209 protein-coding genes and 1 tRNA gene (2 of these 210 only partly in view) are annotated in these 230,686 nt (G+C 41.9%); 113 read left to right on the top strand and 97 right to left on the bottom strand.

The genetic code is table 11. The features are described from left to right. Positions 1-2,150 carry the 5' portion of a TonB-dependent receptor gene (locus tag GUA46_RS03285; RefSeq protein WP_176619275.1) on the bottom strand. The gene continues 103 nt to the left of window position 1, outside the view, so 2,150 of the gene's 2,253 nt are visible here — the first part of the coding sequence; the start codon lies at positions 2,148-2,150; its stop codon lies beyond the left edge, outside the window. A gap of 394 nt (positions 2,151-2,544) precedes the next feature. Between GUA46_RS03285 and GUA46_RS03280 the strand changes: the two genes are divergently transcribed. Continuing rightward, positions 2,545-4,941: a hybrid sensor histidine kinase/response regulator gene (locus tag GUA46_RS03280; RefSeq protein ID WP_176619274.1), complete on the top strand. Its 2,397-nt coding sequence runs from the start codon at positions 2,545-2,547 to the stop codon at positions 4,939-4,941. Here the strand turns inward: GUA46_RS03280 and GUA46_RS03275 are convergent. The 7 genes from GUA46_RS03275 to GUA46_RS03245 all read right to left on the bottom strand — a co-directional run bounded on the left by GUA46_RS03275 (position 4,916) and on the right by GUA46_RS03245 (position 10,970). Continuing rightward, positions 4,916-6,262, bottom strand: coding sequence for a sigma-54-dependent transcriptional regulator (locus tag GUA46_RS03275; RefSeq protein ID WP_108245874.1), 1,347 nt, complete (start codon positions 6,260-6,262; stop codon positions 4,916-4,918). The genes GUA46_RS03280 and GUA46_RS03275 overlap by 26 nt on opposite strands. A 134-nt stretch (positions 6,263-6,396) precedes the next feature. Beyond that, positions 6,397-6,699, bottom strand: a complete 303-nt coding sequence (locus tag GUA46_RS03270) for a hypothetical protein (RefSeq protein ID WP_014032362.1) — start codon at positions 6,697-6,699, stop codon at positions 6,397-6,399. 648 nt (positions 6,700-7,347) lie between these two features. Continuing rightward, positions 7,348-8,886: a DUF4301 family protein gene (locus tag GUA46_RS03265; protein WP_176619273.1), complete on the bottom strand. Its 1,539-nt coding sequence runs from the start codon at positions 8,884-8,886 to the stop codon at positions 7,348-7,350. Further along, complete coding sequence (locus GUA46_RS03260; protein ID WP_176619272.1) at positions 8,867-9,448, bottom strand: AAA family ATPase; 582 nt, start codon at positions 9,446-9,448, stop codon at positions 8,867-8,869. Before GUA46_RS03260 ends, GUA46_RS03265 begins: the two co-directional genes overlap by 20 nt. Continuing rightward, positions 9,409-10,044 carry a nicotinamide riboside transporter PnuC gene (pnuC, locus tag GUA46_RS03255; protein ID WP_108245871.1) on the bottom strand — a complete coding sequence of 212 codons (636 nt, stop codon included), beginning with the start codon at positions 10,042-10,044 and terminating at the stop codon, positions 9,409-9,411. Before pnuC ends, GUA46_RS03260 begins: the two co-directional genes overlap by 40 nt. Then, a complete protein-coding gene (locus GUA46_RS03250) occupies positions 10,028-10,288 on the bottom strand; it encodes a thiamine-binding protein (RefSeq protein ID WP_108245870.1) in 261 nt (86 codons plus the stop codon). Before GUA46_RS03250 ends, pnuC begins: the two co-directional genes overlap by 17 nt. 40 nt (positions 10,289-10,328) lie before the next feature. Continuing rightward, a complete protein-coding gene (locus tag GUA46_RS03245; RefSeq protein ID WP_108245869.1) occupies positions 10,329-10,970 on the bottom strand; it encodes a 4'-phosphopantetheinyl transferase family protein in 642 nt (213 codons plus the stop codon). Between the two features lie 74 nt (positions 10,971-11,044). Between GUA46_RS03245 and ahcY the strand changes: the two genes are divergently transcribed. Next, positions 11,045-12,361, top strand: coding sequence for an adenosylhomocysteinase (gene ahcY, locus GUA46_RS03240; RefSeq protein ID WP_176619271.1), 1,317 nt, complete (start codon positions 11,045-11,047; stop codon positions 12,359-12,361). 68 nt (positions 12,362-12,429) lie between these two features. On the opposite strand, the gene GUA46_RS03235 is transcribed toward ahcY, so the two are convergent. Beyond that, the gene (locus GUA46_RS03235) at positions 12,430-13,008 is read right to left on the bottom strand and encodes a DUF3332 domain-containing protein (RefSeq protein ID WP_108245867.1); all 579 of its coding nucleotides are present in this window, start codon (positions 13,006-13,008) and stop codon (positions 12,430-12,432) included. A gap of 158 nt (positions 13,009-13,166) precedes the next feature. On the opposite strand from GUA46_RS03235, the gene GUA46_RS03230 reads away from it, so the two are divergent. Continuing rightward, positions 13,167-14,279: a D-TA family PLP-dependent enzyme gene (locus tag GUA46_RS03230; protein ID WP_176619270.1), complete on the top strand. Its 1,113-nt coding sequence runs from the start codon at positions 13,167-13,169 to the stop codon at positions 14,277-14,279. Here GUA46_RS03230 and GUA46_RS03225 read toward each other — a convergent pair. From GUA46_RS03225 to GUA46_RS03200, 6 genes are all read right to left on the bottom strand, one after another. After that, entirely contained in the window at positions 14,268-15,290 is a 1,023-nt protein-coding gene (locus GUA46_RS03225; protein WP_176619269.1) for a phytase, read from the bottom strand. The genes GUA46_RS03230 and GUA46_RS03225 overlap by 12 nt on opposite strands. Positions 15,291-15,384: 94 nt before the next feature. Beyond that, positions 15,385-18,288, bottom strand: coding sequence for a TonB-dependent receptor (locus tag GUA46_RS03220; RefSeq protein WP_176619268.1), 2,904 nt, complete (start codon positions 18,286-18,288; stop codon positions 15,385-15,387). A gap of 171 nt (positions 18,289-18,459) precedes the next feature. Beyond that, complete coding sequence (locus tag GUA46_RS03215; protein ID WP_176619267.1) at positions 18,460-20,049, bottom strand: tetratricopeptide repeat protein; 1,590 nt, start codon at positions 20,047-20,049, stop codon at positions 18,460-18,462. Positions 20,050-20,200: 151 nt separating this feature from the next. Then, positions 20,201-20,461, bottom strand: coding sequence for a 50S ribosomal protein L27 (gene rpmA / locus GUA46_RS03210; protein ID WP_108245862.1), 261 nt, complete (start codon positions 20,459-20,461; stop codon positions 20,201-20,203). Between the two features lie 24 nt (positions 20,462-20,485). Further along, positions 20,486-21,025 (bottom strand): 50S ribosomal protein L21, encoded by a 540-nt coding sequence (gene rplU, locus GUA46_RS03205; RefSeq protein ID WP_176619266.1) that lies wholly within the window; start codon positions 21,023-21,025, stop codon positions 20,486-20,488. Positions 21,026-21,120: 95 nt separating this feature from the next. After that, positions 21,121-21,576 (bottom strand): DUF4199 domain-containing protein, encoded by a 456-nt coding sequence (locus GUA46_RS03200; protein ID WP_108245953.1) that lies wholly within the window; start codon positions 21,574-21,576, stop codon positions 21,121-21,123. Positions 21,577-21,760: 184 nt separating this feature from the next. Between GUA46_RS03200 and GUA46_RS03195 the strand changes: the two genes are divergently transcribed. From GUA46_RS03195 to GUA46_RS03175, 5 genes are all read left to right on the top strand, one after another. Then, a complete protein-coding gene (locus GUA46_RS03195) occupies positions 21,761-23,083 on the top strand; it encodes a M16 family metallopeptidase (protein WP_176619265.1) in 1,323 nt (440 codons plus the stop codon). Between the two features lies 1 nt (position 23,084). Then, positions 23,085-25,157, top strand: coding sequence for a M16 family metallopeptidase (locus tag GUA46_RS03190; protein WP_176619264.1), 2,073 nt, complete (start codon positions 23,085-23,087; stop codon positions 25,155-25,157). A 148-nt stretch (positions 25,158-25,305) separates the two neighbouring features. Continuing rightward, the gene (locus GUA46_RS03185; protein ID WP_176619263.1) at positions 25,306-25,746 is read left to right on the top strand and encodes a hypothetical protein; all 441 of its coding nucleotides are present in this window, start codon (positions 25,306-25,308) and stop codon (positions 25,744-25,746) included. 121 nt (positions 25,747-25,867) lie between these two features. Then, complete coding sequence (locus GUA46_RS03180) at positions 25,868-26,020, top strand: hypothetical protein (protein WP_176619262.1); 153 nt, start codon at positions 25,868-25,870, stop codon at positions 26,018-26,020. Further along, positions 26,002-26,682 (top strand): DUF1963 domain-containing protein, encoded by a 681-nt coding sequence (locus tag GUA46_RS03175; protein WP_176619261.1) that lies wholly within the window; start codon positions 26,002-26,004, stop codon positions 26,680-26,682. Before GUA46_RS03180 ends, GUA46_RS03175 begins: the two co-directional genes overlap by 19 nt. Positions 26,683-26,703: 21 nt before the next feature. Here the strand turns inward: GUA46_RS03175 and gldD are convergent, their stop codons facing one another. The 4 genes from gldD to mutY are packed head-to-tail and all read right to left on the bottom strand — an operon-like array spanning position 26,704 to position 30,117. Then, positions 26,704-27,261, bottom strand: a complete 558-nt coding sequence (gene gldD / locus GUA46_RS03170; protein ID WP_176619260.1) for a gliding motility lipoprotein GldD — start codon at positions 27,259-27,261, stop codon at positions 26,704-26,706. Continuing rightward, a complete protein-coding gene (locus GUA46_RS03165; RefSeq protein ID WP_176619259.1) occupies positions 27,251-28,561 on the bottom strand; it encodes a gliding motility-associated protein GldE in 1,311 nt (436 codons plus the stop codon). Before GUA46_RS03165 ends, gldD begins: the two co-directional genes overlap by 11 nt. 26 nt (positions 28,562-28,587) lie before the next feature. Further along, positions 28,588-29,055: a single-stranded DNA-binding protein gene (locus GUA46_RS03160; RefSeq protein ID WP_176619258.1), complete on the bottom strand. Its 468-nt coding sequence runs from the start codon at positions 29,053-29,055 to the stop codon at positions 28,588-28,590. A gap of 24 nt (positions 29,056-29,079) precedes the next feature. Next, positions 29,080-30,117 carry an A/G-specific adenine glycosylase gene (gene mutY, locus GUA46_RS03155; RefSeq protein WP_176619257.1) on the bottom strand — a complete coding sequence of 346 codons (1,038 nt, stop codon included), beginning with the start codon at positions 30,115-30,117 and terminating at the stop codon, positions 29,080-29,082. A 124-nt stretch (positions 30,118-30,241) separates the two neighbouring features. On the opposite strand from mutY, the gene GUA46_RS03150 reads away from it, so the two are divergent. The 3 genes from GUA46_RS03150 (at position 30,242) to GUA46_RS03140 (ending at position 32,883) form a co-directional block, all read left to right on the top strand. Then, complete coding sequence (locus GUA46_RS03150) at positions 30,242-30,532, top strand: HU family DNA-binding protein (RefSeq protein WP_014032385.1); 291 nt, start codon at positions 30,242-30,244, stop codon at positions 30,530-30,532. A gap of 271 nt (positions 30,533-30,803) precedes the next feature. Further along, positions 30,804-32,354, top strand: a complete 1,551-nt coding sequence (locus tag GUA46_RS03145; RefSeq protein ID WP_176619256.1) for an Rne/Rng family ribonuclease — start codon at positions 30,804-30,806, stop codon at positions 32,352-32,354. Between the two features lie 55 nt (positions 32,355-32,409). Further along, complete coding sequence (locus GUA46_RS03140; protein WP_176619255.1) at positions 32,410-32,883, top strand: regulatory protein RecX; 474 nt, start codon at positions 32,410-32,412, stop codon at positions 32,881-32,883. A gap of 1 nt (position 32,884) precedes the next feature. Here the strand turns inward: GUA46_RS03140 and GUA46_RS03135 are convergent, their stop codons facing one another. Together GUA46_RS03135 and GUA46_RS03130 are read right to left on the bottom strand one after the other, a co-directional pair. After that, positions 32,885-33,754 (bottom strand): cupin-like domain-containing protein, encoded by an 870-nt coding sequence (locus GUA46_RS03135; RefSeq protein ID WP_176619254.1) that lies wholly within the window; start codon positions 33,752-33,754, stop codon positions 32,885-32,887. Between the two features lie 137 nt (positions 33,755-33,891). Next, on the bottom strand, positions 33,892-35,724 hold the full coding sequence (locus GUA46_RS03130; protein ID WP_176619253.1) for a TonB-dependent receptor plug domain-containing protein: 1,833 nt from the start codon (positions 35,722-35,724) through the stop codon (positions 33,892-33,894). Positions 35,725-35,819: 95 nt separating this feature from the next. On the opposite strand from GUA46_RS03130, the gene GUA46_RS03125 reads away from it, so the two are divergent. Next, complete coding sequence (locus GUA46_RS03125) at positions 35,820-37,316, top strand: aminotransferase-like domain-containing protein (protein WP_176619252.1); 1,497 nt, start codon at positions 35,820-35,822, stop codon at positions 37,314-37,316. A gap of 61 nt (positions 37,317-37,377) precedes the next feature. Beyond that, on the top strand, positions 37,378-38,853 hold the full coding sequence (locus tag GUA46_RS03120; protein ID WP_313790850.1) for an ArnT family glycosyltransferase: 1,476 nt from the start codon (positions 37,378-37,380) through the stop codon (positions 38,851-38,853). Between the two features lie 18 nt (positions 38,854-38,871). Here the strand turns inward: GUA46_RS03120 and GUA46_RS03115 are convergent, their stop codons facing one another. Next, on the bottom strand, positions 38,872-39,258 hold the full coding sequence (locus tag GUA46_RS03115) for a putative signal transducing protein (RefSeq protein ID WP_108245952.1): 387 nt from the start codon (positions 39,256-39,258) through the stop codon (positions 38,872-38,874). A gap of 113 nt (positions 39,259-39,371) precedes the next feature. On the opposite strand from GUA46_RS03115, the gene GUA46_RS03110 reads away from it, so the two are divergent. Next, positions 39,372-41,168 carry a M61 family metallopeptidase gene (locus GUA46_RS03110; protein WP_176619251.1) on the top strand — a complete coding sequence of 599 codons (1,797 nt, stop codon included), beginning with the start codon at positions 39,372-39,374 and terminating at the stop codon, positions 41,166-41,168. Next, a complete protein-coding gene (locus GUA46_RS03105; protein WP_176619250.1) occupies positions 41,169-41,702 on the top strand; it encodes a GNAT family N-acetyltransferase in 534 nt (177 codons plus the stop codon). A 52-nt stretch (positions 41,703-41,754) separates the two neighbouring features. Here GUA46_RS03105 and GUA46_RS03100 read toward each other — a convergent pair whose 3' ends face one another. From GUA46_RS03100 to GUA46_RS03075, 6 genes are all read right to left on the bottom strand, one after another. Then, positions 41,755-42,033 carry a F0F1 ATP synthase subunit delta/epsilon gene (locus GUA46_RS03100; RefSeq protein ID WP_108245845.1) on the bottom strand — a complete coding sequence of 93 codons (279 nt, stop codon included), beginning with the start codon at positions 42,031-42,033 and terminating at the stop codon, positions 41,755-41,757. An 89-nt stretch (positions 42,034-42,122) separates the two neighbouring features. After that, on the bottom strand, positions 42,123-43,631 hold the full coding sequence (gene atpD, locus GUA46_RS03095) for a F0F1 ATP synthase subunit beta (protein ID WP_176619249.1): 1,509 nt from the start codon (positions 43,629-43,631) through the stop codon (positions 42,123-42,125). Positions 43,632-43,793: 162 nt separating this feature from the next. Continuing rightward, positions 43,794-46,553, bottom strand: coding sequence for a TonB-dependent receptor (locus GUA46_RS03090; protein WP_176619248.1), 2,760 nt, complete (start codon positions 46,551-46,553; stop codon positions 43,794-43,796). 209 nt (positions 46,554-46,762) lie between these two features. Further along, positions 46,763-48,610, bottom strand: coding sequence for a glutamine--fructose-6-phosphate transaminase (isomerizing) (gene glmS, locus GUA46_RS03085; protein WP_108245842.1), 1,848 nt, complete (start codon positions 48,608-48,610; stop codon positions 46,763-46,765). 127 nt (positions 48,611-48,737) lie between these two features. Further along, entirely contained in the window at positions 48,738-50,546 is a 1,809-nt protein-coding gene (locus tag GUA46_RS03080; protein ID WP_176619247.1) for a DUF4270 domain-containing protein, read from the bottom strand. Between the two features lie 5 nt (positions 50,547-50,551). Further along, positions 50,552-51,361, bottom strand: a complete 810-nt coding sequence (locus GUA46_RS03075; protein WP_176619246.1) for a glycogen/starch synthase — start codon at positions 51,359-51,361, stop codon at positions 50,552-50,554. A 102-nt stretch (positions 51,362-51,463) separates the two neighbouring features. Between GUA46_RS03075 and panC the strand changes: the two genes are divergently transcribed. From panC to radA, 5 genes are all read left to right on the top strand, one after another. After that, positions 51,464-52,312, top strand: a complete 849-nt coding sequence (gene panC, locus GUA46_RS03070) for a pantoate--beta-alanine ligase (RefSeq protein WP_176619245.1) — start codon at positions 51,464-51,466, stop codon at positions 52,310-52,312. A 12-nt stretch (positions 52,313-52,324) separates the two neighbouring features. After that, on the top strand, positions 52,325-52,675 hold the full coding sequence (gene panD / locus GUA46_RS03065) for an aspartate 1-decarboxylase (protein WP_176619244.1): 351 nt from the start codon (positions 52,325-52,327) through the stop codon (positions 52,673-52,675). Between the two features lie 3 nt (positions 52,676-52,678). Next, the gene (locus GUA46_RS03060; protein WP_176619243.1) at positions 52,679-53,644 is read left to right on the top strand and encodes a lysylphosphatidylglycerol synthase transmembrane domain-containing protein; all 966 of its coding nucleotides are present in this window, start codon (positions 52,679-52,681) and stop codon (positions 53,642-53,644) included. A 25-nt stretch (positions 53,645-53,669) separates the two neighbouring features. After that, positions 53,670-54,812, top strand: a complete 1,143-nt coding sequence (locus GUA46_RS03055) for an alpha/beta hydrolase (protein ID WP_176619242.1) — start codon at positions 53,670-53,672, stop codon at positions 54,810-54,812. Positions 54,813-54,947: 135 nt separating this feature from the next. Beyond that, positions 54,948-56,306 carry a DNA repair protein RadA gene (gene radA, locus GUA46_RS03050; protein ID WP_176619241.1) on the top strand — a complete coding sequence of 453 codons (1,359 nt, stop codon included), beginning with the start codon at positions 54,948-54,950 and terminating at the stop codon, positions 56,304-56,306. 2 nt (positions 56,307-56,308) lie between these two features. On the opposite strand, the gene GUA46_RS03045 is transcribed toward radA, so the two are convergent. Next, on the bottom strand, positions 56,309-57,655 hold the full coding sequence (locus tag GUA46_RS03045) for a hypothetical protein (protein WP_176619240.1): 1,347 nt from the start codon (positions 57,653-57,655) through the stop codon (positions 56,309-56,311). Positions 57,656-57,901: 246 nt separating this feature from the next. Here GUA46_RS03045 and GUA46_RS03040 point away from each other — a divergent pair, with 246 nt between their 5' ends. Next, the gene (locus tag GUA46_RS03040) at positions 57,902-60,058 is read left to right on the top strand and encodes a pyrroloquinoline quinone-dependent dehydrogenase (RefSeq protein ID WP_176619239.1); all 2,157 of its coding nucleotides are present in this window, start codon (positions 57,902-57,904) and stop codon (positions 60,056-60,058) included. Here GUA46_RS03040 and GUA46_RS03035 read toward each other — a convergent pair whose 3' ends face one another. Further along, positions 60,059-61,099: an NADP(H)-dependent aldo-keto reductase gene (locus tag GUA46_RS03035; RefSeq protein ID WP_176619238.1), complete on the bottom strand. Its 1,041-nt coding sequence runs from the start codon at positions 61,097-61,099 to the stop codon at positions 60,059-60,061. Positions 61,100-61,162: 63 nt separating this feature from the next. Further along, a complete protein-coding gene (locus GUA46_RS03030) occupies positions 61,163-61,924 on the bottom strand; it encodes an exodeoxyribonuclease III (protein WP_176619237.1) in 762 nt (253 codons plus the stop codon). A gap of 134 nt (positions 61,925-62,058) precedes the next feature. Between GUA46_RS03030 and GUA46_RS03025 the strand changes: the two genes are divergently transcribed. From GUA46_RS03025 to GUA46_RS02995, 7 genes are all read left to right on the top strand, one after another. Continuing rightward, the gene (locus tag GUA46_RS03025) at positions 62,059-62,619 is read left to right on the top strand and encodes a cysteine hydrolase family protein (RefSeq protein ID WP_176619236.1); all 561 of its coding nucleotides are present in this window, start codon (positions 62,059-62,061) and stop codon (positions 62,617-62,619) included. Between the two features lie 37 nt (positions 62,620-62,656). After that, positions 62,657-63,763: a Gfo/Idh/MocA family protein gene (locus tag GUA46_RS03020; RefSeq protein WP_176619235.1), complete on the top strand. Its 1,107-nt coding sequence runs from the start codon at positions 62,657-62,659 to the stop codon at positions 63,761-63,763. 66 nt (positions 63,764-63,829) lie between these two features. Then, the gene (locus tag GUA46_RS03015; protein WP_229418420.1) at positions 63,830-65,854 is read left to right on the top strand and encodes a TonB-dependent receptor family protein; all 2,025 of its coding nucleotides are present in this window, start codon (positions 63,830-63,832) and stop codon (positions 65,852-65,854) included. Between the two features lie 50 nt (positions 65,855-65,904). Continuing rightward, on the top strand, positions 65,905-66,252 hold the full coding sequence (locus GUA46_RS03010; protein WP_108245828.1) for an iron chaperone: 348 nt from the start codon (positions 65,905-65,907) through the stop codon (positions 66,250-66,252). Positions 66,253-66,258: 6 nt separating this feature from the next. Then, a complete protein-coding gene (locus tag GUA46_RS03005) occupies positions 66,259-66,741 on the top strand; it encodes a GyrI-like domain-containing protein (protein ID WP_108245827.1) in 483 nt (160 codons plus the stop codon). 114 nt (positions 66,742-66,855) lie between these two features. Continuing rightward, positions 66,856-67,371 (top strand): DUF3124 domain-containing protein, encoded by a 516-nt coding sequence (locus tag GUA46_RS03000; RefSeq protein ID WP_176619543.1) that lies wholly within the window; start codon positions 66,856-66,858, stop codon positions 67,369-67,371. 100 nt (positions 67,372-67,471) lie between these two features. Then, positions 67,472-69,139 carry a formate--tetrahydrofolate ligase gene (locus tag GUA46_RS02995; RefSeq protein ID WP_108245826.1) on the top strand — a complete coding sequence of 556 codons (1,668 nt, stop codon included), beginning with the start codon at positions 67,472-67,474 and terminating at the stop codon, positions 69,137-69,139. Between the two features lie 101 nt (positions 69,140-69,240). On the opposite strand, the gene GUA46_RS02990 is transcribed toward GUA46_RS02995, so the two are convergent. Together GUA46_RS02990 and GUA46_RS02985 are read right to left on the bottom strand one after the other, a co-directional pair. Continuing rightward, positions 69,241-70,782 (bottom strand): glycine--tRNA ligase, encoded by a 1,542-nt coding sequence (locus GUA46_RS02990; protein WP_176619233.1) that lies wholly within the window; start codon positions 70,780-70,782, stop codon positions 69,241-69,243. Positions 70,783-70,818: 36 nt separating this feature from the next. Continuing rightward, positions 70,819-71,715 (bottom strand): coiled-coil domain-containing protein, encoded by an 897-nt coding sequence (locus tag GUA46_RS02985; RefSeq protein ID WP_176619232.1) that lies wholly within the window; start codon positions 71,713-71,715, stop codon positions 70,819-70,821. Positions 71,716-71,763: 48 nt separating this feature from the next. Between GUA46_RS02985 and GUA46_RS02980 the strand changes: the two genes are divergently transcribed. Together GUA46_RS02980 and GUA46_RS02975 are read left to right on the top strand one after the other, a co-directional pair. Next, positions 71,764-72,459 (top strand): ComF family protein, encoded by a 696-nt coding sequence (locus GUA46_RS02980; RefSeq protein WP_229418419.1) that lies wholly within the window; start codon positions 71,764-71,766, stop codon positions 72,457-72,459. A 65-nt stretch (positions 72,460-72,524) separates the two neighbouring features. Further along, a complete protein-coding gene (locus GUA46_RS02975) occupies positions 72,525-74,144 on the top strand; it encodes an Ig-like domain-containing protein (RefSeq protein ID WP_176619230.1) in 1,620 nt (539 codons plus the stop codon). On the opposite strand, the gene GUA46_RS02970 is transcribed toward GUA46_RS02975, so the two are convergent. From GUA46_RS02970 to katG, 3 genes are all read right to left on the bottom strand, one after another. After that, positions 74,128-74,904, bottom strand: a complete 777-nt coding sequence (locus GUA46_RS02970; RefSeq protein WP_176619229.1) for an amidohydrolase — start codon at positions 74,902-74,904, stop codon at positions 74,128-74,130. The two genes, GUA46_RS02975 and GUA46_RS02970, sit on opposite strands and share 17 nt — an antisense overlap. Position 74,905: 1 nt before the next feature. Beyond that, positions 74,906-75,382: an ankyrin repeat domain-containing protein gene (locus tag GUA46_RS02965; RefSeq protein WP_176619228.1), complete on the bottom strand. Its 477-nt coding sequence runs from the start codon at positions 75,380-75,382 to the stop codon at positions 74,906-74,908. Between the two features lie 95 nt (positions 75,383-75,477). Continuing rightward, complete coding sequence (katG, locus tag GUA46_RS02960) at positions 75,478-77,703, bottom strand: catalase/peroxidase HPI (RefSeq protein WP_218109499.1); 2,226 nt, start codon at positions 77,701-77,703, stop codon at positions 75,478-75,480. Positions 77,704-77,978: 275 nt separating this feature from the next. On the opposite strand from katG, the gene GUA46_RS02955 reads away from it, so the two are divergent. After that, positions 77,979-78,587 (top strand): DinB family protein, encoded by a 609-nt coding sequence (locus GUA46_RS02955; RefSeq protein WP_176619227.1) that lies wholly within the window; start codon positions 77,979-77,981, stop codon positions 78,585-78,587. 98 nt (positions 78,588-78,685) lie between these two features. Further along, on the top strand, positions 78,686-79,216 hold the full coding sequence (locus GUA46_RS02950; protein WP_176619226.1) for a lipid-binding SYLF domain-containing protein: 531 nt from the start codon (positions 78,686-78,688) through the stop codon (positions 79,214-79,216). Positions 79,217-79,219: 3 nt separating this feature from the next. Here the strand turns inward: GUA46_RS02950 and GUA46_RS02945 are convergent, their stop codons facing one another. The 3 genes from GUA46_RS02945 to GUA46_RS16805 are packed head-to-tail and all read right to left on the bottom strand — an operon-like array spanning position 79,220 to position 83,334. Next, positions 79,220-80,584 (bottom strand): DUF5689 domain-containing protein, encoded by a 1,365-nt coding sequence (locus GUA46_RS02945; RefSeq protein ID WP_176619225.1) that lies wholly within the window; start codon positions 80,582-80,584, stop codon positions 79,220-79,222. Between the two features lie 9 nt (positions 80,585-80,593). After that, on the bottom strand, positions 80,594-81,754 hold the full coding sequence (locus tag GUA46_RS16810; RefSeq protein WP_229418418.1) for a TonB-dependent receptor: 1,161 nt from the start codon (positions 81,752-81,754) through the stop codon (positions 80,594-80,596). A gap of 59 nt (positions 81,755-81,813) precedes the next feature. After that, entirely contained in the window at positions 81,814-83,334 is a 1,521-nt protein-coding gene (locus GUA46_RS16805; protein ID WP_229418417.1) for a TonB-dependent receptor, read from the bottom strand. A gap of 101 nt (positions 83,335-83,435) precedes the next feature. On the opposite strand from GUA46_RS16805, the gene GUA46_RS02935 reads away from it, so the two are divergent. Both GUA46_RS02935 and GUA46_RS02930 read left to right on the top strand, forming a co-directional pair. After that, entirely contained in the window at positions 83,436-84,473 is a 1,038-nt protein-coding gene (locus tag GUA46_RS02935; RefSeq protein WP_176619224.1) for an endonuclease/exonuclease/phosphatase family protein, read from the top strand. 97 nt (positions 84,474-84,570) lie between these two features. Continuing rightward, a complete protein-coding gene (locus GUA46_RS02930; RefSeq protein WP_176619223.1) occupies positions 84,571-84,972 on the top strand; it encodes a JAB domain-containing protein in 402 nt (133 codons plus the stop codon). Between the two features lie 54 nt (positions 84,973-85,026). On the opposite strand, the gene GUA46_RS02925 is transcribed toward GUA46_RS02930, so the two are convergent. From GUA46_RS02925 to uvrC, 8 genes are all read right to left on the bottom strand, one after another. Continuing rightward, positions 85,027-85,464 carry a hypothetical protein gene (locus GUA46_RS02925; protein WP_176619222.1) on the bottom strand — a complete coding sequence of 146 codons (438 nt, stop codon included), beginning with the start codon at positions 85,462-85,464 and terminating at the stop codon, positions 85,027-85,029. A gap of 94 nt (positions 85,465-85,558) precedes the next feature. Then, a complete protein-coding gene (locus tag GUA46_RS02920; RefSeq protein WP_176619221.1) occupies positions 85,559-88,240 on the bottom strand; it encodes a TonB-dependent receptor in 2,682 nt (893 codons plus the stop codon). Positions 88,241-88,412: 172 nt separating this feature from the next. Continuing rightward, complete coding sequence (pgi, locus tag GUA46_RS02915) at positions 88,413-90,050, bottom strand: glucose-6-phosphate isomerase (RefSeq protein WP_176619220.1); 1,638 nt, start codon at positions 90,048-90,050, stop codon at positions 88,413-88,415. Beyond that, on the bottom strand, positions 90,050-91,339 hold the full coding sequence (locus GUA46_RS02910; RefSeq protein WP_176619219.1) for a M23 family metallopeptidase: 1,290 nt from the start codon (positions 91,337-91,339) through the stop codon (positions 90,050-90,052). Before GUA46_RS02910 ends, pgi begins: the two co-directional genes overlap by 1 nt. An 8-nt stretch (positions 91,340-91,347) precedes the next feature. Continuing rightward, positions 91,348-92,322 carry a tryptophan 2,3-dioxygenase family protein gene (locus GUA46_RS02905; protein ID WP_108245809.1) on the bottom strand — a complete coding sequence of 325 codons (975 nt, stop codon included), beginning with the start codon at positions 92,320-92,322 and terminating at the stop codon, positions 91,348-91,350. Positions 92,323-92,335: 13 nt separating this feature from the next. Continuing rightward, complete coding sequence (locus GUA46_RS02900) at positions 92,336-93,118, bottom strand: DUF3108 domain-containing protein (RefSeq protein ID WP_108245808.1); 783 nt, start codon at positions 93,116-93,118, stop codon at positions 92,336-92,338. 335 nt (positions 93,119-93,453) lie between these two features. Beyond that, positions 93,454-95,727, bottom strand: a complete 2,274-nt coding sequence (locus GUA46_RS02895) for a patatin-like phospholipase family protein (protein WP_108245807.1) — start codon at positions 95,725-95,727, stop codon at positions 93,454-93,456. 3 nt (positions 95,728-95,730) lie between these two features. Then, positions 95,731-97,524 (bottom strand): excinuclease ABC subunit UvrC, encoded by a 1,794-nt coding sequence (gene uvrC, locus GUA46_RS02890; RefSeq protein WP_176619218.1) that lies wholly within the window; start codon positions 97,522-97,524, stop codon positions 95,731-95,733. A gap of 482 nt (positions 97,525-98,006) precedes the next feature. Here uvrC and GUA46_RS02885 point away from each other — a divergent pair, with 482 nt between their 5' ends. After that, complete coding sequence (locus GUA46_RS02885; RefSeq protein ID WP_176619217.1) at positions 98,007-98,570, top strand: 5-formyltetrahydrofolate cyclo-ligase; 564 nt, start codon at positions 98,007-98,009, stop codon at positions 98,568-98,570. On the opposite strand, the gene GUA46_RS02880 is transcribed toward GUA46_RS02885, so the two are convergent. From GUA46_RS02880 to ileS, 4 genes are read right to left on the bottom strand one after another with little or no spacing between them, the layout of a single operon-like run. Continuing rightward, positions 98,558-99,208: a lipoprotein signal peptidase gene (locus tag GUA46_RS02880; RefSeq protein WP_176619216.1), complete on the bottom strand. Its 651-nt coding sequence runs from the start codon at positions 99,206-99,208 to the stop codon at positions 98,558-98,560. The two genes, GUA46_RS02885 and GUA46_RS02880, sit on opposite strands and share 13 nt — an antisense overlap. A gap of 33 nt (positions 99,209-99,241) precedes the next feature. Continuing rightward, positions 99,242-99,862: a DUF4097 family beta strand repeat-containing protein gene (locus GUA46_RS02875; protein WP_176619215.1), complete on the bottom strand. Its 621-nt coding sequence runs from the start codon at positions 99,860-99,862 to the stop codon at positions 99,242-99,244. A 30-nt stretch (positions 99,863-99,892) separates the two neighbouring features. Beyond that, positions 99,893-100,276 (bottom strand): TraR/DksA family transcriptional regulator, encoded by a 384-nt coding sequence (locus GUA46_RS02870; protein ID WP_108245802.1) that lies wholly within the window; start codon positions 100,274-100,276, stop codon positions 99,893-99,895. Between the two features lie 4 nt (positions 100,277-100,280). Continuing rightward, positions 100,281-103,682 carry an isoleucine--tRNA ligase gene (ileS, locus tag GUA46_RS02865; protein WP_176619214.1) on the bottom strand — a complete coding sequence of 1,134 codons (3,402 nt, stop codon included), beginning with the start codon at positions 103,680-103,682 and terminating at the stop codon, positions 100,281-100,283. Between the two features lie 180 nt (positions 103,683-103,862). On the opposite strand from ileS, the gene GUA46_RS02860 reads away from it, so the two are divergent. Next, positions 103,863-104,144 (top strand): ATP synthase subunit B family protein, encoded by a 282-nt coding sequence (locus GUA46_RS02860; protein ID WP_176619213.1) that lies wholly within the window; start codon positions 103,863-103,865, stop codon positions 104,142-104,144. A gap of 52 nt (positions 104,145-104,196) precedes the next feature. Here the strand turns inward: GUA46_RS02860 and GUA46_RS02855 are convergent, their stop codons facing one another. The 4 genes from GUA46_RS02855 to GUA46_RS02840 form a co-directional block, all read right to left on the bottom strand. Next, entirely contained in the window at positions 104,197-106,617 is a 2,421-nt protein-coding gene (locus GUA46_RS02855; RefSeq protein ID WP_176619212.1) for a TonB-dependent receptor, read from the bottom strand. A 1-nt stretch (position 106,618) separates the two neighbouring features. Beyond that, positions 106,619-107,338 carry a DNA repair protein RecO gene (gene recO, locus GUA46_RS02850; protein ID WP_176619211.1) on the bottom strand — a complete coding sequence of 240 codons (720 nt, stop codon included), beginning with the start codon at positions 107,336-107,338 and terminating at the stop codon, positions 106,619-106,621. Between the two features lie 89 nt (positions 107,339-107,427). Then, on the bottom strand, positions 107,428-108,768 hold the full coding sequence (gene gdhA / locus GUA46_RS02845) for an NADP-specific glutamate dehydrogenase (protein WP_176619541.1): 1,341 nt from the start codon (positions 108,766-108,768) through the stop codon (positions 107,428-107,430). 139 nt (positions 108,769-108,907) lie between these two features. Then, positions 108,908-110,062, bottom strand: a complete 1,155-nt coding sequence (locus GUA46_RS02840) for a cystathionine gamma-synthase (RefSeq protein ID WP_176619210.1) — start codon at positions 110,060-110,062, stop codon at positions 108,908-108,910. 74 nt (positions 110,063-110,136) lie between these two features. Between GUA46_RS02840 and GUA46_RS02835 the strand changes: the two genes are divergently transcribed. Continuing rightward, complete coding sequence (locus GUA46_RS02835; protein ID WP_176619209.1) at positions 110,137-110,877, top strand: DUF3298 and DUF4163 domain-containing protein; 741 nt, start codon at positions 110,137-110,139, stop codon at positions 110,875-110,877. An 8-nt stretch (positions 110,878-110,885) separates the two neighbouring features. Here the strand turns inward: GUA46_RS02835 and GUA46_RS02830 are convergent, their stop codons facing one another. Beyond that, on the bottom strand, positions 110,886-111,437 hold the full coding sequence (locus GUA46_RS02830; protein ID WP_176619208.1) for a conjugal transfer protein TraO: 552 nt from the start codon (positions 111,435-111,437) through the stop codon (positions 110,886-110,888). A gap of 105 nt (positions 111,438-111,542) precedes the next feature. Further along, complete coding sequence (locus GUA46_RS02825; RefSeq protein WP_108245794.1) at positions 111,543-112,007, bottom strand: DinB family protein; 465 nt, start codon at positions 112,005-112,007, stop codon at positions 111,543-111,545. A gap of 179 nt (positions 112,008-112,186) precedes the next feature. On the opposite strand from GUA46_RS02825, the gene GUA46_RS02820 reads away from it, so the two are divergent. The 3 genes from GUA46_RS02820 to GUA46_RS02810 all read left to right on the top strand — a co-directional run bounded on the left by GUA46_RS02820 (position 112,187) and on the right by GUA46_RS02810 (position 114,620). Further along, positions 112,187-112,537, top strand: coding sequence for an arsenate reductase family protein (locus GUA46_RS02820; RefSeq protein WP_176619207.1), 351 nt, complete (start codon positions 112,187-112,189; stop codon positions 112,535-112,537). Continuing rightward, a complete protein-coding gene (locus tag GUA46_RS02815) occupies positions 112,537-113,427 on the top strand; it encodes a DMT family transporter (RefSeq protein ID WP_176619206.1) in 891 nt (296 codons plus the stop codon). Before GUA46_RS02820 ends, GUA46_RS02815 begins: the two co-directional genes overlap by 1 nt. 515 nt (positions 113,428-113,942) lie before the next feature. After that, positions 113,943-114,620: an SMI1/KNR4 family protein gene (locus tag GUA46_RS02810; protein WP_176619205.1), complete on the top strand. Its 678-nt coding sequence runs from the start codon at positions 113,943-113,945 to the stop codon at positions 114,618-114,620. A 9-nt stretch (positions 114,621-114,629) separates the two neighbouring features. Here the strand turns inward: GUA46_RS02810 and GUA46_RS02805 are convergent, their stop codons facing one another. Beyond that, the gene (locus GUA46_RS02805) at positions 114,630-115,112 is read right to left on the bottom strand and encodes an acyl-CoA thioesterase (protein ID WP_108245789.1); all 483 of its coding nucleotides are present in this window, start codon (positions 115,110-115,112) and stop codon (positions 114,630-114,632) included. Positions 115,113-115,230: 118 nt separating this feature from the next. On the opposite strand from GUA46_RS02805, the gene GUA46_RS02800 reads away from it, so the two are divergent. The 9 genes from GUA46_RS02800 to GUA46_RS02760 all read left to right on the top strand — a co-directional run bounded on the left by GUA46_RS02800 (position 115,231) and on the right by GUA46_RS02760 (position 121,881). After that, positions 115,231-116,208: an NAD(P)H-dependent flavin oxidoreductase gene (locus GUA46_RS02800; RefSeq protein ID WP_176619204.1), complete on the top strand. Its 978-nt coding sequence runs from the start codon at positions 115,231-115,233 to the stop codon at positions 116,206-116,208. A gap of 4 nt (positions 116,209-116,212) precedes the next feature. Further along, the gene (locus GUA46_RS02795) at positions 116,213-117,172 is read left to right on the top strand and encodes a YheT family hydrolase (RefSeq protein ID WP_176619203.1); all 960 of its coding nucleotides are present in this window, start codon (positions 116,213-116,215) and stop codon (positions 117,170-117,172) included. Positions 117,173-117,289: 117 nt separating this feature from the next. Further along, entirely contained in the window at positions 117,290-117,769 is a 480-nt protein-coding gene (locus GUA46_RS02790; protein WP_108245786.1) for a c-type cytochrome, read from the top strand. An 83-nt stretch (positions 117,770-117,852) separates the two neighbouring features. Continuing rightward, entirely contained in the window at positions 117,853-118,560 is a 708-nt protein-coding gene (locus GUA46_RS02785) for a membrane or secreted protein (RefSeq protein ID WP_176619202.1), read from the top strand. A 91-nt stretch (positions 118,561-118,651) separates the two neighbouring features. Further along, on the top strand, positions 118,652-119,068 hold the full coding sequence (locus tag GUA46_RS02780; RefSeq protein ID WP_176619201.1) for an META domain-containing protein: 417 nt from the start codon (positions 118,652-118,654) through the stop codon (positions 119,066-119,068). After that, entirely contained in the window at positions 119,068-119,883 is an 816-nt protein-coding gene (locus tag GUA46_RS02775; RefSeq protein ID WP_176619200.1) for an META domain-containing protein, read from the top strand. Before GUA46_RS02780 ends, GUA46_RS02775 begins: the two co-directional genes overlap by 1 nt. A gap of 2 nt (positions 119,884-119,885) precedes the next feature. After that, a complete protein-coding gene (locus GUA46_RS02770) occupies positions 119,886-120,365 on the top strand; it encodes a hypothetical protein (protein ID WP_108245782.1) in 480 nt (159 codons plus the stop codon). A 40-nt stretch (positions 120,366-120,405) separates the two neighbouring features. Next, the gene (locus GUA46_RS02765; RefSeq protein ID WP_218109497.1) at positions 120,406-121,275 is read left to right on the top strand and encodes a YciI family protein; all 870 of its coding nucleotides are present in this window, start codon (positions 120,406-120,408) and stop codon (positions 121,273-121,275) included. A 9-nt stretch (positions 121,276-121,284) separates the two neighbouring features. Continuing rightward, positions 121,285-121,881 (top strand): DinB family protein, encoded by a 597-nt coding sequence (locus GUA46_RS02760; protein ID WP_218109496.1) that lies wholly within the window; start codon positions 121,285-121,287, stop codon positions 121,879-121,881. A 3-nt stretch (positions 121,882-121,884) separates the two neighbouring features. On the opposite strand, the gene GUA46_RS02755 is transcribed toward GUA46_RS02760, so the two are convergent. Both GUA46_RS02755 and GUA46_RS02750 read right to left on the bottom strand, forming a co-directional pair. After that, on the bottom strand, positions 121,885-123,411 hold the full coding sequence (locus GUA46_RS02755) for a SulP family inorganic anion transporter (protein ID WP_176619199.1): 1,527 nt from the start codon (positions 123,409-123,411) through the stop codon (positions 121,885-121,887). A gap of 268 nt (positions 123,412-123,679) precedes the next feature. After that, on the bottom strand, positions 123,680-124,600 hold the full coding sequence (locus GUA46_RS02750; RefSeq protein WP_176619198.1) for a nicotinic acid mononucleotide adenyltransferase: 921 nt from the start codon (positions 124,598-124,600) through the stop codon (positions 123,680-123,682). A gap of 124 nt (positions 124,601-124,724) precedes the next feature. Between GUA46_RS02750 and GUA46_RS02745 the strand changes: the two genes are divergently transcribed. After that, complete coding sequence (locus tag GUA46_RS02745) at positions 124,725-125,726, top strand: NAD(P)H-dependent glycerol-3-phosphate dehydrogenase (protein WP_108245779.1); 1,002 nt, start codon at positions 124,725-124,727, stop codon at positions 125,724-125,726. Here GUA46_RS02745 and GUA46_RS02740 read toward each other — a convergent pair. From GUA46_RS02740 to GUA46_RS02720, 5 genes are all read right to left on the bottom strand, one after another. Then, a complete protein-coding gene (locus GUA46_RS02740; protein WP_176619197.1) occupies positions 125,723-126,376 on the bottom strand; it encodes a hypothetical protein in 654 nt (217 codons plus the stop codon). The genes GUA46_RS02745 and GUA46_RS02740 overlap by 4 nt on opposite strands. Before the next feature lie 16 nt (positions 126,377-126,392). Further along, on the bottom strand, positions 126,393-127,658 hold the full coding sequence (locus GUA46_RS02735; RefSeq protein ID WP_176619196.1) for a hypothetical protein: 1,266 nt from the start codon (positions 127,656-127,658) through the stop codon (positions 126,393-126,395). A gap of 246 nt (positions 127,659-127,904) precedes the next feature. Next, positions 127,905-129,572 carry a glycerol-3-phosphate dehydrogenase/oxidase gene (locus tag GUA46_RS02730; protein WP_176619195.1) on the bottom strand — a complete coding sequence of 556 codons (1,668 nt, stop codon included), beginning with the start codon at positions 129,570-129,572 and terminating at the stop codon, positions 127,905-127,907. Positions 129,573-129,576: 4 nt separating this feature from the next. Then, positions 129,577-129,885: an antibiotic biosynthesis monooxygenase family protein gene (locus tag GUA46_RS02725; protein ID WP_176619194.1), complete on the bottom strand. Its 309-nt coding sequence runs from the start codon at positions 129,883-129,885 to the stop codon at positions 129,577-129,579. After that, complete coding sequence (locus tag GUA46_RS02720; protein WP_108245770.1) at positions 129,886-130,242, bottom strand: hypothetical protein; 357 nt, start codon at positions 130,240-130,242, stop codon at positions 129,886-129,888. It abuts the gene before it with no gap. A 60-nt stretch (positions 130,243-130,302) separates the two neighbouring features. On the opposite strand from GUA46_RS02720, the gene GUA46_RS02715 reads away from it, so the two are divergent. The 6 genes from GUA46_RS02715 (at position 130,303) to GUA46_RS02690 (ending at position 135,099) form a co-directional block, all read left to right on the top strand. Continuing rightward, complete coding sequence (locus tag GUA46_RS02715; RefSeq protein WP_176619193.1) at positions 130,303-130,833, top strand: CvpA family protein; 531 nt, start codon at positions 130,303-130,305, stop codon at positions 130,831-130,833. A gap of 185 nt (positions 130,834-131,018) precedes the next feature. Then, positions 131,019-131,531 (top strand): CAP domain-containing protein, encoded by a 513-nt coding sequence (locus GUA46_RS02710; protein ID WP_176619192.1) that lies wholly within the window; start codon positions 131,019-131,021, stop codon positions 131,529-131,531. A gap of 106 nt (positions 131,532-131,637) precedes the next feature. Next, the gene (locus GUA46_RS02705) at positions 131,638-132,180 is read left to right on the top strand and encodes a 3-hydroxyanthranilate 3,4-dioxygenase (RefSeq protein WP_176619191.1); all 543 of its coding nucleotides are present in this window, start codon (positions 131,638-131,640) and stop codon (positions 132,178-132,180) included. Then, positions 132,177-132,551, top strand: coding sequence for a DUF1304 domain-containing protein (locus tag GUA46_RS02700; RefSeq protein ID WP_108245767.1), 375 nt, complete (start codon positions 132,177-132,179; stop codon positions 132,549-132,551). The genes GUA46_RS02705 and GUA46_RS02700 overlap by 4 nt, the downstream gene beginning before the upstream one ends. Positions 132,552-132,621: 70 nt before the next feature. Continuing rightward, positions 132,622-134,175, top strand: a complete 1,554-nt coding sequence (gene amaB, locus GUA46_RS02695; RefSeq protein ID WP_176619190.1) for an L-piperidine-6-carboxylate dehydrogenase — start codon at positions 132,622-132,624, stop codon at positions 134,173-134,175. Positions 134,176-134,535: 360 nt separating this feature from the next. After that, positions 134,536-135,099: a hypothetical protein gene (locus tag GUA46_RS02690; protein ID WP_229418416.1), complete on the top strand. Its 564-nt coding sequence runs from the start codon at positions 134,536-134,538 to the stop codon at positions 135,097-135,099. A 21-nt stretch (positions 135,100-135,120) separates the two neighbouring features. Here the strand turns inward: GUA46_RS02690 and GUA46_RS02685 are convergent, their stop codons facing one another. Further along, a complete protein-coding gene (locus GUA46_RS02685; RefSeq protein WP_108245764.1) occupies positions 135,121-136,116 on the bottom strand; it encodes an acyl-ACP desaturase in 996 nt (331 codons plus the stop codon). A 41-nt stretch (positions 136,117-136,157) separates the two neighbouring features. Further along, complete coding sequence (locus tag GUA46_RS02680; RefSeq protein WP_176619189.1) at positions 136,158-136,889, bottom strand: metallophosphoesterase family protein; 732 nt, start codon at positions 136,887-136,889, stop codon at positions 136,158-136,160. Positions 136,890-137,041: 152 nt separating this feature from the next. On the opposite strand from GUA46_RS02680, the gene GUA46_RS02675 reads away from it, so the two are divergent. Further along, the gene (locus GUA46_RS02675) at positions 137,042-137,986 is read left to right on the top strand and encodes a carbohydrate kinase family protein (protein ID WP_176619188.1); all 945 of its coding nucleotides are present in this window, start codon (positions 137,042-137,044) and stop codon (positions 137,984-137,986) included. After that, the gene (locus GUA46_RS02670) at positions 137,987-139,906 is read left to right on the top strand and encodes an amylosucrase (protein WP_176619187.1); all 1,920 of its coding nucleotides are present in this window, start codon (positions 137,987-137,989) and stop codon (positions 139,904-139,906) included. Here the strand turns inward: GUA46_RS02670 and GUA46_RS02665 are convergent. The 3 genes from GUA46_RS02665 to GUA46_RS02655 are packed head-to-tail and all read right to left on the bottom strand — an operon-like array spanning position 139,903 to position 142,676. After that, entirely contained in the window at positions 139,903-141,039 is a 1,137-nt protein-coding gene (locus GUA46_RS02665; RefSeq protein WP_176619186.1) for an ATP-binding protein, read from the bottom strand. The two genes, GUA46_RS02670 and GUA46_RS02665, sit on opposite strands and share 4 nt — an antisense overlap. Beyond that, entirely contained in the window at positions 141,036-141,791 is a 756-nt protein-coding gene (locus GUA46_RS02660; protein ID WP_176619185.1) for an SDR family NAD(P)-dependent oxidoreductase, read from the bottom strand. Before GUA46_RS02660 ends, GUA46_RS02665 begins: the two co-directional genes overlap by 4 nt. A 12-nt stretch (positions 141,792-141,803) precedes the next feature. Continuing rightward, a complete protein-coding gene (locus GUA46_RS02655) occupies positions 141,804-142,676 on the bottom strand; it encodes an aldo/keto reductase (protein ID WP_176619184.1) in 873 nt (290 codons plus the stop codon). 159 nt (positions 142,677-142,835) lie between these two features. Between GUA46_RS02655 and GUA46_RS02650 the strand changes: the two genes are divergently transcribed. The 20 genes from GUA46_RS02650 to GUA46_RS02555 all read left to right on the top strand — a co-directional run bounded on the left by GUA46_RS02650 (position 142,836) and on the right by GUA46_RS02555 (position 165,087). After that, complete coding sequence (locus GUA46_RS02650; protein ID WP_108245756.1) at positions 142,836-143,837, top strand: AAA family ATPase; 1,002 nt, start codon at positions 142,836-142,838, stop codon at positions 143,835-143,837. 69 nt (positions 143,838-143,906) lie between these two features. Continuing rightward, positions 143,907-144,773: a DUF58 domain-containing protein gene (locus tag GUA46_RS02645; protein WP_166249533.1), complete on the top strand. Its 867-nt coding sequence runs from the start codon at positions 143,907-143,909 to the stop codon at positions 144,771-144,773. Beyond that, positions 144,773-146,434 (top strand): BatD family protein, encoded by a 1,662-nt coding sequence (locus tag GUA46_RS02640; protein WP_176619183.1) that lies wholly within the window; start codon positions 144,773-144,775, stop codon positions 146,432-146,434. Before GUA46_RS02645 ends, GUA46_RS02640 begins: the two co-directional genes overlap by 1 nt. After that, positions 146,435-147,433, top strand: coding sequence for a vWA domain-containing protein (locus GUA46_RS02635; RefSeq protein ID WP_108245753.1), 999 nt, complete (start codon positions 146,435-146,437; stop codon positions 147,431-147,433). A 3-nt stretch (positions 147,434-147,436) separates the two neighbouring features. After that, positions 147,437-148,489, top strand: a complete 1,053-nt coding sequence (locus tag GUA46_RS02630; RefSeq protein ID WP_176619182.1) for a VWA domain-containing protein — start codon at positions 147,437-147,439, stop codon at positions 148,487-148,489. Beyond that, a complete protein-coding gene (locus GUA46_RS02625; protein WP_108245751.1) occupies positions 148,476-149,369 on the top strand; it encodes a tetratricopeptide repeat protein in 894 nt (297 codons plus the stop codon). Before GUA46_RS02630 ends, GUA46_RS02625 begins: the two co-directional genes overlap by 14 nt. Further along, a complete protein-coding gene (locus GUA46_RS02620; RefSeq protein WP_176619181.1) occupies positions 149,369-151,156 on the top strand; it encodes a BatD family protein in 1,788 nt (595 codons plus the stop codon). The genes GUA46_RS02625 and GUA46_RS02620 overlap by 1 nt, the downstream gene beginning before the upstream one ends. A 2-nt stretch (positions 151,157-151,158) precedes the next feature. Continuing rightward, positions 151,159-151,917: an SH3 domain-containing protein gene (locus tag GUA46_RS02615; protein ID WP_176619180.1), complete on the top strand. Its 759-nt coding sequence runs from the start codon at positions 151,159-151,161 to the stop codon at positions 151,915-151,917. Between the two features lie 58 nt (positions 151,918-151,975). Further along, positions 151,976-152,284: a hypothetical protein gene (locus GUA46_RS02610; protein ID WP_159075796.1), complete on the top strand. Its 309-nt coding sequence runs from the start codon at positions 151,976-151,978 to the stop codon at positions 152,282-152,284. A gap of 89 nt (positions 152,285-152,373) precedes the next feature. Next, positions 152,374-153,957, top strand: coding sequence for a SulP family inorganic anion transporter (locus GUA46_RS02605; RefSeq protein ID WP_108245747.1), 1,584 nt, complete (start codon positions 152,374-152,376; stop codon positions 153,955-153,957). A gap of 10 nt (positions 153,958-153,967) precedes the next feature. Then, entirely contained in the window at positions 153,968-154,594 is a 627-nt protein-coding gene (locus GUA46_RS02600; RefSeq protein ID WP_108245746.1) for a carbonic anhydrase family protein, read from the top strand. Between the two features lie 114 nt (positions 154,595-154,708). After that, on the top strand, positions 154,709-155,401 hold the full coding sequence (locus GUA46_RS02595; protein ID WP_108245945.1) for a hypothetical protein: 693 nt from the start codon (positions 154,709-154,711) through the stop codon (positions 155,399-155,401). Then, the gene (gene pheS / locus GUA46_RS02590) at positions 155,394-156,413 is read left to right on the top strand and encodes a phenylalanine--tRNA ligase subunit alpha (RefSeq protein WP_108245745.1); all 1,020 of its coding nucleotides are present in this window, start codon (positions 155,394-155,396) and stop codon (positions 156,411-156,413) included. Before GUA46_RS02595 ends, pheS begins: the two co-directional genes overlap by 8 nt. A 9-nt stretch (positions 156,414-156,422) precedes the next feature. Further along, on the top strand, positions 156,423-156,821 hold the full coding sequence (locus GUA46_RS02585; protein WP_176619179.1) for a hypothetical protein: 399 nt from the start codon (positions 156,423-156,425) through the stop codon (positions 156,819-156,821). 103 nt (positions 156,822-156,924) lie between these two features. Continuing rightward, positions 156,925-157,404, top strand: a complete 480-nt coding sequence (locus tag GUA46_RS02580; protein ID WP_108245743.1) for a GbsR/MarR family transcriptional regulator — start codon at positions 156,925-156,927, stop codon at positions 157,402-157,404. A 40-nt stretch (positions 157,405-157,444) separates the two neighbouring features. After that, positions 157,445-158,524: an efflux RND transporter periplasmic adaptor subunit gene (locus GUA46_RS02575; RefSeq protein WP_229418415.1), complete on the top strand. Its 1,080-nt coding sequence runs from the start codon at positions 157,445-157,447 to the stop codon at positions 158,522-158,524. Positions 158,525-158,554: 30 nt separating this feature from the next. After that, positions 158,555-161,701 carry an efflux RND transporter permease subunit gene (locus GUA46_RS02570; RefSeq protein WP_176619177.1) on the top strand — a complete coding sequence of 1,049 codons (3,147 nt, stop codon included), beginning with the start codon at positions 158,555-158,557 and terminating at the stop codon, positions 161,699-161,701. Positions 161,702-161,732: 31 nt separating this feature from the next. Beyond that, on the top strand, positions 161,733-163,133 hold the full coding sequence (locus GUA46_RS02565; protein ID WP_176619176.1) for an efflux transporter outer membrane subunit: 1,401 nt from the start codon (positions 161,733-161,735) through the stop codon (positions 163,131-163,133). Positions 163,134-163,146: 13 nt separating this feature from the next. Further along, positions 163,147-163,749, top strand: coding sequence for a TetR/AcrR family transcriptional regulator (locus GUA46_RS02560; protein ID WP_159075795.1), 603 nt, complete (start codon positions 163,147-163,149; stop codon positions 163,747-163,749). A 138-nt stretch (positions 163,750-163,887) separates the two neighbouring features. Continuing rightward, positions 163,888-165,087, top strand: a complete 1,200-nt coding sequence (locus GUA46_RS02555) for a pyridoxal phosphate-dependent aminotransferase (protein WP_176619175.1) — start codon at positions 163,888-163,890, stop codon at positions 165,085-165,087. 13 nt (positions 165,088-165,100) lie between these two features. Here the strand turns inward: GUA46_RS02555 and GUA46_RS02550 are convergent, their stop codons facing one another. Then, positions 165,101-165,319: a hypothetical protein gene (locus GUA46_RS02550; protein WP_176619174.1), complete on the bottom strand. Its 219-nt coding sequence runs from the start codon at positions 165,317-165,319 to the stop codon at positions 165,101-165,103. A 19-nt stretch (positions 165,320-165,338) separates the two neighbouring features. Here GUA46_RS02550 and GUA46_RS02545 point away from each other — a divergent pair, with 19 nt between their 5' ends. Both GUA46_RS02545 and GUA46_RS02540 read left to right on the top strand, forming a co-directional pair. After that, the gene (locus GUA46_RS02545) at positions 165,339-166,226 is read left to right on the top strand and encodes an AEC family transporter (protein ID WP_176619173.1); all 888 of its coding nucleotides are present in this window, start codon (positions 165,339-165,341) and stop codon (positions 166,224-166,226) included. Positions 166,227-166,281: 55 nt separating this feature from the next. After that, positions 166,282-167,577, top strand: a complete 1,296-nt coding sequence (locus GUA46_RS02540; RefSeq protein WP_176619172.1) for a Zn-dependent hydrolase — start codon at positions 166,282-166,284, stop codon at positions 167,575-167,577. A gap of 34 nt (positions 167,578-167,611) precedes the next feature. Here GUA46_RS02540 and GUA46_RS02535 read toward each other — a convergent pair whose 3' ends face one another. Continuing rightward, positions 167,612-168,286 carry a lysoplasmalogenase gene (locus tag GUA46_RS02535; protein ID WP_176619171.1) on the bottom strand — a complete coding sequence of 225 codons (675 nt, stop codon included), beginning with the start codon at positions 168,284-168,286 and terminating at the stop codon, positions 167,612-167,614. Then, positions 168,280-168,753: a CYTH domain-containing protein gene (locus tag GUA46_RS02530; protein WP_176619170.1), complete on the bottom strand. Its 474-nt coding sequence runs from the start codon at positions 168,751-168,753 to the stop codon at positions 168,280-168,282. Before GUA46_RS02530 ends, GUA46_RS02535 begins: the two co-directional genes overlap by 7 nt. Before the next feature lie 27 nt (positions 168,754-168,780). Between GUA46_RS02530 and dinB the strand changes: the two genes are divergently transcribed. After that, complete coding sequence (gene dinB, locus GUA46_RS02525) at positions 168,781-169,881, top strand: DNA polymerase IV (RefSeq protein WP_176619169.1); 1,101 nt, start codon at positions 168,781-168,783, stop codon at positions 169,879-169,881. 33 nt (positions 169,882-169,914) lie between these two features. On the opposite strand, the gene GUA46_RS02520 is transcribed toward dinB, so the two are convergent. Then, complete coding sequence (locus GUA46_RS02520) at positions 169,915-172,695, bottom strand: M16 family metallopeptidase (RefSeq protein ID WP_176619168.1); 2,781 nt, start codon at positions 172,693-172,695, stop codon at positions 169,915-169,917. A 222-nt stretch (positions 172,696-172,917) separates the two neighbouring features. Here GUA46_RS02520 and GUA46_RS02515 point away from each other — a divergent pair, with 222 nt between their 5' ends. After that, positions 172,918-173,496 carry a TetR/AcrR family transcriptional regulator gene (locus tag GUA46_RS02515; protein ID WP_108245732.1) on the top strand — a complete coding sequence of 193 codons (579 nt, stop codon included), beginning with the start codon at positions 172,918-172,920 and terminating at the stop codon, positions 173,494-173,496. 49 nt (positions 173,497-173,545) lie between these two features. Here GUA46_RS02515 and GUA46_RS02510 read toward each other — a convergent pair whose 3' ends face one another. The 8 genes from GUA46_RS02510 to GUA46_RS02475 form a co-directional block, all read right to left on the bottom strand. Then, positions 173,546-174,094, bottom strand: a complete 549-nt coding sequence (locus GUA46_RS02510; RefSeq protein WP_108245731.1) for a carboxymuconolactone decarboxylase family protein — start codon at positions 174,092-174,094, stop codon at positions 173,546-173,548. A gap of 34 nt (positions 174,095-174,128) precedes the next feature. Further along, positions 174,129-174,287, bottom strand: coding sequence for a hypothetical protein (locus GUA46_RS02505; RefSeq protein WP_159075794.1), 159 nt, complete (start codon positions 174,285-174,287; stop codon positions 174,129-174,131). Positions 174,288-174,380: 93 nt separating this feature from the next. Then, positions 174,381-175,229, bottom strand: coding sequence for a helix-turn-helix domain-containing protein (locus GUA46_RS02500; protein ID WP_176619167.1), 849 nt, complete (start codon positions 175,227-175,229; stop codon positions 174,381-174,383). A 131-nt stretch (positions 175,230-175,360) separates the two neighbouring features. Beyond that, complete coding sequence (pyk, locus tag GUA46_RS02495) at positions 175,361-176,803, bottom strand: pyruvate kinase (protein WP_176619166.1); 1,443 nt, start codon at positions 176,801-176,803, stop codon at positions 175,361-175,363. Positions 176,804-176,805: 2 nt separating this feature from the next. After that, positions 176,806-177,276, bottom strand: a complete 471-nt coding sequence (locus tag GUA46_RS02490; protein WP_176619165.1) for an IPExxxVDY family protein — start codon at positions 177,274-177,276, stop codon at positions 176,806-176,808. Between the two features lie 105 nt (positions 177,277-177,381). Continuing rightward, positions 177,382-178,119 carry a ribonuclease III gene (rnc, locus tag GUA46_RS02485; RefSeq protein WP_108245727.1) on the bottom strand — a complete coding sequence of 246 codons (738 nt, stop codon included), beginning with the start codon at positions 178,117-178,119 and terminating at the stop codon, positions 177,382-177,384. A gap of 9 nt (positions 178,120-178,128) precedes the next feature. After that, positions 178,129-179,379 carry a beta-ketoacyl-ACP synthase II gene (gene fabF / locus GUA46_RS02480; RefSeq protein ID WP_176619164.1) on the bottom strand — a complete coding sequence of 417 codons (1,251 nt, stop codon included), beginning with the start codon at positions 179,377-179,379 and terminating at the stop codon, positions 178,129-178,131. A 102-nt stretch (positions 179,380-179,481) separates the two neighbouring features. Beyond that, positions 179,482-179,715, bottom strand: coding sequence for an acyl carrier protein (locus tag GUA46_RS02475; RefSeq protein ID WP_009778413.1), 234 nt, complete (start codon positions 179,713-179,715; stop codon positions 179,482-179,484). Between the two features lie 162 nt (positions 179,716-179,877). On the opposite strand from GUA46_RS02475, the gene purN reads away from it, so the two are divergent. The 4 genes from purN (at position 179,878) to GUA46_RS02455 (ending at position 184,022) form a co-directional block, all read left to right on the top strand. Beyond that, complete coding sequence (gene purN / locus GUA46_RS02470; RefSeq protein WP_176619163.1) at positions 179,878-180,441, top strand: phosphoribosylglycinamide formyltransferase; 564 nt, start codon at positions 179,878-179,880, stop codon at positions 180,439-180,441. Continuing rightward, on the top strand, positions 180,441-181,076 hold the full coding sequence (locus GUA46_RS02465; protein ID WP_176619162.1) for a ribonuclease H1 domain-containing protein: 636 nt from the start codon (positions 180,441-180,443) through the stop codon (positions 181,074-181,076). Before purN ends, GUA46_RS02465 begins: the two co-directional genes overlap by 1 nt. Before the next feature lie 76 nt (positions 181,077-181,152). Beyond that, complete coding sequence (locus GUA46_RS02460; RefSeq protein WP_176619161.1) at positions 181,153-182,079, top strand: PfkB family carbohydrate kinase; 927 nt, start codon at positions 181,153-181,155, stop codon at positions 182,077-182,079. Between the two features lie 44 nt (positions 182,080-182,123). Then, positions 182,124-184,022, top strand: coding sequence for an amidophosphoribosyltransferase (locus GUA46_RS02455; RefSeq protein ID WP_176619160.1), 1,899 nt, complete (start codon positions 182,124-182,126; stop codon positions 184,020-184,022). A gap of 664 nt (positions 184,023-184,686) precedes the next feature. On the opposite strand, the gene GUA46_RS02450 is transcribed toward GUA46_RS02455, so the two are convergent. Further along, positions 184,687-185,295 (bottom strand): superoxide dismutase, encoded by a 609-nt coding sequence (locus tag GUA46_RS02450; protein WP_176619159.1) that lies wholly within the window; start codon positions 185,293-185,295, stop codon positions 184,687-184,689. A 120-nt stretch (positions 185,296-185,415) separates the two neighbouring features. Between GUA46_RS02450 and GUA46_RS02445 the strand changes: the two genes are divergently transcribed. The 4 genes from GUA46_RS02445 to GUA46_RS02430 all read left to right on the top strand — a co-directional run bounded on the left by GUA46_RS02445 (position 185,416) and on the right by GUA46_RS02430 (position 194,029). Beyond that, positions 185,416-188,541, top strand: a complete 3,126-nt coding sequence (locus tag GUA46_RS02445; protein ID WP_176619158.1) for a UvrD-helicase domain-containing protein — start codon at positions 185,416-185,418, stop codon at positions 188,539-188,541. 14 nt (positions 188,542-188,555) lie between these two features. After that, positions 188,556-189,749, top strand: a complete 1,194-nt coding sequence (gene kbl, locus GUA46_RS02440; RefSeq protein WP_176619157.1) for a glycine C-acetyltransferase — start codon at positions 188,556-188,558, stop codon at positions 189,747-189,749. A 123-nt stretch (positions 189,750-189,872) separates the two neighbouring features. After that, on the top strand, positions 189,873-191,231 hold the full coding sequence (locus GUA46_RS02435; RefSeq protein ID WP_176619156.1) for an OmpA family protein: 1,359 nt from the start codon (positions 189,873-189,875) through the stop codon (positions 191,229-191,231). Between the two features lie 62 nt (positions 191,232-191,293). After that, complete coding sequence (locus GUA46_RS02430; RefSeq protein WP_176619155.1) at positions 191,294-194,029, top strand: PD-(D/E)XK nuclease family protein; 2,736 nt, start codon at positions 191,294-191,296, stop codon at positions 194,027-194,029. Here GUA46_RS02430 and GUA46_RS02425 read toward each other — a convergent pair whose 3' ends face one another. Beyond that, complete coding sequence (locus GUA46_RS02425; protein ID WP_108245717.1) at positions 194,030-194,740, bottom strand: SDR family oxidoreductase; 711 nt, start codon at positions 194,738-194,740, stop codon at positions 194,030-194,032. Positions 194,741-194,900: 160 nt separating this feature from the next. Here GUA46_RS02425 and GUA46_RS02420 point away from each other — a divergent pair, with 160 nt between their 5' ends. After that, positions 194,901-195,839, top strand: a complete 939-nt coding sequence (locus GUA46_RS02420) for a TolB family protein (RefSeq protein WP_176619154.1) — start codon at positions 194,901-194,903, stop codon at positions 195,837-195,839. A gap of 95 nt (positions 195,840-195,934) precedes the next feature. Continuing rightward, positions 195,935-196,729, top strand: a complete 795-nt coding sequence (locus GUA46_RS02415) for an RluA family pseudouridine synthase (RefSeq protein WP_176619153.1) — start codon at positions 195,935-195,937, stop codon at positions 196,727-196,729. 172 nt (positions 196,730-196,901) lie between these two features. Here the strand turns inward: GUA46_RS02415 and GUA46_RS02410 are convergent. Both GUA46_RS02410 and GUA46_RS02405 read right to left on the bottom strand, forming a co-directional pair. Further along, positions 196,902-196,975: transfer RNA gene (locus GUA46_RS02410), tRNA-Ala, on the bottom strand. 57 nt (positions 196,976-197,032) lie between these two features. Beyond that, positions 197,033-197,830: a universal stress protein gene (locus GUA46_RS02405; protein WP_176619152.1), complete on the bottom strand. Its 798-nt coding sequence runs from the start codon at positions 197,828-197,830 to the stop codon at positions 197,033-197,035. Between the two features lie 53 nt (positions 197,831-197,883). Between GUA46_RS02405 and GUA46_RS02400 the strand changes: the two genes are divergently transcribed. The 4 genes from GUA46_RS02400 (at position 197,884) to GUA46_RS02385 (ending at position 201,493) form a co-directional block, all read left to right on the top strand. Continuing rightward, positions 197,884-198,384, top strand: coding sequence for a GNAT family N-acetyltransferase (locus tag GUA46_RS02400; protein WP_176619151.1), 501 nt, complete (start codon positions 197,884-197,886; stop codon positions 198,382-198,384). A 12-nt stretch (positions 198,385-198,396) separates the two neighbouring features. Continuing rightward, the gene (locus tag GUA46_RS02395) at positions 198,397-199,731 is read left to right on the top strand and encodes an MATE family efflux transporter (protein ID WP_176619150.1); all 1,335 of its coding nucleotides are present in this window, start codon (positions 198,397-198,399) and stop codon (positions 199,729-199,731) included. Positions 199,732-199,856: 125 nt separating this feature from the next. Next, positions 199,857-200,624: an enoyl-CoA hydratase/isomerase family protein gene (locus GUA46_RS02390; RefSeq protein ID WP_176619149.1), complete on the top strand. Its 768-nt coding sequence runs from the start codon at positions 199,857-199,859 to the stop codon at positions 200,622-200,624. Positions 200,625-200,725: 101 nt separating this feature from the next. Then, positions 200,726-201,493 (top strand): UDP-2,3-diacylglucosamine diphosphatase, encoded by a 768-nt coding sequence (locus GUA46_RS02385; protein WP_176619148.1) that lies wholly within the window; start codon positions 200,726-200,728, stop codon positions 201,491-201,493. Here the strand turns inward: GUA46_RS02385 and GUA46_RS02380 are convergent. The 3 genes from GUA46_RS02380 to GUA46_RS02370 form a co-directional block, all read right to left on the bottom strand. Further along, the gene (locus GUA46_RS02380; RefSeq protein WP_176619147.1) at positions 201,490-202,749 is read right to left on the bottom strand and encodes an MFS transporter; all 1,260 of its coding nucleotides are present in this window, start codon (positions 202,747-202,749) and stop codon (positions 201,490-201,492) included. The genes GUA46_RS02385 and GUA46_RS02380 overlap by 4 nt on opposite strands. Before the next feature lie 6 nt (positions 202,750-202,755). Next, a complete protein-coding gene (gene recJ / locus GUA46_RS02375) occupies positions 202,756-204,444 on the bottom strand; it encodes a single-stranded-DNA-specific exonuclease RecJ (RefSeq protein WP_176619146.1) in 1,689 nt (562 codons plus the stop codon). Between the two features lie 160 nt (positions 204,445-204,604). Then, the gene (locus GUA46_RS02370; RefSeq protein WP_176619145.1) at positions 204,605-205,027 is read right to left on the bottom strand and encodes an OsmC family protein; all 423 of its coding nucleotides are present in this window, start codon (positions 205,025-205,027) and stop codon (positions 204,605-204,607) included. A 56-nt stretch (positions 205,028-205,083) separates the two neighbouring features. Between GUA46_RS02370 and GUA46_RS02365 the strand changes: the two genes are divergently transcribed. Continuing rightward, a complete protein-coding gene (locus tag GUA46_RS02365) occupies positions 205,084-205,686 on the top strand; it encodes a carboxymuconolactone decarboxylase family protein (RefSeq protein ID WP_176619144.1) in 603 nt (200 codons plus the stop codon). 6 nt (positions 205,687-205,692) lie between these two features. Here GUA46_RS02365 and GUA46_RS02360 read toward each other — a convergent pair whose 3' ends face one another. The 3 genes from GUA46_RS02360 to GUA46_RS02350 are packed head-to-tail and all read right to left on the bottom strand — an operon-like array spanning position 205,693 to position 207,720. After that, positions 205,693-206,268, bottom strand: coding sequence for a uracil-DNA glycosylase family protein (locus GUA46_RS02360; RefSeq protein ID WP_176619143.1), 576 nt, complete (start codon positions 206,266-206,268; stop codon positions 205,693-205,695). 39 nt (positions 206,269-206,307) lie between these two features. Continuing rightward, the gene (gene rsmI, locus GUA46_RS02355; protein ID WP_176619142.1) at positions 206,308-206,979 is read right to left on the bottom strand and encodes a 16S rRNA (cytidine(1402)-2'-O)-methyltransferase; all 672 of its coding nucleotides are present in this window, start codon (positions 206,977-206,979) and stop codon (positions 206,308-206,310) included. A gap of 48 nt (positions 206,980-207,027) precedes the next feature. Then, positions 207,028-207,720 carry a hypothetical protein gene (locus GUA46_RS02350; RefSeq protein ID WP_176619141.1) on the bottom strand — a complete coding sequence of 231 codons (693 nt, stop codon included), beginning with the start codon at positions 207,718-207,720 and terminating at the stop codon, positions 207,028-207,030. Positions 207,721-207,875: 155 nt separating this feature from the next. Here GUA46_RS02350 and GUA46_RS02345 point away from each other — a divergent pair, with 155 nt between their 5' ends. The 8 genes from GUA46_RS02345 (at position 207,876) to GUA46_RS02310 (ending at position 217,688) form a co-directional block, all read left to right on the top strand. Further along, positions 207,876-208,520: a thymidine kinase gene (locus GUA46_RS02345; RefSeq protein WP_176619140.1), complete on the top strand. Its 645-nt coding sequence runs from the start codon at positions 207,876-207,878 to the stop codon at positions 208,518-208,520. Next, positions 208,513-209,622, top strand: a complete 1,110-nt coding sequence (gene alr / locus GUA46_RS02340) for an alanine racemase (RefSeq protein ID WP_176619139.1) — start codon at positions 208,513-208,515, stop codon at positions 209,620-209,622. Before GUA46_RS02345 ends, alr begins: the two co-directional genes overlap by 8 nt. 52 nt (positions 209,623-209,674) lie before the next feature. Then, positions 209,675-210,085 (top strand): large-conductance mechanosensitive channel protein MscL, encoded by a 411-nt coding sequence (gene mscL / locus GUA46_RS02335; RefSeq protein ID WP_176619138.1) that lies wholly within the window; start codon positions 209,675-209,677, stop codon positions 210,083-210,085. 184 nt (positions 210,086-210,269) lie between these two features. Continuing rightward, positions 210,270-211,283, top strand: coding sequence for an aspartate-semialdehyde dehydrogenase (locus GUA46_RS02330; protein WP_176619137.1), 1,014 nt, complete (start codon positions 210,270-210,272; stop codon positions 211,281-211,283). A gap of 76 nt (positions 211,284-211,359) precedes the next feature. After that, positions 211,360-213,516: a prolyl oligopeptidase family serine peptidase gene (locus GUA46_RS02325; protein ID WP_176619136.1), complete on the top strand. Its 2,157-nt coding sequence runs from the start codon at positions 211,360-211,362 to the stop codon at positions 213,514-213,516. 39 nt (positions 213,517-213,555) lie between these two features. After that, complete coding sequence (locus GUA46_RS02320; protein WP_176619135.1) at positions 213,556-214,551, top strand: ABC transporter ATP-binding protein; 996 nt, start codon at positions 213,556-213,558, stop codon at positions 214,549-214,551. After that, positions 214,529-214,936 (top strand): alternative ribosome rescue aminoacyl-tRNA hydrolase ArfB, encoded by a 408-nt coding sequence (arfB, locus tag GUA46_RS02315; protein WP_176619134.1) that lies wholly within the window; start codon positions 214,529-214,531, stop codon positions 214,934-214,936. The genes GUA46_RS02320 and arfB overlap by 23 nt, the downstream gene beginning before the upstream one ends. A 136-nt stretch (positions 214,937-215,072) precedes the next feature. Next, positions 215,073-217,688 (top strand): M14 family metallopeptidase, encoded by a 2,616-nt coding sequence (locus tag GUA46_RS02310; RefSeq protein ID WP_176619133.1) that lies wholly within the window; start codon positions 215,073-215,075, stop codon positions 217,686-217,688. Positions 217,689-217,768: 80 nt separating this feature from the next. Here the strand turns inward: GUA46_RS02310 and GUA46_RS02305 are convergent, their stop codons facing one another. Together GUA46_RS02305 and GUA46_RS02300 are read right to left on the bottom strand one after the other, a co-directional pair. After that, complete coding sequence (locus GUA46_RS02305) at positions 217,769-219,433, bottom strand: SulP family inorganic anion transporter (RefSeq protein ID WP_176619132.1); 1,665 nt, start codon at positions 219,431-219,433, stop codon at positions 217,769-217,771. Positions 219,434-219,712: 279 nt separating this feature from the next. Continuing rightward, entirely contained in the window at positions 219,713-220,468 is a 756-nt protein-coding gene (locus GUA46_RS02300) for a sulfite exporter TauE/SafE family protein (protein WP_108245694.1), read from the bottom strand. Positions 220,469-220,538: 70 nt separating this feature from the next. Between GUA46_RS02300 and GUA46_RS02295 the strand changes: the two genes are divergently transcribed. After that, entirely contained in the window at positions 220,539-222,347 is a 1,809-nt protein-coding gene (locus GUA46_RS02295; RefSeq protein WP_176619131.1) for a sodium:solute symporter family protein, read from the top strand. Positions 222,348-222,351: 4 nt separating this feature from the next. Here GUA46_RS02295 and GUA46_RS02290 read toward each other — a convergent pair whose 3' ends face one another. Further along, entirely contained in the window at positions 222,352-222,942 is a 591-nt protein-coding gene (locus GUA46_RS02290) for a riboflavin synthase (protein WP_176619130.1), read from the bottom strand. Between the two features lie 59 nt (positions 222,943-223,001). On the opposite strand from GUA46_RS02290, the gene pdxA reads away from it, so the two are divergent. The 7 genes from pdxA (at position 223,002) to GUA46_RS02255 (ending at position 229,194) form a co-directional block, all read left to right on the top strand. After that, on the top strand, positions 223,002-224,054 hold the full coding sequence (gene pdxA, locus GUA46_RS02285) for a 4-hydroxythreonine-4-phosphate dehydrogenase PdxA (protein WP_176619129.1): 1,053 nt from the start codon (positions 223,002-223,004) through the stop codon (positions 224,052-224,054). Between the two features lie 110 nt (positions 224,055-224,164). Further along, positions 224,165-224,698, top strand: coding sequence for a YceD family protein (locus GUA46_RS02280; RefSeq protein ID WP_176619128.1), 534 nt, complete (start codon positions 224,165-224,167; stop codon positions 224,696-224,698). A gap of 7 nt (positions 224,699-224,705) precedes the next feature. After that, positions 224,706-224,906, top strand: coding sequence for a 50S ribosomal protein L32 (gene rpmF, locus GUA46_RS02275; protein WP_108245690.1), 201 nt, complete (start codon positions 224,706-224,708; stop codon positions 224,904-224,906). Positions 224,907-225,080: 174 nt separating this feature from the next. Then, complete coding sequence (locus GUA46_RS02270; protein WP_108245689.1) at positions 225,081-226,076, top strand: beta-ketoacyl-ACP synthase III; 996 nt, start codon at positions 225,081-225,083, stop codon at positions 226,074-226,076. 25 nt (positions 226,077-226,101) lie between these two features. Next, a complete protein-coding gene (gene accB / locus GUA46_RS02265; RefSeq protein ID WP_176619127.1) occupies positions 226,102-226,596 on the top strand; it encodes an acetyl-CoA carboxylase biotin carboxyl carrier protein in 495 nt (164 codons plus the stop codon). Positions 226,597-226,683: 87 nt separating this feature from the next. Continuing rightward, positions 226,684-228,042, top strand: a complete 1,359-nt coding sequence (gene accC / locus GUA46_RS02260) for an acetyl-CoA carboxylase biotin carboxylase subunit (RefSeq protein WP_176619126.1) — start codon at positions 226,684-226,686, stop codon at positions 228,040-228,042. Between the two features lie 33 nt (positions 228,043-228,075). Continuing rightward, complete coding sequence (locus GUA46_RS02255) at positions 228,076-229,194, top strand: NAD(P)/FAD-dependent oxidoreductase (protein ID WP_176619125.1); 1,119 nt, start codon at positions 228,076-228,078, stop codon at positions 229,192-229,194. On the opposite strand, the gene GUA46_RS02250 is transcribed toward GUA46_RS02255, so the two are convergent. After that, positions 229,191-229,853, bottom strand: a complete 663-nt coding sequence (locus GUA46_RS02250; protein ID WP_176619124.1) for an ABC transporter ATP-binding protein — start codon at positions 229,851-229,853, stop codon at positions 229,191-229,193. The two genes, GUA46_RS02255 and GUA46_RS02250, sit on opposite strands and share 4 nt — an antisense overlap. A gap of 11 nt (positions 229,854-229,864) precedes the next feature. Continuing rightward, positions 229,865-230,686: the end of an ABC transporter permease gene (locus tag GUA46_RS02245; RefSeq protein ID WP_176619123.1), read on the bottom strand. It continues 1,590 nt past the right edge of the window; only the last 822 of its 2,412 coding nucleotides appear in the window; its start codon lies off the right edge, out of view; the stop codon is at positions 229,865-229,867.

Raw genomic sequence — 230,686 nt, 5'->3', positions numbered from 1 at the left:
TCAAACGTGTAGAAATATCCGTTGGAGACAATATCGGCATCAAAAATATTGTTCACCAAACCGGAAAGTTCAATACTCTTTATAAAAGAGTTCATGTTGATCGTGTACTGAATATTGAAATCCGTTTGGGTATAGCTATCCAAAGCCGAGCCTTCGGAATCTATATTGCCCATGTATTGTTTGCCTACAAACTTTGAAAGCAATGAAACCTGAAAGTTGGTGTTGGGCTGATAGGTGATAATGTTGCCCGCAATCAATTTTGGGGAGAAGGCAATATTTGTATTTCCCAAATCTTGAAGCTCTCCATCCCGCTCAAAGAAATAATCTAGGTTCCTGTTATCGCTCAAAGCAATGTTCGGTCTCCATTTAAAGGAATTGGAGAGCGTTACGTTGGCATCGATTTCCAATCCTAAACGATAACTATCACCAACGTTGGACCTCAACGGGGCCCCTACATCATTCAAACCTCCAGTCAAAACCAACTGATCTTTGTAACGCATATAGTACACATTGGTGTTCAACTGAAAACTTGGTGAAACGTATCTCCAGCCCAGCTCAAAATCGTTGAGTTTTTCAGGTTTTGGGCTTCCGCTTTCGTAATCGTTACGGTTGGGCTCCCTATTGGCTCGCGCATACGAAAAGTAAAAGTTATTGTTTCGGTTCAAATCGAAAGTGACTCCAGCTTTCGGGTTAAAAAAATTGAATGTATCGTCCACTAGACCAGTATCCTCGCCATTGGCCTGATAACCAACACCACGATATTGCACATCTCCGAACAAGGACCACTGGTCCGTAAGCTGATAATTAACCTTTGTGTAAAAGTTTATATCTGTTTTGGTGGAATTATCGTCATAATACCTATCACGAATTTCACTATTGCGTGCATATTCTGCCCATATGATTTCGCCAAAGTGGTCTCCTTTGTATTCATTGTACCCCCCGCCCATAATTAGTTCTAGGCTTTCACTTTTGTAGGTAGCGGAAAATACGGTTCCATAAAAATCATTGTCCAACCAACGGCGGCGAATCAAATCGGTAGTTTCTACCAATTCTCCATTTACTGTGAAAGGTTCCAGACCATAAGTAGCAAAATCGTCTTCTTCCCTGTATTGCTCAAAAAAGCCCCGGCCTCTTGTATAGTGAACGGCCAAATGCGTGTTCCATGCGGAGTTCCAAGTCTCGTACCAGTGCAATTGAAAATGGTCTTGCTTATAATTGTCGACCTCATTTTCATAGTATTGAGTATTTCCGTTATCATCGGTATATTCCCCGGCCGAGTTGTAGGTACGGTTATCTTCCAACTGGTCTGCGGTTATACCGTTCCACGCCTGATAGGTAATTTCGTGTCCACCAAAAAGCAACGCCTTGATCAAGGTATTATCATCTTTATAAGTTCCTTGCAGAAAATAACTTTCCAATTCAGAGGATGCCCGATCTACGTAACCATCTGAAGTTACCCGTGATAAACGTCCAGAAAATTCAAAATGGTCGTTCATTAAACCCGTGCTAAACTTTACGTTGCTGCGCAGTGTATTAAAACTTCCTACTGATGATGAGATTTTGGCATATGCTTCCTCCGAAAAAGCATCGGTAAGCATGTTTAAGCTAGCCCCAAAGGCACCTGCACCATTCGTAGATGTTCCCACGCCACGCTGCAATTGCAAACTTTGGGTAGAGGAAGCAAAATCGGGCATGTTCACCCAAAAAGTACCATGCGATTCTGCATCGTTATACGGAATACCGTTAATTGTAACGTTGACTCTTGTTGCATCGCTACCACGAACCCGCATACTGGTGTAACCGATACCCGCCCCAGCATCCGATGTGGTCACAACGGCTGGCATAAAATTCATGAGAATCGGGATGTCCTGACCGAGATTTCGAGGAGCCAGTTCCACCTTGTCCAAATCAGAAAAAGTAATGGGGAAATCCTTGGTAATCCTTATGGACTGAACAAGGACTTCATCGAGGACAACCTTTGTGCCCTCAAGGCTGTCAATAGGTTCCTCTTGCGCACTTAAGGAAAGTGCCAGGCCAAATAAGGCCATACCTGCAAATAGCGTTTTGGTGCGATGTCCTTTGCTTTTTTCTGACGGTCGCAATAAGCCGCCTGAAAGGGCTTCTTTTTGAATAATTGAATAGAGTTTCATTCGTAAAAATGTTACGAATAAAAGGGGTCATTATTCTTTGTTAAAAATTGATTTTGTTTCTAAAGAAACATAGAAATTCCAAGATGCGGCTAGCGCATTCCCTTGGCAGCATTACCCGCCCAGGTTCATTGGGTATAATCTCAGCCTTACAATAGTTCTAAGTTTTGAGTTAAAAGTTTTACGTTGCCGGATTGCAACTCATCACTTTTCATTTAGCACTTACAACTAAACCAAAGCACCCCTTTGAGATGCCGCAAATGTAAGCTGCCCGTATTGATTTTCATAAAAAACATCTTAAAAATTTAACTTTTGCTAACAACCATGCACCCCAAGTGCAAGCGTATATAAGAGTATGCATCCAAAATCAAAAAAAAGGTTTACCCTAAAAATTGTAATGAGCTATGTTACGCTGGGTCTTCTTGCATCTCTGGCTGCATTTTTCATCTATAATGAATTCAAAAGCTACGCCTCATCCAAAAACCAGGACGACAGCAATGAAAAGCTCTTGAAGACCAATATATTGCTCACACAACTCTACGATGCCGAAAACCTCTCCAAATTGGCCCTCCAGACCAAAAAAACAGAGGATTTAAGATCCTATGCGCAAAAAGTGGACTCTATTACGGCCTTCATCGATTCTCTAAAGCCGTTGGTAAAATCAGATTACAGTTCCCTAAGTTCTGAATTGGACAGTGTTCAAGAATTATTGAGCCAAAAAGTGTTCAACAATGCTGAATTGCGAAAACTTAAGGTACGGAACGAAAACAATACTTCGTTGGATTCGGTTTTAAAGGCTTTCCATGATATGGAAGTGGGTATGGGAAGAATTACCCCCGAAACCTTTGCTCCGAACTTTGACAAATTATCCCCAGAAGCAAAAGAGTCCATACGAAAATCTGTGGCTATTCTTAATAAAAATATACCGAACTCAGATGGGGGTGCGGACGCCAACAATATCGATTCCATTTTAGAGGTTTCCAAATCCATCATAAACAAAGCCATTACAGAAACTGCCACTGCCGAGAGGACTGTACTTCAAAAGGAACTCGAAATATATCGCACTGACCTTGAGCTTTCCCAAAAAATGAGGGGGATTTTATCGGATTTTGAACGAGAAATGGCCCAGAACACATATCTAGATGCTCTTCAGCAAGAAGAAGCACTGAAAAAAAGCACACGTTTGGCCGGTGGAGCGGTGATCTTAGGGTTGATTATCGTAGTTGTATTCACTTTTATGATTTCCAAAGATTATTGGAAAGTCCAAGAATATCGGGAACGTCTCGAAAGGGCCAAAAAATATTCGGAATCGCTTTTAAAAAGTAGGGAGCAGCTTATATCGACCGTAAGCCACGATCTGCGCACCCCTTTGAATACCATTAGCGGTTATTCCGATTTGATAGGGCAAAGCGGACTAAATTCCGAACAATCGAATTACTTAAAAAAGATTCAATCTTCTTCCGATTATGTAGAAAAACTGGTGAACGACCTTTTGGATTTTTCAAAATTAGAGGCTGGCAAAATTCAATTGGACAAAGTTCCTTTTTTGCTGTCACAGTTAATAGCGGACACGGCAACAGATTTTGAGGAGATGCAATCCAAAAAAGGAGTGTCGTTACAATTGAAAGTCTCCGAGGATTTAAAAACACCCATCATAAACGATCCATTTAGAATACGACAAATATTATCCAACCTGATTGGCAATGCCTTTAAATTTACCGATGAAGGATATGTAAAGGTTACCGCAACTGTGGTTGAAAAAAGTAAATCCAAATGGGCAAAAATCGAGGTTGAGGATACAGGAATTGGAATACCTGTAGAAAAGCAAGAAGCCATTTTCCAAGAGTTTATCCAAGCAGGGGAATCCACAGAGAAAAAACAAATTGGGTATGGCCTTGGCCTGACCATTTCCAAAAAACTTACCGAATTATTGGATGGCACTTTAAGCTTGAGCAGCGAAGTGAACAAGGGGAGTACCTTTACAGTTGAGATTCCTGTTGAGTTTACCAATATCGAAATCAAAGAGGACAATTTCGAAACTCCAATTGTAAAACCTGATGATTTATCCATTTTGGTAATCGATGATGACGAAAATATGTTGAGTCTTATATCAGAAGTCTGCAAACTCAACCAGGTAAAAACCGCAACTTATACAAACTTTGATGATTTTCACATTTCCGAAATCCATCGGTTCGATGCGGTTATTACGGATATTCAAATGCCTTCTATCGATGGCTTTTCCGTATTGGAAAAGGTGAATAATACAGGTTATTCAAGACCTGTGATAGCCATGACCGGTCAACAGATTGGAAATAAATCCGAATATTTGGATGCAGGTTTTGCCGATGTTCTGCAAAAACCTTTCTCAGCAACAGACCTATTAAAAGCTTTATCGTTCGTCAATAATATGAGTTCCAAAAGCGAAATCCCGGACACAGCTTCTCCCTTGTTTACCATTCGAAATATTTCCGCATTTCTGGATAGTTTTGAGTCGGTCAAAGAAGTTTTGCAGGTCTTTTTGGACAATTCCCTCAAAAACATGGAGCTCATGTTTTCCGCTATTGGCAATCAGGATTATACCGACATTAAGGCCATATCCCACAAAATGTTGCCTATGTTCAGACAATTGGAAGTACATGATGCCATCCAATTATTAGAGGTTTTGGAACATCTTTCCGATGATGCAACAGGAGAAAAGGTATTTGAAATTTTAACAGAACTTCAAACAGTCCTGAACAATCTTGACGTTGAAATCCAAGCGTATCTGGCTAAACATCCAATTGATATTGATTGATTTTGTTGTAAAGTGTCTTTCGGGTAACCTGCAACAGTTTTGCTGCCTTGCTCTTGTTAAAGTTGGTTTGCTTTAATGCGCTCAAAATCCTTTCTCGTTCAAAATCGGATTTAGAGAAATTGACTTCATGCTCTTTATTGGCGCCATCGACCACCTCATCTGCCAATGCATTGGGGAACATGGTTTCCGTTGGAGAGAAAAGAACTGCCCTTTTGATCACATTTTTCATTTCCCTTAAATTCCCGGGCCAATCGTACTTCTGCAGAATATTTTTGGTTTCCTCGGAAAATTCAAGCACATTTTTGTCCAATTCGGTATTGGCCCTGGCCAAAAAATAATCTGCAAACAGGAGAATATCTTCCCGCCTATCCCTTAAAGATGGTACTTCTATGGAAAATTCATTGAGTCGGTGGTACAAATCTTCCCTAAAATCGCCTTCTTCGACAGCTTCAAGAAGATTTTCGTTTGTGGCGGCTATAATTCGAATATCCACTTGGATTTCTTGGGTGCTACCCACACGTTTTATCTTACGTTCTTGAATGGCCCTGAGCAATTGTACCTGGTGTTCATATGAAAGATTCCCTACCTCGTCCAAAAAGAGTGTTCCGCCATTGGCAGCTTCAAAATGACCTTTTTTATCATCTATAGCTCCTGTAAAACTACCTTTAAGGTGACCAAAAAACTCGCTTGTGGCTATTTCTTTTGGTATGGCCCCACAATCCACGGCCACAAAAGGTTTATTGCTCCTCTTACTTGCCAAGTGAATGGAGTTGGCTGTCACCTCTTTTCCCGTACCGCTTTCGCCAGTAAGCAAAACAGACATATTTGTGGGGGCGACCAACTCTACATACTGTTGAAGTTTTTTGGATTTTTCTCCCTGTCCTTTTAAAAAGCCAACGGGCTTCTTCTCCTCTATTGGTACCTTTTTAGAAGGTTCAACAGCCTTTTGTGTTTCGACGACCTGTGTTTTCAATGCTTCTTTGATCACTCCAAGTATCGCCTCTGGTGTAAAAGGTTTTGAAATATAGTCGAAAGCACCTTCTTTGATGGCGTTTACCGCGGTTTTCACTTCTGCATAACCCGTCATCAGAATAACCTGCGTTTTTGGAGAATCGCGTTTGACCTGTGCAAGCAGAGTAACTCCGTTTCCTTTGGGCAATCTTACATCGGACAATATTAAATCGAAAGTTGATGATGCAAGATGTTCCTCTGCTTCTTTGATGGAGAAACCTATGGATACCTCAAAACCGTTCTTGGTCAAAAACTTTTGAAGCATTTGACAGAAAGCGGTATCGTCTTCAATGATTAGGATTTTGGGCATAATTCAGTTACCTAATATACGGCCCATATCTTTTTAAAGATGATTGCTTTCTTATAAAATTATCACAAAAAAAAAGGGCTGCATACTGCAGCCCTTCATCAACCAAACTAACTATTGTGGGGTGATATATCTAATTACATGTCAATCCAGTTCCCTTCAGCATCGGCATATACAGTTCCTGATGTACCGTCTTCAAGGGTAAGTTCCAATTTATATTGGTCCTTATCGTTTTTGTATGCTTTATCGATTTTAGCGGTAGGGTAGTTAGACTCTACTGCGCTAGATACAGCAGAAGGAAGGTCAGACACGCTGATTTCTTCAAAATCTCCTACTACAATCTCGATTGCACTGTTATTTTCTAGTTCTGGAGTTTCAACATTTGCAAATGCTGTGATTCCTACAAATGATAGTACTGTTGCTAAAGCTAAATTTTTCATGGTATTTAATTTTATTGTTAAACTTGCTTATCTAACTGAAAACATAGTGCCAACACCAGAAAATTTTTAAAAATCAAGTTAATTTTTTGATTTTTAATACTTTACGTTTTTGTGCCAATTTTAATAGTTGTGTAAAACTGTGTAATACCGTAAACAAAGTGTGTAAAAATTATACAAGAAAGGCTGCCTGGGCAGCCTTTCGTATTTGCCAATAAATGGTTACAAGGAAAAAAGACCATGGTACAGATTGGCAGAAATGGATAATACATGGCTAGTGTTTATATAGCATCATCCTGTTTTTTGATATGTTTATGCTTGTTTCTGTTCCTTAAGTAGGATATCAATATATATAGAGCCAAGCCCAACGATACCACGTTTAAAAACAATATTATTTTGTAAAACATATATGCCGTTGTCTATCTTTTTGAACATTAATGAAAAGAAAGCCGTACATAAAGCACGGCTATCTTACCAAATCAACCAACCTAGTTAAGACAACCCCGCAAGGATTATCAAAAAATTTAATCATGTCACCGGAAACGATTCCGATTATATTTTTAGACACATTTTTTAAAACCAAGTCACATTTGAACACAAAAAACCCGCTACTTTTTCAGCAACGGGCTTAGTCAATTGTTTTTTTAATAGTTATGCCTGGTGGGTGGGTTTTAAAAGATCATTAACCGTTTTAACCGGATTAAAGGTCACCAGTGGCACCTCTACAAAAATGTTGTTCCAGAAAGCCATTGCCCCATTCCATAATCCAGGGAGCTCCAGTGCCTTCAATTCTTTTCCCTCTTTGGTTTTACCGGTAATAAAACCTTGTTTGGTATCCACAAAGTCCAAAAGGTCAAACTTTTGTCCTTTATAGTCCCGTACCCCACATACGAGATCCACCGGGTTAAAGTGTGTAGAGTTTTGTAGTATCGCCGCTTGGGCATTATCCTCCATATCTATTTGGGCGGACTCTATTATCTGAAGGGATATATTTCCTTGTGTATCTTTTATCCAAAACGGACCGCCACCGGGCTCACCTTCATTTTTGACCATACCACATATACGTATGGGACGGTTGATTCTGTCCTTCAACATCGTTTTTTGCTCCTCTACTCCAAAATCATCATAGTTCTTGGGCATACGAACATTAAGGTCTTTTTCCAAAAACGCTTTGATCTCGTCTGTTTTTTCAATGGAAACTTCATCCTTGTCCAAAAGTCTGGCATAGGCGAACGCTTTGTCCTGAACTTTTTTAAGGACACCTGCCAACATTTTTTTACTGTTGGATACGGTCTCCAAGTTTTTATCGATGACCACATTATCTATATTCTTGATGAAGATAATATCTGCATCCTGATCGTTCAGGTTCTCTATGAGGGCACCATGTCCTCCCGGACGGAATAAGATGGAACCATCGTTATTTTTAAAAGGGTTGTTCTCCATATCTACCGCAATGGTATCAGTAGATGGTTTTTGATTGGAATAGGTAATATTGAAAGAAGTATCTGTTTTCTTGGAGATTTTTGGCCCCACAGTCGCTTCCTCTTTCGCAAACATCTCATCATGCTGTTCCGATACGGTAAAATGAAGATTGGCGGTACCCTTTGTTTTTGCATAGAGGGCGGCTTCTTTCAAATGCTCCTCGAAGGGGGTTGCCGTACCCGTTTTATATTTATGGAAAGGCAAAAGACCTTTGGGATAAAAGCCATAGTTAAGACCACTGTCCATCAACATTTCCTTTACAAAAAGATAGGCTTCCTCATCTTTGTTGGAGGCTTTGCCCTTGATTCTGGACATGATCAAATCATAAAAGGGAAAGTCGGAAAGATTCTTGGTAAATTTTTTAGCATCTTGGTCTCCTGTGCGTTCTATGTATTCGGACAGCTCTTCTTTTGATGGGTCATAGCTGTCCAAGAAATTGAACATGGCCTTGAACATACGGGATGCCGCGCCAGAGGCTGGAACAAACTTTAATAGTTCAAGTTCCTTTCTATTATCCTCAAAATATTGAAGCAGGTCCAGCTGCTCCTTTTCCGAGAACCGAAGTATTCCATTGCCCACTACCGCGGCTTGCGATAGTTGCACAAATGGGATGCCTTCTTTGAATGTTTGTATTTGATTATTTACTTTTTCTTTGGAAATTCCTTTGGAGTCCAGTTGTTCCAAGTCTTTAGGACTTAATTTTATCATGTTTTTGGAGAAGTTTATCTATGTGTTCTACTGCTGTGGAAAGCCTTGACGCTTTATCTCCCCTCAAATTAATGAATTTCCTGTTATTATCCTCCAAAGCTTCTTTAAAATGCATAAACATTCGTTCTCTCTCATCCGGCTTATCCCTGAGGTCATCTGCTACCCAAGGTGTGTCTATATAGGTCAGAAAGTAGAGGTCGTAACTGTTTTTTAGGGCGTATTCTTCCAAAAGAGGGTCACATGTTCTGTTGTAGTATGCTTCGGAATACACCTTTGTCTCCAAAAGGTCGGTATCACATATAAGTACTTTATTTGCTTTTTTCGCCAATTGGTTCTCTAGGCGCATTTGTCCGTAAGCAATGGGCAACAAATCGTGTGGTTCGCATGTTTTTTGTTCTCTGTCCCATTTATCTTGTAGGTATTCGCGAGCATATTCGGGCACCCATTCGGTATTGTAGTATTCCGCCAGTTGTTTGGACAACGTGGTCTTGCCTGTGGATTCAGGTCCAAAAAGGACCACTTTTATGAGGTTTGTGGGCTCTTGGCCAAGTTTTTCTTCCATGCTAGATATCCCTGTACAGCTAGAACAGTAAAAATGAGGTACTGTAAAGAGAACATACCCCATCCCCTGTAGGCGTACAAAGGTACGGTAATTAAATCACCCAATATCCAAAGGGTCCAGTTTTCCAGCTTTTTGTTGGCCATGTACCACATTGCCGTAAAGAAAACACCCGAGGTAAAGATATCCACGTAGTTTGTGGGCCCTATATCCGCTCCAAAAGCTTTGTAAACCCCGTATGTGACCAACATGGTCAACAGAAAAAAACCAATCCCGATAAATTTCTCCTTAGAATTGGTTCGTGTAATATGTACCACAGGGTTTCTGTCATCCCTTCGTCTTGCCCAGTTCCACCATCCATAAATACTCATTATGGAATAGTAGAAGTTCATCATCATGTCCCCGAAAAGATTATCGACAAAAAAGATATAGGTCGTAATAACTGTAGCGACCAAGCCGGTAGGATATACCAGAATATCTTCCTTTTTGGCATAGACAACACTGGCAATACCAAAGAAAAATGCGGTGGCCTCCAAAATGATGAGGGACAGCTCACGACCTTCGTAAGGACCAAGAAAAAAATCAAAAATGGGGTTCATACTCGCTTCGGTCGGATTTTACCATTTTCATGGTCAGCACCACATGGTCCAAATTCTCAAAACTTTTCTTTATTTCTGAATTGAGCAATTCCATTACTTCATCATAACCCCCAAAAACCTGTGTGCTCAGTGGGTTCTCCAAAACAGTAAGTCCAGAGTCGCGCAACTTTTTGATAAAAGCGATTACCGGGGCTTCAAAATCATCCTGAAGCGGAGATAGCGTAAGTTCAACGGATATTCTCATGGAGCAAATAATTTCAGGGTAAAACTACAAAAAGGAATTGTTATCCCCCCATCATTTTAAGGGCATAAACGCACGTAAACCCTTCAAACTCCAAAAACTCGATTTCGTAATGGGTCCTTTTGCCATGGTACAGTATTTCGGCAACGGTTCGAGTATCCTCAAAAGAAAAATCGATGACATTGATATGACGTAAAAAACTGAGCCCCTGTTGTGCATAAATTTTATAGAGTGATTCTTTTGCGCCCCAAACTATGGTCAATTTTCGTATGAGTGCTTCGGAATTGGCCAACGTTTTATACTCTTGGATAGGTGTGAATTTGTGAGCTATCTTCAATATTTTATCGCGTTGCATCTCAATATCTATACCCACTTCATCCGTTTCACTGATGATTATTCCTGTAAAGTTGTGCGAATGGGTAATGGATATAAACTTACCATCTTTTAGATGGGGCTTCCCAAAATCGTCATAATACAAATCATGGTCCACATAACCTGCCTCGGCCATAAGGTGACGAATACTCAAAAAAGCCCGTCGGTGCGCCATGGATTTCATGCCGTCCATCCTAGTTTGACAATGCTCTGTAAGCTCCACATTCTTAGAAAGTTCACCTTCTGGTTCGGTCACTTTCCAGATGTAGACCTTAGTGGTCGGAGAAACTGTTATTGTTTTGTAAAGAGGCATTAACTTAAGTTAAGTGAATTTGTATCTTTGTCGCACTACAAAAGCGAAGCTACAAAAGTAAATTTATATAAAGTATGAGCACAAAGACAATTCCGTATGTTCCTTATAAAGTGAAAGATATCTCTCTTGCCGATTGGGGAAGGAAAGAAATTGAGCTTGCCGAAGCAGAAATGCCAGGTCTTATGGCCCTACGTGAAGAGTATGGGAAACAACAACCTTTAAAAGGTGCTAGAATAGCCGGTTGTTTGCATATGACCATCCAGACTGCTGTTTTGATTGAAACATTGGTCGCACTGGGTGCTGACGTTACCTGGAGTTCTTGCAACATTTTCTCTACTCAGGATCATGCCGCCGCTGCAATTGCCGCTGCTGGAATTCCTGTGTATGCCTGGAAAGGTATGAACGAAAAGGAGTTTGACTGGTGTATAGAACAAACCTTGTTTTTTGGTGAGGACAGAAAGCCGTTGAACATGATCTTGGACGATGGTGGCGACCTTACCAATATGGTGTTGGACCAATATCCAGAACTTGCAGGAGGTATTAAGGGGTTGTCAGAAGAAACTACCACAGGAGTGCACCGCTTGTACGAAAGAATGAAAAAGGGAACACTTCCGATGCCCGCCATCAACGTGAACGATTCTGTTACCAAATCAAAATTTGATAATAAATATGGTTGTCGTGAAAGTGCCGTGGATGCCATTCGTAGAGCTACCGACACTATGTTGGCCGGTAAACGCGTAGTGGTTGCAGGTTATGGCGATGTTGGAAAAGGTACCGCAGCTTCATTCCGTGGAGCCGGTTCCATTGTTACCGTTACCGAAATCGACCCGATTTGTGCCCTACAAGCCTGTATGGATGGTTTTGAAGTGAAAAAACTGGAAACCGTGGTATCCAATGCAGACATTGTGATTACCACAACAGGTAACAAAGATATCATCCGAGAGGAGCATTTCCGTGCCCTTAAGGACAAAGCCATTGTATGTAACATTGGCCATTTTGACAATGAAATAGATATGGCATGGTTGAACGGTACCTATGGAAATACCAAGAATGAAATAAAACCTCAAGTGGACAAATATACCATAGATGGTAAAGATGTGATCATCTTGGCGGAAGGTAGATTGGTAAACCTTGGTTGTGCCACCGGACACCCAAGTTTTGTAATGAGCAACTCGTTCACCAACCAGACCTTGGCGCAAATCGAGCTTTGGAACCATAATGACAAATATGCCAACGAGGTGTACATGCTTCCGAAGCATTTGGACGAAAAAGTGGCCAAACTGCACTTGTCTCGTTTGGGTGCCGAGTTAACAGAGCTTAACGAAGAACAAGCTGAATATATTGGTGTAACCGTAGAAGGTCCTTTTAAACCTGAATACTACCGTTACTAAACACCAAAGGATTAAAAAGCAAAAAACCCATGGCAAGCACCATGGGTTTTTTATTGGGGAAAATTTTATTAATCAGCCAATAGGGTCTCTCCATAGTAGCAGGTCTTGTTTTCTTCCAACAAGGCCAGACCTTCTTCCCTCGTGCTATTTGGGTCAATCTTTATTTCTTCACCATTGGGCATGTAAACAATGTAGAATCCTTCTTCAAAAGAGGAAAGTTTAATAATCTCACCGTTAGGACGAACGGCATTCCAAGATTTTTCATCCGGTTTGTACACCAAATCGATTTTCTTTCCTTTTTTTGGGCCTTCCACCACGGTTACCTGAATTCTGTTCTTGGTTGCGATCATTTCAAAAGTGTTGCCATCGTGCTCCACCATTTGGGTTTCCGACTCTCCATCTTTCATGGCTATCGGGTTGGATCCGGACCAAAATTCGATTACGTTGAAGATAAGGGTATCTCCCAAGAAAAAAAGTGGATATACCGGCACAATGTTCAATCCCCAAAAAATGAGGTTGTCCAAAAACCTACTATCCGTTAATCCCTGGTTCCAATCTTTCAAATTATTGAAAGCGCTAAAAGAACCTAAGCAGCTGGTAAACAAAATAGAGCAGGCTAAAAGTGAAGAAATAATAACTTTTTTCATGATATAAGATTTATAGTTAATGCTATTGAAGGTACAAAAGATTTTGATTTTAGGTTTTCTAGAATCTCATTTCGACACATTTAATTGGTCCGCCGGCAAAAAAATTCCTAGGCATCAAATCTTGATTCTTACCTTTATTGGTTCAAAAGAGGAATGTTATGAATGACCATTGGTACGAAATTGAAAATATTGAAACTGTTGATTCCCCATCCATCTCATTGTACTTGGAACATCTCAAGTTCAATATAGAAGAGATGGTTTCGATGGTCCATGGACAAACAGATAGATTGATGCCGCACATAAAGACCAACAAAATGCCCCGGGTAATGGAGCTTTTGTTGGGCTCGGGAATCTCAAAATTCAAGTCTTCCACTATTTCCGAAGCAGAGATTGCCGCAGAGGCTGGAGCCAAAGCCGTTTGTATTGCCCATCAATTGGTGGGACCAAAGTTGGATCGTTTTTTACGTTTGATGGAACACTATCCAAATACAGAGTTTTCAACTTTAGTGGACAATTTGGACAGTGCGGAACTTTTAAACCAAAAAGCCAAAGAAAAAGAGCTCACGGCCAATATTTATATTGATATCAACAATGGAATGGACCGGTCCGGAATCCAAATTGGCCCAGGGCTGGACGAGCTCATCAACTATTTGAAAATATGCAAATCACTCAATTTTAAAGGGCTGCACGCTTACGATGGGCACCTAAGGGATTCCGATTTTGAGGTGCGAAACCAAAAGATAGAGCAAGGGGTTATGGATGTGGTGGTTTATTTTGATGCGCTAAGGGTAGATTACCCCCATGCTCAATTGATATGTGGCGGAACCCCATCGTTCACATCTCATTTGCTGCAAGAAAATAGAATTACCAGCCCCGGCACTTGTGTGCTTTGGGATTGGGGATATGGTGAAAAATTGACGGAACAAAATTTCAAGCATGCCGCAATCTTGGTCACACGGGTAATTTCCAAACCAACCGAAGGGATTATAACCGTAGATCTGGGCCATAAATCCGTTGCGGCGGAAAACCCGATTGACAAACGCGTAAAATTCCTGAATCTTGATGGTTACGAACTGCTTTCACAGAGTGAGGAACACGGGGTGATCAAGGTAAAGGATTGGGACAAATACAAAGTTGGTGATGTCCTGTACGGGATTCCGTATCATATTTGTCCCAGTATCAACCTTCATGATGAAGTTTCTGTTATCGAGAACGGTAAAAAAGTGGATACCTGGGAAATTACCGCCCGAAAACGAAAACTAAGGTTTTAAGTCCAGCGCCTTTTTCAGGTCGTAGAAATAAAAGTTTTTTTCATCGTTCATGGCGGCGAAAAGACCATTTGGGAACGTATCGTTCAATGGCACAGTGACCACATCGCAACCATCGGTTTCCAAGGTAGATAGATTTACGGCTTTTACAAAACTATTGTCCTTTCGGGAGAATATGTTGAACTGTCCGCGCTGTTGATCGGAAACTATGATGTACCCTTCTCCGTTCGCATATCTGGCAATGGCAATACCTTCTATATCCTCCAAGAATAGTTCACCACCGAAACATGCCAACTCCTCGTCGCCCATGCTTGGTTCAGCATAATATTTTTTTACGCATTCTCCTTCATCGGAATAGTAAACGTAACCCATTTCGTTATCCACAGCTATGGCCTCGATTTCCTTTCCTCCTGTAAAACTCCCGAATTTACGCACCAAATTGGACGAAACCCCTGTGCTGTCCGATTCCAGTTTATATTGATACAAATACGAACCGCTTGGTCCTATCTTTCTGCCGACGATTGCATATAGGGATGAATCCTTTGGGGATTTGTACAGACTAATTCCCATGGCCAAACGTTGCTCCACATCCGTTTCATCCTCGAATACTGGAAAACCACCGCCATCGAGCGGTTTCATGTCTGGCACGGAGAACAATCTGATCTGTTGCTTTTCCCTTTCGGTAAAAGCGATTACATCAACGGTAACGGAATCGTTTAGCTGAAAGCCATATTCCAAATCCACATTATTGGGTCTTTGGATGTTTTTGATGGATTTCTCCTCAATGATCTTACCATCAAGGTCAAAGGCATAAACACCGCCGTTGGTCTCTTTATCGGTTCCGAACACAATACTTTTGGATGCATCGTCCGGATTGATCCAAATAGCGGGGTCATCGGTATCGTTCGGCGTTTTTTCTGTGATTATATCTGGGGCAATAGCTGGCAGTTTGCTTCCTTGATTGCAAGAGGTCAATGCAACAGCAGCTATAATTGGTATAAATATTTTTCTCATATTGATAATTAAGATAGGAAATGCCAGTCCCAAGCGCCTACCCTTACTTGGTAGGCACTTGTTGTGACACCGTATATAAATATACTACCTGAAATTATTTTCTAAACAAGTCGTACTTCAAACCAAAGGTGAATCTTACGCTGTAAAATTCTGCTTGTTGTGTTCTTTCCTTTACGCTTTGGAAATAGCGCAGCGGCTGGTTTGTAATATTGTTCACATCGGTATAGATTCTCAAATTGTTGGTGATGGCGTAACTGGCATTAAAATCCAAGAAAAACTGGGTATCATAATACCTATCCTCAAAAGCATTGCCTCCTATTTCATCAATATAAGAATCCGAGAAGTTAGCGGATAGCCTGGCGCTGAACCTTTTATCGGCATAACCCAAGGAACCATTGAACATATTCGGGGAGGTGTTTGGCAAATCCAAATCGGTACGCTCGTCACCATCCTCGTTACGGATACCATCAGCGTTTGATGATAGGTAAGTGTAGTTCAGATAAATGCTAAAGTTCCTGGCAAAACCGGGCAAGAAGTCCAATTGCCTTTGAAAAGATACCTCAGCACCAAAAATGGAAGCAGAATCGCCGTTCAAAGGCTGAAACACATCATAACCCGTAGTTCCGGAACCAAATGCATCATCTTCTGCTTCGGTGATATAGGTGTAGATAAAATCATTTATCCTTTTGTAGAACAATCCCCCGGATAGGATACCAACGCTTTCAAAATAGTGCTCAGCATTCAAGTCAAAGTTCATGGAGGTTGTTGGGTCCAATTCTGGATTACCTACGATAACCTCCTCGTCCTCGTTTACGATTTCCGATCTTGGAATAAGGTCCACGTAATTTGGGCGCGCCAAAGTATTTGTCCATGCAAACCTTAAAACAGTGCTGTTGTCCAAGTCATATTTAAAGTGAATGCCCGGCAATAAGTTGGTATACGAATTCTCGTCCGAAACGCCTTCGACCTCTATACTTTCTTCAATTCCTGCATCTTCGTCTTCCTCTATATAAACCACTCTGTTTCCTTCGGAGTCAAGTTTAGTATTCTCCACCCTAACACCTGCCAATACACTCAATTTGTCGGAAAGTTTTTGGTTGAACATCAAATAGGCCGCCAAAACGTTCTCCTTTACCTCGAAATTCCCAGGAAGGAATTCATCGGGCAATGCTTCACCGTTGGTACTGTTCAAGTCGAGTGATCCCAACCATTCTTCGCTTGCAAAAGTTCCCGCTTGGAACTTCTCTCCTGCCAAGTAATCCGGGTCAGTGTAATTTTTTACAGGAACTGCGCCCAACGTTGGGTACAAATCCTCCAAATCATATTCAAAGAAATCATTGTTTCTCAATTTGGTCTTAAAACGTCCTCGTGCTCCAAATTTGATGAATCCATCACCTTGGCCAAAAATATTGGCTGGCAGTTCAAAATTTGCAAAGAAGTTGACATCCTCTTCTTCGGTGTATTGATTTTCATTGGTAATCTCATCAAACTCAAAGTTATCCAAGTTATTAAAGTCGCTTGGATCCGCAGCCGTCATAATCGGATACTTGGAGTTACTGTTATCGTTGTTGACGATATATTCGGCAGCATAAGCGGCGTAACGCTCGTTCAAACGTTCTTCTGATGCTTTGGCATAAGCTCCCATCCAATCAAATTTTAGATTCCCAAAAAGATGATCACCTCCCAAGGTATAATTCTGCATACGTTGGTCCTCCAACCTACGGTTTTTGTTTCTACCACCCGCTATTCCACCTTTGGATTCGCGCACGGCCTCAATCGGAAAACGTGTAGGAACTCCATTGGTTATGGTAAAATCCCCCATTTCTATATCCTCACCGTCCAATATCTCTTGGGCAAATGCAAATCGGTTTTCGCGGTCATCCCTCCAGTTGTACATCGTTTTTAGGTAAATGTTGTTGGCGGCATTGATCTGATAATCAAAATTGGCAGAAAAACTTCTTCTTACCCTTTGCACCAAATAGGTGCGTTGCTCGGTAACATTGGTATACGGATTTACATCCATTTCTTCAAGAATAGGCTCGCCCTCTTCATCTTCGACTCCCGTATTGTATTCAAACTCGTTGTCCCACTCCGCTTCGATATTATCGGAACCAAAGTCGTTATCGTTGATGGTAGCTGAAAACATGTACCCGAATTTTCCATCGTTGGTGCGGTCACCCACCAAAATGGAGCCGTTCCAAATACGCTTGTCGGTAATAAAGTTTACACCGGAACCTGCTGTGGCAGAAAGCCTGAAACCTTGTGGCGCCGTTCTGGTCACCAAGTTTACAGAACCACCCAGTGCATCACCGTCCATATCGGGGGTAACCGCCTTGTTCACTTCAATGGTCTGGATCATATCCGAAGGGATAAGGTCCATCTGAATATTTCTGTTATCGGATTCTGCAGAAGGAATCCTGCTTCCGTTCAAGGTAACGGAGTTTAACTGTGGAGAAAGACCACGAACAATTATATTACGTGCCTCACCTTGATCTACTTGCATGGTGATGCCCGGAATACGCTTAACGGCATCACCAATGTTAGCATCGGGGAATTTTCCAATCTGGTCGGTAGAGACCACGTTGGTGATGTTCATATTGTTTCTCTGCGTATTCAATGCTTTGGATTGTCCACTAAGTCCGTAAGCACTCACCTGAACTTCATCCAATTCCATATTCGAGGATTGAAGCGTAATACTCACAGGGGTGGTTTGTCCCGCACTCACAGTTACTTCCTGCTCAACATCGGAGTAGCCCATATAGGTTATCCTTAAGGTATAGCTCCCTTCGGGGATGCCCACCAAAGTAAATTTTCCATCAAAATTGGAAATGGCTCCTTTTACCAAGGATTCGATATACACATTGGCACCGGGAACATAGATACCGTTCTCATCGGTAATCGTACCCTGAATATTTCCTGATTGTGCTTGGCCCATTGCCGTTCCGAGCACCAGAAATAGCGTTACAAAAAGTAGTTTTTTAAGGTTCATCAATTTCATTTTGGTTTACGTTAGAATGTTATCCAAAACTATGTATATCAACTCTTTATGATTTAAATTAAAGGGAAACAAAAAGGAAACAAAAGTGAAAATCGATAGAAACAAGAGGGCAACAATTACAGTTTTTTTACATTGGGATAACCTTTTCTAAAAAAGAGAGGTATTAAGAGGTTAAAGTTCAATCATAAAGTTGACCAACTCTTCTTTTTGGTCAATGGGTAACTTTTTTCTCAATCGGTAACGGGCCACTCTAACGCTATCCGGAGTAACACGTAAAATGGATGCAATTTCTTTTGAAGAAAGATTTAGACGTAATAACATTCCCAATCGTAATTCTGCCGGAGATAATGAATCCTCCGAAAGCATCGAAAGTTTCTTGATAAACTCTGGGTGGATCTCCTTAAAAAAAGTCATAAACTCATCCCATTCCTGTTCCTGTTTTAGATTAAAATCTATCTCGTTGACCAGTTCCTTAATTTTGTCCGAAGTATTCATATGTTTTCGTGAGACCATATTCCGAAGTGTGTTCGACATATCGAGCAAAATCTTGTTCTTTTGGGAGAGGTGCAGGCTATATCGCGATAATGAGGCTGCTTTTAACTGCACTTCGCGCTGTAAGTTTTGTTCCTCAATGGCTTTTTTGTCCAACTCTGCCTTGAGCATACGGTGTTTATACTCCTGAATCTTCAACGTAGCCTTCCGCTTTCTGCCCATATAGTAAAAGAGAATTATAAAAATAACGGCTATGGCGAATAGTGCAACCCAAAGCAAATTCTGATTGGCAACACTTACCTTGTTCTGCTCCTTCAATAGTTGAATCTCTGCTTCTTTTTTATTGGTCTCATAAATGGTTTGGAGCACGTTCAATTGGTCATAGTTTTGTGACCTTAGCATTTCACTATTATATTCTTCAGCAAGAAGCAGATGCTCGTGCGCCTTTTCAAAATTGCCCATGAGGGCGTAGTTTTTGGAAAGGTCTTTATGCGCGCTCTCCAATTCATGGAGATCGTTCAACCCCTTGGCCAAGTCCAAAGCCATTGTGGTATAGGCTAAGCCTATTTGATAATCGCCCCGTTTTCGGAATGAATCACCAAGATTATTGAGCACATTGATTTCCTCGGTTGTGTTTTTGCCTTCAAAATAACGATAGGCCTTATTAAAGAATTGGTAAGCGCGGTCGAACTGTCCCAAATCCTCATATATGCTGCCCATATTTTCGTTGGTAATAGCAACTCCATTATAATCATCCAATTTTTGAAAAAGCTCTAAACTTTGGGTTTGGTCTTGGAGGGCTTCGTCGTATTCGGATTGTTTTTCGTGGCTTGCTCCCAACAGCCCTAGTGAAACGGCCAAACCCTTATCATCTTTGAGTTGTTCTGATGCTTGTTTGGTTTCCTCAAAGTACTTTTCGGCCAATTCAAAATTGTTCAACGAAAGATATACTTTACCAATATTATTGTTGAGTGTGATGTACAGAGAATCCTCCAAATTGGACCCTAACTGTTCCAATGCAGAATTGTATTGCGCTATGGCTTCGGTATACAGACCAAGTGTATGATAGTACTCACCCAATTGAAGATAGGCTTGTGCAATTTTGGCCAGGTTCTCAGGATTCTTTTTTGCAATCTCCAATTGATTTTGAAGTGCATTGTAAGTATCCGTAGTTTTTCTATTCGTTATAGGTACATTGGCCTGTTGTCCCGAACCGCCCATCGGAATCAATAAACTGAACAAAAAAACAAAAACAAAAACATTTTTCATGGTGGGTTATTGAGCAAAAAGCAAAAGTTCAAGTACGCTTTTGATTCTCACTCCAACATCACCATTGGGTTAACAAACCATTAAAAATAAAGACAAAAAAAAAGGCCCTGCAAATGCAGGGCCTTTCCGTATTAACTTTTATAAATCGCTGTTATGCTTCAAAAGGTTCGATGGAAACATAAGATTTACCACCAACTTTCTTTTCAAACTTAACCACACCATCTACCTTGGCATGCAAAGTATGGTCTTTTCCAGCGTATACGTTTTCGCCAGGATTGTGCTTGGTACCACGTTGTCTTACAATAATGTTACCAGCAACTGCTGCCTGACCACCAAAAATCTTAACACCTAAGCGTTTCGATTCTGATTCTCTACCGTTTTTTGAACTACCTACACCTTTCTTGTGAGCCATGATATATAAATTTTAGTTCTTTTCTTATTTGCTTAACGCTTCAATCAACTCGGCTTTCTTCATGGAAGAGTAACCGGTAATTTCCTTGGCTTTTGCCATATCTCTCAATTCAGCAACAGTTTTGGAGCTCAAGTCCTCGGTTGCTTTTGGAGCCTCTTTCTTAGGTGCTTCTGCTTTTTTCTCAGCTTTTTTAGGTTCTGCTGCTGGCTTGGATTCTTCCTTTGCCTTTGCAGGAGCTGCTTTCTTGGCACCTTTTGTCAAAATTCCTTCAACAACGATCTCTGTCAAATATTGTCTGTGACCGTTCTTTTTCTGGTAACCTTTACGTCTTTTCTTTTTAAAGACGATTACCTTGTCTCCTTTTAGGTGCTTTACAACTTTGGCCTGAACAGCCGCACCATCTATGACCGGGGCGCCAATGGTTACGTTATCACCATCTTCCAAAAGAAGAACTTTATCAAAGGTAACTTTGTCACCTTCTTCTCCTTGCAAACGGTGAACGTACACTTTTTGGTCTTTAGCAACTTTAAATTGCTGCCCTGCCATCTCTACAATTGCGTACATAATGCGTTAATTAGATTAAATTTATTGCGCTTTATCAAAATTAGCGGGTGCAAATATACTGCTAAATCCTTAATCCACAAGTATTCCTCACGGATTTAGCCCATTATTTTTTTTGAATTGTTGCTTGTCTTAAAAAGTTGCATAAACGAAAGGGTTAAAACCAAGGTAGTGGCGAACCCCATTATGGCCACGGTGAAAAACACGATTCCCTGGAAATTCCTATAATCATTGGACCAGGCAACCGAAAGTTTGTCCAGAAAAGCACTATCCAATTCCGTCGCATAGAGTGCAAAGAAAATAGTAAACAACAATGTTGCGATAAAGCCAGTGGTTATACCGGCCGTAAACCCATTTCCATAGCTGAAAGACTTACCCTGTTTTATCTTGGTATATTTAATGGTCTCATAAATTCCAAAACCCGTGATTACACCATTGAACAGGCTATAAAACACATTTGTATGCTTGCCCATTAAGGCCAAAATCAAAAAATACGCAATCAGCACAGCACTCGTGACTATGCCAAAACGAATCGGGAGAGTTAAATTTTTCATATTGTATTTTTTTGAATTCATTGTATAATTTACTGAATGTTTGTGAATTATCCCACTCTTTGAAACCAAAGACGAGGTTAAAATTTATCTGCTGCCCGAAAATATTTTATATTTAGCGTAACATCGATTGATAAATCGATACCAACCTCTTAGCAACATCAATTTTTAAATACTGACTATTAAAATGAAAAAACATTTGTTTACTGCATCTGCCATGCTCTTTGCAGCAACTAGCCTTTTTGCACAAGAGGTGGTTTTTGAAGAGTATGACCTGGACAACGGGCTCCATGTGATTTTGCATCAAGACAACGGTGCTCCAGTGGTGACCACATCGGTTATGTACCATGTGGGATCTAAAGACGAAGACCCGGACAAAACGGGTTTTGCACACTTTTTTGAACACCTGCTCTTCGAGGGCACCAAAAACATTGAACGAGGTGAGTGGGACCAAATAACGGCCGCCAACGGAGGAAGGAACAATGCCAACACCTTTTTGGATCGCACGTATTATTATGAGGTTTTCCCTTCCAATAGTTTGGAAGTTGGACTTTGGTTGGAGTCTGAACGTTTGATGCACCCGATTATCGGGCAAGTTGGCGTAGACACCCAAAAAGAAGTGGTGCAAGAAGAAAGAAGACTCAGGACGGACAATGCCCCCTACGGTGCATTTTTTGAGCAAATCTTGAAAAACCTCTACACAAAGCACCCTTATAGATGGGGAGTAATCGGTTCTCTAGATCATTTGGCCAGCGCCACTTTGGAAGACTTTAAAAAATTCAACCAAACCTATTATGTCCCTAACAATGGGGTTTTGGTAGTAGCGGGTGATTTTGAAACCGCAAAAACCAAAAAAATGATCAAAGATTATTTTGGCCCCATTCCAAGGGGAGCCGAAATAAAGAGACCCAATATCAAGGAAGACCCTATCACCGAGACAAAGTTTGCCAAATATTACGACCCGAACATTCAAATCCCGGCCATTCTATTGGCTTACAGAACGCCCGGACAAGGACAACGGGATGCCTATGTGATCAACATGATTTCTGCCTATTTAAGTGATGGCGAAAGTTCCAAACTTTATAAGAAATTGGTTGACGAGAAAAAAATGGCACTTCAAATACTTTCTGTTCCCATTGATGCCGAAGATTACAGCTCGTACATTGTTGGTGGTCTTCCTGTTGGAGACAATTCCATTCAAGATATCAAAAAAGAAATCGATGAAGAGATTTTGAAGCTTCAAATGGAATTGATTTCCGAAAAAGATTATCAAAAACTTCAAAACAAGTTCGAAAATCAATTTGTGAATGCCAACAGCAGCGTTGAAGGCATTGCAAATTCCTTGGCAGAAAACTATATGCTAAAGGATGACACGAACCTCATCAATACCGAAATAGATATCTACCGCTCCATTACCCGTGAGGAAATCATGGAAGTGGCCAAAAAATATTTGAAGGTGAACCAGCGTATTGAGCTGGAATACCTTCCAGAACAAAAAGACGCTAATTAAGATGAAAAAGTATTTAGTTTTAGCTGCGCTGTCATTGTTCATGACAGCCACATACGCACAAATAGATAGAAGCACGCCCCCTGAACCAGGGCCTGCACCAAAAATAAACTTAAAGGAACCTGCCCGTTTTGAGCTAAAGAATGGCCTAAAGGTACTCGTAGTGGAAAATCACAAGTTGCCACGGGTCCGAATTCAATTATCCATAGACAACCCACCTATTTTGGAAGGGGACAAAGCTGGGGTTTCAGCCCTAACGGGAAGCATGTTGGGCAAAGGGTCCAAAAACATACCGAAAGACGAGTTTTATGAAGAAGTGGATTTTTTAGGAGCCAATATTTACATCGGTGAGCAAAGCGCCTTTGCAAGTTCCTTATCCAAATATTTTCCAAGGGTTCTTGAGTTAATGGCTGATGCCGCAATCAACCCAGACTTTCTCCAAGAAGAGTTTGAAAAGGAAAAGGAGAAAGTGATTACCGGAATCAAATCGGAAGAAAAGGATGTTTCTGCGATAGCCGATAGAGTTCAAGCAGCGTTGGCTTATGGAAAAAATCATCCCTATGGCGAATTTATGACCGAGGAAACGGTAAACAATGTTTCACTAATGGATGTGGAGCAGTTTTACCGCTCCTATTTTGTTCCTGCCAACGCCTACCTAGTGGTTATTGGCGATGTAGAGTTTGATACCGTAAAAGAACTTGTCACAGAAGCATTTACCCCATGGACCAAAGCCGTACCGCCATCCCTCAGCTATTCGGACCCACAAGACGTCCAGTACACACAAATCAACTTTGTTGATGTTCCGAACGCTGTTCAATCCGAAGTTGCCGTGGAAAACATCACAAATTTAAAAATGAAGGACGAGGACTATTTGGATGCTCTTTTGGCCAACAGAATATTGGGCGGTGGATCACAAGCCCGTTTGTTTAAAAATTTAAGAGAGGACAAGGGGTATACCTATGGATCATACTCTGGGATAAGGGCCAACAAATTCAGCCCAATGCGATTCAATGCCTATGCCCAGGTTAGAAACGCAGTTACGGATAGTTCTGTGGTCGAGATTTTGAAAGAAATCGATAAAATGACCTCCGAACCGGTATCCGATGAGGAATTGGCCAATGCCAAGGCCAAATATGCCGGTAGTTTTGTAATGGCTTTGGAAAAACCTGAAACAGTTGCTGAATACGCATTGAACATTGAAACAGAAGACCTTCCCAAAGATTTTTACGAAACGTATTTGGAGCGTTTGGATGCCATCTCCAAAGAAGATGTGCTTAATGCTTCCAAAAAATACTTTTCGACCTCCAATGCCCGTGTAGTGGTCACCGGAAAAGGAACAGATGTACTGGAAAATTTGGAGAAAGTGAATTTTAATGGTAAAGCCGTTCCTGTTCTTTATTACGATAAGTACGCCAACAAAACAGACAAACCGGAGTATGGCACTGCAATTCCCGAAGGGATCGACGCCAACGCAGTATTGGAAAGTTACATCGATGCCATTGGAGGAAAAGCCAAATTGGATGCCGTGGAATCGTATTCTATGATGGCAGAAGCCGAAATGCAAGGCATGAAATTGGAGCTTGAAATGAAGAAAACAACACAAGACCAATTCATGCAAAACATAAAAGTGCAGGGCAATTCCATGCAAAAGCAAGTTTTGGATGGCGACTCCGGATATATGGTAATGCAGGGTCAACGCAAAGACCTTTCCGCTGAAGAAGTGGCAAAAATCAAAGAAGAATCAGCTGCATTCCCTGAGCTAAATTATTTGGCCGCAGGCGATGTTACCCTTGAAGGGGTAGAGCAAGTTGATGACAAAAAAGCCTACAAACTCAAAATTAGCGATGGAAAAACCGCTTTTTATGACATGGAAACAGGTCTAAAAGTACAGGAAATCGTTACCCAAGAAGTGCAAGGACAACAAATGACAAGTACCATCGGTTACGGGGACTACCAAGAAGTTTCTGGGATCAAGTTCCCATTTAAGTTGATGCAGAGCATGGGACCTCAGAACATGGAGTTCATAGTTAAGGAAATCAAAGTCAATGAGGGTGTAGATGCCTCGGATTTTAAGTAAAAAGCCTAAATCAATAATTTAAGGGCGCTCATTTTGGGCGCCTTTTTTATTTGTGCCCACTCCCAATAATTATCGGTTAACACTTATTAAACATTTATTATATGACGATATTCGACATATCGTTATTTTTGTAACTAAACAATACACCATGAGAAAAGTATTACCGTTGCTGATATGCACCATTTTGCTTTTGAGTTTTTCCTGCAAGCAAGAGAAAAAAGCCACTGAAGAACAAACCCAAATGAAAGAGGTTATGGCCATCCACGACGAGGTGATGCCGAAAATGAGTACGATAGGCAAATTGGTCGGAGAACTTAAGCCAAAAGTAGATTCCACCGAAATGGGCCAAAAATATGAAGTGGCCATGAAGGACCTTCAAGATGCCAACACTGCAATGATGGATTGGATGAAGGATTTTGGCGATCGCTTTAACCATGAGGAAATCTTGAACGGCAAGGAACTATCCGAAGAAAAGCAACAATGGCTCGATGAGGAAGAAGAAAAGGTAAAAGTTGTGAAAGAAAAAATCAACGGTAGTATTGAAAGGGCTCAAAAATTACTTAACGACCACAACTCTTCTAATAATTAAAAAGGGGCATTGGTCAATTCAAATTGGGCATTGATCAACTGAAATACTTCATCCGTCAATTCTACCGGCCTTCTACAAAGTTTAAGGGTTACTTTTATTTTATAAAGTAAACACATAAACTATGAACAACTACAAAAAAGCCTTGGAGATTATTCATGATTTTCTAAAAGAACGCAATCTTGAAAACGATTTCGAAGAACTAAAGGATAATGTCCATTATTTCCTAGACCACAACGAAACAAAAATTGAGGATGAATGGTCTGTACCGTTTTAGGCACATCTAAAGTCGGAGGGTTGCCCCACCTACCTGATTCAATTAAGTTTTTACCTAACGAATTGTTTCTCGCCCAACTCAATTGTTCAGAACTTAAAGATTATGACATCTTTAATCTATTACCAGATAGCGGTATTATTTATTTTTTTATAGAAGAGGGCGATTATCCCAGATATGCATACTATGACGGCCAAACCAGCCAACTTAAGGTGTGCCAATACCCTGAACAAGATGACAGCTTATATGGGAAAAAGGAGCTTATGAAACGTTCATGCACTATTGATTTCGTGAACACAGAACTTATAACAATAGTGAAAGACGGGTTGGAATGGAGTTTAGGAGATTCATTCAACGAGTTGAACTCCCTATTGAAAGAGAATCTGAATTGCCCGGTAATATTTTACGAATATGGAGACTATGGTCTTTTACCCACTGATTTTATTTTTGGGAGGCCTATTTTTTGGCAAGGTGAAGATGAAGAATTTCAGGTGTTTGAGGAAGGTGAAGATGAAGAGGAGTCTTATTCCTATAGATTTTCTGACCCCCATATTTTCAGTATGGAATACGGGGAAGGAAACATAAACTTTTTTACAAAAAGTAGTGCTTTGGACGTTTCACGGGACCTAAATGAGCAAATAATTGAAATATATTCAGGTACCTAAACCAAAAAATATTTTCTATAATTAATTTTTCCAACGAAGACTTTCCATGATCCTTCGAATATCGTTCTGAAGGTACATCGCCGCGGGAAGGATGGAATCGTAATTAGGTTTGGCGTAGAAATACAAGGAACCTGTCACAAAGTGATTAATGCTGTCCGTTACATAAAACTGGGATTGCGATGCTGCGTTTCCGCTTACTTCGTAGAACATGCCATAAACTCCATCCTCTTCGTTTAAAAAAGGTTGCTCAACTATGTTGTCCGCCTTCACCACGTGCTCATAGGATAGTTTTTGCGCATCTACAAGCAACGTGTCCAAATTTCCTTTGACAGGTTTATAAGTCAGATAAATGGACCCGTTCATCATGGGGTAGTCAAGCACCATAGAGCAATCTTTGCTTTCTTTTATTTCCGAAAGGGTATTCTTATCAAAAGTATATACACAATCCGGTCCAGCCTGGGCATATTCAGCCTTTGGATATTCCAAGCGCAGCATAGCCTTGGGTTTTGGCAAGACTTCTTCTTTACAGCCCATAAAAAGCATGGTTACAACTACGAAAAATAAAATCTTATGCTTCATGTGGCAAGGTTACTTTTATGCGTTTCAATCTTTTTTTGTCCATGCTTTCCACCACAAAAGTGTAATTGTTGAACAAAACCTTCTCTGCTAATTTTGGAAAGCTTCCTGAAATTTCCAATACAAATCCGGCTATGGTCTCGGATTCTCCCTTTTTGCTCTCGAACTCGTCTTCCTGTTCAATTTTTACCACACGGTAAAAATCCTTTAAAGCTGTTTTGCCATCAAACACATAGTTGTAGTCGTCCAATTTGGAAAACACGAGGTCCTCATCATCAAATTCATCGCTGATATCCCCAACGATTTCTTCAATAATGTCTTCCAATGTTACAATTCCGGATGTTCCTCCGTATTCATCCACCACAACGGCCAAGTGGTTCTTCTTGTCCTGAAACTCCAACAATAAATCATCCAGCTTTTTGTTTTCGGGAACAAAATACGGTTCGCGTATAAGCGACATCCAGTTAAAGGTTTTTCTATCAATATAAGGCAACAAATCCTTTACATACAGAACGCCCAGAACATTATCCATATTCTCCGAAAAAACCGGTATTCTGGAATAACCATTTTTCTTTATTTCTAGAAGAACCTCTGGAAATTTCATCTTTTCATTTACCGCGAAGATGTCTATCCGTGGTCGCATAACTTGTTTGGTATCGGTATTACCAAAGGTTACGATTCCTTCCAGAATCTTTTGTTCCTCTTTGGTTGTATCACCTTCAGATGCCAGTTCCAAAGCTTGGGAAAGATGGTTAATGCTCAAGTTGGATTTTTTCTTTCCTAATTTATCCTCCATAAACAAGGTAACAGAGCGCATTGGCGCACTCAATGGCGTAAAAATATAGCTGAGTACCTTTAAGGGCACGGCTATAAATTGCGAAAACTGTACTCGGTTACGATTGGCGTATATTTTGGGAAGAATTTCCCCAAACATCAATATTAGGAAGGTAGCAGTTACCACTTCCAACAAAAAACGCAGGGTTCCGTCAATCTCGGCAAAAATGGTATTACCAATGGAACTGAACAACAGCACAATTCCGATATTAATGGCGTTGTTGGTAACTAGAATAGTGGCCAGCAGCTTTTTTGGCTTCTCCAATAACTCCACGATCATTTTTCCACGGGATGAGTTGCTTTCTTGCATTTCGTTCAAGTCGGTCTGCGATAGACCAAAAAGGGCTACTTCAGCAGCCGAAATCAAAGCAGAGCAGACCAAAAGAAGTATAAGTACAACTATCTTTAAAGTGAATATTCCACTGTTAGTGGACAAGTAAAATGCCAAACTATGGGGCTCGGGATCCAATTTAGTATTGCTTTAGTCTTTTTATTTTAGAATGGCAGGTCATCCTCTTCTTCCGTATTATCGATTGGTGCGGCTGAACCTTGATTATTACTGGGCTCTTGGTAATTGGAAGAGGACGAACCTGAATCGGATGATTGCGCATTGGCCATACTTTCCTTTTTGGTGGTTAAAAAAGTAAAGTCCTGCACATGTACCTCGGTAGTATATCTTGTATTGCCATCCTCACCTTGCCATTGCCTGTTTTTTAAGCGGCCCTCTACATAAACCTTATCACCTTTGCTCAGGTATTTTTCACAAATTTCCGCTCCTTTGTTTCGCACTACAATGTTGTGCCAATCCGTATTCGTGACCCTTTCTCCGGTTTGCCTATTGGTATAGGTTTCGTTGGTGGCCAAAGGGAACCTGCCAATACAGTTTCCGCCCTCAAAATAGTGCATTTTTACTTCGTCTCCCAAATGCCCGATCAGCATTACTTTGTTCAATGTTCCGCTCATATCTCTCTTAATTAATCAAAAGTACTAAATTTTCAATGTCTTGATAAAATCTGCTATCAAAACTGGTACGGGAAAACCTCCAATTTCCTCCCAAGGTGTTCCTTCCTTTAATATATCAGAAGTTTTTAAGATCCAAAATTGAGTGTACAAATGTTGGTGTGACAGTTTGTGCACGACGGGTTCATTATTATATAATGATATGGATTCTGTCTGTGGGACCGTATCTTTTTTGTGGATCAAGGGCCTCAATTCTTCGGCCTGAAGCATTTTCTCCGATTCGATCAATGGAAACTGATATAGGTTCTGCCAAATACCTTTTCCCTTACGTTGCTCCAAAATGGTGTTGCCGTCATCATCCAATAAGACCAGATAATTAAAGTAACGGTTCCGAACCTTTGTTTTGGTCAACTTTACAGGAAGTTGGTCAACTTTATTTTCTTTAAGCGCCACACAACTTTCTTGGATCGGACACAATAAACAATAAGGTTTTTTTGGCGCACATTGGATTGCACCAAACTCCATAATCCCTTGGTTGTAATCCCGAATGTTTTCAGGATCCATTACTTCGCGGGCAAGCTCTTTAAAAAATTTGATGCCTTCAGTACTATTAATAGGTATATCAATTCCAAAATATCGGGACAAAACACGGTACACATTACCGTCCACTACGGGTTCTGGGACATCAAAACAGAAGGATGCTATCGCACTTGCCGTATAATCACCGACACCTTTTAACGATTTTAGCCCTTTGTACGTCTCGGGAAACTTCCCATCAAAATCCTCCGCCACTATCTTTGCCGTGGCGTGCAAATTACGGGCGCGTGAATAGTACCCTAACCCTTGCCACAGCTTAAGCACCTGTTCCTCAGGCGCAATGGCGAGTTCATGTACGGTGGGAAAAGCTTCCACAAACTTTAAATAGTACGGCATTCCCTGAGCAACACGGGTCTGTTGGAGAATAATTTCCGACAGCCAAACTTTGTAAGGGTCACGTGTTTCTCTCCATGGAAGATTACGCTGATGTTCACGGTACCAATTCAGTATTTTTGGGGCAAAAGTCATGTAAGAAAGTAATAAAGCTCAAATGTATCAGTTTATATACTTAAAATTAAAGGGTTAAAGGGAAAGATTAATTATAATGTTTATATTTGCAAGCCGAAAAAAATTAGAAAATTAATAATACAAAATGACGAAAGCAGATATTGTAACTAGGATCTCGGAGAAACTAGGTATTGAAAAAGGAGATGTGCAAGCGACAGTGGAATCCTTTATGGAAGAAGTAAAATCATCCTTGGAGAATGGTGATAATGTTTATTTAAGAGGTTTTGGTAGTTTTATCATCAAGACCAGAGCGGAAAAAACAGGTAGAAACATCTCTAAGAACACTACCATCAAAATTCCAGCACACAATATTCCTGCATTCAAGCCAGCCAAAGTTTTTGTGGAAGGCGTAAAGACCAATGTACAAGTAAAATAATATAATTAACAACACTAAAGCAAGAGCATATGCCGAGTGGAAAGAAAAGAAAAAGACATAAGGTAGCGACGCACAAGCGTAAGAAGCGCAGAAGAGCTAACCGACACAAGAAAAAGTAGTTGTTTCAACTACTTTTTCGTTTTACCCTATTACGTTCTTTGACATAGAGATTCAAGAAACGAATTTCAATCGGTCCGAAAAATGACCGATTCCATATATTGTTTAATCATTTATCCCAAAATTCATGTGGGATAAATAAAAATCGATTCAGGTGAATAGAGAATTAATCGTAAGATCTACACCAGAAGCAGTCGATTTTGCCTTACTAAAGGATGGAAAATTAGTAGAATTACACAAAGAAGAAGACAACAATAACTTTTCCGTAGGGGACATCTTCCTAGCCAAGATAAGAAAACCCGTTACAGGCCTAAATGCAGCATTTGTCAATGTAGGTTATGAAAAAGATGCGTTCCTGCACTATCACGACCTGGGCCCGCAACTGTCTTCCATGTTGAAATTCATAAAAAAAGCTAGAACAGGGAAACTCAAAGATTATTCCCTTAGAAATTTTCCATTTGAAAAAGACATTGACAAGAATGGCAGCATCAACGATGTGTTGAAAGCCAATCAGTCATTACTGGTACAAATAGTAAAAGAACCCATATCAACTAAGGGACCAAGAATCAGCTCAGAGCTATCCATAGCAGGGCGTTATTTGGTTATGGTTCCTTTTTCCGATAGAGTTTCGGTATCCCAAAAAATAGCGAGCAAAGAGGAAAAGGACAGACTTATCAGACTTGTAAAAAGTATTAAGCCCAAAGGATTTGGAGTAATCATACGTACCGTAGCAGAAGGCAAAAAAGTTGCTGAACTGGATAAAGATCTTCAGAACTTGTTTTCCAAATGGACAAACATGTGCAAAAAATTGCACAAAGCGCCCCACCCATCCAAAGTATTGGTGGAGTTGAACAGGGCATCATCCATCCTTAGGGATGTATTCAACGATTCTTTTACAGGAATCCATATTGATGAAGAAACACTGTACAACCAGATCAAGGATTATTTGCACGAGATTGCACCACAAAAAGAATCCATTGTTAAATTGTACTCCGGTCCCGCACCGATTTTTGAAAAATTCGGGATAGAGCGTCAAATTAAGACCTCGTTTGGCCGAACAGCATCCATGAGCCGAGGGGCTTATCTTGTAATCGAGCATACCGAAGCTTTGCACGTTATTGATGTAAACAGTGGCAACCGTTCCAACAAGGCAAAAAACCAAGAAGATACCGCTCTAGAAGTAAACCTCTTGGCCGCAACAGAAATTGCAAGACAATTACGTTTGCGCGATATGGGAGGTATTATTGTAGTGGATTTTATCGATATGACCAAAGGTGACCACAGACGTAAGTTGTTTGACCACCTGCGCGACGAAATGAAGGACGACCGGGCCAAACATAAGATTTTGCCCCCAAGTAAATTTGGACTTGTACAAATTACAAGACAAAGGGTCCGTCCGGAAATGAACATTAAAACTAGCGAGGAAAACCCGAACCTTTCGGGTGCCGAAGTAGAAGCGCCGATTGTTTTGATCGATAAGATTCAAGTAGATTTGGAGCGTATCCTTAAGCGAAACCAAAAAATAAACGGACTTGTATTGAACATACATCCATTTATTGCGGCTTACCTTACCAAAGGATTCCCTTCAATTCGTTCCAAGTGGTTCAAAACCCATAAAAAGTGGGTTAAAATTCAACCCAGGGATGCTTATAAGTACCTTGAATATAGTTTCAAGGACAAAGACGGCAAGAAAATCCAAATATAATCAGAAGCGACTCCAGAAATGGGGTCGCTTTTTTTGTTTTATGTACTTTTGAGATATGAATCATACCAAAAGCTACACCTTGGACGAGGCCACCAAAAAGATGGAAAGCTACTGCGCTTACCAAGAGCGCTGCCATAAAGAGGTTATGGAAAAACTAAAGGGCATGAACATGATTCCGGTGGCCATAGACCAAATAATGGGCCATCTAATACAGGAAAATTATCTCAACGAAGAGCGTTTTGCCAAAGCCTTTGCCAGAGGTAAGTTCAGCATCAAAAAATGGGGAGCCAACAGAATCGTCAGGGAATTGAAGTTTAGGGAAATCTCTTTATACAACATCAAAAGTGCATTGGCAGAAATACAGAATGAAGATTATTTAAAAACCTTTGATGAACTCGCCAAAAAACGATTGGGCCAAATAACGGAAAAGAACCCTTTCAAGAAAAAAAAGAAACTTGCCGACTATTTACTTTACCGAGGCTGGGAAAGTCATTTGGTTTACGAAAAAGTGAGCGAACTCATCAAATAAATCAATCCTGCAACAATAGTTTCTGAGTCCGTTCAATGGCTTTTTCATTCTTCCAGTCAATCCATTGTTGTCCTTTGAGTTTGCGCATGAAGTTGTCAAAATGTCGCATTATAAAAATGTTGTAAATGGCCTTGCTGAGATTTTTTGGTTTACGAGCAATTGCCCTCAAACTCATAGAAAAACCTGGTGTAATATACTTCATATGGTGCCAATACCCTTCGGGAATATATAGCACATTCCCGTGTTCCAAATGCGTGATGTGCCCCTTGGCATGTTGGAGTGCAGGCCACTTCTCCAAATCAGGGTCTGCAAAATCGATATCCTCACGCGTAATCAAAGAATGTGGAATCTTATATAAGAATTTGGTTTCGTCCTGAGAAAAAAGAATACATTGCTTTTTCCCTTCAAAATGAAAATGGAAAATATTGGCCAAATCAATGTCATAATGCATAAAAGTATACGAGTCCTCACCACCAAAAAATAGCATGGGCAAACCTTTCATAAGCCGAAGACCAAAATCTGGAAAAGAATAGTCCTTTTGAAGCTCGGGAACTTCTTTTAAGATATTCCAAAGAAAAATACGGTATTTTGTTGGCCCGCTTTTGAGTAAGTCCACATAATCGGCCATCTTCATTTTGGCATGTGGCTCGTTGAAACCTTCATCGTGCTTTACGGGGCGGTCATCATACAAAGGCACTTCCTTGTCTCCTGCAATTTCCTTCATGTAATCTAAGTTCCATTTAGAATATGCTGGCCAATCCTCAATAAAGCGCTCAATTACAACGGGCTTTTGGGGCTTGAAATATTTTTGGATAAACTCCTTTTTGGAAAGGGTCTTTTCCCGAGGTATCTGTTCAAGGTTCAGCTTCAAAATTTCAAGGAATTTGAAATCGCTAAATTACTAAAACGTTTTTAAATGTTTACTAGGTCTATTCCATGGAAACCAATTTGCCTTTATCTTTGGCCGCTTGGTTAGATTTGACCTTATGCAGGAATCCCCTTTTGCTCCTATTTAAAACTGTATCGCAAACCAAATAGAACATTGCTTGGCGGCATAGGTATAAAACCAGACTCTATGTAATCTGCATCGAAAATATTACTTGCAGTAAGGGTAAATTCCGCCTGTTTTACTTTAACAGCCAATGATGCATCCCAAACATTATAGGTTTGTCCTGTAGTACGCTCTGCATACTTATAAATTATATTCTGACGTATATTTTTAAACAATTGCGTGCTTAAGCGCGTGGTGTATTGGTGTTTTAGCGTGTTTAAAGAGTAACGGGACAATTCTTCGTTTTGGTCTAAAATATTGTCATCTAAAAACGCATAGCCAACACTTAAAGTTTGCGTAAAGTCTTTGAACTTAAAATTATACATAGCATCCAACTCCAAACCTTTGGTATTTACTTCCGTAATGTTTGTTGCTACAAATACATCTTCAGAAACATCTTTTCTAATAAAATCGATTAGATTATCCGCGTCTCTATTAAAAACGGCTACGCTGGCATTAAACTTAGGCGTGGTGTACTTTAAACCCAATTCTTGTGCAAAAGCTTCCTCTGGCTCCAAATTTTCGTTACCACTGGTTACAGGGTCGTTATAGAACAAATCCGTATACGTTGGTATGCGGTAGGTATAGCCAATATTACCATATACTTTAAACGTATTGGTAAGGCTATAACCTATATCCAATCCAGGAAATGCTCTAAACTTAAAGTCGGAAAAATAAGTTAGTGCCACACCTGGGGTAATATCCAACTTGTTGTCCGCAATGCTAAAACGATGTTCCAAAAACACATTCGACATAAAACGGTTTCGGCTACCTAGGTTATTACTTCTTAGGTAGATTTTGGAAAACTCTACTCCAAATCCTGTAATTCCCAATTTAGAAGCATAAGACGCATTGGTCTCTACCCCAACCTTATTAGAAATATGCATATTCCTGTAAAAACTTGGTTCGTTTCTTCTCAAGAGGAACAAGTCTTGATTACGTTTCCAATAAATTCTTGGTTGAATTTTCAGTTTGTTGTTCTTAAAAGTGGTAGAAACCGCCAAAAGACTATTTTGGGTTTCTTCGTACTCATGAAACGTGGGGTTAGTGGTATAAAAATTCTCGGCGCCAAAATTACGTTCCAAGAAAGTTGCTGTCATTTCTATAGGCTGGGCGTTTTTATTAAAAACACTCTTTAAATAGTAATTGCCATTATCGTAATCTGAGTTATTTCTATACCCCTCAGATGTCATCCTTCCCACATGTATTATATGAGTCGAGTTTTCGGTATCCACGCCAGCAGTTGCACTACCATTCAATTGCCCAAAGGAACCCGCTTCCACATTTAAGGAAACAGAATTATCCAAATTCTTCTTGGTTATGATATTAATGGCCCCAGCAAAGGCATTTTGCCCAAAAACCCGCGCTGCCGGACCTTTTATAATTTCAATTCTTTCTATTACCTCTATGGGCAAAGCTGCGTTCATGGTATGGTGCCCCGTTTGCGCGTCGTCCATTTTAACGCCATCTATCAATAATAAGGTTTGGTCAAAACCACCCCCCCTTATATACAAATCCGCTTGGCTACCACCAGTTCCGCGTCTTCTTATATCCACACCCGCAACTTGTTGTAACAAATCTGCCACATTTACGGCAGCACTGTTTTTAATATCATTGGAAGTGATGATATTAATGGTTCTTGAATTTTCCTTGAAAGGAAGATTAATTCGGTTTGCGGTCACCACAACTTCGCTTAGCGAATCCACCTTTACGGCAGCATCGTTCTCTTGCGCTTTTACTTGAAAAGCACCGACCAGTAAAATCGCAAATAATAAGATTGATTTCTTCATTATGTAAGCTTGTAAGGTAAGTTTTTAAGTCAATTAATTATATGCCGCAAAAGTCCTAACTTTCCGGACGATTAAACTAGTCCAGTTTTAAAACAATGAATAGTCCGGCTTTTGATTTATTGGTCCAACTTACATCTATAGACAAGTCCATTGTTCAGCCTGCATATGTGCAGGTGGCACAACAAATCATGAACGCCATTCAACGTGGTTATCTGGAAAAAGGCAGTAAGTTGCCCGGAACACGTGCCTTAAGCAAGTTGTTGAACGTTCATCGCAATACAGCTGTGGCTATCTATGATGAATTGGCCTCGCAAGGTTGGGTAGACATCATACCCAACAAGGGAACTTTTGTGATAGTTCCAGAAGATTCCAAATCAAAAATCAAAGCGACCACACAGCATATCAATCAGGTTTACGAGTATCCAAAAATTCCAGGATTCCCGTTCCAACAATCCTTTAATCTAGCATCGACCAAAGTGGAGATTACCGCCAAATATTCCATAAATGATGGTAAGCCCGATTTAAGATTACATCCCGTGCACCAATTTTCTAGGTGGTATAGCGCTGCAATGAAACGAAAGTCATTAATCAACAAATGGAATAAAACCAGTGCCTTGATTCCTTCGATTTTTAGTACGCAACTTTGCAACTACTTAAATGTCACTAGGGGCTTCCATATAAAACCAACCAATTTATTGAATACCCGTAGTACGGAAATGAGCCTGTATATTGTTTCGCAGGTATTGATAAATCCAGGCGATTTGGTGCTGGTTGGACAACTAAGTAATTATGTGGCCAACATGATATTTCAACAAGCTGGGGCAAAAATCAAAACAGTTCCTGTAGATGAGGAGGGATTGGATATTGGGTATATAAAAAAGCATTTTATACATGAGCCCATTCGTTGTATCTATGTTTGCTCCAACAGAGACTATCCAACAACCACAACGTTAAGCACCAAAAGAAGATTGCAATTATTGGAATTGGCCAAAACCCATGGTATAGCCATTATTGAGGATGATTTTGACCATGATTTTCAGTTTGAAGGGTCTTCCATGTTGCCCATGGCAAGCGCAGATGCCAATGGGAATATGATTTACTTGGGCAAACTGGGACAATCATTATTTCCAAGTTTTCATACAGGGTTTGTCGTGGCACCAGAACAGGTAATCGCCGAATCCCATAATTACTTGCAATTATTGGATACCCAAGGTGACCTGATACAGGAACAAATTCTTTCTGAACTGATATCCGAAGGCGAAATATACCGTCTCAAGAAAAAAAATATAGTAACCTACAAACAACGTAGAGATACTTTAGGCACTTTATTAAAGGAACATTTTGACAATGTAATTGATTGGCAAATACCCTCTGGTGGACTTGCCATGTGGTTACGGTTTAAAAATCCGATATCCTTGGTACAACTAGCCGAAGAAGCTGAAAAATTGGATTTGTTCATGCCAAAAACCATTCTTTATCAAGATAAAAATATCTGCGCCATACGTTTCGGTTATGGACATTTAAACCAAGATGAACTAAAAATCGTAATTGAAAAGCTAAAGCAAGCGTACCTAAAGTTGGTAGCTGTTTAACCATTCAAATTTATCTATATTGCAAATATGATAACTAACGACCAAAAAGCTGAATGCCGCCGTGTTTAAAAAATTACGTTTTCTGAGGTATCAAGATTTGGACTGGAAAACGGTCTTGCTTATTTTGGTCATTGTTTCTGTCTTTGTAAGATTTCCGTTCTTTTTTAGGGATTATGTGGATCGCGATGAGAGCACTTTCATCCTCATGGGACAATCTTGGGTGAACGGACATTTGCCTTACACTCAATTGTGGGATTTAAAACCTCCTATTACGTTTCTGTATTTTGCCATCATCATCAAAATTTTTGGGAAAAGCTTTTTTGCCATTCGGTTGTTTGGAGCGGTAATGGTGGCCCTCACCAGTTTATTTACGTATGGTGTCGCAATAAAAATCACTACAAAAAAAGTGGCATTCTGGACCGCTATCTTCTGTGTATTTTTCCAGAGCCTATTTGGCAGTTTACAGGGTGTAATGTCCGAACATATTTGCACCTTCTTTTTTGTAGCGGCCCTATATCTTTTGGTTTATCAAAACGATGCGAAGTGGTTCTTTACCTCTGGACTGTTGTTGGGCTTGTCCGTGATGACGAAGTTGAACATGGCCTATCCTGTTTTCTGTTTGGGACTCTACTTTTTGTGGGAAGGATTTTATGGAAATCATGCATGGAAAAACATTAAAAACTTAGTGTTTATGGGCACAGGTTTTTTTGTGACCATTGCATGCACAGCAATTCCGTATTACCTTCAAGGAGACACTCAAGTTTGGTGGAAGTCCGTTTTTGAGGCACCCTTGGCCTATTCCGAAGGGAGGTTCCACTCACCTTGGAGAACATTGCCCTACGTGGGCACCATTATACTGCTGTTGGGCTCAGGATTCTATTTAAAACTTATCGATTGGAAATCAAAAAACATACAATTGTTGACCATTGTCGTCATAGGGATTTTAATCTCCTACGTACAATCGGGCAAAGTGAATGGCCACTACCTCATCCAACTCTATCCATTTATATTGATTCCTTTGGGCATGGCAGTTGCCAAACTCCCGCCCATTCAAAAAAAATACCGTGCTGTAATCGCTGTCCTTCTCATATTGGTTCCCATGGAATCCTATTTGGAATATGGCAATGTCATCTCCAACAAAATAAAAAAGGGTTCTTTTTACAATGGTGAGGGCATTGATGTACCCAGATACATTATAGACCATAATCTTAAAACCGAACATATCTTTTTTACCGAGTACCACATCGGTTATTGGATCTTGGATGAAACCCCTCCCACCAAACCAGCTACGCATCCTAGCAACATTACTCGCGAAGAGCTATTTCCCTATATGAACAATCCGCGAAAATCTGGGGTCGAAGAACTCAAATATATTATGGAAGTGATTCGGCCAAAAACTTTGGTGGCCAGAAAGGGCAAAAAAATCTTTGACAAAAAATTACTAGGTTACAACAACTATATTGATGAGTATCTGGAAAATCATTACCAATTAGAGGCCACCGTGGGCAGAGGCCTTATCTACCAACGGTTAAAATAATCCCAGTTATAACTAAAATCATTTAGCGGGTCTGGTAATAAAATTGCACTGCATGCACCTGTACTTGGTGGATTCAAAAAATGGAAATAGCTTAAAAAACAAATTCTTTCTCGAATAGTAGATTTCGGAACGACTTGCCTTGCAATTCGGACATATGATGGGATTTCCAAAATCGTCCGTGGCGTAACTTCTGACCTCATCAAAAATCTGCTTAGCCCTTTCCATATCCGAAGAATAGACCTGAAGCCTAACACCTCCCATGGCATTGCTCACCATTGAATAGGAGTTTATCGTATTCTCATCCTTTAAGAATACTGGGATTCCTTCTGCTTCGAGCTTACCTTTAATGACCACGGCATCCGCAGGAAACTCAAATGTACCCAAAGTGTGAAACTCCTTTTTCATGTGGTTAAATAATTCATCAGCAATTGCAAAATTCGTCATATTTCCTCATAATACAAATGTAGCACTTACGGTGATTAAACAGTATCTTAGTCGTTCTTAAACCTATTCCAAAAATGAAATTTATCCTTTCCATTTTAGCAATGTTCACCGGGCTATTTTTGACCGCCCAGACCAATACGTATGAAATTTCTTTTGACAATGCCGTGCATCACGAAGCAGTTGTTGAAGCTACTTTTCCCGACTTAACTTCGGACACCGTTGAGTTTAGGATGAGCAGAACGTCCCCAGGACGTTACGCGCTTCACGAATTTGCCAAAAATGTATATGGTTTCGAAGCTACGGACAGTAAAGGAAACACATTGACGGTTACCAGGCCCAACCCTTATGCTTGGCATGTCAGCGGACATGATGGAACCATCAACATCAAATATATTTTGTTTGCCAATCGCGGTGGCGGCACCTACTCTCAAGTGGATGAAACACATGCCCATTTGAATATTCCCGCAACTTTTATGTTTTCGCCCGAACTCAGTGAACGCAAACTTGAAGTGACATTCAATGTACGCGAAGATTTGGATTGGAAAGTAGCTACACAGCTTCCAAAGGTTTCAGAGAATACCTATTCGGCCCCGAACCTTTATTATTTTATGGACAGCCCAACGGAAATCAGTAATTACATGCTTCGCTCTTTTAAAGTGGATGGAAAAACAATCAACCTTGCTTTGCACCACAATGGTACGGAAGCAGAAGCTGATACATATTTCGAAAAAGTAAAAAAAGTGGTTCTCGCCGAAAAAGAGGTTTACGGAGAGCTTCCCGAGTTTGATTATGGCAATTACACTTTCTTGGCCTGCTATATTCCCAATGCCTCCGGTGATGGTATGGAGCACCGTAATTCCACCATTTTAACCAGTACCCGTAGTTTGGCCGATGGAGGTATGGAACGTAATATCGGGACGGTATCCCATGAATTTTTTCATGCGTGGAACGTGGAGCGTATCCGCCCTAAAACTTTGGAACCTTTTGACTTTGAAGAAGCCAATATGAGCGGGGCTCTTTGGTTTGCCGAAGGGTTTACCAGTTACTACACCGGATTGATTTTGTGCAGGGCCGGACTTGAATCTCCTAAAGAATACGTAGAAGGGTTGGCAGGAACCTTCAATTACGTTTGGAACTCTCCAGCCCGCCAATTTTTTAATCCGATTGAAATGAGTTTTCAAGCGCCTTTTGTGGATGCCGCTACTTCTGTTGACCCAGTAAACCGGGAAAACATGTTCATCTCTTACTATTCCTACGGAAGTGTATTGGGTCTTGCGTTGGATTTGTCGCTAAGAGAGAAAGCTTTAAACCTTGACGATTATATGAAGCTCGTTTGGGAAAAATATGGTAAAACGGAAATTCCATATACCATCCAAAACCTTCATGATGCCTTAAACGAATACGCTGGCAAATCTTTTGGAGACAATTTCTTCAATAGTTACATCTACAAAAGTAATATGCCCGATTACAAAGCGCTAATGGATTCGGTAGGGGTTATCTTGGAACAACTGGAAGCATCACCATATTTTGGGGCCTACGTCTCCATGGGAGCTGACGATTCGGGGTATGCGGTACGTAGAAACACTTCCATTGGAAGTCCGGCATACGAAGCTGGTCTTGACAATGGTGATATTATTCTGAGCATTAACGACAAACCTGTTACGACAGGTCAATCTTTTGAAGATTATCTGGCTCAATTAAATTTAGGCGAACCTGTAGAGGTTAAATTTTCTAGATACGGAATTGAGAAAACAACGGAAATGGTCCTGACACCTAGCCCAGATTACACGTTTAGTTTGATGGAGGATAAGGAAGCAAAACCATCCAAAAAGATGCTAAAGCAACGAAAAGAATGGCTTAAGGTGGAATAAATGGTCATTTACAAACAAGCGGACTCTTTGAAGGAACTGGAACAGATTCTAGAACTTCAGCAGCGAAATTTACCTAAAAACATAAGCGAAGACGAAAGCACAAAAGAGGGTTTCGTGACCGTGGAACACACCTTGGATGTACTGCAAGCCATGAATGAGGTGTGCGGACACATTATTGCCGTGGATGATAATAAGGTGGTAGGTTACGCCTTGTGCATGCACCCAAGATTCGGTAACGATATTGAAGTACTTCGCCCCATGTTTCAAGAAATCGATAAAGTACTTGAGAGAAAGGTCAACTATATGGCCATGGGGCAGATTTGTATAGCGAAAACCCATCGAGGACAAGGTATTTTTCGAAAGCTGTATCAAACCATGAAGGAGAAACTGCCCAAGGGTTTTGATACCATAATCACCGAAGTGGATGGCAAAAACAAACGGTCTTTGGTGGCGCATACGGCTATAGGTTTTAACACCTTGACCATATACAATTCAAATGGAAAAGAATGGCATGTGTTATCATGTTATAAATAAAAAAGCCGCTCCTTTTGGAGCGGCTTTTTTATTGTGAATCTATTCATTTACCCTAGTCGGCCAAAACAATCACTTTATTGTCTTTCATTTCGACCGTGCCGCTTGAAATGTTCAAGATAGTTTCGCCATTGCTTCCTTTGGAAAATTTATCCGCAAAGGCTTCATCAATGGTGATATTACCTTTCACTTTTACTTTTCCAGCTTGCAAAAGAGACACGATTGCTGCGTGGTTCTCCAGCATCTGAAATTCTCCATCCACTCCAGGTACGGTAACCGAGGTTACCTCGCCTGAGAATAAAGTGGCTTCGGGTGATACTATTTCTAAATACATATTTATTAGTATTGAGATATTAGATATGAGTAGTGAGATGTGCGTAGTTGAGATTTCTAACTACTCAATACTAGCATCTCAAATCTTTTTTATGCTTCCGCCAACATTTTTTCTCCAGCCTCGATAGCTTCCTCGATGGTTCCTTTAAGGTTAAAGGCAGATTCTGGTAGGTGATCTAATTCACCGTTCATAATCATGTTAAATCCTTTGATGGTCTCTTTAATATCCACCAACACCCCTGGAATACCTGTAAACTGCTCAGCTACGTGGAAAGGCTGAGACAAGAAACGTTGTACACGTCTAGCTCTACCTACGGCCAATTTATCCTCTTCAGAAAGTTCTTCCATACCTAAGATGGCGATAATATCCTGAAGCTCTTTGTAACGCTGCAACAACTCTTTTACACGTTGCGCACAATCGTAGTGCTCTTTGCCCAAAATGTCCGGAGTCAAAATCCTAGAAGTTGAATCCAAAGGATCCACAGCAGGATAAATACCCAACTCGGCGATTTTACGTGAAAGTACTGTTGTAGCATCCAAGTGAGCAAATGTTGTCGCTGGTGCTGGATCCGTCAAGTCATCCGCAGGAACGTAAACCGCCTGTACAGATGTAATGGAACCTCTTTTTGTTGATGTAATCCTTTCCTGCATGGCACCCATCTCTGTTGCCAATGTTGGCTGGTAACCTACCGCAGATGGCATACGACCTAAAAGTGCGGATACCTCTGAACCTGCTTGGGTAAAACGGAAAATGTTATCTACGAAGAAAAGAACGTCTTTTCCTTGACCTTCTCCTGATCCATCACGGAAATATTCAGCAATGGTCAAACCGGACAATGCCACACGAGCACGTGCTCCTGGTGGTTCGTTCATCTGACCGAACACGAAGGTAGCTTTGGACTCCTTCATTGCTTTTTTATCCACTTTGGACAAATCCCATCCTCCTTCTTCCATGGAGTGCAAGAAATCGTCACCATATTTTATAATACCAGACTCCAACATCTCACGAAGCAAATCGTTTCCTTCACGAGTACGTTCTCCAACACCTGCGAACACGGACAAACCACCGTGGCCTTTTGCAATGTTGTTGATCAACTCCTGAATCAATACCGTTTTACCTACCCCGGCACCACCGAACAATCCAATCTTACCACCCTTTGCGTAAGGCTCGATAAGGTCGATTACTTTGATACCTGTAAAAAGTACCTCAGTGGAAGTAGAAAGGTCTTCGAATTTTGGCGCTTCCCTGTGAATTGGAAGTCCATTGTCTCCAGTTTTAGGCAATTCCTCCAAACCATCGATGGCATCACCGATCACGTTGAAAAGACGTCCGTAAACATCTTCACCGATTGGCATTTGAATTGGATTACCGGTAGCTACTACCTCAACTCCTCTACTCAATCCATCGGTAGAGTCCATAGAAATGGTTCTTACGGTATTCTCACCAATATGTGATTGTACTTCCAAAACCAATCTTGAGCCATCAGCTTTTGCAATTTCAAGGGAGTCGTAAATTCTTGGGATCTCTACCCCTGAATCAAACTCAACATCAATGACCGGGCCTATAATTTGGGCAACCTTACCTGTTACTTTAGACATTAGTATGTTTATTTATAATTGAATACGCGGAAAATGACCGCTATTTTTTCGGCTGCAAAGATATGCTTTTACATTTTTATTCAGAAACCGATTTCAGCTTTTTTTTAAAGAAAAAAGGCGTTAGAAATTCCAACGCCTTTAGTTTTGCTTTTTTACTGTCAATTAAGGATTTATGGTCCAAGATAAATAGTAAATCGAACCTATGAACCCTGTACCGATGGCAGTGTAGTACTCATCGCCCAACAGGTTAGATCCTCCCAGTTTGAAAATAGACTTTATGGATGGTACGGAGTAATTGACCTGAGCATCCAAAACGGTATAGGCAGGAATATCTCCATCTGCGAAGGAGGCCTCCCAGAAATAGCTATCGCTCCACCTGTAGTTTACATTGAAACCGAAGTTTTTAAACAATGCCGCATTACCAAAAGATGCTTTCACCTTGTGCTTTGGGGTGTTAAAATTGGTCCTAAGGTCTGGGTATCTTCCTTCGTCGATATCCAGCTCAGCAAAGGTATAGTTTACTCCCAAATCAAAGTTTCCAAGTTTGGTGTCTACGCCGACGGTAGCGCCATAAGAGTTAATGTCTGCTTCTGAGTTGGTATAGGTTTGATAGACTTGAAAATCACCATTCTGTAAAGCCAACAAGGAAAGACCCCCGTCTCCTGCTTCACCGTAGAATGGAACTGCAGTGGTTGTATTCGCTAAAAAGTTGGAATAACTGTTGTAATATCCACTTAAATCGATAGTAAATTTACCCACTTGACCTCTATATCCGGCCTCAAAAGCGGTAATTTCTTCTGGCTGCACCAATGGTGTGTTCACGGCCTCAGGCGCTCCTGCCTGCAAGGAAGCTGTTGAGTATGCATTCTCATATGCATCCCTTCCCACAAGCTCTACCGTGGATTGACCAATAAGGGCTTGGCCACTTTCACTAACTTCAAAAGTACGTACATCCCTATCCAAGTTGGCCGGTGCGGACCCTACCAAGATAGCACGGCCTGCATTCAAGCCGATGAACAAATCCTGAGTGGTCGGGTTTCTGAAACCTTGCTGCACGGAAACCCTTAAGTTATGATTTCTTTCTTCTCCCAAGGTATATGCGAACGAAACTCTTGGTGAAAGGAAACCATCAAAAAATTCGTTTTTATCATAACGGGCAGAACCGGTAAACTTTAAACGGTCGTCCAAAAACTTTTTCTGAACTTGAAGGTAAGCACCGTATTCGTTGTATTTGATAGGTCCATCAATATCCGTAAAGATGGTTCCTTGGGAATTCAATTCATATTCCCTGAACGATCCACCGATTTGAATATCGGCCCAATCATCAATCAAATGGGCGATGTTATAATTACCGTTTACGTGACGGAACTTGGTCTTATCAATAAATTTGGCTCCCGTAGTCAAATCTCCATTGTTAATTACAGTGTTGAAAGCACTTTCAAACGCTGGGGTTCCCGGAATCAATCTGCCTTGGTCGGCCGCCTGTCTACCTGCAATGTGGGCTTGTGCAGAAGCCTCTTCCGGGGACAATCCTGCTCCTTGAATACCTCCTAAATAAGTGGGAATGTAAGCGCCAGCATAATCCGTAAACCATTGGGTATCCGATTTCCATGCCCTGTTTACGTTGATGGCCGCAAAGCGAGTATCGTATGCATCACCCGAGTTTTCAGAAACAATGTAACCCCTAACAAAGAAATTGTCGTTTTTAATTTCCAAACGGTGCTGCTGCATGGTAAAACCTGCTACGGCATAACGGTTGGCACCTTGATAAATGGTGGTACCTCTACCTATTCTACTGTTCAGAATCACTTCTAAATCATCGGCGAAGGGCCTGATGTGGACAGCGAAATCTGCTTTTACACTCTCTGCATTATAATTTGCCAAATCGGCTTCATCATAACCTGTTCTGGAAATAGTGGCTGAACCGACTGTTCCAGATGGGAATCCCGCAGCTGCATCAAAATCCAACGTTGTAGAAACCTCATCACCATATACGTTCAATCCATCATAAGCGGGATTGGAGCGGTCAGCTCCGGGATTGTTCAAATCCACTCGGCTATTGGCATGCCAATCTTCACCTGTCAAAACGGAAAGGTTGGCTTTAACAGCAACCTTATCGCTAAATGCGTGTGCCGCTCTTACACCAAAATCTTTATAGAAATTGCTCCCGGCAGCATCTTGAGTAGTTACCCCACCTTTGGCATAGGCGCTAATACCTTGAAAATCGAATGGGTTTTTGCTTGTCATGAACAAGATACCGTTAAATGCACCCGCACCGTACAATGCAGAAGATGCACCAGGTAATATCTCAACGCTCTGCACATCCAGTTCGGACATCCCCACCAAGTTACCCAAGACAAAGTTAAGACCGGGGGCGGTGTTGTCCATCCCATCTACCAATTGCAGGAACCTGTTGTTGGCAAATGTGGCAAAACCCCTTGTGTTGATGGACTGGAACGTTAAACTGTTCGTGTTTATATCCACTCCCTTTAAATTTTGAAGCCCACCATAAAAGGATTCTGCAGTGGTATTCTTGATTTCCTTTAGTCCAAAACGCTCCACCGATACAGGGGATTCAAAAATACGCTCGGGCGTCCGGGATGCAGAAATTACAATCTCGTCCAACATGGTGTTGGCCTCCGAGAGAGTAATAGTGAGCGTTTGGTTGTTTGATGTAACATTTGTTATAAAATCCGAGAAGCCAATACTTGAGAATTGAAGTCTAAACGGAGGGACTTCGTCCGTATTAAAAGTAAAATTTCCATCAAAGTCCGTAGTGGTTCCTTCCGCTTTCCCTACCAGCAATACATTAGCTCCCGGTATGGGCTCATTATTTTCATCAACTACCTTTCCCTGTACGGTGGTTTGACCATAGGACGCCAAACCCAGCAGCATTAGGGAAACAAACATAAGTTTTTTCATTTGCTATGGATTAGAGTTAATTTAGTTTTTGTGCGTGTTAAGTATCAATCGGGAAGATACATTTTTTTTTATTCCGATGATACAAATTTGAAAAAAATTATGCATGCATAATACTTTTTTGGCAAAAAATCCTATTCAAATATACGTATTCAGCAAAAAAGGCACTGTTTCCAGCGCCTTTTCAATCCAATATATATGTTTTGTAAGTCTTACTCGACAGTCACCGATTTTGCCAAGTTTCTTGGTTGGTCCACATTGCACCCTCTCATTACAGCTATATGGTATGATAGTAATTGCAATGGTATGGTGGTCAGAAGCGGAGACAGACTTTCCGATGTTTCCGGGACTTCAATTACGTGGTCTGCCAATTCTTTTACAGTTTGATCGCCTTCTGTAACAATAGCAATAATCTTACCTTTTCTAGATTTGATTTCTTGAATGTTACTGACCACTTTTTCGTAGTGGCCTTTCTTTGTAGCAATCACCACAACCGGCATTTGCTCATCGATAAGGGCAATTGGACCATGCTTCATTTCAGCCGCAGGATACCCTTCGGCATGGATATAGCTAATTTCCTTCAACTTTAAAGCTCCTTCCAGTGCTACAGGGAAATTGTAGCCCCTACCCAAATACAAGCAGTTCGCTGAATCCTTATATGTTTCTGAAATTTCTTCAACCAATGGATTGGACAACAGTGCTTTTTCTACCTTAGTGGGTACTGCCTCCAATTCTGCCAAATATTCGTGGTATTTGGATTGGGACAATGTTCCCTTTTCTTGCGCCAATTTCAAAGCAATCAAAGTCAATACTGTAATCTGGGTAGTAAACGCCTTGGTGGAAGCCACACCTATTTCCGGTCCAGCATGCGTGTAGGCCCCTGCATGGGTCTCCCTTGCTATAGATGAACCCACCACATTACAAACTCCAAAAACAAACGCTCCTTTTTCCTTTGCCAATTTAATCGCTGCCAAAGTATCTGCGGTTTCACCGGATTGGGAAATGGCTATCAAAACATCCTTTTCGGTTATTACTGGGTTACGGTACCTGAATTCCGAAGCATATTCTACCTCTACCGGTATCCGCGCCATGTCCTCAAAAATATACTCCGCAACCAAACCTGCATGCCAAGAGGTACCACAAGCAACTATTATAATCCTATTGGCATTTAGGAATTTTTCCAAGTTTTGGTCTATCCCTGCCATTTTAACTATGCCCTTGTCCGCCAATAGACGTCCACGGTATGTATCCTGTATAGCCTTGGGCTGCTCGTAGATTTCCTTGAGCATAAAGTGGTCGTAACCACCTTTTTCTATCTCTTCCAGATTAAGCTGGAGCTCCAAAATGTTCGGATAGGCGATGGCATCGTCCTTGATCTTACGCATTTTGATTTCCTTGCCTATTCTTATAATGGCCATCTCCTCATCTTCGAGATAAACGGCATTGTTGGTAAACTCTATAAATGGAGAGGCATCAGAGGCAATAAAATATTCATTTTCCCCGATTCCGATTGCGAGTGGGCTACCCAATTTGGCAACTACGATTTCATCCGGTTTATTTTTATCAAACACTGCAATGGCGTATGCCCCGACCACTTGGTTCAATGCAATTTGTACGGCTTTTCCAAGTTTTACCCCTTCTTTGTTCTTAACTTCCTCTATCAAATTTACAAGCACCTCGGTATCCGTATCGGACTCAAAAGTGTATCCCCTTTTAATCAATGCCTGCTTTATGGATTCATAATTTTCGATGATTCCATTGTGAATAATCACCAAGTCACCTGAATTTGAGTAATGCGGGTGGGAGTTTACATCGTTTGGCACACCATGGGTTGCCCATCTTGTATGGCCAAGCCCCAATTTACCATTGGTAGGGATAGTGGCTTCGGCCTTGGTTTTTAAATCCTCGACCTTTCCTTTTGTTTTGGCCAAATGAATGTTTTTTCCATCGAACAAGGTCACCCCGGCACTATCGTACCCTCGATATTCGAGTCTTTGCAAGCCTTTAATGATTACCGGATAGGCGTCTCTATGTCCGATATAACCAACTATTCCACACATAAGATTTTTTTTAAGTTAATAACCATTTGGGGGTTAGTCATCAAAATTAAAAGGTTTGGCTTAAAATGTCAGATTAAGATGTTTTAAAACGATGAACGTTCAAAAAACCACGATAAATCAATCCCAATTAGTTGGCCTGAGTGTAAAAAATTTCCAGTTTTAGTTTTTTATCCTCAAACTCGTTGGACACATTGCTTCCATAAAGAACAGTGCCCAAAGGACTAACTGTTCCGGCAATGGGATAATCGACTCCTTGCATGTCAGTACCAATCGCTTCCCGAAGTCCAAGCAAGGCCATATTAGGCGTTAATGTCAACCCTAATCTTGCATTCGTGGAGTCACGAACTATAATATTGTTGATATGCTCTGTAATACGTATTTTATATTTTACTCCCCTATTATTTTCTTGCTCCAATATACCACCATGATTCAGATAATATTGTAACGGGTTTGTTCCTCCATTTATATTAGGATCTTCGTTCGAAGCATCGAAAATTGGTCTGTTTGTTTCTGCATTGTAGATGTAAAGCCTTGGTGGTTCAACTACCGAAGCATCCACAGCCTCTTGATCCACATAGAATACAAGATTGGCCTCGTTGATTATCCAACTGTTCTGTTTAATCTGATTGATTACATCTTCCCCACCATTGATTACCTCGTCAAACAAACGTACCTCTGTAACGGCAGCACCTCCCTTTACATAAATTCTAGAAGCGTTTTCTCCATTGTCCATTGCGCTTACCGCCTCTGGGGGCAACATTTCATTCTCAAAAACATTTACTGCATTACCAGTAACCCCTGTCTGTTGTGAACTAATCAAAAAATTCAAGACGAAGTCTTTTTCCTCCGTAACGGTCTCTTCGGCCTCGGCATCATAGTCATCGTAAGTATAGGTTATGGTAATGTTTGCGCGGGTGAGATCCAACAAAAACATTAATTCTTCCATATCTGTTCCCGTCAAATGCACTCCCCGAAGGAAATTTTTAAAATTTGAATTGTTCAACAGCTCAGACTGACCTTCTTTATCCAAAATATTCTGTTGGAAAAAATCAGGGTTCAAAGGAATATGAATCCCCGGAGGTATTCTATCATCTACAACAGTTTTCGATTCGTCCACATCGGTATCGGGATCATCCTCAGCCATTACAACTGTCTCAATATCATCAATTATAACAGTGTTTTGACCTGTAATGGTAAGCTCTTCACCAATAAAGCTGGAGAAATCCTGGTTGGAGTAATATTCTTGTGCTTCCTGAAAGTTTGAATTTGGGTCCAAATCCCTAAGAAAGTAGTTAGACCGTGAGACTACGATATCAAAAGTTTGGTTTCTATCTCCGTATATACTATCCAAATCGAACCTATTGGGATATACATTGGGAGTAAAATTGTCTCCGGTTCCATCTTCATCGGGATTATACGGATTAGAACCGATTATTCTTTCTTGATTATCAGATACACCGTCACCATCCCAATCAGAGTTTGGGTCATCGGCATCATCTCCATTTTCAAGGTCGTCAGGAACTCCGTCACCATCCCTATCGGGTGAGGGAGCGGTTAAAAAAGGAATGTTTAAATATACCTCGGTTACGGTCTCATTCTCTTGGTCGTTATCGGGGTCATCCTCACTTGCTTGTGACAAATCCCCAAATGTTGGTGAACCCGCACTCAATTGAAGCTGCGAAATAATACTCGCCTTTCTCTGACCATATATGGGGTCGTTGAAGGTACCTAGTTGATACACGGGCAGCCTATTGGTCTGAACAGCGGTTATGCCCTTGTTGTAGGCAAATACGTCATACTCAACTTTACCTGTTGTAAATGGCTCACCATCAATAACGCCTTCTCCTATGGTATCCAACTCCTCTTCACAAGAGACAATTAGTAAAAACAAAGTTCCAAACAGTGCCGAAACCTTGAAAATATTGGAAAATCTCATTCAATCTATTTTAAAACCTCTGTATTGTAGAAATTCGTGTATGCCTCTTCCGCTTCTTGAAGGGAAACGTAGGGCAAAACTGGTACGGAAAGATTGTCTATATGGCTTTTTAGGTCATCGGACAAATCATCCGCGGCTAAAATAACGGCATCGGAATGATCTACGGCAACCTTTAACAAATTATTATACTCGGGCTTGGACAGCGCGGAAACCTCTTCTTTGGCGATCCCGTCAAAAGCAATTTTATCTATCATCGCAGCATCGAGCTCTCCTTCAAAATCCTTTCCATAAACGGAAGTAACTATCCTACTCTCTGAGAACAATGGCTCATCTGCATAGTATTTTCTCAGGTATAACGGGACCATGGAGGCCATCCAGCCGTGCACATGGATAATATCCGGGGACCAGTTCAATTTTTTCACCGTCTCCACAACTCCTTTTGCAAAGAAAATGGCACGTTCGTCATTATCAGGGAACAAATTCCCGTCGGAATCGGCAAATGTGGCCTTTCTTTTAAAATATTCGTCGTTATCTATAAAGTAGACCTGTATTCGTTCCTTTGGTATGGAAGCCACCTTTATGATCAAGGGCATATCCATGTCGTTGATCACCAGGTTCATCCCCGATAAACGTATTACCTCATGTAATTGATGCCTCCTTTCGTTGATGTTTCCGTACCTTGGCATAAAAATGCGGATTTGGCCACCATTGCTGTTCACCATTCTTGGTGCTTCATACGACATTAAGGAAACAGGATTCTCTGGGAGGTAGGGAACTAATTCAGAAGATACAAACAATACCTTTTTACCATTCATAAACGCTTTCTTTTGTTTATCCGAAAAACATAGCTGCAAAAGTACAAAAATTATGCTGATTAGCTGTATTTATAGTATTTTTGCACCCTTTTGTACCTGTATATGAAGATATTCGACCTTAAAAAAGAACTAAACGCCTTTACCAATGAGCAGCGAAAAAAAGACCGCAGCATTGGTCTTGTACCCACCATGGGCGCGCTTCACACGGGTCATATCTCCTTGGTAAAAAAAGCACTTTCGGAAAATGATTTGGTCATTGTCAGTATTTTTGTAAACCCTACTCAGTTCGACAAAAAAGATGACTTGGACAAATATCCAAGAACATTCGAGAAAGATATTGAGCTCTTAAAGCAGGTTTCGTACCAAATTGTAGTGTTTGCACCTACTGTGGATGAAATTTACGGAGGTGATATCACTTCTGAATCCTATGAGTTCGATGGTTTGGACAAGGTAATGGAAGGGGAATTTAGAACAGGCCATTTTGATGGTGTCGGCACTATCGTGGAGCTTTTGCTCAGAACCGTAGCCCCGGACAAAGCCTATTTTGGCGAAAAGGATTTTCAGCAACTACAGATTATCCGAAAAATGTCCGAGATCAAGAATTTACCCTACACAATTGTTGGATGCCCCATTGAACGGGAACCGAATGGCTTGGCCATGAGCTCCCGCAACGAAAGACTGTCAAAAAAAACCCGCGAAGAGGCTGGTTTTATTTATAGTATGCTACAATCTGCCAAAACAAAATTTGGCACGGAAAGTGCAATAGATATTACGGATTGGGCAACATCTGAATTTGAACAACACCCCTTGTTTGACCTCGAATATTTTGAAATCGCCGACGAGAACACATTAACGCCGGCCTTAAAAATTCAGGACAACCAAAAATATAGAGCATTTATCGCCGTTTACGCAGACGGTGTTCGCTTAATTGATAATCTAAGATTGAATTGATAATTTTGCACCATGCGAGTAGAAGTCGTAAAATCTAAAATACACCGAGTAAAAGTTACCGGGGCAGACCTTAACTATATAGGAAGCATTACCATAGACGAAGATCTTATGGATGCCGCCAATATAATTAGGGGCGAAAAAGTGCAGATCGTGAACAACAATAACGGCGAACGATTGGAAACTTACGCCATTCCCGGCCCCAGAAATTCCGGGGAACTTACATTAAACGGTGCCGCAGCCAGAAAAGTGGCCGTGGGAGACGTATTGATCCTGATCACTTATGCATGGATGGATATCGAAGAGGCAAAAACATTTAATCCAGCATTGGTTTTCCCCAACGAAGAAACCAATCTACTCCAATAAATTTTGGGCAAATCCCTCAAAAAATTCCTTAAAATATTCGTGCCCATTGCATTTGGGCTGTTTTTGGTTTGGTATTCATACAACTCCACCACTCCAGAGGAACGAAAACAAATCATCCACTATATTTCCAATGCCAGTCCATTATGGGTGTCGATTTCCGTAATCATTGGCATATTAAGCCACATTTCACGAGCCATTCGCTGGAAATACCTTTTGGAACCCTTGGGCTATCGCCCCAAGACCGTCAACACCATATTTATTGTATTGATATCCTATTTCGCCAATTTGGGAATACCCCGTTCCGGTGAAATATTGAGGGCCACCGCACTCACTACTTACGAGAAAGTTCCTTTTGAAAAAGGATTTGGGACCATAGTAACCGAAAGGGTCATCGATTTGTTGATGCTCTTGATCATCATTACGATCACTTTGGTGCTTCAAACCGACTTCATCCTTGGCTTTTTGGAAGAAAGGGGCGTGAACATTATCGGTGCTATAGGAATATTGCTGGTGGGTATCGTAGGACTCTTTTTAGGGTCTTATATCATCCGTAAATCCAAATCACCTTTGGCCATCAAACTCAAGGAATTCCTCAACGGATTAAAAGAAGGTGTGCTCAGTCTTTTTAAAATGAAGAACAAGTGGCCGTTTATACTTCATACTTTGTTTATCTGGATAGCCTATTTTGGCATGTTCTGGGTCATAAAATATACCGTAGAAGAAACCATTCCACTATCCCTTGGCGAATTGTTGGTTGCCTTTGTGGCCGGTGCCTTTGCCATGTCCACTACCAACGGAGGAATTGGCCTTTACCCCATAGCTGTGAGCGCAGCCTTGGGCATTTATGGCATCAGTTCCGTTTCCGGTGATGCATTCGGGTGGATCATGTGGATAGCACAGACGTTGATGGTCGTAGTTTTCGGTACAATATCCTTCCTAGTATTACCGTTATTGAATAGAAATCGGTAAGCCCCAGCCGCCTAAATCTTAACCAATGAAAAAATGTCTATTTCTACTGATAGGCCTTACTTGCTTGAACCTGAGCGCTCAAGTAAAAAAAGAAATATTTGAGTCCTTCAAACTTCAAGAACGAAGGGATGTTTCCTACTATTTCCCCGAAGACTATTCCGATGAAAAAACATATCCATTGATAGTTGTGTTGGACGCGGAATATTTGTTCGACCTTGTTGTGGCCAATGTAAAGTTCCAAAGCAAGTTCGACCGAATGCCGGAAGCTATTGTAGTGGGCGTTGACCAACTAAAAAACGATTTGCGCTGGGAAGATTGTGATTACGAAGAAGTTTCCGGGCTCCCCACTGAAAAAGGTAAAATGTTCTACGAATTTTTAGGAACCGAACTGATTCCCTACTTGGCCACCACTTACAACATTGCGCCTTTTAAAATGTTTGTCGGATACGATATTACGGCCAATTTCGGCAACTACTTTTTGTTCAAGGACCAATCCTTCTTTAACTCCTATATCAGCATTTCGCCTGTTCTCGCCACCGAAATGGAAAGCAGGGTCCCTGCACGACTATCCGAATTGGACCAGACCATTTTTTACAATCTGATTGTAGAAAAACAACCTACGGACGATAGGCAACGAATTCTTCAAATGAATGCCAGTATCAACTCCATTACCCGAGAATCACTACATTACTTTTTTGATGAATACGAAAAAGCAGACCACACCTCCATTGCAGCATATGGTATAAGCAAAGCTTTTGATAATGTGTTCAGCATTTACAGACCGATTACCCCTGCCGAATACAAATCCGATATATTGACATCGGAAGAACCAGTTTACAATTATTTGGAGAATCGTTACGAAACCATTGAAAATCTGTTCGGTTTTGAAAAGCCGGTGGAACTTAACGATATCATGGCCATTTATGCCGCCTGTCTGAAAAAACAAGACTATGAATCCCTAAAACCATTGGCAGAACTCTGCAAAAAACAATTCCCAGAGACCATGATGGGCTTCTATTTTGAAGCCGAACACTATGAATTTATCGGGGAGCCCAAAAAAGCGTTCAAAACATTCGAAAAAGCATTCCAATTGGAAGAAATCGACTTTTTGACCAAGGATATGGCCCTGGAAAAAATTGATGCGCTCAAAGCGGACTTTGGATACTAGAACCTTGGATTATTGGATTGATCCGATATTTGGATCGACTTGACTAAAAATCTATCGGTCCAAAAATCCAAGAATCTAAAAAACCATCCAATCCATCATCTAAATCCATATCTTTAGGCCCCTCATTTAATTTGAATGGCCAAGACCAAAACAGCATTTTTTTGTCAAAACTGTGGAACCCAATTCCCCAAGTGGGTAGGGCAATGTTCCTCCTGCAAGGAATGGAACACCATTGTGGAAGAAGTCGTCCAAGAAGAGGATAAAAAAAGTTGGAAGGCCGATACCGTAGCCAAACAGGCAAACAAGCCGCTTCGGGTTTCTGAGATTACCCAAGAAAAAGAACTCCGTTTGGACACGTTGGACCAAGAATTCAATCGTGTTCTGGGTGGTGGGCTTGTACCAGGATCTCTAACTTTGTTAGGAGGTGAACCAGGCATCGGAAAAAGTACCTTGCTGCTCCAGATTGCTTTGAAGCTGCCTTATAAAATTCTCTATGTTTCAGGCGAGGAAAGTCAAAGGCAAATAAAAATGCGTGCGGACCGTATTCAACCTAACAGCGAAAACTGCTACATCCTTACCGAGACCAAAACACAGAATATTTTCCAACAGGTTTCGACCATCGAGCCCGATTTGGTGGTCATCGATTCCATTCAGACCCTGCACACCGATTATATCGAATCCGCTGCGGGAAGCATTTCCCAAATTCGCGAGTGCACCGCCGAGCTCATTAAGTTTGCAAAAGAAAGTCACACCCCGGTGATTTTGGTGGGACACATTACCAAGGATGGCACCATTGCCGGACCTAAAATTTTGGAGCATATGGTCGATACCGTCCTTCAGTTTGAAGGCGACCGAAACTATGTGTACCGTATTCTTCGATCCCTTAAAAACCGATTTGGTTCCACTGCCGAGCTTGGTATTTACGAAATGCAGGGAAGTGGACTACGCGAAGTGAACAACCCGTCGGAGGTACTGATCTCCAAAAACGACGAAGACCTCAGCGGGACCGCTATTGCTGCCACCGTGGAAGGTATGCGACCCTTGCTTATCGAGATTCAGGCTTTGGTAAGCACCGCCGTTTATGGCACGCCCCAGCGCTCTGCCACTGGGTTCAATGCCAAACGTTTAAACATGCTGCTGGCTGTTCTGGAAAAACGCGCAGGTTTCAAATTGGGAGCCAAAGATGTGTTCTTGAATATTACAGGTGGAATCTCCGTGGACGACCCTGCTATCGATTTGGCCGTTATGGCCGCCATTTTATCCAGCAACTCCGATATCGCCATCGAAAAAGGCATCTGTTTTGCCGCAGAGGTTGGACTGGCAGGAGAAATAAGACCCGTGCAACGTGTGGACCAACGCATTCTGGAAGCGGAAAAACTGGGCTTTTCCAGAATATTTGTCTCAAAAAACAACAAGATTGGACTAAAACAGTCTGGTATCCAGATTCAAAAAGTCTCCAAGATTGAAGATGTAGTCGCCCACCTCTTTGGTTAACCTCAATCTAGTTTATCCGATATATAATTTGGAAGCAATGACTTGGCCATATTTCGTTTGTTCTTATAACTGTGTTTTTCTTTTGAAGTATCCATGTGGTAAACAAGGTTGTCATGTAGGTAGAACATGAGTAACCTATTAAAATCATCCAAGGTTTGGTCGTCAATCATATGGTATAGTTCATCCTCAAACTCATTCACATCCTTGCTTTCGGAAATAGCTCTGCCCAACCTTCCTATATTGCCAAAGTAATGTCCTTCAGCCGTATTACTGGCCCTAAGTGCAGTCCCTAACAACAGTTCCTTCACTTCAATATCCAACTCCTCCAATTCTCTGATATAAGTTTTTCTTGCTTCCCACGCCCAGCTACCATCGGAAACCCTGTTTACATTATCGTTGAGCACATTTAGGTGAGACCTGAGAAATATATTCCAATTGACAGATTCCCCCGCCAACTGGGCTATGTTCATTGCGTGGATTCGTGGGCTATCGTCCATACTGCATTGCCCCACAACAATTCGGTTTCTTTTAAGGGTCAGTGATTTTGATGGTGATAGATAATGCGCCACATAATATTCAAATTCATCCGTGGAACTTTGGTTTTTCAATGCCTCATCATAAGCCCTGTTCAACAATCTTTTAAATTCAGGCTTTTTGGATAGCTCTAATTTCACAAAACCCTTTTTTGCATTTTCCCAACGCTGTAAACTATCATACCTGGCCATGGTTTCTTCCTGAGACATATTTTCATCATATTCCAATTCGGGTGGCTTTACTACATATTCATCAGTAATAAAGTTCATGAATTTTTCTTGTTGAATCCGTGTAGAATCATTTTCTGAATACCATCTCATTCGTGATGCATCGGCAGTGAAAATTTGGCTTGTCGTATCGATAAGGCATTCCGAATATTGTATCATTCTGGAATATCTCTCGGGTATTTCGAAAGTTTCGAAAGGTCTTTCCAAATAGACCAACCATGTTCCTTTTCCTCTATTTGACCATACCCAATTCTTTGAGTGGGATGTAGGCCATTCAGCCAATGCCATTTCCAAACTTGAACCATCGGGTCTCTCTCTGATGCCCACCATTTGTTTTTCATTGCAATCCACATAGTCATACTTTGACAAAAGCACTAAATCATCTTTGTCAAAATCATATGAATATTTCTTCTCAAAGTCCTTGAGAGAAATATTGGCTTTCAAATCTTTGGCTAATACACCCCAATTAACCTCTCTCATATGGAATATCCTTCCTTTTGTCTGTTCTGTAGAGTAGAATTTTTTCTCATAGTCGCAAACTCTAAATTCTTCATTCTTATCCCCTACCATCCCTTTTAATTTCTCCATCGCTCTTGGAGAATAGATTAACCCATTTTCGTAAGTTGGAAATTCTTGTGCACTTAAGTTTAAACAAATACCGAAACAAATAATAAGACCGAACTTTTTCATAATTACCAGGTTTAGTTTCCTAAGTTTAAGAGTTACTCCTTTCTGTTTCAATTCAGAATGAGTGAATGCCTTGTTTGAATGAGTAAACCTGCCAACGCCAGTTTCGGATAATTCATTTATATTTAAAAAACATTCAAACTGCGAATGAAAAAATATTTACTGCTGATTCCCCTATCCCTTCTCATTTCCTGTAACGATTCAAATCCAACTGATACGGACAAGGCCTATTTCACCACATGGGAGCATTATTTGGGAGACCCCGAACGGACACATTTTTCCAACCTTGACCAAATTGACACCACAAATATCTCCCAATTAAAACTGGCCTGGAGCTATAAAAGTGGAGGGCTGCAAGAAGGTAGAACCACACAGATACAGACGAGCCCCTTAATGGTCGAAAATGTCCTTTACGGGGTAAATGCAGCTATTGAGCTCTTCGTCATCGATGCCAAAACAGGAGAGGAAATCTGGAAATTTTCACCAAAAAGTAAGGATGAATCCGGTTTAGGCCTAAATCGTGGCTTAAATTATTGGAAATCTGATGGCAAGCATCCCAGTCGAATCTTTTTCTCATCAGGACCAAAACTCTATGCCATAAATGTTGAAACGGGCCAACCCATTTCAAGTTTTGGCAACAATGGAAGTGTAGACCTTAGGGAAGGTTTGGACAGAGACCCAAGCAAATTGTCCGTGGTCTCCAACTCGCCGGGGGCGGTTTTCCAAAACATATTGATTCAGGGCACCCGAGTGGGCGAAGGACCCGGCTCTTCTCCGGGACACATTCGCGCCTACGATGTGCTCACCGGCGAAATTTTATGGACGTTCCACACCATTCCACAACCTAGAGAGTTTGGTTACGACACTTGGCCTGACGAGGCATATAAAAAGGTCGGCGGTGCCAATAGCTGGCCCGGCATGGCATTGGACAACGACCAAGGCATTGTCTACATTCCCACCGGTTCAGCAGCGTTTGATTGGTATGGGGGCGACCGCGAAGGGTCCAACCTTTTTGCAAATTCGCTTTTGGCTCTCAACGCAAACACCGGGGAACGCATCTGGCATTTTCAAATGGTGCACCACGATATTTGGGATAGGGATTTGCCCGCACCACCCAATTTAGTTGATATTGTTAGGGACGGAGAAACCATCCCTGCCGTTGCTCAGGTTACCAAAAGTGGCCATGTATTCGTGTTTAATCGAATCACTGGGGAACCCTTATTCCCTATCGAGGAAAAAGCCTATCCAAGCTCCAAGTTGGTTGGAGAAAAAGCATTTGAAACACAGCCATTACCATTAAAACCAGCACCATTTGCACGACAAATTTTAACAGAAGAGGATTTATATGCCCCAGACCGGACTGCCTTTGTGGATGATTTGGTGCCAGGCAACGAAACCGATAAAGCACCCACTGTGCTAGAAAAATTCAACTCCATTACATCACAAGGGCAATTTACCCCCATGGATACCACCGGAGTGATTCTATTTCCAGGGGCCGATGGTGGTGCCGAATGGGGCGGGGCCGCACTTGACCCCCGTGATGGTGTAATGTATGTAAACGCCAACGAAATGGCTTGGATCATTAAGATGAAAGAAGTTGGTGGCGGGTCGGAAGGCTCAAGCGTTGGTCAAAGTTTGGCACAAATTCACTGCGCTAGATGCCATGGTGGCGATTTGCAAGGTTTGAACGGAATCCCTGAACTTCAAAATGTGAAGCTAAGGTTAGAAACCGACTCAATAAAAACCATTATCAAAAAAGGCCGCGGTGCCATGCCGGGCATGCCCAATCTTTCTGAAGAAGAATCCGCTGCCATTGTAGAGTTTTTAATGGGTATGGAGAAACCCAAAGACCATAGGGTTGAAGATACAAAAATAGACGTGCCCTATTCCATTTCCAGCTTTGCAAGATTTAAAGATGACAGGGGCTATCCCGTGGTAAAACCGCCATGGGGAACTTTGAATGCCATCGACCTCAACTCAGGTGAATACTTATGGACCGTACCTTTAGGGCACGAAGAAAGTTTGAACGACCCCAACATTCCCGTTTCAGGGCTGGAAAATTATGGGGGACCTGTTGTCACCAAAGGTGGCGTGCTTTTTATTGCGGCTACCAAGGATGAAAAAATACGGGCGTTCCACATGAAAACGGGCAAAAAACTTTGGGAAGACCAACTACCTGCAGGTGGGTATGCCACACCTATCACTTACCAAGTTGATGGCAAACAATACGTAGTGATTTCCTGTGGTGGCGGCAAAATGGGCACCGTCTCCGGTGATGAATACCGTGCTTACTCGTTGGAATAACTAAGGCGCTGGATTCGGAATAGCGTTGTGGATTTCCTCAATGCCTTCCAATACCTCATCGGAGAGCTCCACATGAATACTTTCAATGTTTTCCTTGAGCTGTTCCATGCTGGTAGCGCCGATAATGTTACTGGTCAAGAAGGGTCGTGTATTCACAAAGGCCAAGGCCATCTGTGCCATGCTCAAACCATGGGTTTTTGCCAATTCTGCATATTGTTCAGTTGCGGCAACAGCTGTATCACCGCTATATCTACTGTAATTTGGGAACAAGGTCACCCTCGCCTTTCTCGGCGGAATATCGGTAAGGTATTTTCCGCTCAATGTTCCGAATCCAAGAGGGGAATATGCCAAAAGCCCAATCTGTTCCCGCATGGAAATTTCGGAAAGTCCCACCTCGAACAAACGGTTCAAGAGGTTATATGGATTTTGAATGGTCATCATTCGGGGCAAGGATTGGTGTACTTTGCTTTCTTCCAAATAGCGCATGGTGCCCCAAGGGGTTTCGTTTGATAAACCCACATGTCGAATTTTGCCTTCAGAGATCAAATCCCGTAATGTTTCCAACACTTGGTGGATATTATCATCCCAAACATCGACCGCATGGGCATTGTATCCCCGCTGCCCAAAATAATTGGTGTTACGCTCCGGCCAATGGAGCTGGTATAGGTCAATATAATCCGTTTGTAAACGCTTCAAACTGCCTTCTACAGCACTGATAATGGATTCCTTGCTAAAGCCTGTGCTGCGTATATGCTTTGCAGCATGTCCGGGTCCAGCAATTTTGGATGCCAACACCACTTTGTCCCTGTTTCCTGATTTTTTGAACCAGTTTCCAATAAGTTCCTCGGTTACGGCATACAGCTCCTTTTTTGACGGTACCGGATACAATTCGGCCGTGTCGAAGAAATTCACTCCTTCATCCAGCGCATAATCCATTTGTTCGTGGGCTTCATCTTCATTGTTCTGGCGTCCCCAGGTCATGGTGCCCAAGCAAATTTTGGATATTCGGATATCGGTATGTGGTATTCTGGTATATTTCATCTGTTACAATTTAGGACGCTTAAAGATAGTCAAACAGAAGTATCGGACATTACGGAACTGTTATTAATCCACCTCCAACAAAATAGGACAATGGTCACTATGTTTAGCTTCGGACAAAATCACCGATCGTTTCAACCTATCCGCCAAAGGTTCCGCTACCATGCCATAATCTAAACGCCATCCTTTATTATTGGCTCTTGCGTTGGCCCGGTAACTCCACCAAGTATAATTATCAGGTTCTTTGTTGAAGTGCCTGAAACTGTCAATAAAACCACTTTTCATAAAACTTCCTATCCATTCACGTTCCACGGGTAAAAACCCGGAAACGTTTTTGTTTCGGACAGGATCATGGATATCTATTGCCTCATGACAGATATTGTAATCTCCCAAAACGATCAAATTTGGGCGCTCCTTTCTAAGTTGATCCGCATATTTCTGAAAATCGGCCATATACATCAGTTTGTGGTCCAAACGAGCCAAATTGGTTCCAGAAGGCAAATACATGCTCATTATAGAAAGGTCTCCATAATCTGCACGGATATTCCTCCCCTCAAAATCCATATAATCGATGCCCGTTCCAAACTCCACATGGTCAGGTTGCTCTTTGCACAGCAATGCCACTCCACTATACCCTTTTTTTTGGGCACTGAACCAATAGTGGTATGGATAGCCGGCTTCTTCAAAAAGATGGGTATCCACTTGTTCTTCCATGGCCTTGGTTTCCTGTAGACAAATAATATCCGGTGAAACAGCCTGTAACCAGTCCAGAAAACCTTTGTTCATTGCTGCACGGATTCCATTTACATTGTATGATGCAATTTTCATGTATTCAAATTTGTTCAAAAATAGCTATTGTAGACGGCTCCCAAAAATTGACTTTTGCAATGGTATCATCAATCTAAAGAATCTCAGGCTCCTTTCTTAAAGATTTCCCTTAATTTTAGGCAAATTTCATCCTCATGACCGCACTTGTTTTGATCGATGTCCAAAAAGGGCTTCAAGAAACCTCATTTTATGGCACGGAGCGAAACAATTTGGATGCTGAAAAAAATTGCGGGAAGTTATTGCGGTTTTTCAGAACAAAAAGTTTGCCCGTTTTTCATGTAAAGCATAATTCCTCCAATATCGATTCACCGCTATATCCCAACAAAATGGGCAATGATTTCCATCCGGAGGTACGTCCATTGATCAGTGAGCCGGTTTTTGAAAAAAATGTGAACAGTGCATTCATTGGAACAAATTTGGAAGCAAATCTAAAAGCAAAGCACATAACAGATGTGGTAATTGCAGGACTGACTATTGAGCATTGTATTTCAACTTCGGTTCGAATGGCCTCCAACTTGGGTTTTAATGTAATTTTGGTCTCGGATGCAACCGCTGCTTTTGATAAAATAGGATATGATGGCAATGCCTATAGTGCCGAGGTAATTTTTCATTCGGAACTCGCCAACTTAAAAGATGAATTCGCAACCATCATGGATACCGATACCTTGTTGGGCAAACTTGAACTTAACATTTAGTCACTATTTTTATAGCATTAAAAATCCAGTAATCCATATGGCACGATCAGTCTTTTTCTTTTTGTCTTGTTTGTTTTTTACAAACACACCCCTATTTGGCCAATCAGACCCTCTTAAAATTGGTATTGCTGGACTCACGCACACCCATGTACATTCTATTTTAGGCCGTGAAAATATTGGAGATATAAAAATTGTCGGCATTGCCGAGCCCAATCACGAACTTGCCCAAAAATATGTTGATCAATATGAGCTTTCCATGGATTTGGTCTACAACAGTCTGGAAGAAATGATCTCTGCCACCCAGCCAGAGGCGGTGACCGCTTTTGGCAACATATATGATCACCTGGAAGTAGTTCAAATCTGCGCACCAAAAGGAATACACGTAATGGTGGAAAAGCCTTTGGCCGTTAGTATGGAACATGCCAAAAAGATGAAAGACCTAGCCGAGGCACACAACATACATTTACTCACCAATTACGAAACAACATGGTATCCTACCAACCACCGGGCCAAAGACCTTTTGGACAATGGAAAAATTGGAGCACTACGAAAAGTGATTGTTCGTGATGGTCATCGAGGACCTGTAAAAATTGGTGTAAACGAAGAGTTTTTGGAGTGGCTCCAAGACCCTATTTTGAATGGGGGAGGTGCCATAACGGACTTTGGTTGTTACGGAGCCAATTTGGTGACATGGCTTAAAAAAGGGAAAAGACCCAATACCGTTACCGCCGTCACACAACAAATACAATCGGAAAATAATCCAAAAGTTGATGATGATGCCACCATTATCCTTACCTACGATGATTCACAGGCCATTTTGGAGCCTTCTTGGAACTGGCCCATAGGAAGAAAAGACATGGAACTGTACGGACTAACGGGAGCCATCTATGCGGATAACGGCAAGGACCTAAGAATTCGTATGGCAGAAGGGTATGATGGTTTTCAAGAAGAGAAAATGACCCTGCCCAAAAGACCTGCTCCTTATACTGATGGATTCTCATTTTTGGCAGGCGTAGTGAACGGTTCTATCAATATGGCGCCATTTGATCTTTCTTCTTTAGAAAACAATATGCTGGTCATTGAAATTTTAGATGCCGCTCGTGAAAGTGCTGAAAAAGGAGTTACTATCTTCCTCGAAAAATAATTTATTTTGCTAACGATTCCCTTAAATTCTATGAAATATTTACCCTGTGCATTATTTCTCCTTATCATGGCAGATATGATAGCGCAAGATACCCAGAAAGATTCCATAACCCGTTTGGACGAGGTGGTGCTGACCCAAGATGCCATCCCCAAAAAAGCCACGGGCATAACGATCTCTTCCAAAATAGCAGGACAAACTTTTGAACGGTTCAACCCTGTTGATATTCCATCGGCTATCAACCAAATTTCCGGGGTCTACATTCTTTCCGGAGCCATCAACACCAACCGTATTACCGTACGGGGCATGGGCGCCAGAACACCGTATGGCACCAACAAGTTGCGAATGTACTTTAATGGAATTCCTGTGACGAACGGAACAGGCTCCTCTACTATCGAAGCCTTCGATTTTGAGAATCTAGGCGCGGTAGAGGTTATCAAAGGTCCAAAAGCTTCAGCATTCGGGGCCAATCTGGGTGGCGCTATTTTACTGGACACCAAAGCGTCCGTTCAAAATAGGACCCAGCTTATCAATTCGTTCACAATCGGGTCCTACAATATGCTCAAGGACAACCTGACCTTCTCCCATTCGGAGGATGGCCTTGACATGTCCCTTAGCTATAACCATTTGGAAACCGATGGCTACCGACAGAACAGCCAGTTCCAACGTGATGGGCTGCTCTTGAACACCAAGTTGCGAACGGGACAAAAAAGCAGTCTTGCCCTTTTAATTAACTATATCGACTACACGGCGCATATACCGAGTTCCATCAATCTTACCGATTTTGAGGAAGACCCTACGCGGGCACCTTCGAACTGGTTTGAATCTCAGGGCTACGAAGCCAACAAGTATATTTTGACAGGCCTATCGCATTCTTATCAATTTTCAGAGCAGTTACAGAACACTACCAGTGTCTTCTACACCTATTTGGATCATTACGAACCCAGACCGTTTGACATTCTGGACGAATTCACCAATGGTTATGGTTTCCGAAGCCATTTTACGGGCAATTGGGGAAAGGCGGATATCAGTTTCGGTGGCGAGTTTTATAGGGACGAGTACCATTGGGGAACGTTTGAGAACCTTTACCAGGAAAATAACGGTAATGGAAGCCTGCAAGGCTCACAACTTAGCGACAATTCTGAATTTAGGAGACAGTTCAACCTGTTTGGAACCTTCACATATCCTATTACTGAAAGACTCTCCGGCCAAGTGGGCCTTAATTGGAACAAAACCCATTATGATTTTAGGGACCTCTTCGGCGATGGATCGGACAATGCCTCGGCCAAGCGTGATTTTGATGCCATATTGCTTCCGAACGCAGGGCTCTCCTATCAAATCAAAAATGGAAGCATCTATGCCAATGTCAGTAGGGGATTTTCCAACCCAAGTTTAGAGGAGACATTGACCCCTGGAGGTGTCATCAACCCGGATATTGCCCAAGAAACAGGAACTAACTATGAACTTGGTACCGATTGGATGCTACTGCAGAAAAAACTATCGGTCAACCTTGCGGCATATCGAATGGACGTGAAAAACCTTTTGGTGGCCCAGCGGGTCGGTGAAGACCAATACATAGGAAGGAATGCGGGGAAAACACGCCATCAAGGTGTGGAGGTTGATTTACTGTATAGAGGAAAGCTATCTCCAGCAATCACTTTTTCACCCTATCTCAGCTATACCCTGAACGACCATAGCTTTGTGGATTTTGTGGACGGTGACAACGATTACTCGGGCAATCCCCTCACCGGGGTACCGAAGAACCGATTGAGCTCAGGAATAGATTTTAGGCATTCCAATGGTCTGAGATTGAACCTGACCCATCAGTTTGTGGATGAGATTCCCATGACGGATTCCAATTCTATCACCAGTGATGCCTTTAATGTGTTCCACGCCAAATTGGGGTTTCGAACATCGCTTTCATCCAATATAAGTCTGGGGATGAACGCGGGCATCAATAATATTTTTGATATCAATTATGCCCAGTCCGTATTGATCAACGCTGTTGGATTTGGAGGGGCACAACCTAGATATTACTATCCTGGAAATGGACGAAATTATTTTGGAGGCCTACAATTGAACTATGTCTTCTAGTTTCACGTTGACGCTTTTGACCTATCTTTAAGACCCAAAACGAGCTGACCGTGAATGAAATAGATGAATACATTTCCAAATTCCCCGAAGAAGTTCAACAGCAACTTCAACAAGTACGGGCTATCATTAAAAACATAGCGCCCCAAGCCATTGAAAAAATGGCTTATGGTATGCCGGGTTATAAAACCAATGGAAAGCCGCTCGTATACTTTGCAGGGTACAAAAATCATATCGGTTTTTATGCAACACCTTCTGGGCACGAAGCATTTCAAAATGAGCTTTCTAAATACAAGCAAGGAAAAGGGTCGGTGCAGTTTCCTCTGGACCAACCCATTCCTTTCGAGCTCATTGAACAAATCGTTAAGTTTAGGGTTGAGGAAAATGCTAAGGCCAAATAAAATTTCATGCATCCACGAATAGAAATACTGCCCAAAACTATTTTGGTTGGGAAAAAGTCAATCACCTCCTTTGCTCACAACAATACCTTTGAACTATGGAAAAGCTTTTCACCCCGTAAAAAAGAAATAGAGCACACTATCCATAATAAAAGCTATGCGGTTGAAATATACCCAACTACAACATTTTTTCAAAATTTTGACCCAACCCAAGAATTTGAAAAGTGGGCAGCCATTGCCGTTACCAAAATAGACAAGGTTCCCAATGGCATGGACACCCTTATAATTCCCGAAGGATTGTATGCCGTGTTTCCATACAAAGGAAAACCCAGCGAGGGCATGGAAACTTTCAAATATATGTATGGAGAATGGCTTCCAAATTCGGAATACGAAATGGACAGCCGTCCCTATTTTGCACTAATGGGTGACAAATACAAAGGGGAACATCCAGATTCTGAGGAGGAGTTTTGGGTTCCTATCAAGAAAAAATAAAAAATCGTTTAGCCCATTTCAAAGTGCTAGGAGAAGTCGTTTTCAAAAACAATGATCATACGTTACAAGGCATTGGTCCGTAATCCGTATCTTAGTTATCCTTTTGCCAAGTATATGATTAGAAATTTTGTCTCTCTTATAGTTTTACTATTGATTTTTTCCTGTACCGAAAAAGCACAGAAAGAGGTAAGTTCCATTGACCCCGTGAACTGGAGCAACAGAACTGCCACCATTTCAGTTCAAGACTCATTAATGAGCGGAACATCGTACCTATCCGTATACTCCGAAATTTACAGTGAAACGGAACACCGCACCCACAATCTTACGAGCACCATAAGCATGCGAAACACCAATCTAAGGGACACGATTTACATCAATAAGGCAGAGTATTTTGATACCAAGGGTAACCCTATCAGGACATATTTTGACGAAACCATCTATATTAAACCAATGGAAACTGTAGAAATCGTTATCGATGAAAAGGACCGTTCCGGAGGAACAGGAGCCAACTTTTTATTCCAATGGTCCATTAAGCCCTCCTCTCACGAACCCTATTTTGAAGGTGTTATGATTTCCACCTCTGGCCAACAAGGACTCTCTTTTACCACAGAGGGCAAACGTGTGGAATAGCTTCTCTATATGCACAAATGTCATAGTTTTACTCAACCGATTATAGTATATTGTAGATACATTTTGGAAATTCCTTTCCATGTACACATAAGAATTTACTATGACAGATTTACAAATCGCCAAAGGCGTTTCGCTGCAACATATTTCCTCCATTGCTGAAAAATTTGGTGTCGACCCTTACAATATTGAATTGTATGGAAAATACAAGGCCAAACTTCCCCTGAATGCCATAAATCGGGAAAAAGCACAGAACAGCAACCTTATTTTGGTATCGGCCATTTCCCCGACCCCTGCCGGTGAGGGCAAAACCACTATGTCCATCGGTCTTTCCGAAGGTTTGAACCGATTGGGGAAAAAATCTACCGTAGTATTGCGCGAGCCTTCGTTGGGCCCTGTGTTCGGAATCAAAGGAGGGGCCACGGGAGGCGGGTATTCCCAAGTGTTGCCCATGGAGGACATCAATCTGCACTTTACTGGCGATTTTTCCGCCATAGAAAAAGCACATAACCTATTATCGGCGATTATCGATAATAATATCCAAAGTAAGACCAATTCGTTGTTACTGGACCCTAGAACTATAGGCTGGAAACGCGTTATGGATATGAACGACCGTTCCTTGCGTCAAATAATCGTAGGTCTGGGCGGTACTACTTCGGGTGTGCCCAGAGAGACCGGTTTCGACATAACCGCAGCATCTGAAATTATGGCGATTTTATGTTTGGCGGAAAGTTTGAGCGATTTAAAAAAGCGATTAGGAAATATTTTTGTCGGCTATACCTACGATAAACAACCTATCTACGCAAAAGATTTGAAAGCTGAGGGTGCCATGACCGCTTTGTTGAAAGATGCCATAAAACCCAATTTGGTGCAGACCATTGAAGGAAACCCGGCCATTATTCACGGTGGACCATTTGCCAACATTGCACAGGGGACCAATTCCGTAATTGCCACCTTGATGGGAATGTCCTATTCTGATTACACAGTAACCGAGGCTGGTTTTGGTTTTGACCTCGGAGCCGAAAAATTCTTTGATATCAAATGTCAAAGTGCTGGCCTAACTCCAAAAGCTGTTGTACTCACCACTACAATTCGAGCTCTAAAATATCACGGAGGAGCCGATTTAAAATCGTTAACGGAACCCAATGTCGAAGCCTTGAAAAAAGGACTTCCTAATCTGGAAAAGCATTTGGAAAATATCGGTAAGTTTAAAATGGTGCCTGTAATCGCCATCAACAAATTTATATCTGACACGGAGGAAGAGATTGCCGTTGTCAAGGCATTGGCAGCGTCCAAAGGAATACGGGTGGCCTTGGCCAATGTTTGGGCCAAGGGAGGTGAAGGTGCCGAGGAACTCGCCAAAGCGGTCGTCGATATCGTATCATCCAAAGAATCATCATTTAAACCTCTTTACGATTGGAATAGCAGCGTAACCGATAAAATTGCTACTATTGCGACCGAAATTTATGGCGCGGAATATGTGGACTATACCGCGAAGGCGAAAGCTAATTTGCGTAAAATAACGGATTTAGGACTAGATCATCTACCAGTTTGTATCGCCAAAACGCAAAAATCGTTATCCGATAATCCAAAACTTTTGGGCAGGCCAAAGGATTTTATCATTACCGTTCGGGAAATTGAAATAGCGGTCGGAGCTGGCTTCCTAATCCCTATCACAGGAGACATCATGCGTATGCCAGGATTACCAACGCGCCCCTCATCCGAAGGTATCGATATAAACGATGACGGGGAAATTACAGGTTTGTTCTAACACCCTACCATCTCGTTCGGATTCGAACGATTATTGAGTTAAAATACTGAAAACAGGTCTCGACTTCGCTCGACCTGACAACCTTTACGAAATTTAACAAATTAGATTTTTTGTAACCAGTAACGCATGTCCACTTCTTTGGAGATGATATCTTTCACCTCTGAAAGTTTCACGCGTTTTTGGTCCATGGTATCCCTGTGGCGAATGGTCACGGTATCGTCTTCCAATGTTTGATGGTCCACGGTAACACAGAAAGGCGTTCCAGCCGCATCTTGACGACGGTAACGACGACCTACGGCATCTTTTTCATCATAATCCACATTGAAATCCCATTTTAACTCATCGACCAATTTTTGTGCTACTTCTGGTAATCCGTCACGTTTTAACAAGGGCAGAACGGCAACTTTGTTTGGTGCCAAAACTGCTGGAATCTTCAACACAGTACGAGTGGAGCCATTTTCCAATTCCTCTTCTTGCAACGAGTTGGAGAATACGGCCAAGAACATACGGTCCAAACCAATGGAAGTTTCCAAAACATAAGGGGTGTAGCTCTTGTTTTCTTCGTGGTCGAAATATTGTAGTTTTTTACCTGAGTATTCCTCATGCTTGCCCAAATCGAAATCGGTACGGGAGTGGATTCCTTCCAATTCCTTGAATCCAAACGGAAACTTAAATTCGATATCAGCTGCAGCATCGGCATAGTGGGCCAATTTTTCATGATCATGGAAGCGATAGTTGTCCTCGCCCATTCCCAGTGAAAGGTGCCATTTCATTCGTTTTTCTTTCCAAGCTTCGTACCACTCCATTTGGGTGCCCGGTTTTATAAAGAATTGCATTTCCATCTGTTCAAACTCCCTCATTCGGAAAATAAACTGACGGGCTACAATCTCGTTACGGAAGGCTTTACCGGTCTGGGCAATCCCAAACGGAATCTTCATCCTTCCGGTTTTTTGTACGTTCAAAAAGTTGACAAATATACCTTGCGCGGTTTCCGGGCGAAGGTAAAGGTCCATCGCACTATCTGCAGAAGCTCCCAACTTGGTGCCGAACATCAAATTGAACTGTTTTACGTCGGTCCAGTTTTTAGATCCAGAAAGTGGACAGGCAATCTCCAATTCCTCTATCAAAGCCTTAACATCGGCCAAATCCTCATTGGCAAGGGATTTACCCATACGTTTTAAGATGGTATCGGCCTTTTCTTGGTAGTCCATCACCCTCCGGTTGGTGGTCAGGAACTGTTCTTTATCAAAGCTATCACCAAAACGTTTTTCTGCTTTGGTAACTTCCTTATCGATTTTAGCTTCAATTTTGGCAACATAGTCCTCGATAAGGACATCGGCACGGTATCTTTTTTTGGAGTCTTTGTTGTCTATCAAAGGGTCGTTGAAGGCATCCACGTGGCCAGAGGCCTTCCATGTGGTGGGGTGCATAAATATGGCAGCATCAATACCCACGATGTTCTCATTGAGCTGCACCATGGCCTTCCACCAATATTCACGAATGTTCTTCTTTAGCTCGGCACCGTTCTGTCCGTAGTCATAAACAGCGCTAAGTCCATCATAGATCTCACTAGATTGAAATACATAACCGTACTCCTTCGCGTGGGAGATAACCTTCTTAAAAATGTCTTCCTGATTTGCCATTGGGCAAAAATAGAATTTTACCTAAAAAGTAGTATGCTATTTCAGCTGAAATTCAGTCGAAGCCAACAATCTTTCGTCCTCGAACACATTCAGGGTATAAATTCCTTCGGCCAACGAGCCCTCTGGAACGGTGATGGCATCGCAAATACTGATCTCTTTTCCAGTATAAACAATCTCTACCTTTTTGCTATAGGTATTCCCGCTAACCGAAATGGTATTGGCATTGTCCTCGATAATGGCCATATTGGGGTCCAAAAATTGTAGATATAGCACCTTTATGTCCCCTCGAGAACTGGCGTCGCTTAAAATGGTGACACATCCTCTCAACTTCTCGATTACTGAAGCCTTGTTCGTTTTGATGGGCCTGCCCGCCCTTAATCTAAATCCGCTTCCTTCAGCATCCTGTAATTTGAGATAACTTTTGATACGGAGTTCCTTAGTGAGCTCCTTATTGGTTTCGCGAAGCAAGGATTCCGTTCGCTGCATATTGTTGGCCCTGCCCCGAAGTTCTTCCAGTTGTTTGATGGTTTCATCGTACTTGCTGGCCAATAAACTATTGTTATAGCGCAAAAAGTTGTTCTTGAGCTTAAGACTGTCAAAACGCAATTCCAATTTTCGTAGTTCTTTTCTAGTGTCCTTCAGTTTGGTAATACTAAAGTTTAACCTTCCTACCGAGTCTAGAAGTTGCTGTACCCGAAAACGTGATGTCTGTAGCTCAATTTCGTTCACCTCGTTCAATCCCGATAACCGGTCGACCTCAGCCCTCATCAATGTCAAATCTTTTACCAAAAGCCCTTTTTCCTCTTCTAGGTAGATCATTTGGTTTTTGGACTGTGCATAGCTGTAATAAAAGGCAATAAGTATACCCACAATGACCGCTGCCATTGCGGCAAAGATAATTTTGTAGTTGAAATTATTATCTTGGGAGTTCATGGGGTTGACAGACTACTCTAAATTGTATAAGATTTGACACCAAAAAGGTTGGCTAAGATAATAAACGAGATTAACAACATCCTATTGCCAAGGGTATGTTTTGGATGTAATACCCAATTATTTAGTGGAGAACGTATTTTGTGTGCCGTTTGTCGACATGATGTGCCACTCACCGATCATAACTATCTGGAAGAAAATGCAGTGGACCGTAGATTTTATGGTAGAATCCCGATAAAAAAGGCTGCTTCTTTTGTTTTTTTTACAAAAAATGGCCTTGTTAAAAATTTATTGCACTGGTTAAAATACAAGAATCAGGAAGAAATCGGAGGCTTTTTTGGGGAATGGTGTGGTGCCCTTTTAATGGAAAATGGGCAACTAAACAATATTGATGCTGTAGTACCTGTACCTCTTCATCCAAAAAAACTAAACAAACGCGGTTACAACCAAGTGGCACTGTTTGCCAAAACCATTGCAGAACAAATTGGCGCGACTTATTGCGATGATTGGCTGATCAAAACAAAAAACATAAAGACCCTTACCAAAAAGAATAGGCAAAGCCGTTGGGAAAGCTCAAAGGATGCTTTTACTTTAAATGCATCAAACCACCGGAAATTTAAACATGTGCTCTTGGTGGACGATGTGATTACCACGGGAGCCACCATTGAATCTTGTACCAAAACACTTCTACAACAAAAGGGCGTATCGGTTTCGGTATTGACCATGGCCGTTGTGCCAGAGGGTTAAAATTTATTAATGCGAGGCCCAAGTTTTCAAATTAGTTGTTTCTTTGTTCCACATTATTTTTAGGCATGGTGTACTTAAAAAAACTGTTGGGACTTCTTTTTGTTACCTTTATGGTGCTTGCCCTTTGGCAATGTGCCAAACGAGGTTCCCCGAGCGGTGGACCCAAAGATATTACACCTCCTAAATTGGTTCGGGCGGAACCTAAAAACTTCAGTACTAATTTTAAGGCAACAAAAATTCGTCTCTATTTTGATGAGCTCATCAAACTGGAAGATGTGCAAAACCAATTGGTGGTATCACCTCCATTTAAAAACCCGGCCACAATATCTCCCATGGGAGGTCCAAGCAAGTATATTGAAGTGATAATTAAGGATACGCTCCGCGAAAACACGACCTACACCATTAATTTTGGACAAAGTATTGTGGACAACAACGAAGGCAACCCCAATAGCTTCTTAAGCTACGTTTTCTCGACTGGCGACTATTTGGATTCTCTTACCCTGACCGGTGCGGTAAAAGATGCGATAAACAGAAAAGCAGATGATTTTATCAGTGTAATGCTGTATGAAATAGACAGTGCTTACACAGATTCCACTATTTACAAACAACCACCCTTATACATCACCAACACGGGTGATAGTCTTCCATTTTTTGAGCTCAGGAACTTAAAGGCAGGAAAGTATGCCCTATTCGGATTGAAGGATGTGAACAAAAACAATATGTTCGACCAAGGACAGGATAAGATTGGCTTTATCGAGGACACCATAACGCTACCCACCGATTCTATTTATGGACTAAACCTGTTTCGTGAGCAATTGAATTACAAACCTTCTGTGCCCAGTTTGGCGGCGAACAACAAAATCATTTTTGGTTATCAAGGTGATTATAGGGATATGGTGATTGAAACCTTGACGACCTTGCCCGATTCGGTAAGCAGTACCATATTAAAAGAAAGGGCCAAGGACACCTTAAATTACTGGTTTACGCCAACGGATTTGGATTCCATTATTTTTACGGTAAGGAATGATAAGGTTCAGGTGCTGGATACATTCACGGTAAAGATGCGAAACTTGCCCATGGATTCCTTAAAACTATCAGCCTCGGTGAACGGAAAGTTCAATTTTGAGGACACGTTCAGCATTTTGGCCAATACGCCGATTGCTGCTATGGACACCAGCAACATATCCCTAATGGTGAGCGATTCCATCCCTGCTGCATATACTTACGAACTGGATACCCTTCGCAATAAGATAGATTTTGATTTTGAAACGGAGCCCAACCAAAAATATTCCTTTTCGTTGTTACCGGGCGCGATAACTGACTTCTTTGGCATCCAAAACGATTCTTTGGCCTATAACCTATCCACCAGTAGCTTTGCAGATTACGGTAATTTAACAATGATTTTGAGCGGAAACGTTACTTTCCCTGTAATTGTTCAGCTAACCAATGAAAAGGGTGAGGTACAACGGGAGATTTTTGCCACCGAACCCCAAGCTTTTGAGTTCAACAATTTGAATCCGGGGAATTATGTTGCCCGTGTTATTTTTGATGAAAACGGTAACGGGAAATTGGATACGGGAAATTATCTTGAAAAAAGGCAGCCTGAAGAAATTAGCTACTATCCCGGAACTATTGAAATTAGGGCGAACTGGGAAAAGGAGGAAACCTTTATCCTATCAAACTAAAGTTATCGCGGTCCTCTAAAAATCGTAGTTGCTTTCTGGTAGATGTAACATGCTCTTTGTTCAAGGTAGCATACAAAATTTCTTCATTTTCGGAGAAGGCCAGTGGTTCCCCAAGTACATCATAAACTCCTGAATGCCCTGGATATTCGTAATCCAAACCGTCCGTACCAGTTCGGTTTACCCCAACACAATATGCCATATTCTCGATGGCCCTTGCCTTTAGTAGTGTGTCCCAGGCATTGATTCTCTTACTTGGCCAATTGGCCACATAGATCAGTACATCGTAATCCTCCAGATTTCTGGACCAAACCGGGAATCTAAGATCATAACAGATCATTGGACAAATTTTGAAGCCTTTATATTCAAATATGAGCTTTTCACGGCCTGCCTCGTATACCTCATCTTCACCTGCCAGCGTAAAGGTGTGCTTTTTGTCGTAGGCTGCTACTGTTCCATTGGGGGATGCAAAGAACAATCGGTTGAAAAACTTTCCGCTTTCTTGAAAAACAATGCTTCCGATAAGCGCCGTGTTGCTTTCTTGGGCGATTTTTTTCATCCAATCGAGTGTTCCCTTGCTTTCGGGCAGTAAAATTTTTTCAGGCTTCATGGTAAAACCTGTGGTGAACATTTCGGGAAGTACAATCAAATCCACATCGTCCGGAATGCCCTCAATCTTTTCTTCAAACATTTTTCGGTTGCTTATCGGGTCTTCCCAGTACAAATCGGTCTGAATCAAAGCAAGGTTCAAAGTTGTGGACATCTTAGTATTTTTTTAAAAGTTCTTCCAGTTCTGTATTTCCCTGTTCCACTACCAGGTCCATAGCAGTTTTTCCCCTGGCGTCTTTAACCGTGGCATCTGCCCCATGTTCCAACAATAGTTCGGTAATCTCTTTCCTATTGAAGGTTACGGCATAAATAAGACAGGTGGCGCCCATTGCATTTTTTTGACTCACATTGGCTCCGGCATCAATCAACTTTTTTGCGATATCCGTGTATCCTTTGAAGCAAACGCCCATTAGCGCGGTATTTCCGGAACTATCTAAGGCATCTACTGTGGCACCTTTGTCGAGCAAGAATTGTACAATGTCCTCATGCCCATAATAAGCGGCCAACAACAATGGGGTAGAGCCTCTTTGATCTTTGCTTTCCAAAAATTTTGGGTTGTTGTTCAACAGGTTCTCTACAGCTTGTGAGTTCCCGTTTCGTATCTGGTTAAAGAGTTCTTCTTTATTGTTCATAGGTGATTGAAAGTTATAAAAAAACTGCCATAACCGAGTGGGCCATGGCAGCATTTGCAATTAATTTTCTTTTTCTATTTTTTGCTTCGAATGGATTAATCCAAATCAAAGCGATCTAGGTTCATCACTTTGGTCCATGCTGCTACAAAGTCTTCAACAAATTTTTGTTTTCCATCTTCAGCTGCATAAACTTCGGCTACGGCACGCAATATAGAGTTGGAACCAAATACCAAGTCCACACGTGTTCCGGTCCATTTTACTTCGCCAGACTCACGGTCGGTTCCTTCGTATAACGATTTTTCCTCATTTATAGCTTCCCATTGCGTACCCATGTCCAATAGATTTACAAAGAAATCGTTGCTCAACACACCAACTCTATCGGTGAATACTCCTTTCTTTGAACCATCAAAATTAGCGCCCAATACACGTAATCCTCCAACTAGAGCCGTCATTTCGGGTGTAGTAAGAGTAAGCAATTGAGCTTTGTCCACCAAAAGGTGTTCTGCCTGTACTTTTACCCCTTCCTTAACGTAGTTCCTAAAACCATCGTACTTTGGCTCAAGATAGTTGGTGGACTCTATTTCGGTCTGCTCTTGTTTTGCATCATTACGGCCAGGGTTAAATGGCACCTTAATCGAAAAGCCTGCATCACTGGCTGCTTTTTCAACAGCTGCACTACCGGCCAACACAATCATATCAGCCAAGGAAATTTTCTTCCCTCCACCGGCATTTTTGTTGAATTCATTTTTGATACCTTCAAGTGCAGAGATTACTTTACCAGTGTCCTTGTTAACCTCCCAACCATTCATGGGTTCTAAATTGATACGAGCTCCGTTGGCGCCGCCACGCTTATCGCCGCCACGGAAAGTGGAAGCCGACGCCCAAGCGGTATACACCAAATCAGAAATGGGTAGACCAGATGACAATACTTTTTCCTTTAACTCTTTTACATCCGCATCGTCTACCAAAGTATAATCGATTGCTGGAATAGGGTCTTGCCAGTCTAGCTCCTCTTTTGGCACTTCTGGACCCAAATAACGGGAACGTGGTCCCATATCACGGTGGGTCAACTTAAACCATGCACGCGCATACGCATCGGCAAAGGCTTGTGGGTCCTCCATGAATCTGCGAGAAATTTTTTCATATTCGGGATCAAAACGAAGCGACAGGTCGGTAGTCAACATGGTCGGTTTCTTGTTAGGTCCTCCAAAAGCATCGGGAATTATGGCATCAGCATCCTTTGCCACCCATTGGTGTGCTCCTGCAGGGCTTTTTGTCAATTCCCATTCGTATTTGAACAAGAACTTAAAGAAATCGTTGCTCCATTGTACCGGAGTAGACGTCCACGTCACTTCCAATCCGGAAGTAAAGGCATCGGAGCCCTTTCCTGTACCATTTTTATTGACCCATCCAAAACCTTGTAATGCCAAATCCTCTCCTTCGGGGTCTCCACCTACCTGCTCTGCATCTCCATTACCATGTGTCTTGCCTATGGTATGCCCGCCAGCTATTAGCGCCACGGTTTCCTCATCATTCATCGCCATACGCTTAAAGGTCTCCCTTATATCGTGTGCTGCAGCTATCGGGTCGGGATTTGCGTCAGGGCCTTCTGGGTTTACGTAAATCAATCCCATTTGAACTGCGGCCAATGGGTTTTCCAAATCACGCTCCTCTTTATTGTGGGAGTAACGGCTATTTGGTGTATCGCTCAAGGCCAACCATTCAGTTTCGCTTCCCCAATACACATCTTGGTCTGGTTCCCAAACGTCCTCACGACCTCCTGCAAAACCAAAAGTTCGGAACCCTGTGGACTCCAAGGCCACGTTTCCGGCCAATATCATTAGGTCTGCCCAAGAAATTTTCTTGCCATATTTTTGTTTAACGGGCCATAACAGTCGACGTGCTTTGTCCAAGCTCACGTTGTCCGGCCAGGAATTTAACGGTGCAAAACGTTGCTGACCACGTCCTCCTCCTCCGCGACCATCACCGGCGCGATACGTTCCTGCACTATGCCAAGCCATACGTATGAACAATCCGGCATAACTTCCAAAATCAGCCGGCCACCAATCCTTTGAATCGGTCATTATGTCCAAAATATCTTTCTTCAAAGCTGCGTAGTCCAGTTTTTTGAATTCCTCCGCATAATTGAATTCCTCTCCAAATGGATCTATTTTATTTGAATGCTGGCTCAAAAGTTCCAATTTAAGCCTATTGGGCCACCAATCTTGATTTTGGGTACCGCTTCCGGCCACTTGTTTCAGTTCGCCGTTCAGAAAAGGGCACATGCCCTCATCTGCACCATTAGCCAATTCTTTACTCATGATATTATAGTTCTGTGTTAATTAATAGCTTCTGTAAAATTACATGATTCACTTTCCAAACAATAGATAATCGATATTAAAATACTATTAAATAATAGTCATCATCTATTTTAATCCATCTGAATAATGTGTGTGCTGGACGCATCTGCATGCTTTCCTAAATTTAAGGATTTCTTTACTCATTCGTTAATTTATTATTTGATATTACTATTTGAATTATCTTTAAAGTACTAACTATTAAGAAACTGTATAAAAAAATAAAAACGCCATTACAAATGAAAAAATTACTCTTCCCTTTAGCCATTGTTCTATTTTTCGGTTTTACCAAAAATCCAGGAACACAACTTGACCCAAAGGACAAAGAATGGATCATGAAACATTTAACAGAAAGTCGAGAACACATGAAACAAGTATTGGATGGACTTTCCGATGAACAGCTCGACTACAAGCCCGACCCAACCTCTTGGTCCATTGCCGAAAACGTGGAACACCTTGCTCTGACCGAAAAAATGTTCATTGAATCGGTACATAAAAGTGTGGCTGACGGCCCTAACCCTTCCCTAAAAGACTCACTAGTATTTCAGGATGACCAAATCATGCCCATGGTCGCGGACAGAAGCCAAAAAGTAAAAACATCCGAACCCTTTGAGCCAAGTGGACAGTACGGGTCCACGGAAGAAGCCTTGGCGGCGTTGCTTGCCATTCGCCAAGAACTTATGGAGTATGTTGAAACTACCGAAGATGATTTAAGAAACCGTTACGCCCAACTACCTTTTGGCACTGTAGACGCCGCACAGCTCATTGTTTTTATCGCAGGACATATGGAAAGGCACGTGCTACAAATGGAGGAGGTGATAGAAGATGAGGATTTTCCGCAAATGTAATGGATAAATTATAGGCTTTCCTTAACAATAATTAGCAAACCCTTTCCAGACAGGAAGGGGTTCTTTATTTAATTTTGGATAACCTAAAATAAGATATTATGAAAAGGATACATTCAGTTGTGATGCTTACCATTTTTCTATTTGCCATTTCCATATCGGCCCAAAGTAGAAAGGATGAAAAAATAATGGCCGATGCTGAAAAGGCAAAATCCACTTTATTGGAAACCAGTCCTAGCTTGGACGGTTTTTTTGAGAATTCTGCCGGTTATGTCATATTCCCCAATGTTGGTAAAGGCGGTTTTATTATCGGTGGCGCATCCGGTAACGGTGTGGTTTACGAAAATGGCACCGCTGTAGGTATGGCCGACCTTAAAAAATTGAACATTGGCCTTCAGGCTGGTGGACAGGCCATCATCGAAGTAATTTTCTTTGAAACCGACGTGGATTTGCAACGCTTTAAGACCGAGAAGTTCCAGTTTGCAGCAGAAACCTCCGCAGTTGCCTTAAAATCAGGCATCGCCTTTAATGCCAAATATAAAGATGGCGTAGCTGTTTTTGCACTTCCAAAAGCTGGTCTTATGGCCGATGCTTCGGTTGGTGGACAAAAATTTAGTTACAAGGCATTTTAAAAACTAATCCCGAACCCCTGGGGAAAAATCCTCGGGGGCATTTTGGGGCAGATTCGTAGTGCCCGCATCTCCCGAATCGTTAAAAATAGTCCATTCACTAAAAGTGTAAACAGGATTTCCTTCCAAAATATCAGGATTTCGGATGGCGCGGCCATCAGTAAATTGATGATTTGTGCCAGTCCCCTGTTCACCAATTACCCCAAACATATCTATTACTGTTCCAAAAGGGTCAACCAACTCCAAATTATCATCGCCATTGGAATCTGCCGGACTGTTGGTGGACACACCCAAATCGGGAGCGAATCCGTAGACCAGTTCAAATTCTGCCGCGTTGGGAGAAATGACCAAGATACTTCCAGAGCCAATCATCAAACCTGACAAATCGATTGTGGAACTTATTTCTGTGTTTTCATTCGTATACCTGCGAAGGGTCCATAAGTTTAAATCCAATGGTTCGGATGCGGAGTTGTACAATTCTACAAAACGGGCTCCGGCATTGTTATCGGGGTCGGCCAATTCCGAAATAAAAATTTTATTGGAAGTAAACTCTGTTATAATTTCTGGGCAACGTTCTTCGGTAAAATTCACATCTTCCAAAGTTCGAATTACAAGTTGTGGCAATTTACCGTCTTTGGTCAAAATCGCGGTAAGCATTCCATTTTCCTCAGGTAATGTTTCCGATTGGAAATCGGCATAACCACTGTTCACAAGCTTAATCCCGTTTTCTTCGCAATCCACTAGTGTTCTTTCAGTTTCTTCCTGGGCAACAGCATAGGTTTCGCCCAAAATTTCTTCAGCAAATTCAACACTTTCCAATTGCACCAATATGTTCGATGGCAAACTGTCCATTTCGGGAATGGTGGCAATCAATGGTTCTGGAAGGCCTGCTGCATCACAGGAAACCAAAAGATGCTCAAGAACTTTTCCCTTGGGCAATCTTCCTATGGAAAGGTTCCCAAAAGAAGAAAAAGCACTCCCGATTCGAATATTGCTTCCTCTTTTGCCCAGATATAGGTCTTTTAGCTTCACCAAGACTTTGCTCCCGACCGGAAACAGTAAATGTGATTCCCTCAAATCCATTTCCAGTTGAATCCCTTTTGATGGATTGCTCAATGCATTTTGAAGATACAGCGCCCCGAAAAAGTTACCCGCCCGATCGGATGAAATCACATACCCTTCCAAAATCAAATCGTCTTGAATCTGAATTACATCATCTTGCACCAGGGAGTCCAATTCTTCAAAAGTGATGTTCGCTGCCAAATCGGTTGTGCAACTTGAGTCTAGTTCATCAAATTCTCTTCCATCCACGCAACATACAACAGACATCAAACTGATGGCTCCCATAATTTTAAAAATCAATTTTTTCATAAGTAGGTTTTAAAAGCTGATAGCCAAGTTCAAGAAATAGGTTCTTCCGTAACTGTACCAATATTTTGGGGCGAAGGAGGGCGAACCACTCTGGTTGTCTTGTTTCAGCTGTCCAAAATTTCCGTTCCTGCTCTGTTCATAGCCACCGGTGCGGAAAACTGTATCAAAAACGTTGTTGATGCTTGCAAAAAAGCTAATGTACTTTCCATCAATCAACCAAGATTTACCCCCGACCAGATTGAGTAAGTAGATATCGTCCAGTTTATTTTGCTTTAGCAATTTTGACACATTTTCTTCCGAAGCATCGGGAAATGGTTTGCCTGTTTCAGGATCCATCAAGAAACTGGACGTTCTGGTAATGGTGGAAAGATTGCTATAATTATTCGTGAGATAATTGGTCGTGCTGCTTACCCACCAATATTTTGGAGCTCGGTAGGATACGCTGAGCGCCAATGCAGTTTGCGGCCCTTGGGCCAATTTTAAATCCTTTAGGTCGGCAATGCCCAAATCTATATTTCCTTCGGGAGCAATCAGGTCCTCTTCGGCACCTGCAGTATCAAAATTGATTTGAACGGAGGGGTCACTGGCATACACATAATGCCCCACATTTCCTGCTGCGGTCAACTTTACGCTGGATGATGCTTCGTATTCAAATCCGAACTCGATGCCCTTGTGAAGCCTGTCCAAGCCCGTGATTACTTCCTGAACAAAATCGGAACCCAATCCTGAATCCACAAAAAAGAAATTGATATCGGTGGTATGCTGGAACCTTGTGTAAAATGCACTGACTCGTCCCGTTAAACTGGGCAAACGGACAAAATAGCTTAAATCGACACTGCTCACCACCTCTTTCTGAAGCTCGGGAACTATTTCATTGTTTTCCCGTGGATTGATAAATATATTCTGAATGATGGGAGGTCTTTCCACCATTGCCGCATTGGCCGTAAACCAATGTCGTCCCGTTAAAAAATAACTGAATCCACCTTTGTATGCCAAGTTGGAAAAGGTGATTTTCTCACCCGACCCAAAGGAATTTTCCAAATAGCGCTCATTTTTGAAGAGTCCATCACGCTGTACATTAAAATTGGAGTACGAAGCCGACACAAAACCATTCCACTTCTTCGAGGTAAGTTGTACTTGGGCAAATCCTTCCATTTGAGATGCATCCAAACTGTAGTGATAATTGAACTTTTCTCCTTCGGTTTTCTGTAGTTCTCCATCGACATTGTTTAAAGTATTGGAAAAGGTGTCCAGTCCATATCCTCGTGATACGAAGCTGCCAATAAATCCAAAATCATGGCATAATTCTCAGAGGCGGTGGTCTTATAATTCCCTCCAAATCCCAGTTTGATGAAATCATTCAACGTGTAATTGAAATTTGTGGCTCCCGAAATGGTGGTATTTTGGGCAACATCATCATAAAGCAAATAAGCTGCCTTATCATTATTGTTGGTATTGGCTTCATACAATTGTTTCCAATCTAATTGTGGGTTTTCCAAAAACGCTTCTTTGGCCAAGTTTGCATTGATAAAATCTGCTCCAATAGAACTGTTGATGTGGTAACTGGGCAAATAACGATAGTACGTTGGGTCGGGATTCGGCGCATTGTAATAGCCTAGCCTGCTTCTGGAATTGATTCCTGTTTGATAGGCAACACCAACATTCCAATTGAATTTTTTCTTGTTCAGAGCATAGTTGAAAAGGAACAAGGGTTCAAAAATCTCTCGCTCCCGTGAATTCCGGATTTTACCGTCTTGCTCTCCCCAATACGGATTGTATTGACCTCCCATTAAATCAAAAACTTCTTCCGTCAAGGCAGATGAGCGTCCACGACGGTTTCGTGCCAAAATCAAGGTAAAAGTGATACTATTTTGTGGATTGAATTGGTATTCCACTGCTCCAAAAAAGGAATAGGCATCGTACAATGTGCCCTCCACATAGCCTTCCTTGGCCCATCTACGCGAAGCGGACACGGAATACGCCATCCCGCTTGGCTTTTCTCCCGAATTATACGTCGCCATTAACCTACCGCGATAGGTTCTGTTGGAAAATGATGAGGATAACCTTAGGCCTGGGCGGAAACCAGAGGGTCGGGTATTGATGTTTGTGTTGCCCAAAATTCCACCGAACGTGTACGGATTCAACGTTAGGCTATTGGTAAATTCTTGATTTCGGACCACATCATTAAGTCCGCCCCAATTGTTCCATTGCGGTCTACCATCAAAAAATTTGTTCATTGGGATTCCGTTCATCAACACTTGGCCATTTCGTGAATCGTAGCCACGGATCTTAAAAAAAGCCTGTCCAAAATCAAAAGCAGCTCGGTTCAGAAATATATCGCGGGTCGATTGCAATAATCCCATCGAGCTGGAAACAGATTCGAAATCGTCAGAGAGGTCTCCATCGGTAAGGGAAATCAAGTTATCGGTTTGTTCGTGGGCAATGTCCCTCTCTAGATAAATTATTCCCAAATCAATCGGGTTTCCTTCCAAATAGACCGAAAATCGCTTAGAAATAAAATCCAAAGCTGATATTCGAAGCATTTGTCCCCCAGTTTCGGTCAAGGTTATTTCAAACTTGCCTTCGTTGTCGGTTACGAATTCTTGAGAAGTGTTTTCTATGGCAATTATGGCATTGGAAATAGATGCATCCAACCCTTTCTCCATCAATTGCCCTGTAATGCGAGTACTTTGTTGTGCGTACAGCAAATTGGAACAACAAAGCAAGGCCAATGCTGTGGCTAGCCTCATATCTTATTGTAGGTTAAGTAAGTAAATAGGGGTTGTAATTGCTGTACAAACTGCGAAAAAGCAAACAATTCTACTTATTTTAGCTACAAAATCAAAATAAAATGCGATTATTAATATGCCTACTTGTATTAATATCGACCTCACTTTATGGACAAAAGTCCAAGACATATACCTTAAGAACCATTGCTTTTTACAACTGTGAAAACTTGTTCGATACGGTAAATGATTCACTCACTTTTGATGATGACCGAACTCCCGAGGGTAGTTATCATTGGACGCAGGAGCGCTATCTACAAAAGGTAGAGAACCTATCCAAAGTCATTTCGCAAATTGGTGCCGAAACTTCCAAAACCTCCCCGGATATTGTGGGGCTATGCGAAGTCGAAAATTTAGATGTGCTGGAAGATGTAGTGCAACATCCCAATTTAAGGGAGAAGGATTACGGCATCATCCACTTTGATTCCCCAGATGCGCGCGGTATTGATGTGGCACTGCTTTATAAAAAGTCAGCGTTTATTCCTTCTTCGTTTAAAAGTCATCGGCTATTATTGTTTGATGAAATGAGCGAAAGGAAATACACGCGCGACCAATTGGTGGTGGGCGGCACCATGGATGGTGAAGAAATTCATTTTATTGTGAACCATTGGCCTTCACGCAGGGGCGGGGCTGCTAAAAGTTCCCCTTTACGTGTTCGGGCGGCTTTGTTGAACAAGCGGATTATCGATTCCATCCAAGAATTAGATATGGATGCAAAAATTATTTCCATGGGCGACCTGAACGATGATCCCATTGATGACAGTTTGAAAAAAATCCTGAAAACGAAGGGCAAAAAGCGCCAATTGGATAGTACTAGCCTATTCAATCCCATGGAAGCGATGTTCAAAAAAGGAATCGGTTCGTTGGCCTACCGAGACAAGTGGAACTTGTTTGACCAGATTTTTATGACATCCAATTTGGTGACCGAAGACCACACTACATTATCCTTCTGGAAAGCCGGTATTTTTGCGCCAAAATTTATCCGAACCGATGCAGGCCGGTTTAAAGGTTATCCGTTGCGCACCTACTCGGGTGGTAGCTATACGGCTGGGTATAGCGACCACTTTCCTGCGTATTTGTTTTTATTGAAGGAGATGGAATGATGGATTTCCAACAAATAATCACATCGAGTGCAGGCGAGATGTTTTGTCTGCCTTTCGACTGTGCTCAAGGTGACAAAACATTTAATATCTTTAGCTCATGACAGTACGACTTCCCAAGGACGAGGACAAACATATATCCGGCACCGAGGATATTGCCCGCATTATGCAAAAGGTGCTTTGGAGACAGAACAAAATCCACAGGCAAAAGGAATATTTCTGGACCATTGGACTCAACGCTGCGAATGACATTGAATATATTGAGCTGGTGACCATTGGTACAAGCAACCGAAATATTGTTACGCCAGTACAAGTTTTAAGTTTGGCGGCAGCCAAGCAATGTCATAAAATTGTCCTCTGCCACAATCATCCTTCGGGTAACTTGCAGCCCAGCGAGGCTGATATAGCATTCACAGAACGTATGGAAAAAGCTGCCGCTATATTAGAAATAGAACTACTGGACCATATTATAATCACGGAGATAAACTACGTGACCATTTAAGGAAAAAGGTTACTAAGTAAACTGTGTAAGATTCCCGCCTTCGCGAGAATTACTTTATGCAAACCACTGTCCCCAAGGAATACGGCTCAAAATCAATAACAACCCAAGTCCGTAAAAAATAGAGATGGTCTTGAACTTACGCTCACTTTCCATCAATTTTTTGTGACGGGACCAACCTATGGTTATCAAAACCAAGGCAATAATATTGATGAATGGATGCTCTACCGCCAATAGGCGCGCAGGAGCATTGAGTCCGCCCATTCCCAAGGTCTTAATTGCTTTAAAGCCATTACCAGAAGTAAAATACAACAACAGCCCTACCAACAATTGAATATGGCTTAAAATAAGCGCAAACAAGCTTATGCGAAGGTCCTTTTGTAGCGTGAAGTCTTTTTTGCCCAACCAACCCGCTATGGCATTGATTACTGCGATAACTAAAACGGCCAAAACCACATAGGCCAAATAAGAGTGTAGGTTTTTGATGATTTCCATTAGGTATAGTTTGTGTGTCTAAAAATACGGATTTTTGGGCATAAAAAAAGCCCCTTGCAAACACAAGGAGCTTTAAATTTATTAAAAAGGTGGATTAGAAATCGTAACGCAATGTAACGTTCCAAGTTCTACCTAAACCAAAGTATCCTTGGTTGGAAACATTGATTCCTTTGTAAGTTTCGTCTCCTGGCTCTACAAAATTAGCTGTTGTAAGCTCAGAGATATAAATGTGATTCAATACGTTGTTCACGTTTGCTCTTATTTTCAACTGCTTGGTTTTGTTCATACCCAATGGCACAGAAAAAGTAGCACCGGCATCCAACAAGCTGAACGTAGGCAATTTCAAGTTTTCTTTGATAGCACCAACATCAGAATAAAGATCAGTGTAATATCTCCAATCAGAATCTACAGAAAAGTTTTTGTTGATTCTATAGGCAACACCTAAACCACCAGAGGTTTGTGCGGCACCACCAACCTTTCCTCCATCAAAATCTTCAGATTCAAAGGAAATTACGTTTCTGTTTTCATCAGTTACCTGAGTTACGGCATCGCCTTTGTACACCCAATCTCCGATAGAAGCAAAACCGTTGATACTAAGTCCTGCAACTGGACGGAATTTGAAGTCTACCTCAACACCTTGGTGCAATTGCTCTGTACCAAAGTTAGATGTATAGGTAACCACATCGTCAACAATATCAGAGCTAGAAGCTACCCTATCCTTCCAAGACGTTCTGTACAAGTTAACGCTACCTGAGAACATAGAACTGGAATAGTTATAACCTGCTTCCAAACCAAAGATTTTTTCGTTCTCTGTCAACGGGTTCACTTGGTTTGTAAAGTTCAAGTAAATGTTATCGTGGTAAGGCTGACGGTTGTAGTACCCAACGTTAGCGTAGAAGCTGTGTTGAGAAGTTGGGTTATAGCTAAAGCCACCTTTTGCGTTGTAGCCAAAGTTATTTACTTTTTCTGAATCCACACCAGGTTCGATTCCAGCTGGCAATGGCTCACCGGTCCACTGAGGAGATGTTCCATTGATTAAAGATGCATCCGCATACTGGTATGGGTCAAATCTTTGGTGGTATTGATTAGACACAGACCCTTGAAAGAAGGCAGAGAAGGTATCCGTAGCATATTCCATTTGGGTAAACAAACCTCCGTAAGAGATGCGCTCGTCGTTGCTGTATGCGATTTTTTGCTCTTCTGGGTAAGATTCGAAAGCAGCTTTCCACCCAGAAGGTTCAAATGTTTCAGTTGCAGTGGCAAACTTATAGGTACCGAAAGTACCGTAAGTTTCGTGATTGTTGTTCTGATCTCTCAAACGAATGTTCTCAGTCCAAGAATTCAAACCGTGGAAGTCAGAAACTACCCTAAAGTGCTTACCATAGTAAGTTCTTAAATCGAAACCGATGTTCCAAGTCAGGTTATCACTCAATTGTTTTTCCAAGTTGGAAATCAATCCGTACCAGTTGTGCAAGTTCATAGATGCACGTGTAATATATGCTGGATCGTCACCAAAATTCACCGCATCACCATTAGGTACAGCGGCGTTTTGTGCATAAATCGCATCATAATCGATTCTACCTTCGTCCGTTCTGATCCTGTTACCCAAGTTACCGGTTCCACCACCGTTACCCCAAGAGGCATAAAGTACAGTGGAAAGGTTGGTAGTAGAGTTGATGTTCCAGTCCCAGTTTAAGTTCGCAACTGGTTTGTGGTAGAAGTTTCTTCTTTCAGTCATATATTGACCTTGGAAAGTACCCCAGTTATTGTTGTATCTTCTTCCATACTCCAAATAAGAAGAAATGGATTTGGTAAAGTTTTGATCGTGGAACTGAGGAGCTCCAGTAATCAAAAAGTTGAAGTTGTGTGAATCATTTGGTCTGTATCCAACAGAGATGAAATACGTTTGACCTTCACCAAAGTTACCTTCGTTGTAACCATCACCTTGCCAGTGGGAAAGCATAACGCTCATACCCCAACCTTTATCGGAGATACCCGTGTTGTACCCAGCAGATGTTTTGATATAGTTGTTGTTGGCAACAGTTGCATATCCGAATCCACCTTCGTTCATCTCGGTAGCCTTGGTCACAAAGTTAACCGTACCACCAACGGAAGAAATGGCCAATTTGGAAGAACCAAGACCTCTCTGAATCTGGATACCGGAAGCAATATCGTTGATACCGGACCAGTTGGACCAGTACATCAAACCATCTTCCATTCCGTTGATTGGTTGACCGTTCAAAAGGAATGCAGTGTTGTCCTGCTCAAATCCTCTAACTCGCATGTTGGTATCACCAAAACCACCTGCTTGTCCAGAAACATAAACAGAAGGCGTGTTCACCAAAGTCATAGTAACGTCCTGCGTACCAATTTTCTCTTGAATCGTTTTGATCGGCACAGATGAAACTGCGATTGGCGTTTGTCTATCCGTAGCAAGGTCAATAATCCCTGTACCTACAACAACAACCTCTCCAAGCTCTTGTGCGTCCGGAACAAGATCAATAGTTCCAACGTTTCCTGCAGAAGTAAAGGCAATAGATTGGGAAATAAATCCCATGTAAGATACAACCAATGTTCCAGAGGATTGTTTAACCTCTATGGTAAAATTGCCATCAAAATCGGTAGTTGTTCCGTTAGATGTTCCCTTCACCATAACGGTAGCTCCTGGTAGTGGTCCTCCTAGGTCACCATCCGTAACCGTACCAGTAAGAGTTCCTTGTGCAAATGCCATCGCGGAAACCAAAATCGCCGCAATAGCCAAGTAGATTCTTTTCATTTAATTCAGTGTTTAAGTGTTTAATTAGCGCTGCAAATGTGATCCATTTTTGACATTCTACGATTAAGTCAAAGTTAAAATCACGCAAATATAGTTAACACTAAATTAACAAAACAAATTATCTGACAGACAATTGTTTAGGCTTTATGCAGGGATTTGAGCAGATGGCAATTTACTCCTTAAAAAAATGCAAAAGGTTCAATGTTGAACTGTCGTGCTTGCCAATATCTGAATTTTCAATATCGTTCAGAATATTTTTGGCCAACTGCTTACCGAGTTCCACACCCCATTGATCGTAGCTGAAGATGTTCCAGACCACGCCTTGTACAAATATCTTGTGCTCGTACATTGCGATGAGCGAGCCCAAGCTTCTAGGGGTAAGCTGCTCTATTAAAATGGTATTGGTAGGCTTGTTGCCCTCGAAAACCTTAAAAGGAAGCAGTTTTTCCAGCTCTTCGCCAGATAATCCTTGGGATTTCAATTCTTTCCTTACCTCTTCCGCGGTTTTTCCGTTCATTAGAGCCTCGGTCTGTGCAAAATAGTTTGCCATCAATTTATTATGATGGTCCACATCGCCGTGCAAAGATTTCTTGTAGCCGATAAAATCGGTCGGAATCAATTTGGTCCCTTGGTGAATCAATTGGAAAAAAGCGTGCTGTGAGTTGGTGCCAGGTTCGCCCCAGATGATAGTACCCGTTTCATGACCGACCCTGTTCCCGGCCCTATCCATGCTCTTTCCGTTGCTTTCCATGATACCTTGTTGTAGGTAAGCAGAAAAACGGTGCAAATATTGTGTGTATGGAATTATGGCCTCGGTCTCCGCTTGATAGAAATTATTGTACCAAACACTGATCAAGGCAAGAATGACAGGAATGTTTTCATCAAACGGGGTTTCTTTAAAGTGAACGTCCATCTGATGGGCGCCATTCAAAAGGGCCTCAAAATTTTCGTAACCCACAGAAAGTGCTATGGATAATCCAACTGCACTCCAAAGGGAGAATCTACCTCCGACCCAATCCCACATCGGGAACACATTTTCATCTGCAATTCCAAATTCCTTGATCTTTTCAAGGTTGGTAGATACGGCAGCGAAATGCTTTGCCACGTCCTTTTCCGACGCGCTCTTCAAAAACCATTTTTTAATGGTCATGGCGTTACTCAGGGTTTCCTGTGTGGTAAAGGTCTTGGAAACTATAACGAACGAAGTGGTCTCGGGATCAAGTTCTTTTAACACTTCGTGCACCAGATCACCATCCACATTGCTTACAAAATGAGTCTTTAAATCGTTTTGATAAAATTTCAAGGCTTCGGTCACCATTACCGGCCCTAGATCAGAACCACCGATACCAATATTTACAATATCTGTAAATGCTTTTCCCGTATGACCTTTTCGCTCTCCGGATATTATGGCTTCGGAAAAAGATTTGATTTTCTCCTTTACCTCAAAAACTTCATCTACAATGTTTTCGCCATCAACAAAAACTTTCTCGCCCTTGCTGGCGCGTAAGGCTGTGTGCAATACGGCCCTGCCTTCGGTTTGATTAATGAGTTCGCCATCAAAGTAACCTTTTATGGCCTCCGTAAGGCCCACTTCCCTGGCAAGTTCCAATAGCAACTTAATGGTTGTATCCGTTATTCTATTCTTTGAATAGTCCACCAAAAAATCCTCCCAATGGATGGATAGGTTTTTGCCCCGGCCTTTTTCGTTAGAAAATAGTTCCCTTAAATGAACGTCTTTGGTTTCTTGATAATGTTGTTTAAGTTTTTTCCAGGCTTCCGTAGTTGTGGGGTCGATTGTGGGTAGTGCCATTACTGGGTGTATGATATTAAGGTTTCTTCGGGTTCTGTAGGTGCTATGTCAATAAATTCTATGCAATCCAATTGCTCTTTTAACGGCGATATATGAGCCATGTAATCCATTCTTAATGAATCGGCGATGGGGTCGGCTTCGGGTAATTTTTCCTTTAAAGGGTCCACCTGTCTTCCGTTCTTCCAGAAACGATAACAAACGTGCGGGCCTCCTGTATTACCTGTCATTCCTACCCATCCTATTACATCGCCTTGCCGGACGAACTCTCCTCTTTTTACCTTTTGGGCTTTCATGTGGAGGTATTGGGTACTGTAGGTGCCGTTGTGTTTAATCTTCACATATTTTCCATTTCCGCCCCTTCGAGTCGACTCGGTCACGGTTCCATCTGCAGTGGCAACAATTGGGGTTCCAACAGGTGCTGCGTAATCGGTTCCTTTATGTGGGCGCACTTTGTAACCGTAGTAGGCAATCCTGCGTTTCAGATTGTATCTAGACGATAGTCGGTATCCAAATTTTATGGGCGCTCTTAGGAATGTACTTCTCAAGTTATTGGCATCTTGATCAAAATAATCCAATATGTTGTTCACGGAATCTGCCACATACGGAAAGGCATAAACCGTTTTCCCTTTGTGCTCAAAAAGTGCGGCCTTAATGGGCCCTCTTCCAGCATATATCGTATCATTAATGTATCGCTCATCAAAAACGACTTTGAACTTGTCTCCTTTTTCCAGTCGGAAGAAGTCAATGGTCCAAGCATAAATTTCGGACAAGCTTAGGGTTACGGTGTAATCGACCCCCAAATTATCCATTGCCTCGGATAGACTGCTATTGATCACTCCACCTACCTCGCGCTCCCTAAGCGTAACTTTCTTCTTGTTCTTATAGGCAACGGCCGCGGTATCGCGCAAATCCACCACGGTATAATTTATTTTGTCGTTTTGATAGATAAAGACTTTGGCCACCTCAGAAGTGTCCTTGGATTTTAGGATGATATAGGGTTTGCCCACCCTGATTTTGCGGACATCAAAGGTATCTCGGTAATTCTCTGAAATCTGGGCTATTTTGGGGTAATCCACTTTGTTCTTCAACATAAGTTCCCCAAAACTGTCGCCGTTACGGACCGTATCGTGGACTACATTGAATTCTTCAAGATTAAAACCATAATGCAATACGGGAAGTTTTTCTATTACTTCAACTTTTGCAACTTCTTCTACCGGTTGTTCCTTTCTCTGTTTGCAAGATGCCGCCAGCACAGCGAGCATCAAAATTGCCCCAAAAATTTTCTGCATTTTTTCTTCTATTCCTTGTATTCTTCTTTAGCAGGGTTAAAAACGTGGTCCACCCATTGTTTTCCCCAAGTATCCAACTCTTCTTTGGTATGCAAAGTTGGGAAAAAAATTATTTTCTGAAAACTGGGCGGCAAATAGTCCTTCCAATTAGTTCCGCCAGTCGCCTCTACATCCTTGCCCTCCCGGGCCAAATATCTATGGGCCGAACCCATGTGCATCAATGGCCAATTTACGTTGGCGTTCAAATCCAACTCTTTTAACGCCGAAATCAGTTCTTCATTGCATTGGGTTGCCTCTGGAAGTTGTAAATATTTTTGATATACCGTACTGTCCTTTACTTGGTTGGCTATTCGCAAGAGTCGAGGCGTATATCTTACCTCGAACTGTTTTAAGGTCAATGTTTTTTCTCCTGTTTCCAAATCGGTGGCTCCCTTTTTCCAATACACATGCTCGAACAGTTCTTCTATACTGTTTTCAGAAGAAAATGAGTCTCGCTCGGATGAATGCACCATATTCTCCAATGGTGTTGCATAAAATTCAATCATCCTGTACTGTACGGATTGGAATCCACTGGCCGGAAGAAGTGCCATACGGTAACGCAGGAACTGTTCTCGTTCCATACCCTTGATCATAATACTGAACGATGATATAAGGGCTTTAAAATAGCTATTGATTCTTCTGACCTTTTCAATAAAAAAAGCTACATCCTGGGATTTATCCTCAACAATTTGTTTTTGTTCGTGGAGAATAAGCTTAAAATAGAGCTCGGTTATCTGATGGTACATGATGAAGATTTCCTCATCCGGGAAATGAGTCCTTGGTATTTGAAGGCTCAACAACGTATCCAAGTGGATATAATCCCAGTAAGTAAGATATCTTTCGTAAAGAAGACCGTCCAAATAGGAGCTTAGGTCCTGGCCCGAGTTTTTGTATTTTTCCTCCAGCTTATTGATTTGGGAAGCGATTTTTGCATCCTTATCCATTAACACCTATATACTAATCCATTATTATTTTAAACTGGTTTTTCAGTCCGTTGTAACCATCAAGATCGGCCTTAAGGGAGCCTACGGCCAAATCTGCCTTGATTCTGATAGGTATCTTGTTCCAATCGTTGGAAACCCATAGCGTTAGACTTTCTTTTTCCTTAAAAACCCGACCGGACTGAACCAAAGGTCTAAATTTAAGACATTCTACCTTTCCAAACTTGGTCCTTAGGATTTCTTTTCCCAAATATTTCAACTGGAACTTAAAAACGCCATCATCATCAAAGAGCATATCCAAATTAATGGATTCGCCTTCTTTAAATTCTTCCAGATTATAATTGCTCCTTAAAAAGTATGAAGCTGAGATAAGGTCCTGTATTTGATTGTTGATCGTAAAATTCTGTTGTGTCCCATTTTTGTGGTCCATGAGAACAGCTTTGTCCTGTTTGTAGTCAAAATCAATCTCAATATCCTTGGTATATCCACCCTCATCTATTTTTCTAATGAACTTGTACGGTCTGCCATTTTCTCTATTAAAATAACTTTCGTAGGTGTCATCAACCTTAAAAAATATACTGGCAAACCCCGTGGTTTTACCCTCTCCGACCACGTGGTACACAGGAACGTTATTTAATGTTTCCGATGTAAGATGCAACGTGGCATAGCTGGCATTTAGAAACCCATAGTGAATCCTAAACTTAAGCCACTCCCCTGGTTTAAAGGCCGGGCGCGGATTTTGTGCCGACGCCGAGATTGCAAAAAGAAGGCATAATGTATATGTGATTATCTTTTTCATGTGCAATTTATTGGTATAAAATTAGTAAAATCAGTTTAGGGGCTATACTGTTCACATATACTTAAACAAAACTTATTCCAAAATAGTATAAACAAAAAAAGCCCAGTCTCGAGACTGGGCTTTTCCTAAATAACCAACCAAACTTTAAATTATGAAAAACCAATACTTAAAGTTATAAGGGAACCACCCCTTATGTGGTGTAAAGATACGGCAAGGTTTTGTAGGAAAAATTGTTTTTAACGGACTTTAACTAAACCTCTGTATTATTGATCAGTTTTACTGGTTTTTTTGACAAATTATTAAGAGAATCGAGTCTTTTGATCGAGTGATTTTTACTAAAACCAATACCCGACACTAAAGAAAAAATTACCCTCACTGATTTCTGGCGACCAAGAATAATATATTTGGATAGGGCCCAAAAAAGATTCAAAGCCGTACCCAAGTCCATACCCTGAAAAACTTGGTTCCTCGAACCAATCCCCTGTTCTGAACAAATCATCCGCAACGGTGGCGTAGTTGGCAGAAAAAAGCACATGGTGCTTGGGGGCAAAACGATAATCCATACGGCCGAAACCCTTTACGTAACTGTTACCCGGCAAACTGAGGAAGTCATATCCAAAAAAGGGCACAAAATTGTTTACAAAATCGTTTCCAAAGCCTCCCAAAATAAAGTCAAAAGAACTTACTGGAGTAGTTCCTAGTTTAAACCCGGCATCCGCTTCCAATTTGAAGCTCAAATTGTGGACCGGGGAAAAGACACCTCCAAATTTTCCTTTGGCCACGGCAAATTCTGAAAAGTTTTCGTTGTAATCGGACGAGAAGGCATAAAAATGAAAATCGCCATCAAAAATCAACCCTCTGGTGGGAAAGTACTTATCATCATAAGTGTCCAGTTTTATTTGCGAGAACGCACTAAAATAGTTCGAGTTTTCGAAGTTGGTCCTTTGATTTCCGTTCGAGGCATCATTTTCTACATTTGGATCCACATCCAACTGTCCCAGTGTTCTTGTGCTATAGTTTAAAAATTTATGCTCCGCCCCTATGGTAAACGCAAATTCTTCCTTTAATACGGTTTGAAGATATATTTGGTTGGTAAGGTCTGTTACATCTACGTTTATCCTTTGGATATTTGGGTTAAGGGGAACATCAAAATTACCTTGAATGAGGGAAAAATCAATTTCCGAATCAAAATCGGTCAGTTTGGAATTTATCCCGAAACTCCAATAATATCCTTTGTCCAGATAATACTGCATATTGTATCTGATGTGGTCCCCAAGAATAAAATCGAACGAGGCCACATCGTCCTTCATCAAAAAATTCTTTTTGGTAAGATTGATGAGCGCCGCACTCTTGTACAAATCATCGTAGTGAGCGGACATTTTAATGAACATTTTGGTCGGATTCTCCTTAAGTTTTAAAATTAAGTCCGTTCCCAGACCATTGGAAATCAAATCATAACGAATAGCTTTGAAATTTCCCGTTGCTGATAGGTTGCTCATTCCCTGTCGTAAATCATCAAAAGAGATTTTTTCCGCCAGATCAAACCGCAGTTTTCCTTTTATGTATCCCCGGGTATATTGATCATTCCCCTCAATGATCATCCGGTTAATGACAAGGCTGTCCGCCACCTTGATTCTCTTTCTAGGTTTTGGGGCATGACTTTGTCTTAGGGCAATTTCTTTTAGTTCATCCAATTTTTCCTCGGCCGCCTTTTCTCCGCTTTTTATGATCTGTTTACCCCTGTCAAAGGCAATTACGGAGAACTCATCAATATCCGGTCTTATATAAACGTCGGTTTCCTTGGACTTCTTCCTCATATCGTTGACAGTGCGGTAATTGTTGATCTGCAACAAAATTTCCGTAGCTGAAGAAAGGGATTCCCTTGTGGCCAGATCATGTTGTACATCCACCCCTATTATAATATCGGCTCCCATTGCCTTTACTTGGGCGATCGGGTAGTTGTTCACCACGCCACCATCTATTAAAATTTGCTCGTTTATCTCGGCAGGTTCAAAAAGGGAGGGAAAGGTACCACTCGCCACAATGGCCTCCGGTAGATAGCCGTGATCCAACAAAATCTCTTCTCCGGTCTCCACATTGGTGGCCATACAGAGAAAGGGTATGGGCAATTTGCCAAAATCCTGCACATCCTTTACGTGGAACAATAGTTGAACCAAAAGGTTGTATATGTTCTGCCCGCCAGAAATGGCCTGTGGGAAGGATACTTTAAAGTTTTCGAAGGGCAGCGAAAGCGCGTAGCGTTCCGAATCTTCCTTTTCATAAAATGTTTTGGCGCTCCTTGGTACATTATCCTGTATTAAATCGGTAAAATCGGTGCTCCTGAATATGGAATCCAATTCTTGGGAAGAATAACCGGATGCGTATAATGCGCCTACAATGGCACCCATACTGGTTCCGCCAATATAGTCTATCTTAACACCAGCTTCCTCGATTTTCTTCAATGCTCCTATGTGAGCCAATCCTTTGGCTCCACCTCCACTGAGCACAAGACCTACTTTTGGCGGTCTGCTTTCCGGGGAATCCTGGGCAATCCCCTTTGAACAGAGCAAAGCAATTAGAACCGTAAATAGTATTGCCTTGTTTCCCATGGTCTATTTATGAAATGTTTTGTAAATTTTTTTGGCCTTTGATTCCCCCACTGAGGCCGTTAATGTTTCCAACGATGCTTCTTTAATTCGCTTTACCGATTTAAAGCTTTTCAATAATTGTTGGGCGGTTTTTTCTCCTACACCATCAATATTAACCAATTCTGAACTAATCGCGCCCTTGCTTCGTTTGTTTCTGTGATGGGTTATACCAAACCGGTGGGCCTCGTTCCTTAGCTGCTGGATTATTTTCAGGCTTTCCGAACGTTTATCCAAATACAATGGTACTGGATCATCCGGAAAATAGATTTCTTCCAAGCGCTTAGCTATACCGATGATGGCTATTTTTCCACGCAGTCCCAACACTTCCAAGCTTTTTAAAGCTGAAGACAATTGTCCCTTTCCCCCATCGATCACGATTAACTGTGGAAGTGATTCCTCTTCGTTCAGCAACCTTTTGTACCTCCTAAAGACCACTTCTTCCATACTGGCAAAATCATCGGGGCCTTCCACTGTTTTTATGTTGAAGTGGCGATAATCCTTTTTGGAAGGTTTGCCATCCTTGAACACGACACACGCGGCAACTGGATTGCTGCCCTGTATGTTCGAGTTGTCAAAACATTCGATATGCCGTGGCTCCTCCGACAATCGTAGATCCGATTTCATCTGGGCCATGATCCGTTTAGCGTGACGGTCGGGGTCGGTTATCTTTATCTGTTTCAATCTATCTTGGCGATAAAACCTCGCGTTGCGTTCGGAGAGATCCAAAATTCGGCGTTTGTCACCCAATTTGGGAAGGGTTACCCTTACATCTTCCTCTACGGTAACGGGGAAGGGGAGGTATACTTCTTTAGATGTTGAATTGAAGCGCTGCCTGAGTTCCGTTATCCCCAATTGCAACAACTCTTCATCGGTTTCGTCCAGCTTCTTTTTAATTTCCAAAGTATGCGACCGAATTATGGCGCCATGGGAAATCTGTAAAAAGTTCACATATCCGTGGGTTTCATCAGAAATAATGGTGAACACATCCACATTGTTGATCTTTGGGTTGACCACCGTGGATTTTGCCTGGTAATTCTCAAGGACATCAATTTTATCCTTCACCCGTTGCGCTTTTTCAAACTCCATCTCCTCGGCATAGTCTTTCATTTGCTGTTTAAAAGTCTGTATGGAGTCTTTTAAATTGCCCTTAATGATCTGCCTAATATCTTCAATTTGATCGTGATACTCTTTCTCCGTTTGAAAACCTTCACAAGGCCCCAAGCAATTGCCCAAATGGTAATCTAGGCATACCTTGTACTTTCCTGCGTCTATTTTTTCTTCTGACAAATCATAGTTGCACGTACGCAAAGGATAGAGGCTTTTAATCAGGTCCAAGAGCGTCCGGACCGTTTTCATGCTGGTATAGGGTCCAAAATACTCCGAGCCGTCCTTGATCAACTTTCTTGTGGAGAACACCCTAGGAAACCGTTCGTTCTTGATACATATCCAAGGATAGGATTTATCGTCCTTGAGAAGCACATTGTACCTCGGCAGCAATTTTTTTATGAGATTGTTCTCAAGTAAAAGGGCATCTGACTCGGTAGGCACCACAATATGTTTTATGGAATCAATCTTCTTTACCAGTACCCTGGTTTTTCCGTACTCCTGCTTTTTGTTGAAATAGGAAGAAACCCGCTTTTTCAGGTCCTTGGCCTTCCCTACGTACAGAATTTTACCGTCCGCATCATAAAACTGGTACACTCCCGGGTTATTGGGAAGCGCACTCAATTGTACTTTTAAGGATGTAGATTTGGACATGGATTGCTCTAAAAGTGACCTGTTCTTGACTTTATAACAAAGTTATATTTTAATTGTCTTGATTATTGTTAAACTTGATGAATTCCTATTTTGGATTGACATATAACCCTTCTTAATTGATACTTTTTTAAGTGAGTAGAAAATGTGAAAAATTTCCTGAAAAATCCCATATTCATCAAAACTGGGGATTTACCACAAAAAAACCATGGGAAACCTACAATCAAGCGCTTGGCAATCAATAAGTTTTGTTAAACTGTTGCTAAAAATCATGCATTTCATCGATAAAAAGTGCATTTCATGGTATTCTTCTCAAATGTTTTACTTACATTTAACGATATAATTACAATCCTATGGAAAACTATATTATCGTTTTGGGAATGTACTTGATTTTGATGCTTTTCTTCAAAATCTTTTTCTCCGTTGCAACAAAAGGAGAGTAGTAGTCCATTGTCCCCAAACAACCCCAAAATCTTCAACAGTCAATGTTGAAACATGAACTGAGAAAAAAATACAAAAATCTGAGAGCGGAAATTTCTCCAACAAAAGCCTCGGATTTAAGTTTGGCCTTGGCCAATAGTTCGCTTCAAATCCCTATTTGGGATTTTTTTTATTACCATATCTTTTTGAGTATCGAAGACAAGAACGAGGTCGATACGCTGCCCTTAATATCGTTGTTGCAAGGCAGGGATAAGAATATAGTGGTTCCCAAAGTAGTTGGCCCCAACAGCTTGGAAAACTATTTGCTCACGGATAATACTGCTTTTAAAGAAAGTGCGTGGGGGGTTCCTGAACCTGTTGACGGCATTGAGATACCGGAAAATAAAATCGACGTGGTGTTTGTACCCTTGTTGGCTTTTGATGAAAAGGGAAACCGTGTAGGATACGGAAAAGGATTTTATGATGGTTTTCTGAACAAATGCCGAAAAGAAACCCTTAAAATAGGCCTATCGTTCTTTGCAGCGGAACCTGAGCTTATATCCGATGTAAATGAAAACGACGTAAAGCTGGACTATTGCATCACCCCAGTAAAGGTTTATACATTCTGATCGGCGACCTCTTCTTTTTTATCCGCCTGCTTTGGAAAAGCCTTTTTATTGAATACGATCAAAATACCAACGCCCGTACTTATCGCCGTATCCGCAATATTAAAAACAGGCTCAAAAAATCGGAAGCGTTTTCCTCCCAAGGATGGTACCCAATCGGGCCAAGTAGTATCCACCAATGGAAAGTACAGCATATCTACCACTTTGCCATGGAACAAACTTCCATATGGCTGATCGGCAAAAAGGGTGGCCACCTGCCCATTGCTATGATCAAAAATAATTCCGTAAAAAACCGAATCGATAATGTTTCCGACCGCCCCTGCAAAAATCAGAGAAACCGCCAAAATCAATGTGCGTGGCGACTGTTTTCTGATGATGTCCCACAACCAGTAGCCTATCCCAAAAACAGCAAAAATCCTGAAAATGGTCAATATTAGTTTACCCACAGGTTCAGATATGGGTAAAAGGTCACTCAATTTGGTTCCCCAAGCAGCCCCTTCGTTTTCTATAAACAGAATTTTGAACCAACTGAACACCTCGTGGGCCTCACCCAATATAAAACTGGTCTTGATATAGATCTTGCTGATCTGGTCCACCACTAGGATGAGTACGATGATAATAAGGGACTTCTTTAAACTCATGCTGTTATTAAAAGGATTGCAAAAATATGCATATTATTTTGTTTTCGTCACTAGGATGTCTCCTTCCACAGTCTTCAGAAAAAATCGATCGTCCCCGAAAGGAATAGTTTCCTTTTGCACGCTTCCATAAGTGCTTTCCGAAACAATATCACCACTAGGAGCCGAGAGGTGAATATCGCCTTTCTGCGTAGTCACGGTTACGGATTCTGAAACATTCAGCAGCGTGCAACGTCCATCTGATAGGGTAATTTCCAAATCTTTGTATTTTCCTGTGGCGTATAGATTTGTTTTTGTTCCAAAAACACCCACATTTTTGTACTCGGGTACACGTATTTCCAAAGCTATGGAAATTACCTTATGTGCACTGAGCTTGTCATTCGGGTTAACAAAATTGGGCTGAAAATCTGTACTGATTACGGCAGTTGTACCACTTTGCTCGATAGAGACCAATAAATCCCTGGCATATTCCCCTTCCATGGTTGCCGAAACATGCACCTCATCAGTAGGCTCTGTCTTCAAGTCGATTCGATAGCAGTATTGTGCATCTACTTGAATAGTTTCCGTATGAGGTCCAATAAATGCTTTTTTTACCAATTTCTGCCCATGGACATGGACCAGTGCAAAAACGAATATCAAAAAGATCTGTGCCCTCATAAAGAAAAAAACGCCCTTGGGCGTTTTTAATTATTTCTGCATATTCTTCGCCTCTATGCTCAACGTAGCGTGGGGCACGAGCTTTAAACGCTCCTTATTGATAAGCTTTCCTGTAACCCTGCAGATACCGTAGGTCTTGTTTTCAATTCGCAACAAAGCATTTTTAAGATCGCGAATGAATTTCTCCTGGCGAATGGCCAACTGGGTATTCGCCTCTTTGCTCATGGTCTCGGAACCTTCCTCGAACGCCTTAAACGTTGGAGAAGTATCGTCCGTACCATTGTTGCCATCATTCATATAAGAGCTCTTTAAAAGCTCTAAATGGTTTTTGGCCTTTTCCATTTTCTCCTCGATCAATGTTCTGAATTCCGCAAGGTCCTTGTCGGAGTATCTTACTTTTGAATCTTCTGCCATTTTCTTAATGTTTTTGAATAAACAATTTTGTGTTCACCTCATCAAAGGCTATTTCCGTTCCCTCTTCAAGCTCTTCCTCAAAGTTGAGCTCAGCGGTCAACGTTTCCGTTTTGATATAGTCCTCATTACTGGAAACCGCATTTTCCACTAGGCCATCCTTCAATATTTTTATGTCGATTTTATCAGTTACCTCAAAACCTGATTCTTTCCTTAGATTCTGGATTCGATTTACCAATTCCCGGGCAATACCTTCCCTTTTCAAGTTTTCATCTATGGTAACATCCAGTGCCACGGTCAACGGACCTGAACTGGCTACCAACCAACCCTCTATATCCTGGGAACTTATTTCTACATCGGTTAACTGTAAATTAACGGTTTTATTTTCCAATTGTAGCAATAATTCTCCCTCTCGTTCAATTTTTTGGATATCCTCTTGACCCAAGCCGGATACTTTGCCGGCAATGGCCTTCATATCCTTACCAAATTTCGGGCCCAACACCTTAAAATTGGGTTTTATTTGCTTTACAAGCACTCCCGAAGCGTCGTCCAACATTTCAATCTCCTTCACGTTCACCTCGGATTTCACCAAATTGGAAACGGATTCGATGTCCGCCTTTTGTTGGTCGTCCATCACCGGAATCATGATTTTTTGTAGCGGCTGACGCACTTTTATCTTTTCCTTTTGACGGATGGACAACACCAAAGAAGAAATCTTTTGTGCCAATTGCATTTTGCGCTCCAAATCCTTGTTTACCATCTTGGCATCAAAAACTGGGAATTCCGCCAAGTGAACACTTTCGAACCCTTCTTTTTTGGAGGAAGCATCCAAGTCCCTGTACAATTGATCCATAAAGAACGGAGCGATCGGAGCCGATAATTTGGCAACGGTCATCAAACAGGTGTACAATGTTTGGTAAGCGGAGATTTTGTCCTTTTCATAGTCACCTTTCCAAAAACGTCGCCTACACAACCTCACATACCAGTTGCTCAAGTTTTCCTGAACATACTCCGATATCATTCGGGCCGCACGAGTTGCCTCATAATCCCCGTAAGCTTCATCCACATTCTTGATCAATGTGTGCAACTCGGACAATATCCATTGGTCTATTTCCGGTCTTTCTTCCAAAGGAATATCTGCTTCGGAATAATCGAACCCATCAATATTGGCATAAAGCGCCATAAATGAATAGGTGTTGTACAGTGTTCCAAAAAACTTACGTTTTACCTCAACGACCCCTTCTATATCAAACTTTAAGTTGTCCCAAGGATTGGCATTGGATATCATATACCAACGGGTGGCATCGGGGCCGTGCTCTGGCAATACCTCAAAAGGATCCACTGCGTTACCCAATCTTTTGGACATTTTTTTGCCTTCCTTGTCCAGAACAAGTCCGTTGGACACCACATTTTTATAGGCTATGCTATCAAAAACCATGGTTCCGATGGCATGCAGGGTATAGAACCATCCTCTGGTCTGGTCTACCCCTTCGGCGATGAAATTGGCAGGAAATGCCGTGCCCTCATCAATCAAATCTTTATTTTCAAACGGATAGTGCCATTGTGCATAGGGCATGGAACCGCTATCGAACCAAACATCGATTAGGTCGGCCTCACGCCTCATGGGCTGTCCCGATGGGGACACCAAAACGATACCGTCCACAATATTTTTATGCAGGTCTACCTTATCGTAGTTCCCCTCGCTCATATCGCCCACAACAAAATCCTCAAAAACATCCTTGTCCATAACCCCGGCTTCAACGGCTTTGGCCATTTCAGATTTCAATTCTTCAACAGAACCAATGATCAACTCTTCCTTCCCATCATCGGTTCGCCAAATTGGCAATGGAATACCCCAATATCTGGAACGTGATAGGTTCCAATCGTTGGCGTTTGCCAACCAGTTACCGAACCTGCCCTCACCGGTGGATTTAGGCTTCCAGTTAATGGATTGGTTGAGCTCGAACATCCTATCCTTTACATCGGTCACCTTAATGAACCAAGAATTCAATGGGTAGTACAAAATGGGTTTATCCGTACGCCAGCAATTTGGATAGCTGTGCACATATTTCTCGACCTTGAAGGCCTTGTTCTCTTCTTTTAGTTTGATGGCAATCTCCACGTCGATGGACTTTTCCGGGGCTTCGCCATCATCGTAATACTCGTTCTTTACATACTTGCCACCAAATTCCTTGAGCTCCGGTCTGAACTTCCCTTGAAGGTCCACCAATGGAACAGGGTTGTCGTTCTCGTCCAAAACCAACATGGGCGGAATCTCGGGAGTGGCCTGTTTTGCCACCAAAGCATCGTCCGCACCAAAAGTAGGGGCGGTATGCACGATTCCGGTACCATCTTCGGTGGTCACAAAATCTCCGGAAATGATACGGAAGGCATTTTCTGGGTTTTGATATGGCTGTACATAATCAATCAACTGTTCGTACTGAATGCCGACCAAATCTTTCCCTACAAAAGATTCTCCCACCAAATAAGGAATTTTTTTGTCTCCTTGCTGGAATGCATTCAACTCCTCTTCTGTTTCTACCTTGGTAAATTTTCCTGAGAAATTATAGTTCACCAAGTTCTTGGCCAACACTACATTGATAGGTTCAAACGTATATTGGTTAAATGTTTTTACAAGCACATATTCAATCTTCGGGCCTACGGTCAATGCCGTGTTTGATGGAAGCGTCCAAGGTGTGGTCGTCCATGCCAAAAAGTGAATATCACCGTCAATATTTTTCAAGAAACCTGGTAGTGAATCAGTTTTGGCCTTGAACTGTGCCGTTACCGTAGTGTCCGTTACATCTTGATATGTTCCCGGCTGATTAAGCTCGTGCGAACTTAAACCTGTACCTGCCTTTGGCGAATAGGGCTGAATGGTATAGCCTTTATAGATCAGTCCTTTGTCATAGATTTGCTTTAACAACCACCAGACAGATTCCATATACTTGGACTTGTAGGTGATGTACGGATCTTCCATATCCACCCAATAACCGATTTTCTCGGTCATTTCGTTCCAAACATCCGTATAGCGCATTACCGCTTTTTTACAGGCGGCATTGTAATCCTCTACCGATATTTTTTTGCCGATATCTTCTTTGGTGATGCCCAATTCTTTCTCCACACCGATCTCAACGGGAAGGCCATGGGTGTCCCAACCGGCCTTTCGCTTTACTTGGAAACCTTTCATGGTCTTGTACCGTGGAAAGATATCCTTAATGGTACGCGCCATTACGTGGTGAATCCCGGGCATTCCGTTTGCAGATGGAGGGCCTTCAAAAAACACATAGCTCTCCTTGCCTTCCCTAGTGGAAATGCTCTTTTCAAAAATCTTTTTATCCTTCCAAAAGTCAAGAACGTCCTCCGATACCTTTGGCAAATCCAATCCCTTATATTCCGCAAACTTCATATACTGCTTCTTCTACTAGAATTCAAGTTTGCAAAATTATAAATTTAGATGGAATTAAACCCTCCCTTTTGGGATTAGAATTCACATAAATCCCTTAACCTAAATATGATAAGCACCTCATCACTTATTTACATTAATTTGTTTATATTCCCTTTTGATTAACACGTAACCATCAAGATTATGAAAAAAGTACTGTTTGCCGCAATGGCATTGACTTTATCCTTATCCGTACTCACCTCTTGCAAGGACTCGGAAGACAAAGCAAAACAGGCTTCTGAAGATGCAGCCAAAGCGCTCGAAGAAGCTGGAGAGGGCCTCAAAGAAGCCACGGAAGATGCTGCCGATGCGATAGAAAAGGCGAGCAAAGATGTAAAAGAAGAGGGCCAAAAGGCATTGGATAGCATTAAAAAGGCAGGAGAGGAAATGAAGGATGCTGCAAAAAAAGCCATCGATAGTATGTAGACAAGCGCGCAAAAAAAAGATAAAGGCTCGGAAAATCCGAGCCTTTATTTTTTTAAAAAACATAACCCAATGCCAAAATAAGATTCGTGCCCGGGGCGGCGATTCCCGAGGAATACATTCGATACCTTTGATTGGTCATGTTCTCCAGACTAACGGAAGCCTTTAATGCTGTGGTTATTTGATATTGCGATCTAAAGTTGAGCGTATACCAAGATGGTGAAAAAGGGTCGCCATTGGCATCGCTTGCATACATGTAGGTCTTACTTTGTTCTGAAAGGGCCAAATCATCATTGCTCACCTCCCCATTATAATTGACAAAAATATCTGCTTTCAACTTTTGGTCTTGCCATATAAGATGAACATCACCAAAGGTAGGTGCAGCGTGTCTTGATGGGCTATCGGTTCCATCGTCATCTTCTTCCACACCTTCCGTCAACGTTAGATTTGAATTTAGCGACAGATGCTCATTAAAATAGGCCTCCATACCAAATTCAAATCCATAAACATAAGCCCTGGCCGCGTTTTGGATGGCCTGAACATTACTTGGTTCGCCATTGTATTCAATTTCGGTCTGGCCTCCAAAAGAAAAATCCCTTCGGACCAGTGCATCTACAAGATACGTATAGTAGGCCGCTCCTTTGAGAACTAAAACATCATTAAAGTTTTTTCTTAGACCCAGTTCGCCGTTGTACGCATATTCCGGTTCTAAATCTGGATTTGGAACCACGACCGAACCGGGTTCGGAATCGAATATTTTACCGATATCATCAATGTTCGGTGCCCTGAATCCGGTGGAACCGTTCAAAGTCACCTGAAGGTCAGACCTAGGAAACCAACTTAGCCCCAAACTCCCGGTAAGCGCTCCCGTTACAATATCCGCTTCATCAAAAGGAAATGGGTAATAGGTGTTATCAAAGGTCGCATCCACCCAAACTTGACTGTAACGAATTCCTGATAAGAGTGAAAGATTAGGCTTTAATTGGTACTCCCCATTGATGTATCCTGCCAAGGTTTGCCATGTGGACCCATCAGGATACCTTGATGCGGTCTCCTCAACTTCATCGGTTTCTATATTGCGCATACTGCCCATGGAATGGACTTTGTTAAAAACGTACTCGGCTCCATAATATAGGTTGAGCGCCCCGATTTTCTTGTTTTCAAAATCCAAGTTTACGGATAAGGCATCAACTTTTTCGCGGGTGGAATATAGCTCGGCATCCTGAAACCCACGATCATGCCTACTTTCCTCAAAAAATTGATAGGCGGTGGTCAATTTTACCCCATCATAAAATTTATTCTTTCCTTTTTGGGTGATTTGAAAGTTCCCCATAAACCATTTCTGTGGGCCATAATACCATTCTGCGGAACGAAGTCCGTCCCCATCCCTGTTCGGCCGAATCAATCTATCATATCTTGAATAATCAGAAGTTTCCGAATAATACAGCCCCAAATCGTAGTTCCATGTGCTATTGGGGCGGTAGGTGAACTTTTGAAGAAAATTGACCTGGTCATATCCTGAAGTGACCTGTTTTTTAGGGTCGTTGTTATCTACCAGTACATCGATACCATTCTCACTGATTACATAATTGGGTCGCAAATAGGAATCCGGACCATGCTCCCCCATTTTCAAATCATCAAAATTGTTATAGGTAAAACTGGTGTACGATGCCCATTTTTGCTTGCCAAAATTAAAATCCACATGGGCAGTGTTCTCATTGTTGGCCGAGGAATATCGGTAATTGACATTTCCTGAAAATGCCAAACTATCCGCGTAGGAAAAACGCGGTTGCTGGGTATAAAAGTTCATGACACCACCTATAGCATCGCTACCATAGATTACGGAACCCGGACCGAAGGTTACCTCGGTTTTTTTAATGGTAAACGGGTCAACGGATATTACATTCTGAAGGTTTCCGCCCCTGAAAATGGCGTTGTTCATACGTACTCCATCCACGGACAATAAAATTCTATTGGTGGCAAATCCCCTGATCATGGGGCTACCTCCACCCAATTGGCTTTTTTGCACAAAAATCTTTCCACTATTCTGCAATAGGTCTGCCGATGTTTGTGGTGCAGTGAAGGCAATATTACGGGCATCAAAGGTCTCTATCTTTTGAGGAATGTGCTTTTTTTGCTGTTCCCATTTAGAAACGGACATGACCACTTCCTGAAGTTCCTCGGTCTTTAAAAAAAGATAGACCCGGTTGCCCCTTCTATCAATTTGGCTTTTTGTAGTGGAATAAGGTTCGTAGCTGATGTGCTTGAACGTTATTTTTTCATTGGGGCCGAAAATATCCAAATCCCCCTTACCATTGGCATCGGTGACAGTGGTTTTGGTCTGGTCTTTGTTAAAAATGGCGATATTGTCCACCGGTATTCCCGAATCGGCATCCAGTACGGTTACTTCTTGAGCATACAAGTGTAAGGTTAATAAGAAAAGAATTAGGGTTAAGGTTGGTTTTAGGTTTTGCATTTTACGTAAAAACTGCATTTAAAACGGCGAGTGACTTTGGTTCACGAAATCCGTGCACATGAAGACCATAATACTGGATCATTATTTTTAAGAGTTCTCGCCTGTTAGACTTAGTTAGTTGGATCGTTTGTAATGCCACAAAATCCGTGCCTAAAAATTTCTTAAAACTTTGCAGGTTCTCACTCTGAATCAATGGATTAAGCGATGGTGTTTTGCTAAAGCTCCCTTCCAACAAATCAAAAAAAGGCGAGTTTTGATATGAAGTATCAGGATAGAACCCCAAATACTTGGTCAAATTCAATAAAAACAGAATATGAAAATTGGATGATAGCGGATGCAAATCCATCCATTGAAACGCATATTCCAAATAGTTAAAAAGACTCTCGTCCTGCTCTTGTTCCTGTATACTGTTGCCCAACATTTCGGCCAAAAAAAGGACTACACTATTTTTGACCACATCGGTATGCATTGTTTGATAAGGCACTGCTACCTTAACATCTCGCATACTTTCCAGAGTTCCTTTGTTCTTATGGGTCGCCACTATTTCCAGTTGCATCAAAGGAAGAAAATAGGCCGGGCGGATTTTCGCCTTTTTGGAAGCAAGTACGCCTTTGAGCAAATAGGATTTTACGCCATCTGATTGTGTGAAAGCTCTAACTATAAGACTGGTATCCCCATATTTTAGGGAGGAAAGAACTATGGCCTTTGTTGTGACTTGCATGTGCGAATAAAAAAGCAGTTACCAGAAGTGTAAATGTAACCACTCCTTCTGGTAACTGCCAACCAAAAACCATTCTAGATGGCTTTATGTTATATCACTCCTTGGGCCAACATGGCATCTGCAACCTTTACAAAGCCAGCAATATTGGCTCCTTTTACATAATTGCAATATCCGTCCTCGTCCCCGTACTGCATACAAGCATCATGTATATCGGACATGATTCCTTTGAGTCGTTTATCAACTTCTTCCCTGGTCCAGCTGATACGCAATGAGTTCTGCGACATTTCCAATCCTGAAGTGGCAACACCTCCTGCGTTTGATGCTTTACCTGGAGCAAACAGAATCTTGGCGTCGTGGAATGCATGTATCGCTTCTGGTGTTGATGGCATGTTAGCGCCTTCAGCTACCGCGATACAACCATTTTTAATCAACGTTTTTGCATCATCCCCGTTCAATTCGTTCTGAGTGGCACAAGGCAACGCTATATCACACTCAACTTTCCATGGGGTCTCTCCCGAGTGGTATTCGGCAGAGGCATATTTATCTGCATATTCAGAAATTCTTCCGCGCTTGTTGTTCTTCAAGTCCATTACAAACGCTAGTTTTTCCTCATCAATACCATCTTTATCGTAGATGTATCCTGCAGAATCGGAAAGTGTCAATACCTTACCTCCTAGATGAAGCACCTTTTCAGCTGCGTATTGCGCCACGTTACCAGAACCTGAAATCACGACTTTTTTACCTTCAAAAGTTTCGTTTTTGGTCTTTAGCATACTGTCGGCAAAGTAAACCGTACCATAACCGGTAGCTTCGGGACGAATCAAAGATCCTCCCCAAGAAAGCCCTTTTCCTGTCAATACCCCGGTAAACTCGTTACGGATTTTCTTATACATACCGAACAAGAAACCGATTTCACGGGCACCTACACCGATGTCCCCTGCGGGAATATCGGTATTTGGACCAATGTGCCTGCACAGCTCTGTCATAAAAGCGTGGCAAAAACGCATGATCTCATCGTCGGATTTCCCTTTTGGGTTAAAATCTGAACCACCTTTTCCGCCACCCATGGGCAGGGTAGTTAAGCTGTTCTTGAATACTTGCTCGAATGCCAAGAATTTAAGAACGCTGGCATTTACTGTTGGGTGAAAACGAAGTCCACCTTTGTAAGGGCCAATGGCCGAGTTCATTTGGATTCGGTATCCACGGTTAACGTGAATTTCGCCATCATCATCTACCCATGCCACACGGAACGATATCAATCGCTCTGGCTCTACCATTCTTAATAGAATGTTCTTCCCATGATAGATGTCGTGCTGAACAATATAAGGTATTACGGTCTCGGCAACCTCTTGTACTGCTTGGATGAATTCGGGCTCGTGACCATTCCTGGAAATCACCTCATCCATAAACCCTTTTATCTTATCTTCTATTCTTTCTTCCATATACGGATAAAATTATTTGTCTTTCCGCTTACAAAAAGCGATTTTTTATTGAATTGTTATTCTGAGGGCAAAATTATATTATTTCAATAATTTGAATATTTATTTTTTATAAATTTTTCAAAATATTTTAGTTAAGGGCCTGTTCCAAATCATTTATTAAATCTTCCACATCTTCTATCCCTATGCTCAACCTGATCAATGCATCTACCACCCCATTTTTCTCTCGTTCTTCTTTAGGGATACTTCCATGCGACATACTTGCTGGATGTCCCACCAAACTCTCGACACCTCCTAACGATTCCGCAAGGGTAAATAGTTGAAGGTTCTCTACAATTTTAATGGCATTCTCATAACCTCCGCCTTTGGGCACAAAGGAAATCATTCCGCCAAAACCTTCCATTTGCTTTTTGGCAACTTTATGATTTGGATGGTGCTCGAAGCCGGGCCAGTATACCTTATCCATATTAGGGTGGCCCTCCAAATATTTGGCCACTTGCTCCGCATTTTCACAATGGCGCTGCATACGCACGTGGAGCGTTTTTATACCACGTAGGGTCAAAAAACTATCCATGGGCCCACAGATGCCTCCGCTCGATTTTTGAATAAAATATAATTGGTCGGCCAGTTTCTCATCCTTTACAGTTAAGGCTCCAACAACTACATCGCTATGTCCCGCCAAATATTTGGTCGCGGAATGCATAACAATATCGGCACCTAAATCCAAAGGACGTTGCAGGTAAGGGGTAGCAAAGGTATTATCCACCGTCAACAATAAACCGTACTGTTTGGAAACCTTGGAAACGGCTTCAATATCAATAATATTCATCATGGGGTTAGTAGGCGTCTCCACCCAAATCAGTTTGGTGCTTTCGGTGATTTGGGAAGCAAGTTCATCCATATCCACCATATCAGAAAAACGGAACTTGATTCTAAATTTCTCATATACGCCCTTAAAAAGTCGGTAACTGCCCCCATACAGGTCGCTGGTACAGATAACCTCATCACCGGGAGTCAATAACTTCAAAACCGCATCTATTGCCGCCATTCCACTGCCGAAGGCCATACCAAATTTGCCGTTCTCCAAACTTGCCACTGCATTTTCCAAGGCGGTCCGCGTAGGATTAGCACCTCTGGAATATTCATACCCTTTATGTCCGCCCGGAGTGGGCTGTGCATACGTGGAAGTTTGATAAATGGGCGGCATTACCGCTCCATAGGCAGCATCGGGCTGCTGTCCTCCGTGAATTGCTTTGCTATTGAATTTTAACTCTTTTTTGCCCATGTTGAAACTATCTTCATACAAATGTATCGTTATCTTTCCGAAGTATTATTTTTGATGACCCAAAACCTCAAATCATGAAAAAATATATAGCCACTATACTTTTCCTAGGTGCCTTGATGAGTTGCCAAACGGAGAGCAAGCTTACTTTTGAACCTACGCAATTGCTGGGCGAAACCTGTGCGGATTGTCCAAAAATAGCCATCAACATTCCCAATGCATTGGACGACTCCCCTGTTTCCGAAGCCATAAATCGTTCGTTGAGGGAGGAAATCATAAGCATTATGTCTTTTTCCGAAGACAGGACGATTGACACGATGGACAAGGCTCTACAATCTTTTACGGATAGCTACAAGGAGCTTAAGACCAAATTCCCCGATGAAATCCAGTGGGAAGCCACTATTGATGGCGAGGTAATCTATGAAGACGAAAATGTGGTCACGTTGATATTAACCTCGTACTCATTTACGGGCGGTGCTCATGGCTACGCCTCAACATCTTATTTAAATTTTGACAAACAGACGGGCAAAGAGCTTGAAAATGCAGAACTTTTTACCGACTACGAGGGCTTTGAAGATTTTGCGGAAGAGAAGTTCCGTAAGCAGGAGGAGATCCCAGTAAGCAAAAATATCAATGCCACGGGATTTATGTTCGAGGGAGACTCATTTCATCTATCCAACAATGTGGGGTACACAACGGAAGGACTTCAACTCATTTATAATCAATACGAAGTCGCTTCTTATGCAGATGGCCCAATTGTTCTGGTATTGCCGTACAACGAAGTCAATCCGTTCTTAGAACGAAAGGTAAAACTTTAAAAATCTTTCTACTTAAAATAATAGCGCAGTCCAGCTCCCAAGAGCAGCGTGGAATCATTTAGGTCGCTATTAAAATGATAGTATCCGTTAATGGGAACTATCAAAGAAAAGGCATCGGAAACAAAAAAATCCATTTCAAAAGATGCATAGGCGCCATATATAAAACTGCTCTCGGCTTCTATGGCATCAAATGCAAAATTGGTTTCTCCATTATTGATGTGTTTATAACCCACCGAAGGGCCACCTCCAAAATAAAAGGAGATGCCTCGCTTTTTTGAAGTTAGGATAGTGGTAAAATAACCGAAGTTCAGCCAGTAATCATCATACGGAAATTCCACGCCAGCGTTTGGTTTTTCCTTCGAAAATGTGGCCACCAAGGACACCTGTAAATAATCGATGGCACTATGGTAATGATTTGCATTGAGTTGAATCCCGTACCCATCCGTTTTATATGTTGGTACCGCCCCGATGGACAAATAACTCCTTTGGGAAAAACTTTGTTGTACAGGAAAAATCGTGGCAGCCAGTAGCAGCCAAAAGCATAAATGGTAGTGTTTCATTGTGATTAAGATTTGGGTTCTTAATATAATTTGCCACCAAATATAACTGATTTCCTTTGTGTTAGATTTACCCAGTCAATTTTTAGAAAAACACTAAAAGAAAAACTAGTTCCTGGCCAATGCCTTTTTTAAGGCAAGGATGGCCCCGAGATGAAGCCCCTCATGAAAAACATTAAAGGAAAGCGCATCTTCTGGACTACTCAAACCGATTTTGGGAGTGGTCATGTATTCCTGAAAATTCTTAAACTTACCATGCTCATAATCCAATTGGATATGCTTTATGGTACTAAATAAATAAGCGCTTATTTTCTCTTTCTCTTCATCGGAGGGTTCACCTTCTGGGAAAGTCCCTTTTCTGTACTTATTGACCAATTCTTCCTCAATGGTAAAGTCCAGACCGCTCAATTTATACATCAGCAATTGGGGAGTAACCACCACGTGGGCGATGTTCCACCAAATATTATTGTTGAATCCCTCCGGGACCTTGAACAAATCTTCTTTGGGGGTGTTCTGTAGAAAATCATGCAATATTTTTCTGTTCTTCAATATAATATCAAATGTTTTTTCCATAATCCTATTCAATTTAATTGGCTATCCTATCGCATTGCAAAATTAGCCCTAAAATCTTGAATGAATTTCCTTGTCCCATGCCTAAAAACAAACAACACCTTCAAAAGCTGTTGAATTTACATCTTCGTAATGGCTTTTGATCGATTTTTAACGTCCTTTGTAAATCCAACACTACAACAATGAAAAAGATATACCATCTGGGCAGTTGCTCTACCTGTAAACGTATTTTGAAAGAATTGGAACCTTTGGATGGAGTGGAGCTCCAAGAAATCAAATCCGAACCCATTACACCTGAACAATTGGAACAAATGGAGGCGTTGAGCGGAAGTTATGAGTCCCTTTTTAGCAGAAGGGCCATGTTGTTCAGACAAAGGGGACTTCACGAAAAAGAGCTTTCGGAAAAAGACTATAAAAATTTAATTCTGGAGCACTACACTTTTCTGAAAAGACCTGTGATTATAGTGGGCGACCAGATTTTTGTTGGAAACTCGAAAAAAACGGTCGAAGCCGGCAAGGAAGCTATACATTGATGAACAAAAGAACGCTGGCCATTTTTGCCGCTATTGGAGCAACCGTTATTTACGGTATAAACCATACTGTGGCCAAAGGGGTCATGCCCACTCATGTACGACCCTTTGGGTTCATTTTTTTAAGGGTCGGCGGAGCTGCCATTCTTTTCTGGTTGATTTCCATTTTTGGCCCCAAGGAAAAAATTGAAAAACGTGATTGGGGACGTATGCTCGCATGTGCATTGTTGGGCATGTCCATAAACATGTTGTCGTTTTTTAAGGGACTGGAGCTTTCAACGCCAATAAACAGTGCTGTACTAGTTACCGTATCGCCCATTATAGTAGTGGCTCTTTCTGCGCTTTTTTTAAGCGAAAAAATCACCCTGAACAAAGGACTTGGTATTTTCATGGGCTTTGTTGGCGCAGTCGGCTTGGTTCTTTTTGGAGCGGAAGCTCGCCAAGATGCCCCAAACATACCTTTGGGCAATTTTTTGTTCATTATAAATGCAACCGCTTACGGCTCTTACTTAATATTGGTAAAAAAATTGATTGAGAAATACCACCCCTTCTCCATCATGAAATGGCTCTTTACAGTAGCCTTTGTCATCAATCTTCCCATAACCCTTCCCCAAGTTTTAGAAGTGCAATGGTCTTCTATGCCTCTTTGGGCATATGGTTCCATAGCTTTTGTCGTAATCGGCACTACGTTTTTGACCTATCTCTTCAATATTTTTGCGCTTACCCAACTCAAGGCCTCATCGGTAGGTGCATTTATTTATATGCAGCCCTTGGTGGGGATACTTTTTGCTCTTTTTTCGGGAAAAGACCACCTTACCTTGGTCAAGGTTACAGCCATGTGCTTTGTTCTGGTTGGCGTATATCTGGCCAGCAAAAAACCGAAAAGGAAATAGGCTGCCAATTGTAATAGGGCATTCGTCAACTCAACCGGCGCATTCGTCAATTAAGGGGTTTTAGTAGGGCACTCACCGATTATCTTTATCCGATTATTTACTCTGAAGTACGTTATGATTTTAATCGGTATTCTTATTGGCATGTTCATTTTTGCATTGTACATGGCCCTTTACGCTATCCTTAATAAGGCATATAAAATTAATCCATTATTGCACCTTGGTGGCTTTTATATAATGGTTGAGGTTCTTGATAAAGCAATTCTTAAAGCCATCCCCGAAAGCTATAAAACCAAACAAATTGAGGCCCCTTTTCAACTTGATGGCCACATCGGATTTATTTTTCGTTTGAACCAGCCCAAAATGTCCGTTTATGATATCGCCATGACAGTTTTGATTACCTGTTTTTTCCTCTTTTTTATATATAACGTAGGAATAAAGCAATACATCAAAAAAAAGAAGCTTCAAGAGAAATCAAATCAAACGCGAAACAACTTTCCCTACTAAAATTGTACCCCTTGAAAACAATCGATTACACCATGTGCCACGGACAAATTGCTCGTCTCAAAAAAAAATTACAACGCGCAAAAGAAAGAGATCATCTTTACAAGGTATTCGGGGCTGGCAGTCATCGGTACGAATTAAATGCCCCTGCATCCTGTTCCATTATTGATGCCATTGAACAACATTACGAAATACAATTGCCAGAGTGCTATAAATCGTTCGTGCTTAATATTGGTAACGGCGGAAGGTCCTATCTATGTTCTGGTGCAGGTCCTTTTTTTGGTATTTACCCTGTCGGAGAGAATTTGGATGACCTGATACACGGTAAGGTTGAGCAGCATTTAAAAAAAAGTTGTTCCATATACCCAAACATGTCAACAATACAATGGGATAAAATGACCGATTCACTTTATGATGATGATATTACAGATGAAGATTACGAAGAATTAAACGGTAATCTTTATGGCGGCCTATTGCCTATTGGTTCGCAAGGTTGCTCTTACATACACGCGCTAGTTTTGAACGGACCTTACAAAGGCAGAGTAGTAAACATGGATAGAGGGGAACAGATACCTCCGCGATTTTCTGAATACACTAACTTTTTGGATTGGTATGAAGGCTGGCTCGATGAAATTATCTCAGGAAAATTGATCACAATCACTCCGAGCTGGTTCGGCTACCCCAAAAATTGAAACACTCCCTTATAAAATTTCGATATCCTTTGGCACTTGAACATGCTTTCGGGTATCTTCTTTGGTCAAAATTTTAAAATCCTCCGCCTTTTCCATCGATTCAAAAGAATTCAAGAATTCATCGGGCAAACCTGTAAGTTTTCTGCTCTTTAAATCGATCCAGGCACCCATCATCTCACAACGGGCAAAGTTTTTGCCGTTATGATCATAAAAGTTGTGCCTAAACTCAAAGAACCTCCCATCCTTGCTCATACCAACAAACTCTAAAGAAACCTTTACTGGCATCCCTGGAAAAGCTTCTTTAAAATAGTACACGTGTTCATAAAAGACCACCGGTCCAATATTATGGGCGCCCATACTTTTTTGATTGAAGCCAAGCAATCCCAAATAGGCCATTCGGGTGTGGCTCATAAAATTGATATAGGCCGAATTCGCCAAATGTCGATTAGCGTCCGTATCGCTCCATCTGATCTCAAATTCTTTAAAAAACATAGTGGGTTGTTTTGTTATGCATGCATAATAATTGTAAAAATACCATAGTTTTGGAAACTGATTCCAAATTGAAAGAAGAATTGTTCCTATTTTTAATCATAGCTAAAACACAAGAACCATGAGCCAAAAAGCTGAATTCATCAAAAATCTATCGCTTCCTGTTATTGCTGCCCCAATGTTCCTGATTTCGGGACCAAAATTGGTGGTGGAATGTTGCAAAAATGGGATTGTGGGTACTTTCCCCGCCCTAAATCAACGGACAAGCGAAGGTTTTGAGGAATGGCTCGTCCAAATAAAATCGGAGTTGAAGGCCTTTGAAGAGGAAACCGGTAAAAAAGCGGCCCCGTTTGGTGTCAATTTAGTGGTACACCCCACCAACCCAAGGCTGGAGGCCGATGTGAAACTATGCATCAAACATCAGGTTCCATTGGTTATTACCTCCCTCGGCGCCGTAAGTCAGGTGGTAGATGCCATTCACAGTTATGGTGGTTTGGTCTTTCATGACATCATAAAAAAGCGACATGCGGAAAAAGCTGCCGAAGCCGGTGTGGACGGTCTCATTTTAGTCTCTGCCGGTGCGGGCGGACATGGGGGTACGATAAACCCAATGAGTTTGATTGCCGAAGTCAAGAAATTCTTTGACAAGACCATCATCCTTTCGGGATGTATCAGTACGGGAAGGGACATTGCTTCTGCTTTACAAATGGGAGCCGACCTTGCCTATATGGGCACCCGTTTTATCAACACGGTAGAAAGCAAGGCCACGGAAGAGTACCGAAAAATGATCATTGAAGCAGGTGCCAGCGATGTAGTCTACACTGCAGCTATTTCCGGTGTGCATGCCAATTTCTTGGCCGCAAGCCTAAAGGCAGCAGGAGTAACGGAGGAAGACCTGAAAAAAGACACAAAAATAGATTTCGGGAAAGAACTCGATACCGAGGCCAAAGCATGGAAAACCATTTGGTCGGCCGGACAAGGTGTAACTACCATTGACAATATATTACCGGTATCCGAACTTGTCGATAATTTGAAAGAAGATTTCAAAATGGCGATTCAAGCTCAGGCAGAGCTCTTAAACATATATCCAAAGGAATAATCGAATGCCCCAACTTACTTCCAATTATTTGCCCCCATTTCTTTTTAGAAGTGGACATTTTGCTACCATTTATTCCGGCATTATACGTTCGGTGAATGGTGTTGTTCAAAAAAGGGAGCGTATCATTCTTTCAGATGTCGATTTTTTAGATCTCGATTGGAGCGATTCATCCGCTCCCACCCAAAAATTAGTGATCTTGCTCCATGGACTGGAAGGAGATGCCCAGCGTCCCTACATTACAGGGAGCGCCAAAATACTGAATCAAAATGGGTATGATACCTGTGCCGTGAATTATCGCAGCTGTAGCGGAGAAACCAATACAACCTATCGTTCGTATCATTCCGGGGCAACGGAAGACTTAAGGGAAGTAATCGATCACATCCTGAACACTAAAAATTACTCGGAAATTTATTTGAAGGGCTTCAGTTTAGGAGGTAACCTATTGCTCAAATATTTAGGCGAGGGCAACGATGTTCCAAAGCAATTGAAGGGTGCCGTGGCTGTCTCGGTTCCTTGCAATCTTTATGATTCCTGCAAGCAATTACTAAGTCCAAAAAATATATTGTACGCCATCAGGTTCAAAGGAAACCTATTGACCAAACTTCGCCAAAAACAGCAGCTGTTTCCTGAAAAAATCACCGATTCCGACATCAAAAAAATTAAGACCTTAAAAGATTTTGACGATATCTACACCAGTCGAGCCCATGGTTTTAGAGATGCTATTGACTATTATCAAAAATCCAGTTCACTCCAATTTTTACCTACCATTCAAGTTCCAAGCTTGATCATCAACGCGAAAAACGATTCGTTTTTGGGCAAGGAATGTTTTCCATTTAAAGAAACAGAGGAAAATCCTTCACTTTATTTAGAAACCCCAACATTTGGTGGTCATGTAGGTTTTTGGGGCAAAAATAACGTCACCTACACAGAAAAAAGAGCGTTGGATTTTTTCGATTCCCTATAATTCAAACGTTTTCATAAGCGGTATTGTGATGATCTACACAAAAACACCCGGATTATTAATGGCTAATTACCTATCTTAGTGCCTTAGATTACACAAACAAACTTCAATAGAATCAGAATGAAAAAAATTGTAATGTTCTTGGCCTTAGGAGCCATGATAGTGAGTTGCGGAGGTAAAAAAGAAGAGAAAAAAGATGGTTTTGAAGTAAGCCGCACCAAAACTGAAGATACCAAAGCACAATCTAAAGAAGGTGTGCCCGTTGATTTGGACAACAAAGGTGTGGGCCCTATAACCGACCTTGAGTTCCCTGAAGAAATCAATGATGAGATGGCCGCTCGCGGCAAAGCAAAATTTGATGCCATTTGTGTCGCTTGTCACATGATAGACCAACGCATGATCGGCCCAGCTTTAAAGGGCGTTTATGATAGAAGAAGTCCAGAATGGGTGATGAACATGATTCTTAACCCTGATGGAATGCTGAAAGAAGACCCTATTGCAAAAGCCTTGTTAAAAGAATACAACAACGCCATTATGCTCAATCAAAATCTTACAGAAGACGAAGCAAGGGACGTTGCCGAGTACTTGAGAACACTGTAACAAACCAACTCTATTATATGTAAGGGCTGCTGTTTTAGAAAAACAGCAGCTTTTTTTTATTACCTTAATACAAACTTTAGGTAATGAAAAAAGTAATGTTATTAGTGTTATGTTCCTTAACTGGATCTATCCTGGCAGCCCAAGATTTGCTTGGTGCGTGGACTTATACAGAATCGTCCGATGATGGACAAAAAGTGGAACACATTCTTATTTTAACCGGTGATTTTTTTTCAGAGGCCTTTTTTGAGAAAGCCGATGGAAAATTCTTGGGAACCAAAGGCGGCAGCTATGCTGCAACAGATGAAAACATTGAATTCACTTATGAGTTTTCCACGCAACACCCCGAAACGGTGGGAGAAATGGAGTCTAAAGTCTATAAATTGGGGGATCTCAACCTTCAATTGGATGGAACTACTTGGACCCATGTTGATGATGGAACCCCTGGAGACCTTTTTGGTGCATGGTTGATATCGGGCCGAAAGCGTGATGGCGAAATCGTAAAACGCGACACCTCAGGACCACGTAAAACCATGAAGATTCTATCAGGTACCCGGTTTCAATGGATAGCATACAATACCGAAACCAAAGAGTTTATGGGAACCGGAGGAGGTACATATACCACCATTGACGGAAAATACATTGAAAACATCGGTTTCTTTTCTAGGGACGATTCTAGGGTCGGGGCCAGTTTGGAATTCAATTATGAGTTAAAAGAGGGAGATTGGCATCATTCTGGTCTAAGCAGCAAAGGAGACCCCATTTATGAAGTGTGGAGCAAACGAAAGTTATAATGGAGATTTAATCCAACCATAACCACGTAAAATCAAACAATGGGGATTTTTTAGTATTTTTCTGAAACATTAACCATTAATTTCTGTCAAAATGAAAACTACCATTATCCTATTTTTTTCTGCCATTTTGCTGGCAGAATCTTGCGGTGAAGCGAAGTCTAGTGCGGAAGCGCTGTATGGAACTACTTGGGAACTTGAATATATTTCTGGGCCACGTATCGCTTTTGAAGGACTTTTTCCGGAGAAAAAACCACAGATTACTTTTGATAAAGAATCAGGCAAAGTATCGGGCACCGATAGTTGCAACGGTTACTCTGCTGATTACGAACTTGCAGAAAATACCATAGTTTTCGGCGACCCTGGCCCGACCACTATGATGTTCTGCGGAGGTAGCGAACGACAATTTCTTGAAATGATGAAAAAAATAGATGGTTATTCCTTTGAGGACGGCAAACTTAATCTGTTGGTTGGTGAAGTTCCGATGATGCGATTTAAAAAAGTTGAGTAATGAAAAGAGCTCTATTCCTAGCTGGTATTTTCCTCATTTTTTTGAATTGTGCCGAGAAAAAGAAACAAGATCCGACCGAAGCATCCGAAGAAATTTCGGCGGATACCGTTCAAATCGAAGAAAAACGAACCATGGAACCCTTGGCCGTGCAACCGGACGGCAGTTACTTTAAGGCCACTGGTACCGAGCCATTCTGGGGCCTAAAAATCTACGGCGATAAGGTTCAACTGCAGACCATGGAGGATACCATAACCACCCCTCCTTCGGAAGCCATCAAAGCCCAAGATGCCAATATTAAGATGTTCCGAATCAAGACCGAAGCCACCGAAATGGATGTAATCATCTCACATAAGGAATGCACCAATGCCATGTCGGGAGCAGTATCGCCCTATACCGTAACCGTTTCATACAAAAGTACTGGTGGTGGAGAAATCCGTGTTTTGGAAGGCTGCGGTTCATATATTACCGACTACAGGCTACACGATATTTGGGTATTGGAAGAAATGAAAGGGACTTCGGTCTCCAAAGATGACTTTAGTGGCCGTGATGTTCCCAATATGGAAGTCAACATCAATGACAATAGGTTCTCTGGTTTTTCAGGCTGTAATAGAATGACGGGCAGCCTGTTTTATGAAAATGACGTGCTACGCTTTACGCAGGTGGCATCAACCCGAATGGCATGTCCCGGCATGGAAAAAGAATCCGAATTCCTTATGGCCTTGCAATCGGCCACTTCCTATAAAATTGAAAATAACAGATTGTATTTGTCCAATGGCTCCAAGGAGAATTTATTGGTATTTAAAAAAATAGATTGATCATGAGAAAAATAATTGTTGCTTTACTATTGACCACAGTTTTTGTAAGCTGTAAGAACAACGAAAAAAAAGAAGAAGAGGAAACCATTTTGGAAACCAAAGAAGAAACGGTTGAAAAATCCCCCGCACCCAGCTTGCAAGTTGGTTGCTATGCTTACAATGAAAACGGCAGTAAAGTTGTTTTGGAAATCACCGAAATCAATGACTCGATCATGGGCAATCTCAATTATGCTTTCAAAGAAAAGGATGCAAACACAGGGACTTTTTCGGGTGTCTTAAAGGACAGCGTGCTTATCGGAAGCTACTACTTTATGTCAGAGGGACTGGAAAGTTCCCGTGAAGTCGCTTTTTTAGTCAAAGAAAATCAACTTATCGAAGGATTCGGCGAACTGGATGAAACGGGCACAGGCTTCAAAGACAAGGACAACATAAGCTTTAGTTCTTCAATGCCTTTGACCAAAACTGAATGCGATCAGAAGTAAATCGGAAAAACATCATATTTTGGATACTAACATTTAAGCTATGAAAGCAAGAGCAGCATTTGCACTGGTTTTTCTATTCTTCCTTGGCAGCAAGGCCCAAACCGCATCCGATTTAACCATTGTGTTTAAAGGACAGGCCAAGGTAAATGCGCTTAAAAGCGATAGAAACGCTATAAAATCATTTTTCGGGAATACCCTTGGACGAAAAATCGAATCCGAGGAAAATGCGGATCTTGTACATTTTGATGATGGTGGTTTTGTGAAGTTTGCATACCACCCCAAAGCAGAAGTGCTTGATTCCACCCAATTCCATAAATCCATGCAATTGGCTCTCTTGGTGCCTGCTTTTGAATACCAGAGCATTGTAGGAACCATCAAAGATTACGGAGCCGCACCTCTGTTGCCCAATGTCGAAAAATATCAAGACCATTCCAAGTACTACTATTTTCATGCACCTGGAGGCCAAGTATTTCGTATCGTGAACTCCGTAAACACCTTCCCGAAAAGTGGAGAAGGCTATGTTTACGATGCCGACAAAGCATCTAAATATGGAGCGGATGATTATGGCATGAAAAAATACATTTTCGCTTTTTTAAAACGAGGACCCAACCGTAGCCTTCCAAAAGAAGAAGCTACCCAATTACAAAATGCCCATTTGCAAAACATTATGCGGCTGGCAGAACAAGGAAAATTAATCCTTGCCGGTCCCTTTTTCGGAAATGATGACTTACGTGGCATCTATATTTTTGATGTGGAAACGTTGGAAGAGGCAAAATCCCTTACCGAGACCGACCCAGCCATTAAAGCGGGAAGTCTGGTGATGGAACTCAAAGAATGGTACGGGTCTGCAGCACTGATGGAGGTGGCAAAAATTGGAATGACCTTACAAAAGAAATCAATTACCGATTAATGGTCCAAAATGAAGAAACTGCTCTATTTTTTAATCCTATTTATTTTCATGATCAATCATAATATTGAAGCGCAAGAATCCATGCTGCCATATAGAGAAATACCTGAATACCCATCTGATTTTAGCCCAGGAAACCTAATCTCAAGAATGATAGATGGATTGGGCTATCGATTTTACTGGGCAACCGAAGGTTTGACGGATGACGACCTTACCTACAGGGCATCAGAAAATGGACGATCCATTTTTGAAACGGTGGAACACATCAATGTAATGTCCAATAATATTCTATTGGCCCCGGATGCAAAACCTTTTGAAAAACCCAAAAACCCACCCCAATTATCTTTTGAAGAATTGCGCACATTGACACTCAAAAACCTCAAAGCAGCTAGCAAAAAAGTTTTGGGCGCAACGGAAAAGGATATAGAAAACTACAAGGTGATTTTTAAGCAAGGTGACAAAACATCCGAATTTCCGTATTGGAACATGATCAATGGTATGATTACGGATTGCATCCATCATACCGGTCAAGTAGTTTTGATGCGGCGTGTCAGTGGTAATCCACAAAATCCAAATGTAAACGTCTTCCTTGGGAAAACTCGTGAATAGCCATTAATTGTCAACCACAACCTTATAGGTAGGGTCTTCCAATACGTTCACTTCGATAATGTCATCGGCATTGGCCAGCAAGCGTCTACAGTCACGGCTCAAATGTTTCAAGTGTACTTTTTTGCCTACTTTTCGGTAGCGCTCTGTGATTTTGTTCACGGCCTCAATGGCGGACATATCTACCAATCTACTTTCTGCAAAGTCAATCACCACTTCTTCGGGGTCGTTCAGTACATCAAACTTTTCGGCAAACAATGTGGTACTCCCAAAGAATAAAGGACCGTAGATCTCATAATGTTTTACTCCGTCATCATTAATGCTTTTTCTGGCACGGATGCGTTTGGCGTTGTCCCAAGCAAATACCAAGGCGGAAATAATAACTCCCACCAACACTGCCAAGGCCAGGTTATGGAGGAATACGGTCACCAAAGTCACCAGTACCATCACCAACACATCTGATTTTGGCATTCTGCGGAACGTCTTTAAACTTGCCCATTCGAAAGTTCCCAATGCCACCATGATCATTAATCCTGTTAATGCGGCCATCGGCACTTTTTCAATCAAGCTGGAACCGAACATGATGAATACCAGCAACATTAAAGCTGCAAAAATTCCTGAAAGACGTGCACGCGCGCCGTTGGAGGTATTGATCAAACTTTGACCGATCATAGCACATCCTCCCATCCCTGAAAAGAGACCGGAAAGAATGTTGGCCGTGCCCTGTGCAACAGCTTCTTTATTACCACGACCTCGGGTTTCGGTAATTTCATCCACAATGTTCAGGGTCAACAAACTCTCGATCAAGCCAACACCTGCCACGATTGCTGCGTATGGAAAAATAATTTGCAAAGTTTCCAATGTAAATGGTAGATCAGGAATATGAAATGGGGGAAATGTTCCTTCAATGGAAGCGATATCCCCAATGGTGCGTGTATCCAATCCAAAGAAAAATACAATTCCGAATACCAGAAGAATTGCGGCCAATGATGCCGGAATTACTTTGGTCAACTTAGGAAGTCCCCAAATCACCACCATGGTCAACAGCACCAATCCCAAGAAAATATAAAGTGTGCTTCCGCTCAACCATTCACCATCCGCTGTTTGGAACTGGCTCATCTGCGACATAAAGATGATAACCGCCAAACCATTCACAAATCCAAAAATAACTGGGTGAGGCACCAATCGCATCAATTTACCCAATCGCAACAAGCCTGCTATCATCTGCAAAATTCCAGCAAGAATTACGGTAGCGAACACATATTCAACACCATATTGCTGTGCCAAAGTTACGATTACAACCGCTACGGCTCCCGTAGCTCCAGAAATCATTCCAGGACGACCTCCCAAAATGGAAGTGACCAATCCCATTACAAAAGCTGCGTACAAACCTGTTAAGGGGGACAAACCTGCAATAAAGGCAAAGGCAATGGCCTCGGGCACCAAGGCAAGTGCTACGGTAAGACCCGATAAAATTTCTGTTCGGTAGTTTACTTTTTGTGAAAAATCGAAAAGGTTGAGATACTTTTTCATGGCTTCTTTCTTGAAGCGCGCAAAAATAGCATTATTAAATGCAAGACCCTAATCACACGGAAATTTTTAAGAATTTGATAATCTACCAGTTAGTAAGCCCCAATAACTTTTCTCCGAACAGACTTAATTTGGCGGAATTGTATCAGATTTGTCTCTTTTTGACCTTCTTGCATTAAAAAATCGCCCTGTGCATATTAGCCCAAGGCGATTCTTAACTAAATAACCAACCAAAAAAACTGTTTGTATAGTCGAACAATTTTGTTCTTTCTTACATATCTCGTTGACGGGTAACATCCATTACAGGGTTGTTGGTCTTTGAACGTTTTTTACTTGTTCCGTCTCCTGATTTCAAATATTGAATGTATCCTCTTCCCTTAAATTCGTACACCGTTCCGCTGGATACATGGTACAACTCTATGGTACTATCATTGATAACGTACAACTCAAAATAATCATTGCCCAAGAAGTCATAATCCAGTGTTAAAGTTTTAAGAGATGCATCATTGGCGACATCATATACTTGATAATCGCCTTCATAATCCCATTGTAAGTTGGACAATGGTATGCCCTGAGCATCTACCGACGACCTGAAATATCCACCTCCATCATTAAAGAACTGTAAATAATTTTCTTCATCAAACTCGTTCAATGCCCCAACTTCGCTGGTATATGTTTTTTCCCAAACTTGATATTCTTGTAAAAACAGATGGATGTTGTCATAAAACACCATATCATAATCAAAGGTGTTCCGTTGATATCCCTCCAATATATAGGATGTATCCGAGCGGGAATCATAGAGTTCCAAAGTATTATAATCCAAAGCGAACACTTCCAATAACCATAGACCGTCTACATCGTGGTCTATTTCCACCTGACCGCTATACGTGGCATAAGCACCTACATCAATTCCTAGTCCGTTACCTGTTTTACCCAAACCTGAAAGATTGTTGTTTGCATAAATAATCCCCCTGTCAAAAGATATGGTAAAGGCTCGTTGCAAAAATGGAACCTCTCCGTTTCCACGGGTTTCGTTAATATCCACATACCAAAGGTCGTGAGATTCCAAAACCAAGGCGGTATGTATTGGTGGTTCCGAAATCAAATCATCTTCGACAATAACCTCGGTGTAGCAAGAACTGGCCAAAAGACCAATGAACAAAATTCCAAAGAGTAGTTTTCTATTTTTCATAATCGAGGTTTTAAAGTTCCCTTTACGTAAACCAAGCACTATGCCAAATTTTTTAAAGTATTGATAATCAATAAATAACAAGCTGATGAATTTATTTTTTAGCTTTACATCCTAATTTGATTTCATGAAAGACCAACTTACGTTTGGAGTTTTTGGAGGTGGTAGCTGGGGAACCGCCATTGTGAAGATGTTGACCGAAAATTTGGAACAGGTCAATTGGTATATGCGGAGCGATTCGGCAATTCGTCATATTAAAAAAGAATGGCACAATCCCAACTATTTAAGTTCCGTAGAGTTTGATGTGGACCAACTCAAGATGAGCTTTGACATCAATGAGGTTGCCGAAGCATCCGACGTGCTCATTTTTGCCATTCCTTCTGCTTTTTTGGAGAGGGAACTGCAGAATTTGACGGTTCCCTTGAAAGATAAAATCATTTTTTCGGCCATTAAGGGGATTGTTCCCGAAAGTGGACGCATAGTTGGGGAACACTTCAATGAAAAATATGAGATCCCTTTTGAGAATATTGGTGTGATCACAGGGCCATGCCATGCCGAAGAGGTCGCCTTGGAACGCTTATCCTATCTTACCATTGCCTGCGCCGATGCCGATAAGGCCAAAATGGTGGCCAGGCATTTAAAGAGCGACTATATCCGTACCAAAATTTCTGATGATATCATAGGTACGGAATACGCGGCCATGCTGAAGAATATTTATGCCATTGCCGCGGGCATTGCGCATGGATTGGGCTACGGGGACAATTTCCAGAGTGTTTTGATGAGCAACGCCATACGGGAGATGAAGCGTTTTATTGACCGTGTGTACAAAATGAAGCGCAACATAAACGCCTCGGCATATTTGGGTGATTTATTGGTAACGGGCTATTCGGTTTTTAGTAGAAACCGAATGTTCGGGAACATGATCGGTAAGGGCTACACCGTAAAAAGCGCGATGATGGAAATGAACATGGTGGCCGAAGGCTATTATGCGACCCAAAGTGCCCATGATCTTATGGAAAAACTACAAAAGAAGTCCAAAACGCCCATTATCAACGCAGTATACCAAGTACTTTATAAAAACAAGAGCCCGAAAAAGGTATTTGAGAAGTTGACGGAGAAGTTGGATTAATTGCCCGTTGAGAGTTTGACAAGATTGAAACTGTAGCTTATAAATGGCAGGATAAAAGTTGTCTTCTTATCAAAATACTTTGTGTTTCGAGATATGTATATACCCAACATTATCTTAGACCTGCCTTTTCCATAACCAACGAAAATTTTGTTTGCGCTGAAATTATAATTGTCCAAAGAGGAATTTGAACCTACAACCTCTCCTTCTTCATTTAAAATAGATTCTGTTCTTACATACTCACTATTTCGGTTGAGCAAGCTAAGGCCGGCACCGACGAATAATTCGCCTTTTTGGAATACTTGAAAGTGATAGTTCAAGTTAAAATGATAGCCGAACATCAACCCGCGCTCTGTTTCTGAAGCTGTATTTTCAATACGAGTTGTTATAAGGTCATAACGAAAGGAGGTTTTGAATCCTGCACTAAAATTTTGAGTAACATAATAATCAACCCCAAAATTAAGTGCAGGGCCAGAATTTTGTAAATCAGGATTAATAAAATTTGTTGCCAGGGCCTGATCTCCTGATTTGTAAATGGGGGTAATTCTATATTCAGCACCAAGGTTTAAAAAGAAATTTTTCTCTCTTGAGTTATCTTGAGCTGCAAGATATAGTGGCAGTAAAAATAGGAATAGAAGTATGCGCATTTTCATTTTAAAAATGATTTATCTAATACGAAGGACTAAAATGATATTCTATAACAGAATTTTTAATGACATTCCCAAAACCATTTAAAACGAAAAAATTGTCATATTCAAAAATATTACTGGCCTGTACCTGTGCTGAAATGTATTTTTGATTGTAGGATCTATAACTAATCAAAGCACTAGTTCCATCCGGACGATTAAAATAAACTGATTTCAACGGTGCTGGAAACCCGTCATATTCATAAATTATATATGATATGAATGTACCTGAGGATTCACTTTTATTCATAATATGTTTATTAATGGTCTTAAAAACCCCATTATTTACGTCACTATTAGAAAATTTACCTAATTTATATTCAGGGTTATTTCGAATTTGAGCCCCGTCTATTGTCACCCTATCCCCCCAGTAATATCCCAGGGGATAATAAAAATACACATTATCAGACATGGCATACCCATAAATATGCACATCTGCTTTTTCCAACCATGATTCCTTTTTATCCTTAATCTTTATTTTTTCAATTTGCAAATCTTTGGGTATATTACTTCCACCACCAGAAGATCCACCGCCTGAAGAACTCCCTTCCCCTCCTTCAAACCCTTCTTCAGCGATAGGGTCTGGCAACATATATTCTTGATCTTCTGGAGATACTCCAAGCACATAAACATCATTTTCTAAAGCTTCTGGTTTAGGGTTAGGGCCAAAAACATCCTCTTCTAACAAATCCCGATATTTTAATTCCAACTGTCCAGCAGCATCCAGTTTGTATCCCTGCACAATTTCTTTCTCAGTATCTGGGTCGTAACTATTAATCAGAAAGAAAGGTTCGCTTTCCCTTCCTTCTTTAATTTTATACACATATGGATGCCATGAACCTCCATCCAAATCGATAAAAGCGTTTAAGGAAAATTGAATACTGTCATTTATCTCTCTTTTCCCTTTGCCCTCTAATGTTTCACTCAGTAAATCCTTAAAATATGAAGCTCCCATATGCCCCCTTTTGCTTGACTTGGAAATTCCGTGTTCGTCAAAATCTGGCTTAGATTGAAGTACTTCTTCCATTAAAAAAGTAAGATGATAATTTTTATAGGCTAATTTTTCCTTTAACTCCGCCTTTTCAATACCCTCTTTATCAAAGAGCAAAGAAGTAAATTGGCTTTCCTCAAAAAAAATGTTTTGTTCCTCTTCATTTTCACACGAACCTAATAGTATTGCCAAAACAAAAATTACGGTTGTAAAAAAGGCATTTTGATTGACCAAGGGTTTTATCCTATAGAAATGCATTAAGTAGGTATTTTTAAGTTAATAGAATCAAGATTGGTGTCAAGCTATGTAAAATTTATCTTTCAAAACCCTCTAAATCAATAGATGCCCCTTTTGGGTTGACGTAAGGTGGTTTTGAATTGACGGATTGGCAATCCTGAGTTTTTTTAACGAAAAATCGTGTCAAGAACTGGAACTCGACAAAATCCTATGTATTTCCATCAATTTGATGGGATTTGAAAAGAGAAGAATATATAACAGGTTGGATTAACCCCGCTCCAAAGAAAAATCGGAATGCTCCTTTAACTGCGCATCCAGTTCGGCAGAAAAGACCTCCATTTCTTCCGTGGAGTAATTGTAGGCTTTCTGAAATTCTTCGAAAACCGAGGCTTTGTATTTTCGCACACTCTCTATATCAAAATACAATCGGCCCGTTCTTCGTATAAAAAAGTCCAAGGGATTCAGTGCCATTTCGTGGGCTATGGTAAATTGCGCTTCGGCCCTTACCAATCGTTCTTTGGGTTTGTCGCCTTTTATGTTGGTATAAAGTTCCAAAATGGATTCGGTCTGCTTCCCATAAGTGGTCACCAAATACCACGCATCATATTTGGCAAAACCATCCGATTGAAGTTGGTCTTGAACGGTGGCGATGTATTTTTTAACGTGTTTGAACTTTTTAAAATCGTTCCCACAAAGTGGAATCTTGTCCGTGGTACAATGCTTCAACTCTATATCATGGTCCTCCTCCATTTTCTTGGCGATACGGTTCACTGTACGTTCTGCCATTTTACGGTATCCTGTGAGCTTTCCTCCCGCAATGCTGACCAATCCCGTATCGGAGGTAAAGATTTCATCTTTTCGTGATAGTTCAGATGCCGATTTCCCTTCTTCGTGAATCAGTGGGCGCAGTCCGGCCCATGATGAAACAATATCATCCAGTTCCAATTCTATATCGGGAAACATATTATTGACGGCTGAAATCAGGTAGATGGCATCGGCAAGTTCCGTGGTCACATGGTCCTTGTCGGAATTGTAATTGGTATCAGTCGTGCCAATGTAAGTGACCTTGCCACGTGGTATGGCGAACATCATCCGCCCGTCGGGAATATCAAAATAAACGGATTGTTTTACCGGGAGTTTTTCCTTTGGAAACACCAAGTGTACGCCCTTGGTCAAATGCAATCGCTTGCCTTTTTTGGATTGGTTCACACTTCTGAGCTCATCTACCCACGGTCCTGCAGCATTGATCACATATTTTGATGAAACATGGTACTCATCACCAAACACCTCATCCGTAAACTTGACACCGGCTACATTTTCATCCTCATAAATAAAATCAGTCACCTTGGAATAATTGAATATCTCTGCACCAAACTGAAGACTTGTTTTTAAGTTTTCAAGCGTCAATCGGGCATCATCGGTTCGGTATTCGGCATAATAGCCTGCTCCGTTCAATATCTTTTTGGGCAAAAGGGGCTCCAATTTCATGGCCTCCTTTTTCTCCAGCATCTGGCGTTTATCATCCCCGGAAACTTGGGCCAGGATATCGTATACCTTCAGTCCGATGGACGTCAACCATTTTCCATAGGAACCACCCTCGATAAGCGGGAGCAACATTTTCTCGGGTAGCACCAAATGTGGAGCCAATTTATGTACAATCGCCCGCTCAGAACCTACTTCTTTCACCAGCCAAAAATCGAATTGTTTTAGGTAACGTAGCCCTCCGTGTATCAATTTGGTGGATTTGCTACTGGTACCCGAGGCAAAATCGCCTTTCTCGAGTAACAATACCTTCATGCCGCGAGAAGATGCATCCAAAGCAATACCAGCTCCGGTGATTCCTCCACCGATTACAACAAGGTCGTAGGTGGTATTGGCCGCCTTTTGCAGTTTGTTCTTTCGGTCTATGTTGGAAAAAGCAATGTTCTCGCCCATGTTTCTATTTGTTGAATTCGTATTCGCGTTCCACCTTGCAAATCCGGACCTTGTACCAGGAATACCATGTTTTTATGCCATTTTTCTGTGCCTGTCGGTGATCCATATTGGCTTTCCAGTCGGCAATGGCCTCCAGACTTTCCCAATAACTAACGGTAATGCCCAATCCGTCCCGAGCATTTTCCATTTCTAAAAACCCAGGTTGTTTTCTGGCCAAGATTTCCATTTCTTCTGCCATCTTTGCATACCCTTGATCTCCATCTGTTCGGAGACTGGTAAAAATTACGGCATAGTATGGTTTTTGTAGTTCCATTTACGTGATATATTCCTTTTCCATGAAATAATTCACTAAAGCCTCCTTCATCAATACCGTTTGCTCTCCTGCTTTCAATGGCGGTAATTGTTCCTTCATGGTATAGTGCGGCCATCCGTCATCATCAAAAAAATCAAAATCGTAATAACCGTACGGCTCCAATAATCGGCAGATGGCAATATGCATCAGGTTGACTTTTTCGTCCTTTTTAAATTTACGATGAAAATCGCCCAATTCCTGAACGCCCACCAAATAAACAATCCCGTCCAGTTCCAAAGGGTCGCCATCCGAAAATTGCGCGGATAGTTTCTTCACCAAAAACTCCCACCGCTCTTTTAACTGTTCGTCTCTTGACATGTGTTTTGATATGAGTACCAAAGGTACAAATCAATATTCTATATTTGTTAAAACCCGTGTATGAGCTTTTTGGATATAATCATTGGAATTCTTCTGGTCTGGGGCCTTTACAAAGGCTTAAGGAACGGTCTGTTTGTTGAACTTGCCTCTTTGATTGCGCTGATTACCGGAATATACGGTGCTATCCATTTTTCGTACATCACTGGAGATTACCTTGCCGAACGTTTTGATTGGAGCGAGCAGTACCTTAAAATAGCTGCCTTTTTGATTACTTTCTTTGCCATTATTATTGTAGTGAACTTAGCCGGGAAATTCCTGACCAAGATTGCCGACTTTGCCATGCTCGGACTATTGAACAAAATTGCCGGAGGTATTTTTGGGGTTCTTAAGGTGGCCGTTATCTTGGGTGCTTTTTTAATTTTCTTCGAAAAGTTGGCCTCTCCATTGGGATTCATCAACGAGGGAACCAAAGAACAATCTATTTTTTACGAGCCCATCAAAGAATTGGGTGATTTGGTCTTTTCCTACGTATTGGATGATGTGGAAACTACTCCCTCTCCAGAGGTTGAGACCACACATGAAATCATATAAACGGCTTGTTTTTCTCGATAAAGGGACACCCTATACTCCCAAATAAGTCTATTATACACAGCTTGTTGTATTTCAACGTGATAATCTATCCTAACATGGAAATTTCATGGAAAAGGATAGTCTCTCCCTTAGTTTAGCAATAGAGAACATTAGGGAATTGAACACTCCCGAAAAACACCCCGAAAATGAAAAGATTATATGGCATCTTACTGGTCATAGTACTCGCTATTGTCCTAAGTTACTGTAGTACATCATCTGTACAGCAAGAAGAGCAAAATTACACCGAAGCAACTCTTGGCAACGAAAAAATTACGGTAGACCCCGTTAAAATGGAGGAAGACCTATTAAACCTGGTCAATCTTCACCGTGAATCTATTGGGCTGACCATTTTGGACAAAAGCGACCCCGCCTATAAATATGCCGAAGAACACAACGACTACATGATTTCCAAAAACATGCTGAGCCACGATAATTTTCAATCCCGGGCTGAAAAGATTGCCGAGGAGACCAATGCAATCAGTGTATCTGAAAACGTTGCCAGATACTACGTTTCAGCAGAAAAAACTTTGGAAGGCTGGCTTAATAGCTCTTCACATAAAGAAGCCATGGAAGGTAATTTTTCTCATACCACCTTGAGCGTTCAATTAGATAAGCAAGGTAGACCTTACTACACTCAGATATTTATTAAAGTGGAATAATCAAACCATTATATTTTGGAAAATGGGCCGGCTTGATAGCTGGCCTTTTTTATTAATTGCTATGTTGGCAGCAAGGATTTTTTTACCTTTCGTAAAATCTTTGAACATGTCTATAAAGTCACCTTTTAACCTAACTAAGTGGATTGAGGAAAACCGAGATATCTTAAAACCACCGGTAGGCAATAAAAATCTTTATAAAGAATCTGGTGATTACATTGTAATGATTGTAGCTGGCCCCAATGCCAGAAAGGATTATCACTACAATGAAACAGAGGAACTTTTTTATCAATTGGAAGGCAATATTGAAGTCCATATACAAGAAGATGGCCAAAAAAAGACCATGAAACTGGGTCCGGGTGATATGTACCTTCATCCAGCCAAGGTGCCACATTCTCCTGCTCGACAAGAAGGTTCTATAGGATTGGTGATCGAACGAAAAAGAGCTAATCTGGATGCTGAAGATGGCCTGTTATGGTTCTGCGATAATTGCAACCATAAATTGTACGAGGTCTACTTTACACTGAATGATATAGAAAAAGACTTCTTGGGTCATTTTAAGCACTTTTACAGTTCGGAAGAACTGCGAACCTGTGATAATTGCGGGACGGTAATGCCTGTTGATGAACGATTTATTGCCAAGGAAGAATGATACTCGTTTTCGCAAAGATCATCATAGGAATTGTGGCATTGCTGCATATTTACTTTTTGTGGCTAGAGATGTTCGCTTGGACCACAAGAGCAAAAAAAGTGTTCCGCTCTTTGCCGGAGCACTTGTTCGAACCCACTAAAACCTTGGCGGCCAACCAAGGACTTTACAACGGGTTTCTCGCGGCCGGACTCATTTGGTCCTTACTGATTCAAGATATCCATTGGCAAATTTATGTGGGGTTGTTCTTTTTGGGCTGTGTTGCCGTTGCGGGTATGTATGGAGCAATTACCGCATCAAAGAAAATTTTCACGGTACAGGCACTTCCGGCACTTGTCGGCATAGTTCTTTTGTTGGCTCATCTATTCCTGTAAACCGTTCATTCTCTAAGAGATTATTTGTATAATTGTAAAAATATAACAATACACTCTTAAAAAGTTATAAATGTCAAAAACAGCAACTGCTTTTGGAATAGAAGAGGCCCTAAAAGAATTGGGACTGAACGAAACAAATAATGGTACTTCCACAGGAAAAGATTGGTTTTCCAATGGGGATATCATCGAATCATATTCCCCTGTTGATGGAGCCCTAATTGGAAAGGTGAAGTCGACAACACGGGAAGATTACGAAAAAGTCATTAATTCTGCTCAAGGAGGATTTAAGAAATGGCGAACTATGCCTGCACCTCAACGAGGGGAAATTGTTCGAAAGTTTAATGATGAACTGCGTCGGTTAAAGGAGCCACTAGGCAAGTTGGTTTCCTATGAAATGGGCAAAAGCTATCAAGAAGGCTTGGGCGAAGTACAAGAAATGATTGATATCTGCGACTTCGCCGTTGGTTTATCCCGCCAATTACATGGATTGACGATGCACAGTGAACGCCCCGGTCACCGCATGTACGAACAGTACCATCCGCTGGGAGTGGTCGGTATTATTTCCGCGTTTAACTTCCCGGTGGCCGTTTGGTCTTGGAACACGGCTTTGGCCTGGGTCTGTGGTGATGCCTGCATCTGGAAAGGTTCCGAAAAAACACCAATGACCTCGGTTGCCTGTCAAAATATAGCCGCAAGGGTATTCGCTGAAAATGATGTGCCCGAAGGAATATCCTGTTTAATAACAGGAGACTATATCGTAGGGGAGTTCATGACCAAAGATGAAAGAATCCCCTTGATCTCGGCTACAGGTTCTACCAGAATGGGAAAAATAGTGGCCAAAACCGTTGGTGAACGACTAGGTAAATCTTTATTGGAGCTTGGAGGTAACAATGCTATCATAGTAACTCCCGATGCCAACATAAAAAATACAGTGATCGGCGCCGTTTTCGGAGCTGTGGGTACTTGCGGACAACGTTGTACATCCACACGCAGACTGATTGTTCACGAAGATGTATACGACAAGGTCAAGAACGCCATTGTGGACGCGTACAAACAAATCCGTATTGGCAATCCATTGGATGAAAACAACCATGTTGGTCCGCTTATCGATAAAGATGCGGTACAGAACTATTTGAAAGCTATCGAAAAAGTAAAAAGTGAAGGTGGTAACATTTTGGTTGAAGGAGGCGTTCTCGAAGGTGAAGGATATGAAAGTGGTTGTTATGTGAAACCAGCCATCGCTGAAGCTGAAAATCATTACGAGATTGTCCAACATGAAACCTTTGGGCCCGTTCTATATATTTTGAAATACAGTGGTGATTTGGAAAATGCATTGGATATGCAAAATGGGGTAAGACAAGGTCTGTCATCGGCCATAATGACGAACAACTTAAGGGAGGCCGAACGATTCCTATCCGTTGAAGGTTCGGATTGTGGAATTGCCAATGTGAATATCGGTACTTCCGGGGCTGAAATTGGAGGAGCCTTTGGTGGCGAAAAGGAAACCGGAGGTGGAAGAGAAAGTGGTTCCGACGCTTGGAAAGTGTATATGCGAAGACAAACAAACACCATCAACTACACTACTGAGCTGCCGCTCGCACAAGGCATTAAGTTTGACCTATAAAAAAGAAAAGCCGCCCATTTAGACACAGTGCTGAATGGGCAGTCTTTAAAACCAACTTAACTAACTCAAACTTAACTTTAAAACCCTATTTCAGTGCCGGATCATTGTCGGGAGAAACAGGGTTCTTCACTTAATGTTGAATTCCAAATTTCAATATATTTAATGAAGAAATTAAAGGGTATGTTACAGTTGGTTCCGAAAAGTGTATAGTTGGTATATTTTATTTTATTTTCTGTTTTCGAATTTTCTTACAAATCCCTGTGATTTATAAAAATTACTCAGTTTCTTTCTATTTTATTTAGATTTTTAAGGTTTTTTTATTACTTTATATAAACAGTTTTCATTGTTTATATAAAGACTATGGATTGGTTAAGCTCTTCTATGTGGTATTGGCTCTGTTTGGCCATTACTGGAATAATCTCCGGGGTTTTGGGATATTTTTTTGGTAAATCCGATGCTCCTTCCTCTTCGGATAATTTCTTTGAATTGAACTCACTTGAAATAGAAAATGCAAAATTGAAATCAGACCTTGAAACTTGCAAAAAACATTTGGATTCCGATCATATCAAAACCAAAGTCCTTAATCTTGATTCCGAAGTAAAGTTTTCAAAAAGTGAAGATTTCATTTTTCAAGTAAACGAAGCCAAAGCTATTTTCGGAAAGACCATGAATGAAAATGATCTAAAACTTATCGAGGGCATTGGGCCTAAAATAGAAGAGCTGTTCCATAATGTTAACATCAAAACATGGAAAGACCTGTCTGAAACCTCAGTGGACAAATGCCATGAGGTGCTCAACTCCGGCGGAAGACGCTATCGCATCCACGACCCGGCGTCTTGGCCCATGCAGGCAAAAATGGCCTACGAAGGCCATTGGGAACAACTATACATTTGGCAGGAAAAGCATAAGGCTGGAAAATATTAACAAAAAGACCGACCAGTCTTTCTACATCATCCCATTGGCCTCTACCCATTTAAAAGTGTATTGGTCCTGCGAAAATTGCATGCGCTCCGAAATCCTTTGCAAGCGCTCTGGCAATTTCATCAAATATACCCTTGCCTTTTCCGCCTGGTCGGAGAGACCACGAAGATTTCCAATATCCCAATAATCGTTCAACTTTTTCAGGATATCAATATAATCCTGCGCCGTATACACTCCCAAACGTTGTGCACAATTGGAAAACTGCTCAAAGGCTTCACCTATGCTACCTCCAGATTCACGTAAAAAATGGGCTGGCATCACGATTTTTTTCTTCATCATATCTGCAAAAGCCAAAACCATCCCATCGGGATCTTGCCCCATAATGGTCTTCACAAATTCGCGATATGCCAAATGGTGCCTCATTTCATCACCCGCAATAATAGTGCACATTTTCGCCAAGAGACCATTGCCTTTTTGTTTGGCCATTTTACCGACCCGCTTGTGCGAAATATTGGTGGCCAACTCCTGGAACGTAGTGTACACGAAGTTTTTATATGGATCTCTATCCGTTCCTATATCAAATCCATCAGAAATCAAATGCTGGGTGGTTATCTCGATTTCACGCATGTTCACGCGACCTGATAGGTACAAATATTTGTTCAAAACATCGCCGTGTCGATTTTCTTCTGCCGTCCAGGCACGTACCCATTTGCTCCACCCGTTTTCTTTGCCGCTATGCTGATCAATGCCTTCCACATCCATCAACCATGATTCGTAAGTAGGCAGCGCCTCTTCGGTAATAGTATCGGCGACAAGCGTCACCCAAAAATCATATCCAAGTTCCTTGGCTTCGCCACGAAGCTTTTCTACCTCATCAAAAAATTTATCACTTTGGGAATCTGGCAAAAAATCTGTGGGCTGCCATATTTTTTCGGTCGGAATCAGAAACTCGTTCATAAAACCGTCAACCTTGGGCTCAATGGCCTGCATCACTTCCAACCTTACATTCTTTATCGACATAAATACGGGGTTTTTACAAAGGTCTTTATAATTTACTGAAATTAACTCAAATTTCTCCCTCTTTCTCCAGGATAAAATTCTATTACCGGATCACTTTGCCAAAATTCCTTGGTTTCCACGTCCAATATGGTCAAACCTCCCATAAAAGCCGCTCCGGTATCCACATTCCAAACATTGGCCCTGTTCTGGGGCTCTACGAACTCCCTTTTGGATATTGGGGTATGTCCAATAAATACTTCTTTGTAATGCGTCAATCTCTTCGGAAACTTGGAATCGGTGGGCTTTAAACTGGGGTCTAGCGCAGTAGCCAGCTCCCACAAGGTGCGATCCCAATAAAATGATTGCTGAAAATACTCGTAATCTATCCCTTTCAGGTTGGTATAGCCTGCATGCAGGTACAATCGGTTATCCTCTGCTAGGTAGTAGTTTTGCAAATTTTCATAAAAATCAAGGTGCATTCTCCACTTTTCCTTATCAGCATTCAAATAGGAATCTCTAGTTGCCGTGCCGCCATGCGCCAACCATTGCGGGTTTTCCTTTTGATCTATTAACCAAGCCTTGCAGAGCTCATCATGGTTACCTCGGATAAAGGTACATGTGTATTGGCTTTGCAGCTGAATCAAAAAATCGATGGTCTCCACCGCCGTACTCCATCCATCTACATAATCGCCCAAGAAAATAATATGATCCTCTGGGGTAACCTTTGCCTTGTCCAACAATTGCTCCAAAGCTCTTACTCCAGAATGTATATCGCCCACTACCAGTGTTCGCATAGAAAAGTTTTTGACAATATTACACACAAAACCTTGGCCTATGAAAAATCATTGGGGCTTTATCACGCATTTAACCTAGAATTCAAATAAACCTAACTGTTTTTTGGACATGGTATTATTTTCTATGTACCTTAGAATATTCCGAAATCAATATGAAGAAAGTTTACTGCATCGGCGAAGTGTTGATAGATTTTGTTGCCGAACAACAAGGAAGCGACCTTTCCAAAGCAAACCATTTTACCAAAAAAGCTGGGGGAGCACCGGCCAACGTTGCTTGCGCCATTTCAAAATTGGGAGGGAATGGAATTTTTATTGGTAGTGTTGGGGATGATCCTTTTGGTAAATTTCTTTTGGAAACGCTAAAAAATGAAGGGGTTGATGTTTCGCTCACCCAATTATCCGATACATTTACGACTCTTGCCTTTGTTTCCCTCGCGGAGGATGGCGAACGTGATTTTGTTTTTAGCAGGGGAGCCGATAAAGAACTAAAATACAATCCAGATCTGCGGAAAAATCTCCCCGGAAACATTCTTCACCTTGGAGCAGCGACCGCACTTTTGGGTGGGCCTTTGGAAAAAACATATGGCAGATATCTTTTTGATGGACTCACAAAGGAAATGTTTATTTGTTTTGACCCCAATTTTAGAATCGACCTTTGGAAAAATGATGAGGAGACCTTTATTAAAAAGTGCATGCCATTTGTGGAAAAATCTCATCTGTGCAAGTTTAGTTCCGAAGAGGCCCAACTTATTTCAGGAAAGGAAGATTTACATGATGCTTGCGATGCATTGCACAAAATCGGGACCAAAATAATTACCGTGACCATGGGCAAGGAAGGTACCTTATTGAGCATGAACGGTACCAAAAAAATCATTCCGAGCGTGAAAGTAAAACCTGTTGATACCACAGGCGCAGGAGATGCTTTTATAGGTTGTTTGTTGTATCAAATTTCGGATTTGGGCAATTTTGAGCCAGTTTTCGAAGATTTTTCCTTGGTTGAGGGGATGGTTGCCAAAGCCAATAAAGCAGGGGCCATTACCACGACCAATTACGGCGCTATTGTTGCCTTGCCCACGAAAGAACAGCTCGAAAAGTAGATGAACCAAGCGAAATTACATAGGCTCCTATCCCAAAAAGGGAAAGACTCCCAAGAACTCTTTAATCAACGATTGGCTACTAACCTTACCTTGATTCAAAAACAGTTCTTCTCCCTCTACCCCGAAGAGCAGCATGAAAAACATTTTCAAAAACTATTGAAGTTGCTTCCCAAGTTATTTGCGGAGCGACCCGAAGCATTACGAAAGCAGGATTTGGAACGGTTGCAATCGGGCAACTGGCATCAATCCGAAAAGTTGATGGGCATGCAACTTTACGTGGAGCATTTCAACAAAGATTTGAATGGGCTACGAAAGAAGATACCCTATTTTAAAAAACTTGGAGTCAACTTTTTACACCTGATGCCCATAACAACAAGACCCGAGGGAGAAAGCGATGGCGGCTATGCCGTGAACAGCTATTTGGAAGTGGATAAAAAATACGGCTCCAAAGAAGATTTGTTGGAGCTCACCAAGGCATTTCGTGAAAACGGTATGTATTTGATGCTCGATTTTGTGGTCAACCACACCTCCAACGAATTTTCATGGGCAAAAAAAGCCAAGAAAGGGGATAAGAAATATCAGGGTTATTATTACATCTACGAGGATTTTACCATTCCGGCCGAATTTGAAAAGACTCTGCCAGAGGTATTCCCGGAAACATCACCCGGCAATTTTACCTATATCCCTGAAATGGAGAAGTGGGTAATGACGGTCTTCAACGGTTATCAATGGGACCTCAATTACACCAATCCCGAAGTATTTCTGGAGATGCTCACCAACTTGGTAAAGCTAACGGATATGGGTGTGGATGTAGTCCGTTTTGATGCCCTTGCCTTTCTCTGGAAAAAAATCGGGACCATTTCCCAAAACTTGCCAGAGGCACACAACCTTATCTCTCTATTCCGGATGTGCCTACAGGTAGTGGCTCCAGGTTCCATCTTGTTGGCAGAGGCCATTGTGGCGCCAACCGATATTGTAAAATATTTTGGAGAAGAAGAGAAAAGGGGCAACGAATGTGAGATTGCCTATAATGCTTCTTTGATGGCCCTCTTATGGAACTCCATTGCCACAAAAAAAACACAATTGCTTTATAAAAGTTTGATGCACGTTCCACCCAAACCACAAGATTGTACGTGGATCAATTACATCCGTTGTCATGATGATATTGGATTGGGGTACGAGAACCACCTCATCGAAGAATTGGGATGGAATCCTGAAATGCACCGAAAATTCTTGTTGGACTACTATTGCCAGCGGTTGGATTGGTCCCCGGCCACCGGAATGCTTTTTATGTACAATCCTAAAACAGGTGATGGAAGGATAACAGGTAGTGCGGCCTCTTTATTGGGATTGGAAAAGGCCATCAAAACCAACAATGACGACCTGATGGAGGCATCGGTACGTAAAATTGTGATGATGCACGGCATCACACTGGCATTTGGAGGTATCCCATTGATCTACGCGGGCGACGAAATCGGCACCCTCAACGATTATTCCTTCCAAAATGATGCATCCAAAAGAGGTGACAGCCGATGGGTGAACCGCCCTATGCAGGATTGGAAGGTCATTTCAAGGCTCAAAGAGAAGGATTCAGCTCAGTCCAAGATATTCCATGCCCTTCAGAAGCTTATCAAAATAAGGAAGGAGAACAGCATTTTTGCCGACAAAAACAACCTTGAACTCTATCATACAGGGAACGACCATATCTTTTCGTTTGAAAGAACAGAGAACCAAAAAGGGTTGTTGGTAATCTGTAATTTTGATGAAAACACTCGGGTCATCGACAGCAGTTGGATTAAAAAGCTCGGTTATTTCAGTAAGGGGGAACCATTGGATTTGGTATCGGAAGAAAAAGTAAGTCTTAATAGCGCACTTTTGGAAATCATGCCCTACCAGATGCTCTGGCTCATGAAATTTTAAGAGTACCTTACTTTTCTCAATATTCTTTGCGACTCCTTTAAGCTTTGGTACACATGGGTGTCGTACGCCTTCAGCAATGTCCTGGAACCTTCCATTTTGTCCTTCGCTTCTTCAAAACCGTTTAGGTAGCAAATCAAATAGGTAGCGGGCAAGTGAGTAATGTCCGTGTGCTCCGAATCGGTCAATGGAATATGGTTTTCCAGTTTTTTGAGCAAGGCATTATTGGTATTGTAGACGTGATAGAGCGTTTTTTTATCAAACTGTGGAGGTTCAAATACGAGTTTGCTGCTGATGGTGTACTTACCATTGTCCGAAAATGTGATCGTCATTTCTTCCAAAGGGTAATATTTTTGGTGAGAACCCAAACCCAATTGCACGTACTCCAATGTTTTGAAGGAATCGTCATCGTAATCAATAGTGATTTCATCCAACGCAGAATAGAACAGTTTCACTTGTTCGTTGATGAGTTCTATATCTACCCGGGAATAATAGATTTTCCCCTTTACCTTTTTCTTGTTGCCCGCCCAGCAGACGACAAACTGTTCCTTGAATACTTTATAATCGCTCGTTAAATCTGGATGTCTTGTATTGAAAAAGTTCAAGACGGCATCCAGCGTATATTCAATATTGTTACGGGCATGCTGCTCAATGGTGGCGACTTTTTCTGAATTGATGTCCTTTAATTCTATCCCAAAAGCCTTGGGAAGGCTAATGCTCCCTTCCCTAAAAAAAACAGCGCCTCCGTAATATTTCCAAATGTTCTTTCTCAGGGCACAGACCTTTCCGTTCGACCTAATGGTAACCAACCCGACCACCTTGCCTTCGGGCAAATGGGGAAAGGGAATGTTTTCGTATGAAATCAGAGGTGGATTGTCCAGATAGGCGTTGACAAGATTCTGAATTTTGCTGTCATCAAAAAAATCGACACCAACAATTTTGTTGTCCTCGTCCTCGACACCGATCACGATAAAGGAATTGTTTTTGGGGTTGCTGTTGGCCAAGGCACAGACATGCTTTAAAAATTTGGCCTTACCTTCCTTTTCTCCAATGGATATAAAACGCTTTTTGTCGTAAAAACTATTCTCGTCGTTGTGGGCCAATAAGTTTTTTACGAGTAGGCGTTTATTGATCATAGTTGTTTGTTCACAATTATGCTACTGGCCTGAGCGGTGGGCATTACTACAAGGTCGGCAATGTTCACATGATAGGGCCGGGTAACCACAAACAGAATAATGTCCGCAATATCCTCTGGTTTTAAGGGATGAAATCCTTTGTACACGTTAGATGCTCTTTCCGAATCCCCCTTGAACCTTACGTCGCTGAATTCTGTTTCTACCAAGCCTGGGTTTACGGCACCAACTCGAATGCCATAGGCATTTAAATCTATCCGCATGCCTTGGTTGATTGCATCCACAGCATGCTTGCTGGCGCAATATACGTTTCCATTGGGGTAAACTTCCTTGCCCGCTGTGGAACCAATATTGATGATATGGCCCGATTTCCGTTCCGTCATTTTTGGGATGATGGCCTTTGAGATGTAAAGCAATCCTTTTACGTTGATGTCCAACATGGCATCCCAATCATCCGGGCTGCCTTTATCAATCGGGTCCAGACCATGGGCATTCCCCGCATTGTTGATTAAGACATCTATCTCCGAAAATTCTTGCGGCAAACTTTCTATGGCCGAGAATACATCTTCGCGATTTCTTACATCAAAATTGAGCGTAAAAATTGCAGTGTCTCTTCCCAGCTCATTTTTTAGCTCGTTTAGTCTTTCCTCCCGTCGCCCACAGAGTATCAAATTAAAGCCCTGCTTTGCAAAAAGTTCGGCAGTTGCTTTTCCTATTCCACTGGTTGCTCCGGTTATTAGTGCTGTTTTTGACATGGTATATATTTTCTAAGGAACATCATGTCCTTGGGCGGCCACCAAAAGTGTGAACCAATCCTGAAGTTCCAAGTCTATCTTTGCGGCCGCGGCCGATTGTTCAATTCTTTTCTTATTCGTTGTTCCAATCACAGGGTGAACATGGGCGGGATGTTTTAATATCCAAGCCAAAAGCAATTGGCTTTCATTGGCGTCGTACTTATCCAAAAGTGGGCCCATGGCTTCCTTTATCCGTTCAACTTTTTCGTCGGTTTCCCGAAAAAAGCTCCCCAATGGACTCCATGCCATTGCCATTCTTTTGTTGGCGATGCAATCATCAAAAGTACCATCGTACATGGGGTCGTGGTGCGTTAAGGAGAACTCTACTTGGTTCCCTTCAACAGGAATCACATTGTCCAACATGGCCACTTGTGAGGTCGTAAAATTGGATACCCCAAATTGTTTGATTTTTCCACTATCCAGCAAATGCTGTGCAGCTTCTGCTATATCGCCAGGATGCATTAATGGACTTGGTCGGTGCATTAAAAAGAGGTCCAGATAATCCGTATGTAACTTTTTCATGGATTCTTCGGCCGACCAAATAATATACTCTTTATTGTATTGGTAATGATTGACCTTGTTGTCTCTACCTCGGGTCATTTGGATGCCGCATTTGGTAATCAACTGGATATCTTTCCTGTTGACACCACTATTGGCATATGCTGCACCAAAATCCGCCTCCGTGGAGTAGCTCCCATATATGTCTGCATGGTCAAAAGTGGTGAGTCCACATTCGATGCTGTGGTGCATCAAATCGATCATTTCTTTTTTGGAAAGTTTTTTCCCCCAACTTCCCCAGGTCATTGCTCCCGATATAATGCGAGAAAATTTCGTTGTCTGTTCCATATGCGCTGAAAGTATAAAATTAAACCCTTAAATCCTTCATAAAACTAGGGGTTTAGCGTTTTTTTTAACCATTAATTAACAGGCAGGTTTTAAATAAATTTTCATTTTGCACACCTTAGTAAAAACCCCGACCTTAACACCAAACAATAAAAGTATATAATGGAAGAAAACACTACTATTGATATTAGTGCTGTTAATGAGAAAATTGCCCAGGAAAGCGCTTTTATTGACCTCTTAAGGGTTGAAATGAACAAAGCGATAGTAGGGCAAAACCATATGGTAGAACGCCTATTGATAGGTCTTTTAGGAAAAGGCCACATTCTCCTTGAAGGTGTTCCCGGATTGGCAAAGACTTTAGCCATCAACACATTGGCAAAAGCCGTAAAGGGAAGTTTCAGTAGAATACAGTTTACGCCCGATTTGTTACCGGCAGACGTTGTCGGTACGCTGATCTACAATATCAAAGAGAACGATTTCTCCATTAAAAAAGGACCCATTTTTGCCAACTTTGTCCTAGCGGATGAAATCAACAGGGCCCCTGCCAAAGTGCAATCCGCGCTGTTGGAAGCCATGCAGGAAAAGCAGGTGACCATCGGCGACGAAACCTTTGTTTTGGACAAGCCGTTTTTGGTAATGGCCACACAAAACCCTGTGGAACAAGAAGGAACTTATCCACTTCCTGAAGCTCAGGTGGACCGATTTATGCTGAAAACGGTAATCGATTATCCGAAACTCAACGAGGAGCAGCTTATCATTCGTCAAAACCTAAAAGGTGCAACCGAACCCATTAAGCCTGTAGTTTCCTTGGAGCAAATCCTTAGGGCCCAAGAAACCGTTCGTGAGGTTTACATGGACGAAAAAATCGAAAAATACATACTCGACCTCATTTTCGCTACGCGATACCCGGAAAAATACAACTTGGAGAGCTTGAAACCTCTCATCAGTTTTGGTGCCTCCCCAAGGGGTAGTATCAACTTGGCCAACGCGTCCAAGTGCTATGCGTTCATCAAAAGAAGAGGTTACGTGGTTCCCGAAGATGTAAGGGCCGTAGTGCACGATGTACTTCGTCACAGAATCGGAATCACTTATGAGGCCGAGGCAGAAAATATTACTTCAGAAGAAATCATCAACAAGATTGTAAACGAGGTAGAAGTGCCTTAGCGGTTCAATGTTTATCGGACTAAGTAGCAATACTTTAACCAACCCGAAAACCTATTTTTCTTGAACCAAATGGATACAAAGGAACTACTAAAGAAAGTACGCAAAATTGAAATTAAGACCCGACGTCTTTCCGACCATATTTTTGGTGGGGAATACCACTCTACGTTCAAAGGTCGGGGGATGACGTTCAGCGAGGTACGCCAGTATCAGTTCGGGGACGATGTTCGAAGCATTGACTGGAACGTGACGGCACGCTACAATGAACCTTACGTAAAGGTCTTTGAAGAGGAGCGCGAACTTACCATGATGTTGATGGTAGATGTTAGTGGCTCGGAACTTTTTGGCACTTCCAACCAGTTCAAAAAAGAAATTGTCACAGAAATTTCCGCTACGCTTGCCTTTTCCGCACTTCAAAACAATGATAAAGTAGGTGTGATTTTGTTTTCCGATGAAGTAGAGCTTTTTATCCCTCCTAAAAAGGGAAAAAGCCACGTACTCAGAATCATTAGAGAATTGCTGGAATTCCAGCCAAAAAGCAGTGAAACCAATCTAGCGGAGGCATTAAAGTTCCTCACCAATGTGATGAAGAAAAAAGCCATTGTTTTTGTGCTTTCAGATTTTATCGCGGACGACTATGACAATACGCTTCGCATTGTGGGCAACAAGCATGATGTTACAGGAATACGGGTGTATGATGAGCGCGAAGAAACCATCCCAAACTTGGGCATGGTGCAAATGCAAGATGCCGAAACAGGAGAGATTCAATTGGTGAACACCCAATCCAAACAAGTACGTTCAGCTTACGGACAACATTACAAGGACAAAGTGGCCTATTTTTCCAATTCCTTTAATAAATCTGGATGTGGTGTAATCAATTGTCGGGCCGATGAAAGTTATGTAAAAAAGCTGTTGGGCTATTTTAAACGAAGAGGATAATGCGAATGGACAACCTACATAAAATTGGAAACATAAAAGGAACCCAACACATTTTGGGTGCTTTTTTGTTACTATTGCTTTGGCCCATGCTCGGTTTTTCGCAAACAGTACCCAAGGTAAATGCCGAAGTAGACACCTTGGCCATCAAAATAGGGGAACAAATCGAATACAAAATCACGGTTGAAGCAGACTCCACCGATGTTGTCTTTTTCCCCGAAGGACAAACCTTTTCTCCTCTTGAAACCGTAGAGGCTATAATGGCCGATACCATTAAAAATAATGAGAAGGTCATTCTTCAAAAAATATATTCGCTCACACAGTTTGATAGCGGTGCGTACACTATTCCACCACAGCGAATCGCCATCAACGAGCAACCTTTTTTCACGGATTCCTTCCAAGTGAAGGTCGCTGATGTGGTCGTGGACACTACCAAACAAAAGATGTACGACATAAAACCCTTGATTGAGGTAGAGCGAAGCACGGCCGATATATGGCTTACCGCACTTTGGATTCTTTTAGGACTGATTGTGGTAGGTGGATTGGTCTATTGGTTCTTTTTGCGCAAAAAGCCATTGACCGAGGAAGAGAAAGTCGCCTTGCTCCCTCCCTACGACCGGGCTTTGATTGAATTAAAAAAGCTGGAGAATTCGAGGTATCTCATTCAGGATGAGTACAAACAGTACTATTCGGAGCTTACCGATATTGTTCGTTCCTATTTGGAAGAAGATGTACACGTAACGGCCATGGAAAGTACCACCTCGGAGCTCATCACCAAATTGGAAATGTTGCGCGATGCCGGTGAACTTAAGTTAGAGGATGATACCATCCAACAATTTCAAAAAATATTGCAAACAGCGGATTTGGTAAAGTTTGCCAAGAACAAACCTGCATCATCCGTTGCAGAACAGGATAGAAAATTGGTCGAGGAAATCGTGACCAAAACGCATGCGGGACTACCCGAGCCAACCGAAGAAGACTTGTTGTTGGACGAGGAATATCTGGAAGAACTTGCAAGAAAAAAACAACGAAAAAGAATCTATTGGGCCGCGGCCATTTTTGCAGGGATCATTGTTCTGGGCGGTATTGGGTCTACCATTTATTTTGGAACCAAAAAAGTGCGTGACACCGTCTTTGGTTACCCCACCAAAGATTTATTGGAGAGTGAGTGGGTGGCCAGCTCGTATGGTTTTCCTCCCATTCAAATAGAAACTCCGGAGGTTTTGGTGCGCCAAGAGCCACAACTACCTAAAGAAACCGAGGAACTCATCAAAGAACTTCAGGCCTTTTCCTATGGAAGTTATGTCGGCATTTTTTCTGTAAGCACAAGTTCCATCACCTTTAAAGAAGAAAAAGAAGAACCTCAATTTGATGCGGTTATCGGTTCCACCTTAGCCAATTTTGAACAACTAGGGCTTAAAAACATTATTACCAAACAAGAGGAATTTGTTACGCAATCCGGTGTAAAAGGATTGAAAACTTATGGCACCGGAACTCTGGAACGACCCAATGGAGACTCCAAAAGGGCCAAATACAACATTCTCACCTTTGGCGGTAAAGGTTTTATCCAACAGGTGGTAATCACTTGGGAAGAGAAAGATGAATATGCAGAACAGATCGTTGACCGGATTTTAGGAAGTCTTGACGTAAAAACACAAGTATAAATGTTTGAGAATATAGAATTTGCAAACCCTGAATTTTTCTGGCTGCTATTACTGCTGCCATTGGCTTTGCTATGGTATTTTTTCAAACGGAAAAATGAAATGGCATCCCTACGTATTTCCAGTATCAAAGGATTTACGGTAACAAGCTGGGCCTCAAAATTGAAACCCATCCTGTTAGTAATCCGCCTTTTGGCCTTGGCTGCCATAATAACGGCATTGGCAAGACCTCAAACGGAGGATATTTCAACGAGGACAAAAACCACGAAGGGTATCGATATTGTGATGGCCATTGATGTCTCGTCCAGTATGTTGGCACGTGACCTTAAACCGGACCGATTGACCGCCTTAAAAGAAGTAGCGGCCGATTTTATCGAAGGCCGCCCAAACGACCGAATCGGTTTGGTAAGCTATGCCGCTGAAAGTTATACCAAGACGCCAATCACCAGTGACAAAGCTATTGTACTGAATTCTTTGGAAGAAATCACTTATGGGGTATTGGAAGACGGTACGGCCATAGGAATGGGACTGGCCACATCGGTTAACCGCCTAAAAGAAAGCAAAGCCATCAGTAAAGTTATCATTCTTTTAACGGACGGTGTCAATAATTCTGGCTTTATTGAGCCTAGAACCGCCGCCGATCTTGCAATCGAATTCGGGATTAAAACATACACCATTGGTATAGGAACCAACGGAAATGCTTTATCCCCGATCGCATATAACAGAGATGGGTCGTACCGGTACGGAATGCGACAAGTAGAAATCGATGAGGAATTGCTTGAGGAGATTGCCGATGTAACCGGTGGAAAATATTTCCGTGCTACCGACAATGAGTCTTTGGAAGCTATTTACGACGAGATCAACAAATTGGAAAAAACAGAAATAGAAGAGTTCAAGTATTACAAATACGAGGAAAAATTCAGGCCATTGATTTTCTTGGCCGGAATTTTATTGTTGTTGGAATGGGGATTGCGAAACTCAATCTTTAAAAGTTTTATTTAGAAGATGATTCAGTTTGACGAAAAAATATATTTCTACCTCTTGGCCATAATACCGGTTATGGCCCTGGCGTTCTTTTTTCTTCAAATTTGGAAGAAAAAAACACAGAAGCGTTTTGCTGATTTAAAGCTATTGAGACGTTTGGCTCCAAATAAGTCAAACTTTAAATCCACACTTAAATTGGTGCTCTTATTAGCGGGTATTTCGTTTTTGGTTTTGGGACTGGTGAATCCAAAAATCGGCACAAAATTGGAAACCGTAAAACGTGAAGGAGTAGATATTGTATTCGCACTAGACGTTTCCAAAAGTATGCTGGCAGAGGACATTGCGCCTAACCGATTGGAAAAATCCAAACGCATTGTGTCGGAAATCATCAACCAATTGGCCAGCGACCGAATCGGTATCATTGCCTATGCTGGCCAGGCTTATCCTCAACTCCCCATCACTACGGACTACGGAGCGGCAAAAATGTTCTTACAGAGCATGAACACCGATATGTTGTCGTCACAAGGAACCGCCATCAACGCAGCTATAGATTTGGCCAGCACCTACTATGACGATTCCCAGCAAACGAACAGAGTACTTTTTATTGTTTCTGACGGAGAGGACCATTCCGAAAGTTCTACCATAAATGCTGTTGAAAAAGCTACACAAAATGGAATCCGCGTCTATACCATTGGGGTAGGTAGCACCAAGGGAGCTCCGATTCCCATCAAGCGAAACGGAATCGTGGAAAGCTTGAAAAAGGACAACAATGGAGAAGTGGTCATCACCAAACTGAACGAAAACGTATTGACAGAGATTGCCAGTCAGGGCAATGGCGAATATATTGATGGTTCCAATACGGAAAATGCCGTGGAATACATCAAAGAAGAACTAAACCGAATGGACAAAACGGAATTTGAAGCCAAACAGTTTGCCGAGTACAAAGACCAGTTTCAATGGTTTCTTGCCGCAGGTTTTTTATTTCTATTTTTGGACATCTTCGTTTTGGATAGAAAAACACAATGGTTGAAAAAACTGAATCTTTTTAATGAGCATGATGATGAACAAGATTAAGTTGATGTTTGGACTATTGCTATGTTTTGGCGCGGTCCAAGCCCAAGATGACATTACCGAAAAAGCCAACAGAGAAGCAGAAAAAGCATTGCAAGCTTCTAAAAACCTCACCTTTGAGGCCAATGAAGAGCTTACCTCAAATGATTTTGTAACGGCAGAGGCCGACTACAGGAAAGCCATATCCAAAAGCAATAAAAATGCCGTGGCAAGATTTAACCTAGGTAATGCTTATTATAACAGGGAAAGTTTTGGCGAAGCCTTTGGACGTTACAAGGAAGCCAGTGATACTGCCGAAGAAAAAGGAGAAAAGCACAAGGCATTCCACAACATGGGCAATGTGTTCATGAAACAAAAAGACTATAAACAAGCTGTTGAGGCATACAAACAGGCATTGCGAAAAAATCCCAACGACGACGAGACTCGTTATAATCTTGCTTTGGCCAAAAAAATGCTGGAAAAACAACAGGACGAGCAAAAGAACGACCAAAATCAGGACAACGAAGACAAAAAAGACGAAGAAAACGAGGACAAGGACAAAAACAAGGATCAGAACAACGAAGGGGGAGATAACGAGAAAAAGGACGAGGGCGAACAAAAAGAAGACGAAAACAAGGATAAAGGTGACCAAGGTGATAATGGTGAAAACAAGCCCGAAGAAAATAAAGAGGGCGAAGGCGATAAGAAAAAAGAGCAAGAGAAGAAACCTAATGAAGGTGACCAACCCAATGACAAACAACAACAGCCAAGGCCCAACCAACTTTCTGAACAGCAAATCCAGAATTTACTAGAGGCCATGCAAAACGAAGAGAAAAAAGTTCAGGAAAAAATGGAGGCCCGTAAAGTACGCGGAAAAAAGGTCAAAAACGAGAAGGACTGGTAATGAAACTGTTGAAGAGCAACATATTGCTTTTTTTGGGAATGTTCCTCCTTGTGGGGGTTCATTCGCATGCCCAAGATGAAACCGAAGGGGTAGAGTTCACAATGAACTTGAGCAAAGAGGAATTGGGAGTCAATGAGCGTCTGAGGGTAGATTTTACCATGAACAAGGATGGAGACAACTTTAAGCCACCACAATTTGAAGGATTCAATGTGGTTATGGGGCCATCACAATCTATCAGCTCATCTTGGATAAATGGCAAAAGAAGCTTTTCCAAGACCTATACCTATATTTTGGTCCCCACTGCAAGAGGCAGCTTTACGATCAATCAAGCGACCATAGAAATCGAAGGGCAAACCTACAAGACCACACCACAAAAAGTTGAGGTGACCGCAGCGGTGGACAAACCCAATTCTCAGAAAACCGTAGACGATGTTGCCGACGAAAACCTTCATCTGGTGGCAGAAGTATCCAAAGGCAACCCGTACATGAATGAAGCCGTTACGGTCATATATAAACTGTATGTGAGTCCTAACGTTAGTGTCACCAACTATCGACCATTGGACAACCCTACGTATAACAATTTTTGGAGCCAGGACATTCCTGTGACCAAGCATACTGCACAAAATGGCACCTATCAAGGCAAACCATACCGCTACGTGGTCTTAAAGCGTGTTGTGCTATATCCTCAAAAATCCGGTCAATTGAACATTGAACCGCTTTCCTTGGAAATATTTGTGGACGTTCCAACGAACCGTCGTGACTTTTTCGGCGGAAGGATTTACACCTCAACCAGCAAGACGGTATCCGCAGGAAGCAGAACCATCAATGTCAAACCATTGCCTGAAGCAGGAAAACCAGCAGGTTTTAGTGGTGCTGTTGGTGATTTCGACTTTTCGGTAACCACTAGCAAAACACAGTTGAACGCCTCGGAATCGCTACAGGCAAAGGTGGAGGTTTCTGGAAAGGGCAACCTAAAATTATTCCAACTCCCGGAACCCGAACTTCCCAGTTCATTGGAGGTCTACGATCCAGAGTATGAGGAATCCATAAATACGTACAGCTCTGGTATGGAGGGCAAAGTGTCCAACAATTATACTATTGTACCATCATTTAGGGGAAAATACCCCATACCCAGCATATCTTTCAGCTTTTTTAATCCGGGTACCGGCAAATACGAGACTATAAGTTCGGAAGAAATAAATATCGAGGTGGTAGAGGGACCAACAGCCAGTTCAGGAACTTTGGCCGGTCCATCATCCAACAAACAAGTGGTTGTTCCTACGGGAGATCAATTCCACTTTATCAATATAAATCCAAATCTAAGTGCCATAACGTCGGAACGATTCTTTGGCTCCAACCTGTTCTTCATTTTATTGTTTGCACCATTAGTATTGATTCCCATTGCCATTTTTACGTTTAAAAAACGAGAAGCAATAGCTAGCGATGTTGTGGGCAATAAAATCAAAAGAGCAAACAGATTGGCCAGAAAATATCTTTCAACGGCCAAAAAAGAACTCGGTAACAAAGAAGCCTTTTATGTGGCCTTGGAAAAGGGGCTTCATAATTATTTGAAAGCCAAATTGCATATTGAGACCTCTGAGTTCAGCAAGGATAAAATTACGAGCATCCTTTCTGAAAAAAATGTAAACAATTCGGACATCCAAGGCTTTATAAGTTTATTGACCAGTTGTGAAATGGCACGTTACAGTCCTTTCTCCAATGTACAGATGCAACAGGATTATGAAAAGGCGAGTGAGATAATCTCTAATTTGGACAAACAACTATGATCATGAAGAAGATTGCATTTTTGATATTTCTGCTTTCCTTCTCTTTTGGTTTTGCCCAAAACGAAGCGTTATTTAATAGAGCAACGGAACTGTATAATGATGCCGAATATGCTGCAGCTATAGATAATTACAAGGAAATTCTTGATAATGGCCAACATTCCGCTTCGTTATATTTCAATTTGGGGAATTGTTATTACAAACTCAATGCCATTGGGCCGAGTATTTACTACTACGAAAAAGCGCTGCTTTTGAGCCCCAATAACAAAGAAATCCGAAATAATTTAGCATTTGCGCAAAATATGAGGCTTGATGCTATAGAGGAAATGCCAAAAACGGAGATGTCAAGAATATACAATTCCGTTGTTGGAACGTTCACATCGGACCAATGGTCTTACCTGGCCATTGCACTTGTCTTTTTATTTGTGCTTGCGTACATGGCCTACTACTTCTTAAGGCCTGCTAACCAAAAGAGAGCAGCCTTTATTTTCAGTATGCTATCGCTTGTTCTCTGTTTGGTCTGTGTTTTATTGGCTTACCTTAACCACCAACAGAACAAGAACGACGACCCTGCTATTATATTTGCAAAAGAAGTCAACGTAAATGCAGAACCGAACGTAAACAGTAGTACAACTTTTACTCTTCACGAAGGAACCAAAGTGAACGTTTTGGACGAACTCGACGAATGGAGGAGGATTCGTATTGCAGATGGACAAACAGGTTGGTTACAGGTTGACAGTATCAAGAAAATAAAGGAGTTTTAGACAAAAAACCCCCTTTGCTTGCCCAGAATTCCTTATTTTAGATAAAATTGATGTTTTTGTGAAGACACTCCTGTTCCCTATTATATCATTGTTACTGATATTTGCCTTATCAGTATCCCCGATTGTTCCCTTGTTGGATAAAGAATTGGGCAAAACAATGATTATTGGTGCGGCAGAAGAGGAAAAGAGCAGTAAAACTATCACCATCAAAAAATTTGATGAGGCCGATACGTTCTATAAATACTTTTTTGAATCACATAATCAACACTTCTCACAGGATAGCTCTATGGGGTATCTTGGGTATATTTTCCCTTTTTCGGATTATACCGTAGAAATCTTGGACCCTCCCCCCAGAAATTTGGTGTAAACTTTAAACCTTAAGTTCTAAATCAAATTTTTAACCTTCTTCTATAAAAAACCTAACCAAAAAATAGAAGAGTAATCATACACATCATCATGTTCAAGTATATTAAAAATGACTTGCCTGCCAGTATAGTGGTCTTTTTTGTGGCACTCCCCCTTTGTTTGGGTATTGCTTTGGCCAGTGGCGCCCCGTTGTTCTCGGGACTTATTGCAGGTATTGTAGGCGGAATCGTCGTAGGGGCACTTAGTGGCTCACAAATTGGGGTAAGTGGTCCTGCTGCAGGACTTGCAGCTATAGTACTTACCGCTATTGGAACACTTGGCGGATATCAAAATTTTTTAGTGGCCGTGGTATTGGGCGGTATCATCCAACTTGTTTTCGGACTTTTGAAAGCAGGTATCATTGCCTATTATTTTCCATCATCTGTAATTAAAGGAATGCTTACAGGTATAGGTATCATAATAATCTTAAAACAAATCCCCCACTTTTTCGGCTATGATGCCGATCCAGAAGGCGACTGGGCATTTTTTCAGGTGGACGGTGAAAACACCTTTAGTGAGATCATCAACTCCATCAACTATATAAGTCCAGGGGCGACCTTAATCGCTGTAATTGGATTGGCCATCCTCTTATTATGGAGTACGGTATTGACAAAAAAATCAAAGATATTTGAATTGATTCAAGGGCCCGTTGTAGCAGTTGTGGCCGGTATCGTTTATTTTACTATTACCCAAGGAGACTCCACTTGGGGAATTTCTGCCGAGCATTTGGTAAAGGTTCCCGTGCCAGATAGCTTCGAGTCTTTTATGGGGTTTTTTAGTTTCCCCAACTTTTCCGCTATTTCCAACACGGATGTTTGGGTAACGGCCTTTACCATAGCCCTTGTTGCCAGTTTGGAGACCTTGCTTTGTGTAGAAGCTACGGACAAGTTAGATCCCGAAAAACGGACCACGCCAACAAATCGCGAGCTTATGGCTCAAGGAGTTGGTAACACCCTTTCCGGACTTATCGGCGGTCTCCCCGTTACACAAGTAATTGTTCGTAGCTCCGCAAACATTCAATCTGGTGGAAAAACAAAAGCGTCCGCAATCATTCACGGGTTTTTCCTATTGGGATCGGTAATTTTGATACCCAAGCTACTCAATATGATACCTTTGTCCGTTTTGGCGGCAATCCTATTTGTGGTGGGCTATAAACTTGCCAAACCAAGCCTTTTCAAGACAATGTACCAAGCAGGATGGAAACAGTTTATCCCTTTTGTGGTAACAGTTGTAGGAATCGTTTTTACCGATCTTTTGGTCGGAATTAGTTTGGGCCTAGGTGTTGGTATCGTCGTAGTCTTGATAAAAAGTTATCAAAACTCCCACTTTTTGCATATTGAGGACAGTGGTAACGGGTCCCATAAAATAAAGATGACCTTGGCGGAAGAAGTTACCTTTTTTAACAAAGGTGCCATTTTGAAAGAACTGGACAGTATTCCAGAAAATTCTTACCTAACTTTGGATGTTAGAAAAACACGTTATCTTGATAATGATATCGTAGAAATTCTAGAAGATTTTTCAAGCAAGGCGAAGAACAGAAACATTGATATTAAAATTATTTCGGAAAGAGGTGAAATCGAAAACCCTGAAAGCTATATCGAGTTTTTTAATCTAAGACCTAAAAAAACAGCATAAAAAAATAGAAATGAAAGCACATACAAAAGAAACACAAGCGACCATGTCGCCCAAAAAAGCTATTCAGTTTTTGAAGGAGGGCAATGAGCGTTTCCAACGAAATTTAAAGGCGAACAGAAACCTTTTGGAACAGGTAAACGATACCAAGGACGGCCAGTTTCCCTTTGCCACTATATTAAGCTGTATAGACTCTAGGGTGTCTGCGGAATTGGTTTTTGACCAAGGACTTGGTGATATTTTCAGCGTTAGGATTGCGGGAAACTTCATCAACCAAGACATTTTGGGGAGTATGGAGTTTGGATGCAAACTGGCAGGAACAAAGGCCATTGTGGTATTGGGCCATACCAGTTGCGGTGCGGTAAAAGGTGCCTGTGACCATGCCAGAATGGGCAATTTAACCAGTTTGATCAATAAAATTGAGCCTGCGGTTTATGCGGTAAAAGAGCCAAAAGATGAGGAACTCAGAAATTCGAAAAATCTGGATTTTGTGGATGCCGTTGCCATGAAAAATGTGGAGATGGCCTTGGAAAATATCAGAAACCAAAGTGTCATCTTAAAAGAAATGGAAGAAAAAGGTGAAATTGCCATAGTGGGTGCCATGTACGACATCTCCGATGGAAAGGTTACTTTTCTTTAATCCAATAACACTTCAAATATACAAGCCGATGGTTCCATCGGCTTTTTTTATGGAGGATATTTGGAGATGCTCGTAGCATTGCTGTATTTTACCACTTTTCTATTTAATTATAACATGATTCCAATAAAATTTCCTAATGATTCTGGACCCATCTATTTGGAAACTCTGGAAGGAAGGCTTCCCGTGGAACCTTTCAATACCTTTAGCAACCTAATCTTTTTGGTCTTGATCATGTATTGGGGCTTCAAAGTATATAAAAACCCGTCGCGACACCGATTTTTAGCTTGGGTACTTCCTGTTATTGGAATCAGTTATATAGGAGGAACCATCTATCATGCTACCCGAAGCCACGAATTTTGGCTTCGTTTGGATTGGATGCCGATAATGTTTCTTTGTGCCGCATTGGTGGTCTATTTTATTTTCAAGCTCGTTAAACCTTGGTGGCAAAGGCTTCTATGGATCATAATACTGCTTGGCGCTTCTTTTTTATTACGGATTCTTCGCCTGCCATCTGGGTTGAGAATTTCTTTGGGATACATCATTACAGCTACAACCATATTGGTACCCATCATCTGGTATTTGATCAAGACCAAAGGGAAAAATTTGGGCTTGGTGGTAACCGCCTTCATCATTTTTGGGGTTGCGATTTTCTTTCGGAGCATAGATCTACATCAAAACTTCTTTCCTATGGGGACCCATTGGCTTTGGCATCTTTTGGGTGGTATTGCAGTTCATTTTTTAATTACCTACATATTCAAGGACAATTTGCTAAATTTGTCCGCCAATAGCCAAAGTAGTCATGATTGATACCATAAAGGAACATATTGCCGAAGTTGAAAAGTTCACTTCGACATCCAAAGAAGAAATAGAGGCTTTCCGAATCAAATATTTGGGGAAAAAAGGTCTATTGAACGGTTTCTTTGCCGAATTCAAAAATGTTCCCAACGAGCAGAAAAAGGAGTTTGGACAAGTAATCAATCAATTAAAAACCACGGCTACTGAAAAAGTCAATGCGTTAAAGGATGCATTAGAGAGCCAAGCAGAATCCGCCGGAAAATATGGTGATTTGACCCGTCCCGGTGAGCCGGTCGAAATAGGGGCTCGACACCCTATCAGTATTGTTAAGAACCAAATCATCGATATTTTTTCTAGAATTGGTTTTAATGTTTCTGAAGGACCAGAGGTTGAAGATGACTGGCACAATTTTACAGCTTTGAATCTTCCCGAGTATCACCCGGCAAGGGATATGCAGGATACCTTTTTTATTCAAACAGACCCAGATATTTTGTTGCGTACGCACACCTCATCGGTTCAGGTACGATATATGGAGGCCAATAAACCGCCCATTAGGACCATTTCTCCCGGACGTGTGTATAGGAACGAGGCCATTTCCGCCCGCTCGCATTGCTTTTTTCATCAGGTAGAGGGATTGTACGTAGATAAAAACGTGTCCTTTGCGGATTTGAAGCAGACTTTGCAATATTTTACTTCGGAAATGTTCGGTAAGTCTAAAATAAGACTGCGTCCATCCTACTTTCCCTTCACAGAGCCAAGTGCCGAAGTTGATGTGTACTGGGGACTTGAAACTGAAACCGATTACCGTATGACCAAAGGCACCGGATGGTTGGAAATTATGGGCTGTGGCATGGTGGATCCTAACGTTCTAAAGAATTGTGGAATAGACCCTGAAGTATATTCGGGGTTTGCTTTTGGTATGGGAATAGACCGTATTGCTTTACTGCTTCACCAAATTTCCGATATTCGATTGCTCAGCGAAAATGATGTCCGCTTTTTGGAACAGTTCAAAAGCGCACTGTAAACCCAAGTCATGAAAAAGGATATTGAAATTCCTGTAGCCAAGGATGTCCACGTTTTGGTCATCAGGGAGTGGAACGATGAATTTCTATCCAAAGAATGGAACGTGTACCTGATCAATAACCGGTCGGATGCCATTGAAATGACCATTGTAGTTTCCAAAGGTTTTGACGGAGACAAGAAAACATCCACCATGCGTCACGGTATTGGGATCGTGGAAGCAAAGTCCTTCAAAAAAATTGAGTTTCTACAAGAAGAGTTGCTAGCCCTCAATAATGAGTTCTTTGTTACCTTTTTTGCCGAGAACAAACTCTTTGAAAAAAGATTCCTGTTTCCCAAAAACTCCATAACGGAAAACAGTCTTACCGCCATTCCCATGATAGAAAAAGATGGGATTCTTCCTGAAGGTTGATTTATCAAATAAAATCAAGATTTAACTTTTAACAAACATTTAGGTTCATTTAGTTCGGTTGGTTCCGAACCAATTGTAAATTTGCGCCTTCAAAATCCATTTTATGGAAAAATCGAAGGAAGAAATTGTAGAGACTATTGGTCTCCACTTAGAAGAGGAACATAATCTACCTCCTTTAGCCGCTCGAATTTATGCCGTCTTAATTTTAACCGATAAGGACGGGCTTACATTTGATAGTTGTTTGGACAGGCTCAATGCCAGTAAAAGCTCTATATCGACATCTCTCAATCTTTTAGTGAATATGGGGCTCTTATCCTATTTCACAAAGCCCGGTGATCGAAAGCGGTATTTTAAAACTGCGAAGAAGAAAACTTTCTTTTTATCCAAACTTCAGGAAAATTTAAAACGTATTGAACGTGAGAAGCACATTATCACTTTGGTAATGGGTTATCACGAAAAATACTGTCCTAAAAAATTTGAAGAAGGACAGATTCGTACCAGAGTATATCTGGACTACGTAAACGAATCCGAAAAAACCTTGAAAAAATCAATCAAGAAACTCGAATCAATTTTAAATGAGTAGTCACTCCAACAACCAAAAAAGTAGCAAAGTAATTTCGTACATGAAAACAATCAAATCAATCTTAGCATCATCAAGTGTACTTTTATTCATAGCCTGTGGGGGTAAAAATCAGCAACAACAGGCCCCTGCACAGCAAGCACCGTCGCTAAAAGTAAGCACTTTGGAAAAGCAGGATATAACGCTTTTCGATTCCTATTCCACAAATATCCAAGGTGTCCAAAACGTTGAGATCTGGCCGAAAGTCTCTGGTTTTGTTCAGCATATTTATGTAGAAGAAGGCCAAAAAGTAACCAAGGGCCAGTTATTGTTCAAATTGGAGACACAAACTTTGTCACAAGACGCAGAAGCGGCAAAAGCTGCCGTAAATGTCGCTCAGGTTGAAGTGGACAAATTGGTTCCATTGGTAGAGAAGAACATTATCAGCGAGGTACAACTGGAAACGGCAAAAGCCCAATTGCAACAAGCAAAAAGCAATTATAGCAGTATTGCCGCAAACATTGGCTATTCCAATATTGTTAGCCCTGTAAACGGTTACATTGGCGAAATACCCTATAAAGTTGGTGCCTTGGTAAGTAGTACCATGGGAAATCCATTGACTGTGGTGTCCGATATCAGTGGCATACGCGCCTATTTCTCCATGAATGAAAAACAGCTCCTAAAAATGAAGAGCCAAATGACAGGCAATGGGTCTACAGCTTCTTCGGAAAACGCACCAGAAGTTGAATTGGAGATGATCAATGGCGAGACATACCCTCAGAAAGGGAAAATTGCGATGGTGAACAATATCATCAACCCAACTACCGGAAGCGTGACGTTAAGGGCCGATTTTGACAATCCGAACCTCTTGTTGAGTTCGGGTAGTACAGGTACCATAAAAGTTCCTTCCACTTATGAGGATGTATTTGTTATCCCTCAATTTGCCACTGTTGATCTTCAGGGTACCAAAATGGTGTACATAGTGAACGATGATAATACGGTAAAAACGGTTCCATTGACCATTACGGCGCAGACCAATAAAGAGTTCATCGTGAAAAATGGATTGGAAAATGGAAGTACCATCGTTACCGAGGGCGTATCCAAACTTAAAGATGGTCAGACCATCAATCCCGTAAAACAATAATTACCATCAATCATATAGAACAAGATATTTATGTTCCAAAAATTTATAGATAGACCCGTACTCTCTACGGTAATATCCGTTATCATAGTGATATTGGGTATCCTTGGTCTTACGACTTTGCCCGTAGAACAATATCCAGAGATTGCTCCACCGACCGTTCAGGTTACCGCCAACTATACTGGTGCGAACGCCGAAACGGTACTTAAGAGTGTCGTTATTCCGCTGGAAGAGCAAATAAATGGTGTGGAGGGAATGACCTACATGACTTCATCCGCGAGTAACGACGGTGCTGCCAACATCAGTGTGTTCTTTGAACTTGGTGTTGACCCGGATATTGCCGCGGTAAACGTACAGAACCGTGTGGCAAGGGCAAATAGCTTATTGCCGCAAGAGGTAATCAATACCGGTGTTACCACCCAGAAAGCACAGAACAGTGCCTTGTTGTTCTTCTCTATTTTTTCTGAAAATGAGGACTACGACGCCACTTTTGTGGAAAACTACGCCAAGATCAACTTGGTCCCCCAATTGCAAAGGATCAAAGGTGTAGGTAACGTAAACGTATTCGGTTCCAAGGATTATTCCATGCGTATCTGGATTTCCCCTGATAAAATGGCCGCTTATAACTTGGTGCCGGCTGATATCCAAGCTGCTTTAAGGGAACAAAACACCGAAGCTGCTACGGGGAAAATCGGAGAAAATGCCGATGGTATTTTTGAATATGTGATGAAGTACAAAGGGCGATTGTCCGATGTCGCCGAGTATGAAAACATCATTCTTAGAACCACGGATGATGGCGGATTCCTTCGTTTAAAAGATGTAGCCGAAATTGAGCTGGGCGCATTGAGCTATGTTAGAAAAAACTCTGGTATGGGAAACCCCGGTGTTGCCGTGGGGGTGTACCAAACCTCTGGTTCCAATGCAAAGGAGATCATCGACGAGATCGAGAACATCCTGGAAACTTCCAAAGCGGATTTTCCAAAGGGGATGGATTATGTAATCCCGTTTAACTCCAAGGATTTCTTGGATGCATCGATAGATCACGTGGTCCAAACCTTAATAGAGGCCTTTATTCTTGTATTTATTGTGGTATTCCTGTTTCTCCAAGACTTTAGGTCCACATTGATTCCGGCCATTGCAGTTCCCGTGGCCATTGTGGGTACGTTCTTCTTCCTGCAATTATTCGGATATTCCATCAATATGTTGACCCTTTTCGCCATGATCTTGGCAATCGGTATTGTGGTGGATGATGCTATTGTTGTAGTTGAAGCGGTGCACGCCAAACTTGAAGAAGGGGCTGATTCGGCCAAAACGGCGACCAAAAGTGCGATGAGCGAAATTTCGGGAGCCATTATATCCATCACCTTGGTAATGTCCGCGGTATTTATCCCCGTGTCCTTTATTCAAGGGTCTTCGGGTGTATTCTACCAACAGTTCGGTATCACCTTGGCCGTGGCAATCTTAATATCGGCCATCAACGCCTTAACCTTGAGTCCGGCATTGGCAGCCTTGTTCTTAAAGCCGCATGACCATGAAAAGGGTAAAAAATCCAATTTCTTGAACAGGTTTTTTAACGCCTTCAACGTTGGGTTCACGGCAATGACCAATAAATATACCAATTCCATAGGGACATTGGTGAAACGTAAATGGGTAACTCTTGCTCTTTTAGTGGGCTTTAGTATTTTGGCCATCTTCTTGTTTCGATCAACACCATCCGGTTTCGTTCCCGATGAAGACCGTGGAATGATCTTTGCCAATGTGAGCATGCCTCCTGGAACAACAATAGAAAAGACAGAAGAAACTATCATGAAATTGGACTCCATTTACGAGTCCATGGACGTGATCGATGCACGGATGAGTGTGGCCGGTTTCAGTTTGTTGAACCGCGTGAGTGCAGGTTCGTATGCATTCTCCATTATGAAATTGAAAGATTGGAGCGAGAGGGATGCGGATTCACTATCGGTGAACGCCACCATGCAACGTTTGTACGCTACCACGGCAGGCTTCAATGATGCCGAGATTATTTATTTTACACCTCCGAGTATACAAGGTTTCGGTACAAGTTCCGGATTCGAGGTACAGTTGCAGAGTAAGACCGGCGAAGATTGGAACTCCATCAACGATGTAAAAAATCAGTTTTTGGGAGCCCTTAATGCCAGGCCCGAAGTCCAATATGCAATTTCACAGTTCGACCCAGGATTCCCACAGTTCGATTTGGACATCGATATGGAGAAAGTGAAAATGGCAGGGCTTACGGCAACCGATATTTTCAACGCGCTACAAGGCTATTTTGGTGGAATCTACGCTACGGACTTTAACAGGTTTGGTAAACAATACCGTGTAATGATACAGGCCAAACCGGAAGATAGGGCCAATGAAAATTCGTTGAACCACATTTTTGTGAGAAACGGCAATGGTGAATCGGTTGCAGTAAGTCAATTTGTGGATCTTAAAAAAATATATGGTCCAGAAGTGGTACAGCGATTCAACTTGTTGAGTTCTGTGAGCATTACAGGTGTTCCAAATCCAGGTTACAGTACCGGTGATGCCATTGCGGCCATCGAGGAGGTTGCCGCCCAGGTACTTCCGAATTCATATACCTACGATTATTCTGGATTGACAAGGGAAGAGAGCAATGCGGGTTCGCAGACCATCATCATCTTTATCTTGAGTTTGATATTCGTCTATTTCCTGTTGAGTGCTCAATATGAAAGTTACATTTTACCACTTTCCATATTATTATCGTTGCCATTTGGTATTGCGGGAGCTATCCTGTTCATAAATCTGGCCGGGTTGCAAAACAACATCTACTTCCAGATTGCATTGATCATGTTGATAGGTCTCTTGGCCAAAAACGCAATTCTGATCGTGGAATTTGCACTTCAACGTAGAAAAGCAGGTCTATCATTGTTCGATGCCGCTGCGGATGGGGCACGAGCAAGACTCCGTCCCATTTTAATGACATCCTTCGCATTCATTTTCGGTCTGTTGCCATTGGCCCTATCATCTGGTATTGGTGCTATCGGAAACCAATCTATTGGTGTGAGCGCCGTTGGAGGAATGCTAGTGGGTACCATTTTGGGTGTGTTCATCATACCAGTGCTCTTTGTAGTGTTCCAGGCACTTCAGGAAAAAATATCAGGTAAGCCGGAAGAACTTCAAAATGTAAACAATGCCTAATTATCCTTTGATCGAACAAAGTATATCAACCATGAAAATAAAATCCACATATAAACTGCTCTTGGTAATTTCGGCGCCCCTTTTATTGCAATCATGCTTTGTGGCCAAGAATTATTCAAGACCGGAAATAGAAACCGAGAATCTCTATCGAACAGATAATTTGCCACAGGACAGCATTTCCATGGCAGATGTATCTTGGCGGGACCTTTTTAATGATGAACAATTAAAATCATATATAGAACAAGGTCTCGAAAACAACATCGATATTAGAATAGCCCTACAGAACGTAGTAGCTGCAGAAGCCTACGTAAAACAGGGTAAGGCTGGATATTACCCTACCCTTTCCGGAACGGCCAGCTTTACAAGGACCAAAAACTCGGAAAACAGTCAGTTTGGTAGTTTTTTTACACGTCCGTTGGAACAATATGAGTTATCCGGTAACCTTTCTTGGGAAGCCGATATTTGGGGCAAGATCAGGAGCAATAAAAGAGCCTTTAGCGCCTCCTATCTGCAGAGTGTATCAGCGCACCAAGCAGTTAAAACCAACTTGATTGCCAGTATTGCCGCGACCTACTATCAATTATTGGCCCTAGACAAACAACTGGAGGTTGCCAAGCAAACCTTGGAGGCCAGAAAAAATAGTTTGGAGACCACAGTAGCGTTAAAAGATGCAGGGCAGGTGACCGAGGTGGCCGTAAAGCAGACCGAGGCACAGGTACATACCACCGAAATTATTGTAATAGACCTTGAGAACAACATCAAACTGCTCGAAAACGCCTTTAGTATCCTGCTGGGCGAGGCGCCGCAAAAAATCCAACGTGGCAAATTGGACGACCAAAGCATTGAAACTGAGTTGAGTACAGGCGTTCCTTATTTACTTCTTGCAAACCGGCCAGATGTAATGCAGGCAGAATATGGCCTAATCAATGCTTTTGAATTGACCAACGTTGCCAAAAGTAGTCTCTATCCTTCCTTGAGCCTTTCCGCAACAGGTGGCTTTCAGAGCCTCGAATTTGACAACTGGTTAGATGCCAGCTCACTCTTTTCGACTTTGGTCGGCTCGCTGACCCAACCTATTTTCAATGGCAGACGATTAAGAACGCAAATGGAAGTAGCCAAGGCACAGCAGGAACAGGCACTGTTAAATTACAAACAAGCTTTGCTCACCGCTGGCAGAGAGGTTAGCGATGCCCTCTACACCTATGAAGCAGAAACCGAAAAATTGGAGGCACGCTCCAAGGAACTCGATGCATACGCCACAGCGGAGGAATATTCCGAAGAACTGCTGAACAATGGTCTGGCCAATTATTTGGAAGTATTGACCGCACGTCAAAATGCATTGAACTCCGAGCTTAACTTGGTAGACTCACAATATTTACGATTGAGTGCCATTGTGGAACTGTACAGGGCTCTAGGAGGGGGCTGGAAATAAAATTTTTTGCTCTGTGGGGGATAAAAAGAACATATTGGTCTATGCCATCAAGAACTTCACCAAATTTGGAAGCAAGCGCTTCTCCATGGATGAACTGGCCAAAAGCCTTGGTATTTCAAAAAAGACCCTTTACAAGCATTTTAACAGCAAAGAAAAACTGGTCAAGGAGAGTCTTCAATATTACTTGGATAATATTAGGGCCAATGTAGATAATTATATACTTGAAAACCCTAATGAAGAAAAGCCACTTACCACAATAATCTTTATATACAAGCAAGGGTTGATCACATTTCAGGAGATCAACCCTGCTTTTTTATACGGGCTCCATAAATACTATCCGGAGGCCTATGAAATATATTCCCAGTTAAAAAAAGATATTGTTTGGGATATTGTTTGCCCGCTATTACAAAAAGCACAACGATTGGGACAAGTAAGAAAAAATGTAAACGTCCAATTGGTCTGTACACTTTTTTTGTCCCGGATGGAAGAGACCGTCTATTCAAAACCAAATTTATTTGATGAATACAGCATTCATGAATTGTTGGAGCACATTATTATCAACAATCTAAGGGGCATACTTACGTTGGAATATCTGCAAAAAAGCCCCCTTCAGTAGTCTTCAGACTGTCAAATCCTTAAATAACACTTCAGAATTTTAACATATTCGTTCTCAAATAGCTGATTTTTATGTTTTTAGCATTGATTTTAACAACATCATCGTCTAATTTTAAATTCTTCTAAAAACTAAAAACCAATGGGAACTACAACTAACATCAACAGACGTGATTGGATAAGAAAAAGTATGCTCACTGCCGGCGGGGCAATGGCACTGCCCTATATTGGATTGGCAGAGACACCAAAAGCACCTTTGACCCTCGATGCAGAGGGCAACGCAATCTACAGTCCTTTCTTTAAAGAGTATTTACCAAAACCCGAAGCGGCCCTTCCAGAACTTGCGGCCAAATTGAATGCCAACGAAAATCCTTATGGGCCTTCTCCAATGGCCCTGGAAGCTTTTAAAAATTCGGCCTCGGGAGGTAACCGATATGCTTGGAAAGAATTATATCAGCTTGTTGACAAGATTGCCGATTTTGAAGGAGTAGAGAGCAAAAACGTTATGATGGGGCCAGGCTCCTCCGACCTTTTGGAAAAAACGGCCATGGTTTTCTTTATGAACGGAGGAAACGTGGTATCCGCTGACCCTGCCTATATGTCTCTTATCCGCGTTGCGGAATCTGTTGGAGCCACTTGGAAACCAGTTCCGTTGAAAGACGATTGGTCGCACGACCTTGATGCAATGGAGGACGCCATTGATGATGACACCAAGTTAGTTTACATCTGTAACCCGAACAACCCAACGGGCTCTATGACAGACCATGATAAATTGGTCGATTTTTGTTCAAGAGTATCTGAAAAGGTGCCCGTTTTTGTTGATGAAGCTTACCTGTGGTTCTTGGAAGATGGTGCCAAAAAGAGTATGGTATCCTTGGTAAACGAAGGTAAAGATGTGATCATCGCCAGAACTTTCTCAAAAATACACGGTATGGCCGGTTTACGTGTGGGGTATGCCGTTGCATTGGAAGAAACCCTCGGCAGAATACAAAAAATTACCCGTGGAGGAATGGGTATTTCCCTTCCTTCCGTATATGCCGCCATAGCTGCAATGGACGATGACGCATTTATAGAGAAGTCCCGTAGCCTTAATGCCGAATGTAGGGAATATGTCTACAAGAGTTTAGATCAGTTGGGCATTACCTCTTATGTTCCTTCCTCGACCAGTTTTATCATTTTCCCGATTGAAATGGAAGGACAAGCATTCTTGGAACAAATGACAGAGTTGAAGGTGGGTGTTCGTGCTTTCCAGTTTATGGACCAAAATTGGTGCCGTGTAAGTATGGGAACCATGGACGAAATGAAAACATTTACCGCCGCACTCAATAAAGTGTTGGTATAGTGGATATAGGCATTCAAAAAACTATTGTATTTCTTTTTTTCATCTTCATTGGAGTACTGCTTAAAGTAAAGTTTAAATCCAAAGAGGAGATTTCTGGAATAAAAAAAATAATTCTAAACCTTGCCCTTCCAGCAACCATTTTTATTGCGTTGTTGGGGGTTAAGGTAGAGTTACATCTATTAATATTGCCTTTATTGGCTCTTGGGCTTAACCTATTGTTGTTTTTTTCCATGCCCGTTATTTTGCCCCTTATGGGAATTGGAAAAGGAACCTCGGAGTATAGGACAGCCAAACTATTGGTGCCCTCTTTGGCGCCTGGATTGTCGTCCTTCCCTTTTATTTTGGAGTTTCTCGGCGAAGAATATTTGGCCAAGGCAGCGATGTCCGACCTTGGAAATAAGGTTTTTGTACTCTTTTTTCTCTACTTAGTGGCCATGAACTGGCATTACGGCCTTCAATTAGATAAAAAGAAGAATGGAGGAACCAAATTGAAACCATTGATCAAAGCAATGGTCTCGGAACCTGTAAATGTATTCATCGCGGCAGCACTTGTTTTACTTGCTTTTGGACTACATATGGATTCCCTTCCCTTCTTTTTGAGCGAAACCCTTGAAAAATTAAGCTTGATCATGACGCCGTTGGTATTACTCTTTATAGGTCTTGCGGTAAAAATCAAAAGAAAACAGTTCTTCCAGATTTTTTCCTTGCTCTGTACACGTGCAGGCTTGGTACTGTTGATTTCAGCGATATTCGTAACGGTAGCCGGAATAGAAGCCCGGAATGAAATTTTGTTGACCATGGCCTTTGGACTTAGCGCCTGCAGTTTTTGGCCCTATGCCCACATAGCCGCCGTGGATAGCATGGAAATGGACAAAAAGTCGAAAAGAAGAACATTTAGTGGCGATTTTGGAGTGGCAATTCTAGCATTGTCGTTCCCACTTTCAACAATGCTCATATTGGCAACCTTGAACAGTGGTTCGTTCTTTGTGAATCCCGTCAATATTTTTATGGTCGCCGTTGCTCTTTTAGGGATTGGTTTTATAATTCCCCTGTGCAGTGGTATCAGTAAAAAAAAGTGGTCGGAGCAAAAATTGATTGACCACGAAATAAGATCGACCGCCACAGAAAAAGCTGCTTAGTCATTTTAGCATATTTTTCTTTCTAATTCCCTATTTTTAAGGAAACCAGGAAATTATGAGACAACTGTTCATCACTGTTCTTTCCATTCTTTTAATTGGGACCCTATCAGCTCAGCAATCCAACATAAAAGTCGACCAAGACCGTCTTGAAAAGAGAATTTTCGACCTTGCAGAATTTGGGATTCAACCAAATGGCGAAACGGAGCGTGTTGCTTTTAGCGATGCGGATATAGAGGGTAGAAATTGGGTGATCAAGACGCTAAAGGATTATGGAATGACGGTGACGGTAGACCCCGCTGGAAATATTATAGGGAAAAGAAACGGGAACGACCCTTCTTTAAAACCTATTGCCTTTGGTTCCCATATCGATAGAGTACCGAACGGAGGAAATTATGATGGCTGCGTGGGCTCAATGGCCGCGTTGGAGGTCATCGAAACTTTGAACGAGAACAATATTACCACCAACCACCCTCTTGAGGTCATCATTTTTCCGAATGAAGAGGGCGGTGTTATGGGAAGCAGGGCCATGGCCGGCAATTTGGGAAAATCCGCACTTGGGGTGGTCAACTCCACCGGTTATTCCATGGGCGAAGGCATTATGCGCATGGGTGGAGATACCACAAAACTGAAAGAAGCGAAACGCGATAAAGGTAGCTTGGCCGCTTTTCTGGAACTTCATATTGAACAAGGGGGCAAACTCGAAAAAGAAGGTTTGAACATTGGGGTAGTAGAAGGTATTGTAGGTCTCAATTGGTGGGATGTGGTCTTTACAGGTTCTGCCAATCACGCGGGCACCACTCCAATGAACGCTAGACAGGACGCACTCTTGACAGCTGCCAAATATATTGTTGCGGTAAACGAGATTACCAATAGCTTCGAGGGAACTCAGGTAGGTACAGTAGGACGAATCAAAGCGGAACCTGGAGCACCCAATGTAATACCGGGAAAGGTGACCGCCAGTCTTGAAATCCGTGACCTCTCTTTGGAAGTGATTCAAAAAGTATATCAGGCCATCAAGAAAAAAACCGAACAGATTGCCAAGGAATCCAATGTTACCGTTGAGTTTTTACCGTTGGACACCACAGCAGAACCGGCCCTGACGGATACCGCTATCCAAAACGAAATAGAATCCTCCGCGAAGGCCTTGGGACTTAGCTACAAATATATGCCCAGTGGTGCCGGACATGATGCGCAGGACATATCCAGATTTGCTCCTGTTGGGATGATTTTTGTTCCCAGCAAGGGAGGTATTAGTCATTCACCCAAAGAGTTTACATCAGCCGAAGATATGGCCAATGGAGCCAATGTGCTCTTGCAAACTATTTTGGCTTTGGATAAAAAATTAGATTAAGCCTTTGGTTTATTTGAACTTCAATTTCATTTAATCATCGCTTCTTCTCGGAAATAATTTGATACCCTGCATTCGCAATCAATCCGATACTCAACCAATAAGTACTCAAAATCAATGGCCCTGAGAGGTAAAACGGGCTCTTGAATTTGGAAATCGCCAATAGTGCATCAGAAAGCATAAAAAATAATACGGCCATAGCCATAAGAGCATGTGCGTTGTTCCTTTCCCTCATGTACAGGCCAACTCCTTGCCATGCCATAAAAGTTATTATTAATACATACATGGAAACAGGTAGCAACAAATCTCCCAAACCAGGTCTTAACCAATAGAACAGAACTCCGGCAATACCGAAAAGAACCAGAAAAGCAATCCAGTTTTTGTAAAATCCCATGTATTGGATAAATGATACGGAGAATAAAATATGGGCCACTAAAAATGCCACAAGTCCAAATAAAAAATATGCGTCAAATAGCAACAGAACATCCCCCAACAAACAGAACACTAAACCAACGATAACCAATCTTCCAAATGTAACATGGCCATTCTTTGGCGCAAAAAATGGTAAGGCAATTACCAAAATCGTAGTCAATGGCTTGAAGAACATAAAAAGTGCTCTGTCATTGTAAAATCCAAAATAAATGGCCAAACATGCGGAAACCAATATAAAGATATTGATGAGCTGCCTTGTTCTGTTAGATTTGGCTACCATTCTTTATACGGTTTTATACTCAATTGCGAATTGTAATATTGCACTTGGCCGGTGACTTCTTGGCCCAGCCAGTCCGGTCTTTCAAAACGTTCATCTTCATGTGAGAGCTCCACCTCTGCCAAGACAAGTCCCTTGTTCTCTCCCAAAAACTCATCCACCTCAAACGTATGCTTGCCCAACGGCACTTCAAAACGGACTTTTTCGAGTATACCGGCTTCACACAGGTCGATAAGATTAGCTGCCTCTGCAACCGAAATTTCGGTCTCCCATTCAAAGCGCGTGGTCCCCGATTCGTTACTGGCGCCTTTTACTGTTAAAAAGCCCTTTTCTCCCCTGATCCTGACCCTAACGGTCCTTTCCGGGTCCGTATTCAGGAATCCCTGTACAATTCGGGTCTGTGATGTGGCCTGCTGTTTGAAGGTCTCCGATTTGACCAAAAATTTTCGTTCTATTTCCAAATGTTCCATCAAACTAAATATACCCTAAATTTGAAAATGGACTTTGATTTTCCCTTAAGAAAAATAATTCATGTGGATATGGATGCCTTTTACGCGTCCGTGGAACAGCATGATAATCCGGAATTAAAAGGGAAGCCCATTGCCGTTGGTGGCGGTTCCAAGCGTGGGGTAGTATCCGCAGCAAGTTACGAAGCACGGAAATTTGGTGTGCGAAGTGCCATGGCAGGCAGTATTGCTGCAAGAAATTGTCCCGAGCTCATATTCGTAAAACCCCGCTTTGACCGTTATAAAGAGGTTTCGAACCAGATTAGGAGCATCTTTTTTGAATGGACCGATTTGGTAGAACCCCTTTCTTTGGACGAAGCCTATCTTGATGTCACCGAAAATAAAAAAGGGAATCCCTCTGCTACCTTGATTGCTAAGGAAATCCGTCAAAAAATCTTTGAAAAAACCGGGTTGACGGCCTCGGCAGGAATTTCCATTAACAAGTTTATCGCCAAAGTGGCCAGCGATTACAACAAACCCAACGGACAGAAAACCGTAAACCCCGAAGAGGTAATAGAGTTTTTGGAAAATCTGGACATTCGGAAGTTTTATGGCGTGGGCAAGGTGACCGCAGAAAAAATGTACCGCTTGGGAATATTCACGGGCAAGGACCTTAAAGAAAAACCAGCGGAGTTCCTGGAACAGCATTTTGGGAAAAGTGGAGGCCATTATTTTAATGTAGTAAGGGGAATTCATCTCAGTGCCGTAAAGCCGCACCGTATTCCGAAATCCGTTGGGGCGGAACGGACCTTTTTTGAAAATCTGAGCAGTGAAATCTTCATGCTGGAAAAGTTGGAGAACATTGCCAGTGAACTGGAAAGAAGGCTCCAAAAATCAAAAATTGCCGGGAAAACGGTCACTTTGAAAATCAAGTACAGCGATTTTACCCTACAGACCCGCAGCAAGACGCTTCCCTATTTTATTGCCAATAAGGATTTGATATTGGAAACCGCCAAGGAGCTTTTGTACCAATCCACTTTGGAAAATTCGGTTCGATTGCTGGGTATTTCCTTGGCCAACCTTAACACGGAAAAAGAGAAAAAGACCGAAGAAAAAGAATCGGTGCTCGTTCAGCTCAAATTTGATTTTTAAAAGAAAAGCCCCCCTTTCGGGAGGCTATCCTATTTAATTCTTGATATCCGTTTCCGTAGGTTTTACTGCTGGTTTTTTAGGATTCCCATCCGCATCGATCTCAACAATATTATCAAAACCAAGCGCATCCAGTTTGTCGATGATCTCGGCACGATCTCCCACCATAAACCAGTTCACTTTTCCAGGCTGAACCACCTCATTACTCACTTTCTTTATATCATCCACAGAAAGGCTTCTAACATTCTGATCATACTTTTGATAGTAATCATCGGGTAGATCATACCGAATCAAACTCCTCACCGAGCTGTTTACCGAACTATTGGTTTCCCATTGCCCGGGAAGCTTCAATACCTGATTGGTCTTCACCTTTTCCAACTCTTCGCCGGTGGCAGGCCTTGTAGAGGTAAATTCGGATATTTCCTTTCTTATTTCGGTCACGGATTCTGCTGTTTTATCCGTCTGTACCGGTGCATAAACAATAAAAGGGCGTTCTTCTTTGGATCCCAGCACAAAACCGCCAGCTCCGTAGGACCAGTGTTTGTCTTCCCTCAAATTCATATTGATTCTAGAGGTAAAATCTCCTCCGAGGATATTCACCATTTGTTCCAAAGCAATTTCATTGACCCCTCCGTACTTTTCGGTCAGGTGTCCGGCCAAAATCACGGATTGTTGGGATTCTGGTCGGTTCATTAAATACAGCGTATTACTGGAGCCGGTCTTGGGCTGATTGAAAGCGATGGTAGGAACATCGCCTTTTTTCCATTTGCCCAACGTCTTTTCCAATTTGGATTTCAATTCACTCATTTCCACATCCCCTGTTACTATCAATGTGGAATTGTTCGGCTTGAACCAGGTGTTATAAAAATTAACTACATCGTCCCTTGTCAAGTTCGAGACCGAGTCTTCATATCCTGTACCTGTATAAGGACTACTGTAGGGATGGTCCTCTCCATAAAGATATTTGTTCATCACCCGCAAGGCCATGGTGATGGGCTGTGATTTCTCCTGTTTTATATTATTGATTTGCTCCTTTTGTAATCTTTCAAACTCCTTTTGAGGAAATACCGGGTTGAGTAAAACGTCCATAAACAAATCCAGACTGGCATCCAAACTTGGCTTTAGGGTACTCATATATACATTGGACTCATCTTGGCTGGAGAAAGTACTCAAAGAGGCTCCCAAGAGCTGTAATTGCTCGTTTATTTCCAAAGAGGTCTTGTCCTTTGTTCCCTCATCCATTAAGTTCATGGCCAAATTTGCCGTACCGGGGCTGGACAAATAATCGGTTTTGTAACCGGCATCGGCCACCAAATTGATGATTACCGTGGGCACCCCCTTACGCTGCGCCAACACCACGTTAAGTCCGTTGGATAATTGCATACGCTGCAGCTCTGGGAATTTTGAACTTTTTGGCGCTCCGAGCTCTGGCAATTTGCTTCTGTCCACCGAAGATTCTACGATATCATATTCAGGAAATGGTCGGCAGATTAAAATATGTTTCCCTTTTGTTAGCCATTTTTCCGCTGTTTTCCTAAGGTCTTCGGCCGTTGCATCTTCAACATATTTTAATTGTGTTTTGTAGTATGATGCATCGCCATGGTAGGTTTGATTGGAAGCCAAAATATCGGATACCCCTCCAAATCCACCGATTCGTTCCAAGCCTTTAATGAAATTAGCAAAGTAATTGGCCTTTACCCTTTTCAGTTCTTCTTCGGTAGGTCCTTCTTTGATAAATCTTTCGATTTCGGCCTCAAGTTCCTTTTCCAATTTTGCGGCATCCTCTCCTTGCTTCACATTTAACCAAGTGATGAACTGGCTTGCAATTTCGCTGGATGATTGAAAAGAGACCGCGGCACTGGCGGATTGGTCTTGATAGATGAATTTTTGGTACAACCTTGAATTTTTTCCACTCGTTAAAATGGCAGAAATCAAATCAAAGTGAAGGTCTTCCCTTGATCCAAATGGAGGTGTGTTCCAAGCGAACAATACTCTGGTCTCCGGAACACGGTCTTGATATTCTTGACGGGAGTCGTAAATCTTATTGGGTATGTTCACCTCTTGTCGCTCTACCGTAGGGCCTGAGGGTATATCCCCAAAATATTTAATCACTTTTTGATGCACTTCTTCGGCATCAATGTCCCCTGCTACGGCGACCACCGCATTAGCAGCACCATAATAGGACTTAAACCATTCCTGTACATCTTCTAAAGAGGCGGCGTTCAAATCTTCCATTTCTCCGATTACGGTCCAGGAATAGGAGTGCCCTTTTGGATACATGGCCTTGGTCAGATAATCCCATTGCATCCCATAAGGTTGGTTTTCGCCTTGCCTTTTTTCATTTTGAACAACCCCACGTTGCTCATCCAGTTTTTCTTGGTCAATCGCTCCCAATAAATGTCCCATTCTGTCAGATTCCAAGAACAACACTTGATCTAAAGCAGAAACGGGCACATTTTGGAAGTAGTTGGTTCGGTCCGTGTTAGTGGTTCCGTTCAAATCGGTACCCCCGATGCTCTCCAATGCTTGAAAATAATCGGTGTTGTAGTTCTCACTTCCGTTGAACATTAAATGCTCAAATAAGTGTGCAAAGCCACTTTTGCCCGGTTTTTCGTTTTTAGACCCTACGTGGTACCAAACATTCACCGCAGCGATTGGTGCTTTGTGATCTTCATGGACCAAAAGCGTGAGTCCATTTTTTAAAGTGTAGGTTTTGTAATCGATGTCGATGTCATCGGCTTTGAACTGAAATCCTTGCCCAAAACTCATTAAACAGGAAAGAAGGCCTACAAATGAGGCCAGAAGTAATTTTTTCATTTCTGTTGTTTTTAGTTATTTGATTGATAAATTATGATACACAATATAGGAAAATGTTTACAATGAGCACTATGCTAGACTGTTAGCATTCTTCTTAAAAACTAAAGAATGTAATATTTGTTTATTCAAACCGGAATAATAGTTGATAGTTGGGGCTCGAGTTACATATTTTCTTTTAATTTGTAGTACCATCGACCACCATTAACTACATTTTACTCATTTATGCAACGAAACGAATTGCACGAGCACATTATATCTTCAGCGGGAGACCTTTTCTATTCGCAGGGATATAATTCAACGGGGGTCAACGAAATCATTACCAAATGTGACATAGCAAAAGCTACGCTATATAGTCATTTTAAATCCAAAGAAGATATTTGCATTGCCTATCTTAATCAGCGACACAGTGCGTTTATTAAGAATCTCAAAGGTTATGTGAACGATAGACCAAAAGGAAAAAATCAGCTATTGGCCATATTTGACCTACTGCGGGATATGTACCTCGAGGAAAATTTTCAGGGCTGTTGGGGACTCAAGACGCTTGGCGAGCTTTCTCCTGACCAAACTACCATTCTTAGTGTAATTCAACAGCAGAAGAAAGAATTGCTCCTGTATTTGGGCGAGGTGGTTGGCGATAACATTTCCAATTTGTCCAAAGCAGAAACGGAAAAAATTTCGGGCGGACTCTACCTTTTGTATGAAAGTGCAGTTACCGAGAGCCATCTGTTCAAAAACGACTGGCCTATTTTTATGTCCAAAAGTATCGCGCCATCTCTTTTTATGGACGCAGAGCTGGTATAAAAAAGCCCCTCCAAAATGAGGGGCTTTTTTAACAAGGGATTCACTTAGATTAAGCTTTAACTCCTTCCAATGGTTGTGCCTCTGGGAAATCCACAGGAACTTTTGTTGTTCTATGGATATAGTTTGTGATTGTTTTATCCCCTACTAAAACTATGGTGTCGATCAAATTTTCCTTGGTCCACCCAGCGGCAAAAAAATCAGCCAGAACTTGCTGGTCTGTTGCTCCCCTATTTTCGGTAATGTTCTTGGCCAAACGTGCCAGCGCATCCAGTTTGCTATCAAAAGAAGCTTTTCCAGCTCTTAACTCTAGGATCTGCTCATCTGTAAAACCGTTCATCTTGCCAATAGCCGTGTGTGCGGACAAACAGTAAATACAGTTGTTTACTTGGCTTACGGCCAAATTCACCACTTCTTTTTCCTTGGCCTTCAATGAGGTTTTCGCATTGGAAAGGGCTAAATAATTGCCCAGCGCATTTTCGGAGTGTGCATAGGTGGCGAAAAGGTTGGGAACAAATCCCAGCGTTTTTTCCAGATTGTCAAAAATGGCCTGATTGGCCGTGCTTACTTCTTCTCTTTTAGGTACATTGATTGTGCTCATAATTGAATTTTTAATATGAATTATTTTTAAATGATTAATACGTCTGTACAAAGGGTTGTTCCGCATCACAATAGAAATCGTGATGATACTTTTGCTCACAGTGTTCCGCAACAGTAGCTGTTTTTACTTCGGTTTTCTGTGACGTTCTAAAAATCTCAATGAGATTAAAAATTGATCTTTCTGTGGATTTCATCTTTTATCTGTTTTTTTTATTACAGGGCAAAGATGCTCCGAAAAAGAGGGTGGGTGTTAGGAAGGATTTCCCGATGGCTTGACCAAATTTCCTTTAGGCCATCAAAAAGAGGTTTTCACGGTATTCTGATGGGCTCATTTGTGTCATCTTCTTAAAAAAACGGCTAAAATGTGCGGGGTCGGTGAACCCAAGCTCAAACGCAATTTCCTGATTTTGTTTATCGGTAAAATTGATGAGTCGTTTGGCCTCCAATGCGATTCGTTCCAGAATAATTTGTTGTGGCGACTTTTGATTGTAAATGGCAAAAAGATTGGATAGTGTTTTGGGGGATTTGTGCAACAATTCAGCATAATCGCTCACCTTCCTCTTGGTTTTGAAGTTTAGGTCCACTAACACATTGAATTTTCGGATGGTTTCAATCTGATCGTTCCCCAATGCTTTGACCATGAGCTGTTCTTTTGCCAATCGCGTGCTCATTATAATCATTCTTTTTAGTAGCATTTGAAGCATATCGCCCTGAATATTGTCGGATGTGGAGAACTCCTCAATGAAAATATCGTGCAGCAAATTGAACTTGTTCAACTGTTCTTTTGGAATAGTGATGATAGGGATATCCTGTGTTCCAAAAAACAGAATCCCATTACAGGAAACTTCGCTGTCATGATCGAATATACAGTAAAACTCCCTGTTAAAAAGTATGGCTGTAAGTGGCAATTGCACTTTGGAATAGGAAACGTGTTGTAAATATGTAACGGTAATAATCTGATTGGGCAACAGTTCCAAATCCATTCCATCTATTTGAACCGTCAAGGGGCATTTGTTCCGGTTCCATAAAAATTTAATAGTTTTTGAGGTTGTGGAGAATCGTTCCTCATCACTTTTGATATCATCCGAAAATCCTAAAATGGCTCCTAACTTGGAATCCTTGTATTCGTATCTCATTGGGAAGATTGTTCCGTTTCAGAACGATTAGTCTTTCTATTTCGCTCATACTTACAGCCCAAAAGAATTAAAGTCAAACAAAAAAGCGCACATCTTTGGATGCGCGCTTTTTATAAATCTGTTTTTCTATTTTAGAAATTGCAGCTTTCTATCTCTGTTACCCTCAAGGTGTTTACCATACCTTTTTCTTTAATGGGCATGGCCGCCAAACTTACGAGCATATCGCCTACTTCCAAGAAACCTTTTTTACATGCTATCTGGTTTACATCCTCGATGGTCTGGTCAGTGGAGACAAACTTGTCGTAGTAGAACGCCTTAACCCCCCATAAAAGGTTCAATTGGGTCAATATTCTCTTGTTCGATGTAAACACAAGGATATGTGCGGCTGGTCTCCAAGCGGAAATCTGGAAGGCCGTGTACCCACTGTTGGTCAACGTTGAGATAGCCTTTGCGGAGATTTCGTTTGCCATTAACGCGGCATGGTAACAAACCGACTTGGTTATATATCTTTTGGTACGGATGTGCGGTGGGGTCTGCGGTACCTTTATTAAATTGGAACCTTCAACACTTGAAACAATACTTGCCATTTTCTCGATAACCTGTACCGGATAATTCCCCACAGATGTTTCTCCCGAGAGCATTACGGCATCGGCCCCGTCCATTACGGAGTTGGCAACGTCGTTCACCTCGGCGCGGGTAGGGGTTAAACTGGTAATCATGGTCTCCATCATCTGGGTAGCGATGATTACAGGAATTCTTCCTTTTTTGGCACTCAACACCAATTGTTTCTGAACCAATGGGACCTCTTGTGCCGGGATTTCTACCCCTAGGTCACCTCGAGCCACCATAAGTCCGTCGGAAGCTTTTACTATCTCATCGATATTGTCCAGTGCTTCTGGTTTCTCAATCTTTGAAATCACTGGGATTTTATGCTCTGTGTGCTGCTTTATCAGGTCGTGGAGATCATACAGGTCTTGTGCATGACGTACGAATGATAGTGCTATCCAGTCCACATCTTGCTCTATTGCAAAAATGGCATCTTTGATATCTTTTTTTGTAAGTGCCGGCAAAGAAATGTTCGTGTTGGGAAGGTTTACCCCCTTTTTAGATTTAAGAGGCCCTCCTTGGATAACCTTGGCAACTACCTCGTTTTCTCCATTGGTAGATTTTACTTCAAAAATAAGCTTGCCATCGTCCAAAAGAATACGCTCCCCCGCCTTAACATCTTTGGGAAAGCTCTTGTAGTTCATGTACACCCTTTCGGCGGTGCCCTCAAACGGTTCGCCCGTTACAAAGGTAACCTCATCACCTGGAGCAACTACGGCTTCACCGCCCATTACCCCAACTCTTAGTTTGGGGCCTTGTAGGTCGGCAAGGATGGCTATATTAACTTCCAATTCCTCATTAAGCTCCCTAATCATTTTAATTCGCTCGGCAACATCTTCGTAGGCGGCATGGGAAAAGTTTATTCTAAAAACATCCACTCCTGCAAGGATCATTTCCCTTAGGGTCTCTTTTGTACTGGTGGCAGGTCCAAGGGTTGCTACAATTTTAGTCTTCTTTCTAGTTGGCATTTTTAAAAGATTAAATTTCTTTTTGATTTTAAATTCTGTGCATCCAAAGGATATGCTGTTATCACTTTGGCTATTGTGTTGATTGATTTGATTTTTTTGAGAAACAACGCTTCATCTATCGTATCTACCTTTAAAAAATAATCTACTTCTTTGCGTTCTTTCACCAAATAATCTGTTCTTCGGGAAACATTGTTTTCAAATAATCCCACAGAAGGCATTTCCTCCTCAACTTCGCACTTGTTGGAAATCAGCGTCCAATACATCTCACTCATCTCATCGTCCCAATCAAACACGGAAAAAGACATTTTTCCATTTAATTGGAGGTCCTTTTTCATTCGTTTTAGATACAGTCCACAACTGGAATTTATGGCATAGGTGATGGCATAATCTTCCAAATTACTGTGAATGGCGATGAGCGAAAAGCTTTCATCGTACAAGTCCGCCGATATCTTATGCGTCGTTAATATGCCCATAACACGAACCGTAAATATAGGCTTAATCCAATTGAATGCCTAGTCTATACAAAACAATACACTTATAAATCAAGCGAAAACGTTTGAGTTTACCATTATTTAAAGTTACTTGTTGTCTATCCTACTTTGCAGTGCAAAATAGGCTCTCTTGGATGCTTTTTCTTCAGCTTTTTTCTTGGATGTGGCCCTTGCTTTGGCGAGCATTCTATCCCCTATGGTCAGCTTTACCGCAAAGTGTTTGAGCTCATCGTTTCCGGTGTCCTCGTAAACATTGTAATTAAAGGGTTTCTTTTCTTTTTGGCACCACTCTATCACCAAACTCTTATAACTTATTACCTTGCCCTCCAACTGTTCTATATCGACATAGGGCTCAATTACCCTCTCGTTGATGAATTTTTCGCAGTAATTGTACCCTCTATCCAAATAAATAGCTCCCACGAGTGCCTCGAAAACATTTCCATGTATATTATCACCAAAATGTGCCTTGGGAATCCTGCTCTCCACATATTTGAGTAGACCGAGGTCCTTTCCCAATTCGTTTAGATGTTTTCGGCTGACCACCTTGGAGCGCATTTTGGTAAGATATCCTTCGTCCCCTTCCGGCACTTCGTTGTACAGGTGTTTTGAAATTATGGTACCCAGCATGGAGTCTCCTAGAAATTCCAATCGCTCGTAGTTCACCGGATTGCCCTCATCGTCCTTTTTGTTCATGGAACGATGAAGAAAGGCTGTTTTGTAGATTTCAAGACTCTTGGGCTTAAATCCAAGTATTCTTTTCATTCCCAAAAAAAAATCCCCATCCGAGCTTGGATGGGAATTGAATATTTTGGAAGTAAGTTTCATGTTACAAAACTACCCTATTTTTTTGAATAGTACGCAAGCGTTGTGTCCACCAAAGCCAAATGTATTGCTCATGGCAACTTTCACTTCACGTTCTTGTGCCTTGTTCAAGGTCAAGTTAAGTGAAGGGTCTATTTGCTCGTCTACCACACTATGATTAATAGTTGGGGGCACCAAACTATGTTCCATGGCCAGTATTGATGCGATGGCCTCGATTGCTCCGGCCGCTCCCAACAAGTGTCCTGTCATGGACTTGGTAGAATTGATGTTGATGTCCTTGGCATGATCCCCGAACACTTTGGAAATAGCTTTAAGCTCGGCCACGTCCCCAAGTGGTGTAGAGGTTCCATGCGTATTGATGGCATCAACGTCCTCAGGTTTTAATCCTGCGTTCATCAAACAATTTTCCATCACCTTTACTACCCCAATTCCTTCAGGATGTGGTGCGGTCATGTGGTGGGCGTCACTTGACAATCCTCCACCCAGAACTTCTGCATATATTTTAGCACCACGAGCTTTGGCGTGCTCATACTCTTCAAGTATCAGTGCTCCTCCTCCTTCTCCCAGTACAAACCCGTCGCGCGTTGCGTCGAACGGTCTGGATGCGGTCTCTGGACTGTCGTTTCTAGTGGAAAGTGCGTGCATGGCATTGAATCCTCCCATACCTGCAATGGTAACGGCGGCTTCACTACCCCCGGTTACGATTACATCGCAATGGCCCAATCTAATATAGTTAAGCGCATCGATCATGGCATTTGCCGATGATGCACATGCGGATACCGTAGTATAATTTGGCCCCATAAATCCATGTTTTATGGATATGTTACCCGGTGCTATATCGGCAATCATTTTAGGAATAAAGAAAGGATTGAAGCGAGGTGTGCCATCTCCCTCGGCATACCCCATCACTTCATTCTGAAAAGTTTCCAGTCCACCGATTCCGGCTCCCCATACAACACCTACCCTAAACTTGTCCACAACGTTCAAGTCTATTCCAGAGTCTGCTATGGCTTCGTCGGAAGAGACCAAGGCATACTGGGCGAACCTATCCAACTTTCTGGCCTCTTTTCTATCAAAGAAGTCGTTTGGATCGTATCCTTTAAGCTCGCAAGCAAACTTTGTCTTAAATTTTTCGGTGTCGAAATACGTAATGGGTGCAGAACCGCTCGTACCAGTCCGTAGTCCTTCCCAATAAGCTTCTAAATTGTTACCTATGGGGGTCAATGCTCCCATTCCGGTAACTACAACTCGCTTTAACTGCATTGAACTATTTTTTTTACCCTTTAGACCTAAATTATAAAAAAAATTATCCATGCGATAACCACCACATGGATAATTTTAAATCTTTAGCGATATATCATATAATTACTTAGCTTCTTCGATGTAGCTAATGGCCTGACCAACAGTGGCGATGTTCTCTGCTTGGTCATCTGGTATTTGGATATCAAATTCTTTCTCAAACTCCATGATAAGTTCAACAGTGTCCAAGGAATCCGCTCCTAAGTCGTTGGTAAAGCTAGCTTCAGCTACAACTTCATTCTCATCTACACCTAGTTTATCAACGATGATAGCCTTTACTCTTGATGCAATGTCTGACATAATTATTGTGGTTTTAAAAATTTAAATCGTTGGCAAAAATATAAAACTTTGGATTAAATACACTATTTGTCGATAAAATGTGATGCAAAATAAACATCTTAAAATACTGTACCTTACTTTAGCCGACGTAATTTAGTCCAAAAACCTATCAATTCCTAACGAATGAAACGAATTGTAATCTTCGCATCGGGCAGTGGGTCCAATGCAGAAAATATTATATCATTTTTTCGTGAAAAACCAGAGGTAACGGTTGCTGCAGTACTCACCAACAAACAAACGGCAACAGTTCTTGACCGATGCGAAAGGTTGAATGTGCCCGCATTTTATTTTAATAAAACTGCCTTCAGGGATTCGGATACCGTGGTTCGGTTGCTAAAAGGTTTACAAACAGATTTAATTGTACTCGCTGGCTTTCTTTGGAAGATTCCTTCCAACCTCATCGAAGCATTTCCCAACAAAATCATCAATATTCACCCCGCCCTGTTGCCCAAATATGGCGGAAAAGGCATGTATGGGGATAGGGTCCATCAGGCCGTAAAAGAAAATAAGGAGTCGGAAACCGGCATTACCGTTCATTATGTAAACGAAAATTATGATGAAGGCGCTATCATCTTTCAAGCTAAAACCGATGTGACTCCTTCTGACGATGCAAATTCAATCGCCCAAAAAGTTCATCAACTCGAATATGAACATTTCCCTAAAGTGATAGAAAAACTATTGTCCTAATGGCCAAAAAGAAAAAGTTTTATGTAGTGTGGCAAGGCAAACACCCTGGAATTTTTGAGTCTTGGAAAGATTGTAAGGCCCAGATTGAAGGATATAAAGGCGCCCAATACAAATCGTTCGCCACGTTTGAGGAAGCCAAGAAAGCCTATAATAGCAACTACATGGACTACAAGGGCAAATCCAAGGGAAAAAGTGAACTCACCCCGGAGGAACTTTTAAAAATCGGAGACCCCAATTATAATTCCATTGCCGTAGATGCCGCCTCAAGTGGCAACCCCGGCAGAATGGAGTACCGTGGTGTGGACACCAAAACCAAAAAAGTGCTTTTTCACCAAGGTCCGTTTGAACAGGGAACCAGCAATGTAGGCGAGTTTCTTGCCCTGGTACACGGTCTGGCGTTTTTACAACAGAAGAAAAGCGACCGTATCCTCTATTCCGATTCCCGCATCGCCATCGGGTGGGTTCGAAAGAAAAAGTGTGGTACAAAATTGGTCAAAACCGCCAAAAATGCCCAACTGTTCGAATTGATCGAACGAGCGGAGAATTGGCTGAAAAAAAATCGGTTCAATACCCCTATCGTTAAATGGGAGACCAAGGCATGGGGCGAAATCCCCGCCGATTTTGGAAGAAAGTAACCGTTTGCACGAACAAAGAAGCCATTTTTTGATAATTGGAACATCCATACCGTATATTTGCACAAAAAATTAGGGAATGGGCAAATTACTGATCGTGGGAACCATGGCTTTTGATGCCATTGAAACACCGTTCGGGAAAACTGGAAGAATATTGGGAGGAGCAGGAACCTTTATCGGTCTGGCCGCATCACAGTTTAAAATAAACGCTGCAATAGTATCCGTAGTGGGAGATGATTTTCCACAATCTTACATGGATATTTTAAAAAACAAGAACATAGACCTTTCAGGTGTTGAAGTTGTAAAAGGGGGCAAAACCTTCTTTTGGGAAGGCAAATACCATAACGACCTCAACTCCAGGGATACTTTAGCCACCGAATTGAATACCTTGGCGGACTTTAACCCCGTTGTTCCCAATGATTATACCGATGCCGACATTGTAATGCTCGGCAATCTTCACCCTAATATCCAACTGAGTGTAATTAATCAGATGAAAAAACGACCAAAGCTCATAGTTTTGGATACCATGAATTTTTGGATGGATAATACTTGGGATGAATTGATGACAGTGATTTCAAAAATTGATGTCATTACCATAAATGATGAAGAGGCTCGTCAGATGACCAACGAATATTCCTTGGTCAAGGCCGCCGCGAAGATTCAGGAAATGGGCCCTAAATATGTCGTTATCAAAAAAGGGGAGCACGGAGCACTTTTGTTCCATAAGGACAATATCTTCTTTGCGCCCGCCCTTCCGTTGGAAGAAGTTTTTGACCCCACCGGTGCAGGAGACACGTTTGCAGGTGGTTTCGCAGGATATTTGACCGAGGCAGGAAACATTTCCTTTGAGAGCATGAAAAACGCCATTATCCATGGATCCAATTTGGCATCGTTCTGTGTGGAAAAATTTGGCACGGACCGGATGGTCGATTTAAAAAAGAGCGAGGTCGAGGCCCGCTTGACACAGTTTAAAGAATTGACGCAGTTCAATATTGAATTAACATAAATGTTTGCCCTGAAAATTTCGGGGCTTTTTTATTTGTAATTGTTATGAGTGATCCCATTAAGCACGAATGCGGAATATCATTGATCCGTTTGCTTAAACCCCTGGAGTACTATAAAGAAAAGTACGGTACAGCTTTTTACGGCGTAAACAAGATGTACCTAATGATGGAGAAGCAGCACAACCGTGGGCAGGACGGTGCCGGTTTTGCAAGCATAAAAATGGACATGCAGCCCGGTGAGCGCTATATGAGCAGGGTTAGATCTGCACAACAGCAGCCCATTCAGGATATTTTTGCCCAGATCAACAACCGTATCAATACGGCGTTGACCGAAAACCCGGAACGCGAAAATGATGTTGACTGGCAAAAAAAGAACATTCCCTACATCGGCGAGCTTTTGATGGGGCACGTTCGCTACGGCACATTTGGAAAGAACAGTATTGAGAGCGTACACCCTTTCCTTAGACAGAACAACTGGATGCACCGTAACCTGATAGTTGCCGGTAACTTTAACATGACCAATGTTGATGAGCTGTTCGGCAACTTGATAGAACTGGGGCAGCACCCAAAAGAAAAAGCCGACACCGTTACCGTAATGGAAAAGATCGGTCACTTTTTGGATGATGCCGTGGCCAAACTTTACAAACAAATCAAAAAAGAAGGATATACGAAAAGAGAAGCGTCCGCCTTGATCGCCGAACGGTTGAACGTAGCTAAAATTTTAAGAAAGGCTTCCAAAAACTGGGATGGCGGATATGCCATGAGCGGACTGATCGGTCACGGTGATGCATTTGTGATGCGAGATCCTGCTGGAATCCGACCCGCTTATTACTATCAGGATGATGAAGTAGTGGTGGTAGCGTCGGAACGCCCCGTAATCCAAACCGTGTTCAATGTTAATTTTGACGATGTAAAAGAACTTGACCCAGGTCATGCCGTAATCGTTAAGAAAAGTGGCTCAATGGCCTTGAAAAAGATATTGGAACCTACCGAACGCAAAGCGTGTTCCTTTGAGCGCATCTATTTCTCCCGTGGTAGTGACAAAGAAATCTATCAAGAAAGAAAGCTATTGGGCAAACTTGTTTTCCCAGAAATATTGAAATCGATAGACAACGATTTAGAGAATACAGTTTTCTCCTATATTCCCAACACCGCGGAGACCTCGTTCTTTGGAATGGTGAAAGAAGCACAAAACTACCTCAACAAGAAAAAAGAGGAACAGATTTTGGCTCTGGGTTCCAAAATGACCGCGGAAGAGCTTCATAACATATTAAATATTCGTCCACGCATTGAAAAAGTGGCCATCAAAGATGCCAAGCTTAGGACCTTTATCACCCAAGATAGCAGTAGGGACGATTTGGTGACTCACGTTTATGATATTTCCTATGGTTCCGTGAAGCCTTCGGACAACTTGGTAATCATTGATGATAGTATTGTTCGAGGAACTACCTTAAAACGAAGCATCCTTAAAATTCTGGACAGATTGTCTCCCAAGAAGATAGTCGTGGTATCGTCTGCACCGCAGATTCGTTACCCTGACTGTTACGGAATTGATATGGCTCGATTGGAAGACTTTGTTGCATTTAGGGCCGCTTTGGCACTTCATGAAGATCATGGCACCACACACAGAATCAAGGAGATTTATGAAAAGTGCCTAACACAGACAGATCCAACGAATAAAAATGCAGTGAACTATGTACAAGAGTTTTACGCACCGTTCTCAGCAAAACAAATTTCAAATAAAATTGGCGAAATTCTAAGCCCCGAAGGCATCAATGCAGAAGTGGAGATCATCTATCAAACAGTAGAAGGTCTGCACAGTGCCTGCCCTAAAAACCTTGGTGATTGGTATTTCACAGGAAACTACCCAACTCCTGGAGGTAATAGAGTGGTAAACAAGGCTTTCGTCAACTTTTTCGAGGGTAAAAAAGAACGAGCATATTAAGATAATTCAAGGTAAAAGCGCACAAAACTGTGCATTTTATCGATGAAACTAACAGAATAGCGGGTTTTTATACAATCAGCAGTGTGCAATCCTACTTTAGTATCTGCCATAGCATAAGTAGGTTAAGTTCATGGTAAGATTTGGGGCAAAAAAGGTGGAAGCTATTCCACCTTTTTTATTTTCTATACTTTTCCAAACAGGTCTCCTTATCCTTTGTTTTCTTGACATTTATCAATAATCGGGCCTCTTTTAACACTTCAACCCATTTAAGGGAGTTTCATCTAAAAGCTTACAATAAAAATCAGCTCTTGGCTTACATTTGGAGGACCATAGCATAAGTAGGTTAAGTTCATGGTAAGATTTGGGGAAAGAAGCCGGAGCGTGCTCCGGCTTCTTTATGTTTGACTACCAAGGTTTTATCCATTTTATCGATGAACTGCACGTTTTCTTTTTTCTTTTAAACGCAAAATATTTTTTAAAACCCTTTGTTATTTTACACAATACCAGTATTTTAGTCTCGCCATAGCATAAGTAGGTTAAGTTTATGGTAAGATTTGGGACGAAAAGGGTGAGGACTTCCTCGCCCTTTTCTATTTTAAAAAAATTGAACAAAAAAAACCGTGCACTTTGTGCACGGCTTTTTTATTTATGAATGAACTAGTTATTATTTACTAGCCGCATAATTTTCAGAAACTTTGTCCCAGTTGATTACATTAAAAAATGCAGAAATGTAATCCGGTCTCAAGTTTTGATAGTTTAAATAGTATGCATGCTCCCAAACATCCAATCCCAAAATTGGGTAACCACCACAACCTACACCGGGCATAATAGGGTTATCTTGGTTTGGAGTTGAACATACTTCAACTTTTCCTCCTTTGTGCACGCACAACCATGCCCACCCTGAACCGAACTGGGTAGCGGCAGCAGAAGAAAACTTCTCTTTAAAGGCATCAAACGAACCAAAAGCATCGTCTATTGCAGACGCCAATTCACCAGATGGTTTTCCACCACCGTTCGGGGACATTACTTCCCAAAAAAGACTGTGGTTAAAAAATCCACCCCCATTGTTTCTAACTGCAGCGTTGGACATATCCAAACCTGAAAGGATATCTTCGATTCCCTTGCCTTCCAAGTCGGCACCTTCAATCGCACCGTTCAATTTGGTAGTGTAACCATTATGGTGCTTGGTATGGTGGATTTCCATGGTCCTAGCATCTATATGAGGTTCCAATGCATCGTATGCATACGGTAATTTAGGTAATTCAAAAGCCATATTTTTTGTTTTTTTAGGTTATTAATCAATTTATGTAAAAATACGGATTTTAACATTTATATTCCGCTAAAACCATGTTAACATCAGGTAAGGAATCCTTAATTTGCAGGAAAAAGGCTTTTGGAAGGCTCCAATTTTAAAATATACAGCGCATCTGCAGGCTCGGGCAAAACATATGCCCTTGCCAAAACCTATCTTACTTTATTGCTTTCCAACAATTCTGCTACAAAATTCCGTCAGATTTTGGCCATTACCTTCACCAACAAGGCGGTGGACGAGATGAAGACCAGAATTTTGGACAACCTGTTCGCCTTTGGTCAAGATGCAGTTCCTGAAAAACAGAAAGGTTTATTCCAATCACTTTGTGATGAACTCTTGCTCTCTGAAGAACAGTTGAGTCAACGATCGCGAATCATTCTCAAACGCATTCTTCACAACTATTCTTTTTTTGAGATTTCGACCATTGACAAGTTCAACCACAAAATCATAAAAACGTTTGCCAGAGACCTTCACCTTTCGCAAAATTTTGAGGTGGAACTTAACCTGGATTTATTGCTGGAAGAAGCCGTGGGCAGAATATTGGAGCGAGCCGGTAATGATGAAAAGCTCACCGAAGTCCTCATCGCCTTTTCCCTCGAAAAAATTGATGACGACAAAAGCTGGAACATCACTTACGATCTTATAGAAATTGGCAAACTGCTGTTTCAAGAAAATCATGTAAACCACATTGACCCATTGCGGGATAAATCCATCGGGGATTTTCAAGACATTCAAAAGCGGATAGCATCGGAAAGCAAAGCTATCGTAGAGAAGGTAAAACAATTGGCTCAAACTGTCCTTCAGGAAATAGAGAATCAAGGTTTTGATTTTGCCGATTTCCCTAGACAAACCTTGCCCAATCATTTTAAAAAAATGGTGGATGGGGAACTTGACCCAAAAAAATTGTACGCCGCCAAAACTTTGGAACCCAATCTGATTGAAGGAAAATTGCTCAAGGCAAGCGACAAAAGAGACGTGACCCAATTGGCCGTGACCATTTTGGAAAACTATCTCATCATAAAGCGACTTGTGTATCGGCACAGTTATCTCCAAAACATATATGGCAACATCGTACCCATGACGGTCCTGAACGAAATCGCCAAGGAGATAAAGAACATTGAGCTGGATAGGGACATCATTCCCATTTCCTCCCTGAACGCAATTCTGTCCAAGGAAATCAAGAACCAACCTGTACCTTTCATTTACGAGCGGATGGGCGAAAAATACCGTCATTATTTTATTGATGAGTTCCAGGACACCTCCAAAATGCAATGGGAAAACTTGGTGCCCCTTATTGGCAACGCCCTGGAAAGCGAGGACGAAAAGCACGAACGCGGTTCCCTTTTTTTGGTAGGCGATGTAAAGCAGGCCATTTATCGTTGGCGTGGCGGGCGGGCCGAGCAGTTCCTTGATCTTATAAATGGAAAATCGCACCCGTTTGTGTTAGCGCCCTCCATCCATTCCTTGGACACCAACTGGCGCAGTTCGGATGAAATCGTAAATTTCAACAACAGCTTTTTTACGGAAATGGCCCCTGTACTCCGCAATAAAGATTATCGCAACCTCTTTTTGAACGATTCACATCAAAAAACAAACAATAAGCCGGGAGGTTATATTCAAATGATGTTTTTGGATGCAAATATGGAAGACAAGGATAGTGCCTATTGCGAAGAAACCTTAAGGTCCATCCACCGTATCATTTCTGAAAATCATGCTTATTCGGATATCTGCGTGCTGGTACGCGACAATAAAAAAGGAATGTTGTTAGCGGACTTTTTGGCCCAGCAGAACATTCCCATCATTTCTTCGGATGCACTTTTGTTGGCAAAGAATGAGAAAGTCATTTTTTTGATATCCATCCTCCGAATTTTTGAAAATGCTGAAGATAGAGAGGCAGCATACCATATATTAAAGTATGTGTCCCCCGATGAAAAAGGCAAGCACAGCTTTATTAGCAAACACTTGGAGGATATTGAAACCTTCTTGGCCCAACACTATAACTTCAACATTACGGACTTGAAAGGAGAGCCGGTTTTGACCATTCTGGAAACGGCCATAGTACAATTTGAACTGTATCAAGGTTCCGTGGCCCACCTGTCCTTTTTAATGGACGAAGTGCTGGATCTGGAAAAAAGAGAAGGTCCCAGCGTGTATGCTTTCCTTAATTATTGGGCGGTAAAAAAAGAATCCCTGTCCATTGCAGCGCCCGACGGTGTGGATGCGGTAAAAATTATGACCATTCACAAAGCCAAGGGACTCGAGTTTCCTTTTGTGATTTTCCCTTTTGCCAACGCCATTTTGGATGACAAGCGGAAGAAAAAGAAAGCATGGGTTCCTGCCACAACCGACGACAAAGCTTTGGGGCTGGATGAATTCTTGATCAACAACAATAAAGATATGTTGGAGTACAACGAAGTGGCCCATCAAAAATATGTGGACGAAGAACAAAAAACGTTGCTGGATTCCATGAACGTGCTCTATGTGGCCCTCACCCGCCCCGCAAAAGGACTATTCATCATCACCGAGAGCCCAAAGAAAGATATAGCTTCAATTGATGCTGCCACGTCCTACTCTGACCTATTCCAATTATATGTTCAGCAAAAAAACATTCCTGAAAATGAAAGTGGTACTTACATCTTGGGAACCTTTCCATCAAAAGAGATGGTGGAAACTTCTTCGGAGTCTGTAGAAAACCACATCCGTTATGTGACCCGACCCAAAGATGATGTTGGATTTACGATTTCGACAAAATCCGGCCGCTTGTGGGACGATGAACGGATGGAGGCCATCGAAATGGGGAATGTGATTCACTTTGCATTGAGCCAGATTGAAACAGTTTCCGATGTTGATATCGTTTTGGAGCGTTTGGAGATTGAAGGGCATTTTCCACAGGAAGCAGCAGATGACATCAAACAAAAGATCATGTCGGTGGTGAGCCATCCAAAATTGAAGGACCTGTTCCTCGATGGTCTTGATATTTTGAACGAAAGAGAGATTTTAACAAAGGACGGGCTTTTGCTGAGGCCCGATAGAATTGTCATTTCTGGCAAGGAGGCCACCATCATAGATTATAAGACCGGGAAACCGTCGCCCAAGCACAAAGAGCAGATTGCCAACTATGCGGATATACTACGAGATATGGATTTTAAAATCAAACAATCTGTTATTGTTTATATTGACCAAGAAATAGACCCTATTTTTGTATAAAGCTAATTAAAGATATGTACGGAAAAATAAAAGAGCATTTGGCCAACGAATTGAAAGATATTGAAGAAGCTGGCCTATTTAAAAAAGAGCGAATCATTACATCTCCACAAGGGGCGGTGATAAAAATATCTACAGGTGAGGAAGTCATCAATTTTTGTGCAAACAACTACTTGGGTCTCTCCTCGCACCCAGATGTGATTCAGGCCGCAAAGGATGCCATGGACACTCACGGATTTGGAATGTCTTCGGTACGGTTTATTTGCGGGACGCAGGACATCCATAAAGAACTGGAACAGAAGATTGCAGATTTCTACGGAACGGAGGATACCATATTATATGCAGCTGCTTTTGATGCCAATGGTGGTGTTTTTGAGCCATTGCTAACAGCTGAGGACGCTATCATCTCAGATTCCCTGAACCACGCCTCCATTATTGATGGTGTGCGTTTGTGCAAGGCTAAGCGTTACCGTTATGCCAACAACGATATGGCCGACTTGGAGAAAAGCCTTAAGCAAAGTGTTGCCGATGGTGCACGCTTTAAAATTATCGTTACAGACGGTGTATTCTCGATGGATGGTCTCGTGGCTCCTCTGGATAAAATATGTGACCTAGCGGATAAGTACGATGCTATGGTTATGATAGATGAATGCCATGCCGCAGGTTTTATTGGTGAAACAGGCCGTGGTACGTTGGAAGAAAAAGGGGTGATGGACCGTATCGATATCATAACAGGAACTTTAGGCAAAGCTTTGGGCGGTGCCATGGGCGGTTATACTACAGGTAAAAAGGAAATCATAGAACTCCTACGTCAACGCTCCAGACCTTATTTGTTCTCCAACTCCTTGGCACCTGCCATTGTTGGTGCATCGATTAAAGTTTTCGAAATGTTGGATACCGATACCTCTTTGCGCGACAAGTTGCAGAGCAATACAGAATATTTCAAAAAAGGCATGAAAGAAGCTGGCTTTGATGTCATTGATGGCGATTCGGCGATCGTTCCAGTAATGTTGTACGATGCCAAGCTATCGCAAAATATGGCCGATATGCTATTAAAAGAGGGTATCTATGTAATCGGCTTCTTTTATCCGGTAGTACCTAAAGACAAGGCCAGGATAAGGGTACAGCTCTCCGCAGCCCATGAAAAAGAGCATTTGGACCATGCTATTAATGCCTTTATAAAGGTAGGAAAGTCGTTAAAGGTCATCTAAATTCGACGAAATGCAACAATTCTGACAGCAAATGAGTCAAAAAAAAAGAAATTTAGATTTTGTTAATAAGTCTTAACAACTTACATTTGCTGCTGATAAACACTTAAACTTAAAATTTTGAGCATGAAACATCTTAGCAAATTATTGGTTGTTGCTCTTGTATTTGTAGGGATCAACAGTATACAAGCGCAGGACGAAAATAATCCCTGGCAAGTTAGCATTGGGGTGAATGCGATAGACACTTATCCTACTAACGACGAGAACAATCCTTTTTCCAGTACAACATTGTTCGATGAGTACTTTAATGTATCCGATCACTGGAACATTTTGCCTTCCGTTTCTTATGTAGCCGTTTCCAAGTATGTTGGTGATGGTTTCTCTGTTGGAGCAAGAGGTTCCTTGAACAGAATTGAAAAGTTAGGAGATTTTGAAGTTGATGATCTATCTCACTATGCTATTGATGGTACAATTAAGTACAACTTTCTAAAAAACACTACTATCGATCCTTTCGTAGAAATTGGTGGTGGTTATACTTGGGTTGACGAAATCGGTGCCGGTACAGTAAATGGTGGTGTTGGTCTTAACTTTTGGTTCTCTGATAACCTTGGTTTGACACTTCAAACACAATACAAGCACGCTTTCGAAGATTACTTGGTTAAGCATTTCCAACACATGGCTGGTATCAGCATCAAATTTGGTGGAACTGATACAGACGGTGATGGTATCTACGACAAAGATGATGCTTGTCCAGAAGTTGCTGGTCTAGCTGCTTTCAACGGATGTCCTGATTCTGACGGTGACGGTATCGAAGATTCTAAAGATGCTTGTCCTAACGAAGCTGGTTCCAAAGAAATGAACGGATGTCCTGATTCTGATGGTGACGGTGTTGCCGACAAAGATGATGCTTGTCCTAACGAAGCTGGTCTTCCTGCTCTAGCTGGTTGTCCTGATGCTGATGGTGACGGTGTTGCTGATAAAGATGACGAGTGTCCTAACGAAGCTGGTCCTGCTGCAAACAACGGATGCCCTTGGCCTGATACTGATGGTGATGGTGTTCTTGATAAAGACGACCAATGTCCAGAAGTTGCTGGTACAGTAGCTAACAAAGGATGTCCTGAAGTAACTGAAGAAGTTCAGAAGCAATTGAACGATTACGCTAGAACTATCTTGTTCGATACTGGTAAATCTTCTATCAAAGCAGAATCTACTTCTGTAATGGTTGACATTATCCAAATCTTGAACGAGTACCCAACTGCTAAATTTACAGTTGAAGGTCACACTGATAGTGTAGGTAGCGACAAATTGAACCAGAAACTTTCTGAAGAAAGAGCTAACTCTGTTAGAGATTTCTTGATCGACAAAGGAATCGATTCTTCTAGATTGAGTGCAATTGGTTACGGTGAAGAAAAACCAATCGCTACTAACAATACAAGAGCTGGTAGAGCACAAAACAGACGAGTTGAAATCAACTTGGTAAAATAATTAGAAACAAAGTTTTCTAGAAAAAGGCTCCGCAAATGCGGGGCCTTTTTTATTTTTAATCCATGCATAACACCTTCCTTGAACATGTGCTGGATGACCTTGCCCAAAAACAGTTGGATATAACCAAATGCACCTATGTACTTCCCAGTAAAAGGTCGGGCACTTTTTTAAAAAAACACATCTCCGCCAAATTGGAGAAAAACGTATTTAGTCCTCAGGTTCTATCCATTCAAGAATTCATCGGAAACCTTTCCGATATGGAGCAAGCAGCGAACATTGATTTGTTGCTCCTTCTTTTTAGGGTTTACAAACAATCTCAAATAGACCAACCGGATGACTTTGCATCATTTATAAACTGGGGTCAAACACTTTTGCAGGATTTCAACGAAATAGACGGTTATCTAATTCCGGCTGCCGACATTCTAAATTACTTGTCCGCCATTAAAGAAATCAACCATTGGTCGGCCAGCAAAGAAAAAACGGAACTGGTCGAGAACTATCTTCAACTTTGGAAGAACCTAGAAACCATATATCATGATTTTCATACGGCCCTTATCGAACAAAAACGGGGCTATCAGGGACTAATACAAAGAGAAGCTGTTAAGGCAGTTCAAAGCGGAACTAATCCAAAAGTCGATGGTAACCCCATTATATTTATTGGTTTCAATGCACTAAATGCCGCAGAATCGACCATTATTCAACATTATCTGGAACAAGGCAACTCACACATCTACTGGGATATCGATTGCTATTTTCTGGAAGATCCCATACACGATGCCGGCTTGTTCGTCAGGGATTATCAATACAACTGGCCATACTACAAGCACGGACATAAAATAGAGCCCCAGAACAACTTTCTTAAACAGAAGAACATCCAAATAGTTGGTGTTCCAAAAAACATCTCACAAACTAAATATGTGGGGCAGTTGTTACAAACCATCGAAGCAGACAGCACAATTGATTTGGGTAAAACAGCTCTCGTCCTCGCGGATGAAACTTTACTGAACCCGATGCTCAATGCTGTTCCCAGCACCATTCCCGAAGTTAACATCACCATGGGAATGCCATTGAACAAAACTGTGCTCTATTCATTTTTCACCACCTTTTTGGAGTTACATCTAAATGTTTCTGACCGCGGATGGTTCTATAAACGGGTAATGGAATTTACCTCTAATCCCTATACACTGACACTCTCGACCGAAGAGCAAGGAAGCTTTGCGCAACACTTATCCAAAGGCATCAAAGAACGCAATATACTGTACATTAATGCCTTAACAATCGAGAAATATCCAAAGGCAAAAGAATTATTATCCATCATTTTTCCGGAAAAAACCATGACCCCAATGGATTGGATAAGCAATTGTTTGGAATTGATAGAACGTCTGAAGATTATCTATCAAGAAGAAAAAAATGCGCTGGAACTTGAATATCTATATCGGTTTTATGCCCTCTTCAACCAATTGGGACAATATTTGGACAAGGTGGAATTTATGGGGGAACTCAAATCCATCAAAAATCTATTTAAACAATTGGCCAACATGGAGAGCTTAGATTTTATTGGCCAACCGTTGACGGGCTTTCAAATTATGGGGATGTTGGAGAGCCGGAACCTCGATTTTGAAACTGTGATCATTACTTCGGTTAACGAGGGCATTCTTCCTTCTGGTAAATCCAACAACTCCTTTATTCCTTTTGATGTAAAGCGAGATTATGGCCTGCCCACCTACAAGGAAAAAGACGCCATATACGTCTATCACTTTTACAGACTCATACAGCGGGCCAAGAACGTTTATATTACATACAACACCGAACCAGATGTTTTGGAAGGTGGAGAAAAAAGCCGATTGATCACACAATTGCTGACAGATAAAAATCTAAAACAGCATATATCCCACACCATTGCAACGCCCAAAATTTCCATAGAACCCAAATCTCTCATACAGATTGAAAAGGATAGAAAATTTATGGAGGACTTGAAGGCTTTTGCTCTAAGCGGATTTTCTCCCACATCTTTGACCAATTACATCAGAAACCCGATTGATTTTTACACCAGAAACCTACTTAAAATCAATGATTTGGAGGAGGTAGAGGAAAATATTGCCGCCAATACCTTCGGGACCATTATTCATGATAGTTTGGAGCAGCTTTATACACCGCTCGTCAATCAAATATTGACGGAAACAAACATCCGGTCCCTAAAAAAGCAAGTACCCGAGGTTGTGCAACATCACTTTACCAAGAACCTATCCGGGGTGGATGTTTCAAAAGGTAAGTTTCTGCTGGTCTACAATGTCATCCTAAAATACCTCCACAATTTCTTGGACGATGAACTCCGACATCTCAAACGTCACGAAATAAAAATATTGGCGCTCGAAGAGCGCTATGAAGAATTTATTTCGGTGCCAGGGATTGATTTTACCATCAAACTAAAGGGAACCTTGGACCGTGTCGATGAATTTGACGGCACAGTGCGCATCATAGATTACAAAACGGGAAAAGTGGAAGCCAAAAACGTGAAAATAACGGATTGGGAAACGCTCATCACGGATTACGACAAGAGCAAGGCGTTCCAATTGCTCTGCTACGCCTACCTGTATTCCAAAAAAAAACACGGCATAAGCGATGTACAGGCTGGAATTATTTCTTTTAAAAATTTAAGCAAAGGATTGTTCCCGTTTTCAGAGGACAAGGATAACCGAATACATTCGGATACCCTTGCAACCTTTGAAAATTATCTATTCCAATTGATACGTGAAATCTGCAATGCCGCAGTGCCCCTTACCGAAAAACTAGATTGATTATTTTAAATCGGGGCGCGTAGGGCGTACTTCTATTTTACTTGGCAAGGTACGTGGGTGCATGGTCAGCAAATCAACGACCAATTTGCCGATGTCCTCTGGCTGTATTTTCCATGCATCTTTTTCCGATGGTTCGTGGTCGTTAAAGTGACTGGCAACGGAACCCGGCATAATGGTGGTCACCTTTATATTATACTGCCTTAAATCCAGCATAGCTGCCTGAGTAAAACCTACTACACCAAACTTAGTGGCGTTGTAACCTGCTGCCGTAGCAAAGAAATTGGTTCCAGCCAAACTGGCCAAGGTCATATAATAACCTTCAGATTTTTTCAAAGCGTCCACCGAGGCTTTAAGTGTGTGATACACTCCGTTCAAATTTGTATCGATCATTTGATGCCATTTCTCGTCCTCCAATTCATCGATTGGAGCAAAATGTCCAACGCCTGCATTGGCCATTACCACATCCAATTGCCCCCATGTATCCAGAATGGCGGCCACGGCTTTTTTCTCATCATCCAATTTGGACACATCGGATACCAATCCCAATACATTATTCGGGTTGTTTAAGCCTTTTACAGCGGCATCTGCGCTTTCTCGACTCCGTCCGCTAATGGCAACCTTCATGCCATGCTCCAATAAGCTTTCGGCAATTCCATATCCGATACCTTTGGTTCCTCCTGTGATGTATGCTACTTTTCCTTCTAGTTTCATGTTGATTTTGTTTTGAAGTAAAGTTCAAAAAAGCATGCGGCAAATACAAAAAATAGGTATTAAAAGGATGGTAAAGTTTGGTGCGAGAAAGGGGGAGTTACAAAATTATGATGTAAAATATGGTACATTTACGATTCCTGAAATAATTCATAAATAATACATGGGAAAAACTGGATTGATTATTTTTCTGGTGCTGTGCTTGAACCGTGTAATCGCACAGAATCAAAACGAGGTCACACAGTTTAGCAGTGTCCTTAACCAATTCCTGAACGTTCGTGATTTTTGTATTTCCGAAGATGGGAACGAGGCCTTTTTCACCATCCAGAGTCCGTTACAGGATATTTCTCAGATTGCATATATCAAAAAGGAGGATAACGGGTGGACGGAGCCAGAACTGATGTCCTTTTCAACTTCATACATGGACTTGGAACCATTTCTCTCACCCGATGCAAAGCGATTGTTCTTTGTTTCCGATAGACCATTGAATGATTCGAGTAAGGAAAAAAAGGATTTTGACATCTGGTATGTGGAACGAAGCGGCCCTGAGAAAGATTGGTCAAACCCTAAGAATATCGGCACACCCGTAAATTCCGGCCTTAATGAGTTTTATCCCTCTATAAGCAACATCAACAACCTATACTTTACCTTGGAATCGCCCGACGGACTTGGAAAGGACGACATTTACATTTCCCGCTGGGAAAATGGCTCATATTCAACCCCACAATTATTGGATGAAAACATCAATACTTCCGGATATGAATTCAATGCCTTTATCTCCAAGAATGAAGATTTTATTCTTTTTTCAAGGTATAACGAAGATGACGGTCTAGGTAGTGGTGACCTCTATATTTCCATGAAAGATGAAAACGGAAAATGGGACAAGGCAAAGAACATCGGAGCTCCCATCAATACAAAATACATGGAATATTGCCCGTTCTATGATGAGACTAACCAGACGCTCTATTTCACCAGCCGCCGAAACAATTTGTCCCCAAAGCCATTTGATTCGGTATCCGACTTCCAAGAATACATCAACCAAAGCAATAATGGCTTAAGCAAAATTTATAAGACTCATTTTGAAATTAACGGACTTGAATAAAAAATAGAAGTATCAATAGCCATATAGAAGAACATATCGCTCCCGATATTCCCGAACCCCAGCGGCTACAGGAGTACGGAGTAGGTATTTTTAAAATGGTCCCTACCAAATCTGCACTTAAAAAAACTTTAAAAAAAGGCTACATTACCGTAAACGGTTTCATTGCCTCGACCGCTACCATAATCAATGGTGGCGAACGTATTGTTTTGACCATTCCAGAAGATCCTACACCTAATAAACAACTCATATTCCCCCTCCAAGTGTTATTTGAAGATGAACATTTGGCAGCCATCCACAAACCCGCGGGAATCGAAGTGAGCGGCAACAAGTTCAAGACCATGACCAACGCTTTACCGCAAAATCTTACACCCAGTTCGCTTCCCGACTCCACTACCCCTCAACCTGTCCACCGATTGGATTATGCCACAACGGGCATTGTTTTGGTGGGCAAAACTCACAGCAGCATCCGAGCTTTAAACAACATGTTCGAGGACAAACTCATCTCTAAAACCTACTATGCCATGGCTATTGGCAAAATGAAGCCACGGGGAACCATAAACTCTGATATAGATGGAAAACTGTCACATTCCGATTACAAGGTTGTCGGGTCGGTTCCATCGAAGCGTTTCGGCACCCTCAACCTAGTAAAATTACATCCCAAAACAGGTAGAAGGCACCAATTGCGCAAACATCTCTTCAGTTTGGGCAATCCCATACTCGGAGACAAAGAATATGCTTTAGAGGGCCTAATTTTAAAAGGCAAAGGGTTGTACCTTCACGCCCACGCCCTGAATTTTGAGCATCCATTTACTAAAAAGAAAATCTGTATTACCGATGAGCTTCCGGAAAAATTTCATCGAATATTCAGAAAAAAAGCACCCCATTTATAAGGTGCTTTTCAATTTTCGTGGAGAATACCGGATTAACAGGTTGTTCCGTAAAATCCAGTTTTGCAAATGCAAGGGCCATGACTTTAGGTCCTGGGCATTTAAAACACAAAAGCCGCTCAAATAAATTTGGCGGCTTTTCTTAGTTTTAAACGCAATCCCTTGCGCTTGATCGTGGAGAATACCGGATTCGAACCGGTGACCTCTTGCCTGCCAGGCAAGCGCTCTAGCCAACTGAGCTAATCCCCCAAAGAGAGCGCAAAATAAATACTTTTTTCCGAAAGTATCAAAAATTGCGTCGCTTCCTTAATCTTTTTTAACGCTGAGTACCAATACCGGTATCTTCACGAAGAACTCCGACTTCTGAATCGTGTTCTTTTCCCATAGTTTTTTAAAGAATCCACGTTTTCTGCGAAATACGCACAACATATCCGGGTGCTCTTTCTGAAAATACTCCGTTACCCCTAAATAGGTAGTGCCGTTCTCTGTAATGGTCAATTGTGAGCTCAAATCCATTAAAGCAGTGTTCACCTTAAGATCATCCTCGGTATAGCCCGGTCTTTTTACCAATAATAGGCTTACTTCAGACCTGAACTTGTTCTTGATAATGATTAATGGGTTCAGAATGCTACTTCGCTTCAATATACCGGAACCAAAAGCTGTCAATATCTTTTTGGCAGGTTTAAAAACGGTTCCTTTGGGAACTATAAGGGTGGGGATTTCCGTCTGTTTGATAATTCTTCCAGAGGTATTCCCTAAATAAAGTTCTTCTTGGATGTCGTTACTTTTTGGTGCAATAATGATCAAGTCAATGCCAAGTTCCTTATTGATGCTTTTTAATCCATCGATGATATCACCATTGTAAGTAGCCATTTTAATTTCTACCCCTTTGGTATCTACTTGATCAATAACCTCCTTTAAATGTTCCTTACTGCTTTTTGCCACCTTTTCTTCAACGTTCGCCAAGCTACCAACAGCCGTGGTTACGTTAAATACGTCCATTACATAGATTTTAGCTCCAAAATTAGAGGCAAAATCAACGGCGTATTGCAGTGTTTGATGAGAATCTGGAGAAGTTCCAATAGGTACAAGTATATTGTTCATGGTTTGGTGATTACGATTAAACCTTAAATTTACAATTAAATTGAAACGAATCAATGATAAGACGCGCAAAGATATCCGAAATCCCCGATATCTTGACCATAACCCAAGCCTGTTCCAAAAAAATGCAGGATAACGGCATTTTTCAATGGAACGAGCACTATCCATCCAAAGAAGCATTCATAAAGGACATTGAACGCAATGAACTTTTTGTGATTGAGGAAAACCATGCCATCCAGGGCACCATCGTCATATCCACATTGATGGACGAGGAATACAAACCCATACAATGGCTGACTCCAAACGGAAACAGCACCTACATCCACCGCCTGTCAGTAGACCCTAAACTTCAAGGCAAGGGATTGGCCCAACAAATGATGGATTTTGCCGAAAACTATTCAAGAGATAACAACTTTATCTCAGTACGCTTGGACACCTTTTCCCAGAACAAAAGAAACCAATGTTTTTACGAACAAAGAGGGTATCAAAAACTTGGGGACATCTACTTTCCCAAACAAAGCAAGCATCCCTTTCATTGTTATGAATTAGTGCTGTAACTTGTCGCCGATTTGAGCACACAGGTAAATTTTAAGAGCATCAACCAATTGGCAATCCCCGCGACCATTTCGGGTATTGCAGAACCCTTACTGTCCATTACGGATACGGCCATTGTTGGCAATATTCCAGTGGACGGATTGGAATCATTGGCAGCGGCAGGAATCGTAGGTTCCTTTTTGTCCATGCTCATTTGGGTTCTCGGACAGACCCGTAGTGCCATTTCTGCCATAATATCCCAATATTTGGGTGCCGGCAGGTTATCCGAAGTTAAAAATCTGCCTGCTCAGGCCATTTTTCTGAACATCTGTTTGAGCCTGGTAGTCCTGCTCACCACCATTTTTGTAATCGAAGAGATTTTTGCGCTATTTAATGCATCGGGCAAAATATTGGACTACTGTGTTTCCTATTACTCCATTCGGGTTTGGGGATTTCCGCTTACCCTGTTCACTTTTGCCATTTTTGGGATTTTCCGTGGACTCCAGAACACCTTTTATCCCATGGTCATCGCCATGTTGGGGGGCGGGCTCAACATCATGTTGGACTTTGTTTTGGTATATGGCATTGAGGGATTCATTCCCGCATTGTACTTGGAAGGTGCAGCATGGGCGAGTTTGATTGCACAGGCCATTATGGCAATATTGGCCTTTATCCTACTTGTGAAAAAAACCGATATCAGCTTAAAATTGACCTTCCCGCTGAACAAGGAAATCAAAAGATTGATATTTATGAGCCTTAACCTTTTTGTAAGGACCTTGGCCTTGAATGCCGCTTTGATGCTGGCAGTTCGCGAAGCCACCACATTGGGGGACCGCTTCATCGGAGCTCACACTATCGCTGTCAACCTTTGGTTGTTCGCCGCATTTTTTATTGATGGTTATGCTGCAGCCGGCAATAGCATGGGCGGTAAACTTTTGGGCGCCGCAGATTATAATGGTTTGTGGAAACTCGCAAAGACCATATTCAAATACGGGATGATTGTAAGTCTCATCCTCATGTGTTTTGGTTTTATATTTTACCGCCCCATTGGACACATATTTTCTAATGAGGAAATTGTGCTCAATACCTTCTACAGCATTTTTTACATTGTGATTCTTGGGTTGCCCATGAATACATTGGCATTCATTTTTGATGGGATTTTTAAAGGTATGGGCGAAATGAAATACCTAAGAAACGTACTCTTGGCAGCTACCTTTTTAGGGTTTATACCTTGCCTCTATTTAGGATTATACGCCGGTCTCGGCATACATGCCATTTGGATAGCTTTTGTCGTCTGGATGATGATTCGCGGATTCTCTCTGGTCTGGAAATTTAGAAGAAAGTTCAGACCCTTGGTGCAAAACCCTTAATTTAGTATCCGCAGAAATCTGACATCTGACATCTGACATCTGACATCTGACATCTGACATCTGATAACTGATAACTGATAACTGATAACTGATAACTGATAACTGATAACTGATAACTGAATTTAATGACAACGGATAGAACCAACGGAAGTTTATATACCAAAATAGAAAACAGGATTGCCTCGGTCGAATTCGGCCATCCGGCAAGCAACTCCTTTGTGTCCGAACTTTTGGCCAGACTAGCCAAGGAGTTTGACCAACTTGGGAAAAATGATGAAGTTTCCGTCATTGTTCTTAAATCAGAGGGAGAAAGAGCCTTTTGTGCAGGAGCTTCTTTTGATGAACTTGTGGCCGTTTCCAATTTGGAAGAAGGCAAACAGTTCTTTAGTGGCTTTGCCAATGTCATCAATGCCATGCGCAAATGTCCCAAACCCATTATCGGTCGGGTTCAAGGAAAGAGCGTTGGTGGCGGTGTAGGTTTGGCTTCGGCTTGCGATTATGTACATGCGACCGAGCAGGCAGCCATCAAACTATCCGAAATTTCTATAGGAATTGGTCCGTTCGTCATCGCTCCCGCTGTGGAACGCAAAATGGGAAAAGCAGCTCTCGCCGAGCTCACTTTATATCCCACGGAGTGGAAAAATGCCTATTGGGCCAAAGAACAAGGCCTTTACGCCAAGGTATACGACTCCATTTCCGAAATGGACAAGGAACTGGATATTCACCTGCAAAAACTGGCAACCTATAATCCCGAAGCCTTGGCTGAAATGAAAAAAGCCTTGTGGGAAGGAACCGAGCATTGGGACGACCTATTATTGGAACGTGCCGAAGCATCAGGACGATTGGCTCTGTCGCCCAACACTAAAAAAGCATTGGAAAAATTTAAAAAATAAAAGTAGTTATGAATGATTTGATTTTCCCCATACTTGCCCTTTTTGTGATTGTGGTATATGTGGTCAACAGAATACGAAGCAACAGACGTTACAAAAAGTAAATGAAGAACATTGCCCTGCCTAAAGGCAAGAAAGTCTATTTCGCTAGCGATAATCACCTCGGGGCACCTACCCGAAAGGATAGTTTGCCCCGCGAGAAAAAATTTGTGGCTTGGCTCGATTCCATAAAGGAAGATGCTGCTGCCATTTTTTTAATGGGTGACCTTTTTGACTTTTGGTTTGAATACAAAACCGTAGTGCCAAAAGGCTTTACCCGCACCTTGGGAAAGCTGGCCGAACTATCGGACATGGGTATTCCCATTACCTATTTTGTGGGCAATCACGATCTTTGGATGAATGGTTATTTTGAAGAAGAGCTCAACATACCTGTCTACCACAAACCTCAGCAGTATCTTATCAACGATACTTCCTTTTTTATCGGCCATGGCGATGGATTGGGTCCGCACGACAAGGGCTTCAAACGCATGAAAAAAGTATTTACCAATCCCGTGGCCAAATGGTTTTTTAAATGGTTGCACCCTGATTTGGGGGTTCGATTGGGACAACATCTATCCGTGAACAACAAGGTGATTTCCGGGGATGCGGATGCTACTTTTTTGGGAGAGGACAAGGAATGGCTGATTTTATATGCCAAACGAAAGCTGGAGCAACAACACTATGACCATTTCATTTTTGGTCATCGACACCTTCCTATGGAAATCAAACTCAATGAAAAATCGACCTATACCAATTTAGGGGATTGGATTTCCTATTTTACTTATGCCGTTTTTGATGGTGAAAAATTGATTTTGGAAAAACTAGAAAATTAATCTTCCTTTTCGTGCTCTTCAATGTCTTTTTGAAGGTCCAATCGCCTGAAGCTCGGCGAAACAATAGCCGTTGTTCCCGCTGTCAATAATGTCATACATCCACCGAAAACTACTGCGCTAACCGTTCCCAATAATTTGGCCGCCAATCCACTTTCAAAGGCTCCCAACTCGTTGGAGGAACCCACAAACATGGAGTTCACTGATGCTACCCTGCCACGCATATTATCTGGCGTCTTTAATTGTAAAATAGTCTGCCGTATGATCATGGAAACACCATCCACAGCACCACTGAGGAACAAGGCAATCACCGATAGCCAAAACAATTCCGATAGCCCAAAAACAATGATGCAGACACCGAAGGAAAATACTGCCATCAACAATTTTTTACCCGCATTTTTATGCAAGGGAAATCTTGTAGACCCCAACATGGTAATGGATGCTCCTACCGCTGGAGCCGCCCGTAAAATCCCGAAACCTTCGGAGCCCACATGCAAAATGTCCTGGGCATAAACCGGCAATAGTGCTACGGCCCCACCAAAAAGTACGGCAATCATATCCAAGGTCAATGCCCCAAAAATGGCCTTGTTACCAAAAACAAACTTGAGTCCATCCTTCAAACTTTGAAAAACAGGCTCGCCGATTTTTGGGTTCATAATAGGTTTTCTGGGAATCTGGAAAAGAAAAATCAAGGCGAACAAAGAGAAACCGAAAATAACGCACATGCTCCAATGCACCCCAATCCAGCTAATGGAAAAACCCGCCAGCGCCGGACCCAAAACAGAGGCCAATTGCCATGTGGAACTGCTCCACGTAGCGGCATTCGGATATATTTTTTTGGGAACGATCAAAGCAATCAATGAGAATATGGTCGGACCTAAAAACGAGCGCACAAATCCTCCCAAGAACACCAAGGCGTAAATGGAATAAAGAATTGTTTTGGATTCCCATGACTCTTCAAGCCCGGGCCAGCTCAACAAGAACAGTCCAAGACTTATTACAGAGAACCCGCCAATACAGGTAATCAATAGGTTTCGCTTTTCTTTTTGATCTACGATATGTCCGGCAAATAAGGCCATGCTCACCGCAGGAATCACTTCCATCAAACCGATAATACCAAGCGAAAGCGGGTCTTTGGTCAAGGAGTATACCTGCCATTCAATCACAATAAACTGCATGGACCATGCAAATACCATGGCAAAGCGTACAATCAAAAATATGTTGAATTCCTTATAGCGAAGTGCTGCGTAGGGGTCCATAAATTGCTAGCGAATATCTCTTAGTTTTAGTTGAAGGCTCACCGTTCCGTTCCATTCATTTTCATCCAACGAAAATACGGCATCGAACGGTTTTATGCCCTTAACTACATCTAATTTATCGCCCAAATTAAAGCCAATGCCTCCAATGGGATTTGAACCGGGCTGATACAAACTACATTTTAAATGCTTCTCGCCTTCCCCCACTCCACGGGCATACCCTGTGTCCTTTAAACCTTCGGCCATAAAAATCGGGGTCATGTTTCCCGGGCCAAAAGGTGCAAATTGCTTCAAGATACGCATCAATTTAGGTGTAACTTGGTGCATGGAGATTTTGGCATCCACGGCAATTTCTGGCTGCAATAATTTGGGGTCTATGGTTTCTGAAACTACTTTTTCAAACTGTTTTTTAAAGGCTTCGTACTGCTCTTCCAGCAAGGTAAGTCCTGCCGCGTACATGTGTCCCCCGAACTGCTCCAGACAATCCGAACAGCCTTCGAGTGCATTGTAGATATCAAATCCTTTAACCGATCGGGCTGAAGCTGCCAATTTATTCCCGCTTTTGGTGAAGACCAAGGTAGGACGGTAGTATGTCTCGGTTAATCGCGATGCCACAATGCCTATCACACCTTTGTGCCAATTTTCGTTGTAGACCACAGAGGTAAACTTCTCCTCCTCTTTATTTTCTTGGATTTGTACCAAGGCTTCCTGTGTGATTTCTTGGTCCAAACTTCTCCGTTCGGTATTGAACAGTTCAATTTCAGAAGCAAACTGTTGTGCTTGGACAAAGTTAGTCTCAGTAAGTAGGTTTACGGCATGTTGTCCATGCTTCATGCGTCCGGCCGCATTGATTCGCGGGGCAATGATAAAAACCACATCTGTGATGGTAAGCTCCCGTTTTTTGGTCTGATCAATTAATGCCTTGATTCCTGTTCTTGGGTTTTCGTTGATGACCATTAACCCATAATAGGCAAGCACCCGATTTTCTCCTGTAATCGGAACAATATCGGCAGCAATGGCAGTTGCCACTAAATCCAGATAAAGCAAAATATCATCTATGGTCTTTCCCCGCTTGTTACTCAACGCTTGAATCAATTTAAAGCCAACGCCACAACCGCAAAGTTCCTTGTACGGATATGAACAGTCCTCTTGTTTGGGGTCTAGCACAGCAACGGCCTCGGGCACTTCAGTTCCTGGCCGGTGGTGATCACATATAATTACCTCTATCCCTTTTTCCTTGGCATATTGTATCTGTTCAATGGCTTTGATTCCACAATCCAGAGCAATCATGAGGCTGACATCATTATCTGCAGCAAAATCAATTCCTTGAAATGAAATACCGTAGCCCTCCAAATAGCGGTCGGGAATGTAGGTTGCTACATTAGGATAAGTCTCCAAAAGGTATGAGCTCATCAAGGCTACCGAAGTGGTGCCGTCCACATCGTAATCCCCATACACCAATATATTTTCACCTTGAGTGATGGCCTGCTCAATCCGGTCCACGGCTTTGTGCATGTCCTTCATCAAAAAAGGGTCGTGCAGATGGTTCAATTCCGGACGGAAGAATGCCTTTGCTTCATCGTAATTGGTTATCCTTCGCTGAATCAACAATTGGGCAATCAAATCATCGACCCCCAGAGCTTCAGCAAGTCGGTCAATGGATTCTTGTTCGGGTTTTGGCTTTACGGTCCAGCGCATGAATGGTCAATTTCAAGTTCATCAATAAAATTCAAGTTCAAAGGAGACTTCTTTCGCTCATATTTTCAAACTTGATCTTGAGGTTGACCTAGTTCATAAATATAATTTATTTAACTGAATTCTGAACTGGTGCCCTGTACTTGAACTTTTTGTGAAAAATCTATTTGTTGTGATAGATAATCTTTATCTCCAACTCAGCAAATTTTCTGAACATTTCCATAACGCCGCAATATTTTTCAACGGAAAGGTCTACCGCTTTTTTAAGTTTGTCCTCGTTTAAGTTGGCCCCGGTAAAATGATATTCAATCACTACGGAATCGTAGTATTTTGGATGCTCTTCGGTAAGGTTCGCAATGGTTTCTATCTTGAAGTCATCAACTTCCAGTTTCATTTTTTTGATGAGCGATGCCACGTCCAAACCGGAACATCCAGCCAAGCCGGACAACATCAACGCCTTAGGGCGCAAACCGGCTCCAGAGCCTCCATCGTCTTCTCCGGCATCAATTCGAATAGTGTGTCCGGAAGGGTTATTGCTCTCAAAGGCCATTTCGCCCAACCATTTGGTAGTTATGTGATTTGTCATGACAATATAATTTTTGTTTCTTGCAGGGTTCAAAAATACGATATATAATCTCAAAAATGGCCTTAGTACAACCCTTGTCGCCCGAACACGATGCAGAAACCAAAGAACTGGCCGAGTTCTTCAACGAAACCTTGGGGTTTTGTCCGAATTCCGTGCTTACCATGCAGCACAGACCGGCCATATCCAAGGCTTTCATTAACCTTAATAAGGCGGTAATGGCCAATGAGGGGCGAGTGTCTTCAGCCTTAAAACGGATGATTGCCTGGGTAAGCAGCAATGCTACGGGCTGCCGTTATTGCCAAGCACATGCTATACGGGCAGCGGAGCGATATGGTGCCAAACAAGAACAATTGGACAACATTTGGGAATACCGTACACATAGTGCCTTTTCTACGGCAGAAAAAGCGGCGCTCGATTTTGCCTTGGCCGCCTCACAAGTACCAAATACGGTTAATGCTGATATTGAAAACAGACTCCACCAGCACTGGAACGATGGCGAAATCGTGGAAATGATGGGAGTCATCTCACTTTTTGGCTACCTCAACCGCTGGAACGATTCCATGGGAACAACCATTGAAGATGGTGCTATAGAAAGTGCGGAAAAATATTTGGGTGAAGTTGGGTGGCAAAAGGGAAAGCATGATGGGTCCAAATATTAAATAGATTCAATAATCCAGCGTACCGGAAACCTTTTCTCTCAAATCAGATAAAACTTCTTCCTCAAACCATGGGTTTTTGCTCAACCAAAACCGATTTCTTGGCGATGGATGCGGCAACACAAAATAATCGGGCAAATATTCCTGATAGTGCTTCACCGTTTCTGTTAAATTCCGCTTCATCGTATTGCCCAAATAGTAGTTTTGTGCATATTGACCGATCAAGATTATCAGTTTTAGGCTTGGCATTTGTTTTACCAGCGACTCGTGCCATAAAGGAGCACACTCGGATCGTGGTGGCAAATCCCCTGATTTTCCTTTGCCTGGATAACAAAATCCCATTGGAATCAAGGCAAAAAGTTGTTCATCATAAAATTGTTCATCCGTTACACCCAACCATTTTCTAAGCTGCCTTCCGCTAGGATCGTCCCACGGAACCCCCGTTTGGTGGACTTTGGTCCCGGGTGCCTGCCCAATAATCGCAATTTTTGATGCTGGATGGGCTGCAACAATGGGCCTGGGGCCTAGGAGCAAATGCTCCTCGCAATGTGTGCAGTTGCGTATTTTGGATAGTAGTTCGTCCATCTAATGTACTGGGTCGTAAAGTTGTGTTGAAGTTAACAACTATTTTTTGCCACCAACCACAATCACAAATTCGCCTTTGGGCGACTTATTATTGAAATGTTCCAATACTTCAGCAACGGTTCCGCGAACGGTTTCCTCGTATAATTTGGTCAATTCTCTAGATACGGAAACAGGTCTGTCTTCCCCAAAATACTCAGCAAAATGAGTCAAGGTTTTAAGCAGCTTATGGGGCGATTCATAAAAAACCATGGTCCTAGTTTCTTCTGCAAGTTCCAAAAGTCGGGTCTGGCGGCCTTTTTTTACGGGCAAAAACCCTTCAAAAACAAATCGCTCATTGGGCAGTCCACTGTTTACTAGAGCAGGTACAAATGCAGTTGCTCCGGGCAAACACTCTACTTCAATGTCGTTTTCAACGCAAGCACGAGTCAGTAAAAACCCAGGGTCGGAAATTGCCGGTGTACCTGCGTCCGAAATGAGCGCACAAGTAGTCCCTTCTCTCATTTTTTGCACCAAACCATCAACCTGTTTGTGTTCGTTGTGCATGTGGTGGCTCTGCAGATGGGTGTTGATATCAAAATGTTTCAGCAATTTACCGCTGGTTCGGGTATCTTCGGCCAAAATAACATCCACCTCTCTTAATACCCGTATGGCACGAAGTGTCATGTCCTCAAGGTTTCCTATTGGCGTTGGAACCAGATATAACTTTCCCATGTACCAAAGTTAAGGTCTTAAAATCAAAATAAAATTGAAAAAATGGAATTATGCGAACCTACGTTCAATTAGGGCTATAAACCGTGTTTCGTACTCTTCTTTGCCTTCCCAGTTATTATACTCCGGCTTTACCATATTCTTTACAAAGGCGATGGAGCGTTCCTCGGTATCTATGGTATTAAGTTGAGAGAGAACCCTTGTATAGTCTTCCATGTTATTGTTGAACAAATGCTTGACAAACGCAAGTTTGTCGTTAAGGCCGACCTGGAAGTCTTTGGCCAAACGGTCGTTCAACGATTTTGGCTTGATCGATTTTGAAGGTGCACTCACATTCTCATCGGGCGTGACCTCATCTTTATCGTTCTTCATCAAATTGGGTTTTGCCACGAACTCGGCAAACACCTTCTCCAAATCCATATTGGAAGGCATTTCGGAAACAATATCCTTGATCGTATCCATGGAAGGTGTCGTAATAATATCCTCTTGGTGCGGATTGCTCTCCGGAACGGATGTGTTTCCACTTAAAACGGCATTGGCCATTTTCTCGAACCTTGAGGCTATCACGTTTTGGGACACATCTACCTCAACATCGTTCAGTTTTTCATCTATGAATTTTAATACGGCCAACTTTTCGTAAATCTTTCTGGATTTTTCGTACAATGCCGCAAGATCTGTGTCCTCACGTGCAGTGATTATCTCTGTGGACAACTTGATCAACTCTTCCCTCAATTTCCGTATCATAGCTTTTCTTCTTTACTATAAAAATATAACGATTTTGCAAATACCCTATCAACAAAAGGTTAAAATCTTATTGAAAACAGGGGTGCATTTTTTTAGTAGCTTTGTGGTCGTCCCAATATAACGGGAAAACAAACAATTTCTTTCAAAAATACGGTATGTTTCTCGAAAACACAGTCAACCCTAAGGAACAGTTTGGATGGATCGAGGTGATTTGCGGTTCCATGTTTTCCGGAAAGACCGAAGAACTGATCCGACGTCTAAAGCGCGCCCAGTTCGCCAAACAAAAAGTGGAGATTTTTAAACCCATTGTGGATACCCGGTACCATGAAGAAATGGTGGTCTCCCACGATTTCAATGAAATTAGGTCCACTCCGGTTCCGGCAGCGGCCAATATTAGGCTCTTGGCAGACGATTGTGATGTAATCGGCATTGACGAGGCCCAGTTTTTTGATGATGAGATCGTAACCGTTTGCAACGATTTGGCCAATAGGGGCATTCGCGTGGTAGTTGCGGGACTCGACATGGATTTTAAGGGCAATCCTTTTGGCCCCATGCCAGCCTTGATGGCCACAGCGGAATACGTGACCAAAGTACACGCCGTGTGTACACGCACCGGAAACTTAGCTAACTACAGTTTCAGAAAATCCCTCAACGATAATTTGGTGCTGCTCGGTGAAACTGAAGAGTACGAGCCTTTGAGCCGTGCCGCATTTTACAAGGCCATGTTACGTGAAAAAATTAAGGGAATTGATGTGAACTCGGAAGAAGTCACCTCTAAAAAAGACAAAACCAATGGGTAAGGTCGGGGAAACCACGTTGATCCTGGACCTAGATTCCTTGGAACACAATTACAATTACTTGCGGGCCAAAATTAAACCGGAAACCAAGTTTTTAGGGGTAGTAAAAGCTTTTGCCTATGGCAGCGATATGGTGACCATTGCCCAAAAACTGGAACAATTGGGCGCCGATTATTTGGCGGTCGCTTATGTTAGTGAAGGAGTTCTGTTGCGAAAAGCAGGCATTAAAACCCCTATTTTGGTTCTACACCCCTTGGCTTCCAATTTTGATGATTTGATGGCCTACCGTTTGGAACCCAGCATTTATTCCAGAAATATCCTGAACCAATTTCTTGAGGCTGCCAAAGTCCAGAAACAAAAAAACTATCCCATCCACATTAAATTTAACACAGGATTGAACCGTTTGGGCTTTTCCGAAAATGATGTGGAATTTATTGCCAAGGAAACGTTGCAAAATGGATGTATCAAAATAGTTTCCGCGTTTTCACATTTGGCCGCATCCGAAGATAAAAATGAACGGGACTTCAGCCTGAAGCAAATCGAATCCTTCAAAAAGTTGAGCAATGCACTTAAGGATAGCTTAGGGTATGCTCCTATGAGGCACATGTTGAACACTTCCGGTATTATCAATTATCCAGAAGCACAGTTTGAGATGGTGCGCAGTGGGATTGGCTTATACGGCTATGGTAACCAGACCGAAGTGGATGCACAATTAAAACCTGTAGCCACACTAAAGACCATTATTTCACAAATCCATCATATTGATGCCAATGAATCCGTGGGGTACAATAGAGCATTTAAATCCAGTCGACCTATTAAAAGTGCAACGCTACCTATCGGGCATGCCGATGGTATTGGCAGACAGTACGGAAAAGGAAAAGGCTTTGTAACCATCAACAACCACAAAGCGCCTATTTTGGGAAATGTTTGTATGGATATGATCATGGTTGATGTTACCGGAATTGATTGTAAAGAAGGTGACGAAGCAACCGTATTTGGGACGGAGAAATCCGCAGAAAAATTCGCATTAGGTGCTGGCACCATTTCATACGAGATTCTCACGGCCATATCACAACGTGTAAAAAGAGTGGTCACCGGCGCTTGATATTCCTTTTTTTACTTAACTTGTCTTTGATTAACCAATACTCAACTGTAAAATGGGATTTTTAAAAGAATTTAAAGAGTTTGCCATGAAAGGAAACCTGGTGGATATCGCCGTAGGTTTCGTTATGGGTGCCGCTTTTAAAGAAGTGGTATCATCGTTCACGGGAGGCATAGTTTCTCCGTTGATCGGATTGCTCTTCAAGGCGGATTTCAACGATTTGAAATACGTGATCACCGAAGGAACACCAAATGAAACGGGAGAAATTGTAGGTGAAATAGCAGTACTTTACGGGGCATTTTTAACCAATGTCATCGACTTCATCATCGTAGCATTTGTTATGTTCCTTATTGTAAAGGCTGTAAACCGAATGAAGAAAAAAGAAGAGCCTGCTCCAGAAGCTCCAAAAGGCCCAACACAAGAGGAATTGTTGGCCGAGATTCGCGACCTGTTGAAAAAACAATAAGCGTACCGGTAATTTTCGGTGCGACCGCTACATCACAATAACCTTTAAAAACCATCAATGTGTTTCGCTAACATGTTGATGGTTGTTTTATTTGTAACATTTTGTTATTTTTTATTAATTGATAGCGAAAAAGCTTGTTTAACTCGCTGACTGAAGTACCTTTGCAACAAGAAATAATTTTACAATGAAAGTAGCAGTTGTTGGTGCCACCGGAATGGTAGGCGAAGTCATGTTGAAAGTGTTGGAAGAGCGTAACTTCCCTATTTCAGAATTATTATTGGTTGCTTCCGAGCGCTCCGTGGGCAAAAAGCTCACCTATAAAAATGAGGAATATACCGTAATCGGTCTGGCGGACGCTGTAGCCGCTCAACCAGACATTGCCATTTTCTCCGCAGGTGGGGACACCTCTTTGGAGTGGGCGCCGAAATTCGCTGAAGTTGGCACTACCGTAATCGATAATTCTTCCGCTTGGCGTATGGACCCGACCAAAAAGTTGGTGGTGCCCGAAATCAATGCCAGCGAACTTACTACAGAAGATAAAATCATTGCAAACCCCAACTGCTCCACCATTCAAATGGTATTGGCTTTGGACCCATTGCATAAAAAATATCAAATGAAACGCGTGGTCGTTTCCACCTACCAGTCCGTTTCAGGAACCGGTGTTAAAGCGGTTGAGCAAATGGAAAACGAAGCAGCAGGAATAGAAGGTGAAATGGCCTATCCTTATCCCATTAACCGAAATGCATTGCCACATTGCGATGTATTCTTGGAAAACGGATATACCAAAGAAGAAATGAAATTGGCCCGTGAGCCACAAAAAATATTGGACGACCGTTCCTTTTCGGTCACTGCAACAGCGGTACGTATTCCAACCGCTGGCGGACACTCGGAATCGGTAAATGTAGAATTCCATAACGATTTTGATTTGGCTAAAGTGCGACAGCTGCTGAGTGAAACTCCTGGAATCGTGGTACAGGACAATCCGGCAACCAACACCTACCCCATGCCCGCTTTTGCCAATGGCAAGGATGAGGTTTTTGTAGGTAGAATCCGTCGCGATGAAACCCAGCCAAACACCTTGAACATGTGGATCGTGGCGGACAACCTAAGAAAAGGGGCCGCTACCAATGCAGTACAGATTGCGGAGTATTTGGTTGAGAACAATTTGGTTTCAAATACTTCTGAAGCAATTTCATAAAATTCGTTAAAGCATCAACTGTAGCCAATAGGTTTGTGTGTTTTGTGTACTTTTATCGGAATCAATCCGAGAAAACATGAAAAACATAAGTCTATTGGCTGCTTTGGTTTTATTCGCGGCCTGCAAAGAAGAATCTAAAACTAGAGAACCTATTACTGTGAACTACCCTACAACCAAAAAAGTTGACACCGTAGATAATTATTTTGGAAACGAGGTCCCAGACCCCTATCGGTGGTTGGAAGATGACCGAAGCGAGGAGACCGAGGCCTGGGTCAAGAAACAAAATGCGACTACATTCGGGTATCTGGAAAAGATTCCATTTCGCGAAGACCTTAAAAACCGATTGGAAAAACTTTGGAACTACGAAAAAGTGGGCTCTCCCTTTAAAGAGGGAAACTACACCTATTACTACAAAAACAATGGCCTGCAAAATCAGTATGTGGTTTATCGCAAAAAGGACGGTGGCGAAGAAGAAGTCTTTTTGGATCCCAACACATTCTCAGAAGATGGCACCACATCCTTGATGGGATTGAATTTCACTAAAGACGGTTCCAAGGCCGCATACCTTATTTCCGAAGGCGGAAGCGATTGGCGCAAGGGTATCGTGATCGATGCCGAATCCAAAGAAATTGTGGAGGACACCTTGGTAGATATTAAATTCAGTGGTATTTCCTGGAAGGGCAACGAAGGTTTCTACTACTCCAGCTATGATAAGCCCGAGGGAAGCGAGTTGTCGGCAAAAACGGACCAACACAAACTCTACTATCACAAGTTGGGAACGTCACAATCGGAGGATAAAATCATCTTTGGCGGAACACCAGAAGAAAAACACCGTTATGTAGGCGGTTCCGTATCAGAAGACCAGAAGTACCTTTTTATAACCGCATCTGTTTCAACATCCGGCAATAAATTGTTCCTAATGGACCTATCCAAAGAAAATCCTGAACTGGTAACAATTTTGGACGATACCGATTCCGATACCTACCCGATCGAAAATGAAGGTTCCAAACTTTATTTGGTGACAGATAGGGAAGCCCCTAATAAAAAAATCGTGGTCGTGGATGCTTCCGACCCAACGCCCAACAATTGGAAAGATCTCATCCCCGAAACAGAAAATGTATTGACGGCCGGAACGGGAGGAGGTTACTTTTTTGCCGAATATATGGTAGATGCTATTTCCAAAGTGCTCCAATACGATTATGATGGCAATCTGGTACGAGAAGTAAAACTGCCAGGCGTAGGAAGCGCAGGAGGTTTTGGCGGCAAAAAAGAGGACAGCGAATTCTATTTCTCCTTTACCAATTACAATACGCCAGCTTCCCTGTACAAATACGACGTAGAAACTGGTGAGTACGAACAATATTGGAAGCCTCAAATTGATTTTGATCCCGATGATTACGAATCAAAGCAAGTATTCTACAACTCAAAAGATGGTACAAAAGTACCCATGATCATCACTTATAAAAAAGGAACGGAACTGAATGGCAAAAACCCGACCATGCTCTACGGCTATGGTGGCTTCAATGTGAGTTTAACGCCCTCTTTCAGCATAGTGAACGCCGTTTGGATGGAGCAAGGCGGTGTGTACGCCGTTCCCAACCTTCGTGGTGGTGGCGAATATGGTAAAGAATGGCATATTGCCGGAACAAAGCTCAATAAACAGAATGTATTTGATGACTTTATCGCGGCTGCCGAATACTTGATCGAAAACAAATACACTTCAAAAGAATATCTCGCTATTCGTGGGGGTTCCAATGGAGGATTATTGGTCGGTGCCACTATGACCCAAAGACCAGATTTGATGCAAGTTGCTTTACCCGCAGTAGGCGTAATGGATATGCTCCGTTACCATACCTTTACCGCCGGGGCAGGGTGGGCCTATGATTATGGAACTTCCGAAGACAATGAGGAAATGTTCAACTACATTAAGGGCTATTCACCTGTTCATAATGTAAAGGAAGGAACGGACTATCCGGCCACCTTGGTGACAACAGGTGACCACGATGACCGTGTAGTACCCGCACACAGTTTTAAGTTTGCCGCAGAACTACAAGAAAAGCAAGCGGGGGAGCAACCCACATTGATACGTATTGAGACCAATGCAGGTCACGGAGCGGGCACTCCGGTTAGCAAGACCATTGAACAGTATGCCGATATCTTCGGCTTCACGTTTTACAATATGGGGTACGATGAACTCCCCAACCAAGGCGTTCTAAAGGAGTTTAAAGATTAAATTTTATAAAGGCCGCCCATTTAGGCGGCCTTATTTTCTATGCTAAAAGTTCAAGTAGATTCTTTTGGTTACCGAAACAACACCATATTAAAGGGTATTTTATTTGAAGTGCCCCCAGGAGAACACGTGGCATTGATGGGCGAAAGCGGCTCTGGAAAAAGCACGCTGCTCAAAATCATCTATGGGTTGCTCCATGTGGAGGATGGCTCTATTTTTTGGGGCGATGTCGAAGCATTGGGACCCAATTTTAACTTGGTCCCCGGAGAACCCTATATGAAATATCTGGCACAGGATTTTGATTTGATGCCCTTCATTTCCGTGGAAGAGAACATAGGACAATTTCTTTCCGTTTTCGAAAGAGAAACACATGAAGAACGCATCAATGAGCTTCTAGACTTGATAGAGATGAAGCCCTACGCCAAAACCAAAGTGAAGTATCTTAGCGGCGGGCAACAACAACGCGTAGCGCTGGCCCGTGTTTTGGCACAAGAACCTGAAATCCTACTATTGGACGAGCCCTTTGGGCACATCGATAATTTTAAGCGAAATGTACTCCGTAGAAACCTTTTCCAGTATCTAAAAAAGCAAGGTATTACCGTATTGACGGCCAGTCACGACCCCAGTGATGTATTGCCCTTTGCAAAAAGAACATTGATATTGGAACAGGGCAAAATCATTGCCAACGAGAACACCCAAGAACTCTACAAAAACCCGCCAAATTACTACACCGCCTCACTATTTGGGCAAGTAAACGAAGTACCCATGAAATTATTAAAGTCCTATTCGGAAATAGATAGGTCAGTATTAGTATATCCGCACGAGTTCAAATTTTCGGATTCCTCTGGGCTTCAAGTTAAAGTAATCAATTCGTTTTTTCAAGGCAATCATTACTTAAATGAAAGTGCAGCGGAAGATGGCACCACAATCTTTTTTAATTCAGAGAAAAAGCAAGACGCAGGGACAACTATTTTTCTTAATGTATCTTTGAATACCATCAACAGAAGGCTTCAGGTTGGACAAAAAGCAAATACATAGGGAACTGGTTTTTAAGGCCATGCGAAGCAGTGGTGCTGGCGGTCAAAATGTGAACAAGGTTTCTTCCAAAGTAGAACTCACTTTCATTATTGACACATCAGAAGGTCTTTCTGATAAGGAAAAGGAGCGTATTCAACTCAAATTGAAATCCAGATTGACGAATGATGGCGCCTTGATTCTTCAATGTGATGAAGCACGTAGCCAACATCGAAATAAAGACCTCGTAGTGAAGCGGTTTTTCGAAATCCTGAAAAATGCGCTTGTGGTACCCAAAAAGAGAAAACCGACCAAACCAACTAAGTCCTCAAAAGAAAAAAGGTTAAAATCCAAGAAGATTACAGCAGATAAAAAGGCTGCCCGAAAAAAGCCGGATTTGGGAAAATAAGAATTTGATGATTTTCTGTCCTTCAGATTATAAACCCATCAAAAAAAATTAAGTCTGCAACAATTCTGATCTATCGGATTTAATATCCTCGCTTCAATTGCTTAATTTTCAGTCAAATTATAACTAATTCAAAAAAATGACTTCTAAAATTACAAACCTCAAAACATTACTGCTCTCAACAGTAATGGCTTTGTCCTGTGCTGCGTTTGCCGTGGCGCAAACGGTACCCTCACCTGAGGACGTGTACGGATTTAGGGTAGGGGCCGATTACAAATTGGCGGACTATTCACAAATTGAAGATTATCTAAACAAGCTGGATGCTGCATCCAACAGAATCAAAAAAATCGAGATAGGTGAAACGGTACTCGGCCGTAAAATGTATCTTATGTTTATCTCTACGGAAGAAAACCTTGCCCAACTGGATAAGTGGAAAGATATCAGCACTAAACTGGCAAGAGTTCAAGTAGATGATGCCGAGGCCCTAAAATTATCGCAGGAAGGCAAGGCAATTGTATGGGTAGATGGCGGGATGCACTCCACAGAATTGGCCCACGGACAAATGACCTCCGAGTTAGCTTATACATTGGCCACATCGGAAACCGCCGAAATGCAAAAAATCAGGGAAAACGTAATTACCCTTTTAATGCCCGTAATGAATCCAGATGGACTGGACATCGTTGTCGATTGGTATCGCAAGAATATGGGAACGGCCTATGAAACTTCCCGTCCCCCAATTTTGTACCACTACTATATGGGGCACGATAATAACAGGGACTGGTTTATGAACATTATGCCCGAAACCTATAATGTCACCAAAATCCTGTACAACGAATGGTACCCTCAGATTGTTTACAATCATCACCAATCGTCCCCTTCATGGACCAAAATTTCATTACCTCCCTACGCCGACCCTGTAAATCCAAGAATACACCCGGCAATAACGGCAGGGGTAAGTGAGGTAGGATCGGCCATGACCAAGCGTTTTTCCCTTGAAAATATGCCCGGTGCCATTGCCGATAACTTTTATACCATGTTCTGGAATGGAGGTGGACGTACCGTGCCTTATTATCATAACATGATCGGTATTTTGACCGAAACGGGCCATACCACCCCCACCCCCCGCTTCTATGACCCCGAAAAACTCCCTAAAACTGTGGCGGGTGGCACCCCAACCGATGGTACAGACATTATGTACCCAGATCCATGGAAAGGTGGCGAGTCCCATTTTAGGGATGCCGTGGATTATATGTTAACGGCAACCTGGGCCACTTTGGACCTTGCAGCAGACCGCAAGAGTAATTACCTGCACAATATTTACAAGATGGGTAAGTCTGCGGTTGAAAAAGGTAAGACCGAAGACTTGTTCGCCTACATTATCAGCAAGGAACAGTGGGATTCCTTTGAGGCTGTAAACTTGGTAAATGTATTGCTACAAGGTGGTATCGAAATTGAAAAAGCGACCAAAGATTTTACGGTAAATGGCAAAGAATATGAAGAAGGCTCTTACGTTATCTACACCGCTCAGGCATTTAGACCATACCTTTTGGACTTGATGGAGAAACAGAACTATCCAACACGTTTCCAATATCCAGGGGGGCCTCCCGACACTCCCTATGATTTGGCGGGATGGACATTACCTATGCAAATGGGCATCGATGTAGATAAGATTTCTGAATCATTCAATGCTCCAACGGAAAAAGTCACTGGTCTGGTAAAATACTACGAAGGTGAAGTCAACAGAAATGGCTCCTTCGGATATGCGCTAAGCGTTAATAGTAATGCTTCCGTAGTGGCCACAAACAAAATTCTGAAAGCTGGCGGAACGGCGTACAAGAGCATGTCAGAATTCAAAGCAGGAAAAGTAACGCTCCCTGCTGGATCGTTTATTCTTACCGGAGAAAAAGAAATGATAGAATCCTTGGCAGATGAATACGGCCTCGAATTTACAGGCCTTTCGGTCAAACCAGAGGTTCAATTGAAAAAAATCCATTTGCCCAAAGTGGGGCTGTACAAGTCCTGGGTGGCCAATATGGATGAAGGATGGACCCGTTTTGTTATGGACAAATACGAATTTGATATGGATACCTTGCACGATGCAGATATCAAAACAAAGGATTTATCCAAGTATGATGCCATCATCATCCCATCTCAAAGACCGAGTTCCATTTTACACGGACATGACAATTTGAGCATGCCGGAAAAATTCACGGGCGGGATAGGCCTAAAGGGTTCTTTAGCTTTGAGCGACTATGTTGAAGCCGGAGGAACCTTGATTGCCTTTGATGAAGCGAGTGACTACGTGATAGAACAATTCGGATTGCCGTTGCGTGATGCTGTGGAAGGAGCTGACAGTAAAGACTTTTTTATCCCAGGTTCATTGATCAAAGCAGGTGTGGATACCTCGCACCCATTGGCATTTGGAATGAAGGACACCGTTGCAGTTTCTTTTAACAGAAGTAGGGCCTTCACCATTGACAAACAACGAAAATCTGGTGAAGGAGGAACAGAGGACATCAAAGATGCTCCAGCACCCGAAGTTGAAGTAATCGCCACCTATGCCGCCAAAGATTTATTGATGAGCGGTTGGGCCATGGGCGAAGACAGGTACATTGCAAAAAAACCTGCATTGGTAAAAGCCAAATATGGTAAGGGTTCGGCAATATTGTTTGCATTCCGACCACAATTTAGGGCACAGCCTCGCGGAACCTATAAGTTGATCTTTAATGCGATTTACGAAGGCGCTTCGGAATAGCGGAACATATTAGTGTATAAAGAAAAGCCACATCAAATTGATGTGGCTTTTTCTATTCCTATTATAATTCTTGAACAAATTTATGAATGGTTTTGAGTTTCCAACTCCTTGGCAATCCAAGAAAAACTGTCCTGAACTTCTGAAAAGACCTGTTCTTCGGGAACCAAGTCGGGAATAATATCAATACTTTCAATAAGCCGTTTGGGCTGTTCCTGCAAGCCAGTTAAAACGGTTTTTACGTTTTTATTGGATAAATCAAAAATGATGGTTTCCAGAGCATAGACACCCGACTGATCGATATGTGGTACACGGTCCATACGGATGACAAGTACTTTTATATGTTCATCAATATTTTTTACCTGATCCTGAAAGTATGACGTAAAACCAAAAAACAACGGACCATTTAAATGTTTGATAAATACTTGGTCCTTATATTTCTCGTAGAAACTCTCCTCATCTACCCAAGGCCTTTCCCCATCAAAACCCGCAAGGGTACCAACCTCCATGCCCTTTTCCCCAATATCACTGGCGCGTTTCATAAACAACAATGCCGCCAGCGTTACCCCAATACCAACTGCTTGGATCAGACTGCCAAATGTGGTCCATAATAAAACAATGATCAGTACCACGGAATCAGCCTTAGGCATTATCTTTATATGTTTGAGACCACGTGTATCGATAATTTTAAACCCAATCGGAATCAATATTCCTGCAAGCACAGCCAAGGGGATGTATGCTGCGAGTGAACTCAACCCCAATAAAACGGCCAAGAGAAATGTGCCGTGCAAGGCTCCGGAAAGCCTCGTTTTACCACCATTGTTTATGTTTACCACAGTACCCTTGGTTGCTCCTGCGCCAGGTATGCCCCCAATCAATGCTGCCACCATATTGCCAATACCTTGGCCGATTAGCTCGCGATTGCTATTATGCTTGGTTTTGGTCATGTTATCCGCAATTACCGAGGTCAACAACGAGTCAATGGAACCCAAAACGGCCAAGACCAGTCCATATTCCAAAACCATAAAATAGGCTTCACTATCAATGCTGAAAAGGCCGTCTATTTGCAGTGAGGGTAATCCCGAAGGTATTTCTCCAATAATAGGAACATCCCAATTTATAAAATAGGAAAAGATAGATACCGCAATCAAAGCAACTAGAGCGCTGGGTACGGTCTTGTTGATTTTTGGAAAGAGATAATAAATTATCACCGTCATTGCTCCCAAAACCAAAGCTTGCCAATTAAACTCGGTAAAAAGTCTGGGTAAATCAGACATTACCTTTATAGTAGATTTTGCCGAATCCAAACCAACGAACGGGAATATTTGCAGGATGATGATAATGAGTCCCACACCGCTCATGAAACCCGAAATTACGGGGTAGGGAAAGTATTTGATATATCCGGCAATGTTTACTAGCCCGAAAATTATCTGTAATACCCCGCCGACAAAGAAACTCAGAATAATGATGCCCATTGCACTTTCCAAACTTCCTGTCAAGTCAATGGCACTGGCCACCAAAGCTGCCGAAACCACGGTCATTGGTCCGGTTGGGCCGCTAGCCTGTGTTTTTGTTCCCCCAAACAAGGCGGCAAGTATACCAATTGCGATTGCACCGTACAGCCCTGAGATTGCACCGAGACCGGATTGCACACCAAAAGCCAATGCCAGCGGTAGCGCTACGATGCCCGCCACGAGTCCGCCAGTAAAATCGCCTTTAAAATATTTTGTATCGTAAAATTTTGCCATAATTGGTTAGGTTCTATTGTGAGTTTTATTTTACTTGAAATTTACAACTTTCGAAATTAACCCTCGAGCCTTTGGTGTTTTATCTTGGTCTGAAAAATTCATTCTTACATAAATATCTATCGGCATACGCCTTGTCTACTAGTCTACGAATTGGTTCGGCCATGTTCTTGAAATTCTCATCCGACTAGACAATCCTTTGCTCTGGCTCATGCCCAGCTCCTGCGGAATCTTCATAAACGAATCATATTGGTAGAAATACCTTTTCAAAAAAAGAAAAAGTTATTTAAACAAAATTGCCACAGCACCAATGGCCGTTACAATCAAGATAAAACGCTTGTAGTTTTTTTCGTTGATTTTCTTCACCAAGAAAACGCCCAAAATCAAACCGAGAAGAATGGCGGGCAAAAGCCTTAAGTTAATCAGAAGGCTTTCAACCGTAACCGTTTTCCAAACAAATACATGAAAAGGAAGTTTGAACAAATTAGTGATAAAGAACAGCCAAGCTGCCGTACCCACAAACTCGTTCTTGGGCAATCGCATGGCCAAAAAGAAAATATTGGTGAAGGCACCGGCCAAATTGCCGATCATGGTACAGATTCCGGCCAAAATTCCCATAGAACCCGAAAACAACCAATGGGTGGGCACGGTTTGGGACTTTCTTCTATCCCACCAAATGAGCATCGCCAAACTTATAAATATCACAATTACCATCCCCCATTTAAATTCCCATTCAGGAAGATCTTTGCCGACCAATACTCCGACGAGTATCCCAAGGATCATCCATGGAATAAACTTAAAAATGTATTTCCATTGGGCGTGTCGGTTGTAATAGACCACCGCAAAAATATCCCCAACAATCAGCAGCGGAATAAAAAGCCCCGTAGAAGCTCTCGAACCAAAGGCCAAAGCCATAAGGGTCACATTAAAAATGGACATGCCCTTAAGTCCCGCTTTGGAGACCCCCATCAAAAAAGCAGCGGTAGCGGCCATGGTCCAAGCGGCAACAGAAATGTCGGAGAAAGCAGAAAGAAACATGAGGATTTTTTTTGCGGGTTCACAAAAGTAACCCAAAAAAACTATCTTTAGCTCCAGCCAAACTGAACAAATGAAATTAGAGCTTTTAGATTACACCATCATTTTTGGATTTTTTGCTTTGGTCCTCTTCATAGGGATTTATGTTTCAAAAAAATCCGGACAAAATTCAACAGAATATTTTTTATCCGGCCGAAGTATGCCCTGGTGGCTTTTGGGATTGTCCATGGTCGCTACGACTTTTTCCACGGATACGCCCAATTTGGTGACCGATTTGGTTCGCTCCAATGGTGTTTCAGGAAACTGGGGGTGGTGGTGCTTTTTGTTGACAGGGATGTTGACCGTTTTTGTTTATGCCAAGCTTTGGAGAAAATCTAACGTAAAAACGGATCTGGAATTTTATGAATTAAGATACGGGGGAAAGGCAGCAAGCTTTTTAAGAAAGTTCAGGGCCATATATCTTGGGGTTTTGTTCAATGTGATCACCATGGCCTCCGTTACCTTGGCCGCCATAAAGATAGGTGGCGTAATGCTAGGGTTGGACCCTTGGGTAACTGTGGTAAGCGCAGGCCTTATCACTGTTATTTTTAGTGCCCTAGGTGGATTTAAGGGTGTTGTGTACAGTGATTTTTTCCTGTTTTTTATGGCAATGGCCGGAGCAATAGGAGCTGCTTATTATCTGGTTAATTTGCCCGAAGTGGGCGGATTGCAAGCGGTTCTGGAAAATGAGAATGTAAAAGATAAATTGAGCATACTCCCCGATTTCAGTGATAAAAAAGCCTTGATCACTGCGCTGATCATACCCTTGGCGGTGCAATGGTGGAGTTCTTGGTATCCTGGAGGCGAACCAGGCGGTGGAGGTTATATTGCACAACGAATGTTGGCGGCGAAAAATGAGAATCACGCTATTGGAGCTACCTTCTTCTTTAATATTATGCATTATGCTTTAAGACCTTGGCCTTGGATTCTAGTGGCTTTGGCCTCCTTGGTAGTATATCCGGATGTTGCGAGTATCCACGAAGCCTTCCCCAATGTAACAGAGGATAAGCTGGGACATGACTTGGCCTATTCCGCCATGATGACAAAACTCCCAACAGGTCTTTTAGGTGTGGTTCTAGCCTCTCTGGTTGCGGCCTATATGTCCACCATTTCTACGCAATTGAACTGGGGTTCCTCCTACATAGTGTATGATTTTTATAAGCAACAAATAAATCCAGAGGCATCAGAAAAACAAATGGTAAATGTGGGTAGGATTTCTACCGTACTGTTAATGGTGTTGAGTGCGTTTTTGGCATTGGCCCTACAGGATGCCATGGGAGTGTTCAACCTGCTTTTATCATTTGGAGCGGGAACAGGGCTTATTTTCATATTAAGGTGGTTCTGGTGGCGAATCAACGCTTGGAGTGAAATTACCGCCATGTTCTCATCAGGAATACTAGCGGTTTTACTCGAAACCACTCCTTTGCGAGGTTATTTGTTTGCTCCGGACACAGGTATTTTTCCTGAATGGGCCGATTTACCTTTTATAATGATAGTAACTTCCATTATCTGGTTAACAGCCACATTTGTTACCCAACCGGAAAGTAAAGAGGTGCTTCGAAGCTTCTATCTAAAAATTCAGCCAGGAGGTCCAGGTTGGGCAAAAGTTGTTGATGAAGCGGAGGTCGAAAATGTGGAAATAGTCAAGACAAACGAAAAGTGGAGTGTACCATCAGGAATTAAGGCAATGCTATCAGGAGTTGTATTGATTTACTCCATTATGTTCGCCACAGGATATTGGATTTATGGAGAATACCAATTGGCCATCATTCTAACTGTTGTAGTAGCCCTTTCCGCTTTTGTATTATTAAAGGTATGGCAAGGAATGAAAAACGTGTTTTAGCGGGTTACCCTCGCAACTCCAATAATCTGGAAACATATTTTCCAACCACATCGAACTCTAGGTTAATGGTGCCACCTACTTTGTAGGTGTGGAAACGGGTATGCTCGTAGGTGTAAGGAATTATCGCAACGCTAAAACTGTCTTTTTTGGAATCCACAACGGTCAAACTAACTCCGTCCACCGTAATGGAGCCTTTTTCGATGGTCACATTATTGAGTCTGGAATCGTATGCAAAGGTATAGACCCAACTGCCATCCTTCTCCTCAATGGATTTACAAGTTGCGGTTTGATCCACGTGCCCTTGAACAATATGTCCGTCCAAACGCGCGCCGAGCAACATCGCCCGCTCCAAATTGACCACTTCCCCAACCTTCAGGTCGCCTAAATTGGTTTTGCTCAGGGTTTCTTCAATAGCGGTCACGGTATACTGATCGGCATGAATGGAAACAACGGTTAGGCATACCCCGTTGTGCGAAACACTTTGGTCTATCTTTAATTCAGAAGTAATTGTGGAAGAAACTGTTATATGAAGATTTCCGCCCTCTTTTTCCAGCTTTTCAACTTTCCCTAAAGTCTCTATGATCCCTGTGAACATTGTGTCTTATTAATTGACTAGTTTTGTAATGCAAAAGTAGCCATAACGGCATTCATTTTATGAAGGAAAATCAAAAAATACGATTGGGGATCTCCATTGGAGACATTAACGGAATTGGGTGCGAGGTAGCGCTCAAAACTTTTGAGGATGCAAGAATGTTGGACTTTTGCACACCAGTACTATTTGCATCCAACAAGATTGTTTCACAACAGATCAAAGATTTTGGGCTGGATATCAAATTCAACGGTGTCCGCGATGCCGACCAGGCCTTGGAAGGAAAAGTCAATATCGTAAATGTGAGCAAGGATGTTCCCAGTATTCAGTACGGACAGGCCACAAAGGAGGCCGGTGAATTTGCCATTACATCATTGAAGGCCGCCGTGAATGCCCTAAAAGAAAATAAGACCGATGTTTTGGTGACGGCACCCATCAACAAAAACAATATACAATCCGAAGATTTCAAGTTTCCCGGACATACCGATTTTTTGGCCCAAGAACTGAAAGGTGAAAGTCTGATGTTTATGGTAACCAACGAACTTCGGGTAGGTCTGCTTACCGATCACATCGCCGTAAAGGATGTGGCCAAGGCCATAACCCCAAAGCTTATCCGCAACAAAGTTGTTACCATGGAGGAATCGCTAAAAATGGATTTTGGCATTCGTAAACCCAAAATTGCGCTTTTGGGGATCAATCCGCACAGTGGGGACAACGGAACCATTGGGGAAGAGGACGATAAAATCCTAAAACCTACCATAAAAGAATTGTTCGACAAGGGCACTTTGGTGTACGGCCCCTATTCGGCCGATAGTTTCTTTGGTTCTGACAATCATAAAAATTTTGATGCCATACTGGCGGCATACCACGATCAAGGGCTAATCCCATTTAAAACACTCTCTTTTGGAAAGGGAGTCAATTATACTGCAGGTCTAAATAAGGTAAGAACATCACCCGATCATGGCACCGCCTACGAAATTGCAGGCAAGGGCAAGGCGGACGACAGTTCGTTTAAAGAAGCAGTTTTTACTGCCATTCAAGTGTTTAGGAACCGGACCGAATACCAAGAACTCACCGAAAACCCTCTAAAAAAGCAGAAAATTAAGCGCGGAGGGTAAAAAGTTGTATTCATTTTGGATATTTGTTGTGGCAAGAATTGCAGTTTTGTAAATTAGTAGTATCTTTGCACCCGCCTTTAAAGGCTGGTACACAAACCTTAAGTGTAGAAATGATGAAGCTGAAAGAGTTTAATATCCCTTTTTCAGGTCTGAAGTTGGGAAAACATAACTTTGTGTACGAAATTGATGATGCGTTCTTTGAATCTTTTGACTACCAAGAATTTAACGGAGCTTCCGTAAAAATTGATGCCATTTTGGATAAAATGAGCACGATGATGGAACTTCAGATTGAAGCGGAGGGAACCATAAATGTGGATTGTGACTTAACGGGCGAACCTTTTGACCAGCCTATTGATTCCAAATTGAAACTAGTCGTCAAGTTTGGCGAAGAGTACAATGATGAAGACGATGAGATCCTTATCATTCCACATGGAGAACACCAATTTAATATTGCACAGTACATATACGAAATGTTGGTGCTGGCCGTTCCACAAAAAAGGGTTCATCCCGGAGTGGAAGATGGCACATTGCAATCCGAAATCTTGGACAAGCTAGAAGAGCTTCAGCCAAAAGAGAATACAAAACCATCAGAAGACACAGACCCCAGGTGGGACGATTTAAAAAAGTTACTAACGGATAAATAGGTTTATAATGGCACATCCTAAGAGAAAAATATCAAAAACCAGAAGGGACAAAAGAAGAACCCACTACAAAGCAGTTGCGCCTACAATTGCCAAAGACTCAACAACAGGTGAAATGCACTTGATGCACAGAGCACATTGGCACGAAGGCAAATTGTACTACAGAGGTCAGATTTTGATCGACAAAACTGAAGAGGAAACAGCGGCCTAATCGCAAACACCTTAAAATAAAGCAACTCCCGTTCAATTTTTAACGGGAGTTTTTTTATGGGCCCACGTTAACACCCAAAAACGATTAATTTTGCCCATAAAGTCATATAAAATGACTAATTTTCACCGCTTTTGGGTCAAATTTGATTCTTTTTGACAATAAAGAGAGGCTAAAATGAAGAAAACAACAGCAGCAATAACAGCTGTAGGAGGATATGTTCCCGATTTTGTACTTTCCAATAAAGTACTGGAAACTATGGTAGATACCAACGATGAATGGATAACTACCAGAACCGGAATCAAGGAACGTAGAATCTTAAAAGAAGAGAATGCAGGAACATCTTTTATGGCCATCAAAGCCGCAGAAGACCTGCTTCAAAAAAGAGGCATTGAAGCTTCCGAAATAGATTTTGTGCTTGTAGCAACCGCAACCCCCGACTTGCCCGTAGCATCAACCGCTGCATATGTGGCTTCAGAAATTGGTGCTGTAAACGCTTTCGCCTACGACTTGCAGGCAGCGTGTTCCAGCTTTTTATACGGGATGTCCACGGCAGCCAGCTATATTGAATCCGGTAGATATAAAAAAGTATTGGTCATTGGGGCCGATAAAATGTCCTCCATAATAGATTATACGGATAGAACTACTTGTATTATTTTTGGTGATGGAGCCGGAGCGGTTCTTTTTGAACCTAATGAAGAAGGATTGGGACTTCAAGACGAATATCTTCGCTCTGATGGTATTGGTCGTCAATTTTTAAAGATTGATGCAGGCGGCTCTATTCTGCCTGCTTCTGAGGCAACCGTAAAAAACAAACAACATTTTGTGTACCAAGACGGTAAGTCCGTTTTTAAATTCGCGGTATCCAATATGGCAGATGTATCGGCACTGATCATGGAGCGGAACAATTTGACAAAAGATGATGTGCAATGGTTAGCGCCCCACCAAGCCAATAAACGTATCATCGATGCCACAGCAAATCGAATGGGAGTAGAACCAGAAAAAGTTCTAATCAACATCGACCGTTACGGAAATACGACCTCCGCAACATTGCCCTTGTTGTTGTACGACTTCGAGAAGCAGTTAAAAAAAGGAGATAACATAATTTTTGCCGCCTTTGGAGGTGGTTTTACATGGGGTTCCATTTATTTAAAATGGGCCTATAATTCTTAATCACGCAACTAACAAATTATATTCCATGGACATTAAGGAAATTCAAAGTTTAATCAAGTTTGTCGCCAAATCGGGCGCCAGCGAGGTGAAGCTGGAAATGGAGGATATCAAAATCACCATTCGAACGGGAAGCGCCGGTTCAGGTTCACCAGAAACCACAATTGTTCAACAGATTCCTGTTCCCCAAACAGCAGCGGCTCCAGCAGCACAAGCACCAGTAGCCCAAGAAACCGCTGCACCTGCACCATCTGAAGCCAAAAAATCAGATGATGACTCCAAATACATTACCATAAAATCTCCTATTATAGGAACTTTTTATAGAAAACCTTCGCCTGACAAACCAGCATTTGTCGAGGTTGGAACTTCCATCAACAAAGGAGATGTTCTTTGTGTGATAGAGGCAATGAAACTTTTCAACGATATCGAATCCGAAGTTTCAGGTAAAATTGTAAAGATTTTGGTTGACGATTCCTCTCCTGTTGAGTTTGACCAACCCTTATTCTTGGTAGACCCGTCGTAGTGAATTTTAAATGATAGATTCTGGGCCATCAATATCATCGCCCGGAACCATTTAAGATTTAGAATTCCTAATTTAAGATTGTGTTCTATGTTTAAAAAAGTATTGATTGCAAATAGGGGCGAAATTGCCTTGCGGATCATAAGAACCTGCAAGGAAATGGGCATTAAAACGGTGGCCGTTTACTCTAAGGCGGATGAGGAAAGCCTTCACGTTCGTTTTGCCGACGAAGCCGTTTGTATTGGTCCGGCACCCAGCAGTGAGTCTTATCTGAAGATTCCAAATATTATAGCGGCAGCGGAAATTACCAACGCCGATGCCATTCATCCGGGGTACGGATTTCTTTCTGAAAACTCCAAGTTCTCCAAAATATGTGCCGAGCACGATATCAAATTCATTGGTGCATCCGGTGACCAGATTGATAAAATGGGGGATAAGGCCACAGCAAAGGAAACCATGAGAAAAGCCGGAGTACCAACCGTACCTGGTTCCCAAGGTCTACTTAAAGATGTTGATCATGCAAAAAAGGAAGCCAAAAAAATGGGGTATCCTGTAATGATCAAAGCTACCGCTGGTGGTGGAGGAAAGGGAATGAGAGCCATCTGGTCCGAAGACCAAATGGAGAAAAACTTCAACAGTGCCGTTACCGAAGCGACCGCAGCCTTTGGAAATGGTGGAATGTACATGGAAAAGTTGATTGAGGAGCCTCGCCATATCGAAATCCAGATTGTTGGTGATCAATATGGAAAAGCTTGCCACTTATCCGAAAGGGATTGTTCCGTTCAACGTAGGCACCAAAAACTTACCGAAGAAACCCCGTCTCCATTTATGACGGACAAACTCCGTGAAGATATGGGCAAGGCAGCAGTTAAGGCGGCCGAGTACATCAAATATGAAGGAGCGGGAACCATTGAATTTTTGGTGGACAAACACCGGAATTTCTACTTTATGGAGATGAACACCCGTATTCAGGTAGAGCACCCGATCACAGAACAGGTGGTGGATTACGATTTGATCCGTGAGCAAATTTTGGTAGCGGGTGGTGTGCCGATTTCCGGTAAAAACTACTATCCAAAATTACATTCCATCGAATGTAGGATCAACGCGGAAGACCCTTATAACGACTTTAGACCTTCTCCGGGAAAGATAACAACGCTTCATACGCCCGGTGGACACGGCGTCCGTTTGGATACGCATGTGTACAGTGGTTACATGATTCCTCCGAATTATGATTCCATGATCGCGAAGTTGATTACCACCGCACAAACAAGGGAAGAAGCCATCAACAAAATGAGAAGGGCCTTGGACGAGTTTGTTATCGAAGGTGTAAAGACGACCATTCCATTTCACCGTCAATTGATGGATCACCCAGATTATTTGGCCGGCAACTATACCACCAAATTCATGGAGGATTTTAAAATGGATCCAAAATATAAAGAAGAACATTAATCAAAGCCCCGAATTTATCGGGGCTTTTCTTTTATGCAATTAAGTTACTGGGAACATAAAAGTTGGTTTTCCAATGTTGATTTTACCGTAATCGGCAGCGGTATCGTTGGTATTAATTGTGCCATAAGCCTTAAGGAAAAATATCCCAAGAGCAATATCCTGATATTGGAAAAAGGCAGTTTACCACAGGGGGCAAGTACTAAAAACGCAGGTTTTGCTTGTTTTGGGAGCGCCTCGGAAATTCTATCAGACTTGGAGCACCATTCTGAAGAAGAAGTGGTGAAGCTCGTCGAAAAACGCTGGAACGGCATTCAGAGACTACGTCATCTTTTGGGAGATAAAGCCATAGGATTCGAGCTCCACGGAGGTCACGAACTGTTTCCTTTGGAAAAACCTGCGTTTTATGAAAAATGCTTGGAATCCATTCCTTATCTCAACCGTTTGATGGAGCCGATTTTTGCCAAAAACCCTTTTGTAACCAATTCCAATTTCTTCGGGTTCTCCAATATTCAGGAAAAGTACATCACGCACCAGCTGGAAGGGCAATTGGACATAGGCAAAATGATGTGCTCCTTGATTCAAAAATGTGTGTACATGGAAATACCCATTTTAAACGGCGTAATGGTGCAAGATGTGACAGAATGCAATGGCGTTGGAATCATCAAAACAACCGACTTTGAGTTTCAGTCCAAGAAAGTATTCGTGGCCACCAACGGGTTTGCCTCAAGGTTATTGAAGTTGGAAACTGTAAAACCTGCAAGGGCACAGGTCTTGATTACGGAACCCATCCAAAACTTGCATATCAAGGGGACATTCCATTTTGACGAAGGCTATTATTACTTCCGCAACATTGATGATAGAATCCTGTTCGGTGGTGGAAGAAACCTTGATTTTGAAACCGAAGAGACTATAACTTTCGGACAGACCCCGATTATCCAGAACAAACTGGAAGAACTGCTACACACAATGATTTTACCCCGGCAATCCGTTAAAATAGAGCGGAGATGGAGCGGTATTATGGGAGTGGGCGCACAAAAATCACCTATCGTAAAACAGGTTTCAAATGCTATTTACTGCGGCGTTCGCCTGGGCGGAATGGGTGTCGCACTCGGCAGCCTTATTGGCAAAGAATTGGCCGAACTGGCCGATTAAACCATCCGCCCGTCCAATAAATTGATGATACGGGAGCCGTATTCCGCATTTTTCTCCGAATGCGTCACTTGGATAATGGTCACCCCTTCCCGGTTTAATTGCTTGAAAAGTTCCATGATTTCTTCCCCTTGTTTCGAGTTAAGGTTTCCTGTAGGCTCATCGGCCAATATTAATTTAGGATTGGATATCAATGCTCTCGCCACCCCTACCAATTGCTGTTGACCACCGCTTAATTGTGCAGGGAAAAGGTCCTTTTTCCCAACAATATTGAAACGGTCCAACATATCGGCTACCATCGCCTTTCGCTCAGAGCCTTTTATTTTTTTATAGATCAGGGGCATTTCCAAGTTTTCCTTTACCGTAAGCTCGTCCAACAAATGATAGGATTGGAAGACAAAGCCAATATACTGTTTGTACAAGTTGGAACGGTGTTTCTCCTTTAGGGAGTGTACGGATTCATCCATGAAATTATACTCGCCCTCATCAAAAGTGTCGAGCATCCCGATGACGTTGAGCAATGTGGATTTTCCGGAACCTGATGGCCCCATGATAGAAATGAACTCGCCTTCTTCAACCTCTAGGTTGATATCCTTTAATAAAAATATACGTTGGCCGCCCGTGGTGACCCATTTGAAAATATTGTTGAGTTGTAATAGCATAGTATGTTTATTTATTCGTCCCTTAAACTTTTCACCGGATTTGCAGATGCAGCTTTTACCGTACGTGAACCCACCGTAATAAAAGCTATCAATGTAGCCGTAAGTCCTGCAACAACAAAGAACAACGGACTTAAACTTACGTGCGAGGCATAATTCTGCAACCATTCATTTAAAAAATACCAAGAAATTGGGGTGGCTACCAAAAAGGCCAGGCCGACCAACTTTAAAAAATCCTTGGTCAGTAACAGCGCAACGGAAGACACGCTTGCTCCTACCACTTTTCTCACTCCTATCTCTTTTGTTCTTTGCGCCACCACTAAAATGGAAATAGCGAATAGCCCCAAGCAACTTAATATAATTCCCAAAATACTGCCACTTGTAATGATTGTGGCCAAGGTTTTCTCCCTTTTAAAGGTGCGGTCCACATTTTCATCTAAAAACGAGCCCAAGAACTCTGCTTGAGGCTCAATTTTTTCCCAGGCCGTTTTTATGGCATCAAAAGATTGTGCGGCATTTTTGGGCGAAATTTTCACGTATGCATAATATAGGTCCCAATTACGGTTGAGGAATAAGGTAAGCGGTTGTACTTCCTTTTTTACATCTTGGAAATAATAATCTTTTATGACCCCGACCACCGAATAGGTAACGGCATCATCCATATTGATTCGGATGGACAGTGGGTCGTCCTCTCCAAATTGCTTGGCCATGCTTTCGTTGATTACCAAACTAAGACTGTCGGTACTGTATTTTTTATCGAACATACGTCCTTCCAAAAGCTCAATATCCAAGGTTTTGGCGTAGTCGTAGTCTACGGTAAGTGCATTTGTAATCAA

Origin of the sequence: Flagellimonas chongwuensis (genome assembly GCF_013376415.1) — a bacterium.
GTDB lineage: Bacteria > Bacteroidota > Bacteroidia > Flavobacteriales > Flavobacteriaceae > Flagellimonas > Flagellimonas chongwuensis.
Note: the sequence above shows the minus strand (reverse complement) of the source record. Positions and strands in the feature narration are given on the sequence as shown.

Coding starts and splice junctions, on each gene's coding strand:
- GUA46_RS03190 (WP_176619264.1), top strand. CDS start 23,085: ATGAAAAAGTATTTAGTTTTAGCTGCGCTGTCATTGTTCATGACAGCC.
- fabF (WP_176619164.1), bottom strand. CDS start 179,379: ATGCAGTTAAAGCGAGTTGTAGTTACCGGAATGGGAGCATTGACCCCC.
- amaB (WP_176619190.1), top strand. CDS start 132,622: ATGTCAAAAACAGCAACTGCTTTTGGAATAGAAGAGGCCCTAAAAGAA.
- GUA46_RS03220 (WP_176619268.1), bottom strand. CDS start 18,288: ATGAAATTGATGAACCTTAAAAAACTACTTTTTGTAACGCTATTTCTG.
- GUA46_RS03125 (WP_176619252.1), top strand. CDS start 35,820: ATGAATAGTCCGGCTTTTGATTTATTGGTCCAACTTACATCTATAGAC.
- GUA46_RS03225 (WP_176619269.1), bottom strand. CDS start 15,290: ATGAGAAAAATATTTATACCAATTATAGCTGCTGTTGCATTGACCTCT.
- GUA46_RS02720 (WP_108245770.1), bottom strand. CDS start 130,242: ATGTCAAGAGACGAACAGTTAAAAGAGCGGTGGGAGTTTTTGGTGAAG.
- GUA46_RS02665 (WP_176619186.1), bottom strand. CDS start 141,039: ATGATCAATAAACGCCTACTCGTAAAAAACTTATTGGCCCACAACGAC.
- GUA46_RS02650 (WP_108245756.1), top strand. CDS start 142,836: ATGGAAGAAAACACTACTATTGATATTAGTGCTGTTAATGAGAAAATT.
- GUA46_RS02700 (WP_108245767.1), top strand. CDS start 132,177: ATGATACTCGTTTTCGCAAAGATCATCATAGGAATTGTGGCATTGCTG.
- GUA46_RS02905 (WP_108245809.1), bottom strand. CDS start 92,322: ATGGATAAGGATGCAAAAATCGCTTCCCAAATCAATAAGCTGGAGGAA.
- GUA46_RS02380 (WP_176619147.1), bottom strand. CDS start 202,749: ATGGACCCCTACGCAGCACTTCGCTATAAGGAATTCAACATATTTTTG.
- GUA46_RS02690 (WP_229418416.1), top strand. CDS start 134,536: ATGGATTGGTTAAGCTCTTCTATGTGGTATTGGCTCTGTTTGGCCATT.
- GUA46_RS02740 (WP_176619197.1), bottom strand. CDS start 126,376: ATGAAAATGCGCATACTTCTATTCCTATTTTTACTGCCACTATATCTT.
- mscL (WP_176619138.1), top strand. CDS start 209,675: ATGGGATTTTTAAAAGAATTTAAAGAGTTTGCCATGAAAGGAAACCTG.
- GUA46_RS02540 (WP_176619172.1), top strand. CDS start 166,282: ATGAGACAACTGTTCATCACTGTTCTTTCCATTCTTTTAATTGGGACC.
- GUA46_RS02830 (WP_176619208.1), bottom strand. CDS start 111,437: ATGAAACACTACCATTTATGCTTTTGGCTGCTACTGGCTGCCACGATT.
- GUA46_RS03090 (WP_176619248.1), bottom strand. CDS start 46,553: ATGAAAAAACTTATGTTTGTTTCCCTAATGCTGCTGGGTTTGGCGTCC.
- GUA46_RS02350 (WP_176619141.1), bottom strand. CDS start 207,720: ATGATACGGAAATTGAGGGAAGAGTTGATCAAGTTGTCCACAGAGATA.
- GUA46_RS16805 (WP_229418417.1), bottom strand. CDS start 83,334: ATGAGGCTAGCCACAGCATTGGCCTTGCTTTGTTGTTCCAATTTGCTG.
- glmS (WP_108245842.1), bottom strand. CDS start 48,610: ATGTGTGGAATAGTTGGTTATATCGGACATAGAGACGCCTATCCGGTA.
- GUA46_RS02970 (WP_176619229.1), bottom strand. CDS start 74,904: ATGTCCACAACTTTGAACCTTGCTTTGATTCAGACCGATTTGTACTGG.
- GUA46_RS02945 (WP_176619225.1), bottom strand. CDS start 80,584: ATGAAAAAATTGATTTTTAAAATTATGGGAGCCATCAGTTTGATGTCT.
- GUA46_RS02320 (WP_176619135.1), top strand. CDS start 213,556: ATGCTAAAAGTTCAAGTAGATTCTTTTGGTTACCGAAACAACACCATA.
- GUA46_RS03235 (WP_108245867.1), bottom strand. CDS start 13,008: ATGAAAAAAGTTATTATTTCTTCACTTTTAGCCTGCTCTATTTTGTTT.
- GUA46_RS02825 (WP_108245794.1), bottom strand. CDS start 112,007: ATGGAAAAAACATTTGATATTATATTGAAGAACAGAAAAATATTGCAT.
- purN (WP_176619163.1), top strand. CDS start 179,878: ATGAAACGAATTGTAATCTTCGCATCGGGCAGTGGGTCCAATGCAGAA.
- GUA46_RS02675 (WP_176619188.1), top strand. CDS start 137,042: ATGAAGAAAGTTTACTGCATCGGCGAAGTGTTGATAGATTTTGTTGCC.
- GUA46_RS02745 (WP_108245779.1), top strand. CDS start 124,725: ATGAAAGACCAACTTACGTTTGGAGTTTTTGGAGGTGGTAGCTGGGGA.
- GUA46_RS02325 (WP_176619136.1), top strand. CDS start 211,360: ATGAAAAACATAAGTCTATTGGCTGCTTTGGTTTTATTCGCGGCCTGC.
- GUA46_RS02885 (WP_176619217.1), top strand. CDS start 98,007: ATGTTGAAACATGAACTGAGAAAAAAATACAAAAATCTGAGAGCGGAA.
- GUA46_RS02655 (WP_176619184.1), bottom strand. CDS start 142,676: ATGGAACAGACAACGAAATTTTCTCGCATTATATCGGGAGCAATGACC.
- GUA46_RS02345 (WP_176619140.1), top strand. CDS start 207,876: ATGTTTCTCGAAAACACAGTCAACCCTAAGGAACAGTTTGGATGGATC.
- GUA46_RS02635 (WP_108245753.1), top strand. CDS start 146,435: ATGTTTGAGAATATAGAATTTGCAAACCCTGAATTTTTCTGGCTGCTA.
- GUA46_RS02425 (WP_108245717.1), bottom strand. CDS start 194,740: ATGAAACTAGAAGGAAAAGTAGCATACATCACAGGAGGAACCAAAGGT.
- GUA46_RS02310 (WP_176619133.1), top strand. CDS start 215,073: ATGACTTCTAAAATTACAAACCTCAAAACATTACTGCTCTCAACAGTA.
- rplU (WP_176619266.1), bottom strand. CDS start 21,025: ATGTACGCAATTGTAGAGATGGCAGGGCAGCAATTTAAAGTTGCTAAA.
- GUA46_RS03200 (WP_108245953.1), bottom strand. CDS start 21,576: ATGAAAAATTTAACTCTCCCGATTCGTTTTGGCATAGTCACGAGTGCT.
- kbl (WP_176619157.1), top strand. CDS start 188,556: ATGTACGGAAAAATAAAAGAGCATTTGGCCAACGAATTGAAAGATATT.
- GUA46_RS02975 (WP_176619230.1), top strand. CDS start 72,525: ATGGTGTACTTAAAAAAACTGTTGGGACTTCTTTTTGTTACCTTTATG.
- recO (WP_176619211.1), bottom strand. CDS start 107,338: ATGCAAGTCACAACAAAGGCCATAGTTCTTTCCTCCCTAAAATATGGG.
- GUA46_RS02765 (WP_218109497.1), top strand. CDS start 120,406: ATGAAAGCAAGAGCAGCATTTGCACTGGTTTTTCTATTCTTCCTTGGC.
- GUA46_RS02985 (WP_176619232.1), bottom strand. CDS start 71,715: ATGAACTCCCAAGATAATAATTTCAACTACAAAATTATCTTTGCCGCA.
- uvrC (WP_176619218.1), bottom strand. CDS start 97,524: ATGTCCAAATCTACATCCTTAAAAGTACAATTGAGTGCGCTTCCCAAT.
- GUA46_RS02605 (WP_108245747.1), top strand. CDS start 152,374: ATGTTCAAGTATATTAAAAATGACTTGCCTGCCAGTATAGTGGTCTTT.
- GUA46_RS02280 (WP_176619128.1), top strand. CDS start 224,165: ATGATGAAGCTGAAAGAGTTTAATATCCCTTTTTCAGGTCTGAAGTTG.
- GUA46_RS02385 (WP_176619148.1), top strand. CDS start 200,726: ATGAAGAACATTGCCCTGCCTAAAGGCAAGAAAGTCTATTTCGCTAGC.
- GUA46_RS02990 (WP_176619233.1), bottom strand. CDS start 70,782: ATGGCAAATCAGGAAGACATTTTTAAGAAGGTTATCTCCCACGCGAAG.
- GUA46_RS02895 (WP_108245807.1), bottom strand. CDS start 95,727: ATGGGAAACAAGGCAATACTATTTACGGTTCTAATTGCTTTGCTCTGT.
- GUA46_RS02820 (WP_176619207.1), top strand. CDS start 112,187: ATGAAAAAGATATACCATCTGGGCAGTTGCTCTACCTGTAAACGTATT.
- rpmA (WP_108245862.1), bottom strand. CDS start 20,461: ATGGCTCACAAGAAAGGTGTAGGTAGTTCAAAAAACGGTAGAGAATCA.
- GUA46_RS02290 (WP_176619130.1), bottom strand. CDS start 222,942: ATGTTCACAGGGATCATAGAGACTTTAGGGAAAGTTGAAAAGCTGGAA.
- GUA46_RS02680 (WP_176619189.1), bottom strand. CDS start 136,889: ATGCGAACACTGGTAGTGGGCGATATACATTCTGGAGTAAGAGCTTTG.
- GUA46_RS02530 (WP_176619170.1), bottom strand. CDS start 168,753: ATGGAACATTTGGAAATAGAACGAAAATTTTTGGTCAAATCGGAGACC.
- GUA46_RS02255 (WP_176619125.1), top strand. CDS start 228,076: ATGCAATTAAGTTACTGGGAACATAAAAGTTGGTTTTCCAATGTTGAT.
- GUA46_RS02760 (WP_218109496.1), top strand. CDS start 121,285: ATGAAGAAACTGCTCTATTTTTTAATCCTATTTATTTTCATGATCAAT.
- GUA46_RS02435 (WP_176619156.1), top strand. CDS start 189,873: ATGAAACATCTTAGCAAATTATTGGTTGTTGCTCTTGTATTTGTAGGG.
- panC (WP_176619245.1), top strand. CDS start 51,464: ATGAAGATATTCGACCTTAAAAAAGAACTAAACGCCTTTACCAATGAG.
- GUA46_RS02640 (WP_176619183.1), top strand. CDS start 144,773: ATGCGAATGGACAACCTACATAAAATTGGAAACATAAAAGGAACCCAA.
- accB (WP_176619127.1), top strand. CDS start 226,102: ATGGACATTAAGGAAATTCAAAGTTTAATCAAGTTTGTCGCCAAATCG.
- ahcY (WP_176619271.1), top strand. CDS start 11,045: ATGAGCACAAAGACAATTCCGTATGTTCCTTATAAAGTGAAAGATATC.
- recJ (WP_176619146.1), bottom strand. CDS start 204,444: ATGCGCTGGACCGTAAAGCCAAAACCCGAACAAGAATCCATTGACCGA.
- GUA46_RS03075 (WP_176619246.1), bottom strand. CDS start 51,361: ATGAATGGTAAAAAGGTATTGTTTGTATCTTCTGAATTAGTTCCCTAC.
- GUA46_RS03080 (WP_176619247.1), bottom strand. CDS start 50,546: ATGAGATTTTCCAATATTTTCAAGGTTTCGGCACTGTTTGGAACTTTG.
- GUA46_RS02415 (WP_176619153.1), top strand. CDS start 195,935: ATGGTCCCTACCAAATCTGCACTTAAAAAAACTTTAAAAAAAGGCTAC.
- GUA46_RS02555 (WP_176619175.1), top strand. CDS start 163,888: ATGGGAACTACAACTAACATCAACAGACGTGATTGGATAAGAAAAAGT.
- atpD (WP_176619249.1), bottom strand. CDS start 43,631: ATGTCTAAAGTAACAGGTAAGGTTGCCCAAATTATAGGCCCGGTCATT.
- GUA46_RS02935 (WP_176619224.1), top strand. CDS start 83,436: ATGCGATTATTAATATGCCTACTTGTATTAATATCGACCTCACTTTAT.
- GUA46_RS02405 (WP_176619152.1), bottom strand. CDS start 197,830: ATGAACAATATACTTGTACCTATTGGAACTTCTCCAGATTCTCATCAA.
- GUA46_RS02615 (WP_176619180.1), top strand. CDS start 151,159: ATGAAGAAGATTGCATTTTTGATATTTCTGCTTTCCTTCTCTTTTGGT.
- GUA46_RS02875 (WP_176619215.1), bottom strand. CDS start 99,862: ATGAGGGCACAGATCTTTTTGATATTCGTTTTTGCACTGGTCCATGTC.
- GUA46_RS02490 (WP_176619165.1), bottom strand. CDS start 177,276: ATGGGCATATTAACGACGCATAAGATATCGGCGGACTTGTACGATGAA.
- ileS (WP_176619214.1), bottom strand. CDS start 103,682: ATGAAGTTTGCGGAATATAAGGGATTGGATTTGCCAAAGGTATCGGAG.
- GUA46_RS02505 (WP_159075794.1), bottom strand. CDS start 174,287: ATGAAATCCACAGAAAGATCAATTTTTAATCTCATTGAGATTTTTAGA.
- GUA46_RS02815 (WP_176619206.1), top strand. CDS start 112,537: ATGAACAAAAGAACGCTGGCCATTTTTGCCGCTATTGGAGCAACCGTT.
- GUA46_RS02550 (WP_176619174.1), bottom strand. CDS start 165,319: ATGGAAAAAAACAACAATAGGTTAAGCCCAAGAGCCAATAAAGGCAAT.
- GUA46_RS03035 (WP_176619238.1), bottom strand. CDS start 61,099: ATGAAATATACCAGAATACCACATACCGATATCCGAATATCCAAAATT.
- GUA46_RS03055 (WP_176619242.1), top strand. CDS start 53,670: ATGAAAAAATGTCTATTTCTACTGATAGGCCTTACTTGCTTGAACCTG.
- GUA46_RS03000 (WP_176619543.1), top strand. CDS start 66,856: ATGATTAGAAATTTTGTCTCTCTTATAGTTTTACTATTGATTTTTTCC.
- pyk (WP_176619166.1), bottom strand. CDS start 176,803: ATGCCAACTAGAAAGAAGACTAAAATTGTAGCAACCCTTGGACCTGCC.
- GUA46_RS02855 (WP_176619212.1), bottom strand. CDS start 106,617: ATGCAAAACCTAAAACCAACCTTAACCCTAATTCTTTTCTTATTAACC.
- GUA46_RS02520 (WP_176619168.1), bottom strand. CDS start 172,695: ATGAAAAAATTACTTCTGGCCTCATTTGTAGGCCTTCTTTCCTGTTTA.
- GUA46_RS02430 (WP_176619155.1), top strand. CDS start 191,294: ATGCATAACACCTTCCTTGAACATGTGCTGGATGACCTTGCCCAAAAA.
- GUA46_RS02330 (WP_176619137.1), top strand. CDS start 210,270: ATGAAAGTAGCAGTTGTTGGTGCCACCGGAATGGTAGGCGAAGTCATG.
- GUA46_RS02770 (WP_108245782.1), top strand. CDS start 119,886: ATGAGAAAAATAATTGTTGCTTTACTATTGACCACAGTTTTTGTAAGC.
- mutY (WP_176619257.1), bottom strand. CDS start 30,117: ATGACTTTTGCCCCAAAAATACTGAATTGGTACCGTGAACATCAGCGT.
- GUA46_RS03025 (WP_176619236.1), top strand. CDS start 62,059: ATGACCGCACTTGTTTTGATCGATGTCCAAAAAGGGCTTCAAGAAACC.
- GUA46_RS02735 (WP_176619196.1), bottom strand. CDS start 127,658: ATGCATTTCTATAGGATAAAACCCTTGGTCAATCAAAATGCCTTTTTT.
- GUA46_RS02920 (WP_176619221.1), bottom strand. CDS start 88,240: ATGAAAAGAATCTACTTGGCTATTGCGGCGATTTTGGTTTCCGCGATG.
- GUA46_RS02705 (WP_176619191.1), top strand. CDS start 131,638: ATGTCTATAAAGTCACCTTTTAACCTAACTAAGTGGATTGAGGAAAAC.
- GUA46_RS02880 (WP_176619216.1), bottom strand. CDS start 99,208: ATGAGTTTAAAGAAGTCCCTTATTATCATCGTACTCATCCTAGTGGTG.
- GUA46_RS02625 (WP_108245751.1), top strand. CDS start 148,476: ATGAACAAGATTAAGTTGATGTTTGGACTATTGCTATGTTTTGGCGCG.
- GUA46_RS02930 (WP_176619223.1), top strand. CDS start 84,571: ATGACAGTACGACTTCCCAAGGACGAGGACAAACATATATCCGGCACC.
- GUA46_RS03245 (WP_108245869.1), bottom strand. CDS start 10,970: ATGCCTCTTTACAAAACAATAACAGTTTCTCCGACCACTAAGGTCTAC.
- GUA46_RS02710 (WP_176619192.1), top strand. CDS start 131,019: ATGAAAAGATTATATGGCATCTTACTGGTCATAGTACTCGCTATTGTC.
- GUA46_RS02585 (WP_176619179.1), top strand. CDS start 156,423: ATGAAAAAGGATATTGAAATTCCTGTAGCCAAGGATGTCCACGTTTTG.
- GUA46_RS02685 (WP_108245764.1), bottom strand. CDS start 136,116: ATGTCGATAAAGAATGTAAGGTTGGAAGTGATGCAGGCCATTGAGCCC.
- GUA46_RS02595 (WP_108245945.1), top strand. CDS start 154,709: ATGATTCCAATAAAATTTCCTAATGATTCTGGACCCATCTATTTGGAA.
- GUA46_RS02965 (WP_176619228.1), bottom strand. CDS start 75,382: ATGAACAATAAAGAAGAACTCTTTAACCAGATACGAAACGGGAACTCA.
- GUA46_RS02900 (WP_108245808.1), bottom strand. CDS start 93,118: ATGAAAAAGATAATCACATATACATTATGCCTTCTTTTTGCAATCTCG.
- GUA46_RS03110 (WP_176619251.1), top strand. CDS start 39,372: ATGAAATTTATCCTTTCCATTTTAGCAATGTTCACCGGGCTATTTTTG.
- pnuC (WP_108245871.1), bottom strand. CDS start 10,044: ATGAACCCCATTTTTGATTTTTTTCTTGGTCCTTACGAAGGTCGTGAG.
- GUA46_RS02645 (WP_166249533.1), top strand. CDS start 143,907: ATGGATACAAAGGAACTACTAAAGAAAGTACGCAAAATTGAAATTAAG.
- GUA46_RS02755 (WP_176619199.1), bottom strand. CDS start 123,411: ATGAAAAAGTATCTCAACCTTTTCGATTTTTCACAAAAAGTAAACTAC.
- GUA46_RS03005 (WP_108245827.1), top strand. CDS start 66,259: ATGCATCCACGAATAGAAATACTGCCCAAAACTATTTTGGTTGGGAAA.
- GUA46_RS03115 (WP_108245952.1), bottom strand. CDS start 39,258: ATGAAAAAGGAGTTTCACACTTTGGGTACATTTGAGTTTCCTGCGGAT.
- GUA46_RS03270 (WP_014032362.1), bottom strand. CDS start 6,699: ATGAAAAATTTAGCTTTAGCAACAGTACTATCATTTGTAGGAATCACA.
- GUA46_RS03140 (WP_176619255.1), top strand. CDS start 32,410: ATGAATCATACCAAAAGCTACACCTTGGACGAGGCCACCAAAAAGATG.
- GUA46_RS03020 (WP_176619235.1), top strand. CDS start 62,657: ATGGCACGATCAGTCTTTTTCTTTTTGTCTTGTTTGTTTTTTACAAAC.
- GUA46_RS02500 (WP_176619167.1), bottom strand. CDS start 175,229: ATGAGATACGAATACAAGGATTCCAAGTTAGGAGCCATTTTAGGATTT.
- GUA46_RS03015 (WP_229418420.1), top strand. CDS start 63,830: ATGGCAGATATGATAGCGCAAGATACCCAGAAAGATTCCATAACCCGT.
- GUA46_RS03130 (WP_176619253.1), bottom strand. CDS start 35,724: ATGAAGAAATCAATCTTATTATTTGCGATTTTACTGGTCGGTGCTTTT.
- GUA46_RS03100 (WP_108245845.1), bottom strand. CDS start 42,033: ATGTATTTAGAAATAGTATCACCCGAAGCCACTTTATTCTCAGGCGAG.
- GUA46_RS02805 (WP_108245789.1), bottom strand. CDS start 115,112: ATGTTTTTTAAAGAATTTGAGATCAGATGGAGCGATACGGACGCTAAT.
- GUA46_RS03045 (WP_176619240.1), bottom strand. CDS start 57,655: ATGGAGAAATTAAAAGGGATGGTAGGGGATAAGAATGAAGAATTTAGA.
- GUA46_RS02725 (WP_176619194.1), bottom strand. CDS start 129,885: ATGGAACTACAAAAACCATACTATGCCGTAATTTTTACCAGTCTCCGA.
- GUA46_RS02455 (WP_176619160.1), top strand. CDS start 182,124: ATGAGTGATCCCATTAAGCACGAATGCGGAATATCATTGATCCGTTTG.
- GUA46_RS02775 (WP_176619200.1), top strand. CDS start 119,068: ATGAAAAGAGCTCTATTCCTAGCTGGTATTTTCCTCATTTTTTTGAAT.
- GUA46_RS03105 (WP_176619250.1), top strand. CDS start 41,169: ATGGTCATTTACAAACAAGCGGACTCTTTGAAGGAACTGGAACAGATT.
- GUA46_RS02800 (WP_176619204.1), top strand. CDS start 115,231: ATGAGCCAAAAAGCTGAATTCATCAAAAATCTATCGCTTCCTGTTATT.
- GUA46_RS02995 (WP_108245826.1), top strand. CDS start 67,472: ATGACAGATTTACAAATCGCCAAAGGCGTTTCGCTGCAACATATTTCC.
- rnc (WP_108245727.1), bottom strand. CDS start 178,119: ATGAAACTTACTTCCAAAATATTCAATTCCCATCCAAGCTCGGATGGG.
- dinB (WP_176619169.1), top strand. CDS start 168,781: ATGGACTTTGATTTTCCCTTAAGAAAAATAATTCATGTGGATATGGAT.
- GUA46_RS02475 (WP_009778413.1), bottom strand. CDS start 179,715: ATGTCAGACATTGCATCAAGAGTAAAGGCTATCATCGTTGATAAACTA.
- alr (WP_176619139.1), top strand. CDS start 208,513: ATGGGTAAGGTCGGGGAAACCACGTTGATCCTGGACCTAGATTCCTTG.
- GUA46_RS02730 (WP_176619195.1), bottom strand. CDS start 129,572: ATGGGCGAGAACATTGCTTTTTCCAACATAGACCGAAAGAACAAACTG.
- GUA46_RS03150 (WP_014032385.1), top strand. CDS start 30,242: ATGACGAAAGCAGATATTGTAACTAGGATCTCGGAGAAACTAGGTATT.
- GUA46_RS02780 (WP_176619201.1), top strand. CDS start 118,652: ATGAAAACTACCATTATCCTATTTTTTTCTGCCATTTTGCTGGCAGAA.
- GUA46_RS02365 (WP_176619144.1), top strand. CDS start 205,084: ATGGCCTTAGTACAACCCTTGTCGCCCGAACACGATGCAGAAACCAAA.
- GUA46_RS02620 (WP_176619181.1), top strand. CDS start 149,369: ATGAAACTGTTGAAGAGCAACATATTGCTTTTTTTGGGAATGTTCCTC.
- GUA46_RS02390 (WP_176619149.1), top strand. CDS start 199,857: ATGACAACGGATAGAACCAACGGAAGTTTATATACCAAAATAGAAAAC.
- GUA46_RS02420 (WP_176619154.1), top strand. CDS start 194,901: ATGGGAAAAACTGGATTGATTATTTTTCTGGTGCTGTGCTTGAACCGT.
- panD (WP_176619244.1), top strand. CDS start 52,325: ATGCGAGTAGAAGTCGTAAAATCTAAAATACACCGAGTAAAAGTTACC.
- GUA46_RS02575 (WP_229418415.1), top strand. CDS start 157,445: ATGAAAACAATCAAATCAATCTTAGCATCATCAAGTGTACTTTTATTC.
- GUA46_RS02305 (WP_176619132.1), bottom strand. CDS start 219,433: ATGGCAAAATTTTACGATACAAAATATTTTAAAGGCGATTTTACTGGC.
- GUA46_RS02360 (WP_176619143.1), bottom strand. CDS start 206,268: ATGGACGAACTACTATCCAAAATACGCAACTGCACACATTGCGAGGAG.
- GUA46_RS03275 (WP_108245874.1), bottom strand. CDS start 6,262: ATGCCCAAAATCCTAATCATTGAAGACGATACCGCTTTCTGTCAAATG.
- GUA46_RS02565 (WP_176619176.1), top strand. CDS start 161,733: ATGAAAATAAAATCCACATATAAACTGCTCTTGGTAATTTCGGCGCCC.
- GUA46_RS02670 (WP_176619187.1), top strand. CDS start 137,987: ATGAACCAAGCGAAATTACATAGGCTCCTATCCCAAAAAGGGAAAGAC.
- GUA46_RS03185 (WP_176619263.1), top strand. CDS start 25,306: ATGAGAAAAGTATTACCGTTGCTGATATGCACCATTTTGCTTTTGAGT.
- GUA46_RS02715 (WP_176619193.1), top strand. CDS start 130,303: ATGAGCTTTTTGGATATAATCATTGGAATTCTTCTGGTCTGGGGCCTT.
- GUA46_RS03040 (WP_176619239.1), top strand. CDS start 57,902: ATGAAAAAATATTTACTGCTGATTCCCCTATCCCTTCTCATTTCCTGT.
- GUA46_RS02450 (WP_176619159.1), bottom strand. CDS start 185,295: ATGGCTTTTGAATTACCTAAATTACCGTATGCATACGATGCATTGGAA.
- GUA46_RS03195 (WP_176619265.1), top strand. CDS start 21,761: ATGAAAAAACATTTGTTTACTGCATCTGCCATGCTCTTTGCAGCAACT.
- GUA46_RS03250 (WP_108245870.1), bottom strand. CDS start 10,288: ATGAGAATATCCGTTGAACTTACGCTATCTCCGCTTCAGGATGATTTT.
- GUA46_RS02950 (WP_176619226.1), top strand. CDS start 78,686: ATGAAAAGGATACATTCAGTTGTGATGCTTACCATTTTTCTATTTGCC.
- GUA46_RS03260 (WP_176619272.1), bottom strand. CDS start 9,448: ATGGAAGAAAAACTTGGCCAAGAGCCCACAAACCTCATAAAAGTGGTC.
- GUA46_RS03280 (WP_176619274.1), top strand. CDS start 2,545: ATGAGCTATGTTACGCTGGGTCTTCTTGCATCTCTGGCTGCATTTTTC.
- GUA46_RS02580 (WP_108245743.1), top strand. CDS start 156,925: ATGGAAAAATCGAAGGAAGAAATTGTAGAGACTATTGGTCTCCACTTA.
- GUA46_RS02465 (WP_176619162.1), top strand. CDS start 180,441: ATGGCCAAAAAGAAAAAGTTTTATGTAGTGTGGCAAGGCAAACACCCT.
- rsmI (WP_176619142.1), bottom strand. CDS start 206,979: ATGGGAAAGTTATATCTGGTTCCAACGCCAATAGGAAACCTTGAGGAC.
- GUA46_RS02910 (WP_176619219.1), bottom strand. CDS start 91,339: ATGCAGAAAATTTTTGGGGCAATTTTGATGCTCGCTGTGCTGGCGGCA.
- GUA46_RS03230 (WP_176619270.1), top strand. CDS start 13,167: ATGAATGACCATTGGTACGAAATTGAAAATATTGAAACTGTTGATTCC.
- GUA46_RS02630 (WP_176619182.1), top strand. CDS start 147,437: ATGATTCAGTTTGACGAAAAAATATATTTCTACCTCTTGGCCATAATA.
- GUA46_RS02400 (WP_176619151.1), top strand. CDS start 197,884: ATGATAAGACGCGCAAAGATATCCGAAATCCCCGATATCTTGACCATA.
- GUA46_RS02660 (WP_176619185.1), bottom strand. CDS start 141,791: ATGTCAAAAACAGCACTAATAACCGGAGCAACCAGTGGAATAGGAAAA.
- GUA46_RS02460 (WP_176619161.1), top strand. CDS start 181,153: ATGGGCAAATTACTGATCGTGGGAACCATGGCTTTTGATGCCATTGAA.
- GUA46_RS02600 (WP_108245746.1), top strand. CDS start 153,968: ATGAAAGCACATACAAAAGAAACACAAGCGACCATGTCGCCCAAAAAA.
- GUA46_RS02750 (WP_176619198.1), bottom strand. CDS start 124,600: ATGAAAAATAGAAAACTACTCTTTGGAATTTTGTTCATTGGTCTTTTG.
- katG (WP_218109499.1), bottom strand. CDS start 77,703: ATGAGTAAAGAATTGGCTAATGGTGCAGATGAGGGCATGTGCCCTTTT.
- GUA46_RS03160 (WP_176619258.1), bottom strand. CDS start 29,055: ATGAGCGGAACATTGAACAAAGTAATGCTGATCGGGCATTTGGGAGAC.
- accC (WP_176619126.1), top strand. CDS start 226,684: ATGTTTAAAAAAGTATTGATTGCAAATAGGGGCGAAATTGCCTTGCGG.
- GUA46_RS02835 (WP_176619209.1), top strand. CDS start 110,137: ATGAAAAAATATATAGCCACTATACTTTTCCTAGGTGCCTTGATGAGT.
- GUA46_RS02870 (WP_108245802.1), bottom strand. CDS start 100,276: ATGGCAGAAGATTCAAAAGTAAGATACTCCGACAAGGACCTTGCGGAA.
- GUA46_RS02840 (WP_176619210.1), bottom strand. CDS start 110,062: ATGGGCAAAAAAGAGTTAAAATTCAATAGCAAAGCAATTCACGGAGGA.
- GUA46_RS03215 (WP_176619267.1), bottom strand. CDS start 20,049: ATGAAAAATGTTTTTGTTTTTGTTTTTTTGTTCAGTTTATTGATTCCG.
- pgi (WP_176619220.1), bottom strand. CDS start 90,050: ATGGCACTACCCACAATCGACCCCACAACTACGGAAGCCTGGAAAAAA.
- GUA46_RS02545 (WP_176619173.1), top strand. CDS start 165,339: ATGGGAATTGGAAAAGGAACCTCGGAGTATAGGACAGCCAAACTATTG.
- GUA46_RS02295 (WP_176619131.1), top strand. CDS start 220,539: ATGAAATTAGAGCTTTTAGATTACACCATCATTTTTGGATTTTTTGCT.
- GUA46_RS02795 (WP_176619203.1), top strand. CDS start 116,213: ATGCCCCAACTTACTTCCAATTATTTGCCCCCATTTCTTTTTAGAAGT.
- rpmF (WP_108245690.1), top strand. CDS start 224,706: ATGGCACATCCTAAGAGAAAAATATCAAAAACCAGAAGGGACAAAAGA.
- GUA46_RS03180 (WP_176619262.1), top strand. CDS start 25,868: ATGAACAACTACAAAAAAGCCTTGGAGATTATTCATGATTTTCTAAAA.
- GUA46_RS02860 (WP_176619213.1), top strand. CDS start 103,863: ATGAAAAAAGTACTGTTTGCCGCAATGGCATTGACTTTATCCTTATCC.
- GUA46_RS03265 (WP_176619273.1), bottom strand. CDS start 8,886: ATGATAAAATTAAGTCCTAAAGACTTGGAACAACTGGACTCCAAAGGA.
- GUA46_RS02515 (WP_108245732.1), top strand. CDS start 172,918: ATGCAACGAAACGAATTGCACGAGCACATTATATCTTCAGCGGGAGAC.
- GUA46_RS02270 (WP_108245689.1), top strand. CDS start 225,081: ATGAAGAAAACAACAGCAGCAATAACAGCTGTAGGAGGATATGTTCCC.
- GUA46_RS02370 (WP_176619145.1), bottom strand. CDS start 205,027: ATGACAAATCACATAACTACCAAATGGTTGGGCGAAATGGCCTTTGAG.
- radA (WP_176619241.1), top strand. CDS start 54,948: ATGGCCAAGACCAAAACAGCATTTTTTTGTCAAAACTGTGGAACCCAA.
- GUA46_RS02300 (WP_108245694.1), bottom strand. CDS start 220,468: ATGTTTCTTTCTGCTTTCTCCGACATTTCTGTTGCCGCTTGGACCATG.
- GUA46_RS02955 (WP_176619227.1), top strand. CDS start 77,979: ATGAAAAAATTACTCTTCCCTTTAGCCATTGTTCTATTTTTCGGTTTT.
- GUA46_RS02790 (WP_108245786.1), top strand. CDS start 117,290: ATGAAAAAAATTGTAATGTTCTTGGCCTTAGGAGCCATGATAGTGAGT.
- GUA46_RS03030 (WP_176619237.1), bottom strand. CDS start 61,924: ATGAAAATTGCATCATACAATGTAAATGGAATCCGTGCAGCAATGAAC.
- GUA46_RS03175 (WP_176619261.1), top strand. CDS start 26,002: ATGGTCTGTACCGTTTTAGGCACATCTAAAGTCGGAGGGTTGCCCCAC.
- GUA46_RS02925 (WP_176619222.1), bottom strand. CDS start 85,464: ATGGAAATCATCAAAAACCTACACTCTTATTTGGCCTATGTGGTTTTG.
- GUA46_RS02250 (WP_176619124.1), bottom strand. CDS start 229,853: ATGCTATTACAACTCAACAATATTTTCAAATGGGTCACCACGGGCGGC.
- gldD (WP_176619260.1), bottom strand. CDS start 27,261: ATGAAGCATAAGATTTTATTTTTCGTAGTTGTAACCATGCTTTTTATG.
- pheS (WP_108245745.1), top strand. CDS start 155,394: ATGATTGATACCATAAAGGAACATATTGCCGAAGTTGAAAAGTTCACT.
- GUA46_RS02570 (WP_176619177.1), top strand. CDS start 158,555: ATGTTCCAAAAATTTATAGATAGACCCGTACTCTCTACGGTAATATCC.
- GUA46_RS02535 (WP_176619171.1), bottom strand. CDS start 168,286: ATGGTAGCCAAATCTAACAGAACAAGGCAGCTCATCAATATCTTTATA.
- pdxA (WP_176619129.1), top strand. CDS start 223,002: ATGAAGGAAAATCAAAAAATACGATTGGGGATCTCCATTGGAGACATT.
- GUA46_RS02785 (WP_176619202.1), top strand. CDS start 117,853: ATGAAAAAAGTAATGTTATTAGTGTTATGTTCCTTAACTGGATCTATC.
- GUA46_RS02510 (WP_108245731.1), bottom strand. CDS start 174,094: ATGAGCACAATCAATGTACCTAAAAGAGAAGAAGTAAGCACGGCCAAT.